The 228,064-nt window shown below is 63.1% G+C and carries 216 protein-coding genes, 1 tRNA gene, 1 other RNA gene and 1 riboswitch (1 of these 219 only partly in view); of the genes, 84 read left to right on the forward strand and 134 right to left on the reverse strand.

From position 1 onward, the window contains the following. From MUU55_RS02675 to MUU55_RS02685, 3 genes are all read right to left on the reverse strand, one after another. Positions 1–333: the start of a carbohydrate ABC transporter permease gene (locus MUU55_RS02675; protein WP_244759851.1), read on the reverse strand. Its footprint begins 495 nt before the window's first position; only the first 333 of its 828 coding nucleotides appear in the window; it begins with the start codon at positions 331–333; its stop codon lies beyond the left edge, outside the window. 103 nt (positions 334–436) lie between these two features. Further along, complete coding sequence (locus MUU55_RS02680) at positions 437–1,339, reverse strand: carbohydrate ABC transporter permease (RefSeq protein ID WP_244759216.1); 903 nt, start codon at positions 1,337–1,339, stop codon at positions 437–439. Positions 1,340–1,443: 104 nt separating this feature from the next. Then, the gene (locus tag MUU55_RS02685) at positions 1,444–2,679 is read right to left on the reverse strand and encodes an ABC transporter substrate-binding protein (RefSeq protein WP_244759217.1); all 1,236 of its coding nucleotides are present in this window, start codon (positions 2,677–2,679) and stop codon (positions 1,444–1,446) included. Between the two features lie 413 nt (positions 2,680–3,092). Here MUU55_RS02685 and MUU55_RS02690 point away from each other — a divergent pair, with 413 nt between their 5' ends. Together MUU55_RS02690 and MUU55_RS02695 are read left to right on the forward strand one after the other, a co-directional pair. Next, positions 3,093–4,136: a LacI family transcriptional regulator gene (locus MUU55_RS02690; RefSeq protein ID WP_244759218.1), complete on the forward strand. Its 1,044-nt coding sequence runs from the start codon at positions 3,093–3,095 to the stop codon at positions 4,134–4,136. A gap of 111 nt (positions 4,137–4,247) precedes the next feature. Further along, positions 4,248–5,501 carry an MFS transporter gene (locus tag MUU55_RS02695; protein WP_244759219.1) on the forward strand — a complete coding sequence of 418 codons (1,254 nt, stop codon included), beginning with the start codon at positions 4,248–4,250 and terminating at the stop codon, positions 5,499–5,501. Positions 5,502–5,547: 46 nt separating this feature from the next. Here the strand turns inward: MUU55_RS02695 and gndA are convergent, their stop codons facing one another. The 5 genes from gndA to ccoG form a co-directional block, all read right to left on the reverse strand. After that, entirely contained in the window at positions 5,548–6,978 is a 1,431-nt protein-coding gene (gene gndA, locus MUU55_RS02700; protein WP_244759220.1) for an NADP-dependent phosphogluconate dehydrogenase, read from the reverse strand. 172 nt (positions 6,979–7,150) lie between these two features. Continuing rightward, positions 7,151–7,306, reverse strand: coding sequence for a cbb3-type cytochrome oxidase assembly protein CcoS (ccoS, locus tag MUU55_RS02705; RefSeq protein WP_244759221.1), 156 nt, complete (start codon positions 7,304–7,306; stop codon positions 7,151–7,153). Further along, positions 7,303–9,597 (reverse strand): cation-translocating P-type ATPase, encoded by a 2,295-nt coding sequence (locus tag MUU55_RS02710; RefSeq protein ID WP_244759222.1) that lies wholly within the window; start codon positions 9,595–9,597, stop codon positions 7,303–7,305. Before MUU55_RS02710 ends, ccoS begins: the two co-directional genes overlap by 4 nt. Beyond that, a complete protein-coding gene (locus tag MUU55_RS02715) occupies positions 9,594–10,094 on the reverse strand; it encodes a FixH family protein (RefSeq protein ID WP_244759223.1) in 501 nt (166 codons plus the stop codon). Before MUU55_RS02715 ends, MUU55_RS02710 begins: the two co-directional genes overlap by 4 nt. Then, complete coding sequence (gene ccoG / locus MUU55_RS02720) at positions 10,094–11,665, reverse strand: cytochrome c oxidase accessory protein CcoG (protein WP_244759224.1); 1,572 nt, start codon at positions 11,663–11,665, stop codon at positions 10,094–10,096. Before ccoG ends, MUU55_RS02715 begins: the two co-directional genes overlap by 1 nt. 121 nt (positions 11,666–11,786) lie before the next feature. On the opposite strand from ccoG, the gene MUU55_RS02725 reads away from it, so the two are divergent. The 4 genes from MUU55_RS02725 to MUU55_RS02740 all read left to right on the forward strand — a co-directional run bounded on the left by MUU55_RS02725 (position 11,787) and on the right by MUU55_RS02740 (position 14,230). Then, the gene (locus tag MUU55_RS02725) at positions 11,787–12,542 is read left to right on the forward strand and encodes an AraC family transcriptional regulator (RefSeq protein ID WP_244759225.1); all 756 of its coding nucleotides are present in this window, start codon (positions 11,787–11,789) and stop codon (positions 12,540–12,542) included. Positions 12,543–12,605: 63 nt separating this feature from the next. Next, a complete protein-coding gene (locus MUU55_RS02730) occupies positions 12,606–13,022 on the forward strand; it encodes an SRPBCC family protein (RefSeq protein ID WP_244759226.1) in 417 nt (138 codons plus the stop codon). Continuing rightward, the gene (locus MUU55_RS02735) at positions 13,019–13,375 is read left to right on the forward strand and encodes a VOC family protein (RefSeq protein WP_244759227.1); all 357 of its coding nucleotides are present in this window, start codon (positions 13,019–13,021) and stop codon (positions 13,373–13,375) included. The genes MUU55_RS02730 and MUU55_RS02735 overlap by 4 nt, the downstream gene beginning before the upstream one ends. Before the next feature lie 117 nt (positions 13,376–13,492). Further along, complete coding sequence (locus MUU55_RS02740; protein WP_244759228.1) at positions 13,493–14,230, forward strand: GGDEF domain-containing protein; 738 nt, start codon at positions 13,493–13,495, stop codon at positions 14,228–14,230. A gap of 303 nt (positions 14,231–14,533) precedes the next feature. On the opposite strand, the gene ccoP is transcribed toward MUU55_RS02740, so the two are convergent. From ccoP to ccoN, 4 genes are read right to left on the reverse strand one after another with little or no spacing between them, the layout of a single operon-like run. Further along, positions 14,534–15,397: a cytochrome-c oxidase, cbb3-type subunit III gene (gene ccoP / locus MUU55_RS02745; protein WP_244759229.1), complete on the reverse strand. Its 864-nt coding sequence runs from the start codon at positions 15,395–15,397 to the stop codon at positions 14,534–14,536. Between the two features lie 2 nt (positions 15,398–15,399). Continuing rightward, on the reverse strand, positions 15,400–15,552 hold the full coding sequence (locus MUU55_RS02750) for a cbb3-type cytochrome c oxidase subunit 3 (RefSeq protein WP_244759230.1): 153 nt from the start codon (positions 15,550–15,552) through the stop codon (positions 15,400–15,402). A 10-nt stretch (positions 15,553–15,562) separates the two neighbouring features. After that, positions 15,563–16,294 (reverse strand): cytochrome-c oxidase, cbb3-type subunit II, encoded by a 732-nt coding sequence (gene ccoO / locus MUU55_RS02755; protein WP_244759231.1) that lies wholly within the window; start codon positions 16,292–16,294, stop codon positions 15,563–15,565. Between the two features lie 11 nt (positions 16,295–16,305). Then, entirely contained in the window at positions 16,306–17,928 is a 1,623-nt protein-coding gene (gene ccoN / locus MUU55_RS02760; protein ID WP_244759852.1) for a cytochrome-c oxidase, cbb3-type subunit I, read from the reverse strand. Positions 17,929–18,137: 209 nt separating this feature from the next. Here ccoN and MUU55_RS02765 point away from each other — a divergent pair, with 209 nt between their 5' ends. Beyond that, positions 18,138–18,620: a hemerythrin domain-containing protein gene (locus tag MUU55_RS02765; RefSeq protein ID WP_244759232.1), complete on the forward strand. Its 483-nt coding sequence runs from the start codon at positions 18,138–18,140 to the stop codon at positions 18,618–18,620. A 3-nt stretch (positions 18,621–18,623) separates the two neighbouring features. On the opposite strand, the gene MUU55_RS02770 is transcribed toward MUU55_RS02765, so the two are convergent. The 8 genes from MUU55_RS02770 to hemN all read right to left on the reverse strand — a co-directional run bounded on the left by MUU55_RS02770 (position 18,624) and on the right by hemN (position 26,405). Next, positions 18,624–19,250 (reverse strand): PAS domain-containing protein, encoded by a 627-nt coding sequence (locus MUU55_RS02770; protein WP_244759233.1) that lies wholly within the window; start codon positions 19,248–19,250, stop codon positions 18,624–18,626. A gap of 323 nt (positions 19,251–19,573) precedes the next feature. After that, positions 19,574–20,503 (reverse strand): lipid A biosynthesis lauroyl acyltransferase, encoded by a 930-nt coding sequence (locus tag MUU55_RS02775; protein ID WP_244759853.1) that lies wholly within the window; start codon positions 20,501–20,503, stop codon positions 19,574–19,576. Between the two features lie 10 nt (positions 20,504–20,513). Continuing rightward, positions 20,514–21,542 carry a zinc-binding dehydrogenase gene (locus tag MUU55_RS02780; protein WP_244759234.1) on the reverse strand — a complete coding sequence of 343 codons (1,029 nt, stop codon included), beginning with the start codon at positions 21,540–21,542 and terminating at the stop codon, positions 20,514–20,516. Positions 21,543–21,555: 13 nt separating this feature from the next. After that, the gene (locus tag MUU55_RS02785) at positions 21,556–22,842 is read right to left on the reverse strand and encodes a beta-ketoacyl-ACP synthase (RefSeq protein ID WP_244759235.1); all 1,287 of its coding nucleotides are present in this window, start codon (positions 22,840–22,842) and stop codon (positions 21,556–21,558) included. Between the two features lie 9 nt (positions 22,843–22,851). Continuing rightward, positions 22,852–24,042 (reverse strand): beta-ketoacyl-ACP synthase, encoded by a 1,191-nt coding sequence (locus MUU55_RS02790; RefSeq protein ID WP_244759236.1) that lies wholly within the window; start codon positions 24,040–24,042, stop codon positions 22,852–22,854. Position 24,043: 1 nt separating this feature from the next. Next, positions 24,044–24,526 carry a 3-hydroxyacyl-ACP dehydratase FabZ family protein gene (locus MUU55_RS02795; protein WP_244759237.1) on the reverse strand — a complete coding sequence of 161 codons (483 nt, stop codon included), beginning with the start codon at positions 24,524–24,526 and terminating at the stop codon, positions 24,044–24,046. A gap of 121 nt (positions 24,527–24,647) precedes the next feature. Next, on the reverse strand, positions 24,648–24,926 hold the full coding sequence (locus MUU55_RS02800; protein WP_117366351.1) for an acyl carrier protein: 279 nt from the start codon (positions 24,924–24,926) through the stop codon (positions 24,648–24,650). Positions 24,927–25,055: 129 nt separating this feature from the next. Beyond that, positions 25,056–26,405 (reverse strand): oxygen-independent coproporphyrinogen III oxidase, encoded by a 1,350-nt coding sequence (gene hemN / locus MUU55_RS02805; RefSeq protein WP_244759238.1) that lies wholly within the window; start codon positions 26,403–26,405, stop codon positions 25,056–25,058. 210 nt (positions 26,406–26,615) lie between these two features. On the opposite strand from hemN, the gene MUU55_RS02810 reads away from it, so the two are divergent. Beyond that, positions 26,616–27,341, forward strand: coding sequence for a Crp/Fnr family transcriptional regulator (locus MUU55_RS02810; protein ID WP_244759239.1), 726 nt, complete (start codon positions 26,616–26,618; stop codon positions 27,339–27,341). 6 nt (positions 27,342–27,347) lie between these two features. On the opposite strand, the gene MUU55_RS02815 is transcribed toward MUU55_RS02810, so the two are convergent. The 7 genes from MUU55_RS02815 to MUU55_RS02845 all read right to left on the reverse strand — a co-directional run bounded on the left by MUU55_RS02815 (position 27,348) and on the right by MUU55_RS02845 (position 33,794). Beyond that, positions 27,348–27,776, reverse strand: coding sequence for a L,D-transpeptidase (locus MUU55_RS02815; RefSeq protein ID WP_244759240.1), 429 nt, complete (start codon positions 27,774–27,776; stop codon positions 27,348–27,350). A 151-nt stretch (positions 27,777–27,927) separates the two neighbouring features. Next, entirely contained in the window at positions 27,928–28,908 is a 981-nt protein-coding gene (cbiB, locus tag MUU55_RS02820) for an adenosylcobinamide-phosphate synthase CbiB (protein WP_244759241.1), read from the reverse strand. Between the two features lie 3 nt (positions 28,909–28,911). Beyond that, positions 28,912–29,919, reverse strand: a complete 1,008-nt coding sequence (cobD, locus tag MUU55_RS02825; RefSeq protein WP_244759242.1) for a threonine-phosphate decarboxylase CobD — start codon at positions 29,917–29,919, stop codon at positions 28,912–28,914. Then, positions 29,916–31,220: a cobyrinic acid a,c-diamide synthase CobB gene (locus MUU55_RS02830; RefSeq protein WP_244759243.1), complete on the reverse strand. Its 1,305-nt coding sequence runs from the start codon at positions 31,218–31,220 to the stop codon at positions 29,916–29,918. Before MUU55_RS02830 ends, cobD begins: the two co-directional genes overlap by 4 nt. Then, the gene (gene cobA, locus MUU55_RS02835; RefSeq protein ID WP_244759244.1) at positions 31,217–32,059 is read right to left on the reverse strand and encodes a uroporphyrinogen-III C-methyltransferase; all 843 of its coding nucleotides are present in this window, start codon (positions 32,057–32,059) and stop codon (positions 31,217–31,219) included. Before cobA ends, MUU55_RS02830 begins: the two co-directional genes overlap by 4 nt. Next, entirely contained in the window at positions 32,059–32,544 is a 486-nt protein-coding gene (locus tag MUU55_RS02840; RefSeq protein WP_244759245.1) for a cobalamin biosynthesis protein, read from the reverse strand. Before MUU55_RS02840 ends, cobA begins: the two co-directional genes overlap by 1 nt. A gap of 200 nt (positions 32,545–32,744) precedes the next feature. Next, entirely contained in the window at positions 32,745–33,794 is a 1,050-nt protein-coding gene (locus MUU55_RS02845) for a serine hydrolase domain-containing protein (protein ID WP_244759246.1), read from the reverse strand. 166 nt (positions 33,795–33,960) lie between these two features. Here MUU55_RS02845 and MUU55_RS02850 point away from each other — a divergent pair, with 166 nt between their 5' ends. Beyond that, a complete protein-coding gene (locus MUU55_RS02850) occupies positions 33,961–34,746 on the forward strand; it encodes a TSUP family transporter (RefSeq protein ID WP_244759854.1) in 786 nt (261 codons plus the stop codon). A gap of 6 nt (positions 34,747–34,752) precedes the next feature. On the opposite strand, the gene cobO is transcribed toward MUU55_RS02850, so the two are convergent. From cobO to MUU55_RS02890, 8 genes are all read right to left on the reverse strand, one after another. After that, entirely contained in the window at positions 34,753–35,394 is a 642-nt protein-coding gene (gene cobO / locus MUU55_RS02855) for a cob(I)yrinic acid a,c-diamide adenosyltransferase (protein ID WP_244759247.1), read from the reverse strand. Between the two features lie 25 nt (positions 35,395–35,419). Next, on the reverse strand, positions 35,420–39,178 hold the full coding sequence (cobN, locus tag MUU55_RS02860; protein WP_244759248.1) for a cobaltochelatase subunit CobN: 3,759 nt from the start codon (positions 39,176–39,178) through the stop codon (positions 35,420–35,422). 253 nt (positions 39,179–39,431) lie between these two features. Then, positions 39,432–40,481, reverse strand: coding sequence for a cobalamin biosynthesis protein CobW (cobW, locus tag MUU55_RS02865; protein WP_244759249.1), 1,050 nt, complete (start codon positions 40,479–40,481; stop codon positions 39,432–39,434). A 3-nt stretch (positions 40,482–40,484) separates the two neighbouring features. After that, entirely contained in the window at positions 40,485–41,009 is a 525-nt protein-coding gene (gene cobU / locus MUU55_RS02870) for a bifunctional adenosylcobinamide kinase/adenosylcobinamide-phosphate guanylyltransferase (protein ID WP_244759250.1), read from the reverse strand. Position 41,010: 1 nt separating this feature from the next. After that, a complete protein-coding gene (locus tag MUU55_RS02875) occupies positions 41,011–41,799 on the reverse strand; it encodes a CbtA family protein (protein ID WP_244759251.1) in 789 nt (262 codons plus the stop codon). A gap of 12 nt (positions 41,800–41,811) precedes the next feature. After that, entirely contained in the window at positions 41,812–41,988 is a 177-nt protein-coding gene (locus MUU55_RS02880) for a CbtB domain-containing protein (protein ID WP_244759252.1), read from the reverse strand. 47 nt (positions 41,989–42,035) lie between these two features. Next, positions 42,036–42,401, reverse strand: a riboswitch (cobalamin riboswitch). 79 nt (positions 42,402–42,480) lie between these two features. Next, a complete protein-coding gene (locus tag MUU55_RS02885; RefSeq protein ID WP_244759253.1) occupies positions 42,481–44,496 on the reverse strand; it encodes a peptidoglycan-binding domain-containing protein in 2,016 nt (671 codons plus the stop codon). Between the two features lie 154 nt (positions 44,497–44,650). Further along, positions 44,651–46,111, reverse strand: coding sequence for a cobyric acid synthase (locus tag MUU55_RS02890; RefSeq protein WP_244759254.1), 1,461 nt, complete (start codon positions 46,109–46,111; stop codon positions 44,651–44,653). 245 nt (positions 46,112–46,356) lie between these two features. Between MUU55_RS02890 and MUU55_RS02895 the strand changes: the two genes are divergently transcribed. The 4 genes from MUU55_RS02895 to MUU55_RS02910 all read left to right on the forward strand — a co-directional run bounded on the left by MUU55_RS02895 (position 46,357) and on the right by MUU55_RS02910 (position 50,459). Beyond that, positions 46,357–46,500 carry a hypothetical protein gene (locus tag MUU55_RS02895; RefSeq protein WP_117366370.1) on the forward strand — a complete coding sequence of 48 codons (144 nt, stop codon included), beginning with the start codon at positions 46,357–46,359 and terminating at the stop codon, positions 46,498–46,500. Positions 46,501–47,272: 772 nt separating this feature from the next. Beyond that, positions 47,273–48,271 carry an ABC transporter substrate-binding protein gene (locus MUU55_RS02900; protein ID WP_244759255.1) on the forward strand — a complete coding sequence of 333 codons (999 nt, stop codon included), beginning with the start codon at positions 47,273–47,275 and terminating at the stop codon, positions 48,269–48,271. A gap of 240 nt (positions 48,272–48,511) precedes the next feature. After that, positions 48,512–49,423, forward strand: a complete 912-nt coding sequence (locus tag MUU55_RS02905; RefSeq protein WP_244759256.1) for an ABC transporter permease — start codon at positions 48,512–48,514, stop codon at positions 49,421–49,423. Continuing rightward, positions 49,416–50,459 (forward strand): quaternary amine ABC transporter ATP-binding protein, encoded by a 1,044-nt coding sequence (locus MUU55_RS02910; RefSeq protein ID WP_244759257.1) that lies wholly within the window; start codon positions 49,416–49,418, stop codon positions 50,457–50,459. The genes MUU55_RS02905 and MUU55_RS02910 overlap by 8 nt, the downstream gene beginning before the upstream one ends. A 63-nt stretch (positions 50,460–50,522) precedes the next feature. Here MUU55_RS02910 and MUU55_RS02915 read toward each other — a convergent pair whose 3' ends face one another. Then, positions 50,523–51,155, reverse strand: a complete 633-nt coding sequence (locus MUU55_RS02915) for a LysE family translocator (protein ID WP_244759258.1) — start codon at positions 51,153–51,155, stop codon at positions 50,523–50,525. A gap of 162 nt (positions 51,156–51,317) precedes the next feature. Between MUU55_RS02915 and bmt the strand changes: the two genes are divergently transcribed. Together bmt and MUU55_RS02925 are read left to right on the forward strand one after the other, a co-directional pair. Next, positions 51,318–52,334 carry a betaine--homocysteine S-methyltransferase gene (bmt, locus tag MUU55_RS02920; RefSeq protein ID WP_244759259.1) on the forward strand — a complete coding sequence of 339 codons (1,017 nt, stop codon included), beginning with the start codon at positions 51,318–51,320 and terminating at the stop codon, positions 52,332–52,334. Positions 52,335–52,491: 157 nt separating this feature from the next. After that, positions 52,492–52,815 carry a DUF1330 domain-containing protein gene (locus MUU55_RS02925; RefSeq protein ID WP_244759260.1) on the forward strand — a complete coding sequence of 108 codons (324 nt, stop codon included), beginning with the start codon at positions 52,492–52,494 and terminating at the stop codon, positions 52,813–52,815. A 45-nt stretch (positions 52,816–52,860) separates the two neighbouring features. Here MUU55_RS02925 and MUU55_RS02930 read toward each other — a convergent pair whose 3' ends face one another. Together MUU55_RS02930 and MUU55_RS02935 are read right to left on the reverse strand one after the other, a co-directional pair. Next, positions 52,861–53,994 (reverse strand): aminotransferase class I/II-fold pyridoxal phosphate-dependent enzyme, encoded by a 1,134-nt coding sequence (locus MUU55_RS02930; RefSeq protein ID WP_244759261.1) that lies wholly within the window; start codon positions 53,992–53,994, stop codon positions 52,861–52,863. Further along, positions 53,991–54,638: a helix-turn-helix transcriptional regulator gene (locus MUU55_RS02935; RefSeq protein ID WP_244759262.1), complete on the reverse strand. Its 648-nt coding sequence runs from the start codon at positions 54,636–54,638 to the stop codon at positions 53,991–53,993. The genes MUU55_RS02930 and MUU55_RS02935 overlap by 4 nt, the downstream gene beginning before the upstream one ends. Positions 54,639–54,766: 128 nt before the next feature. Here MUU55_RS02935 and MUU55_RS02940 point away from each other — a divergent pair, with 128 nt between their 5' ends. Beyond that, positions 54,767–55,114 (forward strand): hypothetical protein, encoded by a 348-nt coding sequence (locus tag MUU55_RS02940; protein ID WP_425314126.1) that lies wholly within the window; start codon positions 54,767–54,769, stop codon positions 55,112–55,114. Here the strand turns inward: MUU55_RS02940 and MUU55_RS02945 are convergent. Beyond that, positions 55,099–55,983, reverse strand: coding sequence for a LysR family transcriptional regulator (locus MUU55_RS02945; RefSeq protein WP_244759264.1), 885 nt, complete (start codon positions 55,981–55,983; stop codon positions 55,099–55,101). The genes MUU55_RS02940 and MUU55_RS02945 overlap by 16 nt on opposite strands. 97 nt (positions 55,984–56,080) lie before the next feature. Here MUU55_RS02945 and MUU55_RS02950 point away from each other — a divergent pair, with 97 nt between their 5' ends. After that, a complete protein-coding gene (locus tag MUU55_RS02950; protein ID WP_244759265.1) occupies positions 56,081–56,362 on the forward strand; it encodes a hypothetical protein in 282 nt (93 codons plus the stop codon). A 5-nt stretch (positions 56,363–56,367) separates the two neighbouring features. Here MUU55_RS02950 and MUU55_RS02955 read toward each other — a convergent pair whose 3' ends face one another. The 5 genes from MUU55_RS02955 to MUU55_RS02975 form a co-directional block, all read right to left on the reverse strand. Then, the gene (locus MUU55_RS02955; protein ID WP_244759266.1) at positions 56,368–58,410 is read right to left on the reverse strand and encodes a vWA domain-containing protein; all 2,043 of its coding nucleotides are present in this window, start codon (positions 58,408–58,410) and stop codon (positions 56,368–56,370) included. A 14-nt stretch (positions 58,411–58,424) separates the two neighbouring features. After that, positions 58,425–58,946 (reverse strand): RNA polymerase sigma factor, encoded by a 522-nt coding sequence (locus MUU55_RS02960; RefSeq protein WP_244759267.1) that lies wholly within the window; start codon positions 58,944–58,946, stop codon positions 58,425–58,427. 79 nt (positions 58,947–59,025) lie between these two features. Beyond that, on the reverse strand, positions 59,026–59,718 hold the full coding sequence (locus tag MUU55_RS02965; protein ID WP_244759268.1) for a phosphodiester glycosidase family protein: 693 nt from the start codon (positions 59,716–59,718) through the stop codon (positions 59,026–59,028). A gap of 108 nt (positions 59,719–59,826) precedes the next feature. Then, the gene (locus MUU55_RS02970; protein ID WP_244759269.1) at positions 59,827–60,519 is read right to left on the reverse strand and encodes a 4Fe-4S dicluster domain-containing protein; all 693 of its coding nucleotides are present in this window, start codon (positions 60,517–60,519) and stop codon (positions 59,827–59,829) included. Between the two features lie 107 nt (positions 60,520–60,626). Beyond that, positions 60,627–62,210 carry a trimethylamine methyltransferase family protein gene (locus MUU55_RS02975; protein ID WP_244759270.1) on the reverse strand — a complete coding sequence of 528 codons (1,584 nt, stop codon included), beginning with the start codon at positions 62,208–62,210 and terminating at the stop codon, positions 60,627–60,629. Positions 62,211–62,579: 369 nt separating this feature from the next. On the opposite strand from MUU55_RS02975, the gene MUU55_RS02980 reads away from it, so the two are divergent. Beyond that, positions 62,580–63,275: a corrinoid protein gene (locus MUU55_RS02980; protein WP_069058441.1), complete on the forward strand. Its 696-nt coding sequence runs from the start codon at positions 62,580–62,582 to the stop codon at positions 63,273–63,275. Between the two features lie 52 nt (positions 63,276–63,327). Here MUU55_RS02980 and MUU55_RS02985 read toward each other — a convergent pair whose 3' ends face one another. After that, positions 63,328–63,486 carry an entericidin domain-containing protein gene (locus MUU55_RS02985; RefSeq protein ID WP_244759271.1) on the reverse strand — a complete coding sequence of 53 codons (159 nt, stop codon included), beginning with the start codon at positions 63,484–63,486 and terminating at the stop codon, positions 63,328–63,330. A gap of 17 nt (positions 63,487–63,503) precedes the next feature. Here MUU55_RS02985 and MUU55_RS02990 point away from each other — a divergent pair, with 17 nt between their 5' ends. The 10 genes from MUU55_RS02990 (at position 63,504) to MUU55_RS03035 (ending at position 71,505) form a co-directional block, all read left to right on the forward strand. Next, positions 63,504–64,145, forward strand: coding sequence for a DUF1638 domain-containing protein (locus MUU55_RS02990; RefSeq protein WP_244759272.1), 642 nt, complete (start codon positions 63,504–63,506; stop codon positions 64,143–64,145). Positions 64,146–64,246: 101 nt separating this feature from the next. Further along, positions 64,247–65,029 carry a formyl transferase gene (locus MUU55_RS02995; protein ID WP_244759273.1) on the forward strand — a complete coding sequence of 261 codons (783 nt, stop codon included), beginning with the start codon at positions 64,247–64,249 and terminating at the stop codon, positions 65,027–65,029. A 108-nt stretch (positions 65,030–65,137) separates the two neighbouring features. After that, entirely contained in the window at positions 65,138–65,440 is a 303-nt protein-coding gene (locus MUU55_RS03000; protein ID WP_244759274.1) for a virulence factor, read from the forward strand. Beyond that, positions 65,433–66,020 carry a methylenetetrahydrofolate reductase C-terminal domain-containing protein gene (locus MUU55_RS03005; RefSeq protein WP_244759275.1) on the forward strand — a complete coding sequence of 196 codons (588 nt, stop codon included), beginning with the start codon at positions 65,433–65,435 and terminating at the stop codon, positions 66,018–66,020. The genes MUU55_RS03000 and MUU55_RS03005 overlap by 8 nt, the downstream gene beginning before the upstream one ends. A 3-nt stretch (positions 66,021–66,023) precedes the next feature. Beyond that, positions 66,024–67,118, forward strand: a complete 1,095-nt coding sequence (locus tag MUU55_RS03010) for a methylenetetrahydrofolate reductase (RefSeq protein ID WP_244759276.1) — start codon at positions 66,024–66,026, stop codon at positions 67,116–67,118. A 91-nt stretch (positions 67,119–67,209) separates the two neighbouring features. Further along, positions 67,210–68,178, forward strand: coding sequence for a methyltetrahydrofolate cobalamin methyltransferase (locus MUU55_RS03015; protein ID WP_244759277.1), 969 nt, complete (start codon positions 67,210–67,212; stop codon positions 68,176–68,178). 1 nt (position 68,179) lies between these two features. After that, a complete protein-coding gene (locus MUU55_RS03020) occupies positions 68,180–68,503 on the forward strand; it encodes a hypothetical protein (protein ID WP_244759278.1) in 324 nt (107 codons plus the stop codon). 33 nt (positions 68,504–68,536) lie between these two features. After that, a complete protein-coding gene (locus MUU55_RS03025) occupies positions 68,537–70,609 on the forward strand; it encodes an ASKHA domain-containing protein (RefSeq protein WP_244759279.1) in 2,073 nt (690 codons plus the stop codon). A 170-nt stretch (positions 70,610–70,779) separates the two neighbouring features. After that, a complete protein-coding gene (locus MUU55_RS03030; protein ID WP_244759280.1) occupies positions 70,780–71,088 on the forward strand; it encodes a hypothetical protein in 309 nt (102 codons plus the stop codon). 12 nt (positions 71,089–71,100) lie between these two features. Continuing rightward, a complete protein-coding gene (locus MUU55_RS03035; protein WP_244759281.1) occupies positions 71,101–71,505 on the forward strand; it encodes a hypothetical protein in 405 nt (134 codons plus the stop codon). Positions 71,506–71,539: 34 nt separating this feature from the next. On the opposite strand, the gene MUU55_RS03040 is transcribed toward MUU55_RS03035, so the two are convergent. Next, positions 71,540–72,457 (reverse strand): LysR family transcriptional regulator, encoded by a 918-nt coding sequence (locus MUU55_RS03040; protein WP_244759282.1) that lies wholly within the window; start codon positions 72,455–72,457, stop codon positions 71,540–71,542. A gap of 116 nt (positions 72,458–72,573) precedes the next feature. On the opposite strand from MUU55_RS03040, the gene MUU55_RS03045 reads away from it, so the two are divergent. Together MUU55_RS03045 and MUU55_RS03050 are read left to right on the forward strand one after the other, a co-directional pair. Beyond that, the gene (locus tag MUU55_RS03045; RefSeq protein ID WP_244759283.1) at positions 72,574–72,792 is read left to right on the forward strand and encodes a hypothetical protein; all 219 of its coding nucleotides are present in this window, start codon (positions 72,574–72,576) and stop codon (positions 72,790–72,792) included. Between the two features lie 107 nt (positions 72,793–72,899). Beyond that, positions 72,900–73,103, forward strand: a complete 204-nt coding sequence (locus MUU55_RS03050) for a hypothetical protein (protein ID WP_244759284.1) — start codon at positions 72,900–72,902, stop codon at positions 73,101–73,103. Positions 73,104–73,197: 94 nt separating this feature from the next. On the opposite strand, the gene MUU55_RS03055 is transcribed toward MUU55_RS03050, so the two are convergent. Continuing rightward, positions 73,198–73,791, reverse strand: coding sequence for a GNAT family N-acetyltransferase (locus MUU55_RS03055; protein WP_244759285.1), 594 nt, complete (start codon positions 73,789–73,791; stop codon positions 73,198–73,200). A gap of 297 nt (positions 73,792–74,088) precedes the next feature. On the opposite strand from MUU55_RS03055, the gene MUU55_RS03060 reads away from it, so the two are divergent. Continuing rightward, entirely contained in the window at positions 74,089–75,096 is a 1,008-nt protein-coding gene (locus MUU55_RS03060; RefSeq protein WP_117366400.1) for a GlxA family transcriptional regulator, read from the forward strand. Positions 75,097–75,136: 40 nt separating this feature from the next. Here MUU55_RS03060 and MUU55_RS03065 read toward each other — a convergent pair whose 3' ends face one another. From MUU55_RS03065 to hmgA, 7 genes are all read right to left on the reverse strand, one after another. Continuing rightward, positions 75,137–76,381: a GGDEF domain-containing response regulator gene (locus MUU55_RS03065; RefSeq protein ID WP_244759286.1), complete on the reverse strand. Its 1,245-nt coding sequence runs from the start codon at positions 76,379–76,381 to the stop codon at positions 75,137–75,139. Between the two features lie 220 nt (positions 76,382–76,601). After that, positions 76,602–77,429 carry a response regulator gene (locus MUU55_RS03070; RefSeq protein ID WP_244759287.1) on the reverse strand — a complete coding sequence of 276 codons (828 nt, stop codon included), beginning with the start codon at positions 77,427–77,429 and terminating at the stop codon, positions 76,602–76,604. 186 nt (positions 77,430–77,615) lie between these two features. Further along, positions 77,616–77,879, reverse strand: a complete 264-nt coding sequence (locus MUU55_RS03075; protein ID WP_244759288.1) for a hypothetical protein — start codon at positions 77,877–77,879, stop codon at positions 77,616–77,618. Between the two features lie 133 nt (positions 77,880–78,012). Next, on the reverse strand, positions 78,013–80,523 hold the full coding sequence (locus MUU55_RS03080) for a mechanosensitive ion channel family protein (protein ID WP_244759289.1): 2,511 nt from the start codon (positions 80,521–80,523) through the stop codon (positions 78,013–78,015). A gap of 171 nt (positions 80,524–80,694) precedes the next feature. Beyond that, positions 80,695–81,252 (reverse strand): DUF924 family protein, encoded by a 558-nt coding sequence (locus MUU55_RS03085; protein ID WP_244759855.1) that lies wholly within the window; start codon positions 81,250–81,252, stop codon positions 80,695–80,697. A 186-nt stretch (positions 81,253–81,438) separates the two neighbouring features. Then, the gene (gene fahA, locus MUU55_RS03090; RefSeq protein ID WP_244759290.1) at positions 81,439–82,701 is read right to left on the reverse strand and encodes a fumarylacetoacetase; all 1,263 of its coding nucleotides are present in this window, start codon (positions 82,699–82,701) and stop codon (positions 81,439–81,441) included. Positions 82,702–82,801: 100 nt separating this feature from the next. After that, positions 82,802–84,160, reverse strand: a complete 1,359-nt coding sequence (gene hmgA, locus MUU55_RS03095) for a homogentisate 1,2-dioxygenase (RefSeq protein WP_244759856.1) — start codon at positions 84,158–84,160, stop codon at positions 82,802–82,804. A 159-nt stretch (positions 84,161–84,319) separates the two neighbouring features. Between hmgA and MUU55_RS03100 the strand changes: the two genes are divergently transcribed. Beyond that, the gene (locus tag MUU55_RS03100; protein WP_244759291.1) at positions 84,320–84,745 is read left to right on the forward strand and encodes a MarR family winged helix-turn-helix transcriptional regulator; all 426 of its coding nucleotides are present in this window, start codon (positions 84,320–84,322) and stop codon (positions 84,743–84,745) included. Between the two features lie 242 nt (positions 84,746–84,987). Here the strand turns inward: MUU55_RS03100 and MUU55_RS03105 are convergent. The 3 genes from MUU55_RS03105 to MUU55_RS03115 form a co-directional block, all read right to left on the reverse strand. Then, a tRNA-Lys gene (locus tag MUU55_RS03105) sits at positions 84,988–85,063 on the reverse strand. A 117-nt stretch (positions 85,064–85,180) separates the two neighbouring features. Continuing rightward, positions 85,181–86,098: a PhzF family phenazine biosynthesis protein gene (locus tag MUU55_RS03110; protein ID WP_244759292.1), complete on the reverse strand. Its 918-nt coding sequence runs from the start codon at positions 86,096–86,098 to the stop codon at positions 85,181–85,183. Between the two features lie 84 nt (positions 86,099–86,182). Then, positions 86,183–87,289, reverse strand: a complete 1,107-nt coding sequence (locus tag MUU55_RS03115; RefSeq protein ID WP_244759293.1) for an endonuclease/exonuclease/phosphatase family protein — start codon at positions 87,287–87,289, stop codon at positions 86,183–86,185. Between the two features lie 166 nt (positions 87,290–87,455). On the opposite strand from MUU55_RS03115, the gene MUU55_RS03120 reads away from it, so the two are divergent. After that, positions 87,456–89,072: a hypothetical protein gene (locus tag MUU55_RS03120; protein WP_244759294.1), complete on the forward strand. Its 1,617-nt coding sequence runs from the start codon at positions 87,456–87,458 to the stop codon at positions 89,070–89,072. Positions 89,073–89,078: 6 nt separating this feature from the next. Here MUU55_RS03120 and MUU55_RS03125 read toward each other — a convergent pair whose 3' ends face one another. After that, positions 89,079–89,510: an Lrp/AsnC family transcriptional regulator gene (locus tag MUU55_RS03125; protein ID WP_244759295.1), complete on the reverse strand. Its 432-nt coding sequence runs from the start codon at positions 89,508–89,510 to the stop codon at positions 89,079–89,081. A 125-nt stretch (positions 89,511–89,635) separates the two neighbouring features. Here MUU55_RS03125 and MUU55_RS03130 point away from each other — a divergent pair, with 125 nt between their 5' ends. Further along, a complete protein-coding gene (locus MUU55_RS03130; RefSeq protein ID WP_244759296.1) occupies positions 89,636–91,279 on the forward strand; it encodes a M20/M25/M40 family metallo-hydrolase in 1,644 nt (547 codons plus the stop codon). Positions 91,280–91,430: 151 nt separating this feature from the next. Here the strand turns inward: MUU55_RS03130 and MUU55_RS03135 are convergent, their stop codons facing one another. From MUU55_RS03135 to MUU55_RS03145, 3 genes are all read right to left on the reverse strand, one after another. Beyond that, complete coding sequence (locus MUU55_RS03135) at positions 91,431–92,654, reverse strand: aminotransferase-like domain-containing protein (RefSeq protein ID WP_244759297.1); 1,224 nt, start codon at positions 92,652–92,654, stop codon at positions 91,431–91,433. A 462-nt stretch (positions 92,655–93,116) separates the two neighbouring features. After that, positions 93,117–94,136, reverse strand: coding sequence for a ketol-acid reductoisomerase (gene ilvC, locus MUU55_RS03140; protein WP_117366444.1), 1,020 nt, complete (start codon positions 94,134–94,136; stop codon positions 93,117–93,119). A gap of 57 nt (positions 94,137–94,193) precedes the next feature. Then, a complete protein-coding gene (locus tag MUU55_RS03145; RefSeq protein ID WP_244759298.1) occupies positions 94,194–94,841 on the reverse strand; it encodes a TetR/AcrR family transcriptional regulator in 648 nt (215 codons plus the stop codon). A gap of 395 nt (positions 94,842–95,236) precedes the next feature. Here MUU55_RS03145 and MUU55_RS03150 point away from each other — a divergent pair, with 395 nt between their 5' ends. The 4 genes from MUU55_RS03150 to MUU55_RS03165 all read left to right on the forward strand — a co-directional run bounded on the left by MUU55_RS03150 (position 95,237) and on the right by MUU55_RS03165 (position 96,805). Continuing rightward, positions 95,237–95,617 carry a BRA0787 family protein gene (locus tag MUU55_RS03150; RefSeq protein ID WP_244759299.1) on the forward strand — a complete coding sequence of 127 codons (381 nt, stop codon included), beginning with the start codon at positions 95,237–95,239 and terminating at the stop codon, positions 95,615–95,617. A 113-nt stretch (positions 95,618–95,730) separates the two neighbouring features. Next, positions 95,731–96,027, forward strand: coding sequence for a hypothetical protein (locus tag MUU55_RS03155; RefSeq protein WP_244759300.1), 297 nt, complete (start codon positions 95,731–95,733; stop codon positions 96,025–96,027). 13 nt (positions 96,028–96,040) lie between these two features. Further along, complete coding sequence (locus tag MUU55_RS03160) at positions 96,041–96,403, forward strand: DUF4087 domain-containing protein (protein WP_244759301.1); 363 nt, start codon at positions 96,041–96,043, stop codon at positions 96,401–96,403. A 192-nt stretch (positions 96,404–96,595) separates the two neighbouring features. Continuing rightward, positions 96,596–96,805: a cold-shock protein gene (locus tag MUU55_RS03165; RefSeq protein WP_244759302.1), complete on the forward strand. Its 210-nt coding sequence runs from the start codon at positions 96,596–96,598 to the stop codon at positions 96,803–96,805. Between the two features lie 58 nt (positions 96,806–96,863). On the opposite strand, the gene MUU55_RS03170 is transcribed toward MUU55_RS03165, so the two are convergent. Further along, positions 96,864–97,325: an Lrp/AsnC family transcriptional regulator gene (locus tag MUU55_RS03170; RefSeq protein ID WP_244759303.1), complete on the reverse strand. Its 462-nt coding sequence runs from the start codon at positions 97,323–97,325 to the stop codon at positions 96,864–96,866. A gap of 168 nt (positions 97,326–97,493) precedes the next feature. Here MUU55_RS03170 and MUU55_RS03175 point away from each other — a divergent pair, with 168 nt between their 5' ends. Beyond that, positions 97,494–98,207 (forward strand): aspartate/glutamate racemase family protein, encoded by a 714-nt coding sequence (locus tag MUU55_RS03175; protein ID WP_244759304.1) that lies wholly within the window; start codon positions 97,494–97,496, stop codon positions 98,205–98,207. A gap of 53 nt (positions 98,208–98,260) precedes the next feature. Beyond that, complete coding sequence (locus MUU55_RS03180; RefSeq protein WP_244759305.1) at positions 98,261–99,229, forward strand: bifunctional helix-turn-helix transcriptional regulator/GNAT family N-acetyltransferase; 969 nt, start codon at positions 98,261–98,263, stop codon at positions 99,227–99,229. Here MUU55_RS03180 and MUU55_RS03185 read toward each other — a convergent pair. Further along, on the reverse strand, positions 99,217–100,461 hold the full coding sequence (locus MUU55_RS03185) for an FAD-dependent oxidoreductase (protein WP_244759306.1): 1,245 nt from the start codon (positions 100,459–100,461) through the stop codon (positions 99,217–99,219). The genes MUU55_RS03180 and MUU55_RS03185 overlap by 13 nt on opposite strands. Before the next feature lie 20 nt (positions 100,462–100,481). Beyond that, positions 100,482–100,889, reverse strand: a complete 408-nt coding sequence (locus MUU55_RS03190) for a winged helix-turn-helix transcriptional regulator (protein WP_244759307.1) — start codon at positions 100,887–100,889, stop codon at positions 100,482–100,484. Positions 100,890–101,048: 159 nt separating this feature from the next. On the opposite strand from MUU55_RS03190, the gene MUU55_RS03195 reads away from it, so the two are divergent. Further along, complete coding sequence (locus MUU55_RS03195) at positions 101,049–101,936, forward strand: SDR family oxidoreductase (protein ID WP_244759308.1); 888 nt, start codon at positions 101,049–101,051, stop codon at positions 101,934–101,936. Between the two features lie 42 nt (positions 101,937–101,978). Here the strand turns inward: MUU55_RS03195 and MUU55_RS03200 are convergent, their stop codons facing one another. After that, positions 101,979–102,731: a pyridoxine 5'-phosphate synthase gene (locus MUU55_RS03200; RefSeq protein WP_244759309.1), complete on the reverse strand. Its 753-nt coding sequence runs from the start codon at positions 102,729–102,731 to the stop codon at positions 101,979–101,981. Between the two features lie 247 nt (positions 102,732–102,978). Between MUU55_RS03200 and MUU55_RS03205 the strand changes: the two genes are divergently transcribed. Together MUU55_RS03205 and MUU55_RS03210 are read left to right on the forward strand one after the other, a co-directional pair. After that, positions 102,979–104,061 (forward strand): hypothetical protein, encoded by a 1,083-nt coding sequence (locus MUU55_RS03205; protein WP_244759310.1) that lies wholly within the window; start codon positions 102,979–102,981, stop codon positions 104,059–104,061. 335 nt (positions 104,062–104,396) lie between these two features. After that, positions 104,397–105,080 carry a MerR family transcriptional regulator gene (locus MUU55_RS03210; protein ID WP_425314145.1) on the forward strand — a complete coding sequence of 228 codons (684 nt, stop codon included), beginning with the start codon at positions 104,397–104,399 and terminating at the stop codon, positions 105,078–105,080. 80 nt (positions 105,081–105,160) lie between these two features. On the opposite strand, the gene MUU55_RS03215 is transcribed toward MUU55_RS03210, so the two are convergent. Next, a complete protein-coding gene (locus MUU55_RS03215; protein ID WP_244759312.1) occupies positions 105,161–106,288 on the reverse strand; it encodes an ATP-dependent DNA helicase in 1,128 nt (375 codons plus the stop codon). A 142-nt stretch (positions 106,289–106,430) separates the two neighbouring features. On the opposite strand from MUU55_RS03215, the gene MUU55_RS03220 reads away from it, so the two are divergent. Beyond that, positions 106,431–107,522 carry an AbrB family transcriptional regulator gene (locus MUU55_RS03220; RefSeq protein ID WP_244759313.1) on the forward strand — a complete coding sequence of 364 codons (1,092 nt, stop codon included), beginning with the start codon at positions 106,431–106,433 and terminating at the stop codon, positions 107,520–107,522. On the opposite strand, the gene MUU55_RS03225 is transcribed toward MUU55_RS03220, so the two are convergent. The 4 genes from MUU55_RS03225 to MUU55_RS03240 form a co-directional block, all read right to left on the reverse strand. Continuing rightward, the gene (locus tag MUU55_RS03225) at positions 107,519–107,875 is read right to left on the reverse strand and encodes a nitrile hydratase accessory protein (RefSeq protein WP_244759314.1); all 357 of its coding nucleotides are present in this window, start codon (positions 107,873–107,875) and stop codon (positions 107,519–107,521) included. The two genes, MUU55_RS03220 and MUU55_RS03225, sit on opposite strands and share 4 nt — an antisense overlap. Next, positions 107,862–108,521, reverse strand: a complete 660-nt coding sequence (gene nthB / locus MUU55_RS03230; RefSeq protein WP_244759315.1) for a nitrile hydratase subunit beta — start codon at positions 108,519–108,521, stop codon at positions 107,862–107,864. The genes MUU55_RS03225 and nthB overlap by 14 nt, the downstream gene beginning before the upstream one ends. After that, positions 108,518–109,093, reverse strand: coding sequence for a nitrile hydratase subunit alpha (gene nthA, locus MUU55_RS03235; RefSeq protein ID WP_244759857.1), 576 nt, complete (start codon positions 109,091–109,093; stop codon positions 108,518–108,520). Before nthA ends, nthB begins: the two co-directional genes overlap by 4 nt. 91 nt (positions 109,094–109,184) lie before the next feature. Further along, the gene (locus MUU55_RS03240) at positions 109,185–109,778 is read right to left on the reverse strand and encodes a LysE family translocator (RefSeq protein ID WP_244759316.1); all 594 of its coding nucleotides are present in this window, start codon (positions 109,776–109,778) and stop codon (positions 109,185–109,187) included. Positions 109,779–109,903: 125 nt separating this feature from the next. Here MUU55_RS03240 and MUU55_RS03245 point away from each other — a divergent pair, with 125 nt between their 5' ends. Beyond that, on the forward strand, positions 109,904–110,749 hold the full coding sequence (locus tag MUU55_RS03245; protein WP_244759317.1) for an aldo/keto reductase: 846 nt from the start codon (positions 109,904–109,906) through the stop codon (positions 110,747–110,749). A gap of 4 nt (positions 110,750–110,753) precedes the next feature. On the opposite strand, the gene MUU55_RS03250 is transcribed toward MUU55_RS03245, so the two are convergent. From MUU55_RS03250 to MUU55_RS03260, 3 genes are read right to left on the reverse strand one after another with little or no spacing between them, the layout of a single operon-like run. After that, positions 110,754–111,428: an SEL1-like repeat protein gene (locus MUU55_RS03250; protein ID WP_244759318.1), complete on the reverse strand. Its 675-nt coding sequence runs from the start codon at positions 111,426–111,428 to the stop codon at positions 110,754–110,756. Between the two features lie 36 nt (positions 111,429–111,464). Further along, a complete protein-coding gene (ilvN, locus tag MUU55_RS03255) occupies positions 111,465–112,037 on the reverse strand; it encodes an acetolactate synthase small subunit (RefSeq protein ID WP_244759319.1) in 573 nt (190 codons plus the stop codon). A 19-nt stretch (positions 112,038–112,056) separates the two neighbouring features. Continuing rightward, positions 112,057–113,835, reverse strand: coding sequence for an acetolactate synthase 3 large subunit (locus MUU55_RS03260; RefSeq protein WP_244759320.1), 1,779 nt, complete (start codon positions 113,833–113,835; stop codon positions 112,057–112,059). A gap of 345 nt (positions 113,836–114,180) precedes the next feature. Here MUU55_RS03260 and MUU55_RS03265 point away from each other — a divergent pair, with 345 nt between their 5' ends. Next, positions 114,181–116,319 carry an ATP-binding protein gene (locus MUU55_RS03265; protein WP_244759321.1) on the forward strand — a complete coding sequence of 713 codons (2,139 nt, stop codon included), beginning with the start codon at positions 114,181–114,183 and terminating at the stop codon, positions 116,317–116,319. 6 nt (positions 116,320–116,325) lie between these two features. Here MUU55_RS03265 and miaA read toward each other — a convergent pair whose 3' ends face one another. Continuing rightward, a complete protein-coding gene (gene miaA / locus MUU55_RS03270) occupies positions 116,326–117,234 on the reverse strand; it encodes a tRNA (adenosine(37)-N6)-dimethylallyltransferase MiaA (RefSeq protein ID WP_244759858.1) in 909 nt (302 codons plus the stop codon). On the opposite strand from miaA, the gene serB reads away from it, so the two are divergent. Then, on the forward strand, positions 117,233–118,126 hold the full coding sequence (gene serB / locus MUU55_RS03275; RefSeq protein WP_244759322.1) for a phosphoserine phosphatase SerB: 894 nt from the start codon (positions 117,233–117,235) through the stop codon (positions 118,124–118,126). The two genes, miaA and serB, sit on opposite strands and share 2 nt — an antisense overlap. A gap of 93 nt (positions 118,127–118,219) precedes the next feature. Here serB and MUU55_RS03280 read toward each other — a convergent pair whose 3' ends face one another. The 7 genes from MUU55_RS03280 to MUU55_RS03310 all read right to left on the reverse strand — a co-directional run bounded on the left by MUU55_RS03280 (position 118,220) and on the right by MUU55_RS03310 (position 124,121). Further along, complete coding sequence (locus MUU55_RS03280) at positions 118,220–119,764, reverse strand: DegQ family serine endoprotease (protein WP_425314127.1); 1,545 nt, start codon at positions 119,762–119,764, stop codon at positions 118,220–118,222. A 119-nt stretch (positions 119,765–119,883) separates the two neighbouring features. Continuing rightward, positions 119,884–120,072, reverse strand: coding sequence for a DUF2065 domain-containing protein (locus MUU55_RS03285; protein ID WP_244759324.1), 189 nt, complete (start codon positions 120,070–120,072; stop codon positions 119,884–119,886). 5 nt (positions 120,073–120,077) lie between these two features. Continuing rightward, entirely contained in the window at positions 120,078–121,019 is a 942-nt protein-coding gene (gene hflC / locus MUU55_RS03290) for a protease modulator HflC (RefSeq protein WP_244759325.1), read from the reverse strand. Beyond that, on the reverse strand, positions 121,019–122,149 hold the full coding sequence (hflK, locus tag MUU55_RS03295) for an FtsH protease activity modulator HflK (RefSeq protein ID WP_244759326.1): 1,131 nt from the start codon (positions 122,147–122,149) through the stop codon (positions 121,019–121,021). The genes hflC and hflK overlap by 1 nt, the downstream gene beginning before the upstream one ends. Before the next feature lie 209 nt (positions 122,150–122,358). Beyond that, positions 122,359–122,880 (reverse strand): dihydrofolate reductase, encoded by a 522-nt coding sequence (locus tag MUU55_RS03300; RefSeq protein WP_244759327.1) that lies wholly within the window; start codon positions 122,878–122,880, stop codon positions 122,359–122,361. A gap of 15 nt (positions 122,881–122,895) precedes the next feature. Then, on the reverse strand, positions 122,896–123,690 hold the full coding sequence (locus tag MUU55_RS03305; RefSeq protein ID WP_244759328.1) for a thymidylate synthase: 795 nt from the start codon (positions 123,688–123,690) through the stop codon (positions 122,896–122,898). A 119-nt stretch (positions 123,691–123,809) separates the two neighbouring features. Further along, a complete protein-coding gene (locus tag MUU55_RS03310; RefSeq protein ID WP_244759329.1) occupies positions 123,810–124,121 on the reverse strand; it encodes a DUF2853 family protein in 312 nt (103 codons plus the stop codon). Positions 124,122–124,366: 245 nt separating this feature from the next. Between MUU55_RS03310 and MUU55_RS29285 the strand changes: the two genes are divergently transcribed. The 5 genes from MUU55_RS29285 to MUU55_RS03335 all read left to right on the forward strand — a co-directional run bounded on the left by MUU55_RS29285 (position 124,367) and on the right by MUU55_RS03335 (position 127,257). Next, complete coding sequence (locus MUU55_RS29285) at positions 124,367–125,698, forward strand: putative bifunctional diguanylate cyclase/phosphodiesterase (RefSeq protein ID WP_244759330.1); 1,332 nt, start codon at positions 124,367–124,369, stop codon at positions 125,696–125,698. 41 nt (positions 125,699–125,739) lie between these two features. After that, positions 125,740–126,101: a transfer-messenger RNA gene (ssrA, locus tag MUU55_RS03320) on the forward strand. A gap of 112 nt (positions 126,102–126,213) precedes the next feature. After that, on the forward strand, positions 126,214–126,732 hold the full coding sequence (locus MUU55_RS03325) for an SspB family protein (protein ID WP_244759331.1): 519 nt from the start codon (positions 126,214–126,216) through the stop codon (positions 126,730–126,732). 7 nt (positions 126,733–126,739) lie between these two features. Beyond that, positions 126,740–126,958: a DUF4169 family protein gene (locus MUU55_RS03330; protein WP_244759332.1), complete on the forward strand. Its 219-nt coding sequence runs from the start codon at positions 126,740–126,742 to the stop codon at positions 126,956–126,958. A 68-nt stretch (positions 126,959–127,026) separates the two neighbouring features. Beyond that, complete coding sequence (locus MUU55_RS03335) at positions 127,027–127,257, forward strand: ribbon-helix-helix domain-containing protein (RefSeq protein WP_244759333.1); 231 nt, start codon at positions 127,027–127,029, stop codon at positions 127,255–127,257. Here the strand turns inward: MUU55_RS03335 and MUU55_RS03340 are convergent. The 4 genes from MUU55_RS03340 to MUU55_RS03355 form a co-directional block, all read right to left on the reverse strand. Further along, positions 127,250–131,023 (reverse strand): AsmA family protein, encoded by a 3,774-nt coding sequence (locus MUU55_RS03340; protein ID WP_244759334.1) that lies wholly within the window; start codon positions 131,021–131,023, stop codon positions 127,250–127,252. The genes MUU55_RS03335 and MUU55_RS03340 overlap by 8 nt on opposite strands. A gap of 66 nt (positions 131,024–131,089) precedes the next feature. Further along, positions 131,090–132,502 (reverse strand): FAD-binding oxidoreductase, encoded by a 1,413-nt coding sequence (locus tag MUU55_RS03345; protein ID WP_244759335.1) that lies wholly within the window; start codon positions 132,500–132,502, stop codon positions 131,090–131,092. A 93-nt stretch (positions 132,503–132,595) separates the two neighbouring features. After that, entirely contained in the window at positions 132,596–135,769 is a 3,174-nt protein-coding gene (locus MUU55_RS03350; RefSeq protein ID WP_244759336.1) for an efflux RND transporter permease subunit, read from the reverse strand. Further along, positions 135,769–136,944: an efflux RND transporter periplasmic adaptor subunit gene (locus MUU55_RS03355; protein ID WP_244759337.1), complete on the reverse strand. Its 1,176-nt coding sequence runs from the start codon at positions 136,942–136,944 to the stop codon at positions 135,769–135,771. Before MUU55_RS03355 ends, MUU55_RS03350 begins: the two co-directional genes overlap by 1 nt. A gap of 296 nt (positions 136,945–137,240) precedes the next feature. Here MUU55_RS03355 and MUU55_RS03360 point away from each other — a divergent pair, with 296 nt between their 5' ends. From MUU55_RS03360 to MUU55_RS03370, 3 genes are all read left to right on the forward strand, one after another. Continuing rightward, positions 137,241–138,062 (forward strand): cyclase family protein, encoded by an 822-nt coding sequence (locus tag MUU55_RS03360; protein WP_244759338.1) that lies wholly within the window; start codon positions 137,241–137,243, stop codon positions 138,060–138,062. A 48-nt stretch (positions 138,063–138,110) separates the two neighbouring features. Next, the gene (locus tag MUU55_RS03365; RefSeq protein WP_244759339.1) at positions 138,111–138,524 is read left to right on the forward strand and encodes a carboxymuconolactone decarboxylase family protein; all 414 of its coding nucleotides are present in this window, start codon (positions 138,111–138,113) and stop codon (positions 138,522–138,524) included. Positions 138,525–138,627: 103 nt separating this feature from the next. Then, positions 138,628–141,093 (forward strand): ATP-dependent helicase, encoded by a 2,466-nt coding sequence (locus MUU55_RS03370; RefSeq protein WP_244759340.1) that lies wholly within the window; start codon positions 138,628–138,630, stop codon positions 141,091–141,093. A gap of 33 nt (positions 141,094–141,126) precedes the next feature. On the opposite strand, the gene MUU55_RS03375 is transcribed toward MUU55_RS03370, so the two are convergent. The 5 genes from MUU55_RS03375 to MUU55_RS03395 form a co-directional block, all read right to left on the reverse strand. Continuing rightward, positions 141,127–142,830: a methyl-accepting chemotaxis protein gene (locus tag MUU55_RS03375; RefSeq protein ID WP_244759859.1), complete on the reverse strand. Its 1,704-nt coding sequence runs from the start codon at positions 142,828–142,830 to the stop codon at positions 141,127–141,129. 183 nt (positions 142,831–143,013) lie between these two features. Next, positions 143,014–144,210: a DUF2778 domain-containing protein gene (locus MUU55_RS03380; RefSeq protein WP_244759341.1), complete on the reverse strand. Its 1,197-nt coding sequence runs from the start codon at positions 144,208–144,210 to the stop codon at positions 143,014–143,016. A gap of 252 nt (positions 144,211–144,462) precedes the next feature. After that, the gene (locus tag MUU55_RS03385) at positions 144,463–145,881 is read right to left on the reverse strand and encodes an amidase (protein ID WP_244759342.1); all 1,419 of its coding nucleotides are present in this window, start codon (positions 145,879–145,881) and stop codon (positions 144,463–144,465) included. Positions 145,882–145,947: 66 nt separating this feature from the next. Then, a complete protein-coding gene (locus MUU55_RS03390) occupies positions 145,948–146,439 on the reverse strand; it encodes an anthrone oxygenase family protein (protein ID WP_244759343.1) in 492 nt (163 codons plus the stop codon). Positions 146,440–146,441: 2 nt separating this feature from the next. Next, the gene (locus MUU55_RS03395; RefSeq protein WP_244759344.1) at positions 146,442–147,260 is read right to left on the reverse strand and encodes an NAD(P)H-binding protein; all 819 of its coding nucleotides are present in this window, start codon (positions 147,258–147,260) and stop codon (positions 146,442–146,444) included. 98 nt (positions 147,261–147,358) lie between these two features. Between MUU55_RS03395 and MUU55_RS03400 the strand changes: the two genes are divergently transcribed. From MUU55_RS03400 to MUU55_RS03415, 4 genes are all read left to right on the forward strand, one after another. Next, complete coding sequence (locus tag MUU55_RS03400) at positions 147,359–147,967, forward strand: TetR/AcrR family transcriptional regulator (protein WP_244759345.1); 609 nt, start codon at positions 147,359–147,361, stop codon at positions 147,965–147,967. Between the two features lie 94 nt (positions 147,968–148,061). Further along, on the forward strand, positions 148,062–148,850 hold the full coding sequence (locus tag MUU55_RS03405) for a DUF1194 domain-containing protein (protein WP_244759346.1): 789 nt from the start codon (positions 148,062–148,064) through the stop codon (positions 148,848–148,850). A gap of 101 nt (positions 148,851–148,951) precedes the next feature. Continuing rightward, the gene (locus MUU55_RS03410) at positions 148,952–149,206 is read left to right on the forward strand and encodes a hypothetical protein (protein WP_244759347.1); all 255 of its coding nucleotides are present in this window, start codon (positions 148,952–148,954) and stop codon (positions 149,204–149,206) included. A gap of 163 nt (positions 149,207–149,369) precedes the next feature. Further along, positions 149,370–150,563, forward strand: a complete 1,194-nt coding sequence (locus MUU55_RS03415) for an aromatic ring-hydroxylating oxygenase subunit alpha (RefSeq protein ID WP_244759348.1) — start codon at positions 149,370–149,372, stop codon at positions 150,561–150,563. A gap of 7 nt (positions 150,564–150,570) precedes the next feature. Here MUU55_RS03415 and MUU55_RS03420 read toward each other — a convergent pair whose 3' ends face one another. Beyond that, entirely contained in the window at positions 150,571–151,641 is a 1,071-nt protein-coding gene (locus MUU55_RS03420; protein WP_244759349.1) for a D-alanyl-D-alanine carboxypeptidase family protein, read from the reverse strand. 199 nt (positions 151,642–151,840) lie between these two features. Next, complete coding sequence (locus tag MUU55_RS03425; protein WP_244759350.1) at positions 151,841–153,256, reverse strand: aminotransferase; 1,416 nt, start codon at positions 153,254–153,256, stop codon at positions 151,841–151,843. A gap of 234 nt (positions 153,257–153,490) precedes the next feature. On the opposite strand from MUU55_RS03425, the gene MUU55_RS03430 reads away from it, so the two are divergent. The 3 genes from MUU55_RS03430 to MUU55_RS03440 are packed head-to-tail and all read left to right on the forward strand — an operon-like array spanning position 153,491 to position 156,347. After that, a complete protein-coding gene (locus MUU55_RS03430) occupies positions 153,491–154,408 on the forward strand; it encodes an ABC transporter permease (RefSeq protein ID WP_244759351.1) in 918 nt (305 codons plus the stop codon). Continuing rightward, positions 154,405–155,229 (forward strand): ABC transporter permease, encoded by an 825-nt coding sequence (locus MUU55_RS03435; protein ID WP_244759352.1) that lies wholly within the window; start codon positions 154,405–154,407, stop codon positions 155,227–155,229. The genes MUU55_RS03430 and MUU55_RS03435 overlap by 4 nt, the downstream gene beginning before the upstream one ends. A 23-nt stretch (positions 155,230–155,252) precedes the next feature. Next, positions 155,253–156,347 carry an ABC transporter ATP-binding protein gene (locus MUU55_RS03440; protein ID WP_244759860.1) on the forward strand — a complete coding sequence of 365 codons (1,095 nt, stop codon included), beginning with the start codon at positions 155,253–155,255 and terminating at the stop codon, positions 156,345–156,347. Positions 156,348–156,407: 60 nt separating this feature from the next. On the opposite strand, the gene MUU55_RS03445 is transcribed toward MUU55_RS03440, so the two are convergent. From MUU55_RS03445 to MUU55_RS03460, 4 genes are all read right to left on the reverse strand, one after another. After that, positions 156,408–156,596: a hypothetical protein gene (locus tag MUU55_RS03445; RefSeq protein ID WP_244759353.1), complete on the reverse strand. Its 189-nt coding sequence runs from the start codon at positions 156,594–156,596 to the stop codon at positions 156,408–156,410. A gap of 161 nt (positions 156,597–156,757) precedes the next feature. Next, positions 156,758–157,840 (reverse strand): ABC transporter substrate-binding protein, encoded by a 1,083-nt coding sequence (locus MUU55_RS03450; protein ID WP_244759354.1) that lies wholly within the window; start codon positions 157,838–157,840, stop codon positions 156,758–156,760. 29 nt (positions 157,841–157,869) lie between these two features. After that, positions 157,870–158,535: a TetR family transcriptional regulator C-terminal domain-containing protein gene (locus tag MUU55_RS03455; RefSeq protein ID WP_244759861.1), complete on the reverse strand. Its 666-nt coding sequence runs from the start codon at positions 158,533–158,535 to the stop codon at positions 157,870–157,872. A gap of 41 nt (positions 158,536–158,576) precedes the next feature. Continuing rightward, positions 158,577–159,395, reverse strand: a complete 819-nt coding sequence (locus tag MUU55_RS03460; RefSeq protein WP_244759355.1) for a class I SAM-dependent methyltransferase — start codon at positions 159,393–159,395, stop codon at positions 158,577–158,579. Between the two features lie 163 nt (positions 159,396–159,558). Between MUU55_RS03460 and MUU55_RS03465 the strand changes: the two genes are divergently transcribed. From MUU55_RS03465 to MUU55_RS03480, 4 genes are read left to right on the forward strand one after another with little or no spacing between them, the layout of a single operon-like run. Then, entirely contained in the window at positions 159,559–161,178 is a 1,620-nt protein-coding gene (locus MUU55_RS03465) for a phytoene desaturase family protein (protein ID WP_244759356.1), read from the forward strand. Beyond that, complete coding sequence (locus MUU55_RS03470) at positions 161,165–162,721, forward strand: phytoene desaturase family protein (RefSeq protein WP_244759357.1); 1,557 nt, start codon at positions 161,165–161,167, stop codon at positions 162,719–162,721. The genes MUU55_RS03465 and MUU55_RS03470 overlap by 14 nt, the downstream gene beginning before the upstream one ends. Before the next feature lie 5 nt (positions 162,722–162,726). Next, the gene (locus MUU55_RS03475; protein ID WP_425314146.1) at positions 162,727–163,950 is read left to right on the forward strand and encodes an aminomethyl transferase family protein; all 1,224 of its coding nucleotides are present in this window, start codon (positions 162,727–162,729) and stop codon (positions 163,948–163,950) included. After that, positions 163,951–164,196, forward strand: a complete 246-nt coding sequence (locus tag MUU55_RS03480) for an aminopeptidase (RefSeq protein ID WP_244759359.1) — start codon at positions 163,951–163,953, stop codon at positions 164,194–164,196. Here MUU55_RS03480 and MUU55_RS03485 read toward each other — a convergent pair. The 9 genes from MUU55_RS03485 to MUU55_RS03525 all read right to left on the reverse strand — a co-directional run bounded on the left by MUU55_RS03485 (position 164,188) and on the right by MUU55_RS03525 (position 175,826). After that, positions 164,188–164,811 (reverse strand): TetR family transcriptional regulator, encoded by a 624-nt coding sequence (locus MUU55_RS03485; RefSeq protein ID WP_244759360.1) that lies wholly within the window; start codon positions 164,809–164,811, stop codon positions 164,188–164,190. The genes MUU55_RS03480 and MUU55_RS03485 overlap by 9 nt on opposite strands. A 5-nt stretch (positions 164,812–164,816) precedes the next feature. Next, positions 164,817–167,957, reverse strand: a complete 3,141-nt coding sequence (locus MUU55_RS03490) for an efflux RND transporter permease subunit (RefSeq protein WP_244759361.1) — start codon at positions 167,955–167,957, stop codon at positions 164,817–164,819. A gap of 11 nt (positions 167,958–167,968) precedes the next feature. After that, complete coding sequence (locus tag MUU55_RS03495) at positions 167,969–169,273, reverse strand: efflux RND transporter periplasmic adaptor subunit (RefSeq protein ID WP_483315987.1); 1,305 nt, start codon at positions 169,271–169,273, stop codon at positions 167,969–167,971. 185 nt (positions 169,274–169,458) lie between these two features. Then, positions 169,459–170,460: an ABC transporter ATP-binding protein gene (locus MUU55_RS03500; RefSeq protein ID WP_244759363.1), complete on the reverse strand. Its 1,002-nt coding sequence runs from the start codon at positions 170,458–170,460 to the stop codon at positions 169,459–169,461. A gap of 11 nt (positions 170,461–170,471) precedes the next feature. Further along, positions 170,472–171,524, reverse strand: coding sequence for a Gfo/Idh/MocA family protein (locus MUU55_RS03505; RefSeq protein WP_280518839.1), 1,053 nt, complete (start codon positions 171,522–171,524; stop codon positions 170,472–170,474). 8 nt (positions 171,525–171,532) lie between these two features. After that, on the reverse strand, positions 171,533–172,372 hold the full coding sequence (locus MUU55_RS03510; protein ID WP_244759365.1) for a carbohydrate ABC transporter permease: 840 nt from the start codon (positions 172,370–172,372) through the stop codon (positions 171,533–171,535). Between the two features lie 15 nt (positions 172,373–172,387). Continuing rightward, a complete protein-coding gene (locus MUU55_RS03515; protein ID WP_244759366.1) occupies positions 172,388–173,341 on the reverse strand; it encodes a carbohydrate ABC transporter permease in 954 nt (317 codons plus the stop codon). Positions 173,342–173,627: 286 nt separating this feature from the next. After that, positions 173,628–174,887: an ABC transporter substrate-binding protein gene (locus tag MUU55_RS03520; RefSeq protein ID WP_244759367.1), complete on the reverse strand. Its 1,260-nt coding sequence runs from the start codon at positions 174,885–174,887 to the stop codon at positions 173,628–173,630. Positions 174,888–174,932: 45 nt separating this feature from the next. After that, complete coding sequence (locus tag MUU55_RS03525) at positions 174,933–175,826, reverse strand: N-acetylmuramic acid 6-phosphate etherase (RefSeq protein ID WP_244759862.1); 894 nt, start codon at positions 175,824–175,826, stop codon at positions 174,933–174,935. Positions 175,827–176,023: 197 nt separating this feature from the next. On the opposite strand from MUU55_RS03525, the gene MUU55_RS03530 reads away from it, so the two are divergent. The 7 genes from MUU55_RS03530 (at position 176,024) to MUU55_RS03560 (ending at position 182,334) form a co-directional block, all read left to right on the forward strand. After that, positions 176,024–176,911 carry a glucosamine kinase nucleotide-binding domain-containing protein gene (locus MUU55_RS03530; RefSeq protein ID WP_244759368.1) on the forward strand — a complete coding sequence of 296 codons (888 nt, stop codon included), beginning with the start codon at positions 176,024–176,026 and terminating at the stop codon, positions 176,909–176,911. After that, positions 176,908–177,672: a GntR family transcriptional regulator gene (locus MUU55_RS03535; RefSeq protein ID WP_244759369.1), complete on the forward strand. Its 765-nt coding sequence runs from the start codon at positions 176,908–176,910 to the stop codon at positions 177,670–177,672. Before MUU55_RS03530 ends, MUU55_RS03535 begins: the two co-directional genes overlap by 4 nt. 20 nt (positions 177,673–177,692) lie before the next feature. After that, complete coding sequence (locus tag MUU55_RS03540; RefSeq protein WP_244759370.1) at positions 177,693–178,715, forward strand: SIS domain-containing protein; 1,023 nt, start codon at positions 177,693–177,695, stop codon at positions 178,713–178,715. After that, positions 178,712–179,872, forward strand: a complete 1,161-nt coding sequence (gene nagA, locus MUU55_RS03545; protein ID WP_244759371.1) for an N-acetylglucosamine-6-phosphate deacetylase — start codon at positions 178,712–178,714, stop codon at positions 179,870–179,872. The genes MUU55_RS03540 and nagA overlap by 4 nt, the downstream gene beginning before the upstream one ends. 71 nt (positions 179,873–179,943) lie before the next feature. Further along, positions 179,944–180,999, forward strand: a complete 1,056-nt coding sequence (locus MUU55_RS03550; protein WP_244759372.1) for a dipeptidase — start codon at positions 179,944–179,946, stop codon at positions 180,997–180,999. A 19-nt stretch (positions 181,000–181,018) separates the two neighbouring features. Continuing rightward, the gene (locus MUU55_RS03555) at positions 181,019–181,765 is read left to right on the forward strand and encodes a copper homeostasis protein CutC (RefSeq protein ID WP_244759373.1); all 747 of its coding nucleotides are present in this window, start codon (positions 181,019–181,021) and stop codon (positions 181,763–181,765) included. Positions 181,766–181,827: 62 nt separating this feature from the next. Then, complete coding sequence (locus MUU55_RS03560) at positions 181,828–182,334, forward strand: CreA family protein (RefSeq protein ID WP_244759374.1); 507 nt, start codon at positions 181,828–181,830, stop codon at positions 182,332–182,334. A gap of 76 nt (positions 182,335–182,410) precedes the next feature. On the opposite strand, the gene MUU55_RS03565 is transcribed toward MUU55_RS03560, so the two are convergent. Further along, positions 182,411–182,878: a chemotaxis protein CheW gene (locus MUU55_RS03565; RefSeq protein WP_244759375.1), complete on the reverse strand. Its 468-nt coding sequence runs from the start codon at positions 182,876–182,878 to the stop codon at positions 182,411–182,413. Positions 182,879–182,880: 2 nt separating this feature from the next. Beyond that, positions 182,881–184,854 (reverse strand): methyl-accepting chemotaxis protein, encoded by a 1,974-nt coding sequence (locus MUU55_RS03570; RefSeq protein ID WP_244759376.1) that lies wholly within the window; start codon positions 184,852–184,854, stop codon positions 182,881–182,883. A 290-nt stretch (positions 184,855–185,144) separates the two neighbouring features. Here MUU55_RS03570 and MUU55_RS03575 point away from each other — a divergent pair, with 290 nt between their 5' ends. From MUU55_RS03575 to MUU55_RS03595, 5 genes are all read left to right on the forward strand, one after another. Beyond that, on the forward strand, positions 185,145–185,303 hold the full coding sequence (locus tag MUU55_RS03575) for a hypothetical protein (protein WP_244759377.1): 159 nt from the start codon (positions 185,145–185,147) through the stop codon (positions 185,301–185,303). Positions 185,304–185,412: 109 nt separating this feature from the next. Continuing rightward, the gene (locus MUU55_RS03580) at positions 185,413–186,012 is read left to right on the forward strand and encodes an SCO family protein (RefSeq protein ID WP_244759378.1); all 600 of its coding nucleotides are present in this window, start codon (positions 185,413–185,415) and stop codon (positions 186,010–186,012) included. 70 nt (positions 186,013–186,082) lie between these two features. After that, positions 186,083–186,961, forward strand: coding sequence for a 50S ribosomal protein L11 methyltransferase (locus MUU55_RS03585; protein ID WP_244759379.1), 879 nt, complete (start codon positions 186,083–186,085; stop codon positions 186,959–186,961). Positions 186,962–187,390: 429 nt separating this feature from the next. Next, the gene (locus MUU55_RS03590; protein WP_244759380.1) at positions 187,391–187,915 is read left to right on the forward strand and encodes a hypothetical protein; all 525 of its coding nucleotides are present in this window, start codon (positions 187,391–187,393) and stop codon (positions 187,913–187,915) included. Between the two features lie 59 nt (positions 187,916–187,974). Next, on the forward strand, positions 187,975–189,810 hold the full coding sequence (locus MUU55_RS03595; RefSeq protein WP_244759381.1) for an aminopeptidase P family protein: 1,836 nt from the start codon (positions 187,975–187,977) through the stop codon (positions 189,808–189,810). On the opposite strand, the gene MUU55_RS03600 is transcribed toward MUU55_RS03595, so the two are convergent. The 4 genes from MUU55_RS03600 to panC all read right to left on the reverse strand — a co-directional run bounded on the left by MUU55_RS03600 (position 189,800) and on the right by panC (position 192,822). Further along, a complete protein-coding gene (locus MUU55_RS03600; protein ID WP_244759863.1) occupies positions 189,800–190,111 on the reverse strand; it encodes an AzlD family protein in 312 nt (103 codons plus the stop codon). The two genes, MUU55_RS03595 and MUU55_RS03600, sit on opposite strands and share 11 nt — an antisense overlap. A gap of 2 nt (positions 190,112–190,113) precedes the next feature. After that, a complete protein-coding gene (locus MUU55_RS03605; protein WP_244759382.1) occupies positions 190,114–190,845 on the reverse strand; it encodes an AzlC family ABC transporter permease in 732 nt (243 codons plus the stop codon). Positions 190,846–191,132: 287 nt separating this feature from the next. Next, positions 191,133–191,957: a 3-methyl-2-oxobutanoate hydroxymethyltransferase gene (gene panB, locus MUU55_RS03610; RefSeq protein ID WP_244759383.1), complete on the reverse strand. Its 825-nt coding sequence runs from the start codon at positions 191,955–191,957 to the stop codon at positions 191,133–191,135. A gap of 1 nt (position 191,958) precedes the next feature. After that, the gene (gene panC, locus MUU55_RS03615) at positions 191,959–192,822 is read right to left on the reverse strand and encodes a pantoate--beta-alanine ligase (protein ID WP_244759384.1); all 864 of its coding nucleotides are present in this window, start codon (positions 192,820–192,822) and stop codon (positions 191,959–191,961) included. Positions 192,823–193,103: 281 nt separating this feature from the next. Between panC and MUU55_RS03620 the strand changes: the two genes are divergently transcribed. The 4 genes from MUU55_RS03620 (at position 193,104) to MUU55_RS03635 (ending at position 197,525) form a co-directional block, all read left to right on the forward strand. After that, the gene (locus MUU55_RS03620; RefSeq protein WP_244759385.1) at positions 193,104–195,155 is read left to right on the forward strand and encodes a DEAD/DEAH box helicase; all 2,052 of its coding nucleotides are present in this window, start codon (positions 193,104–193,106) and stop codon (positions 195,153–195,155) included. Between the two features lie 69 nt (positions 195,156–195,224). Next, positions 195,225–196,067, forward strand: coding sequence for a TIGR02587 family membrane protein (locus tag MUU55_RS03625; RefSeq protein ID WP_244759386.1), 843 nt, complete (start codon positions 195,225–195,227; stop codon positions 196,065–196,067). Positions 196,068–196,074: 7 nt separating this feature from the next. Then, positions 196,075–196,485, forward strand: coding sequence for a TIGR02588 family protein (locus MUU55_RS03630; RefSeq protein WP_244759387.1), 411 nt, complete (start codon positions 196,075–196,077; stop codon positions 196,483–196,485). Between the two features lie 125 nt (positions 196,486–196,610). Continuing rightward, on the forward strand, positions 196,611–197,525 hold the full coding sequence (locus MUU55_RS03635) for a M23 family metallopeptidase (protein ID WP_244759388.1): 915 nt from the start codon (positions 196,611–196,613) through the stop codon (positions 197,523–197,525). Here the strand turns inward: MUU55_RS03635 and ligA are convergent. The 8 genes from ligA to MUU55_RS03675 all read right to left on the reverse strand — a co-directional run bounded on the left by ligA (position 197,512) and on the right by MUU55_RS03675 (position 208,741). Then, on the reverse strand, positions 197,512–199,671 hold the full coding sequence (ligA, locus tag MUU55_RS03640) for an NAD-dependent DNA ligase LigA (RefSeq protein ID WP_244759389.1): 2,160 nt from the start codon (positions 199,669–199,671) through the stop codon (positions 197,512–197,514). The two genes, MUU55_RS03635 and ligA, sit on opposite strands and share 14 nt — an antisense overlap. Before the next feature lie 64 nt (positions 199,672–199,735). Continuing rightward, on the reverse strand, positions 199,736–201,406 hold the full coding sequence (gene recN / locus MUU55_RS03645; protein WP_244759390.1) for a DNA repair protein RecN: 1,671 nt from the start codon (positions 201,404–201,406) through the stop codon (positions 199,736–199,738). Positions 201,407–201,422: 16 nt separating this feature from the next. After that, positions 201,423–202,289, reverse strand: coding sequence for an outer membrane protein assembly factor BamD (locus MUU55_RS03650; RefSeq protein ID WP_244759391.1), 867 nt, complete (start codon positions 202,287–202,289; stop codon positions 201,423–201,425). A gap of 155 nt (positions 202,290–202,444) precedes the next feature. Next, positions 202,445–203,401 carry a UDP-3-O-acyl-N-acetylglucosamine deacetylase gene (gene lpxC / locus MUU55_RS03655; protein WP_244759392.1) on the reverse strand — a complete coding sequence of 319 codons (957 nt, stop codon included), beginning with the start codon at positions 203,399–203,401 and terminating at the stop codon, positions 202,445–202,447. Positions 203,402–203,726: 325 nt separating this feature from the next. Then, complete coding sequence (gene ftsZ / locus MUU55_RS03660; RefSeq protein WP_244759393.1) at positions 203,727–205,481, reverse strand: cell division protein FtsZ; 1,755 nt, start codon at positions 205,479–205,481, stop codon at positions 203,727–203,729. A 97-nt stretch (positions 205,482–205,578) separates the two neighbouring features. After that, on the reverse strand, positions 205,579–206,910 hold the full coding sequence (gene ftsA, locus MUU55_RS03665) for a cell division protein FtsA (protein WP_244759394.1): 1,332 nt from the start codon (positions 206,908–206,910) through the stop codon (positions 205,579–205,581). Continuing rightward, entirely contained in the window at positions 206,907–207,827 is a 921-nt protein-coding gene (locus tag MUU55_RS03670; protein ID WP_244759395.1) for a cell division protein FtsQ/DivIB, read from the reverse strand. Before MUU55_RS03670 ends, ftsA begins: the two co-directional genes overlap by 4 nt. Beyond that, complete coding sequence (locus MUU55_RS03675) at positions 207,815–208,741, reverse strand: D-alanine--D-alanine ligase (RefSeq protein ID WP_244759396.1); 927 nt, start codon at positions 208,739–208,741, stop codon at positions 207,815–207,817. The genes MUU55_RS03670 and MUU55_RS03675 overlap by 13 nt, the downstream gene beginning before the upstream one ends. 428 nt (positions 208,742–209,169) lie before the next feature. On the opposite strand from MUU55_RS03675, the gene MUU55_RS03680 reads away from it, so the two are divergent. Then, positions 209,170–210,474 carry an MFS transporter gene (locus MUU55_RS03680; protein WP_244759397.1) on the forward strand — a complete coding sequence of 435 codons (1,305 nt, stop codon included), beginning with the start codon at positions 209,170–209,172 and terminating at the stop codon, positions 210,472–210,474. A gap of 70 nt (positions 210,475–210,544) precedes the next feature. Here the strand turns inward: MUU55_RS03680 and aqpZ (MUU55_RS03685) are convergent, their stop codons facing one another. From aqpZ (MUU55_RS03685) to MUU55_RS03755, 15 genes are all read right to left on the reverse strand, one after another. Next, a complete protein-coding gene (gene aqpZ / locus MUU55_RS03685) occupies positions 210,545–211,231 on the reverse strand; it encodes an aquaporin Z (protein ID WP_117366539.1) in 687 nt (228 codons plus the stop codon). Positions 211,232–211,352: 121 nt separating this feature from the next. Beyond that, positions 211,353–212,063 carry an aquaporin Z gene (gene aqpZ / locus MUU55_RS03690; protein ID WP_244759398.1) on the reverse strand — a complete coding sequence of 237 codons (711 nt, stop codon included), beginning with the start codon at positions 212,061–212,063 and terminating at the stop codon, positions 211,353–211,355. 143 nt (positions 212,064–212,206) lie between these two features. Further along, positions 212,207–213,181: a UDP-N-acetylmuramate dehydrogenase gene (gene murB, locus MUU55_RS03695; RefSeq protein ID WP_244759399.1), complete on the reverse strand. Its 975-nt coding sequence runs from the start codon at positions 213,179–213,181 to the stop codon at positions 212,207–212,209. After that, on the reverse strand, positions 213,178–214,593 hold the full coding sequence (murC, locus tag MUU55_RS03700; RefSeq protein ID WP_244759400.1) for a UDP-N-acetylmuramate--L-alanine ligase: 1,416 nt from the start codon (positions 214,591–214,593) through the stop codon (positions 213,178–213,180). The genes murB and murC overlap by 4 nt, the downstream gene beginning before the upstream one ends. Then, positions 214,590–215,726: an undecaprenyldiphospho-muramoylpentapeptide beta-N-acetylglucosaminyltransferase gene (murG, locus tag MUU55_RS03705; RefSeq protein WP_244759401.1), complete on the reverse strand. Its 1,137-nt coding sequence runs from the start codon at positions 215,724–215,726 to the stop codon at positions 214,590–214,592. The genes murC and murG overlap by 4 nt, the downstream gene beginning before the upstream one ends. A gap of 9 nt (positions 215,727–215,735) precedes the next feature. Continuing rightward, positions 215,736–216,890 (reverse strand): putative lipid II flippase FtsW, encoded by a 1,155-nt coding sequence (gene ftsW, locus MUU55_RS03710; RefSeq protein WP_244759402.1) that lies wholly within the window; start codon positions 216,888–216,890, stop codon positions 215,736–215,738. Between the two features lie 69 nt (positions 216,891–216,959). Continuing rightward, entirely contained in the window at positions 216,960–218,357 is a 1,398-nt protein-coding gene (gene murD, locus MUU55_RS03715; RefSeq protein WP_244759403.1) for a UDP-N-acetylmuramoyl-L-alanine--D-glutamate ligase, read from the reverse strand. Positions 218,358–218,365: 8 nt separating this feature from the next. After that, positions 218,366–219,466, reverse strand: coding sequence for a phospho-N-acetylmuramoyl-pentapeptide-transferase (gene mraY, locus MUU55_RS03720; RefSeq protein WP_244759404.1), 1,101 nt, complete (start codon positions 219,464–219,466; stop codon positions 218,366–218,368). A gap of 116 nt (positions 219,467–219,582) precedes the next feature. Further along, positions 219,583–221,016 carry a UDP-N-acetylmuramoylalanyl-D-glutamyl-2,6-diaminopimelate--D-alanyl-D-alanine ligase gene (locus tag MUU55_RS03725; protein ID WP_244759405.1) on the reverse strand — a complete coding sequence of 478 codons (1,434 nt, stop codon included), beginning with the start codon at positions 221,014–221,016 and terminating at the stop codon, positions 219,583–219,585. Further along, positions 221,013–222,464, reverse strand: a complete 1,452-nt coding sequence (locus tag MUU55_RS03730) for a UDP-N-acetylmuramoyl-L-alanyl-D-glutamate--2,6-diaminopimelate ligase (protein WP_244759406.1) — start codon at positions 222,462–222,464, stop codon at positions 221,013–221,015. The genes MUU55_RS03725 and MUU55_RS03730 overlap by 4 nt, the downstream gene beginning before the upstream one ends. Before the next feature lie 64 nt (positions 222,465–222,528). Then, entirely contained in the window at positions 222,529–224,271 is a 1,743-nt protein-coding gene (locus tag MUU55_RS03735) for a peptidoglycan D,D-transpeptidase FtsI family protein (protein WP_244759407.1), read from the reverse strand. Further along, entirely contained in the window at positions 224,271–224,672 is a 402-nt protein-coding gene (ftsL, locus tag MUU55_RS03740; RefSeq protein ID WP_244759408.1) for a cell division protein FtsL, read from the reverse strand. Before ftsL ends, MUU55_RS03735 begins: the two co-directional genes overlap by 1 nt. A gap of 3 nt (positions 224,673–224,675) precedes the next feature. After that, positions 224,676–225,701, reverse strand: a complete 1,026-nt coding sequence (gene rsmH, locus MUU55_RS03745; protein WP_244759409.1) for a 16S rRNA (cytosine(1402)-N(4))-methyltransferase RsmH — start codon at positions 225,699–225,701, stop codon at positions 224,676–224,678. A 14-nt stretch (positions 225,702–225,715) separates the two neighbouring features. Further along, on the reverse strand, positions 225,716–226,156 hold the full coding sequence (gene mraZ / locus MUU55_RS03750; RefSeq protein ID WP_244759410.1) for a division/cell wall cluster transcriptional repressor MraZ: 441 nt from the start codon (positions 226,154–226,156) through the stop codon (positions 225,716–225,718). A 526-nt stretch (positions 226,157–226,682) separates the two neighbouring features. Further along, complete coding sequence (locus tag MUU55_RS03755) at positions 226,683–227,495, reverse strand: hypothetical protein (RefSeq protein WP_244759411.1); 813 nt, start codon at positions 227,493–227,495, stop codon at positions 226,683–226,685. A 163-nt stretch (positions 227,496–227,658) separates the two neighbouring features. On the opposite strand from MUU55_RS03755, the gene MUU55_RS03760 reads away from it, so the two are divergent. Continuing rightward, positions 227,659–228,045, forward strand: coding sequence for an Ig-like domain-containing protein (locus tag MUU55_RS03760; protein WP_244759412.1), 387 nt, complete (start codon positions 227,659–227,661; stop codon positions 228,043–228,045). The last annotated feature ends 19 nt before the right edge of the window (positions 228,046–228,064 follow it).

Here is a 228,064-nt window from a genome sequence, read left to right on the forward strand (position 1 = left end):
GCCGACGATGAGGATGGTGAAGAACAGGTCGGCACCCTTGAACTTCCAGTTGGCGAGCGCATAGCCGTTGACCGAGGCGACGAGGATCGAGATCAGCGTCGAGGGCACGGTGATGCGCACCGAATTCCAGAAGCCGCGCGACAGGCCATCGCAGTTGAGGCCGGTGCAGGCGGTGGCCCAGGCCTTGGCCCAGGGCTCGAAGGTCACTTCCAGCGGCGGCGAGAAGATGTTGCCCAGCCGGATTTCCGGCATGCCCTTCAACGAGGTCACGACCATCACGTAAAGCGGCAGCAGGTAGTAGAGTGCGGCCACGGCCAGCGTGCCGTAGAGCATGATGTTGCGGCCGGAAAGTGTGCGGCGCGGTTTGGCACCACGGGGCTCGATGCCGGCTTTGGTGGCGGCGGCCAGCGCCGGGCCGGGCTTGATGGAGACGGTCTCAGCCACGCTTGCGTCCTCCGAATTCGAGATAGGCCCAGGGGATGATGATGATGGCGACGGTGAGAAGCATCATGGTGGAGGCGGCGAAACCCTGCCCGAGGTTCTGGGCCTGGAACATGTAGTCATAGACATATTTCGCCGGCACTTCCGACGAGATGCCCGGACCGCCGCTCGTCTGTGCCACCACGAGGTCGTAGACCTTGACGATGCCGCTCGCGATGATGACCAGCGTCGTGATGAAGACCGGGCGCATCATGGGGATGACGATGAAGAGATAGGTCTTCCACATCGGGATACCATCGACGCGCGCCGCCTTCCAGATGTCCTCGTCGATGCCGCGCAGACCCGCGAGCAGCAGGCACATGACGAGCCCCGTGCCCTGCCAGAGCCCGGCGATTAGCACGCCGTAGATGACGATGTCGGAATTGTAGAGCGGGTCGAAGGTGAAACTCGTCCAGCCGAGCGAACGCACCACGGACTGCACGCCGAATTCGGGGTTCAGGATCCATTGCCAGACGAGGCCCGTCACGATGAAGGACAGCGCAAAGGGATAAAGGAAGATCGTTCGAAAGGTGTTTTCGAAGCGGATCTTCTGATCCATCAGCGCGGCCAGCAGAAAGCCGACCACAAGGCTGAAAATCAGCGTGAAGATACCGTAGATCGCCAGATTCTCGATCGAGACGATCCAGCGTGGCGCGCTCCACAGGCGTTCGTACTGGTCGAAACCGACGAATTTCGCCCGCGGCAGCAGCTTGGAGTTGGTGAATGAGTAGATGACCGTCCAGACCGTACCGCCGAGAAAGATGACGACGGCGGTGAGCATCATGGGAATGGAAGCAATCTTGGAACTGAGATTGCGCAGCAATTTACTGGGGCGACCGGTGTGTGCCTGGCCCGTCATGGGTCACTCCTCCTTGGTCTCGATCAGAGATGATCGACGCCCCTCCTCATGGGGCGTCGCAACCGGCCGGCAGAGGGCTGCCGGCCGGTGTCACTGAGGTCTGATCACTCCGCCGAAGCGATGATGTCGACGAAACGCTTCTGGGCGTCTTCCGGCGTCATCGAGGCATTGGCGAAGAATTCGGAGAACAGGTCCTCCTTCTGCTTCTGGCTGTCAGCCGAAAGCAGCTGGTCGGTGCCTTCGATCACATTGCCCTTGGCAAGGATGTCGAGACCCTTCTTCATGCAGTCGTTGGCGGCGGCGAGGTCGACGTCGCCACGCACCGGCAGCGAGCCCTTCTTCAGATTGAAGGCGACCTGGGTGGCCGGCGCCAGCAGCGTCGAGGCCAGCACTTCCTGCGCCTTGGACTTCTCTTCGTCCTTGAGCAGCGGGAAGTAGAAGGCGTCGCCGCCCGTCGAGATGATCTCGTTCACGCCGAGCCCCGGAAGGCAGGTATAATCCTTGCCGGCAACCTGGCCGGCCAGTGCGAATTCGCCCTGCGCCCAGTCGCCCATGATCTGGCCGCCGGCCTTGCCGGTGATGACCATGTTGGTTGCCTGGTTCCAGTCCTGCACATTGGTGCCCTTGGACATGCGACGGGCATCGTCGGCAGCCTTGAAGACCTTGGCGATATCGGCGCCGGCGGCGACTTCCTCGTCCTTGTCCTTGAAGACCTTGTAGAAATTGTCCTTGCCGGCGATGGCGACCATCAGCACGTCAAAGGCACCGGCCGCCTGCCAGGGCTGGCCGCCGACGGCGAGCGGAACGATGCCGGCCTTTTCAAGCGCCGGAGACGCCGCAACGAACTCGTCCCAGTTCTTCGGAACCGCGACGCCCGCCTTTTCGAAGGCGGCGTTGGACAGCCACAGCCACTGCCACGAATGGATGTTGACCGGCGCGCAATAGATCTTGCCGTCGATCGTGCAGCTGTCGAGCAGGCTCGCCGGCTTGATGATCTCCTTCCAGTTCTCCTTCGTCGCGACATCGGTCAGGTCGCGCATCAGGCCGGCCTCGACCAGCTCCTCGGCCTGGCGGCCGTGGTTGAACTGGGTCGCGGCCATCGGGTCACCGCCGGTAATGCGGCTGACCATGATCGGACGCGCGGTGCCGCCGGAGCCGGCAATGGCGCCATCCACCCACTTGTTGCCCGTCGCGTCGAATGCCTTTGCCAACTCGGCGACCGCCGCGGCCTCCCCGCCGGACGTCCACCAATGGGTCACTTCCAGATCGGTCGCATTGGCTGCGGCGAACGGCAGGACCACGGTCGCTGCCAGGATAGCAGCCATAGAGCGAATTTTCATGAGTTCTCCTCCCTCACTGAAACGTTGCCGGAAAAACCTAGTCCAATCGATTTAATCGCGCAACCGGGCGTGGACAATAAATGCACGATTTCTTTCAAACGCTTGTTTTAAAGGCAATTTATCGCCCGAAAGCTGCTTTCCAAAAACATGGATATATGAAACTAAAATACTGAATATAAATGATATATTCCGAAGAAAACAGACGAGTCCATGACGCAGATTTCGCGACCGCAAAAATTGCCGGTTTGCGGCGCAATACGCTACCCGAATGAGGGTATCTGCAAATTTCAGGAAATTTCACCTCGACAAAACACCTGTATCGTTACAGATTTGTAGGTAGCTTCTGGAGGGAGTAGCGGCCGGGGTTAAAAGATGTATAACCGGCCGCTCATATGGAGAGGTGCAGGCAGGGGATGGACAACAAGAAGAGCGAGGGCCAGGCGGCAGCGCTTCCGCCCTCCAATGAGCGGCCGACGCTGAAGACGATCGCCTTCATGACCGGCCTTGGCATCACCACCGTCTCCCGCGCCCTGAAAGATGCGTCCGACATCAGCGCCGAGACGAAGGAGCGTGTGCGGCTCGTTGCACGGCAGATCGGCTACCAGCCCAACCGCGCCGGCGTGCGTCTTCGCACCGGCAAGACCAATGTCATCAGCCTGATCCTCAGCCTCGAGGAAGAGATCATGGGCCTGACGAGCCCGATGGTTATCGGCATCTCGGAGATACTCGCCTCGACGCAGTATCATCTGGTCGTGACACCCTACCGCACCCAGGGCAATGCACTCGATCCCGTGCGCTACGTTCTGGAAACGGGCGCCGCCGACGGCGTCATCATCTCGCGCACCGAGCCGAAGGACCCGCGCGTCGCCATGATGATGGAGCGCAACTTTCCCTTTGTGACGCATGGCCGTACGGAGATGGGGCTCGTCCACCCTTATCACGACTTCGACAACGAGCGTTTTGCGTACGAGGCCGTGCGAAAACTCACAGAAATGGGCCGCAAGCGGCTCGTGCTGCTGCAGCCGCCGCCCTATCTGACCTTTTATCTGCACATGCATGGCGGTTTCGAACGCGGCGTTCGCGATTTCGGCGCGACGGCCATTCCGTTCAACACCGTCAATCTCGACAACAATCTCGTCGATATCCGCAAGGCCGCCGAAACACTGTTCAGCGGCCCGGATGCCCCTGACGGTATCGTCGCGGGCAGCGGCGGCGGCGCGGTGGCGCTCATCGCGGCGCTGGAGGCAACCGGCAAAAAGCTCGGCCAGGACGTCGACATGGTGTCCAAGGAACCCCACATGTTCCTGCAATGGCTGCGCCCTGAGGTCGCGACCATGCGCGAGGACATCCGCCTTGCCGGCCGGGAGCTCGCCAAGGCCGTCATCGCCCGCATCGAGGGCATTCCCGCGGAAGAATTGCAGACGCTGAGCTATCCGATCGCGACAGACGAGATCTGATCGCATCGTTTCCGTAGCCATTAATAGCCGTTGCGGATCGCCGGTTTTTCCGGCATCGCAAGGCCGCGGCCTGAATCGCGGAGCATTCGCGACCGGTAACTGGGGATGGCGATGGAATACGAAAAGCAGAGACGGAACTATGCGTTGTTCCTCATCGCGGGCGCAGGGCTCGTGAACATCGCGCGGGCGATGACGCTTTTGTTCCTTGCCGTCAAACTTCAGCAGACCTTCGGCCTCGGGCCGGCGATGATCGGCGCGCTGCTCGGCGTCGGCCCTCTGCTGGGCGCCATCGCGGCACCGTTCGCGGGCTCCCTGTCGGACAAGGTAGGGCGCAAGACCATGCTCACCCTCACCCTGCTTTCCATGGCGCTCGCCATGATCGGCATGGGGATTGCGGAAACCGTTCTCGCCTTCTGCCTGGCGCAGATCACCGCCGCCGTCGCCGCGTCGATCAACGAGCCGATCTCACGCGCGCTGATGAGCGACGTATGCCCGGAACCGGTGCGCCTCAAATATTTTTCCTGGCGCTACGCGGCCATCAATTTCGGCTTTGCCGTCGGCCCGCTGATCGCGATTGCTGCGGGTGCCGCGTCCACGACACTCTTCATCATCGCAGGCAGCGGCTATGCGCTGTTTGCGCTCGCCGTGCATCTGCTCAAGGTTCCGCTGCCGCAGCAAGGCGGCGAGCGGGCCGCAGCACCCCGGATCTCCGTGCTCCAGAACGTCAGGACCGCCACGCGTGATCCGCGCCTTGCCTTCTTCGTCGGCGGCGGCACGCTGCTGGTCGCCGTCTATGGTCAATTGTCGGCGACGCTCGCCCCCTACCTTTCCGCCAACATTCCCGGCGGCGTGGAAATCTTCGCCTATATCATCTCCATCAACGGGGCCGTCGTGCTGTTTGGCAGTCCGTTTTCGCACCGCTTCATCAAGCGCATGGGCGCACTCAACGCGCTCGTGGCCGGCTGTCTGCTGTTCCTTGCCGGCGAACTCGGCTTCCTCTTCTCCAGCGGCCTGTGGGGCCTCGCGTTGTCGATGGCCGTCTTCACCATCGGCGAAATCCTGGTCGTTCCATCGGAATACATGCTGGTCGACGGCATCTCGAACGACCACAATAGGGGCGGCTATTTCGGCGCGCACTCCTTCTCGACCGTCGGCAACTTCGTCGGCCCGACCTTCGGCGGCCTGATGCTCGGCACTTTCGGCGGTCCCGGCATGTTCCTGCTCTACGCGGGCTTTGCCGTTGGAAGCGCCATCCTCTTTACCGTCGGCACACGGATGCCGCCGCCCAAGGCACGGGTGGCGCTTGCGCCCACAGCCGTACCGGAAAGCGCGGCCGGCCCACATCTTCGCGGCCTCTACGCTTGATGCCTCAAAGCAAAAGGCCCGGTCTCTCGACCGGGCCTTTTCATTTTCAAGCGTTGAGGCCGGAGCCCCACGGGCCATGGTGGCTGTCGGCGCCGTCGAGGCGATCGAAGCCGTGCGCACCGAAGAAGTCGCGCTGAGCCTGGATGATGTTCGCCGTGCCGCGGCCGCGGCGGTAGCTGTCGAAATAGCCGAGCGCGGAGGCAAGTGCCGGAACCGGCAGGCCATGCAGGGCGGCGGCGGAGACGACGCGGCGGAGCGCCGCATCCGTGTCCTTGACCATCGTTGCGAAGGCCGGGGTAACGATGAGGTTTGCCGCATCCGGCGCCTTGGTGAAGGCGCTGGTGATCTCGTCGAGGAACTGCGAACGGATGATGCAGCCGGCGCGCCAGATTTTGGCAATCGTCGGCATCGGCAGGTTCCAGTTATATTCCTTCGAGGCGGCGGCCATCACGGCGAAACCCTGCGCATAGGCGCCGATCTTGCCGGCGAGAAGCGCGCTTTCGAGGTCCTTGATGAAGGCGGCCTTGTCGGCGACCTGAAGCACCGGCACATCCGGCAGGCCGAGGATCTTTTCGGCCGCTTCACGCTCGCTCTTGAAAGAGGAGATGGAGCGGGCGGCAACGGCGGCTTCAATGCCGGTTGCCGGCACACCCATGTTCTGGGCCTCAATGGCGGACCACTTGCCCGTACCCTTCTGGCCGGCCTTGTCGAGGATCATGTCGACCATCGGGCCACCGGCGATCGGGTCTTTGGCGGCGAGAACCTTTTCGGTGATCTCGATCAGGTAGGATTCCAGGCGCCCCTTGTTCCACTGGCCGAAGACCTCACCGATCTCGGTGGCGCTCATCTTCAGGCCGTCGCGCAGGATGCCGTAGATTTCGGCAATCATCTGCATGTCGGCATATTCGATGCCATTGTGGATAGTCTTGACGAAATGGCCGGCACCATTTTCACCGAGCCAGGCGACGCACGGATCGTCGTTGTACTTGGCGGAAATCGAAGTCAGCACCTTCTCGACGCGCTTCCAGGAGGCTTCCGTGCCGCCGACCATGATGGACGGGCCGTGGCGCGCGCCTTCTTCACCGCCGGAAACGCCCATGCCGATGAAGGTCAGGCCCGAATCCTTCAGTGCATCGAAACGGCGCATCGTATCGCGGAAATTGGCATTGCCGGCATCGATCATGATGTCGTTGTTTTCGAGATAGGGGCGCAGCAGTTCCATCTGCTGGTCCACGGCCGCACCGGCCTGGATCATGATGATGATCGGACGCGGCGGGCGGATGGCGGCGACGAACTCTTCGATCGTCTCACAGGGCACGATCTGGCCCTTGAGGTCGCCGGCCTCCTCGTAGAATTCCTTGGTGCGCGCGACCGTGCGGTTGAAGACCGCGATCTTGTTGCCTTTCTCGGCAATGTTGAGCGCAAGGTTCGATCCCATAACACCGAGACCGATAAGCCCGATTTCCGCCTGTGCCACGTTCATACCTCCGTAGGATGGCGCGGCGGGGGAAGTTTTCCGGCTCGCTGCCGAAAACGCCGCGCTGAAAAGAGCATTTGGGAGCTGTGCTCCAGCGCTGGTGTTTTGGCATTCAAATCGATTTACGACAAGCAAATGTTTGGTGAAACAGCGTTTTTAGAATGGTTTGAAATCAGCGGCCGGGCCGGTCGTCGCCGTCGTCGAGCACCCGCCAGGCCGCCCCTTCGACATCGTCATACTGGCCGCTCTTCAGCGACCAGAGGAAGGCGCCCAGGCCGAGCGCACCGAGGAAGAGCGCGATGGGGATGAGAAAAATCAGCGTGTTCATGCGGCTTGCACCAGAGGTTTGACCGGACGGGCTTCGTCCGCCGCGCGTGCTGCAAAGGCCGGCAGCCGTCCGCGCAGACGAAGCGAATTGACCACCACGATGATCGACGATGTGGACATGGCGACGGCCGCTATCAGCGGCGTGGCATGGCCGAGAATGGCGATCGGCACGGCGATGACATTGTAGCCGATGGCGAGTGCGAAATTCTGACGGATCAGGTTGCCGGCGCGGCGCGCGGTCTCATAGGCGAAGGGCACGGCTTCGAGGCTTTCATGCAGGAAGACGAAATCGGCGGCCTGCCGGCCGACATCGGCGGCCGTTGCCGGCGCAATCGAGACATGGGCGGCAGCGAGCGCCGGCGCATCGTTGATGCCGTCGCCGACCATCAGCACGCGGTGGCCGCTGGCCGCGCGCTCGGCGACGGCCTCGGTCTTTTCGCGTGGCGAAAGCGCAGCGCGCCAGCGGGCAATGCCGAGCGCCCCGGCGATGCGACCGACGGCTGGCGCGCGGTCGCCCGACAGGATCGCCATATCGATGCCCTCCTGCTTGAGGGCGCCGATCGCCTCGGCGGCTCCGGTGCGCACGGCATCTTCGAAACGGAAGGTTTCCAGCACCGCGCCATCGCGCGACAGCACGACTTCCGAAAGCCCATGCCCCTCCTCGCCTTCCACGGCCTTGCCGGCGGCAAAGGCGCGGTTGCCGAGGCGCAGCAGGCCCTGCGGGGTTTCCGCCTCAAGGCCGCCGCCGGCAACCTCCCTGACCGCATCGATGACCGGTGTCGGGCCATTGACGGCGCCGGCCAAGGCAAGCGAGAGCGGGTGGCGCGAATGAGCGGCAAGGGCGGCGGCGAGCGCGAGATTGGCGCGGTTGAGCTTGTCGCGATCAACGAGGCGTGGCTTGCCGAGCGTCAGCGTGCCGGTCTTGTCGAAAACAGCGGTGTCGATTTCGGCAAGGCGCTCCATGGCCGAACCATCCTTGACCATCACGCCGCCGGCAAAGAGCCGACCAGCCGCCACGACCTGCACGACGGGCACGGCAAGGCCGAGCGCGCAGGGGCAGGTGATGATAAGGACCGCGATGGCGACCAGCATGGCATGTTTCCAGTCGCCGTCATAAAAGCCCCAGCCGAGGAAGGAGACGAGCGCCAGCAGATGCACGGCCGGCGAATAGATTTGCGCGGCGCGGTCGGCGATGCGCCGGTAGCGCGCCCTGCCCCCTTCGGCGGCCTCCATCAGGCCGATGACCTCCGACAGGAAGGAATTGCGCGCGGTGGCGACCGCCTCCACCAGCAGCGAGCCGGTGAGGTTCATCGCGCCGGCCTCCAGCTGCGTACCGGGCTGCGCGGCCAGCGGATCGCTCTCGCCATTGACGATGGAGCGGTCGACATCGCTCGCGCCCGAGAGCACACGGCAATCGACGGGAATACGCTCGCCCGCGGCGATGGAGAGGTGCTCCCCGACCGCGATATCCTCGACGGGGCGATAGTCGCGGCTGCCATCCGGGCGCACGACCATGGCGCCGCGCGGTGAAAGGCGGGCAAGGCCCGTTATGGCCGAGCGGGCGCGATCACGCATGACATGATCGAGCGTGCGGCCGATCAACAGGAAGAATAGCAGGCTGACGGTGGCATCGAACCAGGCATGTTCGGCGCTGTGCAGCGTCTCCCACAGCGAGACGGCATAGGAGAGCGTGATGGCGAGCGCGATCGGCACATCCATATTGGTGCGGCCGTGGCGCAGCGCATTCCAGGCGGACTGGTAGAAGAAGCGGCCGGAATAGATCAGCGTCGGGCCGGCGATGAAGGCGGAAATCCAATGGAAGAGATCGCGCGTCGCATCCTCTGCGCCGGACCATACGGAGACCGACAGCAGCATGATGTTGGTTGCCGCAAAACCGGCGACGGCGACGGCGCGGATCAGCTGGTTGCGCAGGCGGTCGTCGCCTTCCGCGCCGAGCGCGAAGAGATGTGTGTCGTAGCCCGTCGCGGCGATGGCGGCGGCGATGGCCTGCGGATCGGTACGCCGGCCGGCGACCTCTTCCTTCCAGACCACAGAGACGCGGCGGGTCGAGAGATTAACGCGCGCGCTCGCCACTTCCGGCAAGGCCTTCACCGCACCTTCGACAGTCGTGATGCAGGTGCCGCAATGCACGCCGGGCACGCTGAGATCGCTCTGGCGCAGTCCCTCACCGAGCGGGCGGCTGGCCAGCATCAATTCCTCGGACGACGGAAGCGCGTGATTGGCGCGCTCCGCGTCCAGGATGCCTTCCGTACCGGGGGCGCAGCAACTCATTTCACGCCTCCCGCGACAACGGTGCGCACCGTCTGGTGAAAGACCTTCGTGCCGTCGCGCTTCGTGCTGATATCGACGATCCACTGGCCGGGCATGATATCGCGCTCGGCCACGAACAGCCCCGGCGCCTTCGCGGTGAGCGCCAGCGTAAAGTCCTCGCGCTCATCGACCGGGCGCTTGAAAGTCGCGACGATGTCGTCGGCGATGAGGGGTTCACCCTTGGCATCGACGACGTGGTAGGTAACGCGCCCACCCTCGATCACTAGGTCGCCCTCGATACCACTTGCGGCTAAAGCCTTGGCCTCGGCCACCTTGCCGTTGAACTGCTGGCTGGCGACATAGGTGTTCTGCACGACGAGCCCGCTCCAGCTGTGCGAGGCGTTCCAGGCCATGATGAGATTGACGGTGATGATCGTTCCGAAGAACAGCACCATGATGGCGAGCATGTGCCAGCCGGTGAAGACGAAGCCCTGCTGTTGCTTGTTATTGGTGGCCATCATTTTGCTCCCGGCGTGTTGAAATTGGCGGAATAGAGGTCGCGCTCGTGGCCCTGTCGGTCCTCGGCGATGATCTGGAAACCTTCGCCGGCCTCGGCGAGTTTTTCCTTCGGCAGGGTGACGAAGACGCGCAGCGCCGTCACCTTGTCCGGATCGACGGGCACATCGACGCTGCGGCTGTCGGCGCCGTCATGCCCTGATATCTTCATGGTCGCGCCCGGCATGCCTTCGATCGAGACGGTGATGACACGCGGTTCGGGGATCATGTTGAGCAGCTTCACGGCGTAACCGTTGCGGATCGAACCATCCGATTCGACGACGAATTGCGGATTGCGGTCGTGGATGACGTTGAGATCCAGTCGATCTCGCGAAAGCAGTGCGAAAACGAGACCGAGGCCCGCCAGCGACCAGATGCCGAAATACAGCAGCGTGCGAGGGCGGAAGATGATGCGCCAGTCGAAGTGCCGGATCTTGTCATCGAATTTGCCTTCGGCATCGCGCACGCGCTTGGGATCGATTGCCACGCTACCGCCTGCTGTCGCCAGCGCCATGTTGGCCGCGTAGTCCGATAGGGTCGCATAGGCGATCAGGCCACGCTCCTTGCCGATCTTGTCCATGACATTGTCACAGGCATCGATGCAGAGCGCGCAGGTGATGCATTCCATCTGTTGGCCGTCGCGGATGTCGATGCCCATGGGACAGACGACGACGCAGGCGTTGCAATCCACGCAATCGCCGACGCTTTCGCCAGCCGCCACCGCCTTCTTGGCATGGCGGGTGCGCGGTTCGCCGCGCCAGTCGTTGTAGGTGACGACGAGCGAGCTTTCATCCAGCATCGCCGCCTGGATACGCGGCCAGGGGCACATATAGGTGCAGACCTGCTCGCGCATCAGGCCACCGAGCACATAGGTCGTCGCGGTCAGGATGGCGACCGTGATATAGGCGACGGGCGGCGCCTTGAGCGTCACGAAATCGACAAGCAGCGTCGGAGCATCGGCAAAATAGAAAATCCACGCGCCGCCGGTCGCCACTGCGATCACCAGCCAGGTGGCGTGTTTGCTGACCCGCTTCCAGACCTTGTCGAGGGTCCAGGGGCCGGTATCGAGCTTGATGCGGGCATTGCGGTCACCCTCGATGGCGCGCTCGACGACGAGGAAGAGATCGACCCAGACGGTCTGCGGACAGGCATAACCGCACCAGGCCCGGCCGACCGCCGAGGTGACGAGAAAGAGACCGAACCCAGCCATGACGAGCAGGCCCGCGACGAAGAAGAATTCCTGCGGCCATATCTCGATGAAGAAAAAATAAAAGCGCCGGCCGGCGAGATCGACGAGCACGGCCTGATCCGGCGCATGCGGGCCGCGATCCCAGCGGATCCAGGGGGTCAGGTAGTAGATACCGAGCGTGATCAGCATCACCAGCCACTTGAACTGCCGAAAACGGCCCTCCGCGCGCTTGGGAAAGATCTTCTTGCGCTTCTCGTAAAGCGGCTTGCGCACCTTTGCCGAGTTGACGGGCTCCGCGTCGTGGCGTTCGATGGAATTGTAGATCGTGGTGGTATTTTTCTGCATGGGACTCGGCCGCACCTGTCGTTGTGCCACCACAATGACGCCAACGGTCGGCGCTATCGTTGATCTACGTCAAGTTTTGAGCAGGGAACGGCGTGGCGGGTTGCCGCACGGAAGGACGCGAATGACGGGCACGATCCTGGCCAAACGCTATGGCTTTTACCGCGAATTCACGGTCGCCGGTGCCCTTGCCGGCACCGTTCGCTGCGCCTGGCTGCACAGCGCGCCGGCTGAAAACGATGCCACGCGCGTCGCCGTGGTGCCGGATGGCTGCGTCGATCTGCTGTGGACGGAAGCGGGCTTCATGATCGCCGGACCTGACCGCACGGCTGCGTTTCCACCCATGCGCCCCGGCGCGACCATCCTTGGCCTGCGCTTCAAGCCAGGCATTGCGCGCCATCTGCTGCGCTGTGATCTCGATGCCCTCACCGGCAAGGTCGTCGCCTTCGACGATCTGCGGCCGGGTGGTTTCAACGTTCATCATGATCGCCTGCTGGCCGCTGACGGTTCGATGAACAGGCTCCAGCTGCTACAAGGGGTTTTCGCAGCGGAGATGCACGATCTACCGGCGATGCACCACAATGCCGCTGCGTTAGAGGCGATGTGCAAGCGCCCGCCGGCGGAGGGTATTGCCGCCGCTCTTGGCGTAACGGAACGCACCCTGCGGCGCATCAGCACCGCCGAATTCGGCTATGGCCCAAAAACGCTCGCGCGCATCCTGCGGCTTCAAAAGCTGCTCGGGCGGATTGGTGAGCGCGATAGCGTACTTGCCGAACTCGCGGCCGAAACCGGTTTTGCCGACCAGGCCCACATGGGTCGCGACGTGCTTTCCCTGACCAGCCTGACGCCCGGTGAAATTCTGCGGCAGATGCGCAGCTGATTGTCCGTTTCGTTCAAGACTTGTGCGCACGATCGCTTAGGATCGTTTCAACAGGAGACGACAATGACCACCTCGACGGCCCGCATCATCCACCGGACCATTGAGCGCGACTGGCGCGCGGTCTATGCCTTCGCCGCGCTACCGGAAAACATGCCGCTCTGGGCCTCCGGCCTCGCCGCCGGGTTAACTCGCGACGGTGAGGACTGGATTGCCGATGGCGGCCCGATCGGCGATGTGCGCGTGCGGTTTGCGCCGCCGAACAATTTCGGCGTCATCGACCACCGGGTAACGCTACCAGATGGCCTCGTGGTCGACAACGCACTACGCGTCGTGCCGAACGGCGACGGGGCGGAAGTGATGTTCACACTGCTGCGCCAGCCGGATATGGACGATGCGGCCTTCGAGAGGGATGCGGCGCATATCGCCCGCGACCTCGAAACGCTGAAGAGACTGATGGAAGACAAGGAGAGCCCGCGATGAGTGGCAAGGGTGCCGATCGCAAGATCGACTATATCGAATTCAACGTCGCCGACATCGCGAAGAGCAAGGCCTTCTACGGCAGCGCCTTCGGCTGGACCTTCACCGACTACGGCGCGGAATACTGTGAATTCCAGGATGGTCGCCTCACCGGCGGCTTCACGACGCTGGCGCCGGTCTCCGCCAAGGGCGGGCCGCTCGTCATCCTGTTTGCCGATGATCTGGAAGACGCGCTTAGCCGCGTCGAAGAGGCCGGCGGGACGATCGAAAAGCCGATCTTCTCCTTCCCCGGCGGCCGGCGTTTCCAGTTCGCCGACCCCGATGGCTACGAACTCGCGGTCTGGTCCGACCGGTAATTCACCTCCCCTAACGTCAATGTGAGAGCCCTGACGCCTTTTAACGAAGGAATTCAGGCTTTTTCAATCGGACACTCCTATGGCAGGCCTGCGATCAACCGAACGCGGGCCTGTTTCATGTACACAATCATCGGCAAGACATTGGCGGTCGCCGTGCTCTCCATGCTGGCGTCGCTTCTCATCAGCTTCGCCTTCGTGCCCCTGATGGGCGGCAAGGTCGCCGGCGCCGGGCTCGTCATGACGATCGTCTGCCCGATCGTCATCTCCATCCCCGCCTCGCTCGCGCATTTCTATCTCGGCGGAAAACTGCGCTCGGCGAATACGGCGCTTGCGGCCGCGAAGGACGAGCTTGCCGATGCCTATGCCCGTCTGCAGCACCAGGCGCGGCGCGATGCGCTCACCGGCCTGCTCAACCGCGCGACCTTCATGGCGGAGCTGGAGGCGCTGAGCCAGACCGGCACCTATGGCGGCCTGCTGTTCCTCGACGTCGATCACTTCAAGTCGGTCAACGACCGGTTCGGCCATGCGACGGGCGACGAGGCGCTTGGCCTTGTCGGCGCGCTGCTCTCGGATCTCGCACGGGACGGCGATATCGTCGGGCGGCTTGGCGGCGAGGAGTTCGCGATCTTCCTGCATGCCGCATCGCCGGACCGCATGCTCGAGCACTCCCAGATGGTGCGCGAGGCGGTGAAGGCGATCGACCTGTTCTCGCCCTCCAGCCAGCGCATCCCGCTCGCCATCAGCATCGGTGCCTTCCACTGCGCGCCCCGCTTCAACCCCGCCGAGGCACTCGCGGCCTCCGACCGCAATCTCTACCGGGCGAAATCAGCGGGCAGGAACATGGTGGTTGCCTAGCGCCGATCCGGCTTTATCTCCCCTCATCATCCTTCATTTTTCTCTACCCCCTCCACACTCTCCCCGTCATCCTCGGGCTTGACCCGAGGATCCACGCCACAAGCGAGACGGTGCGGATGTATGGATCCTCGGGTCAAGCCCGAGGATGACGACGGAGAGGGTCTGCTTCCAAAAGAGGAAAGGACCTGCCCTATTGCCCTCGAAGTGAGAGACAAGAGAGCGGCAAAAACGAACACCGCCGGAAAACGCAAAAGGCCGCGGTTGCCCGCGGCCTTTCTTAAACTTGCGCCTTGCGACTGCCCCTTACTCGCCCCCACCCAGCGAGTGGACGAAGATGGCCAGCTGCTTGACGGCGGGATCGCCGAGGCGCGGTAGCCAGGCGGGCATGACGCCGTGTTTGGGCGAGCGGACCTGCGCGGCGATGGCCGCTTCCCCCTCGCCCTTCAGCCAGATGGCGTCGGCGAGGTTGGGAGCCCCCATCTCGCGGTTGCCTTTGGCGTCCTCGCCATGGCAGGCCGCGCAATTATCGGCGAAGATCTGCTTGCCAGGCTCGACGAGACCGACATCCGACGGGGTGCCCGTCAGGCTCACGACATAGGCGGCCACCTGCTTGACCTGGTCGGGCTCGAGGATCTCGCCATAGGCCGGCATTTCCGAGACACGGGTCTCGTCGTCGCCGGGATGGCGGATGCCGTGGGCGATGGTCTGGTAGATATCGTCCACCGTGCCACCCCAGACCCAGTCGTCGTCATTGAGGTTGGGGAAGCCGACGAAGCCGGCTGCACCCGAGCCGTGGCACTGCGCACAGTTGACCTTGAACGCCGAGGCGCCGCCCGAGATCGCGAACTGCGAGAGCTGCGGATCGGCCATGATCTCCTGCAGCGACGACTTGGCGATGCGGTCGGTGAACGCCGACTGCGCCTGCTTGGCCTCTGCGAGTTCCGTCGCGATATTGGCACGGCTCGACCAGCCGAGCATGCCCTTGGTCGCATCCGAGATCATCGGCCAGGCCGGAAAGGCAATGGTATAGCCGATCGCCCAGAGGATCGTGGCGTAGAAGGTCCAGACCCACCAGCGGGGCATCGGGTTGTTCAGTTCGCGGATGCCGTCCCATTCGTGGCCGGTGGTTTCGACACCCGAGATTTCGTCGATATGTTTCTCGGCCATGATCAGTCCTCCTTGAGAGGGATTTCAGCGGCCCGTTCGGCGGCCTTGCGGGCGCCGGGGCGGAAGACGAAGGCGACGACGGCCAGGAAGAACAGCGTCATGGCAAGAAGCCCCCAGCTGTCGGCGAAGTGGCGCATGGCGGTATAGGTTTCCATGGCCTCCTCCTCAGCGATAGCCGGCGGCATCGTCATAGGTGGAGAAGTCCACCAGCGTGCCGAGCATCTGCAGATAGGCGACGAGCGCGTCCATTTCGGTGAGCTTCGTCGGATCGCCGTCGAAATCGCCGAGCTTGGCCTTCGGGTAGCGGGCCTCGATGCCTGATGTATCGGCATTCGGATCGGCCTGCGCCTTCATGTCGGCCTCGGCGTTTTCGAGCATCTCGTCCGTATAGGGCACGCCGACGGCGCGATTGGCCGACAGGTGCATCGAGATGTTCTTCACCTCGATGGGCGTCTCCTTGAGGAAGGCGTAGCTCGGCATCACCGATTCCGGCACGACCGAACGCGGCTCGACCAGATGCTGGACGTGCCACTCGTTCGAGTAGCGGTCGCCGACGCGGGCCAAATCCGGCCCCGTGCGCTTCGAGCCCCACTGGAACGGATGGTCGTACATCGACTCCGCCGCCAGCGAGTAGTGCCCGTAGCGCTCCACCTCGTCGCGGAAGGGGCGGATCATCTGGCTATGACAGACGTAGCAGCCTTCGCGGACATAGATATCGCGGCCGGCGAGTTCGAGCGGCGAGTAAGGCCGCATGCCCTCCACCTTCTCGATGGTGTTCTCCAGGTAGAACAGCGGGGCGATCTCGACGATGCCGCCGATGGAGACCACGAGGAGCGAGCCGACGAGAAGGAGCGTGGCGTTGCGTTCGAGGATGGCGTGTTTATCAAGAATGGACATCGTGTCCCCTCCTATTCGGCCGGCTGGAGCGCGGGTGCGGCGCCCGGGATCGGGGCCTCGTCACGCTGGTAGCCGAGGATTGTCATGGTCACGTTGTAGGCCATGATGAGAGCCCCCAGGAGGAACAGCCCGCCGCCGACGGCACGCAGCACGTAGTAGGGGAACATGGCTGCGATCGTTTCGGCGAACGAATAGACCAGGAAGCCCTGTTCGTCGTATTCGCGCCACATCAGGCCCTGCTGGATGCCGGCAACCCACATGACGGCCGCGTAGACGACGATGCCGAGGGTGGCGAGCCAGAAGTGCCAGTTGACCATGCGGATCGAATAGAGCCGCTCTCTCTTCCACAGTTTCGGAACGAGGAAATAGACCGCGCCGAAGGTGATAAGGCCGTTCCAGCCGAGCGCACCCGAGTGAACGTGGCCGATCGTCCAGTCCGTGTAATGGCTGAGCGAGTTGACCGACTTGATCGACATCATCGGACCTTCGAAGGTCGCCATGCCGTAGAAGGCGATGGCCATGACCATCATGCGCACGATCGGGTCGGTACGGATCTTGTCCCAGGCGCCCTGGAGCGTCATCAGGCCGTTGATCATGCCGCCCCACGAGGGCATCCAGAGCATGATCGAGAAGACCATGCCGAGTGTCTGCGCCCAGTCCGGCAGCGCGGTATAGTGCAGATGGTGCGGCCCGGCCCAGATATACATGAAGATCAGGGCCCAGAAGTGGATGATCGACAGGCGGTAGGAGTAGACCGGGCGGTTCACCTGCTTGGGCACGAAATAATACATCATGCCGAGGAAGCCGGCCGTCAGGAAGAAGCCCACAGCATTGTGGCCGTACCACCACTGGGTCAGCGCATCCTGCACGCCCGAGAAGGCCGAATAGCTCTTCACGCCAAGGAACGAGACCGGGACGGCCAGGTTGTTGACGATATGCAGCATGGCGACGGTGACGATGAAGCCGAGATAGAACCAGTTGGCCACATAGATGTGCGGTTCCTTACGGGTCATGATCGTGCCGAGGAAGGCGATCAGATAGGCGACCCAGACGACGGTCAGCCACAGGTCGACATACCATTCCGGCTCGGCATATTCCCTGCCCTGCGTGATGCCGAGCAGATAGCCGGTGGCGGCCATGACGATGAAGAGCTGATAGCCCCAAAACACGAACCAGCCGAGATTGCCGCCGAACAGGCGCGCGCGCGAGGTACGCTGCACGACATAGAACGAGGTGGCGATCAGCGCATTGCCGCCGAAGGCGAAGATGACGGCCGAGGTGTGCAGCGGACGTGTGCGCCCGAAGTTCAGCCAGGGTTCGATGTTGAGATCGGGGAAGGCCAGCTGGGCGGCGATGACGACGCCCACCAGGAAGCCGACGACGCCCCAGAATACCGTCGCGATGACGCCGTACTTGATGACCTCGTCGAAATAACCGTCGCCGTCGTGCGACGGCAATACGGGCGATGCGGGCGCGAACGTGATGTGCCGCACCATGAGAATCGTTGCCCCGAGGAGCACGAAGAAGAGAACCCACATATGGCTCTCGAAGAGCCGGTCATGGGCAAAGGCCGCACCGAGAAGCGCAAGGAACGCTCCTACAGCGAGGATAATCGTTTCGGTCAAGTATTTCACGTTGGCATCCCCCAACTGGTCAAGGTCCCGCATCGACCGGCTCCCACACGGAATCGGCCTTTGCGCTCGATTGAGCCTTCGCAGATGCGTAAGGAAGCATCCTTGACATGGATCAAGGCACGATACGGAAGCGGGCGGCATCAAAGGACAGGTTGACGCAGCCGCACGTCGGACGACGGCGCGGCCCTCCCCCAACGAGGGAACACGAGATGACGGATTACAATGGTATCGCCCGGCTGCTTTCGGATCGCCCGACGGACGCCGTTTCGCTCGACTGGCTGAAGAAGGCCCATGACGCCCAGCTGACGCTCTGCACGGCGCTTGAGGAAATCGCCGACAGCCTGCCGGCCAACGTCAACCGGCAGAAGTGCATATATGCCGCCAAATCATTGATTCCGCTTGTCAATGGCGTTCATCGCTATGAAGAGGAAGCCGTCTTCCCGCTTCTCGAGCGCCAGGCATCCGGCGACGGGGAACTTGTCTCCTCCATCGCGCGGCTAAAATTCGAGCATGTCGAGGACGAGTGCTTCGCGGAGGAACTGACCGATACGCTCACACGGCTGGGGAGCGGTGACGGCACGGTCAACGCGGAAGCCGCGGGCTACATGCTCCGCGGCTTCTTCGAGTCGATCCGGCGGCATATTGCCTTCGAGCAACAGTTCATGCTGCGCGGCGACCGGTTGGCCTCCTGACGCTCAGGCGGCGATGGGCCCGCGTGCCTCCAGCACGTCCTGCAGCACGAGAATGGCGCCGAGCACATTGCCGACGGCAGACAGGCAGGGCGTCATGCGGCAGCGCGTGACGGTCGAACCCCGTCGTGGTGAGATATAGTCATATTCGACGATCTCGCCCGCAAAACAGCGATCCAGGTGTCGCTTCACGCGGCCGTCAAAACGCTGCATGCCGATGAATTCAACGATATGGCGCCCGACGAGATCAATGGGCTTCTCGCTGAAACTCCCCGCATTCAGCGGGTTCGAATAGAGATAACGGTAATCCGTCGTTATCACCGCCACGCGGTCCGGCAGGCTGTCGAGGATCGCCTCGTTGATCAGGCCATCTTCCATCACCCGCGGTGACACCACCGGGCGGCGCGCCTCGGGAAACTCGACGCGGAAGGGGCGCGACGTCTCCTCGTTGCCGAAATAACGATCGAGCAGAAGCTTGAAATTATGCGCCTGCCGGAGCACGCAGGCCTTGTCCTCCGCTTCTTCGCGAAGCAGATCCACCACGAACTGGAACTGGAGCTTGAGATCGGAGACGTCGGAGGCCTCCTTGTGCAGCACGGCTGCCAGAGCCGGCTCAATTTCCCTGTCCAGCATGGCAACAAGACGTTCATTTCCAGTCTTTATTGCGTGCTGGAGTTGCGAATACTTAAACCAGAACAACTCTACAAGAGCTTTCAATTCATGCTCCCTGAATTGCTGAAATCTACAGCAATTTGATCACTTACATTATTTAACCTGTCCGGAAATAAGATACGGTTTTGACCGTCACCTCCCTGAATTTCGCTATCCAAAGCGCTTACATTAGCAAAATGGTAACAGCGTAGAAGAGGATGTCAAACCCATATTTGATAAAATTGCGTGTTTTCGAAATAATGAACACGTTCAAAATTGAACATGAAGGAAGAAATTATAAGTGCTCAAGTAATAAGGGAACGCTTGATATTCCAGCGATCGTGATACCAGAGCCATTGGCCGGGATATTCCCGCACCCACTGTTCGACCTTGTCGTTCAGCATCTGTGCCGTCGCATCGACATCGACTGCACCGTTCTCCTTGCGCGGGATGTCCATCGCCGGCTCGAGCTCCAGCCGGTAGCGATTATCAGGCAGACGGATGCAGCGCGCCGGATAGACCTCGCAATTGAACTGGCGCACCAGCTTGGCCAGAAGGGGATTGGTCTGCACGTCGCGCCCGAAGAATTTCGTCGGCAAGCCTTTGGTGAACTTCTGGTCGACGAGCACGCCGACCGGCCCGCCGGCATCGAGCTTGCGCGCCAGCGTGAAGGAAGAGCCGGCATGCGAAGGCACGAGGTGCCCCATGCGCGCACGCCGGAATTCGAACACCTTTTCGGCGACATAAGGATTGTTCGGCGGGCGGAAGAGCACCGTCACATCCAGCCCGAAAGCGGCGCCGGCGACCGGCAGCAGCTCGAAATTACCGCTATGGGCAGTAAAGACGATGAAGGGGCGCGGATTGTCGCGCAGGTCCACGAAAAGCGGAATGCCGGACACTTCGATACGACCCGGCGTCGTCTTTTCCGGGTCAAAGTCGAACAGCTTGTCGAGGAAGACATACTCCGCGGCAAGCCGGCCCATATTGCCCCAGGCGTCGAGCGCGATCGCCTGGATGTCCGCCTCGGATTTTTCCGGGAAAGCATTGCGCAGATTGGTCAGCGTCAGCTTGTGCCGGCTCGTCTTCGGCCCGATCCAGCGCACAAGACGGTCAGCGAAATTGATCGCCCCATCCGCCGGAAACAATTTTAGAAGATTGAGCAGGCCGAAGGCGAACTGCGCCACCAGCCAGTCCTTGGTGTTGCGCAGCGCCAGGACGAGGCGTGTGACGAGCATCTTCATCGGATCAATCCAGTCTGAGGACGATCTTGCCGAAGATCTGGCGCGATTCCATGCGCTCCAGCGCGGTCTCGATGCCGTCGAAAGTCACTTCCGTGTCGATGACCGGATGCACGAGGCCCTGCGCCATCTTCTGCATGGCATCCGCCATGTTTTCCATGCGGCAACCGAACGAACCGAGCAGCTTGAGCTGCTGCTGGAACAGCATCATCAGGTTCATGTCGGTGGAAACGCCCGAGGTGGAGCCGCAGGTGACGAGACGGCCGCCGCGCTTCATGCAGAGCATGGAGCCCGCCCAGGTATCCTTGCCGACATGTTCGAAGACGACATCGACGCCCTTCTTCCTGGTCAGCTTGCGCACGACGCCTTCAAAGCGATCCTCGCGATAGTTGATGACGTGGTCGGCACCGAGCGCCTTCGCCTTCTCGATCTTGTCGTTCGAGCCGACGGTGGTGATGACGGTGCAGCCGATCTTCTTGGCCAGCTGGATCGCCGCCGTGCCGATGCCGGAGCCGCCGGCATGGACAAGGATCGTTTCACCCGGCTGAAGCTTGGCATTGTCGAACAACATGTGCTCGACCGTGCCGAAGGTGACGGGCGCGAGCGCCGCGCCGACCGCATCGACGCCGGGGGGTGCTGGAACGAGCAGGCGGGCGGGAAGGTTCACCTTCTCCTGCGCGAAGCCATCGAGATGGAAACCGTGCACGCCGCCGACATGTTCGCAGAGGTTGTCGCGCTTCTCGCGGCAGGGCTTGCAGAGACCACAGGTGCGCGCACCGTAGATCGAGACGAGCTGGCCGGGCAGCACATTCGAGACGCCCGGACCGAGCGTCTCGACGACGCCGGCGGCTTCCGCCCCGATGACCAGCGGCATCTTGCGCTTGGCAAACGCCATGCCGCGCCAGCCCCAGACGTCGATATGGTTGAGCGCGACGGCTTTTACGCGCAACGTCACCTCACCCGGGCCGGGGGCCTCGGGTTCCGGGATGTCGGTCAGTTCGAGCTTGCGGTCGTCGAGAAGCTGGAGGGCACGCATTGTCTTGTTCCTATCAGGCCGGCTCGGCCGTCATCACGAGGCTGGCGTTCTGGCCGCCGAAGCCGAAGGAGTTGGAGAGAACCGCCGAAACCTGCTTGTCGCGCTTCACGTTCGGCACGACGTCGAGCTGGATCGTCGGGTCGGGGTTCGTGTAGTTGATGGTGGGCGGAAGCGTCCCGGTCAGCATGGTCTGGATCGAGAACACCGCCTCGACCGCACCGGCCGCCGTCAGCGTGTGGCCGATCATCGACTTGTTGGACGAAACCGCAATACCGGCAAGCTTGTCACCGAAGACGGTCGACATGGAGAGATACTCCATCTTGTCGTTCTCCGGCGTCGAAGTGCCGTGCGCATTGATATAGCCGATGCCGCTCTCGTCGATGCCGGCATCTTCCAAGGCCGCGCGGATCGTCGCGATGGCCGGGCCACCGTCCGGCGATGAGCGCGTGCGGTGGAAATGGTCGGCCTTCTCGCCGCAGCCCTTGAGGATGCCGAGCACCTTTGCGCCGCGAGCAATGGCCGATTCCAGCGATTCCAGCACGAGCGTCGCCGCACCTTCGGCGATGACGAAGCCGTCGCGGTCCTTGCTGAACGGCTTGGAGGCCTTGGTCGGCGGATCGTTCTGGGTGGAAAGCGCAGAAAGCAGCGCGAAGCGGATGAGGGCTTCCGCCGTCACCGAGCCGTCGGTGCCGACGGTCAGCGCGCGGTCGGTGCGCCCCTGGCGGATCGCCTCGACGCCAAGCTGGATGGCCGTGGCACCGGAGGCACAAGCGGTCGACAGGGTCACCGGCAGGCCGCGCGTGCCATAACGGTCGGAAAGGCGCTCGGAGATAGAGCCGAAAGCCCAGGCTTCGTGCAGCGCCGGTTCCGCCTTCTCGCGCAACGCGGCAAGGAAACGGTCATAGGCGTCGCCCGGACGCTGCGACGGCGGCGCGCGGTCGGCGAGTGCAAAACGCTCACGCCAGTCGGGCTCGATCGGCGGGGCGGCGAGGAACAGCGGACCGCCAAAATCGCCGGAGAGGCCGGCCTGCGCCAGTGCCTCGTCCGTCGTCTCGCGGGCATAAGCGTAGGAGCGCTCGACCGGATTTTCCGTGGGTACGGTGATGAAATCGACCGTGCCGGAAATGCGGGTGTTCAGCCCATCAACCGGGAAGCGGCTGATGTCGTGGATGCCCGAGACGCCGCCCGTCAGCGCGGTCCAGTTGTCCTTGAGACCTTGTCCGAGCGAGGTGACGACCCCCATGCCGGTGACGGCGACGATGGGGCGACCCAGATGATCCCTGTAAGCGGCGTTCGTCATGGCCGACCCTCACTTCTCTGCGCTAAGAATTGCGACGCCCTCGCCGCGCGAATGGCCGACCGTCGTGACGACGGCCGTCGTGGCGGCGCCCGCCATGGCGGTCTCGGCCTTGGCATCGAATGGAGCGACCTTTACACCGGCACCAAGGGTGAGCGCGGCCAGCGCGAGACCCAGCGGGAACTGCGCTTCAAGTGCCTGCCCCGTCACGGCGCTGTAGCCGCGCACCGCGCTGCCGGCGAAGCGCTGGCCAAGCCATGCCTTTTCACGCGCCGTCGCCTCATGGGCGCCCGATGCGCCGGAGAACACGACGGCTCCCTCGGCGTCCGCGCCTTCGGCAAGACGATCGAGTCGGGCTTCGAGCCGGCCTTCGTCGCGCGAACCACGGTCGCCGCCGATGGCGTCGATCGTCGCATAGATGCGCGCGCCACGGGCTTCCGCATGTTCGCGGGATTCGAGGATGAGGAAGGCCGAGGCCGTTCCGGTGATGATGCCGCCGCCAGCCTTTTCGTCACGCGACCAAAGCGGCGTCCAGCCACCCGTCGCATGGGCGCCAATGGCTTCATAAAGCAGGATGACGTCCTGCCGCTCGGCCACCAGCGCGCTGCCGACAAGCGTATGCGTCGACTGGCCGGCACGGATCCGGTGGAAAGCCGTCTCGACGGCGCTGATGCCGGCGGCTTCCTCGCCCATGAAGGTACGCGAGGAACCGGTCACCTTGTGCACGATGGAAATATTGCCGGCGAGCAGGTTGGAGAGCTGCGCGAGGAAGAGCGTCGGGCGCAGCTCCGTCGTCAGCTTCTCGTTGAGCAGACGCTCGCGGTCGTTGCGCTTCAGGCCCTCGTCGACGATCAGCGAGTCGACCGCGATGTCGCGCTCGCCGCCGCCGGCCGCGACGATCATGTCCATGGTGCCGCAGGCTTCGGCATTGTCCTTGAAGCCCGCGTCATCGAGCGCGAGGCCGGCGGTGAAGACGCCGAGGCGCTGCCAGTTTTCCATCTGGCGCTGGTCGCCACGCTTGGCGATCTGCTGGTTCCAGTCGATTTCCGGCATAGGATGTACCGGATAAGGCGCGAAGCGTTCCGTGTCGATCTTCGTGACCGGCGCGTTCGCGGCACCGAGGATCGACACATGCGCCTCGGCCCCGACACCCTGACAGGTGACGATGCCGACGCCTGTGATCACCACATCGTTGTTGGCCATCTTACTTTCCTTCCGCCGACGCTGCGAGCGCCTCGAACAAACCCACCTCGCCGGCACGCTTGCGAACGATGTCCGCCAGCGGCACTTCGGCAAAGGGCATGGTGCGCAGCTTCAATTGCGCATCGCAGACCTTCTTGCCGGCCGATGTGATGCGCGTCTTGGTCACGGCATAACCCGAACCGTCATGCTCCAGCACGGCCTCGATGTCGAGCACGGCATCCGGCTCGACGAAGGTGCGCATCTTGGCGCCGTCGACGCTCATCAGGAATGGCATGGCCGCGAAATCGGTGGCGGCGAGCACGAGGAAGCCGGAGGCCTGCGCCATCGTCTCGATGAGCAGCACGCCCGGAACGAGCGGCATGCCGGGAAAATGCCCTTCGAAAACAGGGCTCTTGGAGGGAACGACCGAGCGGGCGGTGAGCACGCGGCGCGCGCCGTCAATGGCCTCCACGCGGTCGATCATCTGGAAATATTCAAGCAACATCGGATTATCGTCCCTGGCGGGGTCCGGAAATCGAAAGGCCTGCCGAAGACGGCAGGCCATGTGTCCTGTGCACCGGGATCGTCCGGAACAGAGCCGCTAAACGCAGCCGGGCGGTCTCGCCTCAGGCCTTGGCGGCCCGCAGTTCGTCGATCTTCGCGCAGAGGTTCTTCAGGACGAAATACTCTTCCGTCGCGACCTTGCCTTCGTTGACGTCCTGCGTCCACTTTTCCAGCGGAATCTTGATGCCGAATTCCTTGTCGATCGCAAAGACGATGTCGAGGAAGTCGAGGCTGTCGATGCCGAGATCGTCGATGGTGTGGCTCTCGGGCGTGATCGTCTCGCGATCGATCTCGCTCGTCTCAGCAATGATGTCGGCAACCTTGTCGAATGTAGCAGTCACGCCCGTACCTCATGAATCTATAGTTGGGCGATCCTATAGGGAAAACAGACGCAATTGCCAATGGGTTTGATGAGGGACCAGCGTAGTGCACACGGCTGTGTTGCGCAAACAACATGGCCGCTTGCGGCCTCAAACAGCGACGGAATGCCGGCCGCGACCGCTTGCCAGATGCGCGTCGAACACCGCAGCGACGGTACGGGCAAAAGGCCGGCCCGCCAGCGTCAACCGGAAGCAATCGCCTTCAATACGGCAGAGACCGTCTTTGTCGGACGCGGCAAACACCTTCGCCTCGCCTCCGATGACGCCGGCGAATGACGGGAACCGACCGGTAACATCCGCAAAGGAAAAGCCGAAATCGCACATGACGCGCTCAATGACATAGGCGCGGGCGCGGTCCTCGTCGGTCAGGGCATAGCCCCGCACCGCGGCAAGACCGCCCTCCTCCGCCCGGCGCAGATATTCGCCCGTCGCCGGCATGTTCTGGATGTAGCCCTGCGGCAGCTGGCCGATCGCCGAAGCGCCGAGCCCGATGAGGGCATCGGCCTGGTCATCCGTATAGCCCTGGAAATTACGGCGCAGCGTGCCGTTGCGCGCGGCAAGCGCCAGGCGGTCGGCGGGTAAAGCGAAATGGTCGATGCCGACGGCCTCATACCCTGCCGCAACCAGCATCTCCCCCGCCATCCGCATCTGCTCGAACCGCGCGAGAATACCCGGCAAGGCCGCCTCATCGATCATCGTCTGGTGTTTCTTCATCCAGGGCACATGGGCGTAGCCAAACAGGGCGATGCGATCCGGCGCCAGCGAGATGACGGCGCGCACGGTTTCGGCGAGCGTCTCCATCGTCTGGAACGGCAGCCCATAGAGAATGTCGCAGTTGACCGAACGCACGCCCCGCGCCCGTGCAGCCTCCACCACGCCCCGCGTCTGCTCGAAGGTCTGGATGCGGTTGATCGCCTTCTGCACCCTGGGATCGAAATCCTGGATGCCAAGGCTGGCGCGCGTCATGCCGATCCCGGCGAGCGCGTCATGCCTTTCGTCATCGAGATCGTTCGGATCCATCTCGACGGAAATCTCGGCATCGCCGGCAAAGCTGAAATTCGTCTCGAGACAGGTTTTCAGCGCCCGCATGTCATCCGGCCGCAAGAGCGTCGGGGAGCCGCCGCCGAAATGCAACGCGGTGACGGGGGCGGCGCGGTCGACACGCGCGCCGATGGCCGTGATCTCCGCATAAAGTCCCTTGAGATAGGCCTCGACCGGCTCGTAGCGCAGCGTCTGCTTGGTATGGCAGGCACAGAACCAGCAGAGCCGGTCGCAATAGGGGATATGCGCGTAGAGCGAGAGGCGATTCGCTGCGGTCAGACCCGAAAGCCAGTCCGCATAGACTTCCGATCCGATACTTTCGTTGAAATGCGGCGCGGTCGGATAGCTTGTATAGCGCGGAACCGGCGATGAAAGGCGTTCGACGAGGGCATCCTGCATGGGTCTCTCCTTGCTTGCGCAGGAAATAACCCGAAGAACCTGCTCGCCATTTGATTTTGATCAAGTGCAACCGAGAATGAGTGCGCTAGGATTTGACAATAGTCAGGAAGCGCTATTTTGCCGCTAGGCGGTACGCTTTATGTTCAGGTCTGCGTGCGGTAGCTCGGCATGATGATGCCGGCCAGCCGCCGGGCGAAAAGGAAAAGCGATATGGAAGTTCGCCGCCAAGATATCCATAATTCCGATATCCCGGTCGTCTGCCGTGCCTGCGAGGCACGCCACGGCGGCGTATGCGGCGCGCTAACGTCCGAGCAGCTGACCGAACTCAACAAGCACTCCTCCCGCCACCGGCTGGAAACGGGCTCCGAAGTTATCGGTCAGGGCGAAACGGTGGTGAACTATTCCAACATCATGCGCGGCGTGGTGAAGTTGACCAAGGTGATGGCGGACGGACGCCAGCAGATCGTCGGCCTGCAATTCGCACCCGATTTCCTCGGCCGTCCGTTCCTCACGGAAAGCGCCATCACCGCGGAAGCGGCGACCGACAGCGAAGTCTGCAACTTCCCACGCACAGTACTGGACCGGCTCGTCAAGAAGACGCCGGAACTGGAACATATGCTGCACCAGCAGGCGCTGAAGGAACTCGACGAGGCGCGTGACTGGATGCTCACCCTCGGCCGCAAGACGGCGCAGGAAAAGGTCGCAAGCTTCCTCTATCTTATCGCCACCCATATCGACCCTGAAAGCGTCGACATGTCGGCCTTCGACCTGCCGCTCTCACGCGCCGATATTGCCGATTTCCTCGGATTGACCATCGAAACGGTCAGCCGCCAGTTCACCAAGCTGCGCAAGGAAAACGTCATCCGCATCGAGAACAACCGGCATGTCACCGTTCCCGACATGGACCGCCTGATGCGCTACGCCGGCAACGACTAGGCACGATTAACGCGTGATCACGATCTTCGTGTTGGACAGCCCGTTGCGGTTTGCCATCTGGAAGAAGGTCGCGGCATTGTTCGGGTGCAGGCGCACGCAGCCATGCGAGGCAGGACGGCCAAGGCGTTTCGTCTCGTAGGTCGCATGGACGGCATACCCGCCCTTGAAGAACACCGCGAAAGGCATCGGCGCATTGTTGTATTTGCGCGAACGGTGGTTGCGCGAGACCCATTTCGCCGACCAACTGCCCGTCGGCGTGCCGTAGCCCTTGCGGCCCGTCGAGACGCGCCACCGGTATTTCACCATACCGTTCTGAGTAACGACCATGGTTTGCGAAGAAAGGCTGACCTGGGCCACGAGATTGGCGGAAAGGGCAGCTTCGGTCTGGAATAAAACAAGAAGGAACGCGACAGCGGTCGCAAACAAGGTACGCATGACTTCCCCTTAAAACGTTTCTGCATGGCTTGCACGCCATGTCTCACGACGAGACAGAATATAGACGTTTCAACCTTCCGCAATATTGGCGGATCAGCGAAAATAAAACGAAGTTAAGACGTAAAATTTTATTGATGTCCGGCAGCGACGTTCAAAGCAAAACCGCCAGAAGTGCTGCAAGCAGCACGGTGCCGGCAAGGCTGGCGCAGGCCGCGGAAAAAATCCGCAAGGAAAGATCGATATCGGCGACTGTGGCAGTCGTCCTGCCACCTGCATTCATCATGGGCTCATCGACACGCGTACCGCCATAAATGCGCGGACCGGCAAGGCCGATCCCCACTGCCCCCGCCATCGCCGCCTCCGGCCAGCCGGAATTCGGCGAACGGTGCAGACCGGCGTCGCGCAACGCCGTGCCGATCGCCGCACGCGCCGCCGCCTTGCTCTTGCGCAGCCATGCGCCGGCCGCGATGAAGAGGATGGAGAGGCGGGCGGCGGGCCAGTTGGCGAGATCGTCCAGCCGGGCCGAAGCCCAACCGAAGTCGAGATATTTCGCATTCTTGTGGCCGATCATGGAATCGGCGGTGTTGAGCATCTTGTAGGCAAAGAGGCCAGGCAGGCCGAGCAGCGCATACCAGAGCGCCGGTGCCACGACGCCATCGGAAAAATTCTCTGCCAGGCTCTCGATGCCGGCGCGGCAGATGGCGGGCTCGTCGAGCGTTGCCGGGTCGCGCCCGACGATCATCGAAACCGCCTGTCGTCCGCCCTCCACGCCGTCACGCTTGAGGCCGGTGGAGACGGCCCGCACATGGTCATGCAGGCTCTTCTGCGCGAGGAGGATCGCAACGACCAAGACTTCGGCAACCACGCCAAGAAAGCCAAGCCGCGCCAGGAGCGCATGGACGACAAACCCCAGAAACAGGCTGGCGGCCAAAAGCACGGCAATGCCTGCAGCACCGTTGAAGCGTTTCGTATCGGCGGAGAGCCGCTTGCCGTTGAAGAGCTTGTCCATCAACCCGATCGCCCGCCCGAACAGGACGACGGGATGCGACACGCGCCGCCACACCTTGTCCGGATCGCCGACGAGGCGGTCGAGAAGCAGCGCAAAGAAGAGGACGAGCAACGTGGCGGCCATCGGTCAGCCCGCCCTGTCCGCAAGCGCCGCCGCGAGACGCGCATCACCCCGGCCGTCGGGTGCGAGGCCGAAGCGCAGCCAGCGCGGCTCATAGTCGAAGGGACGCACGAGGATGTGGTGACGGCAGAGATGCTCATGGATGATCGCGGCATCCGGATGCGCGACCAGGGAGAAGAGACCTGTACCGCCGACGACATCAAGACCACCGGCGACCAGTACCGCGTCGAGAGCGATCTTGCGCGCTTCAATGGCGCGTTTGATTGCCGTCGTGTCCGACGCCATCAGGCGCGTGGCGATCGTCAGCGCCGGGCCCGAAACGGCCCACGGACCGAGACCATCTTCGATGCGGTCGAGCAGTGCGCTTTCGCCGATCACGAAGCCGAGACGCAGCCCCGCGAGCCCGAAGAACTTGCCGAAGGAACGGAGGACCAGAAGACCAGGCATGCCATCGCCGGCAAGCGGAGCGATGCACAGATCCGGACGCATGTCACCGAAGGCCTCATCGACGATGAGGCATCCGCCATTGGCCGAGAGGCGGGCATGGAGGGCAAGCAATGTTTCACGATCGACCAGACGGCCGGTCGGATTGTTCGGATTGACGACGACGACGAGGCCGTGCGCCTCGGTCACCGCCTGAAGCCCCTCGATGCGATCCACGGCAATACCGGCATTTTCCAGCACGCGGGCATATTCGCCATAGGTCGGCGACAGCACGGCCGCACGGCGGCCGGCGGGAATAAGACGCGGCAGGAGCTGGATGACGGACTGCGTACCGGGCACGGGCAACGGCAAGGCGCCCGGCGTCGCATAGTAGCGGGCGGCGGCGGCGCGCGCCTCGTCCTGCCGGTGCCGATCCGGCAGGCGATGCCAGGCGGCGACGTCGATCTCAGGAAGCGCTACGGGAGACGGGTTGATGCCGGTGGAGAGATCCAGCCAGTCCTCGGACCTGCCGCCGAATCGCGCGGCGGCGGCAGCGATCCCGCCGCCATGCACGATGCGCGGCGCGTTCATGCAGCCTCCGGCGCGAGATCGATGATGTGCATGTAGGAACCGCTGACGGCGCCGCGACGAAGGCCGGCTTCACCAAGATCTTCGCCCATGGCGTCCGCGACGGTGAAAAGACGATCCGCCTCGCCTTCCCGCACGATGGTCGAATAGTGGAACTCGTGCGCGGTCATCGGTGCGCTGAAGCCCGAGCCGGAAAGCGGCGTGATCAGGCGGTAACCGAGATGCCGGCGACGTTCGGCAAAGCTGGTGACGAGCGGCAACAGACCCAGCATGCCGTGACGGGAGCCGTCCGCCGCAACAAGTCCCTCACCCAAAACCATGTAGCCCCCGCATTCGCCATAGATGCGCGCGCGCCGGCGCGCCGCTTCCTCCATGCCTAGGCGGAAACGGCTGGCATTGGCAAGGCTTTCGGCATGCAGTTCCGGATAGCCGCCGGGCAGGTATACGGCATCCGCGCCGGGAGCAGGCCCCTCGTCGGCCAACGGCGAAAAGAAGCTGAGGCCTGCCCCAGCCGAGCGCCACCCCATCAGGAGATGCTCGTAGGCGAAGGCAAAGGCGGTGTCGCGCGCGACGGCGATATGCTGGCCGAGCGGCGGCAGGAGAGAAACCGCGGATATTTCAGGCAGGGCATGCCGCCCCGCAACGGCCAGAAGGCGCTCGATATCGCAGCAGCGCACCACGGCTTCCGCAGCGCGGGCGATAAAACCTTCAAGCGCGCAATGTTCACCGGCCTGCACGAGGCCGAGATGGCGCTCCGGCAGGGCAAGCCCCGGATCCCGGTCCAGCACGCCGAAAATCTCGATGCCGCTCGCTTCCAGCGCGCCGCGCAGCATCATCTCGTGCTTGCGGCTGCCGACCTTGTTGAGGATGACGCCGGCCACGCGGATATCGCTGCGGAAATCGGCGTATCCCTTCACCATTGCGGCGACGGACTGCGACAGGCGACTGCAATCGACGACCAGCACGACCGGCAGGCCGAGTGTCGCCGCGAGATCCGCCGGCGAACCGGTGCCGTCGGCCGCGCCGTCGAACAGACCCATCATCGCCTCGACGAGCAGGAAATCCCCCTCACCCGCCTGCATTGCGGCATTGGCGCGGATGAGTTCGGGGCGCATGGCCCAGGGGTCATAGTTGAGGCAGGCACGGCGGCTGGCGGCGGCATGGAAGGCGGGATCGATGTAATCCGGGCCGGCCTTGCCGGAAACGAGCGGCAAGCCGGCATCGGCCAGCGCGCGCGCCAGCCCGAGCGTCACCGTCGTCTTGCCGGAGCCGGACGCGGGCGCGGCGATGAGCAGACCGCTCATGCCTGGTCTTTCATGTCGCGCGAACCGAAGGGATCCGGCACGAGCTTGCGGCCTTGCGTCAAGGCACCGAGCCAGTCGAGCGAGGCCCTGAGACGCACCACCTCGCCCACCACGACGATGGCCGGGGGCTCGATACCGGTGGCCTGGACATCGGCTTCGGCCCGGCCGAGCGTGGTTTCCAGCACCTGCTGTTCGGATGTCGCGGCATTGCAGACGAAGGCGACCGGCTCATCCGCCGAACGACCACCGGCGATAAGGTTTTCGGCGATCTGACCGATATGCTTCATCGCCATGTACATGACGATCACGGGCGATCCCTTTGCGATGCCGTCCCAGTTGATGCGGTCGGGCACCAGGCCGGACGAATCGTGACCGGTCAGGAACGTGACGGCATGGTTCACCTCGCGATGCGTGACGGGGATACCGGCATAGGCAAGCCCGCCGATGCCGGCGGTGATGCCCGGCACGATGCGGAAGGGAATGCCGTGCTCGATCAGCGTCAGCGCTTCCTCACCGCCGCGCCCGAAGACGAAGGGATCGCCACCCTTGAGGCGCAGCACCCGGTGTCCGGCACGCGCCAGCTCGACCAGCCGGAGCGAGATGTCGCGCTGCTTGTGCGAGGGTTTTCCGCCGCGTTTTCCCGCAAATTCCAGAACGGCGCCGGGACGCGCGAGCGAGAGGCATTCGGCATTGACGAGCGCATCGTGCACGATGACATCAGCCTGCTGCAGGGCGTTCGCCGCGTGCAGCGTCAGAAGCCCGGGATCGCCGGGCCCCGCGCCGACCAGCCAGACGCTGCCTTTGTCCATCGACGGGAGGGCGGAGAAGAGGGTTTGCATCAGGCATGCTCCCGGCTTGAATCACTGTGCGAAGGAGCGGAATCGCCTCTCGAGGAAATCACGGCAAGCGGCTGGAAAGATTCAGCGATCGCGACGGTCGCATGCGCAGATTTCGTCTTTTCGACGACGAGCCGTCCACCCGCGCCCGCCTGCGCCAGCGCGGCCGCCTCGGCGACACCATGGCAACCGGTATGGGCGAAGACGATATCGGACGGGTTGGCAAGGCGAGGCGTCTCGGTTTCGAGGCGCGCGGCGGGGAAGGTCACCAGCGGCACGGAGAAATGGTAGGCGACAGCATGCATCGCCGGCTCTTCTGCGCGCGCATCGAGCGTCGCGACAAAGGCGACGCGGGGGGAAGCAGCACCAAGGCGGAAGAGCGCCTCACGGGCAAGGTCGAGGACTTCGGCGGGCGAAGCTCCCCGCTCGCAGCCAAGGCCAAGGACGAGGAAACGTCCGGTTCCGGGGGATGGGGCCTTAGCGCGCATGGCGGTCTCTCGCAAAATTCCACGCGAAAGAGCCCGGCTTCGCCGTCTTCCGACAGTTCCGGTTCTGGCCCCGTCTGGGTCGGCCGCACCGGACACCGCTCGGCCCGCCTGGCGGGCACCGTCGCATGTTTCTTAGTACCGGAGGGTGACGGGCCGGTCAAACCGGATTGCGGCATCCGACACGCCGGAAGCGGCATGCGCTAGAGGTTCGTCAGATTGGCGAGAACGATTTCACGCCAGAGACGCGTCGGCGACACCCAGGCATCCGGCGCATTGTAGTTGCCGGAGAAGATGACGCAGGCAATATCCGCCTCCGGCATCAGCCATAGCCGCTGGCCGCCATTGCCGAAACCGGCCATCCAGGGCTTTGGCGCACCGAGAACCGGCGCCTCGCCGAGGAACCAGAAATAGCCGTAGCCGAGGCCATCGTCGGTCGAGGCTTTCGGCGCCAGCGACACGTCGATCCACGCACGCGAAACGATCTGCCGATCGCCGACACGACCACCGTCGAGGACGAGGCGGCCAATGCGCAGCAGATCACTCGCCGTAAGGCGCAGGCCCGATGCCGGCGATGCCACGCCATCCGCTCCACTCAGCCATTCGAAATGTGTGATACCGAGCGGCGTAAACAGCGCCTCGCGGGCGAAATCCTCGATCCGCTGGCCCGTGCCGCGCTCGATGATCGCGCCGACAAGCGCGGTCGCCCCACCCGAATAGGTCCAGTGCGTACCGGGCGTCTGCACAACAGCCTGTTCGAGCGCGAAGCGATAGCGATCCGGCGCGTTCTCCATGGCGATCTCGCTGTTCAGCGGATCGGCGTAGGAACGGTATTCATCCCAGGCGAGACCGAGCGTCATGGAAAGCGCATGGCCGATTGTCTGCCCGGCACGGGCCGGATCGGCGGCAAGATCGGCATATTCGGGAAACTGCGCCAGAAGCGGCGCCTCAGGGGGCGGAACAAGGCCGCGGTCGAGCGCAATACCGTAGAGCAGGCTGGTGACGCTCTTCGTCACGGAGCGCAGGTCGTGCAGCGTCCCTGCATCGAAGGCGACGGTGCCGAGCGAGCGGCCCCAACTCTCATCCGGAGCGGCGCGATAGTGCTCCAGCACCAGCCTGTCGCCGCGGTTGATCAGCACCGCGTGCACATCGCGGATCAGACCCGATTCGATGCCGGCAAGCAGCTTGCGTTCAAGACCGGCATCGAAGCCCGCCGCCTCCGCCGCGCCCTTTGTCCATTGCGTTTCCACCATCGCCTCACCCTCTTTGTTGCAGGATCATCCTACAAGGCCCCGCACCTTCCGTTTGATCCGCATTGCGCGCTGGACACAAGGGCGTTGAAGCATGCGGGCTTTGCTTTTACCTCGCAGTCTGACAGAAGTCAGGAAACATCCTGTGCAGATCCCTTCGAGTCCCGTCTTGGCCGATACCGCCCTCCACATCCTCGTCTTCCTGTTTTTTGCGGCTTTCCTTGCGGGTTTCATCGATTCCATCGCCGGCGGCGGCGGCATGATCACCATTCCCGCCATGCTGATCGCCGGGATACCGCCACTGGAAACACTGGGCACGAACAAGCTGCAATCGCTGTTCGGTTCGGGCTCGGCGACGCTCGCCTATGCGCGTGCCGGCCATGTGCGGCTGTCGGAGCAACTTCCGATGGCAAGCCTGTCGGCGCTCGGCGCGGTCTTCGGCGCGCTCCTGGCGACAATCGTTCCGGGCGATGTGCTGAAAGCCATCCTGCCGTTCCTGCTCGTGGCGATCGCGGTCTATTTCGGGCTGAAGCCGAATATCGGCGATGTGGACAAACACCGCCGCATGAGCGTCTTCCTGTTCACCGTCACCATCGTGCCGGCCATCGGCTTCTATGACGGGGTCTTTGGGCCGGGCACCGGCTCGTTCTTCATGCTGGCCTTCGTGACGCTCGCCGGCTTCGGCGTGCTGAAAGCAACCGCCCACACCAAGCTCCTGAATTTCGGCTCGAATGTCGGTGCCTTCGCCGTCTTCCTGTTCTACGGCGTCATCTTGTGGAAGGTCGGCCTCGTCATGGGCGTAGGCCAGTTCCTCGGCGCACAGGCTGGGTCGCGTGTCGCGATGAAAAGCGGCGCGAAGATCATCAAGCCGCTGCTCGTCGTCACCTCGATTGCACTTGCAATCCGTCTGATGTCCGATCCGAGCCATCCGCTGCGCGTCTGGCTCGGCTGGTAGGACGCGTCAGAACTCGACGCCCTGCTGGGCCTTGATACCCGAGCGGAACGGGTGCTTGAGCAGTTCCATCTCGGTCGCCAGGTCGGCGATCTCGATCAGTTCTTCCTTGGCGTTGCGGCCCGTCAGCACGACATGGGTCATGTAGGGCTTTTCGGTCTTCAGGAAGTCGATGACCGCGTTGACGTCAAGATAGTCGTAGCGCAGCGCGATGTTGATCTCGTCGAGCAGCACCATGGAATTGCGCTCGTCGCGGATCAGCTCCTTGGCCTTTTCCCAGGCCTTTTCCGCCATTGTAACGTCGCGGGCGCGGTCCTGGGTTTCCCAGGTAAAACCTTCTCCCAGCGTATAGAACTGGCAGATATCGGAGAAATGCGTCTCGATCAGCTCGCGCTCACCGGTCACCATAGCGCCCTTGATGAACTGCACGACGGCGCAGGGCATCTTGTGGGCGATGTGGCGGAAGATCATGCCGAAGCCGGCCGTCGACTTGCCCTTGCCCTTGCCGGTGTGCACGACGATGAGGCCCTTCTCATCCGTCTTCGTCGCCATGATCTTTTCGCGGGCCTGTTTCTTCTTCGCCATCTTTTCAGAGTGGCGGGCGAGTTCGGCCTCGGTCATGCCGGCGGTTTCGTCGTGGTTCTCGGTCATCGTCTCTTCCCTTCGGTGTTCTTGTTCACGAGGCCTTGCGACGGCCCAGCATATCCAGTTCGAAGCGTGCGGAGTTGGAGCGTGGCGTCCAGAGCTCCCGATCGATCGCCTCGGCGAAGCGCGCCGCCATTTCGGCAAGCGCGGCCGGGTTCTTCTGCATCAGGAAATCGCGCACGCGCTCGTCCAGCACAAAAGCCTGATAGGCGGCCTCGAAATGATGGTCCTTCACCGCGCCCGTCGTGGCGGCGAAGGCGAACATGAAATCCACCGTCGCGGCGATCTCGAAAGCGCCCTTGTAGCCATGGCGCATCACGCCATCGATCCATTTGGGATTGACGACGCGGGCGCGCATCACTCGGCCGATCTCGTCCTCCAGCGTGCGCACGACAGGTTTTTCCGGGCGCGACAGGTCGTTGTGGTAGATGACGGGCTGCTGGCCGGAGAGATGCTGCGCCGCAGCCGCCATGCCGCCTTCGAACTGATAGTATTCGTCGCTGTCGAGCAGGTCGTGCTCGCGGCTATCCTGGTTCTGGATGACGGCCTGAAGGCTCTTCATGCGTGCTTCCAGCCGCTCGCGCACCGGCACGCTGTCGCCCTCGCCGTCATAGGCGTGCGCGCCCCATTCGAGCCAGGCTTCGGCGAGGTCGCCGCGGTCCGTCCAAAGCCCCTCATCCATCATGGCCTGCAGGCCGGCGCCATAGCCGCCGGTCTTTGCGCCGAAAATGCGGAAACCGGCTTGCCTCGCGGCATCCTCGTCGGACGCCCCCTTGGCGGAAAGCACGGCCGCTTCCGCCCGCATGCGGGCGGCAATCGGGTTGTCCAAATCGTCCTCTTCCAGCGCACCGACAGCACGCACGGCGCGGTCGAAAAGCGCGATCTGCTCGGGAAAGGCATCGCGGAAGAAGCCGGAAATGCGCAGCGTCACGTCAACGCGCGGATGGCGAAGGACGGCGGGCGGAATGATCTCGAAGCCGGTGACGCGACGGGACGCCATATCCCAGGTCGGCTTGACGCCGATCAGCGCCATAGCCTGCGCGATGTCATCGCCACCGGTGCGCATATTGGAGGTCCCCCAGGCAGTGATACCGAACGAGGTCGGCCATTCGCCATGGTCCTGCGCATATCGGGTGACGATGAGTTCCGCGGATTTCTTGCCGAGTTCCCAGGCGGCCGGCGTCGGCACGGCGCGGCTGTCGACGGAGTAGAAATTGCGGCCGGTCGGTAACACATCCGGCCGGCCGCGCGTTGGAGCTCCCGATGGGCCAGGCTCAATGAAGCGGCCGTCGAGGCCGCGCATCAGCGCCGAGATTTCGGCCGGGCCGCAGGCGGCGATGGCGGGGCGGATGCTTGTCTCGATGGTGTCGAGGACGGTGCGGGTGGCCGACCATGCGTCCGGGCAGTGTAGCGTGCCCTCCACCAGCTTTGCCGCCAGAAGCTCGATGCGCTCGACCGTATCGCCATGGCTGCGCCACGGCGCGTCGATCTGCTCGTCCAGTATGGCGGGGCGCGGACCATCCCATGGATCGGAACTGATGCAGTCGAGCGGATCGAAGGCGACACCGTCCAGAGCATCCACCGCGATCGCCCGCTGCAAGCTCGCTTCACCACCCTCGCCCAGGAAACGCGGCACGCGGGCGAGTGCCAGTGTCAGATCGGTGAGCAGCCGACCTTCCGGCGAGACGCCGAAGACGTGCAGGCCGTCGCGGATCTGCATTTCCTTGAGGTCGCAGAGATAGGCGTCGAGCTTTTGCAGCGCCGTCTCCTCGCCATCGGACTTGGCGATGCCGGCATCGCTGTCGAGGCCGATGTCGCGCACGAGATCGAGGATCTGCTTCGTCAAAAGCTTGATGCGGCGCGGATCACCGCCGGAAGCGTCGTAATATTCGTCGACGAGGGCTTCGAGGTCCTTGAGCGGACCGTAGGTCTCGGCACGGGTCAAAGGCGGCGTCAGGTGGTCGATGATGACGGCGGCGGAACGGCGTTTGGCCTGCGTGCCTTCGCCCGGATCGTTGACGATGAAGGGATAAAGATGCGGCACCGGGCCGAGCACGGCCTCCGGATAACACGCCTCCGACAGCGCCAGCGCCTTGCCGGGCAGCCATTCGAGATTGCCGTGTTTGCCCATATGCACGATGGCATGCGCGCCGTAGTGCAGGCGCAGAAAGGCGTAGAACGCGAGATAGCCGTGCGGCGGCACAAGGTCCGGCGAGTGGTAGGTGTCCTTCGGATCGATATTGTAGCCGCGCGCCGGCTGGATGCCGACCAGCGTCTCGCCGAAGCGGGCAAGCGGCAGGGCGAAGACGTCGCCCGTCACGAAGGGATCCTCTTCCGGCGCCCCCCAGCGGGCGGCCATTTCATCCCGAATCGATTTCGGAAGCGATGCGAAGAACGCCTTGTAATGATTCAGCGAAAGCGTTTCGCGGATTTCGCGGCCGTCGCTCGCCGCATTGGTCGGGCCAGCCATCAAGTGGGCGATCAATTCGTCGCCATCATCAGGCAGGCCGGCGACCGCATAGCCTTCCGCCGCCATGGCGCGCAGCACTTCCATGGTGCCGGCAGGCGTATCCAGGCCGACGCCATTGCCGAGGCGCCCATCGCGGTTCGGGTAGTTCGCCATGACCAGCGCAATGCGGCGCTCGATCGGCTTCGCACGACGGAGTTTTGCCCAACCGGCGGCGAGTTTCGCCACGAACCGGATGCGGTCCTCGACGGGATCGAGGCTGACGATGTTGGTTTCGACGCGCTCGTCGTAGCGTGCGGCGGCCTTGAAGGAGACGGCGCGGGAGAGCACGCGGCCATCGACTTCGGGCAGCGAGACGTTCATGCCGAGGTCGCGTGCCGTGAGGCCCTGCCCGGATGCTTCCCACGCTTCGCGGGAGGAGCCGGAGAAGACGACCTGCAACACCGGCGCACCGGTCTCGTCCAGCACCGTCGGCTTGCGGCCGGCGCCGGGGGCGGAGACGGCAAAGCTCGTTGCGTTCAGCACGACATCCGGCTGGATTTCTGCAAAGGCAGCACGGACCGTTTCGATGGAAACGGGTTCCTTGAGGCTGGAGACGAAGAACGGCAAAGCGCGAATACCTTCGGCCGCCAGTGCCTCGATCAGCATTTCGACGGGGCGGGTTTCGCCGCTCTGGACATAGGCACGGTAGAAGGAGATGGCCGCAGTTGGAGGCTCGAGGTCCGCCCGCGCCGCAGCCGTCGCAGCCTCGCGCCACGTCTCGACATCCACGACGCCACGCCCCGGCCACCAGATGCCGGCTTTTTCCAGCGGCGTCGCGGGCTCGGGCCTGTCGCCTCCGAAGGCAACGGCATCCGCGTAGGCGAGGAAACGGCCCGCATTATCAGCGCCGCCCTCGTTGAGATAGGCCCAGAGGTTCTGGCGGTCGGCATCGTCGATGCGGTTGAAGGGGATCAGGCCCTCATCCGGCCGGTCATCGCCGGGCAGTGCCACGAGCTTGATATCGTTGGCGACAGCCGTCGCCAGCAGGGCTTCCAGCACATAGCGGAAATAGCTGGCGCCGCCGAGGGCGCGGATGACGATAAGCTTGGCGTGGCTTGCCGTGCGCTCGATATAGGTATCGACCGACATCGGATGCGACAGCGTCGCGAGACTGGCGAGGCGCAAGCGCGTGTCACCGCCGCGCGCGCGATGGGCGGCGGCGATGGCGGCGAGTTCGGTATCCGCGGCGGTGAGGAAGAGGATGTCGCCCGGCGTCTGGCCAAGGTCGATCGCCTCCTTGCCATCGGCAATGGTGCCCTTCTGGGCTAGCAGGAGATGCATACAACGTCTCCCCTTTGCCGATGTGCCGTGCGGGTGGATCCTCGCGTCGAGCCCTGACATGACGAAAGAAGGGGCAGACGACGCGCAGCAGCGACGGTCGTCCCTGCCGCACCGAACCACGCATGCAGCAACCTGCCCTCCCCACCGTCATCCTCGGGCTTGACCCGAGGATCCACCCGCACGGCACGCCGATCATGGGCACGCCGAACAGGAGACAAAGGCGAGAGGGACTGCTGCACGCTCATGCCGAAGATCACACCGCCGCAGCGATGGCGGCACGCACGGCTTGCTCGTCCATGTCGTGCAGGCCGATGACGACGAGGCGGGTGCCGCGGGTCTCACCGGCGGCCCAAGCGCGTTCGAAGTAATTGTCGATACGCGTGCCGACGGCCTGGATGAGCAGGCGCAGCGGCTTGCCGGGCACATCGGCAAAACCCTTGACGCGCAGCACGTCATGTTCGGCGATCACGCCCTTGAGACGCTCGATGAAGGCGGCAGGCTCGGCGATCGCCGGAAGCTCGACGACGAAGCTGTCGAACTCGTCGTGGTCGTGCTCCTCACCGTTCTCGTGCTCCAGCTCGTGGTGCGACTTGCGGTTGGCAATGTCGTCTTCCGTGCCGACACCGAGGCCGAGCAGGACGGCGGCGGCGACTTCGCCGTTCTTCGCCTCGATCATCGAGGGCTTGCGGGCGATGCGCGAGGCGACCTCGTCGCGCACGGCAAGCACACCGGCGGCGTCGAGAAGATCCGTCTTGTTGAGGACGATCAGATCGGCCGCGGTGAGCTGGTCTTCGAAGAGTTCCTCGAGCGGGCTTTCGTGGTCGAGATTATCGTCCTCGACGCGCAGCGCATCCACCTTGTCGTGATCATCCGCAAAACGGCCGGCAGCGACGGCGGCGCTGTCGACGACGGTGATGACGCCATCCACCGTGACCTGGGTCTTGATCTCAGGCCAGTTGAAGGCGGCGATCAGCGGCTGCGGCAGCGCGAGGCCGGAGGTCTCGATGACGATATGGTCGGGGCGGTTCTCCCGCTCCAGCAGCTTCGACATGGTGGGGATGAAATCATCGGCGACGGTGCAGCAGATGCAGCCATTAGTCAGCTCGATGATGTCGTCCTCCGTGCAGGCTTCCGCGCCGCAACCCTTCAGCACGTCACCGTCCACACCGAGATCGCCGAATTCGTTGATGATCAGCGCGATGCGCTTGCCGCCGGCATTCTGCAGGAGGTTGCGGATCATCGTGGTCTTGCCCGCGCCGAGAAAACCGGTGATGACGGTGGCGGGGATCTTCTGTTGCAGCATGGCTCAACCCTTCATTTTCAGCGGCAATCCGGCCGCGACAAAATAGACTTCCGGTACGAGCGCCGCCACCTGCTGGTGCAGCCGCCCGGCATGGTCGCGAAACTCGCGCGCCATGCGGTTTTCCGGCACGATGCCCAGGCCAACCTCGTTCGATACGAAGACCAGATGGCCCGGTGCGTCCTTAATGGCCGACAAAAGGCCGGCGAATTCTTCCGCGATGTCCCGCTCGTCCAGCATCAGATTTGTCAGCCAGAGCGTCAGGCAATCGATAAGGACCGTTCGGTCCTCGCGCGCCACATCCCTGATGCAGGCCGCGAGCGCAAGCGGTTCCTCGTGTGTTTCCCAGCCTTTTCCGCGATCTTCCCGGTGTTTGGCGATGCGCTCACGCATCTCGTCGTCCCAGGCGCGGCCGGTGGCGATATAATGACGCGAAAGGCCGGTCTCGGCGACCAGCCTTTCGGCAAAAGCGGATTTTCCGGAACGCGCACCGCCTAGAACCAGGACGGCTCCGGGCGATTTTTGCGTCATATCAGGCAGCCTTGGCGATCTTCTCGTTGGCAAAGCCGAGCGAGAGGCCGAGCACGACCCAGAAGAACAGCGTCGTGGCAAGTGCCGCAACGGCGAACTCCGCGCCGAGAACGGCCGGAACGTTGCTGGAGATGTCGGAGGGCTGTGGCGCACCATAGACCTGCGGTGCGGCGAGAAGCACGACACCGGCGATCTTGGCAACGATGCCAGGCTTCAGGAACAGCAGGTAGAGACCCGCCGCCGAAAGGGCGACCGTCGCAACCCACCAGATCTGGCGCTGGGTGAGATCGGCAGCCGGGAAGCCCGGAAGCTCCGGCGGCAGGCCGATGGCCGGCAGCATATGCACGGCAAGCCAGCCGGCGGCCCCCCACAGCGCACCGTTCGCGACTGTGATGGGATTGCCGGAAACGAGGCTGAAGCCGGCAAGCAGCAGCGCAAAGCCGGTGCCCGTGACGAGGTTCGCCAGAAGCGTGCCTGAGAAGCGGCTCATGCCGAACATGATGCCGCCTTCCTCGTGGTCCTCGCCCTCGTGAGCATAGGCAACCGAGATCGGCGACAAAGCGGAGGCGACATCGAGGATCACGGCGCCGAGCGAGGAATGTTCCTGCGTCGTGGCAGCGCCATCAGTGGTCGTCGCGGGCGTGGCGCCCTCGCCGGCCGGGGCGGCTTCGCCTTCGAACTCTTCAGCGTGCAGAATCAACGGCACGACTCGCGCCTCCTGGGCGGCTGTCATGAGCACGCCGGAGAACAGCCCGGCCACCAGGGCGGCCAGGAGATAACGAACGATCATATCAGGAACTCCTCAGTGGCAGGGAAAGCCGTAGGAGTGACGCGTGTCGTGCGCCGTGTCGTGCAGCACGGCCGAATTCGCAAGGCCCGCGCCAAAGACGAGGAAGGCACCGAGCAGCAGCGCGAAAACGCCGGCGACAAGGCGATCGTTCGCGGAAAGGGTGATAGAAGACGTATTGGAAACAGCCATGACAACCTCCGTGCAGGCGTTGGGGAAGCCCCTCCCCAGGTCGAGCGATATGCCCTCATTGGTTGGCAGGTCTCCTGGCTCGCAGCGTCCGGCGTGTTCAACGCCTGCAGGTCACCCTCACCTTCCCGAATTGAAGCATCACGAGAGGCGGACGATTCGTAGAAGAAGAGGCGTCCAACCCCGGCTATCGCGATGCCATCCAGTGGCTTTTCCGTCTGACATTCCTTTCGCGTCTTCAAAGGCACGATTGCCTTCTCATCCGCGAAATCCGCCATCCGGATGGGTGTCCCTCGCTACTCTACAGTCGCGGGGTCGGCCGTGATTGCAGCGCCCTGATTGGGTCCGCCGCGTCACATTCCCATTTACTCCCCGATCCGTTTCCGGATCTGGGAACCATCCAATATTACCGATGATTATGCGGCTCACCCTGCGAAGTCAATCGACCGGCAGCGGCATGGCCTATGCCAAAACCGCCGTCCGGTCGTCGCAAATTCAATAGCCGGGAATGATCACCACGCCACCGCCATCATTGTAGTAGCCATCATCGCGATAATAGGGGCCATCGTAGTAGCCATCGACGGGTCCCTCCAGCACGTCGTACTCCCGTTGCTGATAGCGACGCTGGCGATTCTGCCGTGCCTGCCGGGTCTCGGCATATTGCGCAGCCTCGCGCAGCGCACGGAACTGCTGGCGCGACAGGTAGCCGTCCGCACGGTAGCCCGACGCGCCTTGCCATGCCGCGATTGCCGCGCGAGAGCGCGGACCGAACACGCCGTCGGCACCATAGGTGTTGTAGCCAAGCAGGCTCAGGTAGCGCTGGGCCTGGGCACGCACGGAACGGTCCATATAGGCTTCGCGCGGATCGATGACGGGTCCGGCTTTCTGCGTGGCTTCCGCCTTTGCGTTGTCTTCTTCCGGCTGCGTCTCCGGCTTGGCCGTCAGCGCAGCGATACGCTTGCGGGCGTCGTCGACGAAGCGGCCCTGGGGATATTGATAGAGGTAATCGCGGTAAGCCTTTTCAGAGCCATCGGCGACGGCCGCCTGGAAGGTCTTGTCTTCCGCACGCTTGGCAGCTTGCGCCTCTTCGACGGCAAGCGCGCCATTGTCCTTGTCGGCGCCCTGCGGCGCGCTTTCGCGGGCGGCAGTCGTCTCATTTCCGGTATCGACGGCATTTTGCGCGGCGGCGGCGTCTTCAGCGCGCTTTTCGGCCTCCTCGGCGAGGCGCGCGGCTTCGGCCGCCTTCGCTTCGGCATCCGCAGCCGCCCGGGCGGCCTCGGCCTTCAGGCGCTCGACCTCAGCCGCCTTTTCTTCCGCGAGTTTGCGGGCGGCAGCGGCCTCTTCCTCGATCCTCGCCTTCTCGACGGCGGCAGCCTTTTCCGCCTCAAGGCGCTTCGCCTCGGCTTCCTGACGAGCAGCAGCCTGCTCTTCCGCGCGGGCCTTCTCGGCAGCCGCGGCCTCCTCCGCCTTTTGACGATCAGCATCCGCCTTCAGACGCGCAGCCTCCTCCGCCTTTGCCTTTTCGGTGGCAGCTTTCGCCTCCGCCTTGAGACGTTCGGCCTCGGCGGCCTGCTGCTCCGCAAGCTGCCGGGCCTCCGCTTCCTTTTTCTCGGCTTCGGCCTTCAGCCGAGCAGCCTCTTCCGCCTTCGCTTTTTCCGCAGCCGCGGCTTCCGCCTTGAGACGTGCAGCCTCGGCCGCCTGTTGCTCGGCAAGCTGCCGGGCTTCCGCTTCCTTTTTCTCGGCTTCGGCCTTCAGGCGGGCAGCCTCTTCCGCCTTCGCTTTTTCCGCAGCTGCAGCTTCCACCCTGGCCTTTTCCTCGGCCGCAGCCTTTTCCTCGGCGAGCTTGCGGGCGGCGGCAGCTTCTTCGGCCTGCTTGGCCTCGGCTTCCGCCTTCAGGCGTGCAGCCTCCTGCTCAGCCCTGGCCTTTTCCGCTTCGGCTGCCTTCTGCGCCTCTTCCGCAGCCTTCTTGGCCTCGGCTGCCTTCAGGGCCTCCTCTTCGGCTTTCTTCGCCTCGGCAGCCTTTTGGGCTTCATCTGCTGCCTTCTTCGCTTCTGCGACTTTTCGGGCTTCCTCTTCAGCTTTGGCCTTTTCAGCCTCAGCAGTCTTCTGCGCCTCCTCCGCCTGCTTGGCTTCGGCCGCCTTCTTCGCCTCTTCATCCGCCTTCGCCTTTTCGGCCGCAGCAGCTTCTTCTGCCTTGGCCTTGGCTTCCGTCTCGGCGGTCACGCTCTTGGCGGGCTTCTCCTTGGCGGCGGCCTGCAACTCGGCGATGCGCAGGCGGGCCATGGAGGCGAAAGTACCGTTCGGATATTGCGTCAGATAGCCCTCATACTGAGCGACATCACTGCCGGAGGACACTTTCTGCCAGAGCGAAAACTCCTCTTCCCAGCGCTTGCCCGCGCTGCCGGCTTCCTTGCCGGTAGCCGCCTGCGCGAAGGCAACGGCCGGCGTGCCGGCCAGCGACAGCCCGAGAAGGCCGGCCAGAACGGAGCGTGCGAGAGGTCCAGAACCCATGTATCTCACCCTTTTCGGATCGCGCGAAGGCGACAGCGCCCAGCTTCTCCGGGCGAATTTCCACAAGTCCTCGCATCGAATTCTGGCACAACTTTGGTGTGGCAAAGCGGCTGCGAAGAACCTGATGGCTGTACGTTTGAGACGATGGATTTAATCAGGCGGGGTGCAGCAGACTGTCGAGCCAGGCAGAATCGAGAACCGATTCCAGTTCCGCCGCAACGCCATCGAGCGCCGCATCGACGCTCGCGCGATAGTCGAAGCCACCGCCCGCGATGCCGAAATCGGCGAGAAGCCGGGCGCGATAAGCATCGCTGGACAGAAGCCCGTGCAAATAGGTGCCCATCACCCGACCATCGGCCGAAACAGCGCCATCCGGTCGCCCGTCGATGCTGACCGAAGGACGAAGCGTATCCGGACCGGTGGTACGGCCGAGGTGGATCTCGTACCCTTCCAGCGGCACTTCGTATTGCACGGAACGGGCCATGCTGTTGCGCACGGTCTTTTCCGGCGCCATCTCCGTTTCGATCGCCAGCAGCCCCAACCCCTCGACGTCGCGTTCGCTGCCCTCGATGCCGAGCGGGTCGGTGACGCGCTGGCCGAGCATCTGGTAGCCACCGCAGATGCCGATGACGCGGCCGCCGCGGCGCATATGGAGATGAATATCCCTGTCCCAGCCGGCGGCACGGAAGTCGCGGAGGTCGGCAATGGTGGATTTCGAGCCGGGCAGCACGACGAGCCCGGCATCGGCCGGCAGCCGCTCGCCCGGCCGCACGAAGACCAGATCGACCTGCGGCTCGGCCTTGAGCGGATCGAGATCATCGAAATTGGCAATACGCGGCAGGACGGGCACGGCCACCTTCAGCGCCCCTTCCCCACCCTTGGCGAGCCGCTCCAGCACGACGGAATCCTCCGCCGGCAGATGGGCCGCCTGCTTCAACCAGGGCACGACGCCGAAACAGGGCCAGCCGGTGAAGCGGGCGATCTCGGAAATGCCGCTGTCGAACAGCGTGACGTCGCCGCGGAACTTGTTGATGAGATAGCCGGTGACCATGCGCCGGTCTTCCTCCGGCAGGATGGCATGGGTGCCGACCAGCGAGGCGATGACGCCGCCGCGATCGATATCGCCGACCAGAACGACCGGCACATTCGCCCGTGTCGCAAAGCCCATATTGGCGATATCGCCGGCGCGCAGGTTGATTTCCGCCGGCGAGCCCGCCCCCTCCACGACGACGAGATCCGCACCTTCACTGACGATCCCGAAACTCTCCATGACCGCGCCCATCAGCTTCGGCTTCAGCGCCTGATAGTCGCGCCCCTTGGCCTGGCCGAACACATTGCCCTGCAGGATGATCTGACTGCCGACATCCGATTGCGGCTTCAGGAGCACCGGGTTCATGTGCACGGAGGACGGTACGCGGGCGGCAAGCGATTGCAGCCACTGCGCCCGGCCGATCTCGCCGCCATCGGCTGAAACAGCGGCATTGTTGGACATGTTCTGCGGCTTGAAGGGACGCACCTTCAGCCCGCGGTTGGCGGCGATGCGGCAGAGCCCTGCCACCAATACCGTTTTTCCGACATCCGAGCCGGTGCCCTGAAGCATGATCGTTCTCACCATGACGCCCTCCTAGCATCCGGCTCCGCCGCCGAAAAGCCCTGATTTACCGCAATCTTGCCGCAATTTACGGCCGCAACCCGATGTATTTCCGCAACAGGTCGCCATGCAAAATCCGCAGGGCTGATCTGCTGTTCATTCTGCGACATTTTGCGCCGTGAACGATCGTGACTTTTGGCCCGTCCGCGCCTATATCAACGTCATCAGACAGCCGAGGCGCGTGGCTTCGGATTTTTAGGACAAAGATCATGCTGTTCATCTTCAGCAAGCCGAACTTCGTACAGATCGCCTGGAACGGCGTCGCCCCCAAGAGCCAGTCCCGCGTGCGCAACGTCGTCATGGACGCGCCGTTCGGTCCGCTCGGCTTCATCCGCACGCGCAACGTCGGCTGATCCTTCGAGCGCGACGTCAGGTCCGCTCGCATACGACGTCGCCTCTCTCCGGGAGGCGGCGTTTTTCTTTGTCCGCCTTACGGAAAGGACGCCCTGAAATGGCGAAAGCCGCGCATCCCTTTCGGTGATGCACGGCTTGCCAAAATACGCATGGCGGCTTTCGACAAATACGCGTCGAAGCCCAGTCACCCCGGTACGCAATACCTTTCCGGAGCGGGCGGCGGTGTCCCCCGCCGTGATCAAACCAATAGCGGCACATCCTTACCGGACCGTTATCGGGACCTTAAGCAAAGATGAATCGCGACTTTTTTTGAAAAATTCCGAAATATTTTTTGGGATGGCAAAGCGGCGCAGACAAGACAGGATATGTCCGCGATCAACGACCATCCCGCACTACCCGCTAAAGCACCCCTCGAACATTTGCCCGAATGCGGGCAAACGCCCAAAATCTCCGCCGTCCGCCGGCCGGATTTCCAGCGCCTCGACGGGCCCGAAGGCCTATCCGCGCCACCAGACGGCGTGCAGGAGGTTGATTTCTCAATGAGAACCCTTAGGCTACCCCTGTAGCGCACGATAAGACGTCTCCGGTGACAGGGTTCCGCCGGTGAACAAAAAACAGGGATCGGCGCTTTAACAGCAGGGGGATTGGCTCGCCTCACTGGCATCGAACCTCCATGGCTGTCGCTAGACTTTCGGGCAGACGGGACAACGCAGTAGCCTGCGCTGCCTTCCGGGTTGATTGCTGCATCCAAGACTGGGAGGTCTTAACCTAATGAAGAAGCTCCTTGCTTCCACCATCCTCGCCGCCGGCCTCTATGGCTTTGCCGGATCTGCTCAGGCGGCAGAATGCGGTGAAGTTTCCATGGCCGAAATGAACTGGGCGTCGGCCGGCGTCGCCGCACATGTCGACAAGCTCATTCTCGAAAACGGCTACGGCTGCACCGTGACGCTCGTCACCGGCGACACCATGCCGACCTTCACCTCGATGAACGAGAAGGGTGAGCCCGATGTTGCGCCCGAAATGTGGGTGAACGCCGTGCGCACGCCGCTCGACGCAGCCATCGCCGAGGGCCGCCTTATCCAGCTCGCTCCCCTCCTCTCGGAAGGCGGCGTGGAAGGCTGGTGGATCCCAAAATTCCTCGCCGACGCACATCCCGACATCAAGACGGTGCAGGACGCGCTCAAGCATCCGGAACTGTTCCCGGCACCGGAAGATCCGTCCAAGGGCGCCGTGCACAATTGCCCGTCGGGCTGGAACTGCCAGGTCTCGACCGACAACCTCTATCGCGCGCTCGATGCCGATAAGGACGGCTTCACGCTCGTCGATACGGGCTCGGCTGCCGGCCTCGACGGCTCGATTGCCAACGCCTTCGAAAAGAAGTCCGGCTGGCTCGGCTACTACTGGGCGCCGACCGCCATCCTCGGCAAGTACGAGATGACCAAGCTCTCTTTCGGCGTCGATCACGACAAGGCCGACTGGGATGCTTGCACCGCCGTGCCGGACTGCGCAAACCCGAAGGTCAACTCCTATCCGACTTCCGACGTCTTCACCGTCGTGACCAAAGCCTTCTCCGAAAAGGCCGGCGTTGCCATGGACTATATGAAGACCCGCCAGTGGGATAACGGCACGGTCGGCAAGGTTCTCGCCTGGATGGACGCAAACCAGGGCACAAACGAGGATGCTGCGAAGTACTTCCTCGAAACCTATCCCGACATGTGGACCAAGTGGGTTGCCCCCGAGGTCGCCGAGAAGGTCAAGGCCGCTCTCTAAGACGGATCGCCGGCAGCCCTTCCCGGCTGCCGGCCTCTTCCGCGACCTGAACAAGCGCACCGCGCATCAAGAAACCGCAGAGGTCGCAAACAGCACAGTATCATGCAGTGGTTCGTGTCATGACGAACTGCAAGCCGGGAACCAGAACAAGAATATCCCTGTGCGCACCGTCTCGTTCGCAGTTGCAGCAAAATTACATTGCGTTGCGAGACAATAACTTCCGGTAGAGAGGGGACAAGAATGGCAGGTCTATGCGAATCGTTGCCAAACTTTCTTTGTAAATTTCCGGCCTTCAGTGACGTCAGCATCCGTGCAGTCCGAAAAAGTGTCGACGATGGCTTCAAGGCCCTCGTTCGAAGCTATGTCAATGCCATCGATGCGATGGTGCAGCCGCTGCAATGGTTTCTGAACTATCTAGAGCGGCTTTTCGTCAGCTCGCCCTGGCCGATCATCCTTCTGATCATGCTGGCGATCGTCTATTTCGGCAGTCGCAATATCAAGATCACCATCGGCACCGCCATCTCGATGCTTGCCATCGGCTTGCTGGGCCTTTGGAACGACACGATGGTGACGCTCGCCATGGTGACGGTCTGTACGTTCATCGCCATCCTGGTGGGCATCCCGATCGGCATCCTCATGGCCCGGTCCGACCGGGTGCAGGGCGTCATCAACCCGATCCTCGACGTGATGCAGACGATGCCGAGCTTCGTCTATCTCATCCCCGTCGTCATGATCTTCGGCATCGGCAAGGTGCCGGGCCTCATCGCAGTCGTCATCTATGCCGTTCCGCCGATGATCCGCCTGACCAATCTCGGCATCCGGCTCGTCGACAAGGAAGTTCTGGAGGCGGCCGACGCCTTTGGTTCTTCAGGGTGGCAGAAGCTCAAGAACGTTCAGATGCCGCTGGCGCTGCCCACCATCATGGCCGGCATCAACCAGACCATCATGATGTCGCTCGCCATGGTCGTCGTCGCCTCCATGGTCGGCGTCGGCGGTCTCGGCAAGAACGTGCTTCAGGCCATCAACAACCAGTTCTTCACGGTCGGGTTCCTCAACGGGTTCGCGCTCGTGGCCATCGCCATCATTTTCGACCGCACAAGCCAGGCTTATGGCAAGCGGCTGCAGAAGCATTCGGAGGTAATTCATGGTTAGTCATGCAATCGAGGTCCGCAATCTCTACAAGATCTTCGGACCCCGTGGCGGCGACTATGTCGATGCCGTGAAGAACGGTCTCGGCAAGGCCGAACTGAACCAGAAATACGGCCATGTTCTCGGCCTGCGCGACATCAACATCTCCATGCCCGCCGGCGGCATCATGGTGGTGATGGGCCTTTCTGGCTCCGGCAAATCGACGCTGATCCGCCACATCAACCGGCTGATCGACCCGACGGCTGGCGAAGTGCTCTATGACGGTGTCGACGTCTGCAAGATGAGCGAGAACGACCTTCGCGAATTCCGTCGCCACAAGACGGCGATGGTGTTCCAGAAGTTCGCGCTGCTGCCGCATCGCACCGTTCTCGAAAACACCGTCTACGGCCTGGAGATCCAGGGCGTGGGACAGGCGGAACGCGAGAAGCGGGCAACCCAGTGGATTGCCCGCGTCGGCCTTTCCGGCTTCGAGAACCACTATCCGAACCAGCTGTCGGGTGGCATGCAGCAGCGTGTGGGCCTTGCCCGCGCGCTCACCAACGATGCCGACATCTTGCTGATGGACGAAGCCTATTCGGCGCTCGACCCGCTCATCCGCGTCGACATGCAGACCGTGCTTCTCGATCTCCAGAAGGAGTTGAAGAAGACCGTTGTCTTCATCACGCACGATCTCGACGAGGCGCTTCGCCTCGGCGACAAGATTGCCATCCTGCGCGACGGCATGGTCGTGCAGCAGGGCACCGGCCAGGAAATCGTGCTCAATCCGGCGGACGAGTACATCACGGCCTTCGTGAAGGAAGTGAACCGCGGCCGCGTGGTGAATGTCGAGACGATCATGGCGCCGCTGTCGGGCAATCCCGAGGGTATGCCGATCGTCAAGGGCACGGTGCTGGAAGTGGCCGCCCGCGCCATGACATCAGCCAACCAGACGCTCGCCCATGTGGTGGACGAGAACAACCGTCCGGTTGGTGCGATCAGCCTCAGCGCGATCATCTCTTCGATGGTGACGCCGACGAGCCACGAGGCAAAGGCGGCCTGAGCCTGACGTAACCGATGGCAAACGATATCCCGCCGCAAGCGATCTGCGGCGGGATTTTTGTGTCTAGCTACGGGAACCGAGCGCCAGCCGGCATGCCAATCCGGTAAAGACGGTCGCGAGGAGATATTGCGGCAACCGCGGGAAACGACGCATGGAGGAGAGCCGGTTGCGCAGCTGGCTTCCCAGAACGATCACCAAGCCGTTTACCGCCAGGCCGATGCCGTTCAGGATCGTGGCTAAAACGATCATCTGCAGTGGCAACGCTGCGCCTGCCGGATCGACGAACTGGGGAAACAGTGCCAGCACGAACAGAGCCATCTTCGGATTGAGCAGGTTGGTGGCAAGCCCTTCGAAAAAGATTCGCCGCCCCGAGAGCCGCTTCAGCGTGGGCGATGGGGAGAAGGCAGCGCCTTCCGACCGTATCGTCTTGTAGGCAAGATAGAGGAGGTAGAGGCAACCGGCCCAGCGGACGATCTCATAGGCAACGGGAACGGTGAGAAAGAGCTGCGACAGGCCGAGGCCGGCGGCGATGGCATGGCAATAGGTGCCGGCGGCGATGCCGGCATAGGTCAGGAAACCGGCGGATCGGCCCTGACTGACGCTGCGCGATGCGATCAGTAGCATATCCGGTCCGGGCGTCGCGGTCAGAACCAGCGACGCTGCGGCAAAGAGCATGAATGTGGAAAAATCCGGCATGAGAACGTCCTTTTGGATTAGAGCCGGAATTCCGGTGTAGCAGCATCGCAGCCGCGCGCAACCATCGCGTTGCCGGAAACGCCACTTTCTTTTACCGGCAAGGTATCGTTGCAATCACATAAAGAAATCTTTATATGATGCAGCAAACAGAAGGATCGCCCCATGACCGCCACGAACCCGCTTGCCGCCCTGCTTGCCGAAAAGCCCTTCCTGCTCGCCGATGGTGCAACGGGCACCTCGCTCTTCGCGATGGGTCTCGAAGCCGGTGAAGCGCCGGAACTGTGGAACGAGGCGAAGCCGGAAAACATCACGAAACTGCACCAGGACTTCGTCGATGCCGGTGCCGACATCATCCTGACCAACACCTTCGGCGGCACGCGCCATCGCCTGAAGCTGCACCATGCCCAGGATCGCGTCTTCGCGCTCAACAAGACGGCCGCCGAGATCGCCCGCGCCGTTGCCGACAAGGCTGACCGCACAGTCATCGTCGCCGGCTCCGTCGGCCCGACGGGCGAACTGCTCGTGCCACTCGGCGCGCTGACCTATGACGACGCCGTCGCCGCCTTCGTCGAGCAGATCGAAGGCCTCAAGGCCGGCGGCGCCGATGTCGCCTGGGTCGAGACCATGTCCTCGCCCGAGGAAATCCGCGCCGCTGCGGAGGGAGCCACCAAGGTCGGCATGCCCTTCGTCTATACCGGCTCCTTCGACACGGCCGGCAAGACCATGATGGGTCTGCATCCGCGCGACATCCACGGCGTTGCCGGCGATATCGGCGCGGGCCCGCTCGCCGTCGGCGCCAATTGCGGCGTCGGTGCGTCCGACATCCTGTCCTCGCTGCTCGACATGACCGGCGCCGATCCGGCCGCGACCGTCGTCGTCAAGGGCAATTGCGGCATCCCGGAATTCCGCGGCTCGGAAATCTACTATTCCGGCACGCCGCCGCTGATGGCCGAATATGCCCGCCTCGCCCGCGATGCCGGCGCGCGCATCATCGGCGGCTGCTGCGGCACCTCCTGCGAGCACCTCGCCGCCATGCGCGTGGCGCTCGATGCACATGAACCGCGCGAACGCCCGACGCTTGAAGCTATCGTCGAAAAGATCGGCCCGCTGCGCAACAAGACTGCCGACGAAAGCGCGGCTACTCCCGGCCGCGAACGCGGCGGCCGCCGCCGCAGCTAGGACTTACCTCTTCCGATCAAAGAAAGCAGCCGCCCCGGCCTTCACCGCGGGCGGCTTTTTCGTAAGCGTAGCTATCGCCATTACCTGCAAGGTAATCGATCTGCCGCACGGCACCACCTAGGGTCCTCTCACCCAAACAGCTTCACAGGAGAGCCCGATGACCACCTACGCAATCGCCCACCTACGCAACGTCGCCTTCGGCCCGGAGATCATCGCTTATCTCGAAGGCATCGACGCCACTATGGCGCCCTACGGCGGAGCCTTCGTACTGCATGGCGACGGCAACAAGCAGGTGCTGGAGGGCACCTTTGCCGGCGACATCATCATGCTGTCCTTTCCGGACCGCAAGGCGGCGGAAGACTGGTACGCATCGCCCGCCTATCAGGCCATCCTGCCATTGCGCAGCCGCAACTCCGATGGCGATGTCTTGCTGATCGACGGCGTCGAGGACGGCCATAAAGCCACGGACATTCTGGGCTAGTCACCCGGAAAAGACATCGCAGGCAAGCCCGCGAGGCCTTTGCCATCAGGTCTGCGACAGGAACTCCCTCCAAGCCGTCAAGCCCGCCTCGATGTTCTTGCGCCCGACACCGACACGGAAACGATCCGCCGGCACGGGCAGGAGATCGGAGAGGAAGAGGCTGGAGGGGAGAAGCAGAACCCCCTTTTCCTCCACCAGCCGGCGGCAATGCTCTTCCACGCCGTCCTTGCCGAGATAGCGCGTGAAGGCGACACAGCCGCCATCGGGTGCGACCCATTCATAGAGATCGGGGTAGTCGGCGAAGAAGGCGCCGATCTTGGCGATATTATCAGCGCAGAGCGAACGATTGTGCGCGAAAATCGTCTCGCGCGCCTTGATGGCGATGCCCGCCAGCACCTCGGAGGGACGCGCGTTGCAGATGGAGAGATAGTGCTTCATCTTTTCCATGCGCTCGAGCAAGGCGTGATCCCGGCAGGCGATCCAGCCGATGCGCAGGCCGGGCAGGCCGTAGGCCTTGGACATGACATTGAGCGAAATGCCCTTTTCGAAGAGATCGGCCGCCTGCGGCAGGCGCTTGGCGGCATCGATCTCCAGCCCGCGATAGACTTCATCGGAGAAGAGATGGATGCTGCGCTCGGCGCAGAGCGTAACGAGATCCCGGAAAATCGCCTGATCGGCGATCGTGCCGGTGGGATTGTTCGGGAAATTGACGGCGATGAGCCTGGTTTCCGGGCGGAGAGCCGCGCGCACATCATCGAGATCGAGCTGCCAGCGGTTTTCCGGCCGAAGCGCGATACCGGTCACTTTACCCGCGATGGTAACCGGCATCGTCTCCATCGACTGATAGTTCGGCACCGTGACGATGGCGTGATCGCCGGGACCGAGCAGAGCGAGCATGGCGCAATAAAGCCCCTCCTCCGCCCCTGCGAAAGTGAGGATATCCGCGCCCGAAAGCGTGTCATAGGTCGAGGCGATCGTCTCGCGCAAAGCCGGCGCGCCCCAGGTCTCGGTATAGCCGAGCGACACGCGCTCCCAGGTCTCGCGATCCTCGGGGCCGGCAAGCGCCAGGAGATCCGACATCGTCATGGTCTCGGCATCACTTGCCGTCATGTGGTGGCGCGCCTTGAACTCCCAGCGCGAAAAATGGGTTTCGAGGCGGAAATCCGGCAGCGTGGTCATGGCGTCGTATCCTCTTGGCTCTGGCGCCGGGCATCGGCGAGATAGTTGTAGATCGAGGCGCGCGAAGCGCCGATGAGGCCGGCGAGATGATCGACGGCGTTGCGGGTCTGGAAGAGGCCCCGCTCGTCGAGCACCGCCACGAGCGCGACGCGGTCGCCCTTCTTGAGGGTAGCGAGCGCAAGTCCGCGGCTGCGCAGCCAGTCGTGCAGCGCCGTGTTGATTTCTTCGCGCCAATCGCCGGCAAAGAGCGATGGCGGGCGGGGTGCGGCCGTGCCGGTAAAGGCGGAGAGAAGCTTCGCAGCAGCTTCGAAATGCGAGATGTCCATATTGATGCACAGCAGACCGAGTGCCTGCCCGTAATCGTCTTTCAGCACGGCAGTCACGGATTTCAGACGCCGGCCGTCTTCACCGGTCTTCTCATAGGGACCATAGACACCGCCCGCGCCGACTCCGGCCAGCTCTTCCCCGACAAGGGATTCCATTTCGGGCTTGCGGCCGGAAAAGGCATTCCAGATTCCGGCTATCAGCCCGGTTTCGAGATCGTGCAGCACGACCTCGGCATGGGGATAGAGCAAAGTAGAGATGGCCGCGGCGGTCGCGGCGTGCTGACGCAGCAGCAGATCGGCATTTGATGAATCGAACATTCGGACAAACAATCCAAAATTGGATTATTTGTCAATATTGGATTTTTAGTCCAAACACTTTTTGCCTGCTTGCGGGAGCTTTTGCGCCGTCCTATCCAAGGCAAGGTCGATTCCGAAGGGGGATGAACATGAGCGCGGATCTTGCAGCCTTTCCGGACCGGGAGACCGTTGCCGACAAGCTTGCCGCTCTTGGCGAGAGCGAGCAGGCATATCTGCGCCTTCTCATGGAGAATGCCCAGCAGGACGAAAACCTGCTGGAAGGCCTCCACCTCTGCCTGAACCGCGCAGCGGGCGCCCCCTTTCTGAATTCGCTGAAACTGGAAAAACTCGGCCAATGGTTGGGCCAAACCGCTCCCAAGCGGCTGCAAATGCGCCTGACGGAAACCGCACGCTCCAGCCAGCACGCTGCCTATGCCGCCTTCCGCGCCGGCCTCACCCGCTCAGGCGGCCTCGAAAAGGCCTATCCGAAAGCCTGATCCGCGCCTGTCGCAAGCGGCCCGAAGGACTTGCGGATCAGGTCCGCCATACCGTCGATTGCCGGCCCGCTGCGCCGGGGATTGCGTTTCAGCACAACGCGCGAGGAATCCACCACCGGAAATCCGTCGGCAGGCGTCAGCTCTCGGGCGCCCGGCGGAATGTTGCTGCGGGCAAGCGGTGCGATGGCGAGCCCGCTTGCCACGGCCGACCGCAGGCCGCTGCTCGTGTCGCTGGTGTAGGACACCCGATACGGGATCGCATGACGCTCCAGCGAACGCTGGGCGAATTCCCGGCACCAGACCGAACGCCGATAGAAGGCGACGGGCACCGGGCGCTCCAGATGCAGATTATGCGCGACGGACGCCACCCAGACCGTCGGGTCGATCGCCAGAAGCTCGCCGGAAATGCCGCCATCCCATTCGAAGATGACGGCCAGATCGAGCTCGTCCGCCTCCAGCGCTTCCATCTGCTGGCCCGTGTAGCCACAAAACACCGTCACCTCCGCACCTGGATGGGCCTCCGCGAAGCCAGCCAGCGCGTTGGGTAGGACGGTCTGATTGTATTCCTCGGGTATGCCTACCCGCACCGGCCCGTCCAGCGGTAAGGTGCGCATCGCCGCCGTCGTCTCGTCGACCAGCCCGACGATGCGCTTGGCATAGGGCAGCAACCGCTGCCCCTCCATCGTCAGCCCGACCCCGCGCGGACCGCGTTCGAAAAGTTTCACGCCGATGGAATCCTCCAGCTTGCGCACCTGCATGCTGATCGCCGATTGCGTGCGCGCGAGCTTGTCGGCCGCGTGCGTGACATTGCCCGCCTGGGCGACGGCGACGAAAATCCTGAGTAGATCGCTTTCGAGAGGTGGGTACATGGCGCCATCGATTTTTCTGATGTCAGCCATCATCGCTATTCGTTTGTGAAATGTCTATGGCTTTGCTTGGCTCTGTGCAGAAGGAAAGGCGCAGAGCATGGGTATTTTCGAGACATTACGGTCGATCTGGAAGCATCATCGCCAGAAGCGGATAGAGCGGGAAGCTTTGCGTTTGCTCGTCGCGCGCGGCGACCGGCGATTGCTGCGCGATGCGGGCCTCGATCTGGTGAAGGGTAGCCGGTTGGGCTGCGAGCCTCTGCCACAAACGAAAGAGAGGCGCTGGACAGCGCCCCTCATCCGTCTGCCGTCCCCTGCCGCTCGCAGACGGAGCGAGAAGGATAGCGCGGTGGCCTCCTCAAGCAATCGGCCCGCCGCGTAGCCGCCTCACTTTCCGCCGGAAAGGCCCTGTGCCAGTTGCACCAGCTTCACGAACTCCGCCCGGTAGCCGAAGGGATCATTGCCCTTGGCGGCTTCGGCGAGGCCGAGGATCGAGCCGTAGGCATAGTCCTGCAGGGCGGAAACGCCCTTCAGCTTCTGCCCGAAGGCTGCGACCGCAACCGAGAAGCGGATATCGGCTGAGGCGGCGTTCACGTCTGCAACGGCATTGGCATCCGTTACCGGCATCGTCACGAGCTCGCTCTTGTCGCCATCCGGCTTCTTCCAGCGCATCTTCAGGAAGGCGAGTTCGCCATTGCCGGCGGCCTGCGTCGTCGCGGCATCCGCCTTGCCGTAGCGCAGGGGATCGTTCAGCACGGCGGGGCTGCCCTTCGGCGTCACCTCGTAGATCGCGGTCACCCGGTGGCCGGAACCGATATCGCCGGCATCGACCTTGTCGTTGTTGAAATCCTCGCGGTTGAGAATACGGGTCTCGTAGCCGATCAGGCGATATTCGGCGACGCGCTCCGGATTGAACTCGATCTGGAATTTCACATCTTTGGCGATGGGGAAGAGCGAGGATCCCGCCTCCTCCACCAATGTCTTCTGCGCCTCGGCGAGCGTATCGATATAGGCAGCCGTGCCGTTGCCGTTCTGCGCCAGCGTCTGCATCATGCCGTCATTATAGTTGCCGCGGCCGAAACCGAGCACCGAGAGGAAAATGCCGCTCTTGCGGCGCTCCTCGATGATGCGCTTCAGGTCCTCGTCGCTCGCCGGGCCGACATTGAAGTCGCCGTCCGTCGCCAGCATGACGCGGTTGACGCCATCCTTCTTGAAGGCCTTTTCCGCCAGCTTGTAGGCCGCCTCGATGCCCTGGGCGCCCGCGGTCGAACCGCCGGGCTGGAGATTGTCGATGGCGTCGAGGATCTTCTGGCGATCCTTGGCAGCCGTCGGTTCCAGCACCACGCCGGCATCGCCGGCATAGGTGACGATCGACACCGTATCCGTCTCCTTCAGCTTGCCGACGAGCAGGCGGAAGGCGCTTTTCAGGAGCGGCAGCTTGTCGTCCTCGTCCATCGAGCCGGAAACGTCGATCAGGAAGACGAGGTTGGCGGAAGGCTGCTCCGTCGCCACGGTCTCGAAACCCTTGATGCCGACATGCAGCAGCTCGGTGTCCTTGTTCCAGGGTGTCGGCATGACGGTGACGGTAGCGTTGAATGGCTTTTCCGCCGTGTCCGGCCCCTTCCAGTCATAGGGGAAGTAGTTGACCAGTTCCTCGACACGCACCGAATCCGGCTCAGGCAGACTTCCACCAAGGAGTTCGCGGCGCATATAGGAATAGGAGGCCGTGTCGACATCCGCCGAGAAGGTCGAGACCGGATCGGTGGCGACGCTCTGGACCGGATTCGGATCAGCAGAGGCGAAGCGCTCGCGGTTCTCTTCCGGCATCGGCATGGCGATGGAATCGGCCACGGCCGAGGGCTGCGTCACCGTCCGGCTGAGCGCCTGCATATTGGCGGCCCCGCCGACGGCAAGCGATTCCGGCATGGACTCAGCCATTTCCTCGTCACGGCTTTCGGCAAGCGGTGCGGGTTCTGCGGCAAGCGTCGTCGTCTCCTGTGCCGCATCAGCAGCGATCTTGCCGTCAACTTCGGTTTCAGCTGTCGTCGGCGCCTCTGCCTTGGCCTTTTTCGCCTCGGTTTTGCGAGCGCGCTGGTCCTGGTCAACAGGTTTTGCGGCAATCTCAGTCTCGGTCGTCAGCGGCACCGTGCCGTTGCGCACCATTTCATAGCTGACAAGGCCTGCGACGGGCACGACGAGCAGAGTAGCCAGGGCCGAGCCGGCCAGAAATTTGCGGTTCATGATGGGGCTCCATATCCGGTTGAAGATGGAGGTTTGACGCCCGCCCTTGATCGATCCTTGGGGTGCATCGGCATTTTTTTCCGCATCGTCGAAAGCCTGCATGGCGGCGGCGAGGGCTGCCGTGCGCGCCGAGGCATTAGAGGCCGGGGGCGTGCGGCGGGCGAGTTTTTCGAGGTCAAGATCGGTCATATCAGGTCCTTCCGTCACGCGGCGGCATCGCGCAAAAGCACCTTCAGGCGCTTGCGGGCTTCGTGCACATGCCAGGAAATCGTCGTTTCGGCGCAACCGAGCACATCGGCCGCAGCGGCGTGGCTCAGGCCTTCACCGTAGATCAGCAGTACCGCATCGCGCTGCTTGTCCGGCAGCTGCCGCACGGCCTGCCACAGCTCTTCGCTGCCCTCTTCCGCCGGACCACCGTGCAGCACCGCCTGCTCACGCAGATAGGCCGCATCGCGCCATTCGGCGCGGCGGCGCTTGCGCATCTGGTCGCGCGCAGCATTCAGCGTCACCGTATAGAGCCATGTACTGAGCCGGCTCGCGCCCTTGAAGCCCCTGATAGCGTTGGCGAGGCGTATGCACACCTCCTGCGCCACGTCCTCGGCATCCTGCCGGTCGCCGCACCATCGCCAGGCGACGGCATGAATGAAATCATAGCGGCTTTCGATCAGGGCGGCGAAGGCCTGCCTGTCTCCCAAAGCCGCCTTTTCGACAAGTTCTGTTTCCACGGGTCCATCCCGATTGCGTGCACTATCCCTTCAGACGTGCGTCACAGGGCGATCCTTGGGTGGTCCCGCGAAAAAAATCTCACCAGGGCAGATTTTTTACGACGGCGATGATGGTGCCCATCACTGCGTCGCGGTCATGCCGCCGGATTTCCGGGGCGTAAAGGCTGGAAATGCTGCCATCGAGGAACAGCGCATTTTTGCTCTGAAGCCGATCCCGGAACAGCGTTGCGAAATCGTGGAAGCGCACCGGATCATTGGAAATCGCAAACGCGACGCGTCCATCCGGCAGGATGCCGACGCCGTTGCGGATTTGCAGGCTCGTCGCATCGGGCAGGAAACGCGCATGGACCTGCCCGTCGATCACCAGCATCGGACCGGACTGCGTCGCCTCGCGCGGCGAAAGACCGGCCTTTGCCAAGGCTTCCGTCTCCATCACGCCAGCCTTGCCGTCGCCCACCCAGAACACGCCGTTCGGCTTCATGAAGAAATTGCCGAAGGCATTGGTCTGGTTGAGTTTGCCGGTCTCCCGGCCCTGCTCGACCAGCAACCCGACCGGGCCGTAACCCGGATGATACATGCCGCCGTTCATGGCGAAGCTCATGTGCTGGCCGTTGCGCAGCAGATGCGTGTTGAGCTGATCGTAGGTCGCCCCCCGCGTCTCCAGCGTCTTGGTACCGAAGAGACGGATCGTATCCTTGGCGGGGTCGAAGGTGCAGACGGTATAGCGGCCGGAGAGGTGCTCGGTCTCGGTGCAATGGGGCGGTTCAGCCATGGCAAGGTTCCGAAGGGCAAGGGTGAAAGACAGGACGGAGAGGAACAGGAGCGCGCGCATGTCTCTTGGCTCAAGGGGCAATGCGGCGAATTTAGCGACGGGCCGCGATCAAAGCGACAGCGCCGCCATGTGGAAGCGAAGCTGCGCGGCATTGTAGCGGACGTCACTGCCAACCGGACAGGCCGCACGGGCGAGGCAACCGCCAATCATGCAGCCGCCCTGCCCCTGCGGCGTGCGCAAATGTGAACGACAGGCGGGCACATCGAATATGTCCGGCCGCACCGCGCTGGCGGGACAGGTCGTGAGACAGGGCCTGTCCGGACAGTTATCACAGGGATGCGCGCTATGGGCCGCTGGCTCGTCGACGATCGGTTCCTCAAAGCCGAGAGCGCCACGGTAGCCGTGCCAGAGACCATAGACGGGGTGGATGAGGATGCCGAGCGGCGAGGCTTTCAAGCCCTCGGCGCGCATGGCCCATTGCTGGAAGGGCTGCCAGGGCGGATCGGAGGGAAACCACGCCGTTGCATCGGCCACGGCGGCGATGGGGCGGATGACGGCCTTCGACCAGGTGTCGAGCGGATCGCTGCCGCCACCGCCCGGCTCAATGTCCCGCCAGCGGGAAAAGGCTGGCCACAGGGAACTGCCGATATTGCCGATGAGGGCAACGCTCCTTGCCGAACCGCCGCCCGCTAGATGCGGGGCCGCCTCGCCTTCCGCGAAGTTCACAAAGCCGCGCAAAAAAAGACCGTGCGGCTGAAGAGCCGCACGGATCGTTTCGAGATCGGCAGGACGCGGCCTCACTTGGTCACGTCCCCTTTGAGTTCATAGTGGGGACGCCAGACTTCCTTCTGGATCATGTCCGCCACCCGCGTTGCTCCGCCTTGCTCCCTGGCGCGATCGGGACCCTTTCAGGTGAAGGCGTCCGGCATCGAGTCCTTGCGCTCCTTGATATAGGCGAGCAGGGCATCGTCGATGGCCGGATCGAGATAAGGCGCCTCGTAGTTTTCCAGCCAGGTGCGGCAAAGCGCATTGGCACGGTCTTCGATGCGCTTCTGTCCCTCGATTTCCCACTGCTCGAACGAGTTGTTGTCGGCGAGCGGCGAGCGGTAGAAGGCCGTCTGGAAGTTGGCCTGAGTGTGGGCGCAGCCGAGATAGTGGCTGCCCGGACCGACTTCACGGATGGCATCGAGTGCCTGCGCATTTTCCGAGAGGTCGATGCCCTCGGCGAACTTCTGCTGCATGCCGAGCTGGTCCTGGTCGATCATGAACTTCTCGTAGGAGGCAACGAGGCCGCCTTCGAGCCAGCCTGCTGCGTGCAGCACGAAGTTCGTACCGGCGAGCAGCGTCATGTTCAGCGTGTTGGCCGATTCATGGGCGGCCTGCGCATCCGGGATCTTCGAGCCGCAGAGCGAACCGCCGGTACGGAACGGAATGCCAAGGCGGCGGGCAAGCTGGGCGGCACCGTAGGAAACGAGCGACGGCTCCGGCGAACCGAAGGTCGGCGCGCCAGACTGCATGGAGATCGAGGCGGCAAACGTACCGAACAGCACCGGCGCACCCTTGCGGATGAGCTGGGTGAAGGAAGCGCCGGCGAGAACTTCGGCGAGGATCTGCGTCAGCGTACCAGCGACCGTGACCGGGCTCATGGCGCCCGACAGAATGAACGGCGAGACGACGCAGGCCTGATTATGGCGGGCATAGACCTTCAGCGCGCCCACCATGGTCTCGTCGAAGACCATCGGCGAGTTGGCATTGATGAGGTTCATCATGACGGTGTTGTTTTCGACGAACTCGTCGCCGAACACGAGCTTGGCCATGGCAATCGAGTCTTCCGCGCGTTCCGGCGCGGTGACCGAGCCCATGAACGGCTTGTCGGAATATTTGAGGTGCGTATAGACCATGTCCAGGTGACGCTTGTTCACCGGAACGTCGACCGGCTCGCAGACCGTGCCGCCGGACGAATGCATGGACGGCGCCATATAGGCGAGCTTCACGAAATTGCGGAAATCCTCGATCGTCGCGTAGCGGCGGTTGCCTTCCAGGTCGCGCACGAAGGGCGGGCCGTAAACCGGCACGAAGACGGTGGCCTTGCCGCCGATATGCACGCTGCGCTCGGGATTGCGGGCATGCCAGGTGAAGTTCGACGGGGCTGTCTTCAGCAATTCGCGGCAGAGACCCTTGGGGAAGTGCACGCGCTCGCCGCGCACATCGGCGCCGGCTTCGCGCCAGAGTTGGAGCGCTTCGGCATCGTCGCGGAATTCGATACCGATTTCCTCGAGCACGCGGTCGGCATTGTTTTCGATGAGCTGCAGGCCCTCTTCGTCGAGGACCTCATATTCCTTGATCTTGCGGGTGATGTAGGGCAGCGACGGACCCGGACCGCCGCCGGTGCGCGATGCGCGCCGTGCAGCGGCACCCCGACCCTCGCGCGAACGGCGACCACCGCCTTCACCGGCGCCCTCGCCTGCCACCTGCTGAATATCGTCGCTCATGATCCGTCTTTCCTTGTTATTCCGGTGCCGGAAAGCACCTTATAGCTTTTGTTCCAGCGCCCGAACCGCGCCTCTTTTTCTATGCTAGCAAGCCGCGAAAGCGGGGCGGGTCTCAATGCGCCAAGCGATGGCGCACGCTGGATACCGATCCGACGAAGACTATAGCGGGATTGCGACGGACATCGTAGCGGCATTCACTTGTTTGCACTGTCAATTCACGGCTTTACGGGCTATGCATGAAAGAAGCGGAAGGCGGGTCGCTTTTCGCCATATGCGACGTCGCTTTCAAAATCAGGTTCGCGCAAGAGGAAGGCTATTCCTTGTGATGAGAGCCTGCCGCCGCAGCGCCACTGGAGACGAGGAACCATCATGTCTGACGACGAAATCATTCTCGCCGATCTCTCCGACGAAGAGCTTGTGCAGCAGATGCACGACGACCTCTACGACGGCCTCAAGGAGGAGATCGAAGAGGGCACCAATATCCTGCTCGAGCGCGGCTGGGCTCCCTATGACGTACTGACGCAGGCGCTCGTCGAAGGCATGCGCATCGTCGGCGTCGACTTCCGCGACGGCATCCTCTTCGTTCCGGAAGTTCTGCTTTCGGCAAACGCCATGAAGGCCGGCATGTTCATCCTGCGTCCGCTTCTCGCCGCCACCGGCGCGCCGAAGCAGGGCAAGATGGTCATCGGCACCGTCAAGGGCGACATCCACGACATCGGCAAGAACCTCGTCGGCATGATGATGGAAGGCGCCGGCTTCGACGTCATCGACCTCGGCATCAACAACCCGGTCGAAAACTACCTGGAAGCCATCGAGCGCGAGCAGCCCGACATTCTCGGCATGTCCGCACTGCTCACGACCACCATGCCCTATATGAAGGTCGTCATCGACACGATGAAGGAAAAGGGCCTGCGCGACGATTACGTCGTTCTCGTCGGCGGCGCGCCGCTCAACGAGGAATTCGGTAAGGCCGTCGGTGCAGATGCCTACTGCCGCGACGCGGCCGTCGCCGTGGAAACCGCCAAGGAATTCATGAAGCGCAAGCACAACATGCTTGCCGGCTGATCATGACATTCGACGGCGCCGGTCTTGAATCGGCGCCGTCGGCTTACGACTTTTAGTTTGCAGCGTTTTCGACGCTGCGGCCGGCATCCTGCGTCGCGTCTACGGCATTGGCCGTATCCTTGCCCATACCGCGAATGGTGTTGCCGCAAGCGCTGAGCGCGACAAGTGCTGCGAGAACGATGCTGATCTTGGTCAGGTGTGTCCCAGTCATGGTCGGAGTCCCTCTTCATGGATGTGGTTGACGCAGAACTTCAGCTTGGAAGTCCAAGCCCTGAACGCACGAAAGCAGAAAAGGTTCGCGTGATCGCCTGTGGCGCCATCGCCCGCGAGGTGTTGGCCATTCGCGACACCAACGCCCTCTCCCATATCGACCTCCAGTGTCTTCCCGCAATCTGGCACGCCCATCCGGAAAAGATCGCCCCCGGCGTGGAGCAGGCGATTGCCGAGGCACGGGCGGAGGGCTTTTCGCGCATCTTCGTGGCATACGCCGATTGCGGCACGGGCGGCCTGCTCGACAAGGTCTGCGAACGTGAAGGCGTCCAGCGCATCGCCGGACCGCACTGTTACTCCTTCTTTGCCGGCAACGAGGCCTTTGCGGCGAAGGACGACGACGTCACCTCCTTCTTCCTCACCGATTTCCTTGCCCGCCAGTTCCGCGCCTTCGTCATCGAGCCACTCGGTCTCGACCGGCACCCGCAGCTGAAGGACATGTATTTCGGCAATTACACCAAGGTCGTCTATCTCTCGCAGATCGAGGACGAAGGCCTGCAGCAGAAGGCGAAGGACGCCGCCGATTATCTCGGCCTCGCCTATGAATACCGCTTCACCGGTTATGGCGACCTGACGGGCGAACTGCTCAGGGCGCGCTGACTAACCAATCCTTAGCCTTGCCCGCAAGTTCCGCTGCCACGCTTACCGCTTCCTAAAGCCTGCCCGCAATGATGCGCGCAAGATATCGGCGGGGCCTGCTTATGACGAATTTCGAGACGCGGACGGAAACGGTGGTGATGCTGATCCAACCCGGCCAGAATCCGGAAATCGTCGTCAATGCCGTAAAACCGGCCTTCCCGAACCTCGTGGTCATCGAGGAACAGCCCGAATCGAAAAAACTCTTCATCATCAGGCGGGCGAAGAAACTCGGCTGGGTGCAAGCGCTTGGTCAGCTCGCAACCATGGTGGTCTCCAAATACGGCAAGCGTTTCACGACGAAGCGCGCTGAGGAAATCCGCGAGCAATTCGGCCTAAGTGCCACTCTCGACTCGACAATCCCCCGGATCGCCGTTTCCTCTGCGAACAGCCCGGAGCTTTTGAAGATACTCGCCGACATGCGTCCGTCCGCGCTGCTTCTCTTCAGCTGTCGCATGCTGAAGGGCGAGACGCTGGCGGCAATTTCCTGCCCCGTCCTCAATTTTCACGCCGGCATCAATCCGCAATATCGCGGCCTGCAGGGAGGCTATTGGTCACGCATAGAGCGCGACGAAGAGAACTTCGGCGGAACGGTGCATCTCGTCGATGCCGGCGTCGATACCGGCGACACGCTCTACCAGCAGCGCATCCGGCCTTCCAAACGCGACACGATGCACACCTATCCGCTTCTCCAGACGGCCGCATCGACCGGTATCATCGTCAAAGCCTTGGAGGATGCCGTCACCGGAAACCTCAAGCCCTTGAAAATAGCCGCACCCTCGCGACAATGGTATCATCCGCCAATCTGGACATGGATCTGGAACGGCGCGACCCGCGGCATCTGGTAAATCCTCTGGACAGTCAAATCCCGCGTCGTTTTTAAGCATGGGGCAGTCGTGGCGAGTGCAGCCCGCGACGCAGCCACACAGCATTGTCAAGGCGAGGAGAAATTTGACATGGCAGACCGCATCATCGTCTACTGGCGCGACATCCCCGCCCAGGTCATCATCAAGAAGGGCCGCACGAACGCCAAGCGGGAGCTCTCGCTGCGCTTCACCGAGGCGATCGACATGTGCGCCATGCGCACCGGCGCGGCCGAGACGGACGACTACCTCGCCGAATGGCGCAAGGCCGAGCCGACGCCGGTTTCCGACGATCTCGAAGTGGAAGCCGACAAGGCCGCCGCCGAACTCGAAGCCGCCTATGACCGCGAGCGCCTCGTCGCTCTCGTCAAGGCCGGAGGCCGCGAGAATGGCTGACGCCGTCCAGAAACCCGGCAATGCCGCGCCCGCCAAGAAGGCCGCCACCGGCGCCTTCACGCCGGCGGGCGTCTCGCCGAACCGTCGTTCGCGTCACAAATACACGATCCGCCTCTGGGCCGTGCGCAACTCCCGCTTCTTCGAGTGGTTCTATCATCGCTTCGCCGAAGTCTTTCTTCTTCTGCATCCCGTCTGGAAGCTCTTCGGCTACCAGCGCGTCGAGCGCCCCATCACCTTCGTCGAAAAGCATGTGAAGGGCTTTCTCTTCGACTGTCGCATGTGCGGCCAGTGCGCGCTGTCATCGACGGGCATGTCCTGCCCGATGAACTGTCCAAAGCAGCTGCGCAACGGCCCCTGCGGCGGCGTGCGTGCCAATGGCAATTGCGAAGTCGAACCGGATATGCCCTGCGTCTGGGTCCAGGCCTGGAAGGGCTCCCAGAACATGGCGAAGGGTGATGCGATCATGAACGTGCAGAAGCCGGTGAACCAGTCGCTGCGCGAAACCTCCTCCTGGCTGCGCGTGACGGCCGAAGCCGCCGCGGCCAGGGAAACGGCAGCCAATGCCGGAAAGGACGCCTGAGCCATGGCGCATCTCGATGAAAACCCGCTTGGCCCGCATCTGCCGCTCGATCCCCTGCCCGGCCACTCCTCCATGGGCCGGCTGGAACGCGTACTGCGCCGCGGCGAATTCGCAGTCACGACGGAACTGAACCCGCCCGACAGCGCCAATCCGGAAGACGTCTATGAGCGCGCCGCAATCTTCGACGGCTGGGTCGACGGTATCAACGCGGTGGATGCCTCCGGCGCCAACTGCCACATGTCCTCCGTCGGCATCTGCGCGCTTCTGACGCGCATGGGCTATGCGCCGATCATGCAGATCGCCTGCCGCGACAAGAACCGCATCGCCATCCAGGGCGACGTGCTGGGTGCCGCCGCCATGGGCGTCTGCAACATCATGTGCCTGACCGGCGACGGTGTGCAGGCCGGCGATCAGCCGGGCGCGAAGCCCGTCTTCGACCTCGACTGCATGTCGCTGCTCGAAACCGTGCGCATCATGCGCGACAATTCGAAGTTCCTCTCCGGCCGCAAACTGACGACGCCGCCCAAAGTCTTCCTCGGCGCGGCGATCAACCCCTTCGCCCCGCCTTACGACTTCCGCCCCTACCGCCTTGCCAAGAAGATCGAGGCCGGCGCGCAGTTCGTGCAGAGCCAGTATTGCTTCGACGTGCCGATGTTCCGCGAATATATGAAGAAGGTGCGCGACCTCGGCCTACACGAGAAATGCTATATCCTCGTCGGTGTCGGCCCGATGGCCTCCGCCAAGACGGCGAAATGGATCCGCTCCAACGTGCCGGGCATCCACATTCCCGATTCCGTCATCGCGCGCCTCGAAGGCGCGCAGGACCAGAAGAAGGAAGGCAAGCAGCTCTGCATCGACATCATCAACGAGGTGAAGGAGATCGAGGGCGTTTCCGGCATTCACGTCATGGCCTACCGCCAGGAAGAATATGTCGCAGAGATGGTGCATGATTCCGGCGTGCTGAAGGGCCGCCAGCCCTGGAAGCGCGAGCCGAACCCGGTCGACCAGCTGGTTGCCGAACGCATCGAGGCAGCCCGCAGCGGCCAGCAGCAGGATCAGCAGCAGCTCGCCGAAAAGGCAGCGCAGCACCCCCATTGATTTCGCCTGCCGGCGCACGCCGGCACGCAACTTGTAACACCGGAAATCGCGCGCTAGATCAGCTTCAGCGCCCTGCCCCAGAGGACCTTATATGACCCGCACCATCGTCGCCTCGGCCACCCGCGAAATCGTCATCGGTTTCGACCAGCCCTTCTGCGTGATCGGCGAACGCATCAACCCGACCGGCCGCAAGAAGCTGGCCGCGGAAATGCAGGCCGGCAATTTCGACACCGTCATCAAGGACGCGCTGGAACAGGTCGCCGCCGGTGCAACGATGCTCGACATCAATGCGGGCGTGACCTCGGTCAACCCGAACGAGACCGAGCCGGGCCTGCTCGTGCAGACGCTGGAAATCGTCCAGGGCCTCGTCGATATCCCGCTTGCGATCGACTCGTCGGTGACGGCCGCCATCGAGGCCGGCCTCAAGGTTGCCAAGGGCCGCCCGCTGGTCAACTCGGTCACGGGTGAGGAAGAAAAGCTCGAAGCGATCCTGCCGCTCGTCAAGAAGTACAACGTGCCCGTCGTCGCCATTTCCAACGACGAGACGGGCATTTCGATGGACCCGGACGTCCGTTTCGCCGTCGCCAAGAAGATCGTCGAGCGCGCTGCCGACTACGGCATTCCGGCGCATGACATCGTTGTCGACCCGCTGGTCATGCCGATCGGCGCGCTGGGCGATGCCGGCCGCCAGGTCTTCCAGCTGCTCTATCGCCTGCGCAACGAGCTGAAGGTCAACACGACCTGCGGCCTGTCCAACATCTCCTTCGGCCTGCCGCACCGTCACGGCATCAATGCCGGCTTCATCCCGATGGTCATCGGCGCCGGCATGACGTCGGCCATCATGAACCCCTGCCGCCCGCAGGAAATGGAAGCCGTGCGCGCCGCAAACGTGTTGAACGGCACGGACTCCAACTGCACCAACTGGATCATGACCTACCGCGATCACAAGCCCGCCGAAGGCGGCGCACCGGCTGCTGCTGCAGCGGCAGCGCCTGCTGCCGGCGGTGGCCGCCGCGGCGGTCGTGCAGCCCGCGCCGGTGCCGGCGCGAAGGCGGAATAACGTGGCCGGCGGGCGCCAGTTTCGCCGCGACGCCTTCAGCCTCTGGCTGGAGGCGCCCCTCGTGATCGCCATGCGCTGTCAGGAGATGGGGTTTGCGGCCCTGACAGGCTCGACGCAGAACACGACCGAGATGACCCGGATGGTCACCGAAAAGATGGCTGCCGCGACGGAGAGCGTCGTGGCGGCCAATTTTGCTTTGGCGAAGGCCGTGATGACGGCCGCTTCGCCGGAGACGACCGCGCGGGCCGTATCGACGGCCGCACTGAAGCCCTATGGCAAGCGCGTGCGCAGCAATGTGCGCAGGCTTGCGAAGAAGAAGACGTGAGGCGGCCCCGCCGCCAGTGGAAAGAACGATCCGATGCGCATTGAAGGTGAGAGCGAGACCAATATGACGGAAGCTTCGGCCAAGGAACCGCTGGTCCTCTTCATGCCCTCCGGCAAGCGCGGCCGCTTCCCGGTCGGGACCCCTGTGCTGGAAGCCGCACGCAAACTCGGCGTTTACGTCGAGAGCGTCTGCGGCGGTCGCGCGACCTGCGGGCGCTGTCAGATCGAGGTGCAGGAAGGCAATTTCGCCAAGCACAAGATCGTTTCCTCCAACGATCACATTTCCGCGCGCGGCCCGAAGGAAGAGCGCTACGACAAGGTGCGCGGCCTGCCGGAAAACCGCCGCCTGTCCTGTTCGGCGCTCATCCAGGGCGATCTCGTCATCGACGTGCCGCAGGATACCGTGGTTAATGCGCAGGTCGTGCGAAAGGCCGCGACAGACCGCGTCATCGAGCGCAACGCCGCCGTCCAGCTCTGCTATGTCGAGGTGGACGAGCCCGACATGCACAAGCCGCTCGGCGACCTCGACCGCCTGAAGGTCATGCTGGAAAAGGACTGGGGCTGGAAGGATCTGCTGATCGCCCCCCATTTGATCCCACAAATCCAGTCCATCCTGCGCAAGGGCAACTGGGGCGTCACCGCCGCCATTCACCGCGATATGGACAGTTCGCGTCCCTTCATTGTCGGCCTCTGGCCGGGCCTCAAGAACGAGGCCTATGGCATCGCCTGCGATATAGGCTCGACGACCATCGCCATGCATCTCGTCTCGCTGCTGTCGGGCCGCATCGTCGGCTCCTCCGGCACCTCGAACCCGCAGATCCGCTTCGGCGAAGACCTGATGAGCCGCGTCTCCTATGTCATGATGAACCCGGACGGTCGGGAAGCCATGACCAAGGCGGTGCGTGAGGCGGTCAACGGCCTGATCGGCAAGGTCTGCGCCGAGGGCGAGGTCGATCGGCACGATATTCTCGACATGGTCTTCGTCGCCAACCCCATCATGCATCACCTCTTCCTCGGCATCGACCCGACGGAACTCGGCCAGGCGCCCTTCGCGCTCGCCGTCTCCGGCGCGCTGCAATACTGGGCGCATGAGCTGGATATCGAGGTGAACCGTGGCGCGCGGCTCTATACGCTCCCCTGCATCGCCGGCCATGTCGGCGCGGATGCGGCGGGTGCCACGCTTTCGGAAGGCCCTTACCGGCAGGATCGCATGATGCTGCTGGTCGACGTCGGCACCAATGCGGAAATCGTACTCGGCAACCGCCAGCGTGTGGTCGCGGCTTCCTCGCCGACCGGCCCCGCCTTCGAAGGCGCGGAAATCTCCTCCGGCCAGCGTGCCGCGCCTGGCGCGATCGAGCGCGTGCGCATCGATCCCGTCACGCTGGAGCCGAAATTCCGCGTCATCGGCGTCGAAAAATGGTCTGATGAAGAGGGCTTTGCCGAACAGGCGGCCACTGTGGGCGTCACCGGCATCTGCGGCTCGGCGATCATCGAGGTCGTCGCGGAAATGTACCTTGCCGGCGTCATCTCCGAAGACGGCGTGGTCGATGGTTCGATGGCGGAGAAGAGCCCGCGCATCCTGCAGAACGGCCGCACCTTCTCCTACCTGCTGCATGACGGCGAGCCGCGCATCACCGTGACGCAGAACGACATCCGCGCCATCCAGCTCGCCAAGTCGGCGCTCTATGCCGGCATCAAGCTGCTCATGGAAAAGCAAGGCGTCGACCATGTCGATACGATCCGCTTCGCCGGGGCCTTCGGCTCGTTCATCGATCCGAAATACGCCATGGTGCTCGGCCTGATCCCGGACTGTGACCTCGACGAGGTGAAGGCGGTCGGCAATGCCGCCGGCACGGGCGCGCTGATGGCGCTGCTCAACCGCGATCATCGCCGCGAGATCGAACGGACCGTCGCCCATATCGAGAAGATCGAGACGGCGCTGGAGCCGAACTTCCAGCAGCTCTTCGTCAATGCCATGGCGATGCCGAACAAGGTCGATCCCTTCCCGGAACTCGCTAAGGTCGTCGCCCTGCCGGAACGCAAGGTGCTGTCGGATGATGGCGGTGGCGAAGGTGGTGGCCGCCGCCGGCGCCGCAGCCGCGAATAGTCCCGCGGCCACCGGCCGCGGTTACCATATCCATAAACCACCCCGACAAAATCCCTTTTGTTTCCGGCGGTTTATCGGCAATGTGCGCGAATAGGACGAGGGTTTCACCCGTCGATACCACATCGATCGCGTGATCCCTCGCCATTCCTCCAGCGCACGAAAGCCGCTTCATGCCGCTCGCCCGCCTTGTCGCCGCCAGCCTGCTCTTTTTTGCTGTCGCAACAACGGCACGTGCGCAGGAGGATTATCCCTTTACCGGCGAGTGGGAATGCGACGGTGCACCCTTCGTCTTCACCTCGACCGTCTACAGCATCGGCGACGACAGCTATGATGCGCAGGAGGTCCAGGAAGGCTCTGACGGGTCCTATTCGCTGTTCCTGTCGGATGACGTCTACGTCACGCTTTCGGAGATCACGTCGGATACGCTGGACTTCTCCTCTTCGGAAAGCAGCCGTACCCTGAGCTGCCGCCGCTACTAAGGATCATTCGACATGAACAGCACCCGCCTTCTCGCCCTCGTCCTTTCGCTCGGCCTCGCCTCGCCGGCTCTTGCCGACAGCTATGCCGCCATCAGCAACACGGCCATGTCGATCACCGGCGATATCGAGTTCGACGACGACGGCATCACCTTCGAAAACGGCAAGAAGATCGAATTCGACGATCTCATCGGCGATACGTTCGTCGTGGATGGCAAGTCGGTGCCGGCGTCGGTCTATAGCGTGGCGGACCCGAAGGATCCGGTGCTTCTCAATGGCAACACGCTCTGCGGCGCGCCGGTCACCTATGTAGCCTCGTGGTCGGCCAGCAATGGCACCGATACGATCGTCGCCGTCTTCTCGACGGAAGACGCGCCTGAAGGCAGCGACGAGATGTGCGCGTCCTATACCTATGAATAGCGGAAAGCCGGGCGAACACCCGGCTCCTTGAACCTCAGCACGCGACCTGCAGCATGTCCATCGGCCGGCGCTCCATGCGGGCGAAGACCGTGCGGATATAGTCCGCCACGGCCTGCGCCGGCGCTTCCGCCTCATCATTGACGACAAGGCCGATATGGTAATGCCCAAGATCCGGCAGGCCGTCCTTTTCCCCCAGCGCCACCATGTCGTCGCCGATGAGGAAGCGGGCAAGCGGGGCGACGGCGAGATCAGCACGGATGGCCGCGCGCTGTCCCATATGGTGGGCACAGAAATAGGCGACGCGGAAATCGCGGCCTGAACGGCTCAGCTCCTCCAGCGCCTTGGCGCGCCAGATGCAGCCCTCCTCCCACACCGAAACCGGCAGCGGCGTCTTCAGATGCGCATTGCCACAGCTCTTGCCGGCCCAGACGAGCTGTTCCTTCAGCAGGATCTCACCGGGAACGGGAACCGTACCATCGGTCGCATTGAAGATCGCGAGATCGAGCCGCCTTTCGGCCACCGCACGGCGCAGGCTCGAGCTGTTCTCGATTGAGACGTTGACGGCAATGGACGGATAGCTCTCGGCAAAACGCTTCAACACCTCCGGCAGGATCAGTTCGCCGACATCATCGGGCGCACCGAGCCGCACGACACCGTTCATTTCCGGCATCATGAAGCGCGACACCGCCTCGTTGCTGAGCGCTATGAGGCGGCGCGCATAGGAGAGCAGCACCTCGCCGTGATGGGTCAGCACCACCGAACGCGCGTCACGACGGAAGAGCGAGCAGCCGAGCAATTCCTCCAGCTTCTTGATCTGCATGGACACCGCCGACGGCGTGCGATGCACCGTTTCGGCCGCCGTGGTGAAGTTGCCGGTCTCGGCGATCGCCACGAAGGTCTTGAGAATGTCGAGTTCCAAGAGCGGGAGCGTATGGCGCATCAGCAGATTCATGACGGATCTCCATGGATCAGAAATTCTGAAGCAAACTGTCACTTCATTTCGTTTGATTGAAATACAGGATAGGCGGATAGTCAATCTGCAAGCACACGAATGGAAGGAAAAACGCCATGAAAACGCAGAAAACCCATGCTGGCGGCGCCGATCTTGCCGTTCTCGCCCGTGGAAATGGATTCTACTACGCAATACGGCGCTTCGTTGGCGATGCGATCGAGGCCCGCCGCCGGCGCACCCTCGCTCACCACACCGCCGAAGAGCTGGCCCACCTGCCCGACTATCTCAAGCAGGATATCGGCTGGCCCACGCTTATCAAACATGAAGAACGTTGATTGATCCAATCAAATATATTCGTTTGATTGATGTTTAAGGCCGCGGCATAGTGACGATCAAGGTCGCGACCTTTCGAAACCTCCCAAGCTCGAAAGGAACCCTGAAAATGGCAATAGCATTGGATCATCGCCCGGTTCGGCGTGCCGCTGGCACCCCTGACGCCGGCAGCCTGTCGCATCTTCTCCGCGACGTCACCGAGCGTATCGTCTCCGCCTGGCAGCGCTATCGCGTGGAACGCGAACTGGAAAGCATGCCCTTCGACCTGCGCAAGGACATCGGTTTCCGTTCGTCGAACAAGACCACACGATGACGGAAGACTGTAACGGCGACATGCCGAACGACCACGACGCCACGAACCGCCGGACGTGACCTTCAAAAGTCTCTCCGGCGGTTTTCTTTTTGTCTCAGATCATCGGGATTGCAGGTGCGACCGTCTCCGGCAGGATACCCGTCAGCCGCGGATCGTCGAAAACCTCGATCTGGCGCCGCACGGGTGTGAAACCCGAGCGGATGTAGAAATCCAGCGCCTGGGGTGAATCGAGCGTGCAGGTATGCACCCAGAACCGCGTAAGCCCTTGCCGCGACCAGGCGCGCGCGATCGCCCGGTTCATCAGCCAGCGTCCCGTTCCCTTGCCAATGACGGCGGACGTCAGGCCGAAGAAGGCAAGTTCGCCAACCCCCTCCTCACGGAAATCGAGTTCCAGCAGCCCCTCGCCGCGCCCGTCCTTCATGACGGCATAGACCTCGACATCGGGGTGATGAATGATCGTCGCAAGATCGCTTTCCGGCATAGCGAGGCGCGAGGCCCATAGCCATTCGGTGCCGATGCGCCGGTAGAGATCGCGATACCACGCGATATCGACCTTTTCCATGCGCTGAAGTGTTATGCCCGGCTGCTCGGGATCAGCGCGACCAGTCGGCGGTGCAGACATTTCAAGGCAGGTCACCACGGCGGCGAGCTTGCCCGCCGGCACATCCGAATATCCATCTGGCAGCATTGCGTTCATCCTTCGAAAGTCCGTTCCGTATCTGGCCGCCAGGACACCTCTTGTCAAACGAGAACATCCGCGCGTTGCACGCTGCCAAACCTGTCGCAATCCGACGATGCCGCAAACGAAGTCGCAAATGTGCTGCAACGCACAATCGCCATACATTCGCCTGAAGGTCCTGACATATCAGCGATCCGAAGCCCAGATCAGTCGTAACTGTCCTCTTTCTTGTCGCAAAAGTACTAGCACGACGACTGTTCTCCCTGCGACCATCGTGACATTCCGGCCTCCAGCATGGACAGAGTGATGAACAAGCAAAACGTCAAGAAGCGCTCTCTCGTTTTCTTTCTCGTGCCCAACTTCTCCATGCTGCCTTTCTCGGCCGCCATCGAGACGCTGCGCATCGCCAACCGCATGCTCGGCTATGAAGCCTATACCTGGCGCCTCGCCTCCACCGACGGTCAGCAGGTTCTGTCGTCCAGCGGTATCGGCATCGAAGTGAACTCCTCGCTCGCCGACGAGCGCAAATATCTCGGCGGCGAAAACCGCCCCTCCATGGTGCTGGTCTGTTCGGGCATCTATGTCGAGGATTTCTCCAACAAGTCTGTCAATGCCTGGCTGCGCGAAGTCTATAACCGCGGCATCGCGGTCGGCTCGCTCTGTACCGGCGCCCATGTTCTCGCCCAGGCCGGCCTGCTCTCGGGCAAGCGCTGCGCCATCCACTGGGAGAACCTGCCCGGTTTCGCCGAGGCCTATCCGCAGGCCGACGTCTATGCCGACCTCTACGAGATCGACAGCAACATCTATACCTGCGCCGGCGGTACCGCCTCGCTGGACATGATGCTGAACCTGATCGATCAGGATTTTGGCGAAAACCTCGTCAACCGCGTCTGCGAACAGGCCCTTACCGACCGCGTGCGCGGCCCGCACGATCGCCAGCGCCTGCCGCTGCGCGCGCGCCTCGGCGTCCAGAACGCCAAGGTGCTGTCGATCATCGAACTGATGGAAGGCAACCTGTCCGAACCGCTGTCGCTGCTGGAGATCGCCGACAGCGCCGATCTCTCGCGCCGCCAGATCGAGCGCCTGTTCCGACAGGAAATGGGCCGCTCGCCAGCCCGCTATTATCTCGAAATCCGACTCGACCGGGCGCGGCACCTGCTCGTCCAGTCCTCGATGCCGGTGGTGGAAGTGGCGGTCGCCTGCGGCTTCGTCTCAGCCTCGCACTTCTCCAAGTGCTACCGCGAACTCTACAATCGCTCTCCCCAGCAGGAGCGTGCCGAACGCAAGCTGACGCTGTCGGCCATCGCACGCTAAGTCTTGAGGAAATGCAGCATCCCCGCCCCTTCGGCGGGGATCAGCTTGCCAAAGCGTTCATCAACGACAGTTCCGAGAACACCCGGTTCCGGCCGGCATGTTTTGCCATATAGAGGAACTGGTCGGCAGCATTCAGATAGTTGTCGAAGGTTTCGCGCTCGGCGATAACGGCAAGGCCAGCCGATACGGTGATGGTCAATGCCTCGCCATCGGCGATGATCGGCTGGGCCGCCAGCTCCTTGCGCAGCCCCTCGCAGTGATCGAGCGCCGCTTCCAATGACAGGCCGTGGAAGATGATGCCGAATTCCTCGCCGCCAAGGCGCGCCAGGAGATGGCGATCGTTCAGCCGATGCTTGAGGCGGCGAGCAACGGCCTTCAGCACGACGTCCCCCACCTCGTGGCCGTAGGTGTCGTTGAGACGCTTGAAGTGATCGATATCGAGGATGGCGATCGACATGGGTTCGCCACGGCGCACCGCCTGGTCGACCAGGCGCGGGCCGGCCTCGAAGAAGTAGCGGCGATTGTAGATATCGGTCAGATAGTCCCGCGCGGCGATGCGGTGCAGCGACTGGACGCGCTTCTGGATCGCGGCGACATGGAAGACCCGACTGTTGAACTCCTCCTCCAGGAAGGGCTTCTGGATATATTCGTCGCCGCCTGCGCGCAGGAACCGGGCCGCGACCATGCGATCCGTCGCGGTGGACAGGCCGACGACCCGCACCGTATCGTCGCCGTGACGCGCACGGATCTCGGCCAGCAACGCGAAACCGTCCATGTCGGCAAGGTCGAGATCACAGACGACCATGTCGATACCGCTGTTGGCATCCAGCGCCTCGAGCGCCTGCGCGCCGCCTAAGACGGCGGTGATCTGAAAACGCTGCTTGGCTATGAGATTTACCTGCCTCTGCAGGCTTTCAGGATCCGAATCGACAACGAGCACACGTGTCTTGCCGCTGGTGAGGATGCGGTCGACTGCAAGCACCAGCTGCTGCATGGCGGCAGGACTGTCCTTCACGACGTAATCGAGCACGTTCTTGGCAAGGATCTGGTCGCGCGTGGCATCGCTGAACGAGCCGGTGAAGACCAGCGGCGCGATCCCCTTGGAAATGACATAGTCGAGCGCTTCGCAATTGGGCGCGTCGGGAAGATTGAGGTCGAGAACCGCAAGCGCGAATTCCGGCGCTTCGGACTGGAAGATGGCCCGCACGGCCGCCATGCTCGGGCAGTGGGTGACCGAAAGACCGAGCTCCTTCTCCAGGCGATATTTGAGTGCCGTGGAAAACATGCGTGAATCTTCCACGAGCAGCACATGCTGGCCTGAATGGCGCAGAAATGCAGGCCCTCGTTGCGGAGTTGAATCCACGTCCACCCGTCCAGTATCCTGATCTTCTAGTTCCCGTCAGCGCGCATTACAAACCACTGGTTTTACCAAGTGGTTAATCCTGCGAGAAATATCTCACGCTACGTGAGGGACAGATCTGGGTGGAATTTGGATCAGGCCGGCTTCAGGCCGTCTGGCGCAGCCGGCTCGTCCTGATTTGGGTCAGGGTATCGAGGTTCTGGTTCACGCGGCAGTAGAACTCCTCGTCGATGAACGGCCGCATGATGAAGTCGTTGCCGCCAGCCTTCAGGAAGCGGGCGGACAGCAGCCGGTCCGTCGAGGAGGAAACGCCGATGATGCGCAGCTGGTGCGAGCCCGTCGTGCCGCGAACGCGACGCGTCAGTTCGAAGCCGTCGATGTCAGGCATGTTGTAGTCGGTGATCATCAGCGCGATATCCGGATTGTCCTTGAGCAGCGCGAGCGCCGTGGTGCCGTTCTCCGCAACGCTCACGCGGAAATTGTAGCGCTTGAGACGGGTCGAAAGCAGCGCGCGGGCCGTGGCGCTGTCATCGACGATGAGAACATGGTGCTGGTGATTGGTCAGGAAGCGGCAGACGGATTCCGCCAGCATATCGACAGCAAAGACGTTGTCTTTCAGGATATAGTCGACGATTTCCTTGGAAAGAAGCTGGTCGCGGGTCGTCTGCTGGAACGTTCCCGTGAAGACTATCGTGGGAATACTGAGATCGACGAGGTAGTTCAGCGCCTCGCCTTTTTCGGCGCCCGGCAGATTTATGTTCGAGATCGCCAGTGTGATCTTGTCGGTAGACTTATCATAGGCCAGTTCGAGCTCCTCGAAGCTGCGGCAAATCTCGACATCGATGTCGAAAAGCTCCTTCAACCGCTTCGAAATCATGGAAGTGAAGACATTCGAGTCCTCCGCAACAAGAATACGATGATGCGAGAGAGACGCGCCGGAATACTGCATCCCGGAAATGCCGATGAACGCCATGATATGCCTTCGTATTTGAATGTTCCCTACACTAATGGGTAGCGGCAACCCTTTGCGAAAGCGTTAAATTTAGAGAGCATGAAAACGCATGTCGGCGTTCCTTTGCTTCGTTCTTTTTCTCTGTCCAAAGAAGAACGGCGCGGAATTTCTTCCGCGCCGTGCTCGAGATGAACCGTCGTCGGACGCTTATTTTACGGAGGCCGAGCCGCCCTGGATCTCTACATTCTCGCCGCCGTTCAGCGCGATGCGGTCACCGTTCGGCAGGGTCACGAAACAGCCGGTGGGGCAGATCGTTTCGGTCGAGCCAGGTTCAAGCGCGATCTCGATCCGGCTGCCGCCTTCCACCACGACCAGAACCTGCGTGTCGGCGTCCTTGTTGGTGACGGTGGCAGCCATGGCCGGAGCGGTCATCGCAGCCGACACGAGCAGCATCATGATCATTCGCTTCATTTTCGCCCGGCGCCAAGCGCCGCCCCTGTTCACAAGCCCGGAAGAAACACTATCGTTCCTTCTGCGGATTTGCATCACGTTTTATGCGGGGGCGGCTGAATGCAGCGTGAATGCGGCATTCATGTGCCGGAAATCAGGCTTCCGGATCGTCCTGCGGTCTCGTACGCCGCCGCTTCGCGGCGGGCGGCCCCACCTTTTCCGTCGCCTGCTCAAGCAGCGAAGTAATGAGTGCGGCACCTTCCGGGGAAATCTTGATCGGCACTTCCGGTGCGGCCGGTCCACCGATGGCGATCTCTTCTGCGCGGAAACGTTCGAGAATGGCGCTACGAAGCTCCGATTTGACGCCCGTGCCATTGAGGATATCGGCAAGATATCCCCGCACCTCGAAATCCAGCGTCGTCGGCGAGAACGCCAGGAAGACGATCACCGGTTCGGGGTTGCGCAAGAGACCCTGCTGGTTGCGCACGACCTCGGTGAGAAGCTCCTGGATCCGCCGCGGGTCATTGCCGCCATGCACGCTGACGGCGACCTCGATGCGCCCGAGCTTGTTTCGATGTGTCCAGTTGCCCACCTGACCGTTGATCAACACGGAGTTCGGCACGATGACCGTCTGGCGCTGGAAGGTTTCAATCTCGGTGGCGCGCACGGAAATGCGGCGCACAAACCCTTCTGTCGTACCGGCGACCACCCAGTCCCCCACCTTGAACGGGCGCTCGGCAAGAAGGATAAGGCCGGAGACGAAATTCGAGACGATGTTCTGGAGGCCGAAACCGATACCGAGGGAGAGCGCACCGGCGACGAGCGCGAGACTGGACAGATTGATGCCCGCGGCCGATATGCCGACCAGTCCGGCAAGGGCCACGCCGGCATAGCCGACCGCCGTGCGCACGGAGTTGCGCACGCCCGCATCCACCTGGCTGCGCGCCAGCACATTGCCGTCGATCCATTTCTGGAACCACCGCGTGACGATGAACCCGAGCGCGAAGAGCACAATACCGGCGAGAATGCCGACCAGCGAGATCGTGATGCTGCCGATGCGGATTTCGGTAAAGATCCGGTAGGCCCAGGATTCGATATCCGCGACCTGGAAGCCCCATTGCAGAAGCACCAGTGGTACAAAGACAACGAAGATCAGGAGATAGATGGCAAGCCCGGCGGCAAGTCCGATCTGGTCGAGCGCCACCGGGCCGAGCCCGAAGCGCTCCTGCAGCCGCTTGCCGACGGTCGTCGCGCCAAAGGCGTCCGGCGCGGAGACGGCGCGTCCGGAAAGGAAGCCGATATACATCGTCACCACGATCGCGCCTGTCACCACGATCTGCGTTGCCACGAAGCGCGCCATGCCGACATAGCCGAGCAACGAAGAGAAGATGAGGCCGAGGCCGGTGAGAATGAGCAGCACGAAAATGGAGCGCGGCCATGGGTGGCCCGACGCATTGGGAGCCTCCCCCTGGTGCAGCACAGGCCGGATGAAGGCGGTCACGACCAGAAGCGCACCGATGATAAGCGAAGCGAAGAAGCTCTTGACGACTGTCAGGACGACGGGGGAGCCGAGCACTTCGCTGATCGAACCAAGGAAATAGTCTGCACCATTGACGAGGGCCATGCTGAAGACGCAGAGCCACAGCAGTTGCGCTCCCCGATCCGAGACCCGCATCAGGCGCCAGTGCCCGTCGGCGGGCGAGAGAACCGCATTGGCAAGCTGCGCGACGAAAGAGACCGCAACGACCACGCCGAGCGCGATCGCGACGAGCGGTGCAATGTCGGAGCGCAGAACGTTGAACGTGTCGAGGAAAAAGTAGCTCGCGCCGGCGAAAGCGGCTGCGGCCATGGTGGGCAGGATCGTTGACCAGAAGGCGACCGACAGGCGCGTGATGTAATGCGGCTTTTCCTGCTGCGCGGCGCGGGTGATATAGGGCGAGAACAGACGATAGCTGCCGGAGAGCAGCACGAGCGCGGCCATCAGCGAAAGAGCGACGGCGCCGAGGAGCTGCATCCGCTTGAACTTCCAGACAAACTGCAGCCAGGCCGTCACGGTGCGACCGAGCGTCGCCGTCTCGTTCATCACCGCGCCGGAAGCCTCGGCGAACAGCTCCGTATTGATCTCCGTGCGCTTCAGGATCGCTTCGGTGAACAGCTGCCGGCGGATTTCCGTGATGCGGTTGGAGAGCTTCGTCGCGTCGATGGAGAGGTTTTCCGCCTCGCCTGTCAGCGCATTGATCTCGTTGCGTTCGGCGGCAAGCTTCTGTCGCTCCTCCTTGACGACATCGGCCTCCGGCGGTGCACCTTCCGGCGGCGGATCGCCCAGTTCCGTCTGGCGCGCCTTGATGGCTTCAAGGCGCGGGCGTGTCGCGACCGAGATCGCTAGGATCGACCGGTTCAGCGTCTCCGCCTCCACCTTCAGCGCGACGAGGCGGGCGTCATCCTCCTTGGCATTGTCCACCCGCTCGCGAATGCCGTTAAGCTGCGCGCCCGCCTTGTCGAGATCGGCATTGGCCTGTTCGAGCTGTGTCGTCTCGGTGGCGGGCACGGCGGCGGTCTGCGCCGCGGCGGGCAATGCCGCAAGCAGGAGAACCGCAAGAAGGGCGGAGACGAAGCGGTGGATCGACAACAGGCCATCCTCGGTGAACAGAAACAGGCGACGCATCGCAACCAGGCGATTCCGTTCCCCTTCTAGCCATGATTGCGGCCATTTTAAACCGGCCGGCCCTCGTTGCCAGAGCATTTGAAGCCGAAGCGAATTCGCTTCGGCATCGCATAATGCGGTAAAAAGAAAACTCCAGAACAGGTCCGGTGAAGCGAAGTTCGCCGGTATGTTCTAGAAACCAGCCCCCGGCTCAGCGAGATAGGCAGCCTCCTCTTGCGTCGAAACCCGGCCGAGAAAGCCATTGCGATGCGGAAAGCGGCCGTATTTCGCGATGACATCGCGATGGCGCACGGCGTAGTCCAGATACATCTCGTCGCCATGCGCTTCGAAAAGCTGCACCGAAAGATCCTGTTCGGCAATATCCTCTGAATGTTCAAACGGCATGTAAAAGAAATGCCGACGGCCATAGTCGACACCCTTGTCGGCACCGGCTTCCAGCGCCAGACGCGCCTCCCGCCGGGCGATCCAGTCGGTGGCAAAGGCCATCGGCGAAGCGCGGTACATGTTGCGCGGCAGCTGATCGAGCACGATCAGCGCGGCCAGGCGCGCCTCTGGACTTGCCTGCCATTCGGCCGTCACCTCGCGGGAAAGCGCGAGATGGGTCACGGCAAACTGCTCGCGCACGCGTGCATCAAGCTCCGGGGTCGATTGCCACCAGTCTTTCACGGTCAGCGTCTCGCACCAATAGCCGACCACCTCCTGCGGGGTCCTGATCTTGCCGTCACTCATACGTGTCATCTCCATGCGTTTTCATCATCGCAATATGGTGGCGCGCCGGGGTGTGGCAAGGGGCGGCGTCGGCAAAGCATTTTTGGCGGCACCGGCAGCGGCGGGCAACGACAAGGCGCCAAACAACATTAGTGGCGAAAGGACAGCCGAATTACGCCATGAACCCAGTGGGAGATCCAACCGATCTCAGGCGATTTCATGCTCCGGCACAGGCTTGTCCGTTCCGGTAAGATGTCGCGCGCCCTCCTCGGCCGGCAGAATGCGGCCAATGCAGGGGCCGAAACCGATCCGGTATCCCTCGCCTTCGGCGAAGGCGTGGAGGCCGATCTCGTCGCCGTCCTGAATGAAGGTTCGTGGCGCGCCGTTCACCGTCACCGGCTCCTTGCCCCCCTCGGTCATCTCCAGAAGTGCGCCGGTCTGATCGGGGCTCGGTCCGGAGATGGTGCCGGATCCCAGGAGGTCGCCGATCCGCATCGGGCAACCCGATCCCGTATGATGGGCAAGCTGCTGCGCGCTCGAATAGTACATGACGTTATAGTTGGTGCGCGCCATTACCTGGCCGTTCATCGTCCAGCCGACCGTCAGGTCATAGAGACCTGGCTGCTTTTCCTGGAGATACGGGAGCAGCGGATTGACCCGCTCGGCCCCGGCGCAACGGAAGGGCTCGAGCGCGGCCTGCGTCACGATCCAGGGGCTGATTGTCGTGCCGAACGCCTTGGACTGGAACGGGCCGAGCGGCTGGTACTCCCAGGCCTGGATATCGCGTGCCGACCAGTCGTTCAGCAGCACGTAGCCGAAGATCATCTCCTCGGCCTCCTCGACGGTGAGCCGCTCCCCCATCCTGCTGTCCGCGCCGACGATCGCGCCGAGTTCGAGCTCAAGGTCCAGACGACGGCAGGCCATCCATTCCGGCCCGCTCTCGCCTCTGATCTGCCCCATCGGGCGGCGGATCGGCGTGCCCGAGACGACGATGGACGAGGCGCGTCCGTTATAGCCGATCGGCATGTGCGTCCATTGCGGCGGCAACGCATTGTCCGGCCCGCGAAACAGCACTCCAACGTTGAAGGCATGGTTTTTCGATGCGTAGAAATCGGTGAACTCGCTCACCCGGATCGGCAGATGCAGCGTGGCGCCGGCCATCGGCACCAGCGGCAGCGCACCGGCCGCGTCTTCGGCCAGAAGCGTGGTCAGCGCCGAACGCATCCCGGCCCATTTCACCCGCCCCAGCGCAATGAAATCGTTGAGCCGCGGGGCGGCGAAGGTTCCGCCGGCGTCGAGCAGCCCCTGCGCTTCACAAGCGGCCAGATCGAGGATCCGGTCCCCGATCGCCACACCGCGGCGCGGTGCGGTCCCGCCTGTCGAAAACACGCCGTAGGGCAGGTTCTGAATGGGAAAGTCGCAACCCGGCACGTTCGCGGACGCGACCCTGCTGCGCAGAGGCGTGGTCATGACTGTCTCCTCCCGATCGGTCCGCCCGGCCGCGCAAGCCTTTGCGCCACGCGCGCGGCGCGCTCCGGACCATTGCCGCCGCATCACGCAGCCGGCGATTTCACTTGATGCCGTGCTTGCCGTCGAACTTCTTCTCGAGGCGGTCCCAGACCTCGATATATTCCTGCTGCATCGGCGCTTCCTTCGCCGCGAATTCGGTCAGGTGCTGCGGGAAACGCGTTTCGAACATGAAGCTCATGGTTTCGTCCAGCTTCTCCGGTTTCAGCGCGGCATTCGAGGCGCCTTCGAAGGCATCCCGGTCCGGACCGTGCGGCAGCATGCAGTTGTGCAGGCTTATGCCGCCGGGCGCAAAACCCTGCGGCTTGGCGTCATAGACGCCGTAGATGTTGCCCATCAGCTCCGACATGATGTTCTTGTGATACCAGGGCGGCCGGAACGAATGCTCAGCGACCAGCCAACGCTCCCTGAACAGCACGAAATCGATGTTTGCCGTCCCCTCCTGTCCCGAGGGCGCCGTCAGGACCGTGAAGATCGACGGGTCCGGGTGGTCAAAGAGAATCGCCCCGACCGGCGAGTAGGTCCTGAGATCGTATTTGTAGGCGCAATAGTTGCCGTGCCAGGCGACGACGTCGAGCGGGCTATGATCGATCCAGGTCTCGTGGAACTGGCCGCACCATTTGATGATCACACGTGAGCGCACCTCGCGGTCCTCGAAGGCCGCCACCGGGCTCTTGAAATCGCGCGGATTGGCAAGGCAGTTGGCACCGATGGGGCCGCGACCCGGCAGCTCGAATTTTTGGCCGTAGTTTTCGCAGATGAAGCCGCGGCAAGGCCCTTCCAGCACTTCGACGCGATAGACGAGGCCGCGCGGCAGGATGGCGATCTCGCGAGGTTCGAGGTCGATGACGCCGAGTTCGGTGCAGAAACGCAGCCGGCCCTCCTGCGGCACGACCAGCAACTCGCTGTCGGCGGAAAAGAAATATTCGTCCTCCATCGAGCGGGTGACCAGATAGACGTGGCTTGCCATGCCGATCTGGATGTTCACGTCACCCGCCGTCGTCATGGTGCGCATGCCGGTAATCCAGGTCAGGTCCTCATCCTTCCCCGGCAGGGGAATCGGGTCCCAGCGATACTGGCCGAGGCTCATGATGTTCCGACGGTTGGGATCGTGCGGCAGGATGTTGGGCGCCGTCTTCCAATAGGGCACGTCGATCGCGCTGAAACGGCCGGTATGATGGACGGAGGGTCGAATGCGGTAACACCATGTCCGCTCGTTTTTGCCGCGCGGCGCGGTGAAGGCGGTGCCGGAGAGCTGCTCGGCATATAGGCCGTATTCGCATTTCTGCGGCGAGTTCTGGCCCTGCGGCAGAGCACCCGGCAAGGCCTCGGTCTCGAAATCGTTGCCGAAGCCGGGCATGTAACCCGCGACCGTACCGGTCGTGATCGCGGCGCGGACCATGCCCTGGGGCAAATCGTGCTTGGTCATCGGGATACCCTCCAATATCGTTGCCGTTGCAATGAAAATACCGTTGCGATTGCAACGATGTCAATCATTCGCCGTGAGGATTTGTTGTAAAAGCAATGATTGTCTGCTTTCCTGCGCTCCAAGGAGACGCCCATGTCATTCAACCTCGACCAGTTCCTGCCCTATCGGCTCAGCGTCGCCGCATCCCAGGTCAGTCGCCGCTTCGCTGCCCGCTACGAGACGGAGGCGGGCCTGACCATTCCCGAATGGCGGGTGCTGGCGCATCTGAACAAGTCCGGGCCGGTCAGCGTGCGCGACATCAATGCGCGCGTCAATCTCGACAAATCGATGGTCAGCCGGGCCGCCATGCGGCTGGAACAGGCCGGCTATCTGCGCAAATCCACGCACGACACCGATCTTCGGCTCGTCGTGCTGGAGCTGACCGAAAATGGCAGGGAATTAATGAAGCGCCTCGGTGTGATCGCGGAGGCCTTCCAGGAGGAGCTGCTGGCCGAACTTGGCGGTGATGCCCCGATCCTGCGTCGCGCATTGGAAGCAATGATTCGGCAGACCGAATGACCGTGCGACGCGTCACGACCTGCCCGGAATGCTGGTCGCTGCCGCATATGAGCATCTCGCCCAATACACAAAAGGGAAAGAGAACGCTGAGATTATTGGCCACACAGCGAATGGATAAATCGAGGCGCTGGCCTGAAACGCATCGACGCGGCCGATGCGTGCATTGAACAGAAAATGAAAGTGTAAAACTCTCGTTTTGCTGAAAGGCGCGGGTTGGTAGAAAACCGCTAAGTAGTTGTATTTGGTGGGTGATCACGGGCTCGAACCGTGGACCCGCTGATTAAGAGTCAGCTGCTCTACCAACTGAGCTAATCACCCACTTGACCGCTCCAGCGGTCTGACGGGGCGTATAAAGGCCTTCGCCGACCTTGTCTATACCGCGAGCGGAAAAAAATGCGTCAGCGCAAGAAAATCTTCCGCAGCGCAAAACAGCCGTCACAAATCCAGCACGCCCGATGCGATGCGGACGGCCTCTCCGCCAATACGCGCACCGGCAATCGCACCGCCGGAAACATCGAGATGCAGGTGGATATGCGAAGGCCTGCCCATTTCGACACCCTGCTCGATCAAGAACGGGTGATGGCCATCCACAAGCTTGTCGAAGAAATGGATGGCGCCCGACAGGGCGGCGACGGCAGCACCCGTTGCCGGATCCTCAGCAATCCCCATATCCGGCGCGAACATGCGGGCATGGAATTTCGCGTGATGGTTCACCCCGCCGCGGCAATAGAGGTAGGCGGAAGCAAGCCGCCCCTCGGCGAAGGGTGCACAGCGCTCCCAGAGCGTCGGGTCGAAATCCACGGCGGCGGCAGCCGCAAGATCGTGCACCGGGATCATCACGAAGGCGACGCCCGCGCTCCAGAGCGAGGGCACGTGATTCTCGAAGCCGATCTGTCCGGGTTTCAGGCTGAAGGCATCGGCAAGCGCCTGGCGCTCGAGAGCGGCGTCAAGCCGGGCGGATTTGCGCGGCACGTCGAATTCGGCGAAGGCCGCCTTCTGACCGCCGACCTTCACGGCACAGCGCACCGGACCGACATTCTCCTCGAGAACGCTCACCAGATCGCGCGCGCCCCCGCCATTGCGCTCGCCCGCCTCGGCAATCGCAATCGCCGCGCCCACCGTCGGGTGGCCGGCGAAGGGCAGTTCACGGCCGGGCGTGAAGATGCGCAGGCGCGCGGCATGTGCGGGGTTCTCGGGCGCCTTCACGAAAACCGTTTCGGAGAGGTTGAACTCGCCCGCGATGCGCTGCATCGCAGCGTCCTCAAGGCCGTCGGCATCGAAAACGACGGCCAGCGGATTGCCGGCAAGCCGCGTGTCGGTGAAGACGTCGTAGATTGCGTAGCGACGGGACAAGGCATTCTCCCCATTCAGTTTTTTAAAGGGTATTTCGTCGAAATTGCCCGAGCCACTCGCCATGGGCAAGCGGAAATGACGGCATTACAGATCGAGCTCCATGACGACAGGGCAATGGTCCGACGCCTTCGGGCGGTCCCAACCCACGCGCGGATAGCGCTCCACGTCCTGCCCTGGCGGAAAGATCGTGCGGAAGGGCTGGCCGGCTCGGATGATCTCGGGAACCCGCTCGGCGTTGCGTGTCGCAAGCGCCGGCGAAAGCCAGATATAGTCAAGTTGGCAAAGATGGCGCTCTTCCGGCCCCCGGCTATGATAGAGCGTCCAGCGGTCGTCCGCCGGCCGGCGCAACATCGGGTTCACGGCAAAACCGTCTTCGGTGAAGACGTCCAGCGCGCTTGCCGCCTCCTGCTGCGGCACGAAACGGTAGCCGCTGCGTTTGTCGCCCTCGATCGCGAGCTTTTCCTGATAGTCGTTCATATCGCCGCAGATGGCGAAGGATTTGTCGGCGGTGTGGCCCTTGCCGAAGCGGTCCTCGATGATACGTCGCACAGCGCGTGCCTCGGCCCGCCGCACCGGCATGGTCGATTGCCGTCCATCCAGCCCTTCCCGTCCCGGCCCCATTGATTTGAAATGCACGACATAAAGCGTCAGCGGCCGTCCGCCGATGCGCAGATCCATTTCCAGGCAGTCGCGCTTGAAGATCCTGTCGTCCGGGTTGGCCCCCTGCCCCAGGTCCGGTGTATGGAGATCGAAATCGCGATACGTGACGCCGGCGTGGCTGCGGATATCGACGCATTCGATCTTCTGACCATCGCGCGTCTCCTCGCGCATCAGCACGGACACGTCGATGCCGCGGCTGTCATTGCCTTCGATCAGGTATTTCTGGCGATAGCCATTGCCGACCATGCGGAAGAGGTAGCCGTATTCGAACGCCTGCAGGGCGGCCATGTTGTCGGTTTCCTGAAGGCACAGGATATCCGCGTCGGCATCCGCGATGGCGAGCGCAGAATGCTGGCGCGTATCGTCGGTATGGGCGACGGTGCGCGCCTCCTCCAGCCGCTGATATTCCGCCTCGTTGCGGATGTCGAAGAGTCGCAGCACGCGATCCTGGCGGGTCTGGTTGCGGAACCCCGTAAAATCGAAACGGGTCATGAGGTTTTCGATATTGAAGGTGGCAAGGCGCAGCGACATGGAGCACTTTCGGTAGGCAGGCGAGACGACGATCGGAGTGTAACCGGCTGACCGGCAATGGAAAGCCTCTTTTGCCCGGCAGGCACCGCCCCGGAATAAACCGGCTTGCCACGCCGTCCCCCTCTACGGATGATAAGCATTCCGGTGACGGGCGGAGGAATCGCACATGGGGATCGTATCCAGCATTTGGCGCGTGGTCCTGATGGTCTGGCTGGCGCTTTTCGTCCTTGCCGGCCTGCCCGCCCAGGCCGCAGAAAGCTACATCACCGCGCCGGGAGAAGCCGAACGTGCCGCCGGGCGCGTCGCCGAATCGCTCGGCAAGGCCCCGCAGGTGCACACGCTGCGCATCACCGACAAGGATGTGACCATGCTCGTCCAGGGCGCGGGCGCCACGGCTGTCGATGAATGGCGGGTGCGGCAGGGCACGCGGTTACTCTTCTTCAGCGCCGAAGTGGTGAGCGGCCCCTCCGCACGCCAGGCGCCCTCCATGGTCGATAATCTGGCAAGCGGCCTCTTCACGCTGGATATGGTAGCACTGGACAAGGTGGATACGGTCGCCAGAAACGCCATCGCCTATGCCAAGCTCGAAGGCGAAGCCAGCGTACAGTCCATCGAGATCACCAAACGCGTCTTCCTGCTTGCCTCGCCCTCCTATGGCGATATCCGCTGGTCGATCTATGTCACCTCACCGCGAGAGAGCGCCACGGTCTATGCGGATGCCGGCGGCACGATCATCGGCGGCGATCTCTCCAACACCGCGCGCGCCCGCAACATGAATTTCATCAATGATGACGACTGGCCGAAAGAAGCGGCCATCGAAAGCCTGACCGGCGTCATCGGCGGCCAGCCCATCATCCGCGATCTCACCGTCTATCCGAAATCCGTGCAGGTGAAGGCCGACCATCCCACCACCAAGGGAGCTACGGTCGGCTACTCCTGGGACATTTCCGGCGTCATGCGCTCACCGATCTCTTCCCCGATGTTCCCCGGCACCGAACAGGAGCCGGCGCTGTCGCTTGGCGAGATCGACCTTTCCAAACTGAGCCAGGTGCGCGACGCCGCCAAGAAAGCCTGGGGCAACGACAAATCGACGCTGAACTACATGATGCTGCGGCTGTTTTCCGACGGCCCCGGCAAGCCGGAGCCGCGCTGGACGGTGCATTTCACCGACTGGACACAATCGGGTGAGCTGGCACTGTTCACCAACAGCGGCACCGTCGATCTGACCGCTGACGGCACCGTGCGGGCGACCGACCTGCCCGATGCGCGCCAGCCCAACCGCAACTGGCTCGACGCCACGACGACGCGCGACGTGTTTGCCGTGGTGAACGAGCAATTCGGCAAGAATGCACGGTTCGCCGAACTCAGCGTGTCCAACGATTCCATGCGGATTCTGGCCGAAGTGCCGGATACACCCGGCAAGATGCGCGAATACAATGCCAACGACCGGGGGATCACAGCCTCCAGCATGATGATGCCCTGGGATGCGGAGTTCCATCCAGAGCGACTGTTCCGCATGGACGACCTTGCCTTTTTCTCGGCGGAAAAGCTCAATGAGTTGACAGCCCGCACCTTCACGCGGCTGAAGGTCGGCTCGGACATGTCGCTCAGCCGCTACACCTTCTCCATCGGCCAGCTGATGTCGCCGGACGGCAGCTTCATGGTGCCCTCGCCCGATGGCAAGGTCACGCTGGAAATCCGCCTCGAGGGGCAGGACGGCTGGAAAGGCGGGCGCGTCACCTATTCCTCGACCGGTGAGGAAATCGATGTGGTGATGCCATAACGCCTGTCAAAGCGTGGTCAGCAGCAGGCTGGTCTCGGATTTCGACACGCCGTCCATGGCGCGGATGCCGCGCAGCACGCGCTCGAACTCCACGAGATTTTCCGCATGCAACTCGGCGACCAGGTCCCAGGCACCGTTCGTCGTGTGCAAGGCGCGTACTTCTGGGATACCGCGCAGCGCTTTCACAGCGGCGAGTGTCTTCTGGCCGGTGATCTCGATCATCGTGATGGCGCGCACCGCATGGGGATCGTCCGCCTCCGTCACCCGCACGGTGAACCCTGAAATGACACCGTCACGCGTCAACCGGTCGATACGGTTCTGCACCGTGCCGCGCGAGACGTTGAGCTCAGCGGCGAGCGCCGAAAGCGAGGCACGGCCGTCTTTGCGCAGGAGGGCGAGAAGTTTGCGGTCGATCGTGTCCATAATATCCGTTGTCATAACGCCAGATCTGAGTGGCGAAACGGCAATTTAAGGTGCAATTTTTTCAAAAGATTGCCGTTTCGCTTGTCGCCATCCTTGGATAGCGTTCGTCTCAATGCAACCGCTTTCGACAGGCGCCCTTCATGACGACTGAAAATGCCATCCACACCGCCGCCGCCCGCGCCAAAAATCTTTCGCTGCTGATGACCCGCTGGCCGAGTGTCACCGGCTCGCCGGATGAAGCGGCCTTTTCGGAAAGTCTGCGAGCGAATCTGGCCGAAACACCCTATTTCAAGAGCCATCCCGACCAGATCTTTACCGTGGATAGCCATGGCGAACCGATGACGCAGAATGTCGTGGCGCTGGTGCGCGGCCGCGGCCGGCGCGCGGTGGTTCTGGCGGGGCATTTCGATACCGTATCCATTGCCAATTACGGCACATTGGCGCCGCTCGCCTGCGATCCGGAACCGCTGACGAACGCCCTGCTCCAGGAGTTGCGCAGCCGCCCGCTGAACGGCGCGGAGACGAAGGCGCTCAAGGATTTCGAGAGTGGCGATTTCATTGCTGGGCGCGGCCTACTCGACATGAAAAGCGGCCTTGCCGCTGGCATCGCCGCGCTGGAGCGTTTTGCCGGGCTGGAGGCGCCTGAGGGTAACATCCTCTTCGTCGCGACGCCCGACGAAGAGAATCGCTCGCGTGGCATGCGCAGTTTGCGCAATGCCCTTCCGGAGATCGCCCGCCGCTTCGACCTCGATATCGTCGGCGGCATCAATCTGGATGCATCGAGCTGCGAGCGCGACGGCGAGGAAGGCCGCGCGGTCTATCTCGGCTCGATCGGCAAATTCGCGCCCTTCGCCTTCGTCATCGGCCGCCCCACCCATGCCGGCTATCCGTTCAACGGCACCAGCGCCCATCGCATCAGTGCGGAAATCGTGCGCGCCATGGATACCGTGCCGGAATTGAGCGACGAGGCCTTTGGCGAGCGTTCTCCACCGCCGGTCTGCCTGGAAGCGCGCGATATCCGGGACGGCTATGACGTCACGACGCCGGATCGTGTCTGGCTCTCCTTCAACTGGCTGACCCACCGCCGCAGCCCCGCCGAAATTCTCGGCGAATTCCGGACAATCGTGACCGGCGCGCTGAACGCCGCGCTGGAAGCGCAGGACGCCCATAAGGCGCGCTATCGTGGCCGGCCGGCAACGAAGACCGAAGGCACCGTTCTGACCTATGCGGAGCTTCTGGAACGGCTGAAGGCGCGTGGCGGCGATGCACTCGACCGTCTCGCCGCGCTGGACCGATCATTGTCTGGCGGCACCGACCCTCTGAAGGTCAGCCGCGAGATCGTGGCGGCGGCAGCGATGGAAGCCGGCATCGAAGGCCCCGCCATCATCATCGGCTTCGGCAGCCTGCACTATCCGCTGGTCCATCTGGAGCGCGCCGGCGAAGGCGTACGCTCGATACAGGCCCGGCTGGAGACTGTCATGCAGGACACCGCCAAGCGGCACGGCACGTCGATCAAGTTCAAGCAGATCTTTGCCGGCATTTCCGACATGAGCTTTTTCGGGCATCGGCCGGATGCCGGCGACACCGGCCTGCTCACCGCCAACACGCCGTCAGCGGCCTTCACGGATGATGCACCGGACGGCTTGCTGTCCTTCCCAACTGTCAATATCGGGCCTTGGGGGCGGGATTATCACCAGAAGTGGGAGCGCGTGCATGCGCCTTACACATTCGAGGTGCTGCCGGATTTGGTGTTCGAGTCGGCGCTGGCGTGGCTGGCGGAATAGGCAAGAAAGGCCCTCTCTGCCTGCCGGCATCTCCCCCACAAGGGGGGAGAAAGGCTAGAAGCTAACTCCTCGCGAGCGATTCTGCACCGAGCATGCCGCACGTTAAGTCCCTCCTCCTTGTGGGGAGGGATTTAGGGAGGGGTCTTCCCCGTCAGGCGGCGAGCCGCTCCGTGCTCAGCAGACGGCCGAGGCGGGAAATACCCTCCTCAATGGTCGCGGCGTCCGCGCAGGAGAAGCTGAGACGCAGCGTGTTGGCGCCGCTACCATCGGCGTGGAAGGCCTGGCCGGGCACGAAGGCGACCTTTTCCGTTTCAATGGAGCGGGCAAGCAGCTTGGCACCGTCCATGCCCGCCGGCAGCGTGACCCAGACGAACATACCGCCTTCCGGCTTCGTCCAGGAAACGCCTTCCGGCATATATTTCTGAAGCGCCGCCAGCATGGCATCGCGGCGTGCGCTGTAGGCGGCCTTGATTTTTGCCACCTGCGCGTCGAAACCGCGCTCGGCGACATGGGCGATGGCCATCTGGTTAATGGTCGAGGAATGCAGGTCCGCCGCCTGCTTCATCAGCACGAGCTTGCGGATGACGGGCGCAGCCGCGACGATGTAGCCGACGCGCAGGCCCGGAGCCAGCGTCTTGGAGAAGCTGCCGCAATAGATGGTGCGGGCGGCATCGATATTGCCGGTCTTGGCGATTTCCAGCGCCAGGATCGGCGGCACGGCCTCACCGTCATAGCGCAGCGACTGGTAGGCCGCGTCCTCGATGACCGGGATATCCAGCTCTTCGGCGAGCGCCAGCAGCTTTTCGCGGCCGGCGCGGTCGACGGTCTCGCCGGTCGGATTCGCGAAGTCGGCGGAGAGATAAGCGAACTTGACGCGGCCACCGGCCTCTTCCGCCGTGGCGCGATAGGCGTCCGGCGTGCGGTTGCCGGTCAGGCTCAGGCGGTCATAGGTCGGCTCGTAGGCATTGAAGGCCTGCAGCGCGCCGAGATAGGTCGGCCAGGTGACGAGCGCGGTGTCCTTCGGCGACAGGAACAGTTTGCCGAGATAATCGAGGCCCTGCTGCGAACCGGAAACTATGAAGACGTTTTCGGCCGTACAGGGAATGTCGAGCTTGCCCATTTCACCGGCGAGCCATTCGCGCAAAGGCTTGTAGCCCTCGCTGACGGAATATTGCAGGCCTGCGGCCGCGCCCTCGCCCGCCAGCACATCCGTATAGGCGGCGGAGAAGGCTTCCTTGGGAAACAGCGCCGGATCCGGAATACCGCCAGCAAACGAGATGATATCGGGCCGTTCCAGCAGTTTCAGGAGTTCACGGATTTCGGATGCCTTCATCCGCGACGCGCGGGTCGCGAAGGCCTGTTCCCATTTGAACATAGGGGTTTCCTCGGGCTTGTTGTTTGAACGCACCTCATCACGGCGCCGTATTTATGTCAATAATGCTGACCTAAATATTCGCACGCCGAAAAAGGTGCACCAACAAGACTACGCACAGAGAAAGACTGTCCGGACCGTGGCTGCTCCGGCAACCCTTTCAGACTGCGTAAGCGCTCAGGTGGCGCGGTCGCTGTAAAGGCTGAGCAGCACCAGCATGGCTATACTGCCCAGGATAAAAAGGTCGAACCAGGCGAAGTATTGGATAATCGTGGTCATCGCACCATCCTCCTGACGGCTGAACGAAACACTTGCGTATTTTGTTCCCGTTTCGGCATTCACGCAAGATTATTACTTGCTGCGCCGCAATAAGTCAGAGGATGCGCTGCATTATTTCAGCTTGACTGAAATAGAAAGCCGGGCGGATACCGCCCGGCCCTTCGTCTGCGCTTTCGCGCGGGACGATTAGTTGACGGCCTTGTCGACCAGCTTGTTCTTGCCGATCCACGGCATCATGCCGCGCAGCTTTGCACCGACTTCTTCGATCTGGTGCGAGTCGTTGTTGCGACGGATGCCCTTGAAGCGTGCGCCGCCGGCCTTCCATTCCTGCATCCACTCGGAGGTGAACTTGCCGGTCTGGATGTCGTTGAGGACGCGCTTCATCTCAGCCTTCGTGTCGGCGGTGATGATGCGCGGGCCCGTGACGTATTCGCCCCACTCGGCCGTGTTGGAGATCGAGTAGTTCATGTTGGCGATGCCGCCTTCATAGATCAGGTCGACGATCAGCTTCACTTCGTGCAGGCACTCGAAATAGGCCATTTCCGGAGCGTAACCGGCTTCGACCAGCGTTTCGAAACCGGCGCGGATCAGCTCGACGAGACCGCCGCACAGAACGACCTGTTCGCCGAAGAGGTCGGTTTCGCACTCTTCCTTGAAGTTGGTTTCGATGATGCCCGAACGACCGCCGCCAACGCCGCAGGCGTAGGAGAGCGCGAGATCAAGGGCGTTGCCCGAAGCGTTCTGGTGAACGGCAACGAGGCAGGGAACGCCGCCGCCTTTCTGGTATTCGCCGCGAACCGTGTGGCCCGGGCCCTTCGGCGCGATCATGACGACGTCGACCGACGACTTCGGCTCGATAAGGCCAAAATGAACGTTGAGGCCGTGGGCGAAGGCGATAGCTGCGCCGTCACGGATGTTGCCGGCGATTTCAGCCTTGTAGATGTCGGCCTGGAGTTCGTCCGGGGTCGCCATCATCAGGAGGTCGGCCCACTTGGCGGCTTCGGCAACCGTCATGACCTTGAAGCCATCGGCTTCGGCCTTCTTGATCGTCGGCGAACCGGCCTTGAGCGCAATCACGACGCCCTTGGCGCCGGAATCCTTGAGGTTGAGGGCGTGAGCACGGCCCTGCGAGCCGTAGCCGACGATGGCGACGTTCTTCGCCTTGATGAGGTTGAGATCGGCATCACGATCGTAATAGACGCGCATCGATGGTTCCTTCCCTTGCTGTCTGTTTAACGTGAACCGGCGGTTTTCCTGCCGGCCTTACCCTTTCGCGCCGTGAAGCGTCAGGAAGGCGTCGACCGCCTTCTCCGCGCGTGGCGAGAATTCCTTTTTGAGTGCACTCGCGTCCTCGCCCAGCAACATGCGCAGATGCATGTCGGAGACGACGAGGCCGTAGAGCGTGCCGTATGCCGCGTCGGCGGTGTCGAATGCAAGCAGCTTCGCCTTGCGGCCGGCTTCCAGCAGCGCTGCGGCGCGCTTGCCGATCTGCCGGCGCCCCCGCTCCTGCAACAGGCGACCGAGACCGGCGCCCTCGCGGCTCGCCTGGCCGATGGCAAGACGGTTCAGCGCCAGCGACACATCGCCCGAGAGAACATCGATGAGATCGCCCGCGAAGGCGACGAGATGCTTGCGCAGGCTTTCCGCCGTCAGCGCACGCGCATCGACCTCAACGGTGCGAACCTTGCCGGCCTGATAGGTGATCATCGCCGAGATGAGCCCGTCGCGATCGCCGAACCACTTATAGAGACTTTCCTTCGAACAGTTCGCGGCGCGCGCAACGCCCGCCGTGGTCAAGGCCCGCTCGCCACCTTCCACCAGCAGGCCGAGCGCACGCTCCAGCACCGCGCCCTGACGTTCCGTCAGTCCCGCGGCGGCTGCGCCCGTCTTTGCCTGCTCTGCGATCTGCAAGATTTCCACCCGTCATTTTGCGTACCGTACGGTACGGTTCGCATCTTCTAGCGATGTATGATCTTCTGGTCAACGCCCTTCTTGCCGCGACTGAAAAAACCGCAATCCGGCGCCTTGATATTTTGGCGCGCCGACCCAAGCGAGCATTGCAACGCACAAAGGCGCTCAAAAATTTCTTCCGCCTATGTCGCTGTTTTGAAACAGAACTCCAATGCGAAGCAACAACGGACGGGTGGCGAACAAAATATTTCGCTTCCCAATCCGTTTCCCCTTGTTAAGATTTGTGAGACCTGCGGTGCAGCAGGCCGATTTGCGTCGTGCATCGGCAAGCCTCATCCCCAGGATCAGAGTACTGGAGTAACAAGCGAAACGCCCTTACGCCAAGGAGACAGAAAATGTTGAATTTCCTGCCAGACCTTCACGAAGGACATGCTCCCATCACGCTTCAGCAACTGTTTGGTGACGCTCTTGAGGCCTTCGATGCCTGGGAAGACGAACGCGCCGAACCGATGGTGATCTTCGAAGACAAGATCGTCCCCATTGGCGCCGTGTTCGACAGCATGCTGGACTGCACCGACCTCCTGCCGCGCACCATGGCAGATATCGTTGCCGATAGCCTCGCCCGCAATCCGTCAGCACCGGAAACGGAAATCGCCACCTTCGGCGATGCCGCGCGCCTTGCATCCGCACTCGTCGAACAGCGCCGGCTGTGCGGCGAAGCCGCCATCGCCGCCTTCCTCGACCATAACCGCGTCGATAAGCGTCGCCCCGCCTGAGCCCGAAAAGCCCCGCTTCTGCGGGGCTTTTTGTGCCGGCAGCCCGCGCGAGAATAATTTGCGCCGCTCGCCCGTTACGGGAGTATCCACCCTCCTGTTTCGGAACCCGCGCCATGCTTCGTCTCGCCGCCGTCGCCCTGCTCGCCTCGACCCTTTCCGCCGCCGCAACCGACGAGCCGCCCTATGTCGGCACGTGGGATTGCGAGGTCGCGACCTTCACGTTCACCGCCGACAGCTATGATTCGGGCGAAGGCCCGATGCCAATTCTCAAGAGCGAGAAGGATGGCGGTGCCTATACGCTGACCTTTGCCGACGACTACCGCATCGGTCTGGCCAATTTCACCGGCACCGAAATGGACTGGGCATCCGAGGCAAGCGGCGATACCTTCCATTGCAAGAAAATCGACTGACAAGGGCTGCCCGATGAAAAAGACGCTTCTTGCCGTACTTCTCGCTTTGGCTGCCCTGCCCGATATCGCCCAAGCCGCCGAGAGCCGCTGCGGCTGGCTGCAGAACCCGACGCCGGGCAACTGGTGGCTGGACGATGCCGACGGCACGTGGACGATGATGAGCCAGGGCGGCGGCACCGAACCTGACGGCATGGACCGGATCCCCGATATTTCCGAGGGTGACTATGTGCGCACCAACGGCAACTATGGTTATGCCTGCGCCTGTCTGAAGGTCGATACGGACGAGGACGAGGGCCGGATTCTGGCGATTTACGCCTTCCGCCAGCTGCCGATCTCGCAATGCGCGAACGATGAGGCACTTTCCGCACCAGAATGAACGGGAGCAGGCAGGCGCGTCTTGACCGGCTGCGTCGAAGCAATTATTTCTCCCGCATCGAGATTTGAACGTTGACGTCGCATTTGCGGGTTTCCAGCCTGCAGCTTCACGAACTTCCCCTTCAAATTCGACCACCCAAAGCCGCCCGACGGGCGGCCTAAGATTGATTTGACGGCTAGGAAAGGTTTCGTCATGGCAACTGGTACCGTAAAGTGGTTCAACACGACCAAGGGCTACGGCTTCATTCAGCAGGACAGCGGTGAACCGGACGTTTTCGTCCACATCTCCGCCGTACAGCGCGCAGGCCTCGCAGGCCTCAACGAAGGTCAGAAGGTCAGCTTCGAGCTGATCCGCGACCGCAAGTCCGGCAAGATGTCGGCTGATCAGCTCGTCGCAGCCTGATCCTTCGAGACATAAAATGGAAAAGGCCGGTTTCGACCGGCCTTTTTTATGCGCGCCGTCAGGCATGCTCGACAGGAAGCCGCATTCCGCTTTTCAGCACCTCCATCGAAATGGACGCCGACACGTCGAAAAGCTCGACCCGGCGCACGATGCGCTTGTAGACCACGTCATAGTGCTCGACACGCGGCAGCACGATCTTCAGGATATAGTCGTAGTTGCCGGTCAGCCGATGTGCCTCGACGACTTCAGGAATGTCGGCGATCGCCTTCGAGAACAGCTCGATCCAGTCGTCGCTGTGGTGCGCCGTCTTAATGAGGGCAAAAACCGTCGTCGGCACGCCCATTTTGTCACGATCGAGCAGCACAACCCGGCCCGCGATATGGCCGCTCTCCTCCAGCCGCTGGATACGCCGCGCACAGGCCGAGAGCGACAGGCTCACCTTCTCCGCCAGCACGGAAACGGGCACGCCCGCATCCTCCTGCAACAGCGCCAGCAATTTCCGGTCTCGTTCATCCAACACGCTGGAATTCTCCATAACTCGCTTCATTCGCGCAAACATTGAGCGCCATTCAAATTTCATGCAAGAAAATTTCCCGAGCTTTCTCAAAATGAGCGCGAACTTTGCGAACAATCGCCGCCGATCACGCGGCATTCTCTGCGCCATCCAGACAGAGCGGAGGAAACCACCATGAAAACGATCGGCCTTATCGGCGGCATGAGCTTCGAGAGCACGGCGGTCTATTACCGGATGATCAACGAGGCGGTGCGCGAACGACTTGGCGGCCTGCATTCGGCCGAGGTGCTGGTGCATTCCGTGGACTTCCAGTCCATCGTCGAGCTTCAGAAGACCGGCCGCTGGGATGCCGCCGGCGCACGGCTCGGTGCGGTTGCCGCGGGCCTTGAAAAGGCTGGCGCCGACTGCGTGCTGATCTGCACCAACACCATGCACCTCGTCGCCGATGCTGTGCAGGCCGCGACCAAGGCGACACTGCTCAACATCATCGACGAGACCGCCCGCGAGATTCTCGCCAAAAGCTCGCGCCGACCGCTGTTGCTCGCCACACGCTACACGATGGAGCACGACTTTTATGCGAAGCGCATGAAGGCTGCCGGCCTCGACGTCATGGTGCCCGATGAAGCCGGCCGCACGCTGATGCACGACGTCATCTTCAACGAGCTGTGCCAGGGCAAGGTGCTGGATTCGTCGCGCGACCGTGTGCTCGCCTTGATCGAAACCGCCCGCGCCGAAGGCGCCGACAGCGTCATCCTCGGCTGCACGGAAATCTGCCTGCTGCTCGATCCCGATGCGCTGGCGCTGCCAGGCTTCGATTCCACCGCCATCCACGCCCGGGCCGCGGTGGACTTCGCCCTCGGTTCGCTCCCCGCGAGCATGGCAGCCTAAATTACTTGACTCAGTCAAATAAATAGCAAACATGGTGACCAAAGGAGATCACCATGACTGCGCATGCCTCTACCGAAGCCACGACAGACCCGATTGAAACGATCCGGGCCTTCAACCGCTTCTACACAAACCGGATCGGCGTGCTCGACCGCGCCTTTCTCGACACGCCCTACACGCTGACGGAAGCCCGCGTTATCTATGAACTCGCCGCACGCGGCACCACATCCGCCTCGCAACTCACCGAGGAGCTTTCACTCGATCCAGCCTATCTCAGCCGCCTCCTGAAGACCTTCATCGGCAAGGGTTTCGTCGAGGCGCGAAAAGACCCGGCGGATGGCCGCGGGCGACTGCTGAGCCTGTCCGAGAAGGGGTGCGCCCTCGCCGCTGATCTCGCCAAACGGTCGCGCAAGAGCATAGCGGACCTGGTCGAGCCGCTCGGGGAAACCGAACGGCTGGACCTGACGACCGCGTTGCGTCGCGCGACGACCCTGCTCTCGGGTGCCCCCGCCGCCGGCAAGGCGCTCATCCGAAACCACCGCCCCGGAGACATGGGCCGCGTGATCGCGAGCCAGGCCCAAAGCTACGCCGAAACCTACGGCTGGAACACCGAATACGAAGCGCTCGTCGCCGAAATCTGCGCGCAGTTCCTGCGCCATTTCGATCCCGCGCGGGAGCGTTGCTGGATCGCCGAACTGGATGGCCAGTTCGTCGGCAGCATCTTTCTGGTCAAGGGCAGCGCAACGACGGCGAAGCTGCGCCTGCTGCATGTCGCCGATGCCGCGCGCGGTCAGGGGCTTGGCACGCGGCTGGTGACCGAATGCATCCGCTTTGCGCAAAGCGCCGGTTACCAACGGCTGGAGCTCTGGACAAACGACATCCTGATCGCCGCCCGTCGTATCTATCAGGCGGCCGGCTTCGTGCTCGAAAAAGAGGAAGCACATCACAGCTTCGGCAAGGATCTCGTCGGCCAGACCTGGGCGCTCGACCTCGACGGTTGGAATCCCCCCGGTCAGGCCTCCTGAAGCACGCTCTCCAGCCAGCGGCATTCCTCGAGGCCTGCCCGGGCAAACGGGTCGGCAAGCGTGCCGGATACGATGGCGGCCAGAATTTGCGGCGCCGGCGGGATTTTCGCGACCGTTGCGACGAGCCGGTCGCGCAGCCAGGCGATCGCGCGCGAATCCGACTGGTAGAACGGCGTGAAGACGTAGGAAAGCAGCTGGAACAGGCGCACATGGTTGCGCCGCGCGGCGGCATAGGCTGCCAGCCCCTCGTCGAGCGTCGCCGCCGATGACAAGGCGTGCGCCAGCGCCGCAGCGTCCAGCAGCGCCATGTTGGCGCCCTGTCCGAGCTGCGGGCTGGTCGAATGGGCGCTGTCGCCGATGAAGACGATGCCGTCGGCATAGGGCGGCAATGCCGTGCGATGAGCATAGCGGGCGAGCGTCAGCTGGTCCCAGTCCGTGACCTGGTCGAGGAAGGGTACCGCCTCCGGCCAGTAACCGGCGATGCCCGCCTTCCAGCGCTCGAGGCCGGCCTGCTTCACCGCATCGGCATCCGCCGTCTTGAGGCTCCAGAAGAAGGCGACCTTCCGCCCGTCGCCGGCATGCGCACGGCCGACCGGCAACACGCCGATCATGACTCTCGCTGCGTCATACCGTTGAGTCAGTGCCGTAGAGTCATGCGGGACGCCTTCGCAATCCAGCGTCGCCCAGAAAGCCCCCCAGGGCAATTCCTTCACCGGCGGCGCGACGACGGAGGCGGCGACGAGCTGCGAGCGCGCACCCGTCGCATCGATCACCAGATCGTAGTCACCGACGATCTCGCCATCGGGATCGTGCAGCGCCGTGCGGGTCTGTCGTGTTTCCGCCTTCGCCACGGTGATGCCGGTGCGGATCGGCAGGCCGGCGGCAGCCACCGCATCATGCAGCGTCGAAAACAGCGCGGCACGATGAACCGCAAGCCCGTAACGCCCGCCCGCAAGCGCATCGTAGCGTACGTCGAGCACGGTCCTGCCGCTCAGGGCATCCGCACCGTGAAGACGGTCAATCCGGTTTCCAAGCGCGTGAATGGCGGGAGAAAGGCCGAGGGCATCGAGCACGGTGAGCCCCGTCGGCTGCATCAGCAGGCCGGAGCCGACGGGTGACGGGCGCTCGAACCGCTCGATGAGCTCGACCCGATGACCGGCGCGCGACAGGAACAGTGCCGCGGCCAGCCCCGCAGGCCCCGCCCCGGCAATACCGATATCCAGTGACCTCATGCCGTCCCCGCTGCGCCGCGTTATGCCTGCTCCGCATCAAAGGCCGCCCGCGCGGCCCGGATCGCGGTGTGGTTTTCCGATGACCACTGCACCAGCGACCGCAGAAGCGCAAGGAAGGAATGACCAAGCGGCGTCAGCTTGTATTCCACGCTCGGCGGCTGTGTGGGATAGACGGTGCGCGTGAGATAGCCGTCACGCTGGAGGTCGCGCAGCGTCTGCGTCAGCATGCGCTGGGAAATATCGGGAATGAAACGGCGCAATTGCGAGAAACGACGGGGACCGTCGGCAAGGCCGAGGATCATCAGCGAGGTCCATTTGCCGCCGACGCTGTCCAGCACATCGCGCACGGGACAATCGTCCATCGACATGGGCACGCCGTCGATGAGGATGACGCGCTCGCCATCGGCGCTTCCGACGACCTTGTTCATAGTCGGTTCCCTCCAGGTAACCATCGCAGAAAAAACTGCCTTCTTTACAGGCTCTATCAGATTACCAGATAAGAGCAAGTCTCAATAAGAGACCGACTTCCACGGGTTTGACGGCACCTCCCCGCCCCGGCCGATAGCCCTGCCCAGAAAGGCAAAGACATGACCGATACGATTCTCGTCACCGGCGCCTCCGGCCAGCTTGGCCGCCTCGTCATCGACAACCTTCTCGCTTCCGGCAAGATCGCACCCGCCAGCATCATTGCGGCAACCCGCGATGTCGCGAAGCTTTCCGACTACGCGGCCAAGGGCGTTACCGTACGCGCCGCCGACTTCGATGACCCGGCATCGCTCGACGCCGCCTTCGCAGGTGCCGGCAAGGTGCTGATCATCTCCACCGACGCGCTCGGCGAAGCCGGCAAGCGTCTTTCCCAGCACAAGGCCGCCGTCTCCGCCGCCAAGAAGGCCGGCGCCAAGCACATTCTCTATACGTCCATGCCGCAGCCGGACGATTCGCTCGTCACCTTCGCCCCCGACCATCTCGGCACCGAAGACGCCATCAAGGCGACCGGCATTCCCTACACGATCCTGCGCGACGGCTGGTATGCGGAGAACCTGTTCATGTCGCTGCCGCACGCGCTGCAGACCGGTTCCTGGTATACCTCGACCGGCGACGGCAAGATTGCCCATATCACGCGTGCCGACACGGCCGCCGCCCTTGCCGGCGCCGCGTTGAAAGCCGGCGGCGAGAGCAACACCTACACGTTGACCGGCACCAAGGCCCGCACGGCCGAGGAAATCGCCGCAATTGTCTCCGCCGCCACCGGCAAGCCGCTGAATGTCGTGCATGTCACGGACGCGCAACTCGCCGAAGGCCTCAAGGCCGCCGGCCTGCCGGAAGGCTTCATCCCGACAATCGTCTCCTTCGACGCCAACACGCGCGAAGGCAAGATCGCAGCCGTCACTGGCGACGCGGAAGCCCTGTCGGGCCGCAAGCCAACCGCATTCGAGGATTTCGTCGCCGCCAGCAAGGCAGCTTTCCTCGGCTGATGGAGAAAGCAGCGGCGCTCCAAAAGAGCGCCGCACAGCCCCTCAGATGTCCTGGCCGCAGGCGCGGCAGAAGCGGCGTACCGTTTCCGCCATGCCATATTCCAGCGCATCGGCCGTCAGGCCGTGGCCGATGGAAACCTCCGCAAGACGCGGAATGCGGGCGACAAGGGCCGGCAGGTTGGCCACCGTCAGGTCATGGCCGGCATTGACGCCCAGGCCGAGTTCGAAGGCGATATCCGCCGTCTCACCCAGCAATTCGACCATATGCACAGCTTTCGCCGGATCGTCGTAGCAGCCGCCATAGGGACCGGTATAAAGCTCGATCCTGTCGGCTCCGAGCTCCCTCGCAATCGTCAGCGCCTCACGATCCGGCTCGCCATCGGCGAAGACAGAGACGCGCAGGCCGAGCTTCTTCAGGCGGCCGACAATGTTGCCGAGCAGGTTGTGGCTCTTGCGGAAATCCCAGCCGTGGTCCGAGGTCGCCTGGGCCGGATCGTCCGGCACCAGCGTTACCTGCTCCGGGCGGTGCTCCTCCACGAGCCGCATGAAACTTTCTTCCGGAAAGCCTTCGATGTTGAATTCCGTACTGGAAAACTCGCTGTCGATGAGGCTGCGGATGGGTGCCAGATCGCTGAAACGCACATGGCGCTGATCCGGCCTCGGATGCACCGTGAGCCCGCTGGCGCCCGCTTCCAGCGCGATCCGGCCGAGCGCGATGACGCTCGGCCAGGGCAAGTCCCGGCGGTTGCGCAGCATGGCGATTGCGTTGAGATTGACCGACAGTTTCGCAGGCATGACGACGCGGACTCCTATTGCATCACGCAAGGTCTAGCGCGTTGTTTCCACAAGGGCAATCGCCCGCAAACACCTGTCGGCCGCGCCGCGGCGCACATTTGCCGCAACCATGCTCCGTCGCCTCTTGCTCCTGATCAAGAATCACCGCTAAACTCCGCCAGCTTTGAAGGCTGTGCCATTGGGCCGCCTTGATCAGGAACCGGGAAGGAACTCAGGTAGCGACGATGGCCTCCTCCGTGGCGACACCATGAGCGGGACCGACAGGCCGGCGTGCGATCTCGTACGACGTGCACTTCATGCCGTCGTTGCAAGCGATACCTTTGCCCGCTCCGAACGTTTGCGCTCTTTCCTGTCCTACATTGTCGAGAGCGAACTTGCCGGCAAGGCGGCCCAGCTGAAGGGCTACAGCATCGGCGTAGACGTGTTCGGCCGCTCGCCGGGTTTCGATGCCGGGAACGACCCGCTTGTACGCGTGCAGGCCGGCAAGCTGCGCAAGCTTCTCGAACAGTATTACGATACGGAAGGCGCGACTGAACGGCTGCGCATTCGTGTGCCGCTCGGCAGCTACGTTCCAGAATATAGCGTCACACATGTGCTGCTGGAGAACGAGACGACGGCAAACCGATCCGCGTTGCAGCGCACGCCGCCACCGAAACGCTCCTGGCTGCCCAGGCCCGTTTCCTCTCCGCTGGCGCTCTTCTCGTTGTTGCCGCTGCTTTTCCTTGCGCCGTCCATCTACCCGGATGCAACCAGCGCGGCGATTGCGAAGGTGCAAGTTGCACTCTCGGCACACAACCGGATCGGCAGCATGGTCGAAGTTCTGCCGCAACTGAGCATCCTGCAATGCTGGCCGCAGAGCGGCGAATGCAACGCCCTTGCTCGTGCCGTCTCCAGTTCCGCAGAATATTATCGCACGGTGCGTCTTGCCGATGCGCGCCAAACCGGCGCACCGCCACCGCTATCCTATTCCATCCGCGTGGAAAACCGGACGGACGGGCTTGGCGTCTATGCACGATTGATCCACGATCAGTCGGGTGCCACGATCTATGCACGGCATTTTTCACGCGATCAGCTGAAGAGCGAGGCCGGCATAGCCTATGAAGCCGTCGCCTTCACCGCCCGAACCCTTTCAGCCAGTGGACCGCTTTACCGTCACGCCATACGCATGGGCACGGCAAGCAGCGTGATGCAGTGCCTGTTCCACAGCAGCCAGACGACGCCCCGTGGCACGCCGCATTTCGGCCAGCCGACCGCCTGCACCATAACGCCGGGCGCGGCTCTCGCCGAGGCGGCCTTCGTCGAGGAATCCGGCGCCACCCTGACGCGATAGCCCGGCCCGCCCTTTCGCAAAGCGAGAAGGTCGCCCAGGAAATACATCCCTAGATATAACGATAGGCACGCTCGGCCCCAGGGTTTATTTTATGAACCTGGGCGGATTGGTATTCTGTGCCGCTCCAGGGTTCGGGATCCCAGCACAATCTTTTTCGAGATGGATCTCCAACTCTGACGATCGCGTGCGGCTTCATCGGCGGACAGGCTGGCGGAGCGGCAATCGACAAAGGGGCGTTTTGCGTCGTCTCGATACCTCGTTCCACAACGGGGGATCGCGTCGGCGACCGGGGGTAAGGACATGACCGATCTTCTTTTTTGCGGACTGCTTTCATGATGACGAACGAGTCGAAGAAAGCATCCACCGACGCCCGCTCCGGCGCGCGTAAATCCATCCGATACCTGCCTGTGGCCCCACTTCCGGAGAATCTGCCGGCTGGACGCCTGGCGATCGCCGATATGGCGAACGCGTTCGGCGTGACGCATCGTACGCTGCATTTCTACGAGGAAAAGGGTCTGCTGACCGCAGCCCGCGTCGGCCCGATGCGTGTATACGGACCTGACGAAATCCAGCAGATGGCGGTGGTCAATACATGCCGCGAGACGGGCATGCCCGTCGCGGTCATCCAGGAACTGCTGGAGCGTCTTTCGTCCGCAGAAAGCCAGGACGAGGCTGACACGATCTTCCGTACTGCAATGACGGCGCGCAAGCGCGAGCTTGCCGCCCAGCAATCGACGATCCGTCGCCAGATGCAGCAGATCAACGAATTGCTCGATTTCACGGGTGCGCTGGAATCGGAGACCAACGACAACACGCCGCAGGCCAATCTGACATCGGCGGAGTTGCGCTGCCTCGCCCTGATGGCCGAGGGATATCCGACGAGCCGAATTGCGCGCGCACTCGAAGTCGAGCCCGGCGAAGTGCAGGTGATGGAAAAGAACATCATCGCCAAGTTCAACAGCAACAACCGTTTTCAGGCCGTCGCCAAGGCGGTCATGCTCGGGATCGTCGGCCATTAAGGCTGGCGTCAAGCGGCCGGACATGATGACCGGCCTCTCGTCTCCGCCTCCTGAAAGGCGGTTCGTCGTGCGGGTCCCAACTATCGTACGACGGTGAGCGTTTCCGCGGCGCGCGTAATGGCAGTGTAAAGCCAGCGTTCACGCGTGTCGCGGAATGCAAAACTCTCGTCGAACAGCACGACATCGTTCCACTGCGAACCCTGCGCCTTGTGCACGGTCAGCGCATAGCCGAAATCGAATTCGTCATAACGCTTGCGCGTCGACCACGGGATCTCTTCCTCGAGATTCTCGAAGGCCGCCTTCAACAGCTTGATCTTGGCCGCGCCTCGATCCATGTCGTCGTCTTCGGGCCGGATCATCAGGTTGATGCCGGGTTTCACCGTTTCCTTTGACGAACTCATCACCTGCCAGAGCGAGCCGTTGAGCAGGCCCTTGGCCGGGTCGTTGCGCAGGCACACCAGCTTGTCGCCGGACTGCGGATAGTCGGTCGTAAAACCCTTCAGCTCGCGAAGGCGCTGGTTGTAGCGCCGGCGCGTGCGGTTGGTGCCGACGAGCACCTGATCAGCCTCGAGTACCAGGGACTGATCCACCTCGTTGCGGCCGATGACACGGGCAGCACCATAGTCGCCATAACCGATGTCATTGCCTTCGCGCACCTGCATGGCGAGGCGGATGATCGGGTTGTCGCGCGCCTGCCGGTGGATGTCCGTCAGCAGGTAATCCGGCTCCTGGTTCGTGAAGTAGCCGCCGCCGGTGACGGGCGGCAGCTGGCCGGGATCGCCGAGCACGAGGATCGGCGTGCCGAAGCTCATGAGGTCACGACCAAGTGCCTCGTCGACCATCGAGCATTCGTCGACCACCACGAGGGCCGCTTTAGCGACCGGGCTCTGGCGATTGATCGAGAACATCGGCGCAATCGAGGTCTTGCCCGTCTCTTCGTCCGACACCTCTTCCTCGCCGCGCGGGCGATAGATCAGCGAATGGATCGTCTTGGCATTGCTTGCGCCCTTGGAGCGCAGCACCTGCGCGGCCTTGCCGGTGAAGGCGGCAAAGAGTACCTCGCCATCGACATTTTCGGCGAAATGCCGTGCCAGCGTCGTCTTGCCCGTTCCGGCATAGCCGAACAGCCGGAAAAGCGGTTCGCGCCCATCCTTCAGCCACTTTGCGACGGCCTTGAGCGCTTCATCCTGTTGGGGTGCGAATTCCATGCCCGGACTTGGCAGGATTCGCGTCCGCGAAGCAAGGGGCGAAGCCCCGTTCACCGGCCGCACAATCCCCCTACCCCCTGTTTTGGCCCTGTTCGCCACGACGTCGCCGCTGTATGGAAAACGCGATCCACGGAGCGATGATGTGTCCCCCGCCTCCCCGACCCCAGACGAAACCTTACCCTCGCCCACCGGCCTTGGACGCCTGCCGGCCGTCCTGCAATGGGCCTGCGTTGCCGGCCTGTCGCTGGTAGCGACCACGCCTCTCTCCATGACCGGCTTTCCGGCGGCGCTGATGATCGGCCCCATGCTTGCCGGGATCGTCGTGGCGCTTGCCGGCGGCACGATCCGCCTGCCGCGCCCCTGCTTCTTCATCGTGCAGGTCGTTCTGGCGCTGATGATCGCCGGCACGGTGTCGCAGGATTTTGTCGCCACCTTCCTAAACAACTGGCTGCTCATCCTCGCGGTCGTCTTTTCCGTGATCGCGGTCAGCGCCTTCAGCGGCTGGATGATCGCGCGTACCGGCGTCCTGCCCGGAACAACCGCGATCTGGGGATCTTCGGCGGGCGCCGCCTCCTCCATGCTGATGATGGCGGAAGCCTATGGCGCCGACATGCGCCTCGTCGCCTTCATGCAATATCTGCGCGTGCTGTTCGTCGCGAGCCTGGCCACCCTTGTCGCGCATTTTGCCGGCCATGAAGGTGCGGCCGCACCGCCGCATGCCTGGTTCGAGGCGGTGCCCCTGCTTCCGCTGGTCGCCATGCTGCTCATCGGCATTCTCGCCGGCCTCGCGGCGCAGAAACTGCGCATCCCGGCCGGCGCCTTTCTCCTGCCCTTCGCTCTCGCCTCGGTGCTCAACACCTCCGGCACCGTGACAATCATCCTGCCGCAATGGCTGCTGGTCATCGCATTTGCGCTGCTCGGCTGGAATATCGGCCTCGGCTTCACACGCGCCATCCTCCTGCATGCGCGCCGCGCCCTGCTGCCAACGGTGCTGTCCATCGTCGCGCTGCTCTGTTTCTCGGGTCTGCTTGCGGCAGCGCTCGTCGTCCTGCTCGACGTCGATCCGCTGACGGCCTATCTCGCCACCAGCCCCGGCAGCCTCGATTCGGTCGCCGTCATCGCCGCCTCCGCCAATGTCGACATCGCCTTCGTCATGACCTTGCAGACGGCGCGCCTGATCCTCGTGACCTTCATCGGTCCATGGCTTGCCCGCTTCGTGGCGGACCGGATCTAGCCAGCATTCCCCAGAAGAATAGGTTTGCCATGCGGCGTCGCTTCGGCGGCACGCGCCCAGCGATCGGAAAGCGCTGTTTGTTCCGCTTCGCTCGCCACGCCGCGCTCGGAGAGCAGCGACGAGAGAGCCGTCACCCAGCAATCGAAATAGTCGGCACCATCGACGGCACGGCCGGGCTGATGCACTTCACGCGACAGCGCCTCGGCCCATTCGGCCCAGGAAAACACGCCCTGCTCGTGCAGCCGCACCGTCATCGCAAAGGCCTGCGCCTGCCAGGGCTCGGCGAAGACCGGGTCGCCCTCGGCGGATTTCGGCAGGCCGGGCGTGTCGGCAAGCGTCTCACACCGGCTCAAGGTAGCTCTCCCAGGCGTCGATGGAGACGGTCAGGCCGGGCGCCGCGCCCTCGCCCCAGATCTCGCCGCCGTCGAACACGACGGTATAGACCCATTGCGGGCTCTCGCCCTTGCCATGAGCATTGTCGTCGGGAAACACGAAGGAACCCTGCACGGTCTCGACCACGCCCACCTTGTCGCGGGCATAACGCGGCAGGCGCGTGTGGGTCGTCGGGTTGAAATTGCGGGTGCGCACGTGTGCGCCGGCAGAAAAACGCGGTGCGGCCTCCACCGGCCGGTCGCAGGGACCGCCCTTAGCGAGCACCGCCGGCACCATATCGGCCTTCAGGACACGCTTCGGCGCGGCACCCTTTTCCAGCATCCGCCCCTCGGCCAGCTCTTCGCCGCTGACGAAGCCATGGCGCTGCAGCAATGTTTCAAGCGCGCGGATCCAGATTTCGTAGTAACTCGCCGAGAGATAGGTGGCGGGCGGGATGTTTTCGCGGGCATGCCGGCTTTCGTCGATCGTCCAGGCGCCGAAGGCGCCGCAGGACAGCGTCACGCCCAGAGCGCGCTTTTCCCAGTCGCCATGAAAATACGGTTCGTTCAGCTCCGGCGCGACCGGACCGAGGCCATGCTGGCCGCCAAGATCGTGCGGGCCGTTCATGGCCGCGCCTTCGGCATCAGCGCCAACCCGGTACCAATCATGGCGTCGCGCGTCACGAGATCGGCAAGTGCCTCCTGGTCCAGCCCCTCGGTGCCCTCGGGGCGCTGCGGCACGACGAGATAGCGCAGCTCGGCCGTCGAATCCCAGACACGGATTTTTTGATCCTCCGGCAAGGTCACGCCGAATTCCGAAAGCACGCCGCGCGGATCGATGACGGCGCGTGAGCGATAGGGCGGCGCCTTGTACCAGACCGGTGGCAGCCCCAGCACGGACCAGGGATAACAGGAGCACAGTGTGCAGACGACGAGGTTGTGCGTCTCGCCATCGTTAAACACCGCCCGCATATGCTCGCCCTGCCGGCCGGTATAACCAAGACTGGCGATTGCCGCCGTCGCATCCCGCTTCAGCCAATCGGCGAAATCCGGCTCCGCCCAGGCCTTGGCCACCACGCGGGCGCCATTGCGCGGGCCGATCTTCGTCTCATAGGTCTCAACGATGACGTCGATCGCCTTGGGATCGATCAGGCCCTTCTCCGTCAGGATGGTTTCCAGCGCACGAACACGCGCTTCCATCGGCGAGAAATGGTTGTCGTGGTGGTGATGGTCGTCGTGATCATGGTCATGCGACACGGCAGTCCCTCCAACTTCACCTCTTCATACGCCCCTAGCGCAGCATCGGCCAGAGGCTGGCGACGAGCAGCAGCGCCATGGTGATGTTGAACCATTTCAGCCGGACCGGCACGGACAGCCACTCGCGCAGCGCAGAACCGAAGCCGGCCCATGTCGAAACGCTCGGGAAATTGACGATGGCGAAGGCGATGCCGACGATCAGCACACTCATCGTGTAATTGGCCGAGTTGGTATAGGTCGCCATGGCGGAGACGGCCATGACCCAGGCCTTCGGATTGACCCACTGGAAGGCTGCGGCTTCGAGAAAGCTCATCGGCCGCGCGCCGGTCTTGCCCTCGCCGAGCGAGCGCGAGGTGCCGATCTTCCAGGCGATCCAGACGAGATAGGCGCCGCCGGCGAATTTCAGCGCCGTATAGATCAGCGGCACGGCCTCCAGCAGCGCGCCGAGCCCGAAACCGACGGCCAGCAGCAGCACGAGAAAGCCGACACCGATGCCGCACATATGCGGGATCGTGCGCACGAAACCGAAATTCACGCCGGAGGCGAACAGCATCATGTTGTTCGGGCCGGGCGTGATGGATGTCGTGAAGGCGAAGACCAACAGCGCCAGAAAGATTTCGATCTGCATGGCAGTCTCTTGTGATCCGGATTGTTTTTCCCGATTGATAGTCCATCTCTTGGCTACGACCAGCCAATTCTTGTCATACATACAATTCGGATTGCTGATGTATGGCGTCTCTCTTGGAGTGCAGCATGAAAGCGGAACTACCGGCAGTCACCCTTCCCGGCGGACGACAGGTCCCAGCGCTCGGCCTCGGCACCTGGCATATGGGCGAAGGCGAAGCATCGCCCGAAGAGGAGGCCGCAAGCCTGCGTGCCGGCCTCGATCTCGGCATGACCGTCATCGACACGGCGGAAATGTATGCCGATGGCGGTGCGGAGGAAGTCGTTGGCGAGGCCATCAAGGCGCGGCGCGACGAGGTGTTCCTCGTCAGCAAGGTCCTGCCCTACAATGCCAGCCGCGCCGGCACGATCGCCGCGTGTGAAGCCAGCCTGAAACGTCTCGGCACCGACCATATCGAGCTCTACCTCCTGCACTGGCGCGGCCGCCATCCTTTCTCCGAGACGGTGGAGGCCTTCGAGACGCTGAAAGCGCAGGGCAAGATCGGCGCCTGGGGCGTCTCGAACTTCGACGTCTCCGACATGAAGGAGCTGCTGGAAGACGCCGAGCCGCTTCGTCCATCCGCCAACCAGATCCTCTACAATCTCGCCCGCCGCGGCATCGAATTCGATCTCTTGCGCTGGAGCCAGGTACAGGGCATCCCTCTCATGGCCTATTCGCCGCTCGATGAGGGCCGTCTGCTCGGCCATCCCGTGCTGGAAGAGATCGGCCGCATCCACAATGTCGGCTCCGCCCAGGTGGCGCTCGCCTTCCTGCTCACCAAGGCCGGCGTCATCGCCATCCCAAAGTCGGGTTCGCCCGAACGCGTGCGCGACAATTTCCGCGCCTCGGAAATCCGCCTCACCTCGGAAGACCTGCGCCTGCTCGACGAAGCCTTCCCGCCGCCGACCCGCAAGCGGCCGCTGGAAATGATCTGAGCGATCATTCCGCGCCGGCGCCGAGCTCCTGCATCATGCTTCTGGCGTAGTCGCAGGCCGGGAAATCCGGTTTGATCTCGCAGGCTTGCAGATATCGCCGCTGCGCGGCGTCCATATCCGGCGCCACCCCCTCGCCCAGCTGGTAGGATTGCCCGAGCATCGTGCAGCCCCAGGCATCGACGTCGCCGCAGCTGAAGGAAAATGTCCGGAAATAGCAGGACGCAAGTTTTTCCGGATCGGTCGCAAGCATCGGATCGCCGTCATATTGCGCGTTGCGAATACCAGAAGCTCGATTGGTGCATCCACCGCGACTGCCCAGCGCACAGGCTTCGGCGAACAACATCTGGGAGAGATGCGACGAAACGGCAGGGATAGCCTTCTCATAGGCCCGCCCAAGCGCGAAGCAGGCACTCTCATTGCGCCACTCCATGCACTCATGATGGCAGGCTTCGATGTCCTTTTCGCAGCGCTCTTCAGCCCATTCGTCGCTCGACCAGAGGCTTTTCCACAGCGGACGGGCTGTTCTTGCAATATCCGCCGGGCAGACTTTGTAACGCGACTGGATTTCGGCATTGCCGAGCACGAGATTGCCAATGGCGTCATAGCCGGCAGGAGGAGCCGCGCCGGCACCAGCATCCTGCGCATGGATTGGCGACGATAACGAGATCATCGCCAGCATCCATGTAGCAGTCAGCCGATGCCGCGCGGCAGGCAATTACATGCCCTGCGGGCCGCGGTTCATAGCGGCAATGCCCGTACGGCAGACTTCGGACAGGCCGAGGGGCTTCATGACGGCCACGAATTGGTCGACCTTGGACGACTTGCCGGTGATCTCGAAGATGAAGTGGTCGACGGTCGCGTCGACGACCTTGGCATGGAAGGCATCGGCAAGGCGGAGCGTTTCCGCGCGCATCTCGCCGGAACCGGTCACCTTGACCAGCGCCACTTCGCGTTCGATCGGCCGTTCCTGGCCCATCGTCTTGGCGCGAACCGTGAGGTCGACCACGCGGTGGACAGGGACGATGCGCTCGAGCTGCGACTTGATCTGCTCCAGCACGCTCGGCGTGCCACGCGTCACGATGGTGATGCGCGACAGGTGCGATTCATGCTCGGTCTCGGAAACCGTGAGGCTTTCGATGTTGTAGCCGCGGCCGGAGAACAGGCCGATGACGCGGGCAAGGACGCCCGGCTCGTTGTCGACGAGCACGGAGAGCGTGTGGCTCTCCGCGACCTGGGTTTCCTTGGCGATGAAATAGGCAGAACCGGTGGGTTGAAGGTGTGCGTTCATATCAGTTTCTACCTTTTCATCAAACGAGCTGGCGGCCCTTGGCGTCGATCGCGTTGGCGACCGCTTCGTCCGTGGCCTCGTCGGGCAGCAGCATTTCGTTATGCGCCTTGCCCGAGGGGATCATCGGGAAGCAGTTGGCGAGGTTCGCCACGCGGCAATCGAAGATGACCGGGCGCTTGACGTCGATCATCTCCTGGATGGCGCCGTCGAGATCACCGGGCTTGTCGCAGGCAATGCCGACGCCGCCATAGGCTTCCGCCAGCTTGACGAAGTCGGGCATGGCTTCCGTATAGGAGTTCGACAGGCGGTTGCCGTGCAGCAACTGCTGCCACTGGCGCACCATGCCCATGTACTGGTTGTTCAGGATGAAGATCTTGACGGGCAGATTATACTGGACCGCACAGCTCATTTCCTGAATGCACATCTGGATCGAGGCGTCGCCGGCGATGTCGATGACGAGGCTGTCGCGGTGCGCGACCTGCACGCCGATCGCCGCCGGGAAGCCGTAGCCCATCGTGCCGAGGCCGCCCGAGGTCATCCAGCGGTTCGGCTGCTCGAAACCGAAGAACTGCGCCGCCCACATCTGATGCTGGCCGACTTCCGTCGTAATGTAGGTGTCGCGGTCCTTGGTCAGCTCATAGAGCCGCTGGATCGCATATTGCGGCATGATCACGTCGTCGCTGTGCTTGTAGGCGAACGAGTTGCGGGCGCGCCACTTGGCAATCGACGTCCACCAGTCGCCCTGAACCGCCTTGTCGTAATCCTTCGCACCGGCGCGCCACAGGCGAACCATGTCCTCGAGGACGTTGCCGACATCGCCGAGGATCGGAACGTCGACACGGACGTTCTTGTTGATCGAGGACGGGTCGATGTCGATGTGGATCTTCTTCGAGTTCGGCGAAAACGCGTTCAGGCGGCCTGTGATACGGTCGTCGAAGCGCGCGCCGATGCAGACCATGACGTCGCAGTCATGCATCGCCATATTCGCCTCGTAGGAACCGTGCATGCCGAGCATGCCCAGCCAGTTCTTGCCCGAGGCCGGATAGGCGCCGAGGCCCATCAGCGTGGAGGTGATCGGGAAGCCGGTGATCTCGACCAGTTCACGCAGCAGGCGCGAGGCCTCCGGACCCGAATTCACGACGCCGCCACCGGAATAGATGATCGGACGGCGGGCGCCCTTCATCAGGCTGACGGCCGCCTCGATGGCACGCGCATCGCCCGAGACCTTCGGCTGGTAGGATTTCTGAGCCGGCGCGGCCGACGGCGGCGTGTAGGTGCCGGTGGCGAACTGCACGTCCTTCGGGATATCGACGACGACAGGACCCGGGCGGCCGCTCTGCGCGACGCGGAACGCCTCGTGGATGATGCGCGCGAGGTCGTTGACGTCCTTGACCAGCCAGTTGTGCTTGGTGCAGGGGCGCGTGATGCCGACCGTGTCGCATTCCTGGAAGGCATCCGAACCGATGAGCGTGGTCGGAACCTGACCGGTGAGGCAGACAAGCGGAATGGAATCCATCAACGCATCCTGCAGCGGGGTGACGGCATTCGTCGCACCCGGACCCGACGTGACGAGCATGACGCCGACCTTGCCGGTGGAGCGGGCGTAACCTTCGGCCATGTGGCCGGCGCCCTGCTCGTGGCGAACGAGGATGTGCTCGATATCGTCCTGCTGGAAGATCTCGTCGTAGATCGGCAGCACGGCGCCGCCGGGATAGCCGAAGATATGCTCTACGCCGTTGTCTTTCAGCGCCTGCAAGACAATTTCGGCGCCTGTCATCTGGTTTTCTGTTCCGCTCATCGGTTTCCCGTCCGTCTCTTTCGTATTTCCAGGGTGCTTATCGAATTTTCGGGCATAAAAAAAGGCCCCTTGGAGGAGCCTGCTTACCGCGCATGGGTGCTTTCGCCGGATGGTTACACCACCCTGCCCATGCGCGTTCCCACCACAAGAATAATAGAAGTCAGATTTTTCATGGAGCGAAGTGTTAGCTACAAAGCCAACACACGTCAACGCTTTTCCGGATGTTTCGAAACGGCACGGAAACCGGCGTGCCGGCCGAAAGGTGAACCAAGGCTGCGCCGGCACGAAACGTCTTATTAAGCGGCACCCGCTAGACTTCCGCTTTGATGGCAAGGAGTGCCGTGATTGCTGAACAGTGATTTTCAGAGTTCCATCGTGGCGGGCGAACAGGAACGTCGGGATGATGCGTTGCAGGGCAACCGTCTGATGGGCCGTGTCGTGGCCTGCAACGGTTCGCACGCCACCATCAGCGCCGTCGCCGAAAGCGGGCAGACAGCACTTACCGAACTGTGGGCCGTCGGCCGCCTCATCTCGATTTCCGTCGGCCGCAATCGCATCGTCGCCCTCGTCTATTCCATGGCCACCGATCAGCAGAGCTGGGTGGAGAACCGCGACACCGTCTTCCGCATCGAGGTGGAGCTTCTCGGCGAAGTCCATGTCGGCCCTGACGGCCGCGAGGAGTTTTCCGCCGGCATCACTGACTATCCGCATCTCGGTGCCATCGCACACCGCATTCGCGCCGCCGACCTCGCGAAGGTCTACGATACCGGCAAGAACGACGTCTGCGCCATCGGCAAGCTGACGCAGGATGAAAGCCTGGACGCCACGATCCACGTCCCGTCCATGCTGGAAAAGCATTTCGCCATCGTGGGAACCACCGGCGTCGGCAAGTCGACCTCCGTCGCACTGTTGCTGCACAAGGCCATCCAGGCCAATCCGCGCCTGCGCGTGCTGATCCTCGACCCGCACAATGAATTCGCCTCCGCTTTCGGAAATCTCGCCGTCGTCATAGACACGGATACGCTGGATCTGCCCTTTTGGCTGTTCCGGCTGGAGGAATTCGCCGAAGTGGTCTTCCGCGGTCGCCCGCCGGTGCCGGAAGAAATGGACATTCTGCGCGACCTCATTCCCGAGGCCAAACGCGCCTTCCGCGGCTCCAGCGACAATGGCCTTATGCGCCGCGCCAGCGAAAAGAGTTCGGTAACGTCGGATACGCCGGTGCCTTTTCGCATCGCCGACCTGCTGGCGCTTATCGACGAGCGCATCGGTCGCCTCGAAGGCCGCGCCGAGAAGCCGCATCTGCGCTCGCTCAAGGTCAAGATCATGTCGGCGATCAACGACCCGCGCTACCACTTCATGTTCTCCTCGAACACCATCACCGATACGATCCTCGACACCATCGCCCGCATCTTCCGCATTCCCGGCGACGGCAAGCCGGTGACGACGTTCCAGCTCGCGGGCATTCCGTCCGAGGTGGTCAATTCCGTCGCGTCCGTTCTCTGCCGCATGGCCTTCGAAATCGGCCTGTGGAGCAATGGCGGCGTGCACATGCTGGTGGTTTGTGAAGAGGCGCACCGCTACGTGCCGGCCGACCCGAAGCTCGGCTTCCTGCCGACGCGCCAGGCCATCGCACGCATCGCCAAGGAAGGCCGTAAATACGGCGTTTCGCTCGGCATCATCACGCAGCGCCCCGGCGAACTCGATCCGACCATCCTGTCGCAGTGCTCGACGATCTTCGCGATGCGCCTCGCCAACGATCACGACCAGGAGATCATCCGGTCGGCGATTCCCAATTCCTCGTCGTCCACGACGAGCTTCATCTCGTCAATCGGCAATGGCGAAGCGATCGCCTTTGGCGAAGCGGTCGCGGTGCCGATGCGCATGCGCTTTTCCCGCGTGGACTCAGACCGCCTGCCCAAAGCGAACGGCACCGGCGTGAAGATCAACGAGGAGACGCCGCAAAGCGTCGACCTGCGCAACATCGTCGCGCGCATGCGCGCCATCACCGGACCCGACATTTCCGGTTTCCAGAACGCCTATCTCGCCACGCAGAGCCAGGGCGCCCTGCCAACGGGCTATGAGGACGCACCTTACGAGGACGAAGAAGGGTATATCGACACGCTGCAAAACGCAGCATCCGCACCACGCCCTTCAGGCACGGTACCGGCACAGGATCCCTATCGCCCCGCCGCGACCGCGACGGCGCCCGAGACGTATCGCCCGGCCGCTGCAGCGCCCATGCATGAGCCCTACCGCCCCGACATGCTGCCAGGTGCCGCCGGCGCCTACGATCCTCCGGCGCAGGAACGGTTCGAAGCCATCCGCCGCGAGCTGACGACGGATCAGGCGCGCCCTGCCGTCGATCCCTACCGGCAGCCGGCCCGCCCGGCCTTCGGCGAACCACAGCCGGAGCAGCCAAGGCGCGAAGGCTCGATCCGCGAACAGCTGCTCAAGAAACCTCTAAGCAGCCTTATCCGCCGCTGAACCTCTTCAAGTGTCTGCCAAAGGATCGATCCGCCGCCAGCTTTCGTCGAGCTGGTTGCGGAACCAGGTCATCTGGCGTTTGGCATATTGCCGCGTCGCCGCGGCCCCCCTCTCGATCACTTCGGCCTCGCGCATCTCGCCCGCCAGCATGGCCGTAATCTGCGGCACGCCGATCGCCTTCATGACAGGCATGGCCGGCGAGAGATTTTGCGCGAGCAACGCCCTCACCTCCTCCACCGCACCCAGCTTGAGCATCAGGCCGAAACGCCGATCTATGCGAGCAGCCAGAACGGCACGGTCCGGCAGAACGACGATCTTTTGCGCCCGCTCCGGATCGATCGCCGCCGGCCCCGACATCGACTGGAAGGCAGAGATTGACTTGCCCGTCGCTTCGATCACCTCAAGCGCCCGCACGATGCGCTGGCCATCGCCGACCATCAGCCGTGCAGCTGTTTCCGGGTCGCGTTCCGCAAGATCCCGGTACAGCGCCTCCGCGCCCTCAACCGCGAGCCGTGCGCGAACCCGTTCGCGGATATCGTCGGGAATGGCGGGCATATCCGACAGGCCGCCCGTCAGCGCGCGAAAATACAGTCCCGTACCGCCGACGAAGACCGGCAGCTTGCCTCGCGCGCGCAGCTCTATCAGCAGAGCACCAGCCTCGCGCAGCCAGTCGCCGGTGGAATAGGTAGCCCCAGCAGGAACATGGCCGTAGAGCCGGTGTTCGATGCCGCCCATCTCGCCGGGCTGTGGGCGCGCGGTGAGCACGTTCAGCGTGTCATAGACCTGCATGCTGTCGGCATTGACCACGACGCCGCCGTGCTCGGCGGCAAGGCGCACGGCAAGCGCGGACTTGCCGCTGGCCGTCGGGCCCGTTATCAGGATCGCGTCCCGCTTTTGATCAAGGTTTTCCATCATGGCTTTCGTTGCCACGCTTGTCGCCAATCCGTCAAACCCTGTTCTGACCGCAGCGCTCGCCGAAAAGGCCGCCGAGGCCGTCAATGCGTCCGGCCTCTACTGGCTCGCCGACGGCATCGCCTGCGACATCGCGCTGCGCGACGACAGCGATCCGGATGAAGCGGGCGGTAAAATCCGCGCCGTCATCGGCGACGCGCCAATCGATCTGGCCGTGCAGAACGCCGAGACACGCCGCAAAAAGCTTCTCATCGCCGACATGGATTCGACGATGATCGGTCAGGAATGCATCGACGAACTGGCCGCCGAAGTCGGCCTCAAGGACAAGGTCGCCACAATCACCGCCCGCGCCATGAACGGCGAGATCGCCTTCGAGCCCGCGCTTCGCGAGCGCGTCGCCCTGCTCAAGGGCCTGCCGATCTCCGTCGTCGACGAGGTCATCGAAAAGCGCATCACGCTGACGCCGGGTGGTCTCGAACTCATCGCCACCATGAAGGCAAAGGGCTACTACACCGCCCTCGTCTCCGGCGGCTTCACCGTTTTCACGAGCCGCATCGCCGCGACGCTGGGCTTCGACGAAAACCGCGCCAACCTCCTTCTCGACGCCGACGGCAAGCTGACTGGCGAAGTCGCCGAACCGATCCTCGGCAAGCAGGCCAAGGTCGATGCGCTGAACGACATCGCGACGCGCCTCGGCATTACCCCTGATGAAGCCATGGCCGTCGGCGATGGCGCCAACGACCTCGGCATGCTGCACCTCTCCGGCGCCGGCGTCGCTCTGCATGCCAAGCCCGCTGTTGCGGCCGAGGCGAAAATCCGCATCGATCATGGGGACCTTACCGCGCTGCTCTACCTGCAGGGCTATCGCAAGTCCGACTTCGTGATCCCCGCCTGATCCCATGCAAAAGGCCGTTGAAGCGACGCTCCAACGGCCTGAATCGATCTCTCTGTTGCCGACAGCAAGTCCCTGACGGGGCTTTGCCTTTTATCAGTCGATGCGAACCGTGATGTAGCGCAGAGCGCCGGTGCGGTTGGCGATCATCATGAGCGCGTTGCGGCGGTCTTCCGACTTCAGCTTGTCGACGCGGGTCCTGACCTCCTCGGCGGTCGCCACCGTTTCCTGGCCGATCTCAACGATCACGTCGCCCGGCACGATGCCGCGCTCGGCGGCGGCGGAGTCCGGAGCAACCTCGGTGATGATAACACCCTTGACGCTTTCGACGATATCGAAGGTCTTGCGCGCATCCGCGTCGAGATCGCTGATCGCCATGCCGAGCACCAGATCGGCTTGAACGGGTGCGGCCTTCTCGCCGGTCTCGGGCGTCGTGCCCTCTTCTGTCGTGCCGTCTTCCTGCGTCACTTCGTCTGCAGCATCCGCCTGCTTTTCACCGTCTTCGAGACGGCCGAGCGTAACCTTGACGGTGATCTCCTTGCCGTCACGCAGCAGCTGCACATCCACCGCCTTGCCGACCGGGCTTTCCGCAACGACGCGCGGCAGATCGCGCATCTCGTGCACATCCTTGCCATCGAAGCGGATGATGACGTCGCCCGTCTCGATCGAGCCGTTGTCGACCGGACCGCCCTTGATGATGCCGGCCACCAGCGCGCCCTTGGTCTCCTTCATGCCGAGGCTTTCGGCAATATCGTCGGTGACGGGCTGGATGCGCACGCCAAGCCATCCGCGACGCGTCTCGCCATAGTCGCGCAGCTGCGTGAAAATGTTCTGCGCCAGCTCCGTCGGTACGGAGAAGCCGATGCCGATCGAGCCGCCCGAGGGCGAGATGATGGCGGTGTTGATGCCGATGACCTCGCCCTTCATGTTGAACAGCGGGCCGCCGGAATTGCCGCGATTGATGGCCGCATCCGTCTGGATGAAGTTATCGTAGGGGCCGGCATTGATGTTGCGGCCGCGCGCCGAAATAATGCCGACCGTCACCGAACCGCCCAGGCCGAACGGATTGCCGATCGCCATCACCCAGTCACCGATACGCATCACGCGGGAATCGCCGAAGGGCACGGCCTTCAGCGGCGCTTTCGGCTCGACCTTGAGAAGTGCAAGGTCGGTCTTCGGGTCGGTGCCGACGAGCTTGGCCTTCAGCTTGGAGCCATTGGCGAAATTCACCTCGATATCGTCGGCGCCCTCGATGACGTGGTTGTTCGTCGCGATGAAGCCCGAGGGGTCGATGACGAAACCGGAGCCGAGCGAATTGACCGTCTGGCCCTGGTTGCCGCCCTCGCCGCCTTCGCCCTTGAAGAATTCGTCGAAGAAGTCCTGGAAGGGCGAGCCCTCCGGCACCTGCGGAACAGGCGCCTTGTCGTCGCTCTTGACGTTCTGCGAGGTGGAAATGTTGACGACGGCGTCGAGCAGGCTCTCGGCGAGGTCCGCCACGGATTCCGGACCGTTGTTCGCCGGCTTCACCTCGGCGGCGGCCGGCACGGTGAACGGTGCGCCTGCCACCAGCGAGAATGTTACCGCGAGCGCAAGCGCCGCTTTGGCTGCGCTGGACGTCGTCTTCAAAGCCATATCAGGCATCCCCATTCGTTCCGGATCTCATGGCGAGTGTTTGCCCCGGATACGGCAAAAATCAGTCCGCCACGCTGAATTGATGTGAAAGTCATGCCCGTCTTCGCGGGTCGCTGCAAGAGCCGCCGTCATGCGCCCCGGATGAACCAGACCATCAGTACGCCGAGCCCGACGGCGAAGAGCCCGCTTGCCCGCAGCTGGTTCTCGGGAATGCGCGGCAGCATTTCCGCCATACGCCTCAAAACCGAAGGGGCCAGTGCGTACACCAGCCCCTCGATGATCAGGAAGAAGGCGATTCCCGTCAGGAAATCGGCCATGGTCTTCAGTTCGCGGTCGACGGCGTCGTTGCCGTGCCGGAGGTCGCGCCCGTGGATGCCGCAGGCTTGTTGCCGGCTGCATTCTCGAAATAGCGGAAGAACTCCGACTGCGGCGACAGCACCAGTGTGGTGTCGGACGAACCCATCGCAGCCTGATACGCGCTCATCGACCGATAGAAGTCGAAGAAAGCCGGATCCTGCGAGAAGGCCTGACCGAAGACGCGGTTGCGTTCGCCGTCGCCTTCACCGCGCAGGATTTCCGAGTCGCGCTGCGCGTCCGCGATGAACTCGACGACCTGACGGTCGGCGATGGCGCGGCGGCGCTGGCCGGCTTCGTTACCGCGGGCGCGGATGAGCTCGGCTTCAGCCAGACGCTCCGCCTTCATGCGGTCATAGGTCTGCTGCGAGACCTCCTGCGTCAGGTCAGTACGGCGGATGCGCACATCCGAGATCGTCAGGCCGAGGTTCGAGGCGTCGTTGGTCAACTCGCCACGGACTTCGCGCATCATCGAAGCGCGCTCTTCGGAAAGAGCGGATTCGAAGCCACGCAGACCGTAGACACGACGCAGCGCCGCATCGAGACGGGTGCGCAGGCGCGATTCCGCCGATTCCCGGTCACCCGAGACGGCCTCGCGGAAGCGACGGGCGTCCGTGATCTTGTAGACCACGAAAGCATCGACCTCGTAGAACTTGCCGCCCGAGACCTGGACGCGGATGTCGTCGAGATCGAAGCGCAGCGCCTGGTCCTGGATGTACTGGACGCTGTCGGCATCCATGAAGCCGAAGGGCAGCTTGAAATAGATGCCCGGTTCGGTCTTGACGTCCTGGATCTGGCCGAAGCGGATGACGATCGCCTGCTGGCGCTCGTTGACCACGAACACCGAGGAATAGGCGATGAAGAGAAGAACGCCGACGGCGACCAGGATGGCTGGCAAACGGTTACCCATTACTGCGTACCTCCCGCCTGCTGGCCCGTCGTGCGGCCCAGTTCGTTGAGGGGAAGGAAGGGTACGACCCCCTGTCCGCCCTGATTCTCGTTGATGATGACCTTCTTGGAGTTCTTCATCACGCCTTCCATGGTTTCAAGGAAGAGACGCTTGCGGGTAACATCGGGCGCTGCCTTGTATTGTTCGTAGATGGAAAGGAAGCGTGCCGCCTCACCTTCCGCTTCCTTGACGACACGGTCCTTGTAGGCGGCCGCCTCTTCGCGGATCTGCGCGGACTGACCGCGGGCAAGACCGAGCTTCTGGTTGGCGTACTGGTTCGCTTCTTCGACGAAGCGGTCCTCATCCTGCTCGGCACGCTGCACTTCGTCGAACGCGTCGGCCACTTCGCGCGGCGGCGCCGCGTCTTCGATGGCGACGGTGTTGATCGAGATGCCGGCGCCATAGGCGTCCATGGTCGCCTGGATCGTCGTCTTCACGCCCTCGGCGATCGCCTGACGGTTATCACGGAAGATGTCCTGGGCCGGACGGCGCCCGACGACTTCGCGCATGGCGCTTTCGGCGACCTGCTGCAGCGTCTCGGCGGGATATTCGAGATTGAAGAGGTAGGCCTGCGGATCGGTGACCGAATAGAGCACCGAGAACTGGACGTTGACGATGTTCTGGTCACCCGTCAGCATCAGCCCCGAAGCGTCGGAATTCGACGACGCCGCGCGGCGGCCGATATTCTGCTGCTGTTCGGTGATCTTGACGAGTTCGACGGTCTCGAAGGGCCACATATGGAAATGCAGGCCCGGCATGGAAACTTCCTGCTTGGGCTTGCCGAAGCGCAGCTCGACGCCGCGCTCATCCGGCTGGACGGTGTAGATGGAGTTCATCAGCCAGAAAACGCCGAGAAGCAGGAGGCCGATCACAACGGCGCCGCCGTTGAAACCACCCGGCATGACGTTCTTCAGCTGGTTCTGGCCACGTCGGATGATTTCCTCAAGGTCCGGCGGGCCGCCACTGCCGTTGCCGCCGCCACCGCGGGGCCGGTTCGGACCCTGCCCCCATGGCCCCTGATTGTTTCCACCACCGCCGCTGCCGCCGCCACCCCAAGGGCCGCCGCCGCCATTCTGATTGCTCCAGGGCATCAATACCTCTTTCTTTCGAATCCCCTTGGCGCATCTCCGCAAACCGCGAAAATCCGCCATCGATCTGTTGCTGAGCGTTTCGCGGATTGTTTCGCCGCGCAACGCTAGGTGAACCCGTTATAGGTATCCCTCGGGCACCTTTCAACAAATCCGCGACGGGATGCGCGCCCGTGCGGCAAAATAGTTCGTGATCGGCGCGATTTGGAGCTTCAGGCCGCTGTTTTCCGGCGCCAGGTGACGAAACGCATGGCGTGGCTGTCCTTCTCGCCCTGGGGAATGGGCTCCTCGACGACCTTGTCGAACACGGCCGGGTCGATTGCGGGGAACCGCGTGTCACCTTCGATATCCGCCTCGACATGGGTGACGTGGAGAATATCCGCCCGGTCGAAGACCTGCGCATAGATCTGCCCGCCGCCGATGACGCAAACCTCGTCAACACCGAGCTTTTCGGCTTCGCGGCGCGCCGAGACCAGCCCCGCGTCGAGCGAGGAGACCACCTCGGCGCCCGGTGCGGAGAACGTCGTATCCCTGGTGATGACGATGTTCGGGCGGCCCGGCAGCGGCCGGCCGATCGAATCCCACGTCTTGCGGCCCATCAGGACCGGCTTGCCGAGGGTCAGCAGCTTGAAGCGCTTGAGGTCGGACGGCAGGCGCCATGGAAGGTCGCCGTCACGGCCGATAACACCGTTTTGCGCCACGGCGACGACGAGGACGATCTTGGCTTGGCTCATGCGAATTCCCGGAAATCAGACGGCGATCGGCGCCTTGATGGATGAATCAGCTTCGTAGCCGATCAGGGTGAAGTCCTCGAATTTGAAGGAGAAAAGGTCCTTCACATCGGGATTGATCTTCATGAACGGAAGCGGCTTCGGCTTGCGCGTCATCTGCGTGCGCACCTGCTCGAAATGATTGGCATAGATATGTGCATCGCCGAGCGTATGCACGAAATCACCCGGCTGCAGCCCCGTCACCTGCGCCACCATCATGGTCAGTAGCGCGTAAGAAGCGATGTTGAAGGGCACGCCGAGGAAGATGTCGGCCGAGCGCTGGTAGAGCTGGCAGGACAGTTTTCCGTCCGCCACATAGAACTGGAACAGGCAATGGCACGGCGGCAGCGCCATCTCGTCGACGAGCGCCGGGTTCCAGGCCGAGACGATGTGGCGGCGGGAATTCGGATTGCGCTTAATGCTATCGATGACCGCGACGATCTGGTCGAGATGACGGCCGTCATGGGTCGGCCAGGAGCGCCATTGATAGCCATAGACCGGGCCGAGTTCGCCCTTCTCGTCCGCCCATTCGTCCCAGATGGTGACGCCGTTGTCATGGAGATAGCCGATATTGGTATCGCCCTTCAGGAACCACAAGAGTTCATGGATGATGGAGCGCAGGTGCAGCTTCTTGGTCGTCAGGACCGGAAAACCCTCCGACAGGTCGAAGCGCATCTGGTGGCCGAAGACGCCGCGCGTACCCGTGCCGGTCCGGTCTCCGCGGTCGGAGCCGTTTTCCATCACATGGGCGAGAAGGTCGAGATATTGCTGCATGGTCGCCGCCGATTCGTTGTCCAGCGTGAGATACTAATGCGCGAACGGCGGCGACCAAAGGGCGAAATGGGATTTCCCCGTTTTCCCCAAGACTGTGTGTTGTTCAGGCCGAGCCTTTCTCAGGCGAGCGCGCCGAGTTTCCCAAGTTCCCTGGCCGTCAGATAGTAGAAGGTGACCCGCGATTTCGAGCGATCGTCGGCCATCGCCTTGCAGACGGCCTCTACCGCCTTGTCGGCGGCATCGCCCGTGATGCCGAACTTCTTGCCGCACCACTTCTCCTTGACGCGGTCGAGTTCCGCGGGGTCGGAGCAGGAGACCAGCGAGGAGTCGCGGTTGCGCAGCGCAATGCCGAGATGGCTCACGATCTTCTTGACGATGGCCTCGTCGGCACCGCTGTCATATTTGCGGACATCTGCGAGATAGTCGGTCATGATGTTTCCTCTACTCCCTCGACCAGGGTACGCCATCATGGCGGCCTGATGCCAGGCCATGTTTTTCAAGCCGCCAAGGCAAGTCAAGCTCTAATAAACGCCGGCGTTGTGGCATCGGAAGCGGCAAACTAACCCCGAGTTACTGGTGGTGCGTATTTTTGCACTTTCTGAAGGAATGTCGCGTAGGCATAATCACAAACGGCCTGCCCGACAGGCCCAACAACAGCAATGACGGTTCGCATCACGTGAAGCAACTCGAAGACCAATCCCGGCGCTTCAGGCTTGCCTATGGCACGGCCGCGTTAACGGTTGGCATTTTGACGACAGGCTGGGGGCTCGTTTTCGCCTACATGCAGGCCTGGTCGCTTGCAGTCATGGATGCGGCCCTGATCGTGACGGCCTTTGCCAGCTACGCGCTGACGCGCCGCCATCAGCTTTCGGCCGCCCTCTTCCTCTCCCAGTTTTCATTCCTTGCCATCGTCATCGTCTTCTGCCTGCTGTTCGATGTGCCGAGCGCCGTGGCGCCGCGGGTCTCCCATCTTTTCCTGCTTGTTCTGGCCCTTCTCGGCTACATCAACTACCAGCGCGAAAACTCGCGCCTTCAGGTCGCACTGATCGCGCTCTGCCTGGTATCCTTCGTCTTCTTCGCCAGCACGAATTTCCGCGTGCCCTACGCCGATCCGATCGCTGACGAATTCCGCATCTACGGTTCGTGGCTCAACACCATTGTCGCCATTATCATGCTCTGCGGCGGCGTTTACGCCATGCAGCGGGAGTTTGCGCGCAATCTCGACCAGGCCCGCGACCTCAAGGCCGCACTGACAAACCGGGAATTCGAGCTTTTCTATCAGCCTCAGGTCGATCAAACCGGAAAACTGACGGGCGCCGAAGCGCTGCTGCGATGGAAACGGCCGGGCGGCGGATACGTCTCCCCTGCCGAATTCATTCCCGTTGCGGAGGAGGCAGGCTTCATGCCTGTCATCGGCGACTGGGTGTTCAACGAATCCTGCAAGACGCTCGTCTTCTGGCAACAGGATGCAGCAACGCGCGATCTGAAGCTCTCCGTCAATGTCAGCGTCGACCAGTTCATGAAAGACGACTTCGTCGACACCGTGCTTGCGCGCCTGACCACGCTCGAAATCGATCCGACCCGGCTCAAGCTGGAACTGACCGAAAGCATGATGGCCGACGATGTGGATCTCATCGTCAGCAAGATGAGCGCACTGCGCACCGCTGGCGTCACCATATCGCTTGACGACTTCGGTACCGGATATTCCTCGCTCAGCCACCTGCGCCGCCTGCCCATCCACGAAATCAAGATCGACCGTTCCTTTGTGCAGGAAGCACCCGGCAACAAGCGCAACCAACTGCTTCTAAAAAGTATTTTCGACATCGCCCGCACGCTCGACATGTCTGTCGTCGCCGAAGGCATCGAAACAAAGGAGCAGTTCCTTCTGCTGCAATCCTTCGGCTGCACCGTCTTCCAGGGCTATTATTTCGGCCGCCCTTTGCCGCTGCCGGGGTTCCACAAGCAATGGGCCCACGACAGCGCGCCGCCGCTTGCCGAAACGGCCTGATCCACAGCGCGGCGCCAACTTCCGCAAATCCTTGTCACAAAGCCCTTTTCTTACCCGTCGGGAATGCCTATATGTGACGTGCTGCCTCGGCAGCTATGGCAATAAACGGGCGGTGTAATAAACCCATTGGACCCGGGGGCGGTACCCGGCGCCTCCACCAAAAACCGGTCAACCCTTGACGGACCGGCTTTTGATGGGGGCGAAATAGGATCGACAAGGGCGTAAAGATCGACTTTTTGCTCGGCATTGTACCACCGTTATCGGGCTAAACTTGTAGTTGCAAACGACAACTATGCGGAAGCTCGTCTCGCTGCTTAATCGCGGTGTGACACTTCACTCAAAGTCCTGACGGGTCGCACCGGCAGGCGGGGTCCGAAGGCACCTGGCAACAGAAGCCTTCACCTTCTCCAATCCCTTGAAATGGTCTATAGCTGTGCCAGATGACTCGTGCCGGAAGGCATGAGATGAGACGCAATGCCTGAATACAAAGGCATCAGGAAGAAAGACAGGAACGGATGGCGCAAGACCACATTCGCTACGACATTCTCGCTCAGGACGCGCTGCGCAGCGTCATTCGCAAGGTTTTGTCCGAAGTCGCGGTTACCGGTCATCTGCCCGGTGAGCACCATTTCTTCATCACCTTCCTGACGAACGCCCCCGGCGTGCGCATCTCGCAGCACCTCAAGGCGAAATATGCCGAGCAGATGACGATCGTCGTGCAGCACCAGTTCTGGGACCTCAAGGTCACCGAGAGCCTGTTCGAGATCGGCCTCTCCTTCTCCGATACGCCGGAAAAGCTGGTCATTCCCTTCAACGCGATCCGCGGCTTCTACGACCCCTCGGTAAGCTTCGAGCTGGAATTCGACGTGCCGGCCGTCGAGGAGGAGGAAGAACACTCCGCCGAGATTACCGCCTATCCCGCAGTGCCCGAAAAGGCCGAGGATAACGGCGATGAGCCGACGCCGCCGACCGGTGGCGACGACAACAAGGGCGGCTCCGTCGTCTCGCTCGATTCCTTCCGCAAGAAGAACTGAGTTTCCGATGAGCGGCGACGTCGTCAATCTTCGCCAGTTCCGCAAACAGAAGGCCCGTTCCGACAAGGAAAAGCAGGCCGAGCAGAACCGGCTGACCTTCGGTCGCACGAAGGCCGAGAAGACATTGACGCGCGCCCTCAACGAGAAAGCGGAAAAGACCCTCGACCAGGGCCGCCTCGAGCAATATCACCACGACAAAGAGCGGCCCGACGAGACCAAGGACTGAAAGCTTTTCAAGCCTTTACCGGGAAAACCGGAATCGATCCCCCAAACCCTTGAATCGATACACAAGGCATGATCCGCAAATATTCCACGACCCTTCACGGCCACCGCACGAGCTTTTCGCTGGAGCCAGCCTTCCACGACATGCTGAAGGGCATTGCCGAGATGCGCGCCCTGCCACTCGCAGGCCTGATCCGCGAGATCGACGACACGCGCGCAGTGGACGACAACCTCTCCTCGGCGCTGCGCCTCTATGTGCTGGAATGGCTGAAGGAGCGCGCGGCCGAAAATCCGGTCAGTTGACGCCTGGCAGGCTGTCGAAATTCAATTGGCCGCCATCGACCGGCGGCAGATCCTCGCCACGCTCGACACCCTCGCCGGGAGAGACCAGGCGACGGCGCCTGGCTTCGTCCTCGGCCTTGCGCGCCTCCTCAGCCGCCCGCTGTTCGGCAAGACGGCGCGCTCCCTCTTCTGCTTCCCTGAGCCGCCGCTCATCGTCCGCCGCCTTGCGGCGCGCACGTTCGGCCTCTTCGGCAGCCGCGCGTGTGACGCGCTCCTGTTCCAACCGCTGCTGCGCTTGCGCCCTTCGACGCGCCTCCTCTTCCGCCTGCAGGCGCATCGCCTCGGCAAGCGCTTCACGCGCCTCCGCACGGGAGCGGTACAGCGCCGCCTCGCGGCGCAGGCGCTGTTTTTCCAGCACATTGGCCTGCAGCGTCTCGACACGCCGACGCTCCGTCTCGAAGCGGCGCAACGAGAGGAAATTGGCGAGCGGCTGCACGTCGAGTTCGAAGCCCGGCGCCTCGACAAGTCCGCGATAGCCGAGCACCACCTCGGGTTCGGCGCCCGCCAGCGCCTCCTCGCCCGCCTTGTAGACAACGGAAAGACGCGCGGCCATGGTGTCGCCGGCAAGATCGACATCCGCATCGCCCGTGAGCGCCGCCCCGGCATCCTCGGCCGTCACGCTCTGGACGCGCAACTTCCCGCCGGCAAGCGCAAAAGGAATGCGGACATCCCCGAACGACGCCTCTTTCTGAAGAATGGCGCCGGAGGCAAAGCGTGCAACGCGCTCCGGTGTTATATCCCCCTCGAGACGATCGGCTTCCGCCAGAAGCGAAGGCAGTGCCCCGGTGTGGAGTCCGCGCAGGACGAGGCCGGAAGCATGCACCTCTCCGGAGCCGCTGGCGCCCTCCACCATGGTTCGGATGCTTTTGCCGGAGGCATCGACGGCAAGCGTCATATCCGCCTTGCCTGTTGCCACAGGACCTCCGGTGCCGGCCCAGACGATCCTCGAAAGATCCGCACCCGTCAGCCGCGCACGTGCCTCAAAAAGGCCGTTCTCGTCGGCATTCGCCACCTTGACGCGCCCCGAAAGACGCCCGCCCAGCCAGTCGCCCTCCATGTTATCAAGCGTCAGCTCGCCACCCTTCCACTGGAGATTGCCCTTGAAGCCATCGACGGCGCCGTAGAGCCCCGGCCAGAAGGAAGCGGCCGTGAGCGCGACCGAAACATCCGCCGCCTCCTGCAGCGGCGGCACGAGCGGCGCGGCATTGAGCCCGCCTTCAAGCATGTCCTGTACCGGACCGGCGACCGCCTCGGCGAGGAAAGCGAAATCGACCGTGTCGAAACGCAGCGCGCCCGTGCCCTTCAACGTTGCCGCCGTACGGTCGAGGGTCAGATTGCCGGAAAACGTGTTGCGGTCGGCCTCGCCCGCAATATCGGTCATGGCGATGGCCTCGGGACTGGTTTTGACCGACATCGTCAATGAGATCGGCAGGCCCGCGCCTGCCTGCGGCAGGGCGATGCCGTTCATCATCAGATAGGGCTCGATATCGTCGCTTCTGGCGGCCAGGGCGAGCGCTCCCTCAAGGAACCTGTCTGCGCCGAGGAGCGCCGTACCCTTCGCCGAAAGCGTCGTGCCGCCTGCGGTGAAGGAAGCGGAGACCGTCGCCGGCCCCTCGCCCGGCTGCGTCGCGCGGATGGTGACACTGCCGTCCGGTTCGGCATCGAAGGGCAGCGGATCGAGCCCGATCTGCCCGGCGAGGACGACGGATTGCGGGTTGAACAGACTGCCCTCCAGCTCGAAGCCGTTGCCGGCCAGAAGCGCAGCCGTCGATTCCGCCGAAAGCTTCAATTCCAGACGGCCCTCGTTGACGGGTCCGGTCACCGTGAGTGTCGCCGGATTGCCTTCCGCCATTATCGCGCGGAGAGAAAGCTCGGCATTGTCGTAGTAGCCGGCATTGGCGACGAAACGGCTGAGAAGCGGATGCGCCGGCATGTGACGCGCCAGGAGATCGGCGACAGGACGCATGGCGTCCGCCTTCAGCTTCACATCGATACCCGCACTCGGCGCCAGCAGCGTTCCGCCGAGCGTGCCGCTCGCCGAAAGCGCTGCCCCCTCCAGCGACGCGATGTCGAGACGGCTGATCGTCAGCAGACCATCCCTCATCGACAACGCAGCGGTAACGCCGGAGGCGCTTTCACCGAAAGCATCGAAGCGGTCCGCCTTGATGTCCACTGCCATCGCATGGTCGGCAAGCGCACCCAGAGAGGTATCGCCCGCAACCAGACCGGTCAGCGCCTGGAGCGATTCCAGCCGCACTTCGTTGCCGCGCAGTTCGAGCGAAAGCGTCGGCTCCGCGCCGGCACGGGATTCCCGTTCCATTCGGCCGTTCAGCGAGGCGCCGCCGATGGCGATTTCCAGATTTTCAAAGCGCTGCAGTTCGTCCGTCAGGCTCACATCGGCGGAAAAGCCGGCCGTCTTCAACTTGCGGATTTCCGGATCGACGGCACCGGCAAGCCAGGTGGCAAGGCCGGACGGCTGGTTGGATGCGATCAGGAGGTTGCCGACGAAGCCGCGATTGTCCCGCAGCGTCAGCCGCCCCTTCGCCTCCAGCGCGGTGCGACCGGGCAGTTGCGCATCCGCCCGGTCGATGCGCCAGCCGTCGCCGGCAGGCTTCACGTCGAGTCGGATCTCGCGCACCGTCGTATCGCCCACCACGACAGCGGGCAGGAAGAGGCTGGCACGGCCCGGCACCTGCGGGATCGGTATGTCCGCGGCGATCGCCAGCAGCGCCTGGAGCCGCTGTCGGGCCGAAAGCTGCGGGTCGCGGCCGGTCTTGCCGGTCTCGCCGCTGGCGCCGATGCGCGACACGTCGATCTGCTGGCCATCGGCGATCAGCAGGAACTCCGGCGCGCGCCCCGTATCCAGTGTCGCTTCCCCCGTCACCACATAGGGGTCGGCAGCCGGCCCGGCTTCCAGCCGGTATTCCGGAATGCGCACGCGTTCGTTGGAAAGCTCGAATTTGCCGGCGATGCGGATCGGATCACTTGGCGTCTCGCCCTTGGCACGCGGCTTTTCAGACACGGTAAAACCGCCCTGATATCGCGGGCGGAAATCGACGATATCTACTGCGCCATCGAGATCTGCGGTGAAAGCAAGCTTGTCCGGAACGATCCGGGCGCGCAGCGAAAGCGCGCCATTCTCCACCTGCCCGCTCGAAAGCTGGAACGCACCGCTCTCGCCGTCCAGCGCGCCCCGCCCATCGACGCGCCATGGCCCCGCCAGCGTTTTTGCCGAAATCTGTGCATCGAGACCGGTGAGGTGGCGGGTCCGGCCGGTCTGTTCGTCGACGAACTCGATCTCGCCGCCGGTAACGGCGACATTTTCGAGGATGACGGTCCGCGCCGGGATATCGGACTTGCGGCCCCGCGCCCAGTCGAGCGTGCCATCCTGGAAGAGCTTGACGCGTGCCCTCGGCTCTTCGATCCGCATATCGAAGATCAGCGCCTCGCCGGAAAGAAACGGCGCCAGTTCCGCATCCATCGAGAAACGCGCGACCTCAACCAGCGGCCTGCCATCTTCCGGTGAGCCGACGCGCACATCGTTGAGCGTCACGGACGGAAACGGGATCAGGCGGGCATCGACGCTGCCATGCACGGTGACGGGCCGGCCCATGATACGGCTTGCCTCACGCTCGAAATCCTGCCGGAAATTCGTCCAATCGACGAAGAGCGGCGCCAGCAGCGCCACGAAGAGCGCCACGACCACCAGGCCGCCAACGATAAGCATGATCCTAGAAAGCACGCCGCATGCCTCGAATTCCAATCCACCGCGTTACGATAACGCGAACTGTCGCTACAGGGTCGAAAAAATCTTGCCGGGGTTGAGAATATTATCGGGATCGAGCGCCTGCTTGATCTGCTTCATCAGGGTCACCGAGCCGCCAAGTTCCGTCGGCAGAAAAGCCTGCTTGCCCTGGCCGATGCCGTGTTCTCCCGTACAGGTCCCATCCATGGAGAGGGCACGGGCATTCAACCGGCCAACAAAAGCCTCGACCTTCTCTACATATGCCGGGTCCTTGTCATCGAAGACCACGCAGACGTGGAAATTCCCATCCCCGGCATGGCCGACGATGGGTGCCAGCAGGCCGTGTTCCTCGATGTCGCGCTCGGTCTCCGCCACGCAATCGGCAAGGCGTGAGATCGGCACGCAGACATCGGTCGCGATTGCCTCATAACCGGGGCGCAGCGCCTTCGATGCCCAGTAGACATTGTGCCGGGCCTTCCAGAGTTTAGCCCGCTCCTCGGCGTCCGCACTCCAGTGAAACTTGCCGCCACCACATTCGGCGGCGATGGCACCGAATTCTTCCGATTGCAGGCGTACACTCTCTTCCGTGCCATGGAACTCCACGAACAGCGTCGGCTGTTCCGGCAGATCAAGGCCGGAATAGGCGTTGCAGGCCTTGATCTGCAACGTGTTGAGCAGTTCGATGCGGGCAACGGGAATGCCGAGCTGGATGGTCATGATCACGGCGTTGCTGGCATCCTTCAGCGTCGGAAAACCGCAGATGCCGCCGGCGATGACCGCCGGAATACCTTGCAGGCGCAGGGTGACGGAGGTGAGCACGCCGAGCGTGCCTTCCGCGCCGACAAAGAGGCGCGTGAGGTCATAACCTGCCGAGGATTTGCGCGCCCGCCGCGCGGTGCGGATCTCCTCGCCGGTCGCAGTGACGGCCGTGACCGCCAGCACATTGTCCTTCATCGTGCCGTAGCGCACGGCATTGGTGCCCGAAGCGCGCGTCGAGGCCATGCCGCCGATCGATGCATTGGCGCCGGGATCAATGGGGAAGAACAGGCCGGTATCACGCAGATAGATATTCAGTTCCTCGCGGGTGATCCCCGGCTCGACCGTGCAGTCGAGATCCTCTGCATTCACCTCGAGGACACGCTTCATGTTGCTGAAATCGATCGAAATTCCGCCAAAAGGCGCATTCACCTGACCTTCCAGCGAAGAGCCCGTGCCGAAGGGGATAACGGGAACCCTGAATTCCGCGCAGAGCCCGACGACCGCCTTCACCTCCTCGGCATTTTCCACGAAGACGACGGCATCGGGAAGCTGGGCGGGAATGTAGGTGGTGGTGTGGGCGTGCTGCGTGCGGATCGCCTCGCCGGTCTGCAACCGCGTGCCAAAGCGCTCCGAAAGCCGGGTAAGCGCCAGCGCGATCCCCGTTTCGTTGCGCTGGCCCGTCCTGATATCCGCCAATGCCATGGTAAGATCCTCACTCTCTGAGGTTTACTCAGCAAATTGGCGCCCGGCTGTCCAGCCGCAATATCCGATCATGCCGGCCATTTCCCGCAGCGATCATTCCGCCGCCTGCGGCAGCGCCTCTTCCTTCGGCGGCACTTTCTCCCGGGTGCGTGTCAGCATCTCCGCATGCTGCAGTTCGGCAGCGAGGCGACGCTCCTCATCGGCATGCGGGCTCGTGAAGCGGGCGATCGCCAGATAGGCGACGGGCGTCAGGTAGAGCGTCACGACCGTCGCAAGACCCAGCCCGCCCACAAGAACCCAGCCGAGCGAGATGCGTGCTTCCGCGCCTGCCCCGCTTGCCAGCACCAGGGGTACCGCACCGACGATGGTGGCGATCATCGTCATCAGCACGGGGCGCAGACGGATATTGGCGGCATTCTCGATGGCGTTGCGGATATCCTGCCCCTGGTCGCGCAGCTGGTTGGCGAATTCGACGATCAGAATACCGTTCTTCGCCATGATGCCGACAAGCAGCACGAGACCGATCTGACTGTAGATATTGAGCGTCGTGCCGGTCAGGATCATCGCGAAGACAGCGCAGGCAAGCCCGAGCGGGACCGTCACCATGATGATGATGGCGCTGACGAAGCTTTCGAACTGTGCGGCCAGCACGAGAAAGATGATGGCGATGGCAAAGCCGAAGGTGATGATGAGGCCATTCGAATTCTCCTGCAGCGAGGCGGCTTCGGCCATCGGCATCAGACGCGAGCCCTCCGGCAGCAGGGGCTGCGCCATCTCTTCGACCATGGTGAGGGCATCACCCAGCGCAAGCCCATCCTTGAGGCCGGCGGAGAGCGAGACGGCGCGCAACTGCTGCTCACGCGAAAGCTGCGGTGCAACGGCCTTCTCTTCCAGGGTCGCGATGGAGGACATCGGCACGATCTTGCCGTCGCCGGTCTTGAGGAAGATGTTTTCGAGGTCCATCGGGTCGTTGATGGGCGTCGTGGTGGAGGACAGCTTGACCGGATAGGATTGACCCTCGACATAGATGTCGACGACGCTCGTGCCCTCCAGCATCGCCTGCAAGGCGGCGGAAAGACCCGTGATATCGATGCCGAGATCGGCCGCGCGCTCGCGGTCGACGGTCACGGAAAGCTGCGCCTGGTTGGCCTCGTAGTTGAGGCGAACGTTTTCGAAGCGGCCGCTGTCCTCGATCTTGCGCACCAGCTCCGCCGCGGCGTTGCCGAGCTTGGTGTAGTCGTTCCCGACCAGCGCCACCTGCAAACCGTTGCCAGCGCCGCGAATGCCGAGACTGTTCGGCTGCTGCGCGAAGGCACGCACCGACGGCACGGTGGCGACGGCCGTGTTGATATCCTGCACGATCTGCTGCTGCGAGCGCTCCCGCTCGCTCCAAGGCGCCAACGTCAGCACCATGAAGCCGCTGTTGGTCGAACCGCCCTGCCCCGAAATGGAGAAGATGTTGACGATCTCGCCGTCGTCATAGAGTGGGCGCAGCTTGTCCTCGATGATCTTCATCTGGTCCTGCGCGTATTCGAGCGACACGCCCTGCGGTGCGTTGATGCGCAGCATCACCATCGAGCGGTCCTCGGTCGGCGTCAGCTCCGACTTGATGGTGAAGAACGAGGTGGCGCCTGCCACAGTGAAGAGCAGCGCGACGATGAAGACAATGAAGGGGGCGCCGAGGCAGGCGCTCAGCGACGCGCGATAGAAGCGCGAGGCGGCCCCGCCGATGCGGGCAAGGACGCCCGTATGCCCATGCGTCATGTCCTTCGTCAACATGCGCGAGGCGAGCATGGGGCAAAGCGTCAGCGCCACGAAGGAGGAGAGCAGGATGGCGAAGGCGAGCACGAAACCGAATTCGCGGAAAAGCCGGCCCGCCTGGCCAGGCAGGAAGGAGAGCGGCACGAAGACGGCGGCAAGGGTGGCCGTCGTGGCGATGACCGCGAAGAACACTTCCAGCGTTCCGAGAATGGCGGCAGCGCGCGGCTTCAGCCCCTCGGCCCGGCGGCGCACGATGTTTTCCAGAACCACGATGGCGTCATCCACCACGAGGCCGGTCGCCAGCACGATGGCAAGCAGGGTCAGGATATTGACGGAGAAGCCCGCCATGTAGATCGCCGCGATCGTGCCGATCAGCGCGATCGGCATGCTGATCGTCGGGATCAGCGTCGCACGCCAGTCGAGCAGGAAAAGATAGATGACGAGCGTCACGATCACGACGGCGACGACCAGCGCGATCTCGACCTCATGGATCGCACCATCGATGAAGACGGCGTCGTCGCTGGTGATCTTGATCTGTGTGCCTTCGGGCAGGATGGTGCCGAACTGCGCCACCATCTGTTTGACGCCGGTGGAAATGTCGAGCGTGTTCGACTGCGCCTGCCGGATGATGCCCAGCCCGATCCCCTGCCGTCCGTTGGAACGCAGCGCCGTCGAGCCCTCGTCCGGGCCGAGCGTGACCATGGCGACATCGCCAAGGCGCACATGGTTTTTGAGGATGAGGTTTTCGAAATCGGACGGCTTGGTGAGGTCCGCCGTGGCGCGGACCGTGATGTCCTGGCTCTGGCTCTTCAACGAACCGGCCGGCACGTCGAAGGCGGCGGTTGCGAGTGCGTTGCGCAGGTCAGCGACCGTCAGCCCGCGCGCAGCAAGCTTCGCCTGATCGACATCGACGCGAAAGATTTTCTCCTGGTCGCCATAGACGGCGACGTCGGCGACACCCTCGACGGAGGCAAGGCCGTCGGTGATCTCGTTTTCGGCCAGCAGCGTCAGGTCTTCGAGCGACAGCGTATCGGAGGTCAGCGCAAGGCGCATGATCGGCTGGCTGTCCGCATCGGCCTTCACGACGCGCGGATCATCGGCATCGTCGGGCAGCTGGTTCGTCACGCGTCCGAGCGCGTCGCGCACGTCGTTGGCGGCCTGGTTGATATCCGTCGTGTCGGAGAATTCCAGCGTCACGCGGCTGCGGCCGAAGGACGAGACGGAGGAGATCTTCTTGATGCCCTGCACGCGCGAAACACCACCCTCGACGATATCCGTGATCTCACGGTCGATGGTTTCGGGCGACGCACCGTCGAAATCGGTGGTGACGGTGATGACCGGCTGGTCTACGGAGGGCAATTCGCGGATTTCGACGCCGGTGAAGGCGGCAAGGCCGGCAATGATGATCAGCGTGTTGATCACGAGGGCGAAAATCGGCCGGCGGATGAAAAGCGCGGTAAAACCAGCCTTTCCGCTATCGTTCATTCCGCTCGCCTCGCCCGACATCACGTGCCCTCCGCGACGGCGGGTTTTTGCTTGGTGGAGCGCTCTTCGGCGGTGCGCACCGCTCCGCCCTGGCGCAGCGTCTGCACACCCTCGACAACGACGGCGTCGCCCTCGGCAAGCCCGGCCTTGACCAGCACCTTGTCGGGATTGCGCTGCACGATGTGAACGGGAACGCGCTCGACCTTGTCGCCCTTCACGCGCCAGATATAGGAACCGTCAGCACTCCACTGGAGCGAAAGCGGATCGACGCTCGGATAAAGATCGCCGACAAAGCGCATGGTTACCTGAAAGGACATGCCGGCGCGCAGCACGTCGTCGGGATTGGCGATGCGCGCGCGGACGCGCAGCGTGCGGCTTTCCTGATCGATGCGGTTGTCGATGGCCTGCACCGTGCCGGTAAAGGTCTCGCCCGGCCGCGCGACGGCCGTGGCACTCACCTCCCCGCCGACCTTGACGCTCACCGCAAAACGCTCGGGCACCCAGTAATCGACGAGGATTTCCGAACGGTCGTCGATGCGCGCAATGGCGGTTGAGGTCGTGACATAGTCGCCCGGATTGACGGAGATGATGCCGACAACGCCGCCATAGGGGGCGGTGATATCGCGGCGGCGCAGCGTCAGCTCGGCATTGCGCAGAGCGAGTTCGGCTGCTTTCAGCGCGGTCTGCGCATCCTGCAGGTCGGCCGTGCTGGTGGAGGAACGCAGGTTTTCCAGGCGCTTCAGCTTCTGCTGGGCCGCCTCGACGGTCACACGCGCCTGATCGGCGGCGATCTTCTGCTCATCACTGTCGAGCCGGGCGATGACCGCCCCCTGCTCCACCCGCGTGCCGGATTCGACGAGCACTTCGGTCAGATTACCAGTGGCATAGGGCGTGACCGTCACGGTGCGGATCGCCTCGCCATCGCCGATGGCGTTCAGCCGGTCATTGACGGTTGCCATGGCGACCGGCTTGGTGGCGACCAGCGTCGGCCCGCCGCCGAAACCGCCGCGACGGCTCCCGCTTTGGTTCCCACCGTCCGCCTTTTCCCCGGAGGCCGGAGCAATGGCTGCGACGAGCGGCGCTGGCAGGCCGGCGGCCGTCAGCACCCCGTTTGCACCGGGCGCGAAGCGACCCCAGAGCAGAACCCCGGCCGAAATGACGCCAAGGCCGATAAGGAGCTGTTTCCAAACCCGCATGCACACTCTCTCCGATGGAAGCGAACCGTCACTTGTTGCGTTGCGACATAGGGCAAGTATCCCGTTTTGAAAATGAACCGGCAATGAAAGAATCGGATCATTACGGATTTGTAAGATTGGTGGCTCGATCTGTTACCGAAATGTAAGAAAACGTGGAGAAATCTTTCTTTCCCGCGTCCTATCCGAGCATGCGCGCGACTGGACGCGTCCTTTACTTGTGATAGCGTTTCTAACGGCTCCAGAGCCGGATTATATCAGCATTATTTCACAAACGCATTGACCGAGAGGGGAAATCCATGTGCGACGCCTGCGTCATTGAATCCGTGAAATCCCGCATGCTTTCGAGACGAAGCTTCTTCCGCACCGCCGCCGCGGGCGGGGCCGCCGTTGCCGCCGCAAGCTCCGGCGCGCTCAGTCCCGCGCTCGCCCAGGCGCCATCGAAGGTAACGGACCTCACCCACGAACTTTACGAGGAATTTCCGACGTTTTTCGGCCAGCAGCAGTTCTGGCGCGAGCAGAAGTTCAATTACAAGGAACACAAGTTCAATCTCTTCGAGTTGCGCGTCAACGAGCACACCGGCACCCATCTCGATGCACCGCTGCACTTTTCCGAGGACGGCAAATCGGTTGCTGAAATCCCGGTTTCCGACCTCGTCGTGCCGCTCGCCGTCATCGATATCAGGGAAAAGGCCGATGCCAGCCCGGATGCGCAGCTGACGCCCGATGACATCAAGGCATGGATCGCAGCCAATGGTGACCTGCCGGAGAAGGCGTGCGTCGCTCTCCATTCCGGTTGGGGCAAACATCTCGGCACGGACAAGTTCCGCAATGCCGATGCCGAGGGCAAGATGCATTTCCCCGGCTTCCACGTCGAAGCGGTGCAGTATCTCGCGGAAAATTCCAGCGCCGTCGGTATCGCCGTCGATACGCTTTCGCTTGACTACGGCATCTCGCCGGACTTCGCCACGCATTATGCCTGGCTCTCCTCCGGCCACTGGGGGCTTGAAGGCGCGGCCAATCTGGACCAGCTTCCGGCAAAGGGCGCCACGATCTTCGTCGGCGCACCGAAAGTGCGTGGCGGCACGGGCGGCCCGTCCCGCGTCTTCGCACTCGCCTGATATCTGCCGGCCGGCGGTTCGCCGCCGGCCCTTCCGGAGGAGATTGTCATGAGCACCATCAAGCCAGCCGAAGACATCGAAGCGGATCCGCGCGTCAAGGTCGTCTTCGACGACATCCGCGCTGTGAGGAAATCGGATTTCGTCAACAATATGTGGCGCTACCTCGCCTTCGATCCGGCACTGCTGGAGCGCACCTGGGCGGAGGTGAAGGCTGTCATGGCGACACCCTCGACGCTCGACCCGCTGGTCAAGGAAATGCTCTATATCGCGGTCTCCGTCACCAATGGCTGCTCCTACTGCGTCCACTCCCACACGGCCGCAGCCAAGGCCAAGGGCATGACGGATGCGCAATATGGCGAGCTGCTCGCCATCGTCTCGCTTGCCGGCAAGACCAACCAGTTGGCGACAGCGCTGCAATTGCCCGTGGATGCCGTGTTCGATGCGGATCGCGCAACGCCCTAAGCCGGCAAGGCTTTCCACAATCTCCTGGCCAATCTTTTCCCCGGCGGAATAAAAGCAGAACGGAAAACTGGTCTTTCGGACCCGAATCACTACATTGAGCCGCATGACCAGCGGTTACGACAACATTCCCTTCTTCGATGAAGACCCGCAGCTCGGCGCCAAGCCTGCCGCCCCGGCCAAGCCGTCCGGCGGCATCGGTATCGCCGCGCGCGCCATGGCGGCCCGCGATGCACAGCGCGCGCCTGACTATCTTTCCGGCCTGAACCCCGAACAGCGCGAGGCGGTCGAGACCGTTGACGGCCCGGTTCTGGTGCTCGCGGGTGCGGGCACCGGCAAGACACGCGTGCTCACCACCCGCATCGCCCATATCCTCGCGACCGGTCGCGCCTTCCCCAGCCAGCTTCTCGCCGTGACCTTCACCAACAAGGCGGCGCGCGAAATGAAGGAGCGCATCGGTCTCCTCGTCGGCGGCGCTGTCGAGGGCATGCCGTGGCTCGGCACCTTCCACTCGATCGGCGTTAAGCTTCTGCGCCGTCACGCCGAACTCGTCGGCCTGCGCTCGGATTTCTCCATCCTCGACACCGACGATGTCGTGCGCCTGATCAAGCAGATCCTCCAGGCTGAAAGCATCGACGACAAGCGCTGGCCGGCAAAACAGTTCGCCGGCATGATCGATGGCTGGAAGAACAAGGGCCTCGATCCGGCGCAGATCCCGGAAGGCGATGCCCGCGCTTTCGCCAACGGCAAGGGCCGCGAACTCTATGTCGCGTACCAGAACCGCCTGAAGACGCTGAACGCCTGCGATTTCGGCGACCTGCTTCTGCATCCGATCCGCATGTTCCGCGCCAATCCGGATGTGCTGGCAGAGTACCACCAGAAATTCCGCTACATTCTCGTCGACGAGTATCAGGACACCAACACCGCCCAATACATGTGGCTGCGCCTGCTGGCCCAGCGTCCCAAGGGCACGCCGCAGAACGTCTGCTGCGTCGGCGACGACGACCAGTCGATCTATGGCTGGCGCGGCGCGGAGGTGGACAACATCCTGCGTTTCGAGAAGGATTTTCCTGGCGCCAAGGTCATCAAGCTGGAGCGCAATTATCGTTCCACGGCTCATATCCTCGGCGCCGCCGGCCATCTGATCGCCCATAACGAGGACCGGCTCGGCAAGACGCTGTTCACCGACCGGCACGATCCTGATGACGACAAGGTCATCGTTCACGCCGCCTGGGACTCGGAAGAAGAGGCACGCGCCGTCGGCGAGGAAATCGAGCAGCTCCAGCGCAAGGAGCACAAGCTCAACGACATGGCGATCCTGGTGCGCGCCTCCTTCCAGATGCGCGAATTTGAAGACCGTTTCGTCACGCTCGGCGTCAACTACCGCGTCATCGGCGGCCCGCGCTTCTACGAGCGCCTCGAAATCCGCGATGCCATGGCCTATCTGCGCCTCGTCAGCCAGCCGGCCGACGATCTCGCCTTCGAGCGTATCGTCAACACGCCGAAGCGCGGCCTTGGCGACACAACGATCCGCAACCTGCATGACTATGCCCGTGCCCGCGACATCCCCATGCTCGCCGCCGCCGCCGATATCATCGAGACGGACGAGCTGAAGCCGAAGGCGCGCAAGGCGTTGTTCGACGTCGTCACGGATTTCCGTCGCTGGCAATCGCTGCTGGAGACCACGCCGCATACCGAGCTTGCCGAACAGATTCTCGACGAGAGCGGCTACACCGCCATGTGGCAGGCCGATAAGTCGGCCGAAGCGCCGGGCCGGCTGGAAAATCTCAAGGAACTCATCCGCTCGATGGATGCGTTCGAATCGCTGCGTGGCTTCCTCGATCACGTGTCGCTGGTGATGGATGTCGAGCAGAACGCCGAGCTCGACGCCGTCTCGATCATGACGCTGCACTCAGCCAAGGGCCTCGAATTCGAGACCGTCTTCCTGCCCGGCTGGGAGGAAGGCCTCTTCCCGCATCAGCGTGCGCTGGACGAAGGCGGCCGCTCCGGCCTCGAGGAAGAACGGCGCCTCGCCTATGTCGGCATCACGCGCGCCAAGCGCCGCTGCCACATCTGGTTCGTCTCGAACCGCCGCATCCACGGCCTGTGGCAATCGACCCTGCCCTCTCGCTTCCTCGACGAATTGCCGGAAGGCCATGTCGAGGTGGCGGAAGTCGAACAATCCTATGGCGGCTACGGCCGTGGCGGCGGCTACGGCCAATCGCGCTTCGACAAGCAGGAGCCGTTCCAGAACGCCTATTCGACACCCGGCTGGCGCCGCGCGCAGGCCAACCGCACCGATGCGACGCGCGACAACTGGGGTTCACGCTCCGGCCATGCGGTGGAACGCATCGGTTATGGCGAAAGCGGACCACGCTCGAAGACGATCGACGGGGAACTGGTGGCAAAATCCACCATGAGCGAACCGTCGAAATTCTCCGTCGGCGACCGGGTCTTCCACATGAAGTTCGGCAACGGCAATGTGGCGGCGATAGAAGGCAACAAGCTGACGATCGATTTCGACCGCGCCGGCCAGAAACGCGTGCTCGACGGTTTCGTCAACAAGGTCTGAGGGGCCGCCTGACGGCCCCTCGCATTCTGTTTGTCAGGATGCCTTGCGCATGGCGCCAAGGCGCGCGGCGCGCTCTTCCGGTGTCCAGATCTCGCTTCCATCGCGGCGCATGGTGCGGCGGTTGAGCTGGAAGCGGTTCACCAGTTCGCTCAGCGTGATGGCGCCTTCCGCAAGGGTCTGACTGGTCGCGGTCGTGTGCTCGACCATGGCGGCATTTTCCTGCGTGATACGGTCGACGTCGCTGACGGCGGCGCTGATCTCCTCCAGGCCGCTCGCCTGCTCGGCGGCGGAGGTGGCGATGGCATCGACATTGTGGTCGATCTCTTCGACGAAATTCTCGATTTCGCGCAGCGCCCGGCCGGTTTCGCCAACGAGCCGCACACCCTCCTGCACTTCCGCACTGGAATTGGTGATCAGCGTCTTGATTTCGCGCGCCGCCTTGGCGGATCGCTGGGCGAGTTCGCGCACCTCCTGCGCCACGACGGCGAAGCCACGGCCCGCTTCGCCGGCGCGTGCGGCCTCGACACCGGCATTCAGCGCCAGGAGGTTGGTCTGGAAGGCGATCTCGTCGATCACGCCGATGATCTGGCTGATTTCGCTTGAGGCGGATTCGATGCGCTGCATGGCGCTCACCGTGTTGTTCACGACACTGGCCGACGTGTTGGCCGAAACGCGGGCATCCTGAACGAGCTTGCGCGTCTCGCGGGTGCGCTCCGTCGAGGAACGGACGGCAACCGTTGCCTGCGTCAGTGCGGCAGCGGTCTCCTCCAGCGCGACGGCCTGCTGGCGCGTGCGCTCTGAGAGCTCCTCGGCCGCCTTGCGCATATCCTGACCGCTGCGGTTCTGCGTGTAGGTCTGGTCGAGCACTTCCGAGAGCGTTTCCTGGAAAGCGCCGATCGAATTGTTGAAATCGCGCCGCAGCGGCTCGAATTCCGGAATGAAGTCGTTGTCGATCGTCATGCGGATGTTGCATTCGGCAAGACGGCCGAGACCCGCGCCGATCTCCTCGATCGCACGCACGCGCTCGGTCACGTCGGTCGCGAATTTCACGACCTTGAACACCTTGCCGTTCGCATCGAGGATCGGGTTGTAGGAGGCCTGGATGTAGATCTTGCCGCCATCCTTGGCGATGCGCGTGAACTGGTCGGAAACGAAATGCCCTTCGGCGAGCCGTTTCCAGAAGTCGCGATAGGCCGCGCTCGCCACATACGTCGGTTCGCAGAACATGGAATGATGCCGGCCGACGATTTCCGGCAACTGATAGCCGAGTGTCGCAAGGAAATTGCCATTTGCCGTCAGGATCTGGCCATCGGGGGTGAATTCAATGACGGCCTGCGCGCGACCGAGCGCCGTCAGCTTGCCGTCGTCCTCCATTGCCTTGCGCTTGGCATCGGTGATGTCGGTGGCGAACTTCACCACCTTGTAGGGCTTGCTGCCGCGGAAGACCGGGTTGTAGGACGCCTCGATCCAGATCTCACGGCCGCCTTTGGCCACACGCCTGTACTGGCGCTGGTCGAAACGGCCTTGGGCAAGCCCGGCCCAGAAGGCTGCGTATTCGGCAGAGCGCGCTTCTTCCGGCTCGACGAAAATGCGATGATGTTTGCCGACGATCTCCGAAAGCTCGTAGCCGACCGTATCAAGGAAATTCTTGTTAGCGTGCAGGATCTTGCCCGTCAGATCGAATTCGATGATCGCCTGCGATTTGTTCATCGCGGCAAGCACGGCACGGGCATCCATTCCAAAATCGAAAGCAGTCACGTTCATTCCCCAAGCCACTGAACTTGGCAAGAATTGATCGAAAATTGTTAGCGTTTGCTAAACCAAACCGCTGTTCGGCGTGACATTTGCGAAAAAAGTACGATGAAACGAAAATCGGCACCCGAAGGCGCCGATTTTGAAGAAAGCCATCGCAAGTCCAGTTCAGGCGCCGGCCTTGCGGTAGAGCGCGGCAAGCTGCGAGCGGGACGACGGGATTTCCGGCACGACAACCATCATCGTGATATGGCCGCGCTTGAAGGCTTTGAGGAACGGCTCGTAGTTCTGGAAGGCGACACAGCCATGCGAGCCCTTCTGGCCGCGCAGAAGGTTGGTGTGGGTCAGAAGACCGGTGCGGTTCTTCGGATCGCGCCCATCGACGGACAGCATGCGGATAGCTTCGACACCGTGGAAACGCTGCTCGCGCATCCGAAGGCGATAGACACCGGCCGGTGTCGGCCCCGTCATCTTGACGTGTTCGTAGCGCGGGTTGTCCCGCATCTTGCCGATGCCGGAATGCGCACGCAGCTTTGTGCCGTCAGGCATGTAGACGGTCGCGTTGGAGACGTCGTAGATCGCAACCCTCGTCCCACGGCCTGGCCAGCCGGTGCCAGACCCCTTGTTCTTGAAGAGATCGCCGAACAGAGAACGCTCCGGCTTCACGAGCGCGACGTCTTCGTCCTTGTCCTTGGCATCGTCGCGCTTGTTGGTGCGCGCAACGGGCTTTTCCTCGACAACGGGCTTTTCGATGGTGACGGTCTCAAGCGCCGGCCTTGCTTCCGGCAGCGGAATTTCGCTGAGGAGGTCTTCCTCCTCGGTTTCCGGCTTGTTCATGACCAGACCGAAGGGCTGGATATCCTTGCGCGCGGAATGCTCCTCGACGAGCGCCGTGACGAGCGTCGGTTGACCGGTTATGGCCTTTTCCTGTTCCACGCTGCGTTCTGCACGGGCGACGGCTGCGTCGATCATGGCGGCTTTCGCCTTTTCGCGTTTCACGACGGCGGCGAGCTGGATGGAAATCTTGCGCTGGTGCGCGACCTGGATGGCCTCGGCCGTCAGAAGCTTCTGGCGGATCTCGCTTTCCGACGGTTTGGAAAGACGTCCGAATTTCTGGATTTTCAGCGAGCGCTCGGCGCCACCCTTGTCCGTCGCGAGCGATGCGACGTGAAGGGGAGCCGAAAGGCTCTTCTTACCTTCAGAAAGCGAGGTGGCCGCATGCTGCATCGCGCCCAGCGTGGAGACGACGGCCCAGGCGGACCCGGCGATGACGCCGCAAGCAAGCAATGCGCTGAGAAGGATACCGCCGGAACGACCCGAACGGGTTTTCGCCGCGGAACGCGCGGAACTGTACACAGACGCCATGATACTCGTTACCCGAAACTCGTTACTCAACGCGGCCGCGGAAACAACACTCCGAGAGCCACTACGCTGGCGGCGGTGGGAGCCACGGGCTCCAGAATTCCGCCGAACGAGCAAAGAATGACGAAATATGGTAAGCAAATCCTAAACGGCGCCTCGTGTTTTTGAAGGGAACCGCCGGGAGGTCCTCAACGCCCGGCGAAACTGCCCTGTCACGAGAATACGGCGCTCGCGTGTCCGAACGCCCTCGCCTCCCTAGAATTGGGGATGCCGGTTTAACCAGTCGGTCGCTTTTTCGTAAGCCGCGGCCGCCGAGAGCACATCCCGGTCGGCCCGCGCCGGGCCGATGATCTGGATACCAGCCGGCAGACCATTGTCGCTAAAACCCGCCGGCATGGCCGCAACGGGCAGGCCCGCCAGCGTCGGGCCAATCACCACCTCCATCCAGCGGTGATAGGTGTCCATCGCCCGCCCGCCGACCGTCTTCGGCCAGTCCATCCCGGCATCGAAGGGGAACACCTGCGCGGAGGGCAGGATCAGGAAATCATATTTTTCGAAGAGGTCGGCGACATGGCGGTGCCAGTCGCTGCGCGCCAGCGAGGCGGCATAGACGTCCTTTGCCGCCAGCTGGTGGCCGTTCTCGATCTCCCAGATCATCTCCGGCTTCATGTTTGCCCGCTTTGCCGGATCGGCATAGTCGGCCGACTGGCCATTGGCGACGAGGAAATGGCGCAGCGTGCGCCAGGTCTGCCATAGCCTTTCCATGTCGAAACTGGGCGCGACCTCCTCGACGGTGCAGCCGAGCCCGCGGAAAACCGCAAGCGAGGCGCGGCAAAGCTCCAGCACGCCAGGCTCGAAGGGCAGGTATCCGCCGAAGTCACCAAGCCAGCCGATACGGGTGCCCGAAAGATCCCGGTGGGGATCATAGGCCAGACTGTCATCGGTCAGCGACAGCGGATCGCGCGGGTCATGCCCGGCCTGCGTGGCAAACAGCGCGGCGACATCGGCGACGGTGCGGCCCATCGGGCCGTTGACAGCGAGCTGGCCGAGGAAGAGTTCATTGCCGAGCGAGGGAATGCGGCCGAAGGACGGACGGAAGCCGACGACATTGTTGAAGCCCGCCGGGTTGCGCAGCGAGCCCATCATGTCGGATCCATCGGCGACCGGAAGAATCTGTGCCGCAAGGCCCGCCGCCGCGCCGCCGGAGGAACCGCCGGCGCTCTTGGCCGTATCGTAGGGATTGCGCGTGACGCCGAAGACCGGATTGTAGCTGTGCGATCCCAGGCCCATTTCCGGCGCATTGGTCTTGCCGATGATGATGGCGCCGGCCGCGCGGATGCGCTCGACATGGATATCGTCATAGTCGGGTACGAAATCCGCATAGTTCGCCGAGCCGAAGGAGCAGAGGATGCCCTTGGCCTCGGAGAGGTCCTTCACGGCGAAGGGAATGCCGTGCAGCCAGCCGCGGTATTCGCCGGCCGAGAGCGCACGGTCTGCGTCTTCCGCCTCAGCCAGAACCGCATCCGCCGGACGCAGGCTGACGATGGCGTTGATACGGGGATTGATCGCCGCGATGCGGTCGAGATAGGCCGCCATCACGTTTCGGCAGGTCAGCCGGCGTTCGGCGATGGCGGCGGAAAGGTCAAGGGCGGAAAGGGCGGTGATGTCCTGCAAGGTCGGCTCCGGCATTTGTCTTTGACAGAGCTAGCAGGCCGTTTGCGGAAGCGCCAGCCCGGCCTTTCAGCCGAGCTGCGCCCCCTGGCGGAAGGCCAGCGCCAAGAGCGCGACCGCAGCAAGCGAGCCAAGCGTGCGAACGTGGTTCCACATCACCCAGACATCAAGATACCGCTGCCAGAGCGTCGCCTGCTCCGCGCTGCCGGCAGGGGCTGCGGCAAGCGCATCGTTGAGCGGCACGTTGAAGACCACGGTCACGCCGAAAACCGAGATGAGGAAGACGACACTGCCTGCCGCCGCCATCAGCCCGGCCGCCCCGCCCTGCATGTAGCCGAGCACCGCGAGGGCGAGCGACAGCAGCGTCGCGCCGAAAAAGGCCGAAAAGAACAGCGGGTTCTGAATGACCGCGTTAATCGCATTCATCGCCGCCGCACCCTCGGCCGGCGACAGGCGCGCAAAGGCCGCCATGATGCAAACGGAGAAGATGAAGAACAGACCCGCATTGAGCGCGGTCGCGAGAATGGCAAGGAAGTTCAGGATGGGAAACAGGCTTGCCATGATCAGGTCCTCCAGAAACCGGTTGCGGCCACATCGCGGGCAAAATCGGCAAAATCGCGCGGCTCGCGGCCGAGCACGCGGTGGATATCTTTGCTCAGGCGCTCGTTGCGTCCATCCAGCACCGAGCCGAAGAGATAGCTGACGAGCCAGATGACGTCTTCCGGCATCTGGGCTTCGCGCAACATATCCGCATAGGCATCAATGGTAACGGGCGTATAGGTGACCGCACACTCGCCCGCTGCGGCGAACTCCGCCACGGCCTGTGAAAACGTCATCAACCGCGGGCCGGTCAGTTCGTAGGTCTTGCCCGCATGCCCCTCTTCCGTCAGCACCGATATGGCCATGTCGGCGATATCGGCCGTATCGACGAAAGGCTCGCGCACCGTGGCCGAAGGCAGAACGAGTTCGCCTGCAAGGATCGGTTCGGCAAACAGACCTTCACTGAAATTCTGGAAGAACCAGCTGCCGCGCAGCACCGTCCAAGCAATGCCCGCCTCCTTCATCGCCTCCTCGCTGATCTCGGCTGCATCCTCTCCGCGCCCAGAGAGCAGAACGAGGCGCTGGACACCCGCCTCGGCAGCAAGGCGCGAGACGAGGCGGATGTCGTCATCGGAGCCCGGCACCGCGAGATCGGGCTGGTAGGCGATATAGACGGCGTCCACGCCAGCAAGGGCTGCCGACCAGCCGGACGCATCGCGCCAGTCGAACGGGATGACCGCCGAGCGCGAGCCGATCCGCACGTCATATCCCCTCGCCCGCAACCGCTCTGCGACAGGGCGCCCGGTTTTTCCTTCACCACCCAGAACCAGAATCCGCTTCATCTCTCATCCTCCAAAATATGAGCTTTACTCACATTTGCAAAATGTGAGGAATCCTCGTATTTGTCAAGTATGATTTGCGACGACCGAAGGAGTGGGCGATGAACGACACGCAGATGCGCCGCGCGCCGAGCCAGAAGCGCAGCCGCGAGCGGTTGGATGCCATCCTTGCCAATGCGACGGAGATGATTGCGCACACGGGCAGCGATGCGCTGCGCATGAGCGAGCTTGCCCAGCGCACGGGCATCTCGATCGGTTCACTCTACCAGTACTTTCCCGACAAGAGCGCCGTCGTGCATGCGCTCGCCGAACGCTGCAACGAGGAGAGCCGTGCCTGCATCGCCGAAGGCCTGTCCGCTGTCGCCAGCATGGAGGACTTCGCCATCGCCTTCGGCGCGCTGATCGACACCTATTATGCGATCTTCCTCGCCGAGCCCGTCATCCGCGACATCTGGTCGGCAGTGCAGGCCGACGGCGCCTTGCGGGCAATGGAGGTGGCGGAAAGCCGCCGCAACGGCGCCCTGCTTGGCGCGCAACTGAAGGCATTGCGGCCGGCGGTCAACCCCGCGAAAATCGACGCAACCGCCCTGCTCGTCATGCATCTCGGCGAAGCCACGATGCGGCTTGCCGTCTCCGTCGAGCGAGCAGAAGGCGACGCGCTGGTCGAGTCCTACAAGCGCATGGCGATCAGGGACCTGACGGCGCTGTAGAACAGGTCCAAAATCAGCGTTTTTTTGAAGACTCCACCCTTTCCCTTCAGCGCGCCTGGGCCATTTATAGCGGTATGCGCAGAGGGTGACGGTCATGATGACGATGCTTGCCTTGCTGATGAGCCTGACATCCGGCACCACGCTTGCCGCGTCCGGAGAAGAAGTCGACGTGGAACTGGTCCTGGCGGTCGATGTGTCCGGGTCGATGGATATCGAGGAGGCGCAGATCCAGCGCGCCGGCTATGTCGATGCCCTGCGCCACGCCGAGTTCATCAATGCCGTGCGGGACGGGCTGACCGGCCGCATCGCCATCACCTATTTCGAATGGGCCGGCACGGTCCGCGACAGCTCGCACATCCCCTGGCAGATCATCTCCGGCCCTGACGACGCCAACGCCTTCGCCGCCCTCCTGGAAGCCCGCCCGATCGCCACGCGCCGTGGGACCTCCATTTCCAGTGCCATCGCCTATGGCGCCAAACTGTTCGATGCCAACAGCTATTCCGGCATGCGCCGCGTCATCGACGTGTCCGGCGACGGGCCGAACAATTTCGGTTCGCCCGTCACACCGGCGCGCGATGCCGCCAATGCGCTCGGCATCATCATCAACGGCCTCGCCATCATGATCCGCCCCTCGGCCGCCTATGGCTCGCTCGACGATTATTATTCGAACTGCGTCATCGGCGGCCCCGGCGCCTTCGTTCTGCCGGTGCAGGAGCCGGAGGATTTCGCCATCGCCATCCGCCGCAAGCTGATCCTCGAAGTTAGCGGCGCCGAGCCGCCCGCCCGTATCGTGCCGGCCGCCGGAAGCGACGTCGATTGCCTGATCGGTGAACGGCTGCGCCCCAGCAACATGGACCGCTACTACCCGGAACTCGACCGCTAAACGCCTGTTCCAGCCGAAACAGCGCCCTCGACCCTCTCGTGTCACAGTGATCGTACTGGATGAAATACCTTCATCCTTTCACTGGAAGAGAGGAGACTGAAATGCGCAAATTCCTCATGACCGCCGTCGTCGCGACCATCGCAGCGGTATCCTTCGCAGCCCCCTCGCAGGCCGGCGGCTTCTATTTCGGCTTTGGTGGCGGCCATGGCTGGGGTGGCCACCATGGCTGGGGCGGCCACCATGGCGGCTATGTCACCCACTACTACGGCCACCGCCGCCACTGCTTCTGGAAGAAGATCAAGCGCTACGATCATTGGGGCAACCTCGTCATCAAGCGCGTGAAGGTCTGCCGTTAAGCGGCGGCACCGTCCCGGCTTTCGCTCGAAAATCCCCCTGCCCCGGCCGTCCTGCGGCCGGGGTTTTCATCACTGAAAAACACCTTCGTTTCGCAAGCTATTCCTTTTCAACGAAAATCGTGCTTATATTGAATGAACGTTCAGCAAAAGAATGGGGAGCGACATGAACGAGATGATCCGCGATATCAGCATTCCCAACGATTGGGACCGGAGCGGACTTCCCGGCTGGTGTTATCACAGCCCCGCGCTTCTGGAGCTGGAAAAGCAGCACGTCTTCCGCGAGCACTGGCAGATCGCCTGCCACGTTTCCGACATTCCCGAGCCTGGCAACTACCTCACCATGGATGTCGTCGGCGAGCGTGCGCTGATCCTGCGCGGACAGGACGGCGCGGTGCGCGCCTTCCACAATATCTGCCGCCATCGCGGCTCCCGCCTCGTCGCGGACGAGACGGGAAGCTGCCGCAACGCGCTGGTCTGTCCGTTCCACGGCTGGGTCTACAATCTCGACGGCACGCTGCGCGGTGCCGCCCGCCCGCGCAGCTTCCCGCCGCTCGACAAGGATGAATTCGGCCTGAAATCGCTGGAATGCGAGATCTGGCAAGGCTTCGTCTTCATCCGCTTCGCCCCCGGCCCGCAGCCCTCTGTCGCCGAGGTGATGAAACCCTTCGAGGCCGAGCTGTCCCACTACCGGTCGGAAGAGATGATCCCGACCGGCGGCATCTGGACACAAGAAACGCCCGTCAACTGGAAGTCCGTGCGCGACGTCGACAACGAGGGCTATCACGTCGCCATGGCGCACCCGGCGCTACAGGACCTCTACGGCTCGACCTATTACGACGAGCCCTTCGTCGATGGTCTCTGCCGGTCGTTTGCGACTTACAATCCGCATGCCGGCCGCCGCTGGAGCGTGCGCAACTATGTGAAGATTTCACCCGAAAATACGGCGCTGCCGGAGCATCTGCGCAAGGCCTGGATCTATTTCGGCCTGTTCCCGAACTGCGTCATCGCAGTCACGCCGGAAACAATCCAGTTCTATCAGGAATTCCCGGTCGCCATCGGCAAGACCATGCTGCGCGGCGGTATCTACCGGTATCGCGAGGAAGACCGCGCCCACCGGCTCGCCCGCTACCTCGCCTTCCGCATCGATCGCGACACGCAGGCGGAAGACGTACAGCTCACCGTGTGGTCCAATGAGGCGATGACCTCGAACGCCTTTTCGGGCTTCTACCTCTCGGACCTCGAATATGGCGTGCGCACCCATCACGACCATCTGCGCAGGGTGCTGCCGGTCATGACGCTGAAGGACGCGCCGGACGAGAAGACGATGGCAGAGGCCAATAGCGGCCTCAAAACCTGAGCAGGCCTTATGAGGGACGTGGCTTCGGCAGCGGCACGTCCTTCACCGTTTCGTCCACCCATGTCTTGATGGTGTGGACCTGCTCGGCAATCCGGTCCTTCAGATAGGTTTCCTGCCCCGGCAGGCCCATCGGATAGAGCGCGTCACGGCTCGCCTCATAGGCCGCCGCCTTGTCGGTGCACAGTTGGATACGCATGTCTTCCGGCACCGCGCCGACCTTGTTCTGCAAGCCCTCGACAGGCCCGGCACCGGTCGGCAGACGGCCATCGAAAGCCTGCGTCAGATATTGCGCCGAGCGTTCATTGCGCTCGCGCTCCGTCGTCGCGCCGAGCACGACCACCATCATGCGCCGGCCGCCCCGCGTCGCAAGCCCGACGATATTGCGCCCGGAGGCACAGATGAAGCCGGTCTTCATGCCGATCGTGCCGCTGAACTGGGTCAAAAGCAGATTGTTGGACTTGATCTCCTTGCCGTCGATCGTGACGGCGGACGCCTGGAAGAAGCGGCGGTAGCCGGGAAACGACCGGTCCACTTCCATGCCGAGAATGGCGAGATCCCGTGCGGTCGTGTAGTTCGCCTTGTCGAACAGGCCGTTCGGATTGGAAAAATGCGTGCCGGTCAGCCCGAGGCGCTCGGCCGTCTTGTTCATCCGGGCGACAAACGCCGCCTGATCGGGGGCCACGGCTTCGGCGAGCGCGACGGCGACATCATTGGCGGAAGCGGTGATGACAGCATAGAGCGCGTCTTCCAGCGTCATCGCGCGCCCGAGCGTCAGGCCGGACTCCAGAAACGCCTGCTTCGTTGCGTTGCGCGTCATCGTCACATGGGTCGACATGGTGACTTCGCCGGCTTTCAGCGCCTCGAACACGACGAGCGCGGTCATCAGCTTGGTCGTGGAGGCGGGATACCACGGCGCGCCCGCATCTTCCTGGTAGAGCACCTGACGGCTGTCGGCATCCACGACCAGCACGGGCGTGGCAAGGGCCGGCGCGCCGGTGAAAAGCGGTCCTAGCGCGAAAAGCGATGCGAAAAGGGCCTGTCTCCTCCACGGCCGTTCTGCTGTTGTGTCGTTGCTCATGTCCATTCTCCGAAGAAGCAGTCCTAATGCCATCATGGGCCGCGTGAGCGCAAGCTTTTGCTGCGGCTCGAAACCGGCGGACCGGCCGCTTCTCCTGCATCGAACACAGATATGACAGCACATAAAAAGAGGCCCGCTTTCGCGGACCTCAAAAGTTTGGACCGGGGAATGGTCGCTCCAAACAAGCCTTTTGAAGGGCTTAGCCCCTCCAGAGCCCCTCGCGGACGAGGTCGTCCATGGTGAGCTCGATGCCCTTGCGCAGGATCGCCGTCATGTCGTCGATCTGCGAAAGCGAGATGGTGAGCGGCGGCGACATCACGCACATGTTAATGAGCGGGCGCACCAGAAGGCCGAGCTCCTGGCAATGTTTGTCGATACGCTTTCCGACTTCCAGATCGAGCGTCAGCGGATTGTTGCTGACACGATCGGCGACGCATTCGACGCAGGCCATCAGCCCGAGACCGCGCACCTCACCGACCAGCGGCAGCTCTTCCAGCGCCTTCAGTCCTGCCTGGAAATGTTCGGAGACCGCCCGTGTATGTGCCAGCAGCCCATTCTCGAGAATGTCGAGGTTCTTCAGCGCAACGGCGCAGCCGACCGGATGGCTGGAATAGGTGAGCCCGTGCGCAAACATCGCCTCCGAATGGTTCGAGCGGCGCAGTTCCTCGAACAGCCGCCCCGCGATCATCACGCCGCCGAGGGGGAAGTAACCCGAGGTGACACCCTTGGCGAAGGTGATCATGTCGGGCTCGATGTCGAAAACATCCTTCGCGGCGAAGACATGGCCGAGCCGGCCGAAGGCCGTCACCACCTCGTCTGCGATGAACAGGATATCGTTGGCGCGGCAAAGGGCGTGCATGCGTTTGAGATAACCCGGCGGCGGCACGATGACGCCGCCGGAGGCCATGACGGGCTCGGCGATGAGGGCGCCAATATTCTCCGCCCCCTTCTCTTCGATGATCTGCCGGAACTCCTCGACGAGGAAATCGCAGAAGGCGTCGACGCTCATGCCGTCTGGTCGGCGGAAGGGATTCGGGCAGGAGAGTTTCACCACCAGTTCGGAGGCGCTGTCCATCCAGTCGTGGTCGCGCGGCCGGCCATTGAGCGAGGCGGAGAGATAGGTCGAGCCGTGATAGCCACCCTGCCGGGAGACGATCAGCTTCTTCTCCGGCCGGCCCTTCACATTGTTCGCGAACTGCATGAAGCGCAGCGCCGTCTCTACCGCCGAGGAACCGCCCGTCGTATAGAAGACGTGGTCGACGCCATCGGGCGCATGACCGGCAAGCCGGGCCGAGAGCACGGCGGACGGCGTGTTGGTCGTGTACCAGGGCGAATTGTAGGAGAGTTCCATGGCCTGCGAGGCCATGACGTCGGCAAGCTCGCGGTTGCGGTGGCCGGTATTGACGCACCACATGCCGGCGGGGCCGTCGATCAGCTTTCGCCCGGCCGCATCCGTCACATAGATGCCCTCACCCGACTCGATTCTTCCGCGCGCCTCCGCACCGATGGAGCCGGAAACCGGCCAGGGCTGCACGAGATGCCGCTCGGCAAGCCGGGTCAGGTCGTCGGCCACCTCTTCGACCGGTTCGTTCGCCGTCTTCGGAATTGCCGCCATGTCCCTCTCCATCGATAATTTGCGAAAAGATTCCGCGATCAACAATATGAAAGATCTCGTATTTCACGATCATATTGAATGTTCGTTCAATCAATATTGCAGAAACGGGGCTTGATTTCAACGGGGATTTGGGCGCATGTTCCGTTTCGGGAACAACGAAGCCGAAAAGGCGACCGCCATGGGAATCGGAAATCTCACCCTTTATGAAAGTTGTCGTCACGGGAGCCTTGCCCGATGACGGCGGCGGCGTTCGGGCCGATCGCTGACACGCCCTCCCCCTCTCGGCGCCGGGCCTGGATGCGGAGCGAAGAGGCCCGCGGCCTCGCCATGATCTCGCCGACCTTTCTCTATGCGCTGGCGCTGCTCTTCCTCCCGGTTCTCATCGTCATCGCCTACAGTTTCTGGACCCAGAACTACCTCGAGATCGACCGCACCTTCACGCTGGAAAACTACCGGCAGGCGCTGACGGAACCGATCTATCGCGACCTCTTCGTCCGCTCGCTGTGGATCTCGCTGACGGTCAGCGTCGTCACCGTCGTTTTCTCCTACCCGGTCGCCTGGTTCATTTCCTTCCATGGCGGCGTGCACAAGAACCTCTGGCTCTTCCTCATCACCGTGCCCTGCTGGACGAGCTACCTGCTGCGCGTCATGTCATGGAAGGTCATTCTGGGCTATGGCGGCGTGATGAACACCGGCCTCATCTCGATGGGCCTCATCGACAAGCCGGTCACCTCGCTGCTCTACAATTCCAATGCCGTCGTCATCACGCTGGTACACAGCTGGGCGGCCTTCGCCATCCTGCCGATCTACGTCTCGCTGCAGAAGGTCGACCGCACGCTGATCGAGGCTGCGCGCGATCTCGGCGACAGCAGGATCAAGGCCTTCTTCCGCGTCACCCTGCCGCTCTCGCTGCCCGGCGTCATCTCCGCCTTCCTGATCGTCATGATCCCGACCGTCGGCGACTATGTGACGCCCCGCCTCGTCGGCGGGAAGGACGGCGTGATGATCGCGACCGCCATCCAGGCGCAGTTCGGCAAGGCTGCCAACTGGCCGCTGGGTGCCGCCCTTTCGGTGACGACCATGGTGCTCGTCTCGCTTTCGGCCGCAGCGATCGTCCTCGCGCTGAAATTCACCATCCGGAGGATCAAATGAGCCTCCTCACCCAGCGCCTGCGCTTCATTCCGTTTCTGCCCATCTATGTGGCGGCCTATTTCCTGTTCCTCTACCTGCCGATCCTGCTTCTGCCGATCTTCTCCTTCAACAATGCGGCGACCACCACCTTTCCGCTCGCCGGCTTCACGACCAAGTGGTACGCCTCGCTCTCCGGCAATTCGGTGATGCTGGAGGCGGCCTGGAACAGCCTGATCGTCGGCCTGTCCGTCTCGCTGCTGTCGACCATCCTCGGCATCTGCGCGGCCCGCGCCATCACGCGCTACCGCTTTCGCGGCCAGCGCGCCGCGGCCGGCCTCATCATGGCACCGCTCTTCCTGCCGGAGATCATCGTCGCCGTCTCGCTGCTGATGATCGTGCTGGCGATGGGCGTCGAGCTGTCGCTCGTCACCGTCATCCTGGGCCAGACGGTGTTCTGCGTGCCCTATGCCATGTCCGTGCTGGTCTCCGGCTTCGAAGGTTTCGACCGCAGCCTGGAGGAAGCCTCCTACGATCTCGGCGAGGCCGCCATCGGCACTTTCCGCCGCGTGACGCTGCCGGTGGTGGCACCCGCCATCGTCTCCAGCCTGCTCGTCACCTTCACCATCTCGCTCGACGAGTTCATCCTCGCCTTCTTCCTCTCCGGCACCGAGCCGACCTTGCCGGTCTATATCTGGGGCCAGTTGCGCTTTGCCGCCAAGCTGCCGGGGGTCCTGGCGCTCGGCACGATCATGCTCGTCGCCTCCATCCTCATGCTCACCCTCGCCGAAATCCTGCGCCGCCGTGCTGAACGCCGCACGCAGCTGGCGCATGCCTTGCCCTAGGAGTTCTTATGAGCGACCGCGCGATGATCCAGATCGAAAACGTGTCGAAATTCTACGGCATCTACAAGGCGCTGGACGATGTCTCGCTGTCGATTGCCGAAGGCGAATTCTTCTCCCTGCTCGGCCCCTCCGGCTGCGGCAAGACCACGCTTCTCCGCTCCATCGCCGGCTTCGAGAACCCGACGGCCGGCGAGATCTATATCGACGGCGTGCCCTCGCTGGCGCTGCCGCCGAACAAGCGGCCGACCAATATGGTTTTCCAGAGCTACGCCATCTTCCCGCATCTCGATGTCGCGGAAAACGTCGCCTATGGCCTGAAGCGGCTCAAACTCTCGCCCGAAGAAGAAAAGAAACGAGTCGGCGATGCGCTCGACATGGTGCGCCTCTCGGGGCTGGGCCAGCGCAAGGCGCATGAACTCTCCGGCGGCCAGCGCCAGCGCGTGGCCCTCGCCCGTGCCCTGGTCATGCGCCCTAAAGTGCTGCTGCTCGACGAGCCACTGTCAGCTCTCGACAAGAAGCTGCGCGAGGAAATGCAGGTGGAGCTGCGCACGCTGCAAAAGGCCGTCGGCATCACCTTCATCCTCGTCACGCATGACCAGTATGAAGCGCTGGCGCTTTCCGACCGCATCGCCGTGATGTTCGGCGGGCGTATCGCGCAGATCGCCAGCCCCAAGGAAATCTATCAGCGCCCGCGCACCCGCAAGGTCGCGGATTTCCTCGGCGGCATGAATTTCCTGAAAGCCAAGGTGCTGGGCGAACAGGGCAATGCCGTCTCCATCGACGCCGCCCGTTTCGGCGCCGTCCAGCTGGAAAAGCCACAGGGTTTTGCCGCCAGCAGCGGCCATGTCACCGTCGGCATCCGCCCGGAACGCCTGCGGCTGCTGTGGGACGACGACCGCGCGCCGCACGAACTTTCCGGCCGCATCGAGAACCGCGCCTATTTCGGCGAGGTCACCCATCTGACGGTCGGTATCGATGGGCTGGAACAGCCGCTGTCGATGGTCGAAACGAACAATTTTGGCGCGGACGATCTGCCGATCGGCGCGGAAATCCGTCTTGCCTACGATCCCGAGGCCTTTGTGCTGCTGGCCGAGGACCCGCCGGTCACACGTATCTAAAAGCAAAGCTCCCGGCGGGCCGGGAGCTTCAAAGCGATCCTATCGGTTTGTTGAAACCGGTCAGTCATCGGACAGCGAAAGCGTGTCCGCCGAACCAGAATACAGGCCCAGGCGAATGCGCTGGCCGTCGGACCAGTTCTGCGCGTGGCTCTGAATCTTGAAAGACCGGTGCAACTCCTCGCCATCTTCAACGACAACGACAATCCAGTCGTCATTGTCGGAACTGAGCGTCACAGAGTTTGGCTGCATAGCCGCCCCCTTTCGTTCACTGGGGCGGAAGCTCCTTAACCTTCAGCAGTGGCGCCCGTATCAATTGCCACCGATGACACCATCCTACTCTCTTTCTTGCGAATGTCGAATGAAGGATACGTGACCCCGCCCCGAAAGGGGCAGGGTCCGCGCCAGCGCCGTCAGTAACCCGACTTGATCTTCTCGAATTCGGCGATCATCTTCTGCCGCAGCTCCGTCGGCATCGGCGACTGGAAGAGCGTGTTGGCGACGAAGGCATCGACGTCGGCATAGCCCTTGTCCTTCAGGATCTTCGGGTCGACGGCCGCCATGCCCTTGGCATTGGAATGGCCATAGCCCCAGCTTTCGACCATATACGCCGCGACGGCGGGGTCGGTGACCGCATTCAGATAATCATAGGCAAGATCGGGGCTCGCTTCGCCCCCCTTCAGCCGCACATAGCCGCAGACCCAGGTCGAAAGGCCTTCCTTGGTATCTTTTTTGATGGCGACGGGCTGGCTCTCGGCCTGCAGGGTCGTCGCCGTCTCGTTCCAGGCCCAGGCGAGATCGACCTCGCCGCTCGCCATCGCCTGGCTCAGGTCCGTATTGTCCGTCCAGTATAGGCGCACATTCTTGTGCACCTCGCGCAGGAAGGCCGAGGCCTCCTGGAACTGCGCATCCGTCATCATCGTCCAGTCCTTGAGACCGATGGCAAGACTTGCCAGCGCGTAGGCGTCATCGACATTGTCGCCGATCGACACGCGGTCCTTGAATTTGGGATCGGCGAAGGCCTTGAGCGAGGCGACCTCCTCGGGTTTGACCGTGTCGGTGCGATAGGTCAGCACCGTGTTGCCCCATTCGAAGGGAATGAACCAGGCGGTCCCGTCGTCAGACGTCATCAGGTTCTTCATCGCCTTGAAATTCGGCAGCACATCGTTCCAGGAGGCGAGCTTGGCCGTGTCGAGCGGCTCCAGAAGCCCCGCCTCGCGCCACTTCACCACACTCTGCGAGCAGGGATGCGCCACATCCGCCTTGAAGCCGGAACGCAGCTTCTGAAACGCCTCTTCCTCATCGCCGAAGAAGGAGAAATCCGGCTCGGCACCGGCCTTCTCGGTATATTTCGGGTGGAAGGCGGGATCCTCGTAGCCGGACCAGTCGAAGACGGTCAGGCTATCGGCGGAGAAGGCAGGAAGGGCGGGGCCGAGGGCAAGGACGACGGTAAGCGCCGCCGTTGTAAGATACCTGGCCGTTTTTGCAGTCGTCATGCCGTTCTCCTTCCCCGTTTTCGGGTTCCCTATTGTGGTTTTGGTCCTTGCAAAGTGAGATGCTTCGGGAAGGCCACGACGACGAAGGCGATGGCCGCCTCCAGCGCCTTTTCCCGCGTTGTGCCGTCGCCCATCATCAGGCGCAGCCACAGGCCTTCCAGCATGGCGCAGAGCGACAGCGCCATCGGTTCCGGTTCGTAATCGTAGCCGCCCTCCGCCTTGAGGTCGGCGCAGAGCGCGATCACCGTCTCCTGGTATTTGACGTCGCGCGCGCCGCACAGCGCCTGATAGGTCGGCCGAGACTTGGCCTCGCCCCAGAAGGCGCACCAGGCAGCGAGCTTGCGCTTCGTGCAGATTTTTCTATCGAAATCCGCATGCACGATGGCCCACAGACGGCTGGCAATGCTGGGACCGGCCTTTTCGAGCGCCGAATTCCAGTGGTCGCCATACTCCTCCGACATGAATTGCAACGTGGCGATGAGCAGGTTTTCCTTGCTCTCGAAGTGGAAGTTGACGATGCCGCGGGACAAGCCCGCACCATCGGCCACATCCGCCAGCGTCGTATCGGAATAGCCGCGCTTGGCCAGCGAATCGATCGTCGCCTCGATGAGCTGCTGCCGTCTCGTTTCCTTGGACGCCTTGCGGCCCCGCTTCTCGCCGTCACCCGAGCTCTGATCAGCCCCGCCTGCCCGCATCTTCACCGTTACCTTGCCCTTGGGATTTTTCAGCACGACCGTCATGGGCGAATTCCCGCGGCCGGCCTGCTTGCGCGCAGATGAGTGGGACAATGCTCTCCGCTGTCAAGAACCTTCTGCATGGCGGTCCAGGTGCGGATGTTCTTGGCGACATAGACCTCGCCGACGGCCGCAACAGCCTCCGCATAGAGCGGCCCTTTCAGCCGCGCCAGTTCGCCGCGCGCCACGTCGCGATACCAGGCATTGCGGCTCTCCGCGATGCCGTCGGCAAAGCCCGCCTGCGCCATCGCCCGCAGATATCGGCACGACGACGCCATGCCGAAGCTCAGCCCTTCTGCGGCGATATAGTCCTGCATATCGGGGCTCGGTTCGCCGTCATGACCAATCAACCAATCCGAAGCGGCAAGCACACCGCCGGGCTTCAGCACGCGGAACAGTTCCGCAAACAGCGCCTCCTTGTCCGGCACATGGATCATCGCATCCTTGGAGAAGACGACGTCGAAGGCACCGTCATCGAACGGCAACCGTCCCGGCGGGCTCGCGATGAACCGCGCGATGGACGAAAGCCCCTGCGCCACCGCAGCCGCCTTCGCCCGTTCGATGACGGGTTGCTCGACATCGTAGCCGACGATCTCCGCCGGACGGTAGGTCCTGGCGATATGCAGCGTGATGCCGCCGGCGCCGCAGCCGAAATCGAGAATGGACTTGCCCGTGAGATCGATGCCCGCAAGCACGCGATCGACTTCAGCCGGGCCGCCGGGCGAAAGATAGCCCTCGCCCCACATCACGCCGAGGAAGCGGATCGCCGCCTCGTCATATTCGGGTTCCGCCGCTGCACCATCCTCGACTGCCGCCGTCATGGCTTCCCTGCTCTTGCGGCCGCATGGCCGGTGCGCTTTCCAATGGATCGAAATTCTAGCGCATAATCAGGCGATTGCAAGATACTTGCTGAATGATCATTCAGAATATCTGGACAACATTTTGCTTTTGATGCAGCTTTTAGAAACAAGGGAGACATCAAAAATGCAAAAGTACGATGCCCTGATCGTCGGCGGCGGCCATAACGGGCTGGTAACGGCCTGTTATCTCCAGCGCGCCGGCCTCAACGTTCTCGTCGTGGAAAAGAACGGCTGGGTCGGCGGTGCAGCCACCAGCCGCGAGCTGACGCCCGGCTTCCTTTACTCCAACTGTTCCTATGTGTGCTCGCTGTTTAGGCCGGAGATCATGCGCGATCTCGAATTGCCGAAACACGGCCTGCAGGTGATCTCCTATGAAGGCGGCGCGGTCTTCACCCGCGACGGCGACTACCTCGCCTCCTACCGCGACCACGACAGCCACCGCCGCGAATTCGCCCGCTACTCGAAACGCGATGCGGAAGCCTACGAGCGTTATGCCCGCGACGTGACGCGCCAGTGCCGCTTCATCCAGCCGCTCCTGATGCGCACCGCGCCCGACCCGTTCGGTTTCCGCCCGCGCGATATCTCGGAGCTGCTCTATCTCGCCAAGAAGTTCGGCGAATTCAGCCCGCACGAAATGGCCGAGACGCTGCGCTTCTGGACCATGTCGATCTCCGACTTTCTCGACGAATATTTCGAGACCGACGTCATCAAGGCCTATCTCGCGCTGTCGGGCATCATCGGCACCGCACTCGGCCCGATGTCGCCCGGCACGGCCTATGTCCTCCTCCACCACTATATGGGCGAAGTCGACGGCTCCGTCGGCGCCTGGGGCTATGCCCGCGGCGGCATGGGCGCGGTGACGCAAGCACTGTCCCGCTCCTTCCAGGCCTCCGGCGGCACGATCCGCACGGATGCGGAAGTCTCGAAAATCCTGACACGCGGCGGCCGTACCACCGGCGTCGTGCTGGCCAATGGCGATGAGGTGCGCGCCGATCTCGTCGTCTCCAATGCCGATGTGAAGCGCACCTTCTTGAAGCTCGTCGAAGAGACGGACCTGCCCGGCGACTTCGTCCACCGCGTCAAGCATTTCAAGATGCGCGGCTCCTCCGGCAAAGTGAACATCGCGCTCGACAGCCTGCCGGAATTTCCGGCGCTGCCCGAAGGCTCGAACTGCATTCGCGGCGACATGCATTTCACCGACAGTATCGAGCGCATGGAACGTGGCTACGACGCCTGGAAGGCCGGACGCTGGTCAGCCGATCCCTTCCTCGACATGATGATCCCCACCTTGCTCGACCCGACCATGACCTCGCCCGGCAAACATTTCATGAGCTGCTTCGTGCAATATTGCCCGCCGAAGGTGGAAGGTCGCGACTGGACGGACGCAGACCGCGACGCCTTCGCCGAGACGGTCATCAGCCAGATATCAGATTATTCGCCCGGCTTCCGCGACCGCATCGTGCATATGGAAGTGCGCACGCCGCGCGAGATCGAGGCGGAAGTCGGCCTCACCGAGGGCAATATCTTCCAGGGCGAATTGACCTTCGACCAGCTGCTCTTCAACCGGCCAGTGCCCGGCTATGCGCAATACCGCAGCCCCATCCATGGGCTCTATATGTGCGGCTCCTCCACCCATCCGGGCGGCGGGGTGATGGGCGCGCCCGGCCGCAACGCCGCCGCCGAAATCCTGCGTGACCTCAAGCGTGCCCCCGAACAGATGAGCAAAGCCCATGACGTCATTTGATGCCATCGTGATCGGCGCCGGCCACAACGGCCTTGCCGCCGCCACCCGCCTCGCCAAGGGCGGCCGCCGCGTTCTGGTGCTGGAAGCGGCAAACGAACCGGGCGGCGCCACGCGTGGCCGGGAATTTTCACCCGGCTTCCGTTCCGCCGGCCTCGCCCATCTCGTCAACCGGCTGGATGCGGAAGTCGCCAAGGATATCGGCCTCGACCTCAAGGGCCATGAAACGCTGCTGCCGACGACGGTGCTCGACGGTTCCGGCAAGGCGATCACGCTCAACGGTGCCTATGGCGAGAGCATCGACGGCGTCTCCGCTGAGGAACAAGCCGCCTTTGCGGCGATGCGCAAGAAACTCATCTTCCAGGCGGGTATCCTGAAACGCTTCCTGCGCCGCCCGCCGCCGCAGATCGGCGCGGTCTCGCTCGGCGATCTCTCGACCCTTGCCGGCGCCGGTCTCAGCCTGATCCGCAAGGGTCGCAGCGAGGGCCGCGATTTCCTGCGCATGCTGTTGATGAACGTCGCCGACGTCACCGACGAATACCTGACGGACGACCGCCTCAAGGGCCTACTCGCCTTCGACGCGACGCTCGGCATCCATCTCGGCCCGCGCTCGCCAACTTCCCTGCTCGGCCTCTATTACCGCCTGACCGGTGACGTCGCCGGCCGCACAGGCGGGCAGTTCGTACCGTCAGGCGGCATGGCGAGCATCGCCCCCGCCTTCCGGAGCGCGGCGGAAAAAGCAGGCGTCACCATCCGCTGCGCGACACCCGTGGCCCGCATTCTCGCCGATCGCGGCCGTGCCAGCGGCGTCGTTCTCGGCGACGGCACGGAGATCACGGCACCCGTCGTCGTTTCGGCGGTGCATCCGCAGACGACGTTCCTGCGCCTCGTCGATCCCGCCGAAAGCGGCACCGGCTTCGTGCGCTCGGTGAAGAACGTGCGCAGCCACGGCAATGTCGCCAAGCTCGATCTTGCACTGGACCGCATCCCCGATTTCACCGGCCTGCCGGCGGAGGCCCGCAACGGCCGCATCGTGCTGGTGCGCTCGAAGGAACAGGTCGAGACGGCCTTCAACCCGGCGAAATACGGCGAATTCTCCACCGACCCGGTCATGGAGATCACGCTGCCGAGCCTCTCCGACCCGTCGCTTGCACCCTCCGGGGCCTGCACGCTGTCCGCACTCGTGCAATATGCGCCCTACCGTCTCAAGGCCGGCTGGGAGCATGGCAAACCGGCCTTCCTCAAGATCGTGCTGGAGGTGCTGGAGCGCAACGCGCCCGGCATCGGCAAATCCATCCTCGCCGCCAATCTAATGACGCCGGTCGATATCGAGGCGGAATACAATCTGCCCGGCGGCCACTGGCATCACGGCGAATTGCAGGCCGACCAGCTGTTGGTCAACCGCCCGACGGGGGCGGCATCCGGCTACAAGACGCCGATCGAGGGCCTCTATCTCGCCAGCGCCGGCGCGCATCCGGGCGGCGGCATTTCCGGCCTGCCGGGCTGGAACGCCGCGCGCCACATCCTTTCGGGAGCGACAGCATGAACGCCATGACGAAATCCGCCGCCGACCTGCGCCGCGCCGCCCGCGACCACATCCGTGTGCCCCGTCTCGAAACGCCGTTCCACGAGCGCCTCATGGCGATCAGCGAGGTCAACGACTGGTACAATTGGGCGGGATACAAGGCGCCGCATTCGCTGACCGACGGCGAGCTCGAATATTTCGCCATCCGCTCCACCGCCGCGCTATTCGACATTTCCCCCATGGTGAAATACCGCATCGCCGGTCCGGATGCGGAACGCTACCTCAATCGCCTGACGCTGCGCGATGTGCGAAAACTCGGCGTCAACCGCGTGCACTACACCGCCTGGTGCGACGACCACGGCCATGTGCTCGACGACGGCACGCTGTTCCGGCTCGGCGAACAGGAGTTCCGCGTCTGCTGCCAGGAGCGCCACCTGCCCTGGCTGCTCGACAGCGCTTTCGGCTTCACGGTCGACATCCGCGAGGAGACGGAGGAAATCGCCGGTCTCGCGCTGCAAGGCCCGACCAGCTATGCCGTGCTGCGCGATGCCGGCTTTGCCGGCGTGGAACGGCTGAAACCCTTCGATATCGCCACCTTCCCGCATGAGGGCGGCGAAGTCACGATCTCGCGCACCGGCTTTACCGGCGATCTCGGTTACGAACTCTTTGTACCGCGCGCCAGAGCGCTCTCGCTCTGGGATCGGCTGTGGGCGGCCGGCGAGCTCCATGCGATCCGCGCCATCGGTTACGGCGCGCTGAACCAGACGCGCATCGAGGCGGGCTTCATCGTCGCCAATGCGGATTTCATGACAGCCGAGGCGGCCCTGCGCGCCGATCGCGTGCGCATGCCGGACGAAATCGGCCTCGACTGGCTGGTCGATCCGGACAAGCCGAACTTCAACGGCCGCCGCGCCATCCTCGATGCGCGGCGGAATCAGACTCTCAAGCACATCCTGGTAGGCCTTGAAATCGAAGGGAATATTTCCGCCGAACACGCCATCGTCTACCACAGGCAGAAGCATGAAGCAGGCCTCGTCACCGCCGCGACCTGGTCACCGACGGCCAAGCGCAACATCGCCATTGCCAGCCTGGAGCGGCCCTACGGCTCGAAGTTCACCGAAGACCTCTGGGTCGAGATCTATGCGATGCGAGAGTTGAAATACCAGAAGATGATGAAGCGCGCGAAGATCGTGCCCCGCCCCTTCGTCAAGCTCCCCCGCCGCACGGCCACTCCGCCGGGCCTCAAATAAATGGACGAGGAAACCCGCCGCAACTGGGAGATCATCGCCATGCCACCCGGCGCCGAATGGTCCGGGCGCGCGCGTTATGCGGCGGCGATGTATTTCTGCCAGCGCGGCGAGATGGCGCCGGAGGTGCTGGAAATCTACCGCATCTGTTCGCGGCTCGATGCGGAGGATCCGGTCTCCGTGCTGCGCCGCTGGCATGTGGGTGCGGAATGGATCGAGAGGCTCGAGGCTTTCCGCCAGTCAGGTTGACGGTGTAGGCGCTGAGTAGGTGGCAAAAAGCCGACGCAGCGCATCCTTGCCTTCGCTGGCGATATCGAACCGGCGGCCGAACAGCAGCCATTCAGAGCACAGGCCCTTGATGACCCAGCGCAGCATCGAGGCGGCCGAACGCGGCGTCCAAGCGCCGCCGAGCTTGCCCTGCCCCTGCGCTTTCACGAAGGCCGCCTCCAGCGCCTGCATGTGCTCGTCGTCGATATCGTTCTGCCGCTCGGAAATGACGGCGAATTCGCCGGTGTGGTCGCAACGCAGGAGAATGGAAAGGATACGCTGGCGGTGCTCGTCCTCGGCCAGCAGCTCCAGCCATTCGCGGCCGACCCGTTCGAGCACGCCGAAGACATCGGCATTCTCGGCTTCCAGTTCGCGGGCGATCAGCTCTTCCTGCGGCATAGGCAGCGAATTGTAGAGTTCCAGCACCAGATCCGCCCGGTTGGCGAAGTGCCAGTAGATGGCGCCGCGGGTAACCCCCGCGGCGCGCGCCACATCCTCCATGGAGGCATGGGCGACACCTTTTTCGTAGAAGACCTTTTCCGCCGCCAGAAGGATTTGCTGGCGGGTTTCCTTGGCCTCTGCCTTGGTCCGGCGCATGGCGCCTACTCCGCCGGGCTTGTTGCCGCCGGAGCCGGCTCCTCGTTTTTCTTTTTGCCGTAGCCGAACAGCTTCATCACGAAGACGAAGAAGACCGGCACGAAGAAGACGGCGAGCACGGTGGCGGTGATCATGCCGCCCATCACGCCGGTACCGATGGCGCGCTGGCTGCCCGAGCTTGCGCCGGTGGCGATCGCGAGCGGCAAAACGCCGAGCGTGAAGGCGAGCGAGGTCATCAGGATCGGGCGGAAGCGCAGGTGGCAGGCCTCGATGGTCGCATCGATCAGCGACTTGCCGTCCTCCATCAACTCCTTGGCGAACTCGATGATCAGGATCGCGTTCTTCGCCGACAGGCCGATGATCGCGATCAGGCCCACCTTGAAGTACACGTCGTTCGACATGTCGCGCAATGTCACCGCGATGACCGCACCGATGACGCCGAGCGGCACGACGAGGATGACCGCGAACGGGATCGACCAGCTTTCATAGAGTGCGGCGAGGCACAGGAACACCAGGAGGATCGACAGGCCAACCAGGATCGGTGCCTGTGAGCCGGACTGGATTTCCTGCAGCGACTGGCCCGTCCATTCATAGCCGAAGCCCGGCGGAAGCTGGGCGGCAAGCCGCTGCATTTCCGCAATCGCGTCACCGGAGGAGAAGCCCGGCTTCGTGTCGCCGCTGAAGCGGACGGAGGGATAGCCGTTGTAGCCGACCGTCTGGGTCGGCGCCATCGTCCACTCCGCCGTTGCGAAGGCGGAGATCGGCACCATGCCGCCGGAGGCGTTCCTCACATTGAGGTTCAGGAGATCGGCCACCTGCATGCGTTCGTTCTGGTCCGCCTGGACCGTCACGCGCTGCATGCGCCCGGCATTCGGGAAGTCGTTGACATAGGTCGAGCCGAGATTGGTCGAGATCGTCGTGTTGATGTCGGCGAAGGTCACACCGAAGGTGTTGGCCTTTTCGCGGTCGATCACGACATTGACCTGGGCCGCGTCCGGCATGCCTTCGACGCGCACGCCCACCACGACATTGCTCTGGGCAGCGAGGCCGAGAAGCTGGTCGCGCGCGGCCGAGAGCGCCTGCTGGCCAAGACCGGCGCGGTCCTGGAGGCGGAACGAGAAGCCGCCCGTGGTGCCGAGCCCCTGGATCGGCGGCGGCGACAGCGCGAAGCTGATCGCATCCTTGATCTGGCTCATCGCCATACTCGCCCGGCCGGCAATCGACTGTGCTGCATCCTCCGGACCGCGTTCGGACCAGTCTTTCAGCGTCACGAAGGCAAGACCGGCATTCTGGCCCGCACCGAAGAAGGAGAAGCCGTTGATGCCGACGATGGTGTCGACGGCTTTTTCCTGCCCGAAGATCTTTTCGGTCTGCGAGAGCACTTCGTCCGTACGGTGGCCGGTCGCTTCCGAGGGCAATTGCATCATGACGATCACGAAGCCTTGATCCTCGTCCGGTAGGAACGACGACGGCAGCTTCATGAACATGTAGCCGAGACCCACGAGGATCGCGAGATAGATCACCATCACGCGGCCCGTGCGGCGCACGAGCCAACCCACGCTGCCGCTATAGGCATGCGAGGTACGGTCGAAACCGCGGTTGAACCAGCCGAAGAAGCCGCGCTTGGTGTGGTGATGGCCCTTCGGCACCTGCTTAAGGAAGCTGCCGGCAAGCGCCGGGGTCAGCGACAGCGCGAGGAAGGCCGAGAACAGGATCGAGACGACCATCGTCAGCGAGAACTGCTGATAGATGACGCCCACGGCGCCGGGGAAGAAGCCCATCGGAATGAACACCGAGGCGAGCACCAGCGTGATGCCGATGACGGCGCCGGTGATCTGCTTCATCGCCTTGCGTGTCGCCTCCTTCGGCGGCAGCCCCTCTTCCGACATGATGCGCTCGACGTTTTCGACGACGATGATTGCATCGTCGACGAGAATGCCGATGGCGAGCACCATGGCGAACATGGTGAGCACGTTGATCGAGAAGCCCATGGCGAGCATGACGGCGCAGGTGCCGAGCAGCGCAACGGGCACGACGAGCGTCGGGATGATCGTATAACGGATGTTCTGCAGGAACAGGAACATCACGAGGAACACGAGGCCGACGGCTTCGAGCAGCGTGTGCAGAACCTTCTCGATCGACACCTTCACGAAGGGCGACGTGTCATAGGGGATCGAATATTCGAGGCCCGGCGGGAAGAACTTGGCAAGCTCGTCCATGCGCGCCTTGATCGCGGCCGAGGTTTCCATCGCATTGCCGCTCGGCGAAAGCTGCACGCCGATGGCGGCGGACGGCTGGCCGTTGAGGCGGGTTGAGAAGGAATAGGTCTCGCCGCCCACTTCCACGCGCGCGACGTCGCGCAGGCGCACGGCGGAGCCGTCCGCATTGGCGCGCAGCACGATGGCGCCGAACTCTTCCGGCGTCGTCAGCTGACCGCGAATATTGACCGGAGCCGCGATCTGCTGGGTGATCGGATTGGGCTGCGCGCCGATGGAGCCGGCGGCGATCTGAGCGTTCTGCGCCTGCACGGCGGCCGTGATATCCGCAGCCGTCAGGTTGAGGCCGAGCATCTTGGCCGGATCGAGCCATACGCGCATCGAACGCTGGGTCGCAAAGAGCTGTGCGCGACCGACGCCGGGCACGCGCTGGACTTCCGAGAGCACGTTGCGGTTCAGATAATCGCCGAGGCTGATGGCATCCATCGAGCCGTCCGTCGAGGTGAGCGAAACGATCAGCAGGAAGCCGGAGCCGGCCTCTTCGACCTGCACGCCCTGGCGGCGCACAGAATCGGGCAGGCGCGGTTCAACGCGACTGATGCGGTTCTGCACGTCGACGGACGCCTGCGACGGATCGGTACCCGGCGCGAAGGTGATGTTGATTTCGGCCGAGCCCGAAGCACTCGAGGTCGACTCGAAATACAACATGCCCTCGACGCCGTTCAGCTCATCCTCGATGAGCTTGGTGACGCTCTGGTAGGTGTCCTGCGAGGACGCGCCGGAATAGGTGGTCGAGACCGAAATCTGCGGCGGGGCCACATCCGGATATTGCGAGATCGGCAGCAGCGGAATGGAGATGGCGCCGGCGATCATGATGAAGATCGCGACGACCCAGGCGAAAATCGGCCTGTCGATAAAGAAACTGGGCATCGTTCCGGTCCTTACTTCGCCTGCTCGGTCTTGGCAGCGTCGCCGCCTTCGGCCTTGCCCGCTTCGCCAGCCTTGGCGTCGTCAGTCTTTGCTTCGCCAGCCTTGGCATCATCTGCGGCTGCACCTTCAGCCTTCGCGTCGCCGCCTTCGGCTGCCGGCTTGCCAGCATTTGCTACCGCATTCGGATCCCATTCGGAGGGCACGACTTCCCCGCCCGGCTGCACCTTCTGGAAGCCTTCGACGATGATCTTCTCGCCGTCCTTCAGGCCATCGGTGATGACCCAGCGCGTACCGGCAGCGCGACCGACGCGAACGGGACGCGTGCCGGCCTTGTTGTCGGCGGAAATGACATAGACGAGCGCGCTGCCTGAAGAATCACGCTGCACGGCCTGCTGCGGCACCAGAACGGCGCTCTTCTCGATGCCCTGCTCGATCTTCACACGCACATACATGCCCGGCAGGAGGTCACCGTCCGGGTTCGGGAATTCGCCGCGCAGCGTCACCTGACCGGTCGTCTCGTCGACGGCGGCTTCGGAGAACAGCAGCTTGCCCGGCTGCGGATAGGCCGAGCCGTCGTCCAGCACGAGCTTGACGTCGGCCGAATTGTTGTCGGCCATGAGGGCACCGTCCTCCAGAGCCTTGCGCAGACGGATGAGATCGGTCGCCGACTGGGTGAAGTCGGCATAGACAGGGTCAAGCTGCTGGATCGTCGCGAGATTTTCCGTGCCGCTCGTCGAAACCAGCGCACCTTCGGTGATCAGAGCACGGCCAATGCGGCCGCTGATCGGCGCCTTGACCTCGGTATATTCGAGATTGAGCTTGGCGGTCGCGAGACCCGCCTCGGCGATCGCGACATCGGCATCGGCCTGGGCAAGCTTGGCGACGGCATCGTCATAATTCTGCGCAGACGAGACGTTCGACTTCTTCAGCTGTTCCTGGCGGACCGTATCGTTCTTCGCCTGGGCCTGCACGGCCTTGGCGCGGCGCAGCGTCGCCTCGGCGCTATCGACCAGCACCTTGAACGGCGCGGGATCGATCCGGTAGAGCACGTCGCCCTCCTTGACCAGCGAGCCCTGTTCAAAGACGCGTTCGATGATGATACCCGAAGCGCGCGGGCGCACCTCCGCGGTGCGGGTCGCAGCGATGCGGCCCGGCAGCTCGTTGGTGATCGGCACGTCCTCGGCCTTCACGGTGATGACGGCCACCTGCGGCGGCGGGAAGGAGAAGCCCGCCTGCGGTGCCTGCTCATCGCTGCAGCCGGCGAGGATCAAAAGGGCGCCAAAGGTCGCAATCGAAATCGGTCTCGTGAAACGCATGGGTTCTTCCATAGGCGATGCCGGCTAAGGCGGCGGTGCTAAAAACGAATAGATGCGGTGACCGGAAAGCCACCGCATCGCAACATACAAACATCGCTGTATGTTAATTCCTGATGTTTGACAATCGTAGATCACGGCCGTGCGGGCCGCAATCCACCCCGATCACGAACTCGTGATGAGGGACCTCACCGTATTGCCTGGCCATTTGCGTCGAAGCGATGCGTCTGGCCCGACGATGGCGTCGCATACACCGCGTCGCCCGGCGCATAGTGATGTTCGCCGAACAGGCGCACGGTGAAGGCACCGACCTTGTCGGATTCGAGATAGACGATCGTATCGGCGCCGAGATGCTCGACATGCACGGCCTTCGCCTGCCAGTCACCGCCATCGCGCGACAGAGCGATGTGCTCGGGCCGGACACCGAAGGTCTTTGCGTCGGTGATACCGAGACGGCTCGCCTCGATGAAATTCATACCCGGCGAGCCGATGAACCCTGCAACGAACAGGTTGGCCGGCTTGTTGTAAAGCTCCATCGGCGAGCCGACCTGCTGGATGACACCGGCATCGAGCACCACGATCTTGTCCGCCAGCGTCATCGCCTCGACCTGGTCGTGCGTGACGTAGATCATGGTTGCCTTCAGATCGCGGTGCAGCCTGGCGATCTCCAGGCGGGTGTTGACGCGCAGCGCCGCATCGAGGTTGGAGAGCGGCTCGTCGAACAGGAAAAGTTTTGGTTCGCGCACGATGGCACGGCCGATGGCGACGCGCTGGCGCTGGCCACCCGACAGTTCCGCCGGGCGACGGGCTAGGTACTTTTCGAGCGACAACATCGCCGAGGCCTTGGCAACGCGCTTTTCGATTTCGTCCTTCGGAGCGCCGGCCTGCTTTAGGCCCAGACCCATATTGTCCTTGACCGTCAGGTGCGGATAGAGCGCGTAGGACTGGAACACCATGGCAATGCCGCGCTTGGCCGGCGGCACGGTCACGACCTCCGTTCCATCGATGGTAATCGAGCCAGACGTCGCATCCTCAAGGCCGGCGATGATGCGCAACAGCGTGGACTTGCCGCAACCGGAGGGGCCGACGAAGATGACGAACTCGCCATCCTTCACGTCGAGGTCGATGCCCTTGATGACGTCGACATTGCCGAAGGACTTGCGTACGGATTTGAGTTGAAGAGAGCCCATCCGAATTCCCCTTAAAGCTTGACCGTCTGACCGGTTCTGACACTTTCATCGGCTGCGAGGCAGATCCTGAGCGATTGCACCGCATCGTCCATGTGACGCGTGAGATCGATGTCTTCGCGAATGGCCTTCAGCACGAAGGCCTGCTCACGGTCGCAGAGTTCCTGGTGGCCGGGCTCGCCCGCCATCTTCAGGTCCTCGTCCGGCGACAGGAACTTGCCGTCAGGGCCAGTGGCCGCATTGTGAACGCGGATCACCGCCGTCTTGGTGTGCGTGTCGATATCGTCGGACTTGGCATTCGGATCCATGACGATGGAAACCGAGCCGTTCGGCGACATGACGTCCTTCACGAAGAAGGCGGTTTCCGAGATCATCGGCCCCCAGCCCGCCTCGTACCAGCCGAGCGAACCGTCGTCGAACAGCACCTGCAGATGGCCGTAGTTGTACATGTCCGGCTTGATCTCGTTCGACAGGCGCAACCCCATGCCACGCACCTCGACGGGCTTGGCATCGGTGATCTGGCACATCACGTCGAGATAGTGCACGCCGCAGTCGACGATCGGCGGGGTGGTGTCCATCAGCGCCTTGTGGGTGACCCAGGTCGGGCCGCTGGACTGCTGGTTCAGGTTCATGCGGAACACGTAGGGGCCGCCCAGCTTGCGGGCTTCCTCGATGAGGCGGATCCACGAGGGATGGTGGCGCAGGATGTAACCGACGACCAGCTTGCGGCCGTTCGCCTTGGCGCAGGCGACTACCCGTTCGGCGTCGGCGACGGTGGTCGCCAGCGGCTTTTCGAGGAAGACATGCGCACCGGCTTCGAGGGCTGCGATCGCATATTCGGCATGGCTGTCCGAATAGGTGCTGATCGAGCACAGCTCCGGCTTGAACTCATGCAGCGCATCGAGAAACGACGGGTGGATCTCGTAACCCTCGAGCCCGGCCGGAACCGGAACCTTCGAGCGATTGACCAGGCCGACGATCTCGTAGCCGGGGTTTTCGTGATAGGCGAGCGCATGGCTCCGGCCCATGTTGCCGAGACCGGCGGAAAGAACGCGAATGGGGGTCATGACTGAACTCACTTGACTGCTCCGGAGGTGATGCCGCGGATCAACTGCCGCGAGAAGACGAGATAGAGGACGAGAACCGGGAATATCGCCAGCGACAGGGCTGCCAGCACCGCGTTCCAGTTGGTGACGAACTGGCCGATGAAGATCTGCGAGCCCAGCGTCACCGTCTTGGTCGCCTCGGAGGGCGCCAGGATCAGCGGGAACCACAGGTCGTTCCAGATCGGGATCATCGTGAAGACCGCGACCGTCGCCATGGCGGGCCGCACCAGCGGCAGCACGAGACGGAAGAAGATCGCGTATTCCGAAAGGCCATCGATGCGCCCGGCATTCTTGAGATCGTCGGAAACGGTCCGCATGAATTCCGAGAGGATGAAGACGGCAAGCGGAATGCCCTGCGCGGTATAGACGAGGACCAGCGCCGTCAGCGTGTTGACGAGGCCCGTCGCCACCATGCCCTGCAGGATCGCCACCGTGCCGAGACGGATCGGGATCATGATGCCGATGGCGAGGTAGAGGCCCATCAGCGTGTTGCCGCGGAAGCGGTATTCGGACAGTGCGAAGGCGGCCATGGCGCCAAACAGCAGCACCAGCGCGATGGAGGCCACCGTGACGATGAAGCTGTTCTGGAAATAGGTCGCAAAGTCTCCCTGCCCCAGCACCGTATAATAGCCGACGAGATCGAAGGTCTTCGGGCTCGGCAGCTGCATCGGGTTGCGGAAGATCGCGTTGCGATCCTTCATCGAGTTGATGAGCGTCAGGAACACCGGGAAGACCGAGATGATCGCGTAGCTGATCAGCGCCAGATGAACGAGGGATGTGCGGGTGAGAGAAGCGCGTGCTTTAGACATGTCCTGCCCTCCCGATCAGAACTGGTAGCGACGCATGCGCCGCTGGATGACGAAGAGATAGAGCGACACGCCGGCAAGGATGATGAGGAACATGACCGTCGCGATCGTCGCGCCCATCGAGCGGTCGCCGAGCTGAAGCTGGAAACCGAAGAAGGTACGGTAGAGCAGCGTACCCAGGATATCCGTCGAACCATCCGGCCCGGCCAGCGCGCCCTGCACGGTGTAGATCAGATCGAAGGCGTTGAAGTTGCCGACGAACGTCAGGATCGAGATGATGCCGATGGCGGGAAGGATCAGCGGCAGCTTGATCTTCCAGAACTGGCTCCAGCCGGTAACGCCGTCGCACTCGGCCGCCTCGATGACCTCCTCCGGAATATTGAGAAGCGCCGCATAGATCAGCATCATCGGAATGCCGACATATTGCCAGACCGAGATCAGCGACACGGCGATGAGCGCCGAACCGGGCTTGCCGAGCCAGGGTGAGAACAGCGATTTCAGGCCAACGACATCCAGAAGGAAGGGAGAGACGCCCCAGATCGGCGAGAGGATCAGCTTCCAGATGAAGCCGACGATCACGAAGGACAAGAGCGTCGGCAAGAAGATGGCGGTGCGGTAGAATGAAGCGAAGCGCAGCTTCGGCAGCGAGAGCATCGCGGCAAGCGCCACGCCCATCGGGTTCTGGACCAGCATGTGGATGACGAAGAAGATGAAGTTGTTCTTCAGCGCGTTCCAAAAGTCATGCGCCCAGCGCTCGTCGCCGAACAGGACCTTGAAATTGCCAAGACCAACGAAGGTCGACTGGCCGTCCACGGTGTTGAACAGCGACAGACGCAGCGTCTCGACGAGCGGCAGGATCATCACCGCCGAATAGACGATGAAAGCCGGCAGCAGGAAGACGACGATATGCCAGCGCGTCGGGCGCTTGATCACAGGTCCTGTTGCATCATGGGTAGAAGGTGTGTTGCTCATGGCCCTGCCTGCCCCTCCGTTTGTTGTCGTTAAATCCGCATGCGCGAACGCCCTGCGCGACAGCACCAGCCGCACATGACAAAATCAGCATACACATTAGTGACGGGGCCGCGCCCCGAATTTGCCCTTCGGCATCCTCTGTCCACCGGGACGAAGAGGAACAAGGCAGGCACCGGACAGTTCAAGCCGCGCCGCCTGGAAGACCTCCCCCCGAATTTTACGGGGGGAGGATCGGCGCAGGGAAATACCCGCGCCTCAAGCAGAGTTCAACAGCCGGAAACCGGACTTACTTGGCCGGCTTGTACCAGCTGTCGAGGCCCTTCTGGAGCTTCTCGCCAGCGACTTCCGGCGTATCCGTGCCGTTGATAACGTTGGCCGATTCCGTCCAGGTCTCGTTTTCGAGGTTCGGCGTGCCGCGCGACAGGATCTGGTAGGTCGAGCGGATCGTCGGCTTGCACTTTTCACGCCAGGAGACGAATTCCTGGGCGAGCGGGTCGGCCATTTTCACGGCCGTCGAGTTCAGGCTGAAGAAGCCCGGCAGCGAGTTGGCGTAGATGTCTGCGAATTCCGGCGAAGACACGAAGCTCAGGAACTTCTTGGCTGCTTCCGGGTTCGCACCCTTCGGGTTCAGGCCGACGCCGATGTCGTTGTGGTCCGAGATGTAGCAGGTGTCGCCGGCATTCTTCACCGGCGGCGGGAAGGCGCCCATCTTGAACTGGGCCTGCGTGTTGAACAGGCCGATTTCCCACGAGCCGGCCGGGTAGATGGCAGCGCGGCCGAGCGTGAAGAGGTTCTGGCTGTCCGGATAGGTCTGGGCTTCGAAACCGTCGCCGAGATAGTCCTTCCACTTGGCGAGAACGCGGTAGGGCTCGACCCAGGCGTCGTCGGTCAGCTTCTGCTCGCCCTTGATGAGGGCAGCGCGGCCTTCTTCACCCTTCCAGTAGGTCGGGCCGATGTTCTGGTAGCCCATGGTCGCGGCTTCCCAGAGGTCCTTCGTGCCCATCGCCATCGGGATGTAGCTGCCTTCGGCCTTGATCTTGTCGAGGGCGGCGAAGAATTCGGCTTCCGTCGTCGGAACAGAGATGCCGAGCGTGTCGAAGGCATCCTTGTTGTAGATGAAGCCGTGGATGACCGAAGCCATCGGTACGCAGAAGGTCGTTGCGCCATCATCCGTCGTCCAGGCAGACTTGGCGACCGGCGAGAAGTTCTCCATGCCCGGCAGATCGTTCAGGCTGGCCAGGTGGCCCTTCTTGAAGAGTTCCAGCGAGGCGTCGAACGGACGGCAGGTGATGAGGTCACCGGCCGAACCGGCATCCAGCTTGGCGTTCAGCGCGGCGTTGTACTCGGTCGGCGCGGTCGGCGCGAAGACGACCTTGATGCCGGGGTTCTTGGCTTCGAAGGCCGGAATGATCTTTTCCTGCCAGATGGCGAGGTCGTCGTTACGCCAGCTTTCGACGGTCAGCGTGACGTCGGCTGCCTGGGCAAACCCGGCCGTGCCGAGGATGCTGGTTGCAAGGAGCAGACCCTTGATTGCGGTGCGTGTCATTGCATTCTCCCCTTTTATGCGCCGCAGCGCGTTTTGAGACTTTGATTATCCGAGAGCCTTGAGGGCACGCCGGAGACTTTGCCCCGACTGGATGAGCGCCGCCTTCGCGGCACCGGCATCCGCAACCCCCGCAGCCAAGAGCACGGCTTCCTTTACCGAGCCTTCGGAGCGCGCGAGAAGGCGTTCCGCCTCATCGAGACCGACACCGGAGATGTCGGAGACGATGCGGCAGGCACGCCCTTTCAATTTGATATTGTCGGCCTTGAGATTGACCATGTGGCCGTCATGCACATGGCCGAGCAGGATGCCGACCAGCGTGGAAAACATGTTGAAGGCGATCTTCTGCGCCGTGCCGGCCCCCATGCGCGTCGAGCCGGAAATCACTTCCGGCGGCGTCTGCAACAGGATCGAGACATCGGCACCCTCGAACAACGCAGCGCCCGGATTGTTGGCCATGGCGACGACCCTGGCGCCCTGCCCTTTCGCATAGGCCTCGATGGCCAGCACATAGGGCGTGCTGCCACTCGCCGAAACGGCGATCACACAGTCCTTGGCATCGATGCCGGCAGTTTCGGCATCGCCGACGGCGAGCGCACGATCGTCCTCATAGCCGCCCGCCAGATCCTCCAGGCTTGCGGCACCGCCGGCAAGCAGGATGACGATGCGATCGCGGGGAATTCCATAGGTGCCGGGAAGCTCGAGCGCGTCAGCCATGGCCATCAGACCGGAGCTGCCGGCGCCGACATAGACAAGGCGGCCGCCGGCAAGCAGCGCATCGGCGGCAAGACGGGCGGCATCGGCGATATCGGCAAGCGCGCCGTCGATCACGGCGGCCGCAGCCTTCTGGCCATCCGCAAGCAGTTTCAGCGCGTCGAGAGGCTGACGTTCGTCCAACCCCTTCGCCTGATCGTGCCTGCCTTCTGTCTTGCCTGCAGCCATCATCCACTCTCCTCTGACCCAAATTAATGCCAAAAAAATACCAATTGTCCATAGGAAATTAATTTTTGAGACCACTTTTTTGCGGTCCATTATTTTTATAATTCAAAATCAATAACTTGTTGAAAAGCTCATGTTCGATACCACCATACCCCTTGGTTAATGGTATTTTTTTGGTATCGTTGTGCTCGGAGGTGGCCATGACGGATTACATTCTCGGTATCGACGGCGGAGGAACGAGTTGCCGTGCGGCGGTCGCAAGACCAGACGGCGCCATTCTCGGTCGCGGCAAGAGCGGTGCGGCCAATATCCTGACCGACCCCAACAATGCGATCATCTCCATCACGGAGGCCGCCAAGGCCGCCTATCGCGACGCGGGGCTCGACGAGGCCGGCGTTAACGGCGCCTCGGCCTTTCTCGGCCTTGCCGGCACCAATGTCGGCGATCTCACGCGCTATGTGCATGACCGCCTGCCCTTCCGCCACACGGCCATCGATTCGGACGGCCTGATCGCCCTGCAAGGCGCGATCGGCGACGAGGACGGCGCGGTTGCGATCCTCGGCACGGGCTCTATCTATATGGGACGCAAGGACGGCACGGTCCGCTATATCGGTGGCTGGGGCTTTACCGTCGGCGATCTCGGCGGCGGCGCGCGGCTTGGCCATGCCCTGCTCCAGGAAGCCTTGCTCGCCTTCGACGGCGTGCATCCACGCTCTCCCGTCACGAACGCGGTCATCGAGGAATTCAAGAACGACCCGCGCGGCATCGTCGAATTCGCCCGGCTTTCCAAGCCCGGCGATTTCGGCCGCTTCGCGCCCCTGCTGTTCGATCACGCCGGACAGGGCGATGCCCAGGCGATCGCCATCGTCGAGACGGGTGCGACTGCGGTCAACGAATCCCTCGATGCCATCATGGCATTGGCCGGCGCATCGCGCCTCTGCCTGCTCGGCGGGCTAGCATCACTCTACCCGCAATGGCTTTCTGAAAAGCATCGTTCGATCCTGATCGAAGCCGAGGCCGACGCGCTGACGGGGGCCGTGGCGCTGGCCGCCAAGGGTTATCAAGAGCGTCAGGGGGCAGTGGCATGAGCGCATCCCTTTCCGCGATCCTCACCCCGGAGAGCCTGCAATCGGGCGTGCCCGGACCGCTCTACCTGAAACTGCGCCAGACGCTGGAGGAAGCGATCACCTCCGGCAAGCTGAACTATGGCGACGCCCTGCCCGCCGAGCGCGACCTCGCCGACCACGCCCATGTCAGCCGCGTCACCGTGCGCAAGGCCGTCGACGATCTCGTCAAGGACGGCCTTTTGATCCGCCGTCACGGTTCCGGCACCTTTGTCGCCAAGCCAGTCTCCAAGGTGCAGCAGTCGCTGTCCCGCCTCACTTCGTTCACTGAGGATATGGCGCGGCGCGGCCTGACGACCCGCGCGGAATGGCTCGACCGCGGCCTATTCCATCCCTCGCCGGACGAGATGATGATGCTCGGTCTGCCCGCCGACGCTCTGGTCGCCCGGCTCGGGCGCCTGCGCGTCGCCGACGACATGCCGCTCGCCATCGAGCGTGCCTGCATTTCCGCCGAATTCCTGCCGGACCCCATGCAGGTCCAGGGATCGCTCTATGCGGCGCTGGAAAAACGCGGCTGCCGGCCGGTGCGCGCCGTGCAGCGCATCTCCGCCTACAACATGAAGGATCCGGATGCATCGGTGCTCGGCGTGCCGCCGGGCTCGGCCGGGCTTTCCATCGAGCGTGTCTCCTATCTTCGCACCGGCCGGGTGGTCGAGTTCACCCGCTCCATCTATCGCGGCGACGCCTATGACTTCGTCGCCGAACTGACCTTGTCCGAGACGTGACCAACCGTAAAGGGAATTCCATGCAGACCAACATGCGCCGAGAGATCAACGAAATTCCCGAGGCCGCGGCCCGCGTCCTGGCGAATTCGGCGACCTCTATCGCCGCCGCCGGCAAGGCCCTGCGCGAACGCGACCCGCAATTCTTCGTCACGGTTGCGCGCGGCTCGTCCGACCATGCCGCCCTGTTCCTGAAATATGCCATCGAACTCACCGCCGGCCGGCCGGTCGCATCGCTTGGGCCGTCGCTTGCCTCGATCTACGGCGCAAGGCTGAAGCTCGGCGGCGGCGCCGCCATCGCAATCTCCCAGTCCGGCAAGAGCCCCGATATCGTCGCCATGGCCGAGGGTGCCACGAAGGGCGGTGCCATCTCGATTGCGCTCACCAACACGCTGCCCTCGCCGCTGGCCGATGCCTGCTCCCACTCGCTCGACCTTTCGGCCGGCCCGGAACTCAGCGTCGCGGCCACGAAATCCTATGTGAACTCCATCGTCGCCGGCCTCGCGGTACTTGCCGAATGCACCGGCGACGCCGATCTCGACCGCGCCGTGAAGGGCCTGCCGGAACAGTTCGCCAAGGCCGTCGCCCTCGACTGGTCCGACCTTGCCGACGACCTCAAGGACGCGCAGTCGCTCTACGTGCTCGGCCGCGGCCCCGGCCTCGCCATCGCCAGCGAAGCGGCGCTGAAGTTCAAGGAAACCTCCGGCATGCACGCCGAGGCCTATTCCTCGGCCGAAGTGCTGCATGGCCCCGTCGCCCTCGTCGGCCCGTCCTTCCCGGTCATCGCGCTCGCCGCCCGTGATGCGGCAGAAGCCTCCGTCACCGGCATGGCCGATAGCCTGGCTGATCGCGGCGCCTATGCCTGCGTCACGGCTGCCGGTGGGAAAAGTGCGCGAAAACTGCCCTTCGTTGCGACCGGCCATCCGATCACCGACGCACTGGCGCTGATCGTGCCGTTCTATGGCTTCGTCGAAGCCTGGTCGCGCGGCAAGGGGCTGGATCCCGACAAGCCGGTCAACCTCAAGAAAGTGACGGAAACCCGATGACAGCGCTCACCGCCATTACCGGCGCCCGCATCTTCGACGGCGATCTCTGGCACGACGACAGCGCGCTCATGATCGAGGACGGCAAGGTCGCCGCCATCGCGGGCCAGCGCGACGTGCCGACGGACGCCCGCACGGTGCCGATGGACGGGCTGTCGCTCGTCCCCGGCTTCATCGACCTGCAGGTAAATGGCGGTGGCGGCGTGCTGCTCAACGAGCAGCCCGACCTCGAAGGCATCCGTACCATCTGCGCCGCGCACGCCCGCTTCGGCACGACGGGCCTTTTGCCGACGCTGATCACCGACAATGTCGAGGTGACGACAAGGACCATTGCCGCCGGCCTTGCTGCCGAAGCGGCGAAGGTTCCCGGCTTCCTCGGCCTGCATCTCGAAGGCCCCCATCTTTCCGTCGCCCGCAAGGGCGCGCATGACCCCGCGCTCATCCGCCCGATGGAACAGGCTGATCTCGACCGCACCATCGCCGCCCGCAAGGGTCTGACGGCGCTTTTGATGACGCTCGCGCCGGAAAACGCCACGAACGCGCAGATCACCGCCCTCCACGCCGCCGGTGTCACCGTCAGCCTCGGCCATTCCGATTGCGGCTACAAGACCGCCGCCGGTGCCGTCGAAGCCGGCGCACGCATGATGACCCACCTCTTCAACGCCATGAGTCCGCTTGGCCATCGCGAACCCGGCATGGTGGGTGCGGCTCTCGACCTCGGCCATATCAATGCCGGCCTGATCGCCGACGGCTTCCATGTCGATCCGGCCTCCATCCGTGTGGCGCTGCGGGCCAAGCGCGGCCCCGGCCGCATCTTCCTCGTCACCGATGCCATGTCGACGATCGGCACCGACATGACGAACTTCTTTCTCAATGGCCGCGAGATCTTTCGCGAGGGCGGCCGCCTGACGCTGGCCGACGGCACGCTTGCCGGCGCCGATATCGATATGGCCTCGTGCATCCGGTATATGCGCGACCATGTCGGCATCGATCTGGAGGAGGCTCTGCGTATGGCGTCACTCTACCCCGCCGATGCCATCGGCATGACCGGCCGCAAGGGTCGCCTGACCAACGGCCACGACGCGGATTTCGCCGTCATCGACGACGACGTCAACGTCGTCTCCACCTGGATTGCTGGCACCCCGGTCTTCGCGGCCTGACACCTGCCGCGGTCCTTGCAGGCCGCGGCGGAATCGGCTCTACCCGGCGGGAGCAAGCATTGGAGCGGTACATGCAATTGATCTTCGACGGCCACAACGACGTTCTCCTGCGCCTGTGGGAACATGCCAAAAAGGGCGCGGACCCGATCGCCGAATTCGTCGACGGCACGGACAAGGGTCATATCGACGCCCCGCGCGCCAAAAAGGGCGGTCTTGCCGGCGGCTTCTGCGCCATGTTCATTCCGCCGAACGAAGACTATCCGCCGCGCGAGGTCGATGAGAACGGCCACTACAATATCCGCATGGTCGGCCCGCTGGAACAGCCGGCAGCGCTCCACACCGCGCTTGAAATGGCCGCCATCGCCTTCCGGCTGGAACGGGCCGGCGCGCTGTCGATCTGCCGCTCCACCGCCGATATCCGCGCCGCCTTCGCGGCCGGCCGCTTCGCCGCCATCCTGCACATCGAAGGCTGCGAGCCGATCGCCGAAGATCTGTCGACGCTCGAAACGCTTTATGCCGCCGGCCTGCGTTCGCTCGGCCCCGTCTGGAGCCGCCACAATGCCTTCGGCCACGGCGTGCCCTTCGCCTACCCGTCCTCGCCCGACACCGCACCCGGCCTCACGGAAGCCGGCGTCGAACTGGTCAAGGAATGCGACCGCCTCGGCATCATGATCGACCTTGCCCATATCACCGAGCAGGGTTTCTGGGATGTCGCGCGCGTCAGCACGGCGCCGCTCGTCGCCACCCATTCCAATGTGCATGCCCTCACGCCGATCTCGCGCAACCTGACCGATCGTCAGCTCGACGCGATCCGCGAACGCAAGGGCATTGCCGGTCTCAACTATGCCACCACCATGCTGCGCGCCGACGGCATGGAAAGCGCCGATACGCCGCTCTCCGACATGGTGCGCCATATCGACTACATGGTGGAGCGCATGGGCATCGACTGCGTGGCGCTCGGCTCGGATTTCGACGGCGCGACCATTCCCGCCTCAATCGGCGATGCCGCCGGCAACCAGGCGCTGGTCGAGGCGCTACGTTCGGCCGGCTATGGCGAAGACGACCTTGCAAAACTCTGCCGCGAAAACTGGCTGCGGCTCCTGAAAACTGTCTGGCACGAAGCCTGACCAACCTGCGGATCATCCCATGACAAAGCCCCTGATCGAACTCTGCGTCGAAGGCATCGACGGTTTCCTCGCCGCCCAGGAAGCGGGCGCCGACCGTGTGGAGCTCTGCGCAAGTCTGGTCGAGGGTGGCCTGACGCCGAGCCTCGCGACGATCCGCGCCGCGGTGAAGGCAGCGAAAATCCCCGTCCACGTCATCATCCGCCCGCGCGGTGGCGATTTCCTCTATTCGCAGACCGAATTCGAGACGATGGTCGAGGACATCAAGGCGCTGCGCAGCGAAGGTGTCGCCGGTGTCGTGATCGGCTGCCTGACGCCGGATGGCCGCATCGACGAGGCGCGCACCACGGCGCTGGTCGAAGCCGCCCGCCCGATGTCCGTTACCTGCCACCGCGCCTTCGACATGACGGAAAACGCCCATGACGCGCTGGAGGCGCTGATCCGCTGCGGCATCAACCGCGTGCTGACCTCAGGCCAGCGCGATACCGCCGTGGAAGGCATCGCCATCCTGAAGGCCGCCGTCGAGCAGGCCGCCGGACGCATCGTCATCATGGGCTGCGGGGCGCTCGACGCGGACAATATCCGCACGGTGCGCGACGCGACCGGCCTCGTGGAAATGCATTTCGCCGCGCTGACCACCGTGCCGAGCGGCATGGCCTTCCGCAATCCGCATGTCGGCATGGGCGGCACCGAAAAGGACCGCGAATACGAACTGACGCTGACCGACAAGGACGCCGTGCGCGCCACCATCGCGGCGGCAAAATCGTAAGTTCAGGTCTTGCAAGCGGCAGGCGGGCGTCCTTACGTGTAAGGCGAACAAGGAGACCCGCCATGTCGCTCACGACTTTCGTGCCCTCGCTGCTTCGCACGGCCATCGCTGCCGGCGTGCTTGCACTCGCCGCCCTGCCCGCAGCCGCCGAAACGGTCGGCAAGGTCGGCGTCGACTGGATCGGCAACGATATCTATATCGACGCGGTCACCGATCCCGAGGTCGCCGGCGTTACCTGCCACGTCACCTATTTCGACCGCTCCGTCATCGACCGCCTGAAGAAGGGCAACTGGTTCGAGGACCCTTCGAACAACGCGATCTCCTGCCAGCAGACCGGCCCGATCAGCATCGGCGACATCGATCTCGACAAGAGCGGCGAAGAGGTCTTCAAGTCAGGCCTCTCGCTGATCTGGAAGTCGCTGATCGTCACGCGCATCTACGACAAGAAGAACGACACGCTGATCTATCTCGCCCATTCGCGCGAGCTGACCGAGGGATCGGCCAAGATGTCGATCTCCACCGTGCCGCTCTACGGCCAGTCCGTGACCTGGACGAACGGCAAGCCATAACGCTCACAAACACGCGAAAGCACCCGGCCGGAAACCGACCAGGTGCTTCATAACCCGAGATCCTTCCCCGCCGCGATCAGGCGGCCTGGGCAAGTTCGTCGGCGATGACGGTATCGAGGTTGAGGAAGCAGACCATCGACTTCTCGAGCGCCACGATGCCGCGGCAGAAGGCGCGCTGGGCCTCCGGAATAATTTCCGGTGCCGGCTGCAGAGCCTCGCTCTTGATGGTCATCATGTCCGAAACCTGCTCGACCAGCAGGCCGACCAGCTTTCCGGCGATGTCGGTGACGATGATCGCCGAGCGCTCGGACGGTTCCGTCATCTTCATGCCGAGGCGGCAGGCCATGTCGATGACCGGGATCACGGCACCGCGCAGGTTGATGAGGCCGAGCACATAGGGCGGCGTGTGCGGCATCGGCGTCACGGGCGCCCAGCCGCGGATTTCGCGGATGGCCATGATGTCGATACAGAATTCCTGTTCTCCCAGGTGGAAGGAGACGATTTCGAGATAGGCGCCGGACTGCTTGTTGATGGCGTTGGACATGGTCAGAACTCTTCCCAGTTCTCTGCGGCGGCTTGGGCGTTGCCCCTGGCCGCGGCACTGCTGCTGAAAGCCCCGGCAACCTTGGACACAAGGTTTCTCGCCGGGGACGGGGCGGGACGGGAGGCGGTAGAAACCGCCCTCGGGCTACCGACGGAGGCGCGCGTGCCTTCGCGGATCTGGAACTGGCCGACAAGACGCGTCAGGTTTTCCGCGTCCTGGGCCAGGCTATGGCTTGCCGCATTGGTCTCCTCGACCATCGCAGCGTTCTGTTGCGTCACCTGATCCATCTGGTTGACCGCAACGTTGATTTCCTGGAGGCCACTCGCCTGTTCGCGGGCGGCGGTAACGATGGAAGCCATGTGCTCGTGGATGCGCAGCACGTCGCCGCCGATGCGACCGAGCGATTCCCCGGTGGCCTGCACGAGACGCGAGCCGGTCTTCACTTCGTCCGACGAGCGGGTGACGAGGCTCTTGATGTCCTTGGCGGCACCGGCGGCGCGTTGCGCCAGTTCGCGCACTTCCTGCGCCACGACAGCAAAGCCCTTGCCGGCTTCGCCTGCGCGCGCGGCCTCGACGCCGGCATTGAGCGCCAGAAGGTTGGTCTGGAAGGCGATCTCGTCGATGACGTTGATGATCTTGCCGATCTCGCTGGAGGCGCCTTCGATGCGCTCCATCGCCGCCATCGCGTCGCTGACGATGCGTTCGGATTCCACCGCACTCGCCTTGGTCGAACCGACCATGCGGCCGGCTTCCTCGGCACGCGCCGTCGCCGTGCGTACCGTGGTCATGATTTCGTCGAGGGCGGCCGACGTCTCTTCGAGCGACGCGGCCTGCTGTTCGGTCCGGCGGGCAAGATCGTCGGCGGCGGCGCGCATCTGGCCGCTGTTCGACTGGATGGAGCCGGTATTGTCCTTCACCTCGGCCATGACGTTGCGCAGGCGCTCGACGGTGCCGTTGAAATCGATGCGCAGCTGTTCGAGGTCGGCGCGGAAGGGTTCGAGGATAGCGACGCTGAGATCGCCTTCGGACAGGCGCGTCAGGCCCCGGCCGAGCGCTTCGACGGCGATGCGGACCTGGCGCTCATCCTCGCGGGCGACGGCTTCACGACCATGGCGTTCGGTTTCGATGCGCGACCGGGTTTCTTCGCTCGCCTCTTCCAGTCCGCGCTTGTCGACGGCGGCAAGGCGGAAGGCTTCGGCGGCACGCGCCATCTCGCCAATCTCATCCCCACGCTCCGTGGCGGCGACGATGGTGTTGAGATCGCCCGAAAGAATGCGCTGCATGCTGTCTCGCACCGCGAAAATGCCGCGGCGGAGCATATTGCCGTGATACACGATGAGACCGAGCAGGGTCACCATCCCGAGAAGGCCGATGGCCAGCTGGTAGTGCATGGACTGGGTGGAGGCGCGCTGCGCGTCGTTGACCCGTGCCTCGAGAAGCGCGGAACCTTCCTGCGCCAATGCGCCGAGCGCCGTCGTCATGCGTTCGCCGCCGGCATCCACCGCATCGTCGAGCGACGAAAACGCTTCCATGGGCGCACCGGCCTCGATCATCGACTTGAGATCGACGGAAACGGCCTTTTCCATCATCTGCAAATCGCCGTCGAAGGTTTCGAGCAGCGCCGGCTTGCCAATTTCGGCGGCAAGCGCTCTGGCAGCGGCTGTGCCCTCCTTCAGGGTCTTCAGCGATTCCTCGATGATTCTTACGCGCTCCGGCTGGATAACCTTCTCCTCGCGGTCGATGATGCTGTCCATCGCCACGAGCACGAGATCGACATTGGCCAGCCGCATGGCACCAACGGTGTCGACCTCATCCTGAATTTGGACAGCGGCCTCGGAGGCGCTACCGATCATCGCATTGCCGTACCAGCCGGCGGCGAGCATTGTGCCGAAGCCAAGGAATGCGGCGGCGCCGAGCGTCGCGAGACGGGAATTGACGGAAAGGGTCCGGCCCTTCGCTGGATTTTCATGAGACATGATGCGGTTCGCCCGAGCCATGGCCCTCGCCATGGCATCCCCTTTTGGATTTTGGGTGAAATACGCTTCCCGCCGTCTCCCCCGGTCGTGCGGACATCATGCCCGATAGGCCGATTCCGGCCCCTTCGCGTATTCGGACCGTGACAAATTAAGATTAAACAAAACCTAAGGAAGCCGTCCCGAAATCTGCATTTTAGCAAAATTTGATAAATTCCCGCAGACCGGGATACCGGACGTTGCAAAAAGCAGACGCGGTTCCAAAATCTGCCGTTTCATGCTATCCTGACGGCATGAACAAGACCGCCCGCCGCTACACCGTCCTGCCCGTTGCGCTGATCGTGCTCGGCCTCGGCGTCATGGCCGCCACCGCCGCCTTTGCCGGCTGGATGGAGCATGGGACGGCGATCTTCCTCAGCCTTGCCGAATCCGGCATGTCCTGGTGCTTCTGATCACATTTGCGCGAGACCGCCGGGGATTGCCCCTTGCGGCATTTGGCGCCTTTGCGTGTGGTGCTGCGAGGGACTATGACACCGGCAGACATTCACCCGAAGGACTGCCATGAAGACCCTACGCCTCGTACTCTGGATCGCCGTTGCCCTCGTCGCCGCGCTGCTCGGCTGGCTGACGCTGGAGGCGACGCGCACGAAGGATGAAGTCGCCGGCGGCCCGTTCGGCGTGCCCTTCACGCTCGTTTCGCAGGATGGCAAGCCGATCACCGAAAAGGCCTTCACCGGCAAGCCGACCGTCCTCTTCTTCGGCTTCACCCATTGCCCGGAAGTCTGCCCGACCACATTGTTCGAAATGGACGGCTGGCTCGGCAAGGTCGATCCCGACGGCTCAAAGCTGCAGGCCTATTTCGTGACCGTCGACCCGGAGCGCGACACGCCGGAGCTGGTCGGCCAATATGTCGGCAACGTCTCCAAGCGCATCACCGGCATTTCCGGCCCGGTCGACAAGGTCCTTGAGATGGCCAAGGGTTTCCGCGTCTACTACCGCAAGGTGCCGCTCGACGAAAAGAAGCCCGACGGCGACTATACGATGGACCACACGGCTTCCGTCTTCCTGCTCGACGCCACCGGCCGTTTCGTCGGAACCATAGCCTACGGCGAAAACGCGGAGACGGCCGAGCAGAAGCTCGCCAATCTGATCAAGAGATAGGCGCCGATCCGGCTTTGCCCTCGGCTTTCGGACATGCTAGGCGAACCCTGAGACAACAGGGACCCCGACCGTGAGCGAAATACGCCTCTACATCACCACCACCGAGAAGCGCGCCGATATCGCGCTCTCGCTGATGACCGACGCCTTCGAGGAAGAAGGCTACGCCATCGCGACGATGGAGATCGACGAGAAGAGCGACATCTGGGAAGCCTCCGTCTACATGTTCCGTGTCGACGAGGCGGAGATCGCCGAACGCTTCACCGCCCTGCTTGCCGAGGATTTTCCGGACGCCGAGATCAAGCGCGAGGAGCTGCCGGATATCGACTGGATCGCCAAGTCGCTCGAAGGCCTGAAGCCCGTACGGGCCGGCCGCTTCGTCGTGCACGGTTCGCATGATCGCGGCACCGCCCGCCCCGGCGAAATTTCAATCGAGATCGATGCCGGCCAGGCCTTCGGCACCGGTCATCACGGAACGACAGCCGGCTGCCTCGAGGTGATCAACAGCGTCATGCGGTCCCGCAGAGTCAGGCGCGTGCTTGACCTTGGGACAGGCAGCGGCGTGCTCGCCATCGCCGCGCGAAAACTGTCGCCGGCCCAGGTACTGGCGACCGACATCGACCCGATCGCCACGCGCGTCGCCCGCGAAAACGTCCGCATCAACGGCATCGCCTCGGGCATCGCGCTGGAAACCGCCCCCGGCTTCCACTCCACCGCTTTCGGCCGCCACGGCCCCTTCGACCTCATCATCGCCAACATCCTGGCCCGCCCGCTGATGCGCATGGCGCCGCAGCTCGCCGCGCAGCTCACGCCGGGCGGCGACGTCATCCTGTCGGGCATCCTCGCCTCGCAGCGCTGGAAGGTGCTGGCCGCCTATAATGGTGCCGGCCTCAGCCATGTGCGCACCATCTGGCGCGAAGGCTGGGTAACGATCCACCTCGCCAAGCGCTGAGATCGCTCTTCCGTGATCCCCGCCTTCAAGACCGGGGATCACGCAACGGAATAACGCAGAGTCATCGGGGAAAAGAAAAAGGCGGTGCCAGAGGCACCGCCCATGGGCCGGCAAGCCGACCTGTCCGCGAGCTTGAGGAGGAGGAGTGCTCAAGCGGACCTATGTGTTCCGAACGCCTTCCCGGAGGAGGGAGGAGGAGTGACCAGAAAGACGTCTGATCGGAACACCTAGCATTTCGCCTTTCGGCGTTTCCTGTGCGATACGAAGGACTGGAGGAGGTTTCGCTTCGTTTCGCTTGAAGCGCGTTTCAAGTTCGCTTCGTTGGCGCCGCTTATAATCGATTCAGAAATTAACGACAGCGCTGATGTGGCATGGGTGCCATGCGCAAGATGCATAAGTCCAATCTGAGACCTCTTGGAACCACCTGATATGGCCGCGACCGTCATTTCCCTGTTTGCGCTTGCCGTCATCATCTGGGTGCTGTGGGCCGCTTTTCGCGCCAATGCGAAGGCCCGCCGCAATCCCCAGCGCATCGAAAGCACCATCCGCACGGAAGACGAACGCCGCCGTATCGCGATGTCGTTACGCGACCGACTGAGCCGCGAACCGCTCGGCTCCGCCCTTGCGGAACGCCTCTGGCAACGGCTGATGACGGAGGAACCGAACAATGGGCTGATCTATGACCGCCACCGCGACTTCTGCGGCCAGGGCCTCATCCGCACGCTCGAGGGCGTGATGCTGGCGGATGTGCAGGACGGCGGCTCCTATTTCGGCGCGGCGATTGCAGAATGGGCGACGGAGCGCGATTTCGTCGCCTTCTTCACTCGCCAATCGGATTTTTCCATGAGCGGCTGGGATGCCGGCGAACCGGTCTTCTTCACCGAGGACGACTGGTATCGCAACAACCAGCGCCTGACCCGCGCCGTCATGGAACGCTATCTCTCCCGCCTTTGACGCGCCCCCGCGATGGGCTAGATTGCCGCCACGATTCATCGCCTGAGCGGAAGCATCCCATGTTCCAGAGTTTCGACGTCACCTCCACGCCCCAGTTTGGCCGCGAACGGGCCGAGGCGCTCCGCGCCTCCTTCGATGCAATCGGCATCGACGGTTTCCTCGTGCCGCGCGCCGATGAATATCAGGGCGAATATGTGCCGGCTTCGGCGGAGCGTCTGTCCTGGCTGACGGGCTTTACCGGCTCGGCGGGCGTAGCGCTCGTCATGCGCGGACAGGCCGTGGTCTTCGTCGATGGCCGCTATGTCACGCAGCTCGCCGAGCAGGTGGATGGCAGCGTCTATACCGGCGGCGATCTCGTCGGCGAGCCGCCGCATCTCTGGCTGCAGAACCACGGCACCAAAGGTTTCCGGCTCGGCATCGATCCGTGGCTGCACACGGCGGCCGAAGTGCGCCGTCTGGAAAAGGCGCTCGCCACGCTCGGCGGCAGCCTCGTCTTCCTGCCCTACAACCCGCTCGACAAGGCCTGGACGAACCGCCCGGCCGAACCGCTTGGCCGCGTCACCATCCAGGCGATCGACCATGCCGGCGAACTCGCCAAGGACAAGCTGGCCAAAATGGCGGAGGCGACGGCAAAGGCCGGTGCGGATGCGCTTGCCGTCACCGACCCCTCCTCCATCGCCTGGATCTTCAACATCCGCGGCAGCGACGTGCCGCACACGCCGCATCCGCTGGCCCGCGCCATCATCCCGGCCGACGGCCGCCCCCTGCTCTTCCTCGACAAGCGCAAGACCGGCATCGAGCCCGAGGCCTATCTCACTCAGCTCGCCGACCTTCTGCCGCCGTCGGATTTCGACAATCGCATCGCCGCCCTCGCCGCCGAGGGCAAGCGCATCCTGATCGACCCCGATCAGGCACCCTTCGCGCTCGGCGAGATCGTGCGCAGCAAGGGCGGCATGCTGGTGGAGGCCATCGACCCGGCCCGCCTGCCCCGCGCCTGCAAGAACAGCGTCGAGCTGCAAGGCTCCGCCCGCGCCCATCTTCAGGATGGCGCCGCGATGGTGGAATTCCTCGCCTGGCTCGACAGCACCACGCCGGGCAGCCAGACGGAAATCGCCGTCACCAAGAAGCTGGAAGCGGTGCGCCGCAGCGTCGGCGAGCGCCACCAGAACCCGCTGAAGGACGTCTCGTTCGATTCGATTGCCGGCGCGGGCGCGCATGCCGCGATCATGCATTACCGCGTAACGACCGACACGGATGCGACCATCGAGCCGGGCACGATGTTCCTCATCGATTCCGGCGCGCAATATATCAACGGCACGACCGACATCACCCGCACGGTCGCCATCGGCGCCGTGCCTGAAGAGCAGAAGCGCTTCTTCACGCTGGTGCTGAAAGGCATGATCGGCATCAGCCTTGCCCGCTTCCCCAAGGGCACGCGGGGCTGCGATCTCGATCCGCTTGCCCGCATCGCGCTGTGGAAAGCCGGTGCCGATTTCGCCCATGGCACCGGCCATGGCGTCGGCTCCTATCTCTCTGTGCATGAAGGCCCGCAGCGCATCTCGCGGCTTTCGACACAGGAGCTGCTGGCCGGCATGATCCTCTCGAACGAGCCGGGCTACTACCGCCCCGGCGCCTTCGGCATCCGCATCGAAAACCTCGTGCATGTCCTGCCGGCCGCGGCCATCCAAGGCGGCGACATCGACATGCTCGGCTTCGAGACGCTGACCTTCTGCCCGATCGACCGCCGCCTGATTGTGGCAAACCTGCTGACGGACGAGGAACTGGCCTGGCTCAACGCCTATCACGCCGAGACGAACGAAAAGATCGCGCCGCTCCTTTCGGACGACGCGACCAAATCCTGGCTGGCAAAAGCAACGGCTCCTATCAGCCGATGACGCGACGCAGCAGCATCACCACGACCCAGCCGACGGCCAGCATCGGCAGGAGTTTCAGGCGCAGCCCCACGAGAAAGGCGACCGCCATGGTGATGCTGACATCCCATCCGCCCGTAATGGCGGCCGGCGCGACCAGCGTGGTCAAGACGGCCGCCGGAACGGCGTTCAGCGCCGCTTCGGCGCGCGGCGGAATGCGCTTCATGCGCGTGATGAAGACATAGCCGCCGACACGCGTGAGGTAGGTCGCGACGGCGCCGGCGGCGACGATCAGCAGCGTCTGCATGTGAAACATGTTCTCCATGCTCATGCCTCCCCTTCCGCAACCGTGCCGACAGGCGCCTCATCTTCCTTGTCGAGCGGCAGCAGGGCCGCGACGGCGACGCCGGCAAGCGCGCCGAGGCTGACATGCCAGGGCGAGCCGACGAAATGCATGGCAAGCACCGAGCCAACGCCGGAGGCAAGCACGACCGGCAACCAGTTGGCCCGGCTGCGGAAGCCCATCACCAGCCCCATGAAATAGACCGGCAGCAGTACATCGATACCGATCGCCCTGGGATCGCCTATCAGGTTGCCGAGCAACCCGCCGACGACCGTCAGGCAGAGCCACGGCACGTAAACGCTAAAACCGAGCACCATCAGCCAGATATAACTGACCCGAAGACCGGCATCCGCCCGCCGCTCGGTCTCGGCGAATTGCGGATCCGTCAGCAGGAACAGCGAGGTCGCCTTCTGCCAGAACGTGAGATGCCGAATATGCGGGGCGATGGCCGCCGAATAGAGCACGTGGCGGAAGTTGACCGCGAAGATGGAGAGCACGACGAGCCATGGCGCGACATGATGATTGAACAATTCGACGCCGACGAGCTGGCTGGCGCCGGCATAGAGCGTCGCGCTCATCAGGGTCGCCTCGGCGACCGTCAGGCCGTTATCGATGGAAACGGCGCCGAACAGCACGGCAAACGGCGATGCCGCAATGGCAACCGCAATGCCACGCCGAAAGGCGTCGCGGATTTCTTCTTTTGTATCGGGGGTCATGGGTCTGCTCTATGCTAGGATAGGCAAGCCATAGAGCAGGCAAGGCCCACCCGCAAACCAATATGGCTGATGGAATCATTCAACGTCGTTGATCATTCGACGCTAACTCACGTCCCGCGCTGATCAATCGCGCCCCGTGAGTATGGGGCAAACCATGACCCCCACCCCCACATCATCCTCGGGCTTGCCCCGAGGATCCAAGCCTCAAGCGAGGCGGTGCGGATGTGTGGATCCTCGGGTCAAGCCCGAGGATGACAACTGGGAGGGGAGCGGCGCTTGAAGGCCGATCACCCCTTCTTGAGCTGGAACGTATGCTCCGGCGCGGGGAAGCTGCGGGCCTTCACCTCCTCCGCATAGGTCGCGAAAGCCTCGCTCATCACGGGCGCGAGGTTAGCGAAGTGCTTGACGAAGCGCGGCTTGAAGTCGGTGAAGATGCCGAGGACGTCATCGACCACCAGCACCTGGCCATCGCAGGCGGGCGAAGCGCCGATGCCGATGGTCGGCGCTTTCACCTTGCCGGTGATTTCGCGCGCCAGCGGCTCGACCGTACCCTCGATGACGATGGCAAAGGCGCCGGCATCGTCGATCGCGGCAGCATCCTTGCGGATTTTTTCGACTTCCTTGTCGTTGCGGCCGAGCGAACGGTAGCCGCCCGTCGTGTTGATGAGCTGCGGCATCAGGCCGACATGGCCGAGCACGGGAATGCCCCGCTGCGTGAGGAAATCGACCGTCTCGGCCATTTCCGCGCCGCCCTCCAGCTTGATCGCCGAACAGCCGGTTTCCTTCAGCACGCGGGCAGCTGTCGCGAAGGCCTGCTCCTTGGATTGCTGGTAGGAGCCGAACGGCAGGTCGACGACGACGCAGGCATTGGACGAGCCGCGCATGACGGCCTGGCCGTGGGCAATCATCATCTCCAGCGTCACGCCGACGGTGGAATCCAGCCCGTAGAGCACCATACCGAGGCTATCGCCGACCAGCATGAAATCGACATGCGGATCCATCAGTTTGGCGACCGGCGTCGTATAGGCGGTGAGGCTGACGATGGGGCGTTCGCCCTTCAGGGCCTTGATGTCGGACGGGGCCAGACGGCGCTTGGCGGTGTGTACGCTCATGTCACGCGACCTTCTTCTTTGGGCTCAGCACCCGGTTATCGAGGAGCTTCGTGCTTCCAAAGCGCACGAAAAGCAACAAAAGGACCGGCCTGCCGCCAACCGTATCGAGCTCGGCCAGCGTTTCCGGATCCCTGACGGCGACGACCTCGGGCTGGGCCAGAGGCTCGCTGCGGAGGAAGGCGGTGACACCCGCCTCCAAAGCCTTCGCATCGGTTTCGCCCGCTGCGATAAGCCGTTCGGCCTCCTCCAGCGCGCGCGGCACGATGGCGGCAGCGGCGCGCTCTTCCGGCGAGAGATAGACATTGCGCGACGAACAGGCGAGGCCATCGGCCTCGCGCACCGTCGGCACGCCGATCACCTCGACAGGCTGGGCGAGATCGGCAACCATCCGGCGGATGATGGTGAGCTGCTGGAAATCCTTCTCGCCGAAATAGGCGCGGTCGGGACCGGCAATGTTGAAGAGCTTCGTCACAACCGTCGCAACGCCGGCGAAATGGCCCGGGCGCACGGACCCTTCCAGCTCTGCGCCGAGCGTCGGCACATCGACCACGGTTTCCATCGGCCGCGGATACATGTCCTCGACGCCGGGCGCGAAAAGATAGTGCACCCCCTCGGCCTCCAGCATCGCCTGGTCGCGGGCGAGATCGCGCGGATAACGCGCAAGATCCTCGTTCTGGCCGAATTGCAGCGGATTGACGAAAATGGTGGCGACGACGATGTCGTTGTCGGCGCGGGCGCGGCGCGCCAGCTCCATATGGCCGACATGAAGATAGCCCATGGTGGGCACGAGGCCGATCGTGCGGCCGTCAAGTCGATGCGGCGCGAGAGCCGCGCGCAAATCCGCGATGGTGGTGAACGTCTTCATCGGCGGCTCCTCCTTGCTCTCGCCCTCTCCCGCGGGCGATGCTCCCATGTCGTCTCTGCGGACTACTTTCCGGGGGCGCCGTTTTCTATCTTGTGCAGCGCAAAAAGACAATCGGGAAAGACTTTTGGCAGCCATCGCTTAACCCGCTGGGCAGCTTTGCGTTTTTGCACACTGTACATTTTGGCCAAGGCGCAGTAGAGAGCGCGCAACACGCCCGTCATTCATGGGCTTGCGAGTGCGACGCCAGATCGTCGCTGAACCCGAATTCCGAAAGACCCCATATGACGAATTTCGACAGCCTCGCTCCGGCGATGGCAAAGGCGTTGGAAAAACGCGGCTATACCACTTTGACGCCGGTGCAGATCGCCGTCTCCGACCCCAAGATCGGCGATTCCGACGCGCTGGTTTCCGCGCAGACCGGCTCCGGCAAGACCGTGGCCTTCGGCCTGGCGCTGGCGCCGACGCTGCTGCAGGGCGAAGAGCGTTTCGACCGCGCGGGAAGCCCGCTTGCCCTCGTTATCGCCCCGACGCGCGAACTGGCCATGCAGGTCAAGCGCGAGCTGGAATGGCTCTATGAGATGACCGGCGCCGTCATCGGCTCCTGCGTCGGCGGCATGGATGTGCGCAACGAGCGCCGGGCGCTGGAACGCGGCGCCCATATCATCGTCGGCACGCCGGGCCGCCTGCGCGATCACATCACGCGCGGCAACCTCGATCTCTCCGCCATCCGCGCCGTCGTGCTCGACGAAGCCGACGAGATGCTCGACCTCGGCTTCCGCGAAGACCTCGAATTCATCCTCGAAGCCGCACCCGAAGACCGCCGCACGCTGATGTTCTCGGCCACCGTGCCGAAAGAAATCGCGGCACTCGCCAAGAATTACCAGCGCGATGCCATGCGCATCTCGACGGCCGCCGAACGCGAGCAGCATGTCGATATCGAATACCGCGCGCTGCTCTGCACGCCTTCGGACCGCGAAAACGCCATCATCAACACGCTGCGCTTCTACGATGCGCAGACGGCGATCGTCTTCTGCTCGACGCGCGCGGCGGTGAACCACCTGACGGCCCGCTTCAACAATCGCGGCTTCTCGGTCGTAGCGCTTTCCGGCGAACTCAGCCAGAACGAACGCACCCACGCGCTGCAGGCCATGCGCGACGGCCGCGCCCGCGTCTGCATCGCGACAGACGTCGCCGCCCGCGGTATCGACCTGCCGAACCTCGAGCTCGTTGTGCATGCCGACCTGCCGACCAATCCGGATACATTGCTGCACCGTTCGGGCCGCACGGGCCGCGCCGGCCGCAAGGGCGTGAGCGCCCTCATCGTGCCGCTCAGCGCCCGCCGCAAGGCCGAGCGCCTGTTGCAGATCGCCAATCTCAAGGCCAACTGGGCAACCCCGCCGTCGGCCGAAGAGATCCTGCGCCGCGACGACGAGCGCCTGCTCGCCGACGCGACGCTAACCGACACGATTGGTGAAGACGAAATCGAGACCATCGACGCGCTGGTCGAAAAGTTCGATGCCCGCCAGCTTGCCGCCGCCGTCGCGCGCTATTTCAAGGCTGGTCGTTCCGCACCGGAAGATCTGGTCGAAGTCTCGCTCGAACAACGCAAGCCGCGCGAGCGCAGCAACGATGCCATCCCGGCCGAAACCAAGCGCCCGCGCGACAGCTTTGCCCGCAGCACCTGGATTTCCGTTTCGGTCGGCCGCAAGCAGCGCGCCGAACCGCGCTGGCTGATCCCGATGCTCTGCCGCAACGGCAACATCACCAAGAACGAGATCGGCGCCATCAAGATGCAGCCGGAGGAAACCTTCATCGAGCTTTCCGCCGATGCCTCCGACGGCTTCATGGGCGCGCTTGGCCCCAACAGCATGCTGGAGCGCGGTATCCGCGTGACGGTGCTGGAAGGCATGCCGGACCTGACACCGCAGTTCTATGAGCGCACGCCGGGCGAAAAGACCCAGCGTTACGACAAGCCGGTGCGCAATGAAGAACGCCGCACCGACTGGAAGCCGCGCGGCGAGTTCGACAAGAAGCCCGGCTTTGCCAAGAAGAAGGACTTCGACAAGAAGCGTGAGTTCGACAAGCCCGAAGGTGCGAGTGCCAAGCCGCATTGGAAGGATCGAAACGACAACGCCGACAAGAAGCGCGACTTCGACAAACCGGAAGGCGCGGCAGCCAAGCCGCACTGGAAGGATCGCAACGACGGCACGGACAAGAAGCCCGGCAAGCCCTTCGGCGGACCAAAGCCCTTCAAGGGCAAGCGCGACGAAAAGTTCGCCAAGCCGGAAGGCGGCCCGAAGAAGCCGAAGCCCAAGAAGTTCGACCGCCCCTAAGCGGTTGGCGGCGCGGAACTTTTTGCTCCGCGCCGCATTTCCCCCGCGCTTGTTGCGAGGGGTATTGCGATGGCAGGCGAAACCACATCCGCTGACGACGCGAAAAACGAATTCAACAGCTTCGTGACCGGCCTCGGCCGGGGCGTCGCGGGCGCCCTCTTTCTGGCGCTGCCGATGCTGATGACCATGGAAATGTGGTATCTCGGCTTCACCATCGCCCGCGAGCGGCTGCTCCTGCTGCTTCTCCTCAACATTCCCCTTCTCATTCTGCTCGCCCACCGTATCGGCTTCGAAGAGACGTTCACCTGGCGCGAGGCGATCCGCGACGCAATCATCGCCTATGGCATCGGCATCGTCACCAGCGTCATCGTGCTCGCCGCGCTCGGCCTGCTGCATGCCGACATGCCGGTGAGCGAAGCGGTCGCCAAGATCGCACTGCAATCCGTCCCGGCCAGCATCGGCGCCATGCTCGGCCGCAGCCAGCTCGGCCACGACGACACCGAGGACGATGGCAAGGAAACGCCCTATCACGGTGAACTGCTGATGATGGCCGCCGGCGCCCTCTTCCTCTCGCTCAATATTGCCCCGACCGACGAGATGATGGTGCTCGCCTACAAGATGTCGATCTGGCACGCGATCGTCGTCACCGTGCTTTCGATCGCACTGATGCACGGCTTCGTCTATGCCGTCTCCTTCATCGGCGGGCACGAACTCGAGCCGGAAACGCCGTGGTGGCACGCCTTCGTGCGCTTCACCTTGCCCGGCTATGTCATTGCGTTGGCGATCAGCATCTTCGCACTCTGGATCTTCGAGCGGCTGGGCGACAGTTCCGCCGTCGAGATCATGCTGTCCGTCATCGTACTCGGCTTTCCGGCATCGCTCGGTGCCGCCGCCGCGCGCCTGATCCTGTGAGGCGGCCATGACCAAATCCGATCAGGGCCGCCACAGGGAACGCCAGGATCCGCACTGGATCGAATGGCTGACGGGCATCGTGTCCGCACTGCTGGTCGCCGCCATCCTCGGCTGGCTGACCTGGGAAGCCTTTACCCGGAAGGCGACACCACCGGACCTCGTCGTGACCGTGCTGACGACCGAAAAAACCACCGCCGGCCACCGCGTGGCCTTCGATATCTACAACACCGCAACGACGACGGCGGCCGCCGTCACCGTCATCGGCCGGCTGACGGATGGCGACCGCGTGATCGAGGAGAACGACGTGACCTTCGACTATGTGGCCGCTGAATCCAAATCGACCGGCGCAATCCTCTTCCAGAACGATCCGGCGGGCCACACCGTCGATATCCGGCCGGCCGGTTACACCGACCCTTAGGAAACGTCGATAAGCTGTGGAAGAGACTCCGAAAAACGGAACCAATCTCGCCGGGGAGGATTGAGCAGGAACAAACGTCCGTGTCCGGCGATGAGGATGGGCATGGCTGATCCTGAGGTCTATCCATGGAACTGCCGCTCATCATCCTGCTGACGACCCAGGTTATCCTCCCGATCTTCTTCCTGCTCTGGCTCTGGCTTCCACAGCCGGCCGACAGGCTGGGATGGCTGATGCGCGTCGTCTATGGTGCGTGCTACTTCGCCTTCATCGCCATTATCGGCCGCTGGGATTTCCTGAGCACGGTTCTGGTGATCGCACTGCCCGTCATCTTCCTGGTTTCCGCCCTCCTCGCCTACCGCCGCGTGCGCCACCGCCCCTGGAGCCGCTCGACAGCCATCATGCGCACCCATGGCTTCACGGCGGCCATGGCGGTGTTCTTCCTGGCGCTGACAGCGCGGGCATTGTCCGGTTACGGCTATCAGGAGACGGCCGTGGAGCTGGAATTTCCCCTCACGGCCGGCACCTACTACATCGGACAGGGCGGCAGCGCGACGTCGATCAACTATCATCACACGGACCGAAGCCAGCGCTATGCACTCGATATCGTCGCGCTCAATCCATTCGGCGCGCGGGCTGCGGGTATCATGCCGACGAACCTTGCCGACTATGTCGTCTATGATCGTGCGGTGAAAAGTCCGTGCACGGGCGTTGCCATCTCGACGCATGATGGTGTCGGAGACAACAGGATTTCAGAAACGAACACGCAGGACCCCGCGGGTAACTACATCATCCTCGCCTGCGGCACGGCGCGCGTGTTGCTTGCCCATCTCCGCAAGGGCTCGATTGCGGTTCAGGGCGGCGAACTGGTCACTGCGGGCGAAACGCTCGGCCGCGTCGGTAATTCCGGAAACTCCTCCGAGCCGCACCTCCACATGCATGCCTATCTCGGCGGTACGCTGGACTACAGTGCGGGAGAAGGTGTGCCAATGACCTTCGACAGCCGTTTCCTCGTGCGCGGCTCGACCGTCACGATCCCTTGATGAGCTCGAACCAGCCGTCCTCGTCGATCACTTCGACGTTGAATTCCTTCGCCTTGTCGAGCTTGGAACCTGCGCCGGGGCCGGCGACGACGAGGTCGGTCTTCTTCGAAACTGACCCCGCGACCTTCGCACCCAGCCGTTCCGCCATCGCCTTCGCCTCATCGCGCGTCATCTTCTCCAGCGAGCCGGTGAAGACCACCGTCTTGCCGACGACCGGACTTGAAGTCGCGACAACCGCCTCGGCCGCTTCCGGCGTCACCTCCTGAAGCAGCCGGTCGATCACATCGACATTGCGCGGCTCCTTGTAGAATTCGACCATCGCACGGGCGACGACCTCACCGATGCCGTCGATGCTGTTGAGCTCGGTCCAGGCCTCACCCGAAAGCGAGGCCGAGGCCTTCATCGCCTCTTCGAAGGCGGCATAGGTGCCATAGGCGCGCGCCAGCAGTTTCGCATTGGTCTCGCCGACATGGCGGATGCCGAGCGCATAGATGAAGCGGTTGAGGGCAATCGAGCGGCGGGCGTCGATGGCGTCATAGAGTTTGCGCACGCTCACCTTGCCGAAGCCGTCGATGTTTTCGAGCTTGGTCAGCGAACCCGCCTGCCGCTTTTCCAGTGTGAAGATATCGGGCGCCGTGCGGATCGTCAGCGACGGATCCTCCGCCTCGAAGAAGAAATCGATCTGCTTGGAGCCGAGACCTTCGATATCAAAGGCATTGCGCGAGACGAAATGCTTCAGGTGCTCCACTGCCTGCGCACGGCAGACGAAGCCGCCGGTGCAGCGCGTCACGGAATCGAGCCGACCGGTCTTCTCGTTGCGCTCGCGCACCGCATGGCTGCCGCAGACCGGGCAGGTCTTGGGGAATTCGTAGCGCTGGGCGTCCGCCGGGCGCTTCTCCATCACCACGTCAAGCACCTGCGGGATCACATCGCCCGCGCGCTGCACGATGACAGTATCGCCGATGCGGATATCGTGATCCTCGGCGCGGATGCGCTCACCGCTGTTGCCGATGCCTTCAACGTAATCCGCATTGTGCAGCGTCGCATTGGTGACGACCACGCCGCCGACCGTGACGGGCGTCAGCCGCGCAACCGGAGTCAGCGCGCCGGTGCGGCCGACCTGGATGTCGATCTTCTCGACGATGGTGAAGGCCTGTTCGGCCGGAAACTTGTGCGCCGTCGCCCAGCGCGGTGAACGTGAGCGGAAGCCGAGACGCTCCTGCAAGGCCAGTTCATCCACCTTGTAGACGACGCCGTCGATATCGTAGTCGAGGTCCGGGCGCGCAAGGCCGATCTCGCGATAATGCGCGATGATATCCTCGACGCGCGACAGACGCTGCGTCATCGGATTGACCGGGAAACCCCAGGATTTCAGCACGCCTATCATGCCGAACTGGGTATCGGCCGGCATCTGGGACATCTCGCCCCAGGCATAGGCGAAGAAGCGCAGCTTCCGGCTCGCCGTCACGGAGGCATCGAGCTGGCGCAGTGAGCCCGCCGCCGTGTTGCGAGGGTTGACATAGGTCTGCTTGCCCTCCGACGCCATTTTCTCGTTCAGCGCAAGAAAATCGCTCTTGGCCATATAGACCTCGCCGCGCACCTCGACGACCTCAGGCGCGCCGGCCGGCAGGCGGTTCGGGATTTCAGTGATGGTCTGCACATTGGCGGTGACGTTCTCACCGGTCGTGCCGTCGCCGCGCGTCGCTGCCGTCACGAGGCGGCCATTCTCGTAGCGGATCGACATGGAAAGGCCGTCGATCTTCGGCTCGGCGGTAAAGGCGATGGAATCATCCGGCAGGCGGCCGAGGAAGCGATAGACCGAGGCGACGAAGTCCCGCACGTCCTCGTCGGAAAACGTGTTGTCGAGCGACAGCATGGGGCGGGAATGGGTGATCGGCGCGAAAGTGGCAAGCGGTGCCGAACCGACCCGGCGCGACGGGCTGTCATCGCGCACCAAAGCGGGAAAACGCGCCTCGATCTCCTCGTTACGCCGCTTCAGCGCATCGTATTCGGCATCCGAAATCTCGGGCGCGTCCTGCCCGTGATAGAGCTCGTCATTGCGCGCGATCTCCGCCGCCAGAAAGGCGAGCTCGGCCGCAGCCTCGTCTTCGGTCAGGGTTTCGACAGGGGTTTTCGCGTTCGCCATGACATGCTCCGGGATTCGCATCCGTTTTTAGAGCAAAGCTGACGAAAGGAAAGATGGCAGACCGTTACGTCCCGCCCGAAAGCAGCCGTGCGGCAGCAGCCCGCGCCTCGTCGGTCACGGAGGCGCCGGCCAGCATGCGAGCGATCTCTTCGGTGCGCGCACCCTCGTCCATGCGGGCGACGCGGGTGGCGACGGTCTCGCTGCCCTCGACCGGCCCCTTGGAGATGAGAAGATGCGTTGCCGCGCGCGCGGCAACCTGCGGTGCATGGGTGACGGAGAGCACCTGCACAGTGGCGGACAGCCGCTTCAGCCGCTGGCCGATGGCGTCGGCCACCGCGCCGCCGACACCGGTGTCGATTTCGTCGAAGACGAGTGTCGGGGCCGAGCCGCGATCGGCCAGCGCAACCTTCAGCGCCAGCAGGAAGCGCGAAAGCTCGCCGCCCGAGGCGACCTTCATGATCGGGCCGGGACGCGTGCCGGGATTGGTCTGGACGTGGAACTCCACGGTGTCGATCCCTTCCTCCGCCCCGCCGTCGGGATCGGTGGTGATCTCGACGGTGAAGCGCGCCCGCTCCAGCTTCAGCGCCGGCAGCTCCGCCATCACGGCGGCGGCGAGCGCATCGGCGGTGTGGTGGCGCTTTTCGGAGAGCGACTTGGCGGAGATTTCGAAGGCCGCGCGCGCTTCGGTGAGCCGCGACTGCAACTGCACCAGCTTCTCCTCGCCGGCATCGAGATCGGCAAGGTCGGCGATCATCTTGGCGGCCAGCGCCGGAAGACCGGTGACGGGCACGGAATATTTGCGGGCGGCGGCGCGCAGCGCAAACAGCCGTTCCTCCGTGCGCTCCAGCTCCTTGGGATCGTATTCCGTCTTGCGCAGCGCCGTCTCGACGGCCATCTGCGCATCCGACAGCTGGTTCAGCGCCAGATCGAGGAATTCGACGGTTTCTTCCAGCAGGCCCGGCGCCTCATGGCTCTTGCGCTCCAGCCGGCGCACGAGGGCGGCGATCAGTGGCACGGGCGAGGCACTGCCGTTCAGGAAGTCGCTCGCCTCGTTGATGTCACCGGCGATGCGCTCGGCCTTCATCATGCGGGCGCGCACCTCGGCCAGCGCATCCTCCTCGCCATCCTGCGGCGAGAGCACTTCCAGTTCCTCGACGGACGAACGGAGATAATCCGCTTCACGGGCGGCGGCCTCCACCTTATCGCGGTGGCGGCGCAGAGTGCGCTCGGCTTCCTTCCAGTGATGATAGAGCGTGCCGACATCGGCCGCCGCTTCGCTCAGGCCGCCGAAGGCGTCGAGCAGCAGGCGATGCGCGTCGGTATCGACCAGCGCCCGGTCGTCATGCTGGCCGTGGATTTCGACGAGAAGCTGACCAGCCTGGCGCATGAGCTGCACGGACACCGGCTGGTCGTTGACATAGGCCTTGGTGCGGCCGTCGGCCGATTGCTGGCGGCGGAAGATGAGGTCGCCATCGTCGTCGATGCCGTTTCCGCGCAACAACGCACGTGCTGCATGTTGCATCGGCACATCGAAAACGGCCGTCACCTGGCCGCGCTCCGTTCCATGACGCACCAGCGAGCCATCACCGCGTCCGCCGAGTGCCAGCGAAAGGCTGTCGAGGAGGATGGATTTGCCGGCACCCGTCTCCCCGGTCAGCACGGATAGACCCGGCTCGAACGCAAGGTCGAGCCGTTCGATCAGGACGATATCGCGGATCGATAGCTGCGCCAGCATGGCAAGTGCTCTTGGTTTAGGCGCCGATCAGCTTCTTGCCGGCGCGCGATATCCAGGAACCGTCGTTTTCACGCGGCTCCAGACCCTTCGACTGCAACAGCTTGTAGCTGTCGGCATACCATTGGCTGTCCGGATAGTTATGGCCGAGAACGGCAGCAGCCGTCTGCGCTTCGCTAGCAAGGCCCATCGCGTAATAGGTCTCGACGAGACGCGCCAGCGCTTCCTCGATCTGGTTTGTCATCGGATAAGTTTCGACGACCACGCGGAAGCGGCTGACCGCTGCGATGTATTCCTTGCGCTCGAGATAGTAGCGACCGATCTGCATTTCCTTGCCGGCGAGCTGGTCGCGGGCAAAACGCATCTTGTTCTGGGCATCCTCGACATATTCCGAGTCCGGATAGTTGTCGACGACGGCCTTCATCGCTTCAAGCGTCTGCTGCGAGGTGCGCTGGTCCTGCGTCACGCTCGGGATCTGCTTCCAGTAGGCAAGGCCGATGATGTATTGCGCGTAGGCCGCGTCCGAAGATTCCGGATAGAGGTTCAGGTAGCGTTTGCCGGCCGTGACGGCCTCTTCATACTGCCCCTGGCGGTAGCTGGTGAACGCGCTCATCACGAGCGCCTTGCGGGCCTGCTCGGAAAAGGGATTCTGCCGGTCGACGGCCGCGAACTTGCGGTTCGCCTCGCCTACCTTGCCGGCGCTGAGGTTTGCCAGGCCCTGATTATAGAGCGTATCGGCGGACTCGGTCTCGCCGGAAAGCTTTGAAATATCGATGTCGGGATCAGACTGGCAGGCAGAAAGACCAATCGAAGACGCCGTAGCGACAAGCGTAAGATAGACAATGCGCGCCGTCTTCTTCACACCAACAGACCCTGCAACAACCATGTGATAATCCCAGTTCAACGGCGCCCCATGCGGACGGGCCGCATATGCGCCCCGCGTTGTATCTCCAAATACGTGAAGATCGCAACGCCATGCCCACGCATTAACGCATTTTTATGGCATTCGTGTCGGGAAAGAAAAAGGAATGCGGCCCGGTCTCAGAGAGACCAGGGCGCGAATTCCGGTGCGTTGACGGCAATCAGCTCGCGCTGGCCGACGCGCGAACGGGGTGCGGAGGCTTCGACCACTTCGTAAGCCGAGCGATCGCTGAGCAGCGCCTTGAGGGCATGCGCATTCATCTTGTGGCCGCCGCGATACGAGCGGTAGCAGCCGATGAACTGCGCACCGGCAAGCGCCAGATCGCCGACGGCGTCGAGCGTCTTGTGGCGCACGAACTCGTCCTTGGCGTAGCGCAGGCCTTCGACGTTGATCACGGTGTTGTCATCGGAGATGACGACCGAGTTCTCCAGCGACGAACCGAGCGCAAGACCGGCGGCCCAGAGACGCTCGACATCGCGCATGAAGCCGAAGGTGCGCGCGCGGGAAAGCTCGCTGCGGAAGGTGGCGGGCGAAAGATCGCCCTTCCAGGACTGGCGGCCGATGAGCGGGCAGTCGAAATCGATCTCGACTTCGAATCGCGTGCCGTCATAGGGCGAGAACTCGGCCCAGGAGGCACCTGCCTCGACACGGACCGGCTTGATGATTCGGATGTAGCGGCGCTTCACGGCAAGCGCGGTCAGGCCCACCTCGTCGATCGCCTCGATGAAGGGCGCGGAGCTGCCATCCATGATCGGCATTTCGGCGCCACTAACCTCGATCAGGGTATTGTCGAGACCAAGCGCATAGAGCGCGGCCATGACATGTTCGACAGTCGCAATCGACGTGGCCGGCGAGAAGCCGAGAACCGTGCAGAGATCGGTGCTGCCGACCTGCGAGGACACCGCGCGGTATTCGCTGACGGTGCCGTCGGCGAACTGGCGCTGAAAAACGATGCCGCTGTCAGCCTCGGCCGGGTTGAAGGTGATCGAGACCGGTACGCCGGAATGCACGCCCGTGCCGGAAATCGTCACCGGGCTTGCAATCGTGGTCTGGAAACCGAGCATCGTCATGTGCATTCGCCTCGTCTTATTGCCGGCTCATTCTTCGCCGACACTTTCAATTCCTGGCCCAAGGGATCCTGTGGCCGGACGCTGCGCGCCCGCCGACAAGTTTGCCTGATCGTCTGGAGTGGCTTGATGCGCTCCGGCTCACGCCGGCGATCCGAATCCTGACTGGCCCCTGTGCCTATCCTAAATCTAGTAGGTCCCTCAGCGTCTTACAAATCACTGTTTCTTTCGCTTTGTTACGCTTTTATCCAATGCGTAAACCACTGAAACAGAAGCAGAAATAAAAATGCCCGGATCAGGATCCGGGCATTTCGTTACAAAGCGGTGTTTGGCCTCAGTTCGACTGACGGCGCAGGAAGGCCGGAATTTCCAGCTGGTCTTCCTCGCCCAGCGAACGCGGCTGCGGGTTGGCACGGCCGTGATCGTCGAGCTGGCCGCGGCGCGGCGCGTAGAGGCTGGCCTCCGGCGACAGCGCGCGGCGCTGCTGCTGGGCGACCGGCTCCTGCTGGACCGGCTGCTGCGGCTCTTCGTGACGGCCAAGCGACGAGGTCAGGCGCTTGAGCAGACCCATCGGGCCACGCTCTTCGGTGTGGGTCGCAACCGGCTGCGGGGCCGAACGATGATCGATTTCAGCCTGCACGACAGGCGGGAAATCCTCGATCTTCGGCATGCGCATGGCCTGCGGCTCCTGACGGATGATCGGAGCGGCGGGCTCGACACGCTGCTGCATCACCGGGGCCTGCTGAACCGGCTGCTGAACCGGAACGGCACGCTGGACGACCGGCGTTTCGGCCGGCGTCGCGAACAGGCGATTCTGCAGGCGCGGCTCTTCCTGAACCTGGGCGGCGACCGGCTGGGCCGGAACCGGGCGGCTTGCCGGAATGGCCAGCTCGCGTTCCAGGCTTTCCTCCGACGCGCGAATGGCTTCGGCGATCGGATCGACGACCGGCTGCTGGAACACCGGCTGCTGCAGGACGGGCTGCGGCTGCTGGGCGACCGGCTGGGGCTGCGGAGCGACGGCGACCGGCTGAGCCTGCGGCTGGACCGGAACGGCGGCGGACGGACGAACTACCGGCTTGCTGAGGCTGCGAAAGTCAGCATTCCGTGCAGCCACCTCCGAGGCCGCGCGATCGATACCGGTTGCAACAACGGAAACGCGGATCAGGCCTTCGAGCTCTTCATCGAAGGTAGCACCGAGAATGATGTTTGCGTCCGGATCGACTTCCTCGCGGATACGGGTTGCCGCTTCGTCGACTTCGAAAAGGGTAAGGTCGCGACCGCCGGTGATGGAGATCAGCAGGCCCTGCGCGCCCTTCATCGAGGTCTCGTCGAGCAGCGGGTTAGCGATAGCGGCTTCGGCAGCGGCCATTGCGCGGCCCTCGCCCGAAGCCTCGCCCGTGCCCATCATGGCGCGGCCCATCTCGCGCATCACCGAGCGGACGTCGGCGAAGTCGAGGTTGATGAGGCCTTCCTTGACCATCAGGTCGGTGATGCAGGCAACGCCCGAATAGAGAACCTGGTCGGCCATCGCGAAGGCGTCGGCAAACGTGGTCTTGTCGTTGGCGATGCGGAAGAGGTTCTGGTTCGGGATGACGATCAGCGTATCGACCGACTTCTGCAGTTCCAGAATGCCTTCTTCGGCAAGGCGCATGCGACGGCCGCCTTCGAAGTGGAACGGCTTGGTGACGACGCCGACGGTCAGGATGCCCTTGTTGCGGGCAGCCTGGGCGACGACCGGAGCTGCGCCCGTACCCGTACCGCCACCCATGCCGGCGGTGACGAAGCACATGTGGGTGCCGTTCAGGTGATCGATGATTTCGTCGATGCACTCTTCGGCAGCGGCGCGGCCGACTTCCGGCTGCGAGCCGGCGCCGAGGCCTTCCGTGACGGCAACACCCATCTGGATGATGCGCGAAGCCTTGGTCATGGAGAGCGCCTGGGCATCGGTGTTGGCGACGACGAAATCGACACCCTCGAGGCCTGCGGTGATCATGTTGTTGACAGCATTGCCGCCGCCGCCGCCGACACCGAAGACGGTGATGCGGGGCTTCAGCTCAGTGATGTCCGGCTTCTGCAGCTTGATAGTCATTCCAGTGTTCCTTTCGTTTCCGGCCGCTTCGCCCAGCCGGTCTATTCCTAAAACTCGTTTGTCGGTCTCTCCCGGCGGCACGCCGTCGGGAAACCCGTCAGAAACTTTCCTTCAGCCACTGGCCCATGCGGGCTATGCGGCCACTGCCCCCCGTCAGCTGCGAGAGCATGCCGCCCTGCACAGCGTGTTCTTCCAGTTCCGCCACCTGCGGATAGATCATCAACCCGACGGCCGTCGAAAAGGCCGGTCCCTTGGCTGCCGTCGGCAGACCCGACACGCCGAGCGGGCGGCCGATTCGCACATTGCGGGCGAGGATGCGGCGAGCCGCTTCGGGCAGGCCTGTCAGCTGGCTGGCGCCACCCGTCAGGACGATGCGCTTGCCAACAATCGGCGAGAAGCCGGAACGCTGGATGCGATCGCGAATGAGTTCGAGCGTCTCTTCGATACGGGCCCGGACGATGCGCGAGATGAGCGCACGCGGCACGTGGGTCGGCTGGTCGCGGTCGTCCTCGCCGATCGGCGGAACGGTGAGGATGTCGCGCTCGTCGCCGGCATTGGCGAGGGCAGAGCCGTGCACGACCTTCAGGCGCTCGGCGTCCTCGATACGGGTGGAAAGACCGCGCGCGAGATCGGTGGTGACGTGGTGGCCACCGAGCGAGACGGCGTCGGAATGCACCAGCTTGCCTTCGGCGAAGACGGAGATCGTCGTCGTGCCGCCGCCCATGTCGATGCAGGCGCAGCCGAGTTCGACTTCGTCATCGACCAGAGCCGAAAGGCCGCTGGCGTAGGGCGTCGCGACCATACCCTCGACCGAGAGGTGGGCGCGGTTGATGCACAGTTCGAGGTTCTTGAGCGACGAGCGCTCCGCCGTCAGCACATGCATGTCGACGCCGAGGACATCGCCGAACATCGAGAGCGGATCGCGGATGCCACGCTCGCCGTCCAGCGAGAAGCCCGTCGGCAGCGAGTGAAGGATGGCGCGGTCCTGGCGCAGCGACTGCTGGCCGGCGACGGCAAGGACCTTGCGCAGGTCGTTGGCATCGACTTCCTGGCCACCAAGATCGATGGTCGCGGTGTAGATATCGCTCTGCAGGCGGCCCGCCGAGACGTTGACGATCAGGCTCTCGATGGTGAGGCCGGCCATACGCTCGGCCGCATCGACAGCGAGGCGCACGACGCTTTCGGCGGCATCGAGATCGGCGATCACGCCGTTCTTCACGCCGCGGGACTTCTGGTGGCCGATGCCGATGATCTCGACATTGTGCGTGCGGCCCGGAAGGATCTCGCTCTCGGCACGCGGCGTCAGCCGGCCGATCATGCAGACGACCTTGGTGGAACCGATGTCGAGGACCGAAACGACATGAGCCCGCTTGGAAGACAGCGGCTTCAAGCGCGGCAGGCCGAAATGGGACGAACCGAAAATGCTCATGTGCGCTTCGCTGCCTTCTTCAGGTCCTTTGCCCTCTGCTCGACCGCCTTGGTACGGCGTTCGAGCGCCCCTTCCGTCAATTGAACCGTCGTGCGGTCTTCGAGACGCAGATCGACGGCTGCGATATCGCGCTCCAGAAGCCGCTCGCTCGCATCGAGCGAGGCCAGCATGTCCATGGCGCGCGGCACGTTGTGCTCCGGCAGCTTGACAACGATACCGTTGTCGAGACGCAGATCCCAGCGGCGCCCGGCGACCCGGATATAGGCCTTCACCCGCGACTTGAGCTCCGGCCAGCTGTCGAATTCGTCGGCAAAGCTTGCCGCCGCTGTTTCGGCATCGCGGCCGACGAACAGCGGCAACGAGGAGAATTTGTTATCGCGAAGCGGCGCGATCACGCTGCCGTTCTTCTCGATCAGCGACAGGTCGGTGCCGTGCTGCCAGATCGCGAAGGCCTCGCGCTCCTTGAGCGCGATCTCGATCGTGCCAGGATAGACCTTGCGCACCGAAGCGTCCTCCACCCAGGGCAATTCCGTCAGCTTCTGGCGGGCTTCCTTCACGTCAAGGGCGACCAGCGAGGTCGTTCCATCGAGACCGAGGCGCTCGAGGATGTCGATTTCCGAGGTTTCCCGGTTGCCCGAGACCTTCACATCCTCGATGGCAAAGCCGATCGCGGTGGTCGAAGCCTGGGCGAAATCCTGAGAATGGCCGCCGAGCGACATGCCGTAGAGACCGGTCGCACCGATGAAGGCGACAGTGGCCATGCTGCCGGCATGGCGCGGAATATTGATTCGGCCAGCCGCGAGGCTGACGAGGAAACGGACGATACGGCGCAGCGGACGCGGCAGCACGCGACCGGCTTCCGGCTCCGCGAGGCCGGCGGGACGAACCCTGCCCTTCTTGACGCTCAACGCAAACACGACGCGTCCTCCACCATCCACTTCAAGAATTCACCAAAGGAATGGCCGGCATGATCGGCCATTTCGGGCACCAGGGAGGTGGGGGTCATGCCGGGCTGGGTGTTGATTTCCAGCCAGATCAGCTCGCCATTCTCGGAAAAACGGTCGTCGTAACGGAAGTCGGAACGGCTGACGCCACGGCACCCGATCGCTTGATGCGCCTTGAGTGCGAGTGTTTGTACTTTTTGGTAAATATTTGGTGAAATCTGCGCCGGGATGACGTGTTTCGAACCACCTTTTACGTATTTGGAATCATAGTCGTAGAAGGCGTGGCCCTGCGGCACCACTTCAGTCACCCCAAGCGCCACATCGCCCATGACGCCGCAGGTGAGTTCGCGGCCATAGACGTAGCGCTCGACCATGACGCTGTCGCCGTAACGCCATTCCTGCGAGGTGATGATCTGCGGCGGATGCGACTGGTCTTCCTTGACCATGACGACGCCGAAGGACGAGCCCTCGCGCACCGGCTTCACCACGTAAGGCGGCTTCATCGGATGGCTGGAGGTGAAATCGAATCGATTCATCAGGCGCTGTTCGGCGACCGGGATGCCGGCGGCCTTGGCGACGATCTTTGCCTGCGCCTTGTCCATGGCGAGCGCCGAAGCGAGCACGCCGGAATGGGTATAGGGAATTTCGAGATATTCGAGCACGCCCTGAATGGTGCCGTCCTCGCCGAAGGGGCCATGCAGCGCATTGAAGGCGACGTCGGGCTTCAGTTCCGCAAGGACGCTGGCGACGTCATGACCGACGTCGACGCGGGTAACCTTGTAACCCACGGCCTCGAGCGCATCCGCGCAGGCGTTGCCCGACGAAAGGCTCACCGGCCGTTCCGACGAAAAACCACCCATCAACATCGCGACGTGCTTGACGCTCATGAAACCCTCAACTGAATACCGCACACTGCCCCTCGTCGCTTGTGCGGACCTGATTTTGCTCCGGATCCGACTCGGGCGACCGAGATGGGACCACTAGAGCGGCATTAAGGTTAATGAAGCGTTTACTTTCGTTAACCTGACCCGTCGCGGGACGAATTTTCCTGATCCGAATCAAGTCCCGCTTCGATTCCTCTTCTGGAATCAGAGAGTTGCCATCGACGCAAGAAAAACCAAAAAATTAGAAGATGCTGAGCAAGCGGCAACACGGCGGCAAGCCTTGGTAAACGCCGGGGAACCGACAAAGACCGAAAAGTACGATTTTTCGCCCTTGCGCGATCTTTTATTGTTTCATCGACCGTTCGGTTGACGTAATAGAACCCCGCTGCCTCCCAAGACGGCAAACAAGAAACATTAAAAAGGCACCCACGATGAGTGAGACACTCGCTTCCGGGTCGCCGACCGCAACGCATTCCAACCGTGCCGGACTGAACTCCCCGGCGCGCGTTCTTTTTGCAAGCCTGGTCGGAACGACCATCGAATTCTTCGATTTCTACGTTTACGCCACCGCCGCCGTGCTGGTCTTCCCGACGCTGTTCTTCCCGAACAGTGATCCGACGACAGCGCTGCTCGCCTCCTTCGCGACCTTCTCGATCGCCTTCTTCGCCCGCCCGCTCGGCGCCATCGTCTTTGGACACTATGGTGACCGCATCGGCCGCAAGACGACGCTGGTCGCCGCGCTTTTGACCATGGGCGTCTCGACCGTGATCATCGGCCTCCTGCCTTCCTACGAGACGATCGGCGTGCTCGCGCCGCTGCTGCTGGCGCTATGCCGCTTCGGTCAGGGTTTTGGTCTCGGTGGTGAATGGGGCGGCGCTGTGCTGCTCGCCACGGAAAACGCCCCGCCGGGCAAGCGCAGCTGGTACGGCATGTTCCCGCAGCTAGGCGCACCGGTCGGTCTTTTCCTCTCCTCCGGCATCTTCTGGCTGTTGCTGCATGTCATGTCGCAGGAAACGCTGCTCGCCTGGGGCTGGCGCATCCCCTTCGTCGCCTCGATCGTGCTGATCGCCGTCGGCCTGTGGGTCCGCCTGTCGATCACCGAGACGCCGGCCTTCCAGAAGGCCATCGAGAAGCAGGAACGCGTGGACGTGCCCGTCGTGGAACTCTTCCGCAACCACAAGCGCAGCCTCGTGCTCGGCACCTTCGTGGCGCTCGCCACCTTCGTGCTGTTCTACATCGGCTCGGCCTACCTGCTCTCCTACAACGTCAAGGTTCTCGGCATCCCCTTCGTCGAGGCGCTGGAAGTCCAGCTTCTGGGTTCGGTGCTCTTCGGCATCTTCATCCCGATCGCCGGCAAGCTCGCTGAACGGTTTGGCCGCCGCGAAGTGCTGATCCTCACGACCGTCCTGATCGGCGTCTTCTCGTTCTTCCTGCCGGGCCTGATGACCGGTGGCGAAACGTCGATCTTCATCTTCGTGATTTTCGCGATGGCGCTTATGGGCATGACCTACGGCCTGATCGGCACGGCTCTGGCCGCTCCTTTCCCGACGCGGGTGCGCTATACGGGGTCGTCGATCACCTTCAACTTCGCCGGCATCTTCGGCGCCTCGCTCGCACCCTATATAGCGACCTGGCTGCAGGCGAATTACGGCATGACCTATGTCGGCTATTATCTCGGCATCGCCGCCGTGATCACGCTGGTCTGCATCCTGCTTTCGGGCAAGGAAGAGGTCTGAGCCTTTCAAAAGGCTGCTAATCAAAAACCCGCCGTGGTGACACGGCGGGTTTCTTTTTGCCCTTGAGCGATCAGTCGTTCTCGCCGACGATCTTCCAGATCACACCGCCGATGACGGCGCCGACAATCGGAGCCACCCAGAACAGCCAGAGCTGCGAGAGAGCTGCCGTCTCGGCAAACAGCGCCACACCCGTCGAGCGGGCCGGGTTCACCGAGGTGTTGGTGACCGGGATCGAAACGAGATGGATCAGCGTGAGACCGAGGCCGATGGCAATCGGCGCGAAGCCAGCCGGTGCGCGGCCATGAGTGGAGCCGAGGATGATGATCAGGAAGAATGCCGTCAGCACCACTTCAGCCACCAGCGCCGCCGTCAGCGAATAACCGCCGGGCGACAGCTCGCCATAGCCGTTCGAGGCGAAGCCACCGGCAGCAAAGCCTGCCTTGCCGGAGGCGATCAGGTAGAGCACGGCAGCAGCTGCAACAGCACCGACAACCTGCGCCACGATATAGGGCACGAGGCTGGACGCCGGGAACTTACCGGCAACCGTCAGGCCGACGGAAACCGCCGGGTTGAAATGGCCGCCCGAAATACCGCCGACCGTATAGGCCATGGTCAGAACCGTCAGGCCGAAGGCGAAGGAGACGCCGAGCAGGCCGATACCGACTTCCGGAAAAGCGGCGGCCAGCACGGCGCTGCCGCAACCGCCGAAGACAAGCCAGAACGTGCCGAGAAATTCGGCCGAAAGTTTTTTAAACATGAATGCCCCCTGTCCAGGCCCCGCTGGAGCGAGGCCAGCCGCGCAACCATCACGCGACTGAGGCTAGATTTCGCTAAACTTGTCTGAATGAAAGCTGAACGAAACAAAATATTCGAAAATTCTAATTCGAGACACAGCTCTCCGCGTCATCGCCCTCACCGATCGCCCTCCAGGTCAGCGTGCCGATGAGGGCGCCCAGCATCGGGGCAAGCCAGAACAGCCATAGCTGCGAGAGAGCCCCCGTCTGGGCAAACAGCGCAAGCGCCGTCGAACGGGCCGGGTTCAGCGACGTGTTGGTGATCGGGATCGACACGAGGTTGATGGCCGTCAGGCTGAGCCCGATCGCAACCGGCGCAAAGCCGGCCGGGACACGCTCGTGAATGGAGCCGAGAATGACAAACAGGAACAGCGCCATCAGCACCACCTCGGTCACCAGTGCCGCCGTCATCGAATAACCGCCCGGCGACAACTCGCCATAACCATTGGCGCCAAACCCGCCGGGCACGAAACCGGCCTTGCCGGAGGCGACGAGATAGAGCGTGGCCGCGGCCGCCAGCGCACCCGCCACCTGCGCAGCGGCATAGGGCAGCACCTGCGCGGCGGGAAATTTGCCGGCAACAGCAAGGCCGACGGAGACGGCCGGGTTCATGTGGCCGCCGGAAACGCCGCCGATCGTGTAGATCATCGCCATCAGCGCGATGCCGGCGGAAAACGAAATACCGACGATGCCGATCCCGATCTGCGGAAAAGCTGTGGCCAGAATGCCGCTGCCGCTGCCGATGAAGATGAGCCAGAAGGTGCCGATAAATTCGGCGGTCAGTTTTTTGAACAAGAATGCCCCCATTGCCCGCAAAGCGGGGCCACGCGCCGTTTTCGGCGCGCGGTGTCACAAGTTTTGGATGGACTTGCCTGTGGGGGAGAGGGAGTACGCGGTGCTTGAGGCGGCCCGGGAACTCCCCAGCAAGGGTAGACGGATCAGGCCGTTGCGCGGCCCAGAAATTCCTTGACCTCATAGCCCGGCATGAAATTGCCGAGGCGCTTGATTTCCCATTGCAGCAGGATGCCGGATTGCTCCAGCACGCGGCTGCGCACGGTTTCGCCGAGATATTCCAGCTCGTAGCCGGTCGCCTGTCCCGTGTTGATCATGAAATTGCAGTGCATCGGCGACATCTGGGCGCCGCCGATCAGCATTCCACGGCAGCCGGCCTCGTCGATGAGCTTCCAGGCCGAATGCCCCTCGGGGTTCTTGAAGGTCGATCCGCCGGTCTTTTCGCGGATCGGCTGAACCGTCTCGCGGTGCTGGCGCACGGCGTCCATCCTGGCGCGGATCTCGTCCTTGTCGCCCGCCTGCCCGCGGAAGACGGCATGGGTGAAGATCAGGTCGCTCGGGGCCGTCGACTTGCGGTAGCTGTAGCCCATGTCCGCATTGGAGAGCACATGCTGGTTGCCCTTGCGGTCGATGGCGTGAACCTCGACGACCAGATCCTTGGTCTCGCCGCCATTCGCACCCGCATTCATGCGCAGCGCACCGCCGATCGAGCCAGGAATGCCGTAGTAGAACTCGAAGCCTGCGATATTGTGGTCGAGCGCCATGGCGGCGATGTTCTTGTCCGGGCAGATGCCGCCGGCCTTGATCGTGTTGTCGCCGACGAGTTCGACATCGCCGAAGCCCTTGGCCGAAAGACGGATGACGATACCGGGAATGCCGCCGTCGCGCACCAGGAGGTTCGAGCCCACACCGGTCACGGTCAGCGGCACCTCTTCCGGCACCAGCTTCAGAAAGGTCGCGAGGTCTTCGACGTCATGCGGATGGAACATCAGTTCGGCAAAGCCGCCAGCGCGGAACCAGGTCACGCGGTCCATCGGCGCATCCGGCGTCAGACGACCGCGCACCTCTTTGATGCCCTCGCCCAGCGACGCCAGAAGTTTTGCTCCATCAACCGTTCTCATGCCACCTCACCCGAAATGCCTGCCAATTCCCGAGGCAGAGCCTGCGCCCAATGCGTGATGCTGCCAGCCCCCAAGAGAACCACAAAGTCGCCGGGCTTTGCAATGCCGGCGACGATTTCGGCCAGTCCTTCCGGGGACGCCAGGAACCGCGCATCGCGGTGACCCGCGGACTTGATGCGGGAAACCAGCTCTTCGGCGGTCACGCCGTCAATCGGGTCTTCGCCCGCCGCATAGATCGGCGGAATCATAATCGTGTCGGCATCGTTGAAGCAGCCGGCGAATTCCTCGAAGAGGCTCGCAACGCGGCTATAGCGATGCGGCTGGTGAACGGCGATGATGCGGCCGGCGCAGGCCTCGCGGGCAGCGCGCAGCACGGCCTTGATCTCGACCGGATGGTGGCCGTAATCGTCATAGACGTTCACGCCGTTCCAGCTGCCGGTGAAGGTGAAGCGGCGCTTGACGCCACCGAAGCTCGCCAGGCCCTTGGCGATCAACTCCGGCGAGATGCCGAGGCGCTGGGCAACCGCGATGGCGGCCGTGGCGTTGGAGACGTTATGGCGGCCGGGCATCGGCAGGCGCAGATCCTTCAGCGAAATCACCTGACCGGTACGGCGGCGGCGGATTTCGACGTCGAAGACCGACGTCGCCCCGTCCATGCGGATATTGGAAAAGCGCACGTCGGCCTGCGGGTTTTCGCCGTAGGTGATGACCTTGCGGTCCTCGATCCGGCTGACCATCGATTGCACTTCCGGATGGTCGAGGCACATCACGCCAAAGCCGTAGAACGGCACGTTCTCGACGAACTGGCGGAAGGCTGCGCGCACGGCGTCAAAATTGCCGTAGTGATCGAGATGCTCGGGGTCGATATTGGTGACGATGGCGATTTCGGCGGGCAGCTTCAGGAAGGTGCCGTCCGACTCATCGGCCTCCACCACCATCCACTCGCCCTCGCCCATGCGGGCATTGGTGCCATAGGCATTGATGATGCCGCCATTGATGACCGTCGGGTCGAGGCCACCGGCTTCGAGCAGCGTCGCGACCATCGAGGTGGTCGTCGTCTTGCCATGGGTGCCGCCAACGGCGATGGCATTGCGGAAGCGCATCAGCTCGGCGAGCATTTCGGCGCGGCGCACGACGGGCAGCAGTTTTTCACGCGCCGCAACGAGTTCCGGATTGCCCTTCTTGATGGCCGTGGAAACGACGACGACTTCGGCTTCGCCAAGGTTCTCCGCCTTGTGGCCGACGAAGACCTCGATGCCCTTGTCGCGCAGACGCTGCACATTGGCGCTGTCCGCCTGGTCGGAGCCCTGAACCTTGTGGCCGAGATTGTGCAGCACTTCGGCAATACCGCTCATACCGATACCGCCAATGCCGATGAAATGAACGAGCCCTATGCTCTTCGGCATCTTCATGGTCGTTCTCCCTTGAATTGTGCGCCCTTGAATTGAGCGATGCTCTTGCCGCCCGCAATAGCCTCAACCATGGAGGCGAGCAAGCGCGCGGCATCCGGTTTGCCCGCCTTTCTGGCATTGGCGGCCATAGTGGCCATGCCCGAAGGATCGTGCATCGCCTTGGAAACGATGCTTGCGAGGCGCTCCGTCGAAAGCTCCGATTGCGCGATCACCTTCGCCCCGCCACCCGAGGCAAGTGCTGCGGCATTTGCTGCCTGGTCGTGATCGAGCGCATAGGGATAGGGCACCAGAACGGACGGGCGGCCGATGACCGAGACCTCCGAAACGGTGGACGCGCCGGAGCGGCTGATGATCAGATGCGCGTGGCCGATTCGATCCGCCATATCTGTGAAGAACGGCGAGACATCGGCGGGAATGGCAAGATCGGCGTAGGTGCGCACCACCTCGTCGCGGTCTTCCGGCCGCGCCTGCTGGGTGATTTTCAGCCGGGCACGATCGGCCGGCTCCAGGGCTGCAATCGCCGAAGGAATGGCCTTGGAGAAGAACTGCGCGCCCTGGCTGCCCCCGAACACGACGAGGCGGAATTCCCCATCCGTCGAGGCTTCGTAAGCGTGATTGGCAGCCTCGAGAACGGCCGGTCGCACCGGGTTGCCCGTCGTCACCGTCTTTTCGGAATATTGCCCACCCGTCTCCGGCAGGAAGCCGCCGGCAATTGCCTTGACGCGGGCGGCGAGCGCCTTGTTGGCGCGTCCCATCACGGCGTTCTGCTCGTGGATCATCGAAGGGATGCCCATGCCGGTGGCGGCCAGAAGCGGCGGCACGGTGGGATAGCCGCCGAAGCCGACGACGACCTTCGGCTTCAGCCGTGCCATCAGTTTGCGCGCGACGCGAATACCTTTCCACAGCGTGAACAGCGACTTGGCGACGCTGATCGGGTTCTTCGAACCGATCGTCGCGGAGGGCACGACATGGATTTCGTCCGCCGGGAATTTCCCCGCAAAACGCTCGGCGCGGCTGTCGGTGACGAGATGCACCGACCAGCCGCCGGCCTTCAGCTCATGGGCGAGTGCCTCTGCGGGAAAGAGATGGCCGCCGGTACCACCGGCGGCGAGAAGAACGATGCCTTTTGTCATTCGAAACCCTTACTCAGCCGGCGCCATGATGCCGCCGCGGAAGAGGCTGCGCTCGGAGGCGCGCTTTTCGGGGCGATGGCGGGTCAGCGCCAGGACAAAGCCGGCCGTGACGCAGATGGCGATCATCGACGAGCCGCCGTAGGAAATGAGCGGCAGGGTCATGCCCTTGGCCGGCAACAGTTCGAGGTTCACGCCGATATTGATCATCGACTGGATGCCGAGCTGCAGCACGAGGCCGGCAACGGCAAAACGTGTGAAATCGTTGCGCTCCTTGAAGGCATGGTTGAGACCGCGCATCACCACGAAGGCGAAGATCGCGACGATGACCATGCAGAAAAGAATGCCGAATTCTTCCGCTGCGACGGAGAAGATGAAGTCGGTATGGCTGTCCGGGATGATGCGCTTGACCGTGCCCTCGCCCGGCCCCTGGCCGAACCAGTTGCCGCGGATGATAGCCTCGCGCGCCGTATCCATCTGGAACGTGTCACCCTCACCGGTCATGAACTTGTCGATACGACCCGCGACGTGCGGCAGCAGCGTATAGGCGGTCAGAAGGCCGCCGACGGCCGCGCCGCCGAGCACGATGATCCACAGCCACGGCATGCCGGCCATGAAGAACATGCCGCCCCAGACGGCGGCGGTCAGGATGGTCTGGCCAAGGTCGGGCTGGGCGACGAGCAGCGCGGCAACAATGCCAAACAGGATGATGGCGAAGAGATTGCCGGGGATTTCCGGCTGGCGGGCATGTTCGGAAAACAACCAGGCGCAGATGATCACGAAAGCCGGCTTCATGAATTCCGACGGCTGGATGGAGAGGCTGCCGATCGAGATCCAGCGCCGCGAGCCCTTCACTTCGACGCCGAAGAACAATGCAAGAACCATGGCGGCAAGAGAAATGATCAGGAGGATCATCGCCGCCCGACGCACCTGGCGCGGCGACATGAAGGAGATGCCGAACATGATGGCGATGGCCGGCACGAGGAACATCGCGTGGCGCCGAACGAAGTGGAAGCTGTCGAGGCCGATGCGCTCGGCAACCGCCGGGCTTGCCGCGAAGGACAACATGAAGCCAAGCCCCATCAAAAGGATGAAGGCCGCGAGGAAGTACCGGTCTATCGTCCAGAACCAGTCCGCCAATGCACCACGTTCGGCACGACTAACCATGTCTCTTTCCCCTGTTTCAGATCAATTCCGGATCGAGCCGCCGCACGCGCCTGCCGGAATTGCACGATGTCAAACGGCGACCAGCATGGACACGCCCGGCACGCCGGAGACGTGTTTCACGAAGGCATCGCCCCGCACTTCAAAGTTCTTGTACTGGTCGAAGCTTGCGCAAGCCGGGGACAGCAGAACGGCAACGGGCCCGCCGCCATCCTTCTCCGCATCCGCCGCCGCGTCCGCCACGGCCTTCTCCAGTGTGCCCGACATTTCGTGGGCAACGGCGTCTCCGAGCGTCTCGGCAAAAGCCGGCGCGGCCTCGCCGATCAGATAGGCCTTGGCGATCTTCGGGAAGAAGCTGCCGAGGGAAGCAATGCCCCCCTCCTTCGGCACGCCGCCGGCAATCCAGTAGATACGCTCGAAGCTCGACAGGGCAGGCGCCGCCGCATCGGCATTGGTCGCCTTGGAATCGTTGACGAAGAGCGTTTCGCCCCGGCGGCCGACCGGCTGCATGCGGTGCTTCAGGCCGGGGAAGGACGCAAGGCCCGCCCGGATCTCGTTTTCGCTGACACCGACGGAGAGGCAGGCAGCAACCGCCGCCGCCGCGTTCTGGGCGTTGTGATTGCCGCGCAAGGTCTGGATCTGCGAGAGATCGGCGATCTCGCGCGTCGCGCCGCCCTGCGCCAGGATCAGACGTGCGCCCTCGGCATAAATGCCGTCGGCCAGCACATTGCGCTTGGAGATGCGCACGACTTTCGTACCCGCGCGCTCTATGCGGTCGGCAATGGCACTGCAATAGCTGTCATCCACGCCGACAACAGCCGTCGTGCTGCCGGCGACCAGCCGCTCCTTGACGTCGGCATAGTGCTGCATCGAGCCGTGACGGTCGAGATGATCGGGCGTCAGGTTGAGCAGGATGCCGGCCGAAGGGTTCAGCGTCGGCGCGAGGTCGATCTGGTAGGACGAGCACTCGACGACGTAAAAGCGGCCTGCCTTCGGCGGATCGAGCGTCAATACGGCCGTACCGATATTGCCCCCGAGCTGCGTGTCGCGGCCGCTCGCCGTCAGGATATGGGCGATGAGCGCCGTGGTCGTCGACTTGCCGTTCGTTCCGGTGATGGCGATGAACGGGCAATCCGGCGCATGCGCCCGACGCTCGCGTGCGAAGAGCTCGACGTCGCCGATGATCTCGACGCCGGCGGCATTTGCAAGTTCAGCACTCCAATGCGGCTTCGGATGGGTCAGCGGAACGCCGGGCGAGAGCACGAGCGCATCGATGGCGTTCCAGTCGAGTGCCCACAGATCGCCGGTCTTGACGCCTGCGGCCGATGCATTCTCCACGCTTGCGGCACTGTCATCCCAGGCGGTGACATCGGCGCCACCGGCAGCCAGCGCCAGCGCGGTTGCCAGACCCGAACCGCCGAGCCCGAAGAGCGCGACCGACTTTCCCTTCAATGTGGTGACGGGGATCATCGCAGGCCTTACCGCAGCTTGAGCGTTGAGAGGCCGACCAGCGCCAGGATGACGGCGATGATCCAGAAGCGGATGACGACCTGGCTTTCCGTCCAACCCTTCTTTTCAAAGTGGTGGTGGATCGGCGCCATCAGGAAGACGCGCTTGCCGGTGAGCTTGAACGAGCCGACCTGGATGATGACCGACAGCGTTTCCATGACGAACAGGCCGCCGATGATCGCCATGACGATCTCGTGCTTGGTGGCAACGGCGACGGTACCGATCAGGCCGCCCAGCGCCAGCGAACCGGTATCCCCCATGAAGATTGCGGCCGGGGGTGCGTTGAACCACAGGAAGCCGAGGCCCGCACCGATGACGGCGCCGAGCACGACGGCAAGTTCACCCGTGCCGGGCACGAAATGGATCTGCAGGTAGTTCGCGAAGACGGCGTTACCGGCGAGATAGGCGATGACGCCGAAGGAGGCGGCCGAGATCATGACTGGAACCGTGGCGAGACCGTCGAGGCCGTCCGTCAGGTTCACCGCATTGCCGGCAGCGACGATGACGAAGCCGCCGAAAAGCACGAAGAAGATGCCGAGATTGACCAGAAGGTCCTTGGCGAACGGGAAGGCGATGGACGAGCCGAAGGTCGAGCCGGCGGGACCGGTTGCGAGCGACGCGCGCATCATGAAATAGGTCGCCGCGCCGGCGATCAGGAATTCGAGGCCGAGGCGCGCCTTGCCCGAAAAGCCCTTGTCGGTCTGCTTGGTGACCTTCAGGTAATCGTCGTAGAAGCCGATGGCGCCGAAACCGAGCGTCACGAGCAGCGTGGCGACCACATAGACGTTGGAGAGATCGGCCCAGAGCAGTGCGCTTCCGACAATGCCGGCAAGAATCATCAGGCCGCCCATCGTGGGCGTGCCGGCCTTCTTGAAATGCGTCTGGGGTCCATCGGCGCGGATCGGCTGGCCCTTGCCCTGGCGGACACGCAGCGATGCGATGATCATCGGACCAAACAGGAAGACGATGATAGCGGAGGTGAACAGCGCAGCGCCGGTCCGGAAGGTAATGTAGCGAAACAGGTTGAACACCTGAATGGTGTCAGCCAGCTCGACGAGCCAAAGCAGCATTGTCACCCTTTCCCCAAAAGGTTCCCCGAAGCGTCCGCGGCGTGACGGGCCGGCGGACGGAGAAGCAAATCACATAAAGAAGAAGGTCCGGCGGACGTCTGCCCGGCCGAACCCCCTCAACTCTCGCGTTCCCCTTCGGAGAACGCCGGATATTTGTCAAGCAGGGCCGCCACGATGCGGCTGAAACCCGTGCCTTTGGACGACTTTACGACAAGCGCATCGCCGGCGCGCACGGCGTCCACCGCGTATCCGGCAAGTTCATCGGCCGTACCGCGGTATTCGCAGCTGACGCCTTCAGGCAATGCATCGCGCAGCGACGCCATATCGGGACCACCGAGCCAGACATCGGCAATGCCGGCCTCCAGAAGCGGTTCGGCAAGACCGGCATGCACGGCGGGCGAATGCTCGCCCATTTCCAGCATGTCGCCGAGCACGGCGATGCGGCGCCCGCCGGCCTGCACTTCGGCATCGCGCAGAAGCGCGATCGCCGCCCGCATGGAGGCCGGATTGGCATTGTAGCTTTCGTCGATCAGCGTGAACCAGCCGCCATCCTTGGCGAGCCGATAACGCCGGCCGCGGCCCTTTTCGGCCTGCATAGTGGCAAGCCCGCCCATCGCCTTCTCGATATCGGCACCGGCCAGATGCACCGCGCCGAGCACGGCGACGGCGTTTTCGGCAATATGCCGGCCGGGCGCGCCCATCGGCACTTCCAGCGTCTGGCCACCGATCGCGGCGCGCAGCAGGCTGCCCTCACCGTTCGGCATGAAGTCGAGCAGGCGGAATTCCGACTTGAGATCGGCGCCGAAGGAATGAATATGCGCGACGCCGGCCGCCTTCGCCGCTTTTTCGAGAAAACCGAACTGTTCGTTGTCGCGGTTGAGGATGGCGTGCCCACCCGGTACGACACCTTCGAAAATCTCGGCCTTGGCGGCGGCGATCTCCTCGAGGTCACGGAAATTGCCGAGATGCGCCGGTGCGATCGTCGTGATCATGGCGATATGCGGTCGCACCATGGCGACCAGCGGGCGGATCTCGTTGGCATGGTTCATGCCGACTTCGAAAATGCCGTAGTCGGTGGTCTCGGGCATGCGCGCCAGCGTCAGCGGCACGCCCCAATGGTTGTTGAACGAGGCGACGGAGGCATGCACGCTGCCCGACGGCGAAAGCGCCTGGCGCAGCATCTCCTTGCTCGTCGTCTTGCCGACCGAGCCGGTGACCGCAATGATGCGGGCGGCGGTGCGGTCACGCGCCGCGCAGCCAAGATCGACCAGTGCCTGCAACACGTCCTGCACCACGATCATCGGCGTGACGAGACGGCCGAGCGCCGGCAGCTTGCCTTCGCTGACGACTAGCAGCGACGCGCCATTGGCAACGGCGAAGCTTGCAAAATCATGACCATCGACGCGGTCGCCCTTGATTGCGAAAAAAGCCTCGCCGGCGCCGATGGCGCGGCTGTCGATGGAAATACCGGCGATGCCCTGCGGCAGGTTGCCGATCGGGCGGCCGTGCATGGCGGCAATGAGATCAGCGCTGGTCCAGAGCCACTTCACCGGTCGAGTTCCTCCAGGGCCTTGCGCAGTTCGGCATGGTCGGAGAACGGCAGCGTCACCGCACCCACGGTCTGCCCCTCCTCATGCCCCTTGCCGGCAACGATCAGCGTGTCGCCCGATCGCAGCATCTTGACCGCAGCACGGATCGCCTCGGCCCGGTCGCCGATCTCGGTCGCGCCGGGTGCGGCCGCCATGATCTCGGAGCGAATGACGGCAGGCACTTCCGAACGCGGATTGTCGTCCGTCACGATCACCACATCGGCAAGCCGCGTGGCGATCTCGCCCATGATCGGGCGCTTGCCCTTGTCGCGATCGCCGCCGCAGCCGAAGACCACGATGACACGGCCCGTCGTGAAGGGACGAACGGAGGTCAGCACGTTTTCCAGTGCATCCGGCTTGTGCGCATAATCGACATAGGTGAGCGCGCCGTTCTTCGCATGGCCGACAAGTTCGAGACGGCCGGGCGCGCCAATCAGTTTTTCAAGCGCCGCCATGGCCGTGGCCGCCGGCACGCCCGTCGACATGGCGAGCCCCGCAGCGACAAGCGCATTCGCCACCTGGAAATCGCCGGCGAGCGGAATATGCACTTCAAAAATATCATCGCCGACATGGATTTCAGCGGTCTGCTTGTGACGGAAATGCTCGACGCGCTTCAGCGCGAGATAATCGCCCTTACGACCAACCGTGCGCACATCGAGACCCGCCTTGTGCGCCGCGTCGATGGCCTGCCCCGACCATTCATCATCGGCATAGATGACGGCAGGCGCGCCCTTGGCGAGCAGCGTATCGAACAGCCGCATCTTGGAGGCCATGTAGTGCTCGACCGTCGGATGGTAGTCCATATGGTCGCGGCCGAGATTGGTGAAGGCGGCGGCGGCGAGCTTCACGCCGTCGAGCCGCGACTGGTCAAGGCCATGGCTGGACGCTTCCATGGCGGCGTGGGTGACGCCCGCATCGGCAAGCTCGGCCAGCAGCGCATGCAGCGATACCGGATCGGGTGTCGTCAGCGAACCGTAGTCGTTGCGGCCGGGTGCGACGACACCGGTCGTGCCGATCATCGCGGCGGCATGGCCGGCATGCGCCCAGATCTGGCGCGTAAAGGAGGCGACGGAGGTTTTCCCGGCTGTGCCGGTCACAGCCACCATGGTTTCCGGCTGGCGACCATAAAATTTCGCGGCGGCAAGCGCCAGGAACCGGCGCGGCTCGGCCACGGCAATGACCGGAACGGCGGCCTCGGCCCTGGCGCCGACGGCAACCACTACGGCCGCGGCCCCCCGTGAAACGGCGTCTGCGATGAACGCGCCGCCATCGGCCTTGGTGCCTGTCAGCGCAACGAAGAGATCGCCCGGTTTCACCTTGCGGCTGTCGCTGGTAATGCCGCTTACCGTTGCGGCGGCTGCGGCGCCCAGATTGTTGCTTTCGGGTCCGGCGAGGTCACTGATCTTCATTGTCCGCTCTATTGCTGTCTGGGGGCGCCGTTTCGCTTCCGAATCGACACCCCGTCTTCTCCGTTCAATAAGACACAAGCAAGGCAGACCCGTCCTCACCGAATTTCGGCTTTACACCGAGAAGGGCGGCAGAGCGGCGGATGATCTCGCCCACCATGGGCGCTGCATTGAGACCGGCGGTGCGGCCCCCACCTTCGCCTGTCTGCGGCGCGTCGATGAAGGTCAGGACCACATATTTCGGGTCGTCGATCGGGAAGCCCGACAGGAAAGCGTTGAAGTTCTGGGTGTTCGAGTAGCGTCCGCCGACGACCTTGTTGGCCGTGCCGGTCTTGCCGCCAACGTTGAAACCGGGAACGAGCGAACGGCGGCCGGAGCCGTCATTGGCGTTCAGCTTGAACAGGTAACGCATGCTGTCGACCGTCGCCGGATGGATGACCACCTTGGCGATTTCGTCGGCTTCCGCTTCCGTGCGCGGCAGGAAGGTCGGGTTGATCAGCTTGCCGCCGTTGATGAGTGCAGCCCCCGCTACCGCCGTCTGCAGCGGCGTCGTGGAAACACCGTGGCCGAAGGAGATGGTAATCGAGTTGATCTTCTTCCATTCGCGCGGCTGTGTCGGGACTTTCACCTCGGGCAGTTCGGTGTCCATCTTCGTCAGCAGACCCATGCGGGTCAGGAATTCTTTGTGCCCGGCAATACCCACGACGTCGGCCATCTTGGCCGTGCCGATGTTGGAGGAATACTGGAAGATTTCCGGCACGGTGAGCACGCGGTGTTTGCCGTGGAAGTCCTTGATGGTGAACCCGCCGATGCGGATGGGTGCGCGCGCGTCAAAACTGTCGGTGATTTTCACCTTGCCCGAATCGAGCGCCATGGCGGTCGTGAAGCTCTTGAAGGTCGAACCCATCTCGAACGTGCCGTTCGACATGCGGTTCATCCAGCCTTCCTTGGCGCCTTCCGCCGGATTGTTCGGATCGTAGTCGGGATAGGAGGCCATGGCGAGCACCTCGCCCGTGCGCACGTCGAGCACGACGGCACCGGCGGCGATCGCCTTGTATTTCTCCATGCCGTCCTTGACGACCTCGCGCACGATGGCCTGCACACGCAGATCGATGGACAGGCGCACCGGCTCCAGCTTGGCATCGCTCGTCATGCCGATGGCGGCAAGATCGGCAAGACCCTGGCTGTCGATGTAGCGCTCCATGCCGGCAATGCCGCGGTTGTCGATATTGACGTGACCGACGATGTGCGAGGCGGTGGCGCCGCCCGGATAGAAGCGGCGCTTTTCCGGCCGGAAGCCGACGCCGGGAATGCCGAGCGCCAGGATGCGGCTCTGCTGCTTGGGCGTCAGCTGGCGCTTCAGCCACTGGAAGCGGGATTTCGAGGTGAGCTTGCGGTAGATGCCGCGGCGGTCGAGGTCCGGCAGCACGGTCGCCAGCATCTCGACGGCCTCGTCGGCGTCGACGATCTTGTGCGGCTCGGCATAGAGCGAGACGGTGCGGATGTCGGTGGCGAGGATTTCGCCGTTGCGGTCGACGATATCGGGGCGCGAGGCCATCAGATGATCGGCCGGGCCGATGGCCGAGACGGTCTCGGGCGAGGCCATGCCATATTGTACGAGGCGGCCGCCGATGACGGCATAGGCCATGCCGAAGCAGCAGATCATCACGGCGACGCGGCTGCGGGCCTGCGAACCCGAACGCTTGCGCGTGCCCTCGAAGGCCGGGCCGCCGGCACCGGTATTGTTGTTGCCGCCGGCGCTGAAATGCGCCTTGCTCTTGACGACCATGATGCGGGAGAGAAACGACATCAGTTTGCCACCGATCCGGTTTGGATTGCGTCCGTGCCCGAGGCCTTCTTCTTCGTATCCTTTTTGCCCTCCGCCACCTTCTCGTCCTTGGCCGGCTCCAATGCCGGCAGCTCGGCCATCGGCATCGGCAATTCGTTCGGCTGCGCGAGCTGGGTCGATTCGGTGGGCACGAGCTTCAGGTCGCCCTCGAAGGTCTTGACGAGGCGATTGAGGCGGTTCGGCTGGGTGAGCAGCGCCCAGTCGGCCTTGAGAAGGTCGATCGTGTCCTCCTCCAGCTTGATCTCGGCGTCGAGCTTGCGCACCTCTTCCAGCTTGTTCTCAGCCTGGTGCTTGAGCGAGTAGGTGACGGTGGCTGCTGCGGTCATGACGGCGATCATCACGACATCAAGGGTACGGAACATCACTCAGCTTCCCATCTTCTCGATGCTGGCAAGGTTGGGCAGGTTGAAAATGGACAGATCATCCGTCCCGGCAGGGGCGCTGGTGCGCGCGCCCGCTCTCAGTTTTGCAGACCGGGCGCGCGGATTGACCGCACTCTCCTCGTCGCTGGCCGCCACCATAGGGCGCCCGACTGGTGCGAAGGTTGCGGCCTTGTCGTGAACTTCCGGCAGATGCCGCGAACCGGCGGCCTTGCCCGAACGATCCTGGAAGAATTTCTTGACGATACGATCTTCCAGCGAATGGAAGGAGACGATGACAAGCCTCCCGCCGGGCTTCAGTGCACGCTCGGCGGCAAACAGCGCCTCAGCCAGCTCGCCGAGCTCATCGTTGACGAAGACGCGCAGCGCCTGGAAGACCCGCGTCGCGGGATGGATCTTGTCCTTGGCCTTGCGCGGCGTCGTCAGCTCGATGAGGTTGGCAAGTTGGCGCGTCGTCGTGAACGGCTCCTTTTCGCGGGCTTTCTCGATGGCGCGCGCGATGCGCCCCGCCTGCTTCTCTTCACCGAGAAAACCGAAGATGCGGATAAGGTCGGAAACCTTTGCGCGGTTCACCACATCGGCGGCCGAAACGCCGGATGCGGACATGCGCATGTCGAGCGGGCCATTCTTCTGGAAGGAGAAGCCGCGCTCGGCCTCGTCGATCTGCATGGAGGAAACGCCGATATCGAGTACGACGCCGTCAAGGCCACCGGCTGGTGCGTGTTCGGCAAGCTCGGAAAACCGTGAATGGATGAGTGTCAGCCTGCCGCCAGAGGCGTTCACCAGTTCCTGCCCGCCGGCAATGGCGTTGGGATCGCGGTCGAGGCCGATGACGTCGGCACCGGCGGCGAGAATGGCCGACGTATAGCCGCCCGCCCCGAAGGTGCCGTCGAGAATGACCTCACCGGCTTTCGGCTGAAGCGCTTCGATGACCTCGGAGAGAAGAACCGGAATGTGACGGACCGGTCCGCCATCGGCATCAGTAAAACCTCCGCCAAGATCCGCCGCCATTCCGATTCTCCGTCTTACCCCGAGCCCAGACCTCGCGTCCTGAGCTCTTCCCGGGCTGCCGCCTGCGTGGCTTCGAAAGCCTGCGGTGCCCAGAGCTGAAAATGATCCGCCCGACCAACAAAGGTCACGTCCGTCGTGATACCCGTGAAATCCCGGATGAAATCCGTGACCGCCAGGCGCCCCTCTGAATCGAGCTTCATGAAGACCCCGCCCCCGTGGATCAGGAGCGACATCCGATTGGCCTTCGGCGAAAAAACGTCCTCGCTGGCGATCTGGCGCTCGAAACGATCGAGCAGATCCAGCCCACCGACGCTGATCGCCGGAAACAAGAAATCCTGGAAGCAATACAGCTCCCGGATGTCGCGTTGCGCGAGCACGGAGCGAAACGCCGAGGGAACGGAAACCCTCCCCTTGGCATCGATCCTGTTCGTCGCATTCGACAGGAACCGGTTCATGACGCGATACAGCCGTTCCCCAAGCCGGGACGCTGTGCATCCACCCCGGCAAATCCAACACCACACTGCGCGCAGGAACCAGCGCTGATGCAACGCTAACGCGTCGCACCGTCCCCAGCCGGTTAGCCTCAAAGCTTTGCGATGATCGGACGCTCATGCGTCCTCGTGCAGTGTGATTTTGGGATACCATGGGACCATATGGGCGTCAATGGGAAGTGACCTCGCCTTCCCCTTGTTGATACCGTCGGATGTCTGCTGTCATTCATGTTTGGGTTGTACGGAAAGCCTGCCTTGCTTGGTGTTTTTCACAGGTAAAAACAGTTTGTTAACCCTAGCCGCCAATGGTTAACATGAGGTTAAATTAGCCTCGAGGAACAAAACGAGAAACGATCCGCACTTGCGCGAAATCCAAAACGTTTCGACCACAACCGCGCAACGCGTCGGCGGCACGCCACAGGCAAAGACACGAATTATTTTACATTGAAATACTTCGTGTCTTTGCCTGTGGCGTGGGCTGCTCCGGTAATCAGGAGGACGGCTCCGCAACCGTCACCCGCATGATATCCCCTAGAACAAGAAACTCCTCGACGCCCGGCCTGTGGGCTGTGAAGGTCACGGCGCGGGCCGGCGTTTCACCCTTGCAAAAATTGCTGTTGCGGCGAACGAGACCACCATCCGAAAACGAGCCGATCCGGCTGATTGGCAGCCGCGTCAGTACATATTCCCAGTCCGGCGGCGGCTTGCCGCAATCACCGCGCTCTCCGTGAATGACGATGCTTTCCCCCACCATCAGGGAGACGTGGGGCCGCAGGACGATAAGCGGCGGCTTGTCCAAGGAATAGGACCAGCGCCACGGCTCCGCTCGATATAGTTCGGCCGCAGCTACACCAAGGCAGAAGAAAGCCGATGCGGCCGCAGCGCGCCTTGCATTGAAGCTACGAAAAATGCCGGCATGCGCGATGGGTGCAGCCTTACCCGCCGTTCCCTCCCCGGCCACCGGAAGATCGTCCACGACACCTGCATCCGCGCTCGCCTCCGCCTCGCGTGCACGAAGATAGAGTTCGTTCCACCGCACCGACAGTTCGGGGTCTCGGCCGACATCCAGCAGCGCGGAGAGGATCATGAAATTGCGCTGGCGCGGAATATGCTTGCCCGACCGCCAGTTTCTCAGGTTACGCACCGCCGTTTCGAAATGCGCTTCGCCGCGCCGCCCAAGCCGGCTGCAGTAGCGGCTTGCGAGTGCGGCATTGTCGTAGTCACCGGACCGGTTGCAGAGTTCATCGAACAGCAGATGCCACTTGTCGAAGTCCGACCATGCCCCACCGCTCGCATCCGCCATGCCCACCCCATCGGAATATTCAAGCTAACATCTTGGCATCGATGTATAATTTTGTGCATTTTCCGCTTTTTCGTCAATAGCCGGCTTTTTCGATTGTGAGAGACCTGTCTTGCGGGAAAGGAATGAAAGCGCAGTGATCGACCATTTCAGAAAGGCATTGACTATGCGCTCCTCCTTCAGCTTCATTCTGCTTGCGACCGCCGGGATTTTCTCCGCAACATCAGCCTATGCTGCCTGCACCGGCAGCAACGGGCGCGGATGGGGCAGTGGAAACGGTAACGGCCAGTTTGCCATGACAGCCCGGGACAAGACCTGCAGGATTAGCTTTCCCGGCTTCATAGACGACGCCAAGAAGACCCGCACCCCCGCCACTGACGTCACCGTGACCCGCAAACCTTCGAGCGGCACCGTCTCCATCGTGGCCGGCAAAGGCCTCGTCTATACGCCCAGCCAGGGCTTCAAGGGCAAGGATCGTTTCTGCACGAAGAACCGGTCTGCGAAGGTAAAGGGAAAGACGCTTTCCGGCTGCATCACCGTCACGGTGCGCTAAACCCCGCCAACAGCGCCGA

The sequence above is a fragment of the Shinella curvata genome, from assembly GCF_022899935.1.
Lineage (GTDB): Bacteria > Pseudomonadota > Alphaproteobacteria > Rhizobiales > Rhizobiaceae > Shinella > Shinella curvata.

Coding starts and splice junctions, on each gene's coding strand:
- MUU55_RS02680 (WP_244759216.1), bottom strand. CDS start 1,339: ATGACGGGCCAGGCACACACCGGTCGCCCCAGTAAATTGCTGCGCAAT.
- MUU55_RS02685 (WP_244759217.1), bottom strand. CDS start 2,679: ATGAAAATTCGCTCTATGGCTGCTATCCTGGCAGCGACCGTGGTCCTG.
- MUU55_RS02690 (WP_244759218.1), top strand. CDS start 3,093: ATGGACAACAAGAAGAGCGAGGGCCAGGCGGCAGCGCTTCCGCCCTCC.
- MUU55_RS02695 (WP_244759219.1), top strand. CDS start 4,248: ATGGAATACGAAAAGCAGAGACGGAACTATGCGTTGTTCCTCATCGCG.
- ccoS (WP_244759221.1), bottom strand. CDS start 7,306: ATGAACACGCTGATTTTTCTCATCCCCATCGCGCTCTTCCTCGGTGCG.
- MUU55_RS02710 (WP_244759222.1), bottom strand. CDS start 9,597: ATGAGTTGCTGCGCCCCCGGTACGGAAGGCATCCTGGACGCGGAGCGC.
- MUU55_RS02715 (WP_244759223.1), bottom strand. CDS start 10,094: ATGGCCACCAATAACAAGCAACAGCAGGGCTTCGTCTTCACCGGCTGG.
- ccoG (WP_244759224.1), bottom strand. CDS start 11,665: ATGCAGAAAAATACCACCACGATCTACAATTCCATCGAACGCCACGAC.
- MUU55_RS02725 (WP_244759225.1), top strand. CDS start 11,787: ATGACGGGCACGATCCTGGCCAAACGCTATGGCTTTTACCGCGAATTC.
- MUU55_RS02730 (WP_244759226.1), top strand. CDS start 12,606: ATGACCACCTCGACGGCCCGCATCATCCACCGGACCATTGAGCGCGAC.
- MUU55_RS02735 (WP_244759227.1), top strand. CDS start 13,019: ATGAGTGGCAAGGGTGCCGATCGCAAGATCGACTATATCGAATTCAAC.
- MUU55_RS02740 (WP_244759228.1), top strand. CDS start 13,493: ATGTACACAATCATCGGCAAGACATTGGCGGTCGCCGTGCTCTCCATG.
- ccoP (WP_244759229.1), bottom strand. CDS start 15,397: ATGGCCGAGAAACATATCGACGAAATCTCGGGTGTCGAAACCACCGGC.
- MUU55_RS02750 (WP_244759230.1), bottom strand. CDS start 15,552: ATGGAAACCTATACCGCCATGCGCCACTTCGCCGACAGCTGGGGGCTT.
- ccoO (WP_244759231.1), bottom strand. CDS start 16,294: ATGTCCATTCTTGATAAACACGCCATCCTCGAACGCAACGCCACGCTC.
- MUU55_RS02765 (WP_244759232.1), top strand. CDS start 18,138: ATGACGGATTACAATGGTATCGCCCGGCTGCTTTCGGATCGCCCGACG.
- MUU55_RS02770 (WP_244759233.1), bottom strand. CDS start 19,250: ATGCTGGACAGGGAAATTGAGCCGGCTCTGGCAGCCGTGCTGCACAAG.
- MUU55_RS02775 (WP_244759853.1), bottom strand. CDS start 20,503: ATGCTCGTCACACGCCTCGTCCTGGCGCTGCGCAACACCAAGGACTGG.
- MUU55_RS02780 (WP_244759234.1), bottom strand. CDS start 21,542: ATGCGTGCCCTCCAGCTTCTCGACGACCGCAAGCTCGAACTGACCGAC.
- MUU55_RS02785 (WP_244759235.1), bottom strand. CDS start 22,842: ATGACGAACGCCGCTTACAGGGATCATCTGGGTCGCCCCATCGTCGCC.
- MUU55_RS02790 (WP_244759236.1), bottom strand. CDS start 24,042: ATGGCCAACAACGATGTGGTGATCACAGGCGTCGGCATCGTCACCTGT.
- MUU55_RS02795 (WP_244759237.1), bottom strand. CDS start 24,526: ATGTTGCTTGAATATTTCCAGATGATCGACCGCGTGGAGGCCATTGAC.
- hemN (WP_244759238.1), bottom strand. CDS start 26,405: ATGCAGGATGCCCTCGTCGAACGCCTTTCATCGCCGGTTCCGCGCTAT.
- MUU55_RS02810 (WP_244759239.1), top strand. CDS start 26,616: ATGGAAGTTCGCCGCCAAGATATCCATAATTCCGATATCCCGGTCGTC.
- MUU55_RS02815 (WP_244759240.1), bottom strand. CDS start 27,776: ATGCGTACCTTGTTTGCGACCGCTGTCGCGTTCCTTCTTGTTTTATTC.
- cbiB (WP_244759241.1), bottom strand. CDS start 28,908: ATGGCCGCCACGTTGCTCGTCCTCTTCTTTGCGCTGCTTCTCGACCGC.
- cobD (WP_244759242.1), bottom strand. CDS start 29,919: ATGAACGCGCCGCGCATCGTGCATGGCGGCGGGATCGCTGCCGCCGCC.
- MUU55_RS02830 (WP_244759243.1), bottom strand. CDS start 31,220: ATGAGCGGTCTGCTCATCGCCGCGCCCGCGTCCGGCTCCGGCAAGACG.
- cobA (WP_244759244.1), bottom strand. CDS start 32,059: ATGCAAACCCTCTTCTCCGCCCTCCCGTCGATGGACAAAGGCAGCGTC.
- MUU55_RS02840 (WP_244759245.1), bottom strand. CDS start 32,544: ATGCGCGCTAAGGCCCCATCCCCCGGAACCGGACGTTTCCTCGTCCTT.
- MUU55_RS02845 (WP_244759246.1), bottom strand. CDS start 33,794: ATGGTGGAAACGCAATGGACAAAGGGCGCGGCGGAGGCGGCGGGCTTC.
- cobO (WP_244759247.1), bottom strand. CDS start 35,394: ATGACCGAGAACCACGACGAAACCGCCGGCATGACCGAGGCCGAACTC.
- cobN (WP_244759248.1), bottom strand. CDS start 39,178: ATGCATCTCCTGCTAGCCCAGAAGGGCACCATTGCCGATGGCAAGGAG.
- cobW (WP_244759249.1), bottom strand. CDS start 40,481: ATGCTGCAACAGAAGATCCCCGCCACCGTCATCACCGGTTTTCTCGGC.
- cobU (WP_244759250.1), bottom strand. CDS start 41,009: ATGACGCAAAAATCGCCCGGAGCCGTCCTGGTTCTAGGCGGTGCGCGT.
- MUU55_RS02875 (WP_244759251.1), bottom strand. CDS start 41,799: ATGATCGTTCGTTATCTCCTGGCCGCCCTGGTGGCCGGGCTGTTCTCC.
- MUU55_RS02880 (WP_244759252.1), bottom strand. CDS start 41,988: ATGGCTGTTTCCAATACGTCTTCTATCACCCTTTCCGCGAACGATCGC.
- MUU55_RS02885 (WP_244759253.1), bottom strand. CDS start 44,496: ATGGGTTCTGGACCTCTCGCACGCTCCGTTCTGGCCGGCCTTCTCGGG.
- MUU55_RS02890 (WP_244759254.1), bottom strand. CDS start 46,111: ATGGTGAGAACGATCATGCTTCAGGGCACCGGCTCGGATGTCGGAAAA.
- MUU55_RS02895 (WP_117366370.1), top strand. CDS start 46,357: ATGCTGTTCATCTTCAGCAAGCCGAACTTCGTACAGATCGCCTGGAAC.
- MUU55_RS02900 (WP_244759255.1), top strand. CDS start 47,273: ATGAAGAAGCTCCTTGCTTCCACCATCCTCGCCGCCGGCCTCTATGGC.
- MUU55_RS02905 (WP_244759256.1), top strand. CDS start 48,512: ATGGCAGGTCTATGCGAATCGTTGCCAAACTTTCTTTGTAAATTTCCG.
- MUU55_RS02910 (WP_244759257.1), top strand. CDS start 49,416: ATGGTTAGTCATGCAATCGAGGTCCGCAATCTCTACAAGATCTTCGGA.
- MUU55_RS02915 (WP_244759258.1), bottom strand. CDS start 51,155: ATGCCGGATTTTTCCACATTCATGCTCTTTGCCGCAGCGTCGCTGGTT.
- bmt (WP_244759259.1), top strand. CDS start 51,318: ATGACCGCCACGAACCCGCTTGCCGCCCTGCTTGCCGAAAAGCCCTTC.
- MUU55_RS02925 (WP_244759260.1), top strand. CDS start 52,492: ATGACCACCTACGCAATCGCCCACCTACGCAACGTCGCCTTCGGCCCG.
- MUU55_RS02930 (WP_244759261.1), bottom strand. CDS start 53,994: ATGACCACGCTGCCGGATTTCCGCCTCGAAACCCATTTTTCGCGCTGG.
- MUU55_RS02935 (WP_244759262.1), bottom strand. CDS start 54,638: ATGTTCGATTCATCAAATGCCGATCTGCTGCTGCGTCAGCACGCCGCG.
- MUU55_RS02940 (WP_425314126.1), top strand. CDS start 54,767: ATGAGCGCGGATCTTGCAGCCTTTCCGGACCGGGAGACCGTTGCCGAC.
- MUU55_RS02945 (WP_244759264.1), bottom strand. CDS start 55,983: ATGTACCCACCTCTCGAAAGCGATCTACTCAGGATTTTCGTCGCCGTC.
- MUU55_RS02950 (WP_244759265.1), top strand. CDS start 56,081: ATGGGTATTTTCGAGACATTACGGTCGATCTGGAAGCATCATCGCCAG.
- MUU55_RS02955 (WP_244759266.1), bottom strand. CDS start 58,410: ATGACCGATCTTGACCTCGAAAAACTCGCCCGCCGCACGCCCCCGGCC.
- MUU55_RS02965 (WP_244759268.1), bottom strand. CDS start 59,718: ATGGCTGAACCGCCCCATTGCACCGAGACCGAGCACCTCTCCGGCCGC.
- MUU55_RS02975 (WP_244759270.1), bottom strand. CDS start 62,210: ATGAGCGACGATATTCAGCAGGTGGCAGGCGAGGGCGCCGGTGAAGGC.
- MUU55_RS02980 (WP_069058441.1), top strand. CDS start 62,580: ATGTCTGACGACGAAATCATTCTCGCCGATCTCTCCGACGAAGAGCTT.
- MUU55_RS02985 (WP_244759271.1), bottom strand. CDS start 63,486: ATGACTGGGACACACCTGACCAAGATCAGCATCGTTCTCGCAGCACTT.
- MUU55_RS02990 (WP_244759272.1), top strand. CDS start 63,504: ATGGATGTGGTTGACGCAGAACTTCAGCTTGGAAGTCCAAGCCCTGAA.
- MUU55_RS02995 (WP_244759273.1), top strand. CDS start 64,247: ATGACGAATTTCGAGACGCGGACGGAAACGGTGGTGATGCTGATCCAA.
- MUU55_RS03000 (WP_244759274.1), top strand. CDS start 65,138: ATGGCAGACCGCATCATCGTCTACTGGCGCGACATCCCCGCCCAGGTC.
- MUU55_RS03005 (WP_244759275.1), top strand. CDS start 65,433: ATGGCTGACGCCGTCCAGAAACCCGGCAATGCCGCGCCCGCCAAGAAG.
- MUU55_RS03010 (WP_244759276.1), top strand. CDS start 66,024: ATGGCGCATCTCGATGAAAACCCGCTTGGCCCGCATCTGCCGCTCGAT.
- MUU55_RS03015 (WP_244759277.1), top strand. CDS start 67,210: ATGACCCGCACCATCGTCGCCTCGGCCACCCGCGAAATCGTCATCGGT.
- MUU55_RS03025 (WP_244759279.1), top strand. CDS start 68,537: ATGCGCATTGAAGGTGAGAGCGAGACCAATATGACGGAAGCTTCGGCC.
- MUU55_RS03030 (WP_244759280.1), top strand. CDS start 70,780: ATGCCGCTCGCCCGCCTTGTCGCCGCCAGCCTGCTCTTTTTTGCTGTC.
- MUU55_RS03035 (WP_244759281.1), top strand. CDS start 71,101: ATGAACAGCACCCGCCTTCTCGCCCTCGTCCTTTCGCTCGGCCTCGCC.
- MUU55_RS03040 (WP_244759282.1), bottom strand. CDS start 72,457: ATGAATCTGCTGATGCGCCATACGCTCCCGCTCTTGGAACTCGACATT.
- MUU55_RS03045 (WP_244759283.1), top strand. CDS start 72,574: ATGAAAACGCAGAAAACCCATGCTGGCGGCGCCGATCTTGCCGTTCTC.
- MUU55_RS03050 (WP_244759284.1), top strand. CDS start 72,900: ATGGCAATAGCATTGGATCATCGCCCGGTTCGGCGTGCCGCTGGCACC.
- MUU55_RS03055 (WP_244759285.1), bottom strand. CDS start 73,791: ATGCTGCCAGATGGATATTCGGATGTGCCGGCGGGCAAGCTCGCCGCC.
- MUU55_RS03060 (WP_117366400.1), top strand. CDS start 74,089: ATGAACAAGCAAAACGTCAAGAAGCGCTCTCTCGTTTTCTTTCTCGTG.
- MUU55_RS03065 (WP_244759286.1), bottom strand. CDS start 76,381: ATGTTTTCCACGGCACTCAAATATCGCCTGGAGAAGGAGCTCGGTCTT.
- MUU55_RS03070 (WP_244759287.1), bottom strand. CDS start 77,429: ATGGCGTTCATCGGCATTTCCGGGATGCAGTATTCCGGCGCGTCTCTC.
- MUU55_RS03075 (WP_244759288.1), bottom strand. CDS start 77,879: ATGAAGCGAATGATCATGATGCTGCTCGTGTCGGCTGCGATGACCGCT.
- MUU55_RS03080 (WP_244759289.1), bottom strand. CDS start 80,523: ATGCGTCGCCTGTTTCTGTTCACCGAGGATGGCCTGTTGTCGATCCAC.
- MUU55_RS03085 (WP_244759855.1), bottom strand. CDS start 81,252: ATGAGTGACGGCAAGATCAGGACCCCGCAGGAGGTGGTCGGCTATTGG.
- fahA (WP_244759290.1), bottom strand. CDS start 82,701: ATGACCACGCCTCTGCGCAGCAGGGTCGCGTCCGCGAACGTGCCGGGT.
- hmgA (WP_244759856.1), bottom strand. CDS start 84,160: ATGGTCCGCGCCGCGATCACGACCGGTACGGTCGCGGGTTACATGCCC.
- MUU55_RS03100 (WP_244759291.1), top strand. CDS start 84,320: ATGTCATTCAACCTCGACCAGTTCCTGCCCTATCGGCTCAGCGTCGCC.
- MUU55_RS03115 (WP_244759293.1), bottom strand. CDS start 87,289: ATGTCGCTGCGCCTTGCCACCTTCAATATCGAAAACCTCATGACCCGT.
- MUU55_RS03120 (WP_244759294.1), top strand. CDS start 87,456: ATGGGGATCGTATCCAGCATTTGGCGCGTGGTCCTGATGGTCTGGCTG.
- MUU55_RS03125 (WP_244759295.1), bottom strand. CDS start 89,510: ATGACAACGGATATTATGGACACGATCGACCGCAAACTTCTCGCCCTC.
- MUU55_RS03130 (WP_244759296.1), top strand. CDS start 89,636: ATGACGACTGAAAATGCCATCCACACCGCCGCCGCCCGCGCCAAAAAT.
- MUU55_RS03135 (WP_244759297.1), bottom strand. CDS start 92,654: ATGTTCAAATGGGAACAGGCCTTCGCGACCCGCGCGTCGCGGATGAAG.
- ilvC (WP_117366444.1), bottom strand. CDS start 94,136: ATGCGCGTCTATTACGATCGTGATGCCGATCTCAACCTCATCAAGGCG.
- MUU55_RS03150 (WP_244759299.1), top strand. CDS start 95,237: ATGTTGAATTTCCTGCCAGACCTTCACGAAGGACATGCTCCCATCACG.
- MUU55_RS03155 (WP_244759300.1), top strand. CDS start 95,731: ATGCTTCGTCTCGCCGCCGTCGCCCTGCTCGCCTCGACCCTTTCCGCC.
- MUU55_RS03160 (WP_244759301.1), top strand. CDS start 96,041: ATGAAAAAGACGCTTCTTGCCGTACTTCTCGCTTTGGCTGCCCTGCCC.
- MUU55_RS03165 (WP_244759302.1), top strand. CDS start 96,596: ATGGCAACTGGTACCGTAAAGTGGTTCAACACGACCAAGGGCTACGGC.
- MUU55_RS03175 (WP_244759304.1), top strand. CDS start 97,494: ATGAAAACGATCGGCCTTATCGGCGGCATGAGCTTCGAGAGCACGGCG.
- MUU55_RS03180 (WP_244759305.1), top strand. CDS start 98,261: ATGACTGCGCATGCCTCTACCGAAGCCACGACAGACCCGATTGAAACG.
- MUU55_RS03185 (WP_244759306.1), bottom strand. CDS start 100,461: ATGAGGTCACTGGATATCGGTATTGCCGGGGCGGGGCCTGCGGGGCTG.
- MUU55_RS03190 (WP_244759307.1), bottom strand. CDS start 100,889: ATGAACAAGGTCGTCGGAAGCGCCGATGGCGAGCGCGTCATCCTCATC.
- MUU55_RS03195 (WP_244759308.1), top strand. CDS start 101,049: ATGACCGATACGATTCTCGTCACCGGCGCCTCCGGCCAGCTTGGCCGC.
- MUU55_RS03200 (WP_244759309.1), bottom strand. CDS start 102,731: ATGCCTGCGAAACTGTCGGTCAATCTCAACGCAATCGCCATGCTGCGC.
- MUU55_RS03205 (WP_244759310.1), top strand. CDS start 102,979: ATGAGCGGGACCGACAGGCCGGCGTGCGATCTCGTACGACGTGCACTT.
- MUU55_RS03210 (WP_425314145.1), top strand. CDS start 104,397: ATGACGAACGAGTCGAAGAAAGCATCCACCGACGCCCGCTCCGGCGCG.
- MUU55_RS03215 (WP_244759312.1), bottom strand. CDS start 106,288: ATGGAATTCGCACCCCAACAGGATGAAGCGCTCAAGGCCGTCGCAAAG.
- nthB (WP_244759315.1), bottom strand. CDS start 108,521: ATGAACGGCCCGCACGATCTTGGCGGCCAGCATGGCCTCGGTCCGGTC.
- nthA (WP_244759857.1), bottom strand. CDS start 109,093: ATGGAAGCGCGTGTTCGTGCGCTGGAAACCATCCTGACGGAGAAGGGC.
- MUU55_RS03240 (WP_244759316.1), bottom strand. CDS start 109,778: ATGCAGATCGAAATCTTTCTGGCGCTGTTGGTCTTCGCCTTCACGACA.
- MUU55_RS03245 (WP_244759317.1), top strand. CDS start 109,904: ATGAAAGCGGAACTACCGGCAGTCACCCTTCCCGGCGGACGACAGGTC.
- MUU55_RS03250 (WP_244759318.1), bottom strand. CDS start 111,428: ATGCTGGCGATGATCTCGTTATCGTCGCCAATCCATGCGCAGGATGCT.
- ilvN (WP_244759319.1), bottom strand. CDS start 112,037: ATGAACGCACACCTTCAACCCACCGGTTCTGCCTATTTCATCGCCAAG.
- MUU55_RS03260 (WP_244759320.1), bottom strand. CDS start 113,835: ATGAGCGGAACAGAAAACCAGATGACAGGCGCCGAAATTGTCTTGCAG.
- serB (WP_244759322.1), top strand. CDS start 117,233: ATGGCTTTCGTTGCCACGCTTGTCGCCAATCCGTCAAACCCTGTTCTG.
- miaA (WP_244759858.1), bottom strand. CDS start 117,234: ATGATGGAAAACCTTGATCAAAAGCGGGACGCGATCCTGATAACGGGC.
- MUU55_RS03280 (WP_425314127.1), bottom strand. CDS start 119,764: ATGCCTGATATGGCTTTGAAGACGACGTCCAGCGCAGCCAAAGCGGCG.
- MUU55_RS03285 (WP_244759324.1), bottom strand. CDS start 120,072: ATGGCCGATTTCCTGACGGGAATCGCCTTCTTCCTGATCATCGAGGGG.
- hflC (WP_244759325.1), bottom strand. CDS start 121,019: ATGGGTAACCGTTTGCCAGCCATCCTGGTCGCCGTCGGCGTTCTTCTC.
- hflK (WP_244759326.1), bottom strand. CDS start 122,149: ATGCCCTGGAGCAATCAGAATGGCGGCGGCGGCCCTTGGGGTGGCGGC.
- MUU55_RS03300 (WP_244759327.1), bottom strand. CDS start 122,880: ATGAGCCAAGCCAAGATCGTCCTCGTCGTCGCCGTGGCGCAAAACGGT.
- MUU55_RS03305 (WP_244759328.1), bottom strand. CDS start 123,690: ATGCAGCAATATCTCGACCTTCTCGCCCATGTGATGGAAAACGGCTCC.
- MUU55_RS03310 (WP_244759329.1), bottom strand. CDS start 124,121: ATGACCGACTATCTCGCAGATGTCCGCAAATATGACAGCGGTGCCGAC.
- MUU55_RS03325 (WP_244759331.1), top strand. CDS start 126,214: ATGGCGCAAGACCACATTCGCTACGACATTCTCGCTCAGGACGCGCTG.
- MUU55_RS03330 (WP_244759332.1), top strand. CDS start 126,740: ATGAGCGGCGACGTCGTCAATCTTCGCCAGTTCCGCAAACAGAAGGCC.
- MUU55_RS03335 (WP_244759333.1), top strand. CDS start 127,027: ATGATCCGCAAATATTCCACGACCCTTCACGGCCACCGCACGAGCTTT.
- MUU55_RS03340 (WP_244759334.1), bottom strand. CDS start 131,023: ATGCTTATCGTTGGCGGCCTGGTGGTCGTGGCGCTCTTCGTGGCGCTG.
- MUU55_RS03345 (WP_244759335.1), bottom strand. CDS start 132,502: ATGGCATTGGCGGATATCAGGACGGGCCAGCGCAACGAAACGGGGATC.
- MUU55_RS03350 (WP_244759336.1), bottom strand. CDS start 135,769: ATGTCGGGCGAGGCGAGCGGAATGAACGATAGCGGAAAGGCTGGTTTT.
- MUU55_RS03355 (WP_244759337.1), bottom strand. CDS start 136,944: ATGCGGGTTTGGAAACAGCTCCTTATCGGCCTTGGCGTCATTTCGGCC.
- MUU55_RS03360 (WP_244759338.1), top strand. CDS start 137,241: ATGTGCGACGCCTGCGTCATTGAATCCGTGAAATCCCGCATGCTTTCG.
- MUU55_RS03365 (WP_244759339.1), top strand. CDS start 138,111: ATGAGCACCATCAAGCCAGCCGAAGACATCGAAGCGGATCCGCGCGTC.
- MUU55_RS03370 (WP_244759340.1), top strand. CDS start 138,628: ATGACCAGCGGTTACGACAACATTCCCTTCTTCGATGAAGACCCGCAG.
- MUU55_RS03375 (WP_244759859.1), bottom strand. CDS start 142,830: ATGGATGCCCGTGCCGTGCTTGCCGCGATGAACAAATCGCAGGCGATC.
- MUU55_RS03380 (WP_244759341.1), bottom strand. CDS start 144,210: ATGGCGTCTGTGTACAGTTCCGCGCGTTCCGCGGCGAAAACCCGTTCG.
- MUU55_RS03390 (WP_244759343.1), bottom strand. CDS start 146,439: ATGGCAAGCCTGTTTCCCATCCTGAACTTCCTTGCCATTCTCGCGACC.
- MUU55_RS03395 (WP_244759344.1), bottom strand. CDS start 147,260: ATGAAGCGGATTCTGGTTCTGGGTGGTGAAGGAAAAACCGGGCGCCCT.
- MUU55_RS03400 (WP_244759345.1), top strand. CDS start 147,359: ATGAACGACACGCAGATGCGCCGCGCGCCGAGCCAGAAGCGCAGCCGC.
- MUU55_RS03405 (WP_244759346.1), top strand. CDS start 148,062: ATGATGACGATGCTTGCCTTGCTGATGAGCCTGACATCCGGCACCACG.
- MUU55_RS03410 (WP_244759347.1), top strand. CDS start 148,952: ATGCGCAAATTCCTCATGACCGCCGTCGTCGCGACCATCGCAGCGGTA.
- MUU55_RS03415 (WP_244759348.1), top strand. CDS start 149,370: ATGAACGAGATGATCCGCGATATCAGCATTCCCAACGATTGGGACCGG.
- MUU55_RS03420 (WP_244759349.1), bottom strand. CDS start 151,641: ATGAGCAACGACACAACAGCAGAACGGCCGTGGAGGAGACAGGCCCTT.
- MUU55_RS03425 (WP_244759350.1), bottom strand. CDS start 153,256: ATGGCGGCAATTCCGAAGACGGCGAACGAACCGGTCGAAGAGGTGGCC.
- MUU55_RS03430 (WP_244759351.1), top strand. CDS start 153,491: ATGACGGCGGCGGCGTTCGGGCCGATCGCTGACACGCCCTCCCCCTCT.
- MUU55_RS03435 (WP_244759352.1), top strand. CDS start 154,405: ATGAGCCTCCTCACCCAGCGCCTGCGCTTCATTCCGTTTCTGCCCATC.
- MUU55_RS03440 (WP_244759860.1), top strand. CDS start 155,253: ATGATCCAGATCGAAAACGTGTCGAAATTCTACGGCATCTACAAGGCG.
- MUU55_RS03445 (WP_244759353.1), bottom strand. CDS start 156,596: ATGCAGCCAAACTCTGTGACGCTCAGTTCCGACAATGACGACTGGATT.
- MUU55_RS03450 (WP_244759354.1), bottom strand. CDS start 157,840: ATGACGACTGCAAAAACGGCCAGGTATCTTACAACGGCGGCGCTTACC.
- MUU55_RS03455 (WP_244759861.1), bottom strand. CDS start 158,535: ATGCGGGCAGGCGGGGCTGATCAGAGCTCGGGTGACGGCGAGAAGCGG.
- MUU55_RS03460 (WP_244759355.1), bottom strand. CDS start 159,395: ATGACGGCGGCAGTCGAGGATGGTGCAGCGGCGGAACCCGAATATGAC.
- MUU55_RS03465 (WP_244759356.1), top strand. CDS start 159,559: ATGCAAAAGTACGATGCCCTGATCGTCGGCGGCGGCCATAACGGGCTG.
- MUU55_RS03470 (WP_244759357.1), top strand. CDS start 161,165: ATGACGTCATTTGATGCCATCGTGATCGGCGCCGGCCACAACGGCCTT.
- MUU55_RS03475 (WP_425314146.1), top strand. CDS start 162,727: ATGACGAAATCCGCCGCCGACCTGCGCCGCGCCGCCCGCGACCACATC.
- MUU55_RS03480 (WP_244759359.1), top strand. CDS start 163,951: ATGGACGAGGAAACCCGCCGCAACTGGGAGATCATCGCCATGCCACCC.
- MUU55_RS03485 (WP_244759360.1), bottom strand. CDS start 164,811: ATGCGCCGGACCAAGGCAGAGGCCAAGGAAACCCGCCAGCAAATCCTT.
- MUU55_RS03490 (WP_244759361.1), bottom strand. CDS start 167,957: ATGCCCAGTTTCTTTATCGACAGGCCGATTTTCGCCTGGGTCGTCGCG.
- MUU55_RS03495 (WP_483315987.1), bottom strand. CDS start 169,273: ATGCGTTTCACGAGACCGATTTCGATTGCGACCTTTGGCGCCCTTTTG.
- MUU55_RS03500 (WP_244759363.1), bottom strand. CDS start 170,460: ATGGGCTCTCTTCAACTCAAATCCGTACGCAAGTCCTTCGGCAATGTC.
- MUU55_RS03505 (WP_280518839.1), bottom strand. CDS start 171,524: ATGACCCCCATTCGCGTTCTTTCCGCCGGTCTCGGCAACATGGGCCGG.
- MUU55_RS03510 (WP_244759365.1), bottom strand. CDS start 172,372: ATGTCTAAAGCACGCGCTTCTCTCACCCGCACATCCCTCGTTCATCTG.
- MUU55_RS03515 (WP_244759366.1), bottom strand. CDS start 173,341: ATGAGCAACACACCTTCTACCCATGATGCAACAGGACCTGTGATCAAG.
- MUU55_RS03520 (WP_244759367.1), bottom strand. CDS start 174,887: ATGACACGCACCGCAATCAAGGGTCTGCTCCTTGCAACCAGCATCCTC.
- MUU55_RS03525 (WP_244759862.1), bottom strand. CDS start 175,826: ATGGCTGCAGGCAAGACAGAAGGCAGGCACGATCAGGCGAAGGGGTTG.
- MUU55_RS03530 (WP_244759368.1), top strand. CDS start 176,024: ATGACGGATTACATTCTCGGTATCGACGGCGGAGGAACGAGTTGCCGT.
- MUU55_RS03535 (WP_244759369.1), top strand. CDS start 176,908: ATGAGCGCATCCCTTTCCGCGATCCTCACCCCGGAGAGCCTGCAATCG.
- MUU55_RS03540 (WP_244759370.1), top strand. CDS start 177,693: ATGCAGACCAACATGCGCCGAGAGATCAACGAAATTCCCGAGGCCGCG.
- nagA (WP_244759371.1), top strand. CDS start 178,712: ATGACAGCGCTCACCGCCATTACCGGCGCCCGCATCTTCGACGGCGAT.
- MUU55_RS03550 (WP_244759372.1), top strand. CDS start 179,944: ATGCAATTGATCTTCGACGGCCACAACGACGTTCTCCTGCGCCTGTGG.
- MUU55_RS03555 (WP_244759373.1), top strand. CDS start 181,019: ATGACAAAGCCCCTGATCGAACTCTGCGTCGAAGGCATCGACGGTTTC.
- MUU55_RS03560 (WP_244759374.1), top strand. CDS start 181,828: ATGTCGCTCACGACTTTCGTGCCCTCGCTGCTTCGCACGGCCATCGCT.
- MUU55_RS03565 (WP_244759375.1), bottom strand. CDS start 182,878: ATGTCCAACGCCATCAACAAGCAGTCCGGCGCCTATCTCGAAATCGTC.
- MUU55_RS03570 (WP_244759376.1), bottom strand. CDS start 184,854: ATGTCTCATGAAAATCCAGCGAAGGGCCGGACCCTTTCCGTCAATTCC.
- MUU55_RS03575 (WP_244759377.1), top strand. CDS start 185,145: ATGAACAAGACCGCCCGCCGCTACACCGTCCTGCCCGTTGCGCTGATC.
- MUU55_RS03580 (WP_244759378.1), top strand. CDS start 185,413: ATGAAGACCCTACGCCTCGTACTCTGGATCGCCGTTGCCCTCGTCGCC.
- MUU55_RS03590 (WP_244759380.1), top strand. CDS start 187,391: ATGGCCGCGACCGTCATTTCCCTGTTTGCGCTTGCCGTCATCATCTGG.
- MUU55_RS03595 (WP_244759381.1), top strand. CDS start 187,975: ATGTTCCAGAGTTTCGACGTCACCTCCACGCCCCAGTTTGGCCGCGAA.
- MUU55_RS03600 (WP_244759863.1), bottom strand. CDS start 190,111: ATGGAGAACATGTTTCACATGCAGACGCTGCTGATCGTCGCCGCCGGC.
- MUU55_RS03605 (WP_244759382.1), bottom strand. CDS start 190,845: ATGACCCCCGATACAAAAGAAGAAATCCGCGACGCCTTTCGGCGTGGC.
- panB (WP_244759383.1), bottom strand. CDS start 191,957: ATGAGCGTACACACCGCCAAGCGCCGTCTGGCCCCGTCCGACATCAAG.
- panC (WP_244759384.1), bottom strand. CDS start 192,822: ATGAAGACGTTCACCACCATCGCGGATTTGCGCGCGGCTCTCGCGCCG.
- MUU55_RS03620 (WP_244759385.1), top strand. CDS start 193,104: ATGACGAATTTCGACAGCCTCGCTCCGGCGATGGCAAAGGCGTTGGAA.
- MUU55_RS03625 (WP_244759386.1), top strand. CDS start 195,225: ATGGCAGGCGAAACCACATCCGCTGACGACGCGAAAAACGAATTCAAC.
- MUU55_RS03630 (WP_244759387.1), top strand. CDS start 196,075: ATGACCAAATCCGATCAGGGCCGCCACAGGGAACGCCAGGATCCGCAC.
- MUU55_RS03635 (WP_244759388.1), top strand. CDS start 196,611: ATGGAACTGCCGCTCATCATCCTGCTGACGACCCAGGTTATCCTCCCG.
- ligA (WP_244759389.1), bottom strand. CDS start 199,671: ATGGCGAACGCGAAAACCCCTGTCGAAACCCTGACCGAAGACGAGGCT.
- recN (WP_244759390.1), bottom strand. CDS start 201,406: ATGCTGGCGCAGCTATCGATCCGCGATATCGTCCTGATCGAACGGCTC.
- MUU55_RS03650 (WP_244759391.1), bottom strand. CDS start 202,289: ATGGTTGTTGCAGGGTCTGTTGGTGTGAAGAAGACGGCGCGCATTGTC.
- lpxC (WP_244759392.1), bottom strand. CDS start 203,401: ATGCACATGACGATGCTCGGTTTCCAGACCACGATTGCAAGCCCGGTG.
- ftsZ (WP_244759393.1), bottom strand. CDS start 205,481: ATGACTATCAAGCTGCAGAAGCCGGACATCACTGAGCTGAAGCCCCGC.
- ftsA (WP_244759394.1), bottom strand. CDS start 206,910: ATGAGCATTTTCGGTTCGTCCCATTTCGGCCTGCCGCGCTTGAAGCCG.
- MUU55_RS03675 (WP_244759396.1), bottom strand. CDS start 208,741: ATGAGCGTCAAGCACGTCGCGATGTTGATGGGTGGTTTTTCGTCGGAA.
- MUU55_RS03680 (WP_244759397.1), top strand. CDS start 209,170: ATGAGTGAGACACTCGCTTCCGGGTCGCCGACCGCAACGCATTCCAAC.
- aqpZ (WP_117366539.1), bottom strand. CDS start 211,231: ATGTTTAAAAAACTTTCGGCCGAATTTCTCGGCACGTTCTGGCTTGTC.
- murB (WP_244759399.1), bottom strand. CDS start 213,181: ATGAGAACGGTTGATGGAGCAAAACTTCTGGCGTCGCTGGGCGAGGGC.
- murC (WP_244759400.1), bottom strand. CDS start 214,593: ATGAAGATGCCGAAGAGCATAGGGCTCGTTCATTTCATCGGCATTGGC.
- murG (WP_244759401.1), bottom strand. CDS start 215,726: ATGACAAAAGGCATCGTTCTTCTCGCCGCCGGTGGTACCGGCGGCCAT.
- ftsW (WP_244759402.1), bottom strand. CDS start 216,890: ATGGTTAGTCGTGCCGAACGTGGTGCATTGGCGGACTGGTTCTGGACG.
- murD (WP_244759403.1), bottom strand. CDS start 218,357: ATGATCCCCGTCACCACATTGAAGGGAAAGTCGGTCGCGCTCTTCGGG.
- mraY (WP_244759404.1), bottom strand. CDS start 219,466: ATGCTGCTTTGGCTCGTCGAGCTGGCTGACACCATTCAGGTGTTCAAC.
- MUU55_RS03730 (WP_244759406.1), bottom strand. CDS start 222,464: ATGAAGATCAGTGACCTCGCCGGACCCGAAAGCAACAATCTGGGCGCC.
- MUU55_RS03735 (WP_244759407.1), bottom strand. CDS start 224,271: ATGTCGTTTCTCTCCCGCATCATGGTCGTCAAGAGCAAGGCGCATTTC.
- ftsL (WP_244759408.1), bottom strand. CDS start 224,672: ATGTTCCGTACCCTTGATGTCGTGATGATCGCCGTCATGACCGCAGCA.
- rsmH (WP_244759409.1), bottom strand. CDS start 225,701: ATGGCGGCGGATCTTGGCGGAGGTTTTACTGATGCCGATGGCGGACCG.
- mraZ (WP_244759410.1), bottom strand. CDS start 226,156: ATGAACCGGTTCCTGTCGAATGCGACGAACAGGATCGATGCCAAGGGG.
- MUU55_RS03755 (WP_244759411.1), bottom strand. CDS start 227,495: ATGGCGGATGCGAGCGGTGGGGCATGGTCGGACTTCGACAAGTGGCAT.
- MUU55_RS03760 (WP_244759412.1), top strand. CDS start 227,659: ATGCGCTCCTCCTTCAGCTTCATTCTGCTTGCGACCGCCGGGATTTTC.